The sequence below is a fragment of the Trinickia sp. NRRL B-1857 genome, from assembly GCF_050470685.1.
In the GTDB taxonomy this organism is placed as follows: domain Bacteria; phylum Pseudomonadota; class Gammaproteobacteria; order Burkholderiales; family Burkholderiaceae; genus Trinickia.
This window is the reverse complement of record NZ_JBFLUK010000011.1, coordinates 2,306,864-2,537,549: the sequence shown is the minus strand read 5'-3', so window position 1 is coordinate 2,537,549 and position 230,686 is coordinate 2,306,864. Positions and strand designations below refer to the sequence as shown.

198 protein-coding genes (2 of these 198 cut by a window edge) are annotated in these 230,686 nt (G+C 61.7%); 120 read left to right on the top strand and 78 right to left on the bottom strand.

Annotated elements, in window-relative coordinates; all coding sequences use genetic code 11:
* Positions 1 to 124: the 5' end (the start) of an MFS transporter gene (locus tag AB1286_RS31665; protein WP_430367379.1), read on the bottom strand. Its footprint begins 1,202 nt before the window's first position; the window shows 124 of its 1,326 coding nt (coding positions 1-124); the start codon lies at positions 122 to 124; its stop codon lies beyond the left edge, outside the window.
* A 245-nt stretch (positions 125 to 369) separates the two neighbouring features.
* Positions 370 to 1,656 (bottom strand): aspartate aminotransferase family protein, encoded by a 1,287-nt coding sequence (locus AB1286_RS31660; protein WP_430367378.1) that lies wholly within the window; start codon positions 1,654 to 1,656, stop codon positions 370 to 372.
* Positions 1,657 to 2,110: 454 nt separating this feature from the next.
* Here AB1286_RS31660 and AB1286_RS31655 point away from each other — a divergent pair, with 454 nt between their 5' ends.
* Entirely contained in the window at positions 2,111 to 2,542 is a 432-nt protein-coding gene (locus tag AB1286_RS31655) for a DUF29 domain-containing protein (protein WP_430367136.1), read from the top strand.
* Between the two features lie 167 nt (positions 2,543 to 2,709).
* Here the strand turns inward: AB1286_RS31655 and AB1286_RS31650 are convergent, their stop codons facing one another.
* Entirely contained in the window at positions 2,710 to 4,659 is a 1,950-nt protein-coding gene (locus AB1286_RS31650) for a phosphatase PAP2 family protein (RefSeq protein WP_430367135.1), read from the bottom strand.
* A 354-nt stretch (positions 4,660 to 5,013) separates the two neighbouring features.
* Between AB1286_RS31650 and AB1286_RS31645 the strand changes: the two genes are divergently transcribed.
* On the top strand, positions 5,014 to 5,481 hold the full coding sequence (locus AB1286_RS31645; protein ID WP_430367134.1) for a VOC family protein: 468 nt from the start codon (positions 5,014 to 5,016) through the stop codon (positions 5,479 to 5,481).
* A 45-nt stretch (positions 5,482 to 5,526) separates the two neighbouring features.
* Here AB1286_RS31645 and AB1286_RS31640 read toward each other — a convergent pair whose 3' ends face one another.
* Positions 5,527 to 6,432 carry a LysR family transcriptional regulator gene (locus AB1286_RS31640; protein ID WP_430367377.1) on the bottom strand — a complete coding sequence of 302 codons (906 nt, stop codon included), beginning with the start codon at positions 6,430 to 6,432 and terminating at the stop codon, positions 5,527 to 5,529.
* A 420-nt stretch (positions 6,433 to 6,852) separates the two neighbouring features.
* On the opposite strand from AB1286_RS31640, the gene AB1286_RS31635 reads away from it, so the two are divergent.
* From AB1286_RS31635 to AB1286_RS31625, 3 genes are all read left to right on the top strand, one after another.
* The gene (locus tag AB1286_RS31635; RefSeq protein ID WP_430367133.1) at positions 6,853 to 7,122 is read left to right on the top strand and encodes a helix-turn-helix domain-containing protein; all 270 of its coding nucleotides are present in this window, start codon (positions 6,853 to 6,855) and stop codon (positions 7,120 to 7,122) included.
* Between the two features lie 327 nt (positions 7,123 to 7,449).
* Positions 7,450 to 8,568 carry a 3-deoxy-7-phosphoheptulonate synthase gene (locus tag AB1286_RS31630; protein WP_430367132.1) on the top strand — a complete coding sequence of 373 codons (1,119 nt, stop codon included), beginning with the start codon at positions 7,450 to 7,452 and terminating at the stop codon, positions 8,566 to 8,568.
* A 112-nt stretch (positions 8,569 to 8,680) separates the two neighbouring features.
* A complete protein-coding gene (locus AB1286_RS31625; protein ID WP_430367131.1) occupies positions 8,681 to 9,874 on the top strand; it encodes an FAD-dependent oxidoreductase in 1,194 nt (397 codons plus the stop codon).
* A gap of 7 nt (positions 9,875 to 9,881) precedes the next feature.
* Here the strand turns inward: AB1286_RS31625 and AB1286_RS31620 are convergent, their stop codons facing one another.
* On the bottom strand, positions 9,882 to 11,432 hold the full coding sequence (locus AB1286_RS31620) for a DHA2 family efflux MFS transporter permease subunit (protein ID WP_430367130.1): 1,551 nt from the start codon (positions 11,430 to 11,432) through the stop codon (positions 9,882 to 9,884).
* On the bottom strand, positions 11,429 to 12,736 hold the full coding sequence (locus tag AB1286_RS31615; RefSeq protein WP_430367129.1) for an efflux RND transporter periplasmic adaptor subunit: 1,308 nt from the start codon (positions 12,734 to 12,736) through the stop codon (positions 11,429 to 11,431). Before AB1286_RS31615 ends, AB1286_RS31620 begins: the two co-directional genes overlap by 4 nt.
* A 374-nt stretch (positions 12,737 to 13,110) precedes the next feature.
* On the opposite strand from AB1286_RS31615, the gene dhaL reads away from it, so the two are divergent.
* The 10 genes from dhaL to AB1286_RS31565 all read left to right on the top strand — a co-directional run bounded on the left by dhaL (position 13,111) and on the right by AB1286_RS31565 (position 28,605).
* The gene (dhaL, locus tag AB1286_RS31610) at positions 13,111 to 14,823 is read left to right on the top strand and encodes a dihydroxyacetone kinase subunit DhaL (RefSeq protein ID WP_430367128.1); all 1,713 of its coding nucleotides are present in this window, start codon (positions 13,111 to 13,113) and stop codon (positions 14,821 to 14,823) included.
* Positions 14,824 to 15,626: 803 nt separating this feature from the next.
* Positions 15,627 to 17,819, top strand: coding sequence for a beta-glucosidase (locus AB1286_RS31605; RefSeq protein WP_430367127.1), 2,193 nt, complete (start codon positions 15,627 to 15,629; stop codon positions 17,817 to 17,819).
* Between the two features lie 328 nt (positions 17,820 to 18,147).
* Positions 18,148 to 18,570 (top strand): rubrerythrin family protein, encoded by a 423-nt coding sequence (locus tag AB1286_RS31600; RefSeq protein WP_430367126.1) that lies wholly within the window; start codon positions 18,148 to 18,150, stop codon positions 18,568 to 18,570.
* A 100-nt stretch (positions 18,571 to 18,670) separates the two neighbouring features.
* Entirely contained in the window at positions 18,671 to 20,008 is a 1,338-nt protein-coding gene (locus AB1286_RS31595; RefSeq protein ID WP_430367125.1) for a heterodisulfide reductase-related iron-sulfur binding cluster, read from the top strand.
* Positions 20,009 to 20,042: 34 nt separating this feature from the next.
* Positions 20,043 to 20,624, top strand: coding sequence for a DUF3501 family protein (locus AB1286_RS31590; RefSeq protein ID WP_430367124.1), 582 nt, complete (start codon positions 20,043 to 20,045; stop codon positions 20,622 to 20,624).
* A gap of 458 nt (positions 20,625 to 21,082) precedes the next feature.
* Complete coding sequence (locus tag AB1286_RS31585; RefSeq protein WP_430367123.1) at positions 21,083 to 22,108, top strand: transposase; 1,026 nt, start codon at positions 21,083 to 21,085, stop codon at positions 22,106 to 22,108.
* Positions 22,109 to 22,518: 410 nt separating this feature from the next.
* Positions 22,519 to 23,943, top strand: a complete 1,425-nt coding sequence (locus AB1286_RS31580) for a UDP-glucose dehydrogenase family protein (RefSeq protein ID WP_430367122.1) — start codon at positions 22,519 to 22,521, stop codon at positions 23,941 to 23,943.
* A gap of 172 nt (positions 23,944 to 24,115) precedes the next feature.
* Complete coding sequence (locus AB1286_RS31575; RefSeq protein WP_430367121.1) at positions 24,116 to 25,717, top strand: peptide chain release factor 3; 1,602 nt, start codon at positions 24,116 to 24,118, stop codon at positions 25,715 to 25,717.
* Between the two features lie 128 nt (positions 25,718 to 25,845).
* Entirely contained in the window at positions 25,846 to 28,293 is a 2,448-nt protein-coding gene (locus tag AB1286_RS31570; RefSeq protein WP_430367120.1) for an MEDS domain-containing protein, read from the top strand.
* A 159-nt stretch (positions 28,294 to 28,452) separates the two neighbouring features.
* Positions 28,453 to 28,605, top strand: coding sequence for a zinc-binding dehydrogenase (locus AB1286_RS31565; RefSeq protein WP_430367119.1), 153 nt, complete (start codon positions 28,453 to 28,455; stop codon positions 28,603 to 28,605).
* Between the two features lie 34 nt (positions 28,606 to 28,639).
* Here AB1286_RS31565 and AB1286_RS31560 read toward each other — a convergent pair whose 3' ends face one another.
* The 4 genes from AB1286_RS31560 to AB1286_RS31545 form a co-directional block, all read right to left on the bottom strand.
* Positions 28,640 to 28,951, bottom strand: coding sequence for a helix-turn-helix domain-containing protein (locus tag AB1286_RS31560; RefSeq protein WP_430367118.1), 312 nt, complete (start codon positions 28,949 to 28,951; stop codon positions 28,640 to 28,642).
* A gap of 93 nt (positions 28,952 to 29,044) precedes the next feature.
* A complete protein-coding gene (locus tag AB1286_RS31555; protein WP_430367117.1) occupies positions 29,045 to 30,556 on the bottom strand; it encodes an efflux transporter outer membrane subunit in 1,512 nt (503 codons plus the stop codon).
* On the bottom strand, positions 30,549 to 32,654 hold the full coding sequence (locus AB1286_RS31550) for an ABC transporter permease (protein ID WP_430367116.1): 2,106 nt from the start codon (positions 32,652 to 32,654) through the stop codon (positions 30,549 to 30,551). The genes AB1286_RS31555 and AB1286_RS31550 overlap by 8 nt, the downstream gene beginning before the upstream one ends.
* A 17-nt stretch (positions 32,655 to 32,671) precedes the next feature.
* Entirely contained in the window at positions 32,672 to 33,949 is a 1,278-nt protein-coding gene (locus AB1286_RS31545; RefSeq protein ID WP_430367115.1) for an efflux RND transporter periplasmic adaptor subunit, read from the bottom strand.
* Positions 33,950 to 34,102: 153 nt separating this feature from the next.
* On the opposite strand from AB1286_RS31545, the gene AB1286_RS31540 reads away from it, so the two are divergent.
* The 6 genes from AB1286_RS31540 to AB1286_RS31515 all read left to right on the top strand — a co-directional run bounded on the left by AB1286_RS31540 (position 34,103) and on the right by AB1286_RS31515 (position 41,910).
* Entirely contained in the window at positions 34,103 to 35,125 is a 1,023-nt protein-coding gene (locus tag AB1286_RS31540) for an HlyD family secretion protein (RefSeq protein ID WP_430367114.1), read from the top strand.
* A complete protein-coding gene (locus AB1286_RS31535) occupies positions 35,122 to 36,045 on the top strand; it encodes an ATP-binding cassette domain-containing protein (RefSeq protein ID WP_430367113.1) in 924 nt (307 codons plus the stop codon). Before AB1286_RS31540 ends, AB1286_RS31535 begins: the two co-directional genes overlap by 4 nt.
* A 20-nt stretch (positions 36,046 to 36,065) precedes the next feature.
* The gene (locus AB1286_RS31530) at positions 36,066 to 37,064 is read left to right on the top strand and encodes an ABC transporter ATP-binding protein (protein ID WP_430367376.1); all 999 of its coding nucleotides are present in this window, start codon (positions 36,066 to 36,068) and stop codon (positions 37,062 to 37,064) included.
* A 28-nt stretch (positions 37,065 to 37,092) separates the two neighbouring features.
* A complete protein-coding gene (locus AB1286_RS31525; protein WP_430367112.1) occupies positions 37,093 to 38,229 on the top strand; it encodes an ABC transporter permease in 1,137 nt (378 codons plus the stop codon).
* 59 nt (positions 38,230 to 38,288) lie between these two features.
* Positions 38,289 to 39,419, top strand: coding sequence for an ABC transporter permease (locus AB1286_RS31520; protein ID WP_430367111.1), 1,131 nt, complete (start codon positions 38,289 to 38,291; stop codon positions 39,417 to 39,419).
* A 103-nt stretch (positions 39,420 to 39,522) separates the two neighbouring features.
* A complete protein-coding gene (locus AB1286_RS31515) occupies positions 39,523 to 41,910 on the top strand; it encodes a GNAT family N-acetyltransferase (protein ID WP_430367110.1) in 2,388 nt (795 codons plus the stop codon).
* A gap of 58 nt (positions 41,911 to 41,968) precedes the next feature.
* Here the strand turns inward: AB1286_RS31515 and AB1286_RS31510 are convergent, their stop codons facing one another.
* Positions 41,969 to 42,511 (bottom strand): hypothetical protein, encoded by a 543-nt coding sequence (locus AB1286_RS31510; protein ID WP_430367109.1) that lies wholly within the window; start codon positions 42,509 to 42,511, stop codon positions 41,969 to 41,971.
* Positions 42,512 to 42,959: 448 nt separating this feature from the next.
* Between AB1286_RS31510 and AB1286_RS31505 the strand changes: the two genes are divergently transcribed.
* The 9 genes from AB1286_RS31505 (at position 42,960) to AB1286_RS31465 (ending at position 55,887) form a co-directional block, all read left to right on the top strand.
* Positions 42,960 to 45,734 carry a type VI secretion system Vgr family protein gene (locus tag AB1286_RS31505; protein WP_430367108.1) on the top strand — a complete coding sequence of 925 codons (2,775 nt, stop codon included), beginning with the start codon at positions 42,960 to 42,962 and terminating at the stop codon, positions 45,732 to 45,734.
* Between the two features lie 19 nt (positions 45,735 to 45,753).
* Complete coding sequence (locus AB1286_RS31500; protein WP_430367107.1) at positions 45,754 to 47,910, top strand: T6SS effector phospholipase Tle3 domain-containing protein; 2,157 nt, start codon at positions 45,754 to 45,756, stop codon at positions 47,908 to 47,910.
* 2 nt (positions 47,911 to 47,912) lie between these two features.
* Positions 47,913 to 49,592 (top strand): type VI lipase adapter Tla3 domain-containing protein, encoded by a 1,680-nt coding sequence (locus AB1286_RS31495; RefSeq protein WP_430367106.1) that lies wholly within the window; start codon positions 47,913 to 47,915, stop codon positions 49,590 to 49,592.
* A gap of 101 nt (positions 49,593 to 49,693) precedes the next feature.
* The gene (locus tag AB1286_RS31490; RefSeq protein ID WP_430367105.1) at positions 49,694 to 49,957 is read left to right on the top strand and encodes a PAAR domain-containing protein; all 264 of its coding nucleotides are present in this window, start codon (positions 49,694 to 49,696) and stop codon (positions 49,955 to 49,957) included.
* 208 nt (positions 49,958 to 50,165) lie between these two features.
* Entirely contained in the window at positions 50,166 to 51,530 is a 1,365-nt protein-coding gene (locus AB1286_RS31485) for a virulence factor (RefSeq protein WP_430367104.1), read from the top strand.
* 11 nt (positions 51,531 to 51,541) lie between these two features.
* Positions 51,542 to 52,876: a virulence factor gene (locus AB1286_RS31480; RefSeq protein ID WP_430367375.1), complete on the top strand. Its 1,335-nt coding sequence runs from the start codon at positions 51,542 to 51,544 to the stop codon at positions 52,874 to 52,876.
* Positions 52,870 to 54,234: a virulence factor gene (locus AB1286_RS31475; RefSeq protein WP_430367103.1), complete on the top strand. Its 1,365-nt coding sequence runs from the start codon at positions 52,870 to 52,872 to the stop codon at positions 54,232 to 54,234. The genes AB1286_RS31480 and AB1286_RS31475 overlap by 7 nt, the downstream gene beginning before the upstream one ends.
* 11 nt (positions 54,235 to 54,245) lie before the next feature.
* Complete coding sequence (locus tag AB1286_RS31470; RefSeq protein ID WP_430367374.1) at positions 54,246 to 55,592, top strand: virulence factor; 1,347 nt, start codon at positions 54,246 to 54,248, stop codon at positions 55,590 to 55,592.
* Between the two features lie 31 nt (positions 55,593 to 55,623).
* Positions 55,624 to 55,887 carry a PAAR domain-containing protein gene (locus AB1286_RS31465; protein WP_430367102.1) on the top strand — a complete coding sequence of 88 codons (264 nt, stop codon included), beginning with the start codon at positions 55,624 to 55,626 and terminating at the stop codon, positions 55,885 to 55,887.
* A gap of 37 nt (positions 55,888 to 55,924) precedes the next feature.
* On the opposite strand, the gene AB1286_RS31460 is transcribed toward AB1286_RS31465, so the two are convergent.
* Both AB1286_RS31460 and AB1286_RS31455 read right to left on the bottom strand, forming a co-directional pair.
* Positions 55,925 to 56,308, bottom strand: coding sequence for a VOC family protein (locus AB1286_RS31460; protein WP_430367101.1), 384 nt, complete (start codon positions 56,306 to 56,308; stop codon positions 55,925 to 55,927).
* A gap of 76 nt (positions 56,309 to 56,384) precedes the next feature.
* Positions 56,385 to 56,852, bottom strand: coding sequence for a PaaI family thioesterase (locus tag AB1286_RS31455; RefSeq protein WP_430367100.1), 468 nt, complete (start codon positions 56,850 to 56,852; stop codon positions 56,385 to 56,387).
* Between the two features lie 234 nt (positions 56,853 to 57,086).
* On the opposite strand from AB1286_RS31455, the gene AB1286_RS31450 reads away from it, so the two are divergent.
* Positions 57,087 to 58,697, top strand: a complete 1,611-nt coding sequence (locus AB1286_RS31450; RefSeq protein ID WP_430367099.1) for a methyl-accepting chemotaxis protein — start codon at positions 57,087 to 57,089, stop codon at positions 58,695 to 58,697.
* Positions 58,698 to 58,767: 70 nt separating this feature from the next.
* Here AB1286_RS31450 and AB1286_RS31445 read toward each other — a convergent pair whose 3' ends face one another.
* Positions 58,768 to 59,865 (bottom strand): AGE family epimerase/isomerase, encoded by a 1,098-nt coding sequence (locus tag AB1286_RS31445; protein WP_430367098.1) that lies wholly within the window; start codon positions 59,863 to 59,865, stop codon positions 58,768 to 58,770.
* 139 nt (positions 59,866 to 60,004) lie between these two features.
* Between AB1286_RS31445 and AB1286_RS31440 the strand changes: the two genes are divergently transcribed.
* On the top strand, positions 60,005 to 60,733 hold the full coding sequence (locus AB1286_RS31440; RefSeq protein WP_430367097.1) for an MgtC/SapB family protein: 729 nt from the start codon (positions 60,005 to 60,007) through the stop codon (positions 60,731 to 60,733).
* Positions 60,734 to 61,022: 289 nt separating this feature from the next.
* Complete coding sequence (locus AB1286_RS31435) at positions 61,023 to 62,225, top strand: hypothetical protein (RefSeq protein ID WP_430367096.1); 1,203 nt, start codon at positions 61,023 to 61,025, stop codon at positions 62,223 to 62,225.
* Positions 62,226 to 62,253: 28 nt separating this feature from the next.
* Here AB1286_RS31435 and AB1286_RS31430 read toward each other — a convergent pair whose 3' ends face one another.
* The gene (locus AB1286_RS31430) at positions 62,254 to 64,539 is read right to left on the bottom strand and encodes a heavy metal translocating P-type ATPase (RefSeq protein WP_430367095.1); all 2,286 of its coding nucleotides are present in this window, start codon (positions 64,537 to 64,539) and stop codon (positions 62,254 to 62,256) included.
* Positions 64,540 to 64,905: 366 nt separating this feature from the next.
* Here AB1286_RS31430 and AB1286_RS31425 point away from each other — a divergent pair, with 366 nt between their 5' ends.
* The 6 genes from AB1286_RS31425 (at position 64,906) to AB1286_RS31400 (ending at position 77,563) form a co-directional block, all read left to right on the top strand.
* On the top strand, positions 64,906 to 66,402 hold the full coding sequence (locus AB1286_RS31425; RefSeq protein WP_430367094.1) for a DUF1254 domain-containing protein: 1,497 nt from the start codon (positions 64,906 to 64,908) through the stop codon (positions 66,400 to 66,402).
* Between the two features lie 57 nt (positions 66,403 to 66,459).
* On the top strand, positions 66,460 to 70,263 hold the full coding sequence (locus AB1286_RS31420; protein WP_430367093.1) for a DUF748 domain-containing protein: 3,804 nt from the start codon (positions 66,460 to 66,462) through the stop codon (positions 70,261 to 70,263).
* Between the two features lie 424 nt (positions 70,264 to 70,687).
* Entirely contained in the window at positions 70,688 to 72,526 is a 1,839-nt protein-coding gene (locus tag AB1286_RS31415) for an ABC transporter ATP-binding protein (protein WP_430367092.1), read from the top strand.
* Between the two features lie 453 nt (positions 72,527 to 72,979).
* Entirely contained in the window at positions 72,980 to 74,086 is a 1,107-nt protein-coding gene (locus AB1286_RS31410) for a triacylglycerol lipase (RefSeq protein WP_430367091.1), read from the top strand.
* A 3-nt stretch (positions 74,087 to 74,089) separates the two neighbouring features.
* The gene (locus AB1286_RS31405) at positions 74,090 to 75,139 is read left to right on the top strand and encodes a lipase secretion chaperone (protein ID WP_430367090.1); all 1,050 of its coding nucleotides are present in this window, start codon (positions 74,090 to 74,092) and stop codon (positions 75,137 to 75,139) included.
* 483 nt (positions 75,140 to 75,622) lie between these two features.
* Positions 75,623 to 77,563 carry a S53 family peptidase gene (locus tag AB1286_RS31400; RefSeq protein WP_430367089.1) on the top strand — a complete coding sequence of 647 codons (1,941 nt, stop codon included), beginning with the start codon at positions 75,623 to 75,625 and terminating at the stop codon, positions 77,561 to 77,563.
* Positions 77,564 to 77,651: 88 nt separating this feature from the next.
* Here AB1286_RS31400 and AB1286_RS31395 read toward each other — a convergent pair whose 3' ends face one another.
* Positions 77,652 to 78,257 carry a TonB family protein gene (locus AB1286_RS31395; protein WP_430367088.1) on the bottom strand — a complete coding sequence of 202 codons (606 nt, stop codon included), beginning with the start codon at positions 78,255 to 78,257 and terminating at the stop codon, positions 77,652 to 77,654.
* Positions 78,258 to 78,402: 145 nt separating this feature from the next.
* Entirely contained in the window at positions 78,403 to 79,923 is a 1,521-nt protein-coding gene (locus AB1286_RS31390) for a PLP-dependent aminotransferase family protein (protein ID WP_430367087.1), read from the bottom strand.
* A gap of 248 nt (positions 79,924 to 80,171) precedes the next feature.
* On the opposite strand from AB1286_RS31390, the gene AB1286_RS31385 reads away from it, so the two are divergent.
* The 5 genes from AB1286_RS31385 (at position 80,172) to AB1286_RS31365 (ending at position 85,529) form a co-directional block, all read left to right on the top strand.
* On the top strand, positions 80,172 to 81,266 hold the full coding sequence (locus tag AB1286_RS31385; RefSeq protein WP_430367086.1) for an ABC transporter ATP-binding protein: 1,095 nt from the start codon (positions 80,172 to 80,174) through the stop codon (positions 81,264 to 81,266).
* Positions 81,267 to 81,348: 82 nt separating this feature from the next.
* Positions 81,349 to 82,410: an ABC transporter substrate-binding protein gene (locus tag AB1286_RS31380; protein ID WP_430367085.1), complete on the top strand. Its 1,062-nt coding sequence runs from the start codon at positions 81,349 to 81,351 to the stop codon at positions 82,408 to 82,410.
* Between the two features lie 158 nt (positions 82,411 to 82,568).
* Complete coding sequence (locus AB1286_RS31375; protein WP_430367373.1) at positions 82,569 to 83,834, top strand: ABC transporter permease; 1,266 nt, start codon at positions 82,569 to 82,571, stop codon at positions 83,832 to 83,834.
* Between the two features lie 82 nt (positions 83,835 to 83,916).
* On the top strand, positions 83,917 to 84,753 hold the full coding sequence (locus tag AB1286_RS31370; RefSeq protein WP_430367084.1) for an ABC transporter permease: 837 nt from the start codon (positions 83,917 to 83,919) through the stop codon (positions 84,751 to 84,753).
* 233 nt (positions 84,754 to 84,986) lie between these two features.
* Entirely contained in the window at positions 84,987 to 85,529 is a 543-nt protein-coding gene (locus tag AB1286_RS31365; RefSeq protein ID WP_430367083.1) for a cysteine hydrolase family protein, read from the top strand.
* Between the two features lie 39 nt (positions 85,530 to 85,568).
* Here AB1286_RS31365 and AB1286_RS31360 read toward each other — a convergent pair whose 3' ends face one another.
* Positions 85,569 to 86,282, bottom strand: a complete 714-nt coding sequence (locus AB1286_RS31360) for a helix-turn-helix transcriptional regulator (protein WP_430367082.1) — start codon at positions 86,280 to 86,282, stop codon at positions 85,569 to 85,571.
* 170 nt (positions 86,283 to 86,452) lie between these two features.
* On the opposite strand from AB1286_RS31360, the gene AB1286_RS31355 reads away from it, so the two are divergent.
* Positions 86,453 to 87,532, top strand: coding sequence for an alcohol dehydrogenase catalytic domain-containing protein (locus tag AB1286_RS31355; protein WP_430367081.1), 1,080 nt, complete (start codon positions 86,453 to 86,455; stop codon positions 87,530 to 87,532).
* A gap of 150 nt (positions 87,533 to 87,682) precedes the next feature.
* On the top strand, positions 87,683 to 88,318 hold the full coding sequence (locus AB1286_RS31350; protein WP_430367080.1) for an arylsulfatase: 636 nt from the start codon (positions 87,683 to 87,685) through the stop codon (positions 88,316 to 88,318).
* A 12-nt stretch (positions 88,319 to 88,330) separates the two neighbouring features.
* Here the strand turns inward: AB1286_RS31350 and AB1286_RS31345 are convergent, their stop codons facing one another.
* Positions 88,331 to 89,218 (bottom strand): LysR family transcriptional regulator, encoded by an 888-nt coding sequence (locus tag AB1286_RS31345; protein WP_430367079.1) that lies wholly within the window; start codon positions 89,216 to 89,218, stop codon positions 88,331 to 88,333.
* 105 nt (positions 89,219 to 89,323) lie between these two features.
* Between AB1286_RS31345 and AB1286_RS31340 the strand changes: the two genes are divergently transcribed.
* From AB1286_RS31340 to AB1286_RS31330, 3 genes are read left to right on the top strand one after another with little or no spacing between them, the layout of a single operon-like run.
* The gene (locus AB1286_RS31340) at positions 89,324 to 89,938 is read left to right on the top strand and encodes a nitroreductase family protein (RefSeq protein ID WP_430367078.1); all 615 of its coding nucleotides are present in this window, start codon (positions 89,324 to 89,326) and stop codon (positions 89,936 to 89,938) included.
* Positions 89,935 to 90,831 (top strand): EamA family transporter, encoded by an 897-nt coding sequence (locus AB1286_RS31335; RefSeq protein ID WP_430367077.1) that lies wholly within the window; start codon positions 89,935 to 89,937, stop codon positions 90,829 to 90,831. Before AB1286_RS31340 ends, AB1286_RS31335 begins: the two co-directional genes overlap by 4 nt.
* A gap of 12 nt (positions 90,832 to 90,843) precedes the next feature.
* Complete coding sequence (locus AB1286_RS31330) at positions 90,844 to 91,653, top strand: dienelactone hydrolase family protein (protein ID WP_430367076.1); 810 nt, start codon at positions 90,844 to 90,846, stop codon at positions 91,651 to 91,653.
* Between the two features lie 64 nt (positions 91,654 to 91,717).
* Here the strand turns inward: AB1286_RS31330 and AB1286_RS31325 are convergent, their stop codons facing one another.
* Positions 91,718 to 92,026, bottom strand: coding sequence for a DUF4148 domain-containing protein (locus tag AB1286_RS31325; protein ID WP_430367075.1), 309 nt, complete (start codon positions 92,024 to 92,026; stop codon positions 91,718 to 91,720).
* Between the two features lie 245 nt (positions 92,027 to 92,271).
* Here AB1286_RS31325 and AB1286_RS31320 point away from each other — a divergent pair, with 245 nt between their 5' ends.
* The gene (locus AB1286_RS31320) at positions 92,272 to 92,484 is read left to right on the top strand and encodes a ParD-like family protein (protein ID WP_430367074.1); all 213 of its coding nucleotides are present in this window, start codon (positions 92,272 to 92,274) and stop codon (positions 92,482 to 92,484) included.
* On the top strand, positions 92,481 to 93,248 hold the full coding sequence (map, locus tag AB1286_RS31315) for a type I methionyl aminopeptidase (protein ID WP_430367073.1): 768 nt from the start codon (positions 92,481 to 92,483) through the stop codon (positions 93,246 to 93,248). The genes AB1286_RS31320 and map overlap by 4 nt, the downstream gene beginning before the upstream one ends.
* A 20-nt stretch (positions 93,249 to 93,268) precedes the next feature.
* On the opposite strand, the gene AB1286_RS31310 is transcribed toward map, so the two are convergent.
* Positions 93,269 to 94,243 carry a helix-turn-helix transcriptional regulator gene (locus tag AB1286_RS31310; RefSeq protein WP_430367072.1) on the bottom strand — a complete coding sequence of 325 codons (975 nt, stop codon included), beginning with the start codon at positions 94,241 to 94,243 and terminating at the stop codon, positions 93,269 to 93,271.
* A 184-nt stretch (positions 94,244 to 94,427) separates the two neighbouring features.
* Here AB1286_RS31310 and AB1286_RS31305 point away from each other — a divergent pair, with 184 nt between their 5' ends.
* A complete protein-coding gene (locus AB1286_RS31305) occupies positions 94,428 to 95,090 on the top strand; it encodes a glutathione S-transferase family protein (RefSeq protein ID WP_430367071.1) in 663 nt (220 codons plus the stop codon).
* A 22-nt stretch (positions 95,091 to 95,112) separates the two neighbouring features.
* Here the strand turns inward: AB1286_RS31305 and AB1286_RS31300 are convergent, their stop codons facing one another.
* Positions 95,113 to 95,802 (bottom strand): GntR family transcriptional regulator, encoded by a 690-nt coding sequence (locus AB1286_RS31300; protein ID WP_430367070.1) that lies wholly within the window; start codon positions 95,800 to 95,802, stop codon positions 95,113 to 95,115.
* Positions 95,803 to 96,097: 295 nt separating this feature from the next.
* Here AB1286_RS31300 and AB1286_RS31295 point away from each other — a divergent pair, with 295 nt between their 5' ends.
* The 14 genes from AB1286_RS31295 (at position 96,098) to AB1286_RS31230 (ending at position 110,540) form a co-directional block, all read left to right on the top strand.
* Positions 96,098 to 96,685 carry an amino acid synthesis family protein gene (locus tag AB1286_RS31295; RefSeq protein ID WP_430367069.1) on the top strand — a complete coding sequence of 196 codons (588 nt, stop codon included), beginning with the start codon at positions 96,098 to 96,100 and terminating at the stop codon, positions 96,683 to 96,685.
* Positions 96,675 to 97,559: an alpha/beta fold hydrolase gene (locus tag AB1286_RS31290; RefSeq protein WP_430367068.1), complete on the top strand. Its 885-nt coding sequence runs from the start codon at positions 96,675 to 96,677 to the stop codon at positions 97,557 to 97,559. Before AB1286_RS31295 ends, AB1286_RS31290 begins: the two co-directional genes overlap by 11 nt.
* Positions 97,552 to 98,508, top strand: a complete 957-nt coding sequence (locus tag AB1286_RS31285; protein ID WP_430367067.1) for a flavin reductase family protein — start codon at positions 97,552 to 97,554, stop codon at positions 98,506 to 98,508. Before AB1286_RS31290 ends, AB1286_RS31285 begins: the two co-directional genes overlap by 8 nt.
* Before the next feature lie 88 nt (positions 98,509 to 98,596).
* Positions 98,597 to 99,640 carry an LLM class flavin-dependent oxidoreductase gene (locus AB1286_RS31280; protein WP_430367066.1) on the top strand — a complete coding sequence of 348 codons (1,044 nt, stop codon included), beginning with the start codon at positions 98,597 to 98,599 and terminating at the stop codon, positions 99,638 to 99,640.
* A gap of 41 nt (positions 99,641 to 99,681) precedes the next feature.
* Entirely contained in the window at positions 99,682 to 101,154 is a 1,473-nt protein-coding gene (locus AB1286_RS31275) for an aldehyde dehydrogenase (protein WP_430367065.1), read from the top strand.
* A gap of 68 nt (positions 101,155 to 101,222) precedes the next feature.
* Positions 101,223 to 101,537 (top strand): NIPSNAP family protein, encoded by a 315-nt coding sequence (locus tag AB1286_RS31270; RefSeq protein WP_430367064.1) that lies wholly within the window; start codon positions 101,223 to 101,225, stop codon positions 101,535 to 101,537.
* Between the two features lie 47 nt (positions 101,538 to 101,584).
* Positions 101,585 to 102,616, top strand: a complete 1,032-nt coding sequence (locus tag AB1286_RS31265) for an ABC transporter substrate-binding protein (protein ID WP_430367063.1) — start codon at positions 101,585 to 101,587, stop codon at positions 102,614 to 102,616.
* 45 nt (positions 102,617 to 102,661) lie between these two features.
* Complete coding sequence (locus AB1286_RS31260; RefSeq protein WP_430367062.1) at positions 102,662 to 103,546, top strand: ABC transporter permease; 885 nt, start codon at positions 102,662 to 102,664, stop codon at positions 103,544 to 103,546.
* Between the two features lies 1 nt (position 103,547).
* Positions 103,548 to 104,342 (top strand): ABC transporter permease, encoded by a 795-nt coding sequence (locus AB1286_RS31255; RefSeq protein WP_430367061.1) that lies wholly within the window; start codon positions 103,548 to 103,550, stop codon positions 104,340 to 104,342.
* A 16-nt stretch (positions 104,343 to 104,358) separates the two neighbouring features.
* The gene (locus AB1286_RS31250) at positions 104,359 to 105,450 is read left to right on the top strand and encodes an ABC transporter ATP-binding protein (RefSeq protein WP_430367060.1); all 1,092 of its coding nucleotides are present in this window, start codon (positions 104,359 to 104,361) and stop codon (positions 105,448 to 105,450) included.
* 10 nt (positions 105,451 to 105,460) lie between these two features.
* Positions 105,461 to 106,192 carry a GntR family transcriptional regulator gene (locus tag AB1286_RS31245; protein WP_430367059.1) on the top strand — a complete coding sequence of 244 codons (732 nt, stop codon included), beginning with the start codon at positions 105,461 to 105,463 and terminating at the stop codon, positions 106,190 to 106,192.
* A 20-nt stretch (positions 106,193 to 106,212) separates the two neighbouring features.
* Complete coding sequence (gene gabD, locus AB1286_RS31240; protein WP_430367058.1) at positions 106,213 to 107,673, top strand: NADP-dependent succinate-semialdehyde dehydrogenase; 1,461 nt, start codon at positions 106,213 to 106,215, stop codon at positions 107,671 to 107,673.
* 96 nt (positions 107,674 to 107,769) lie between these two features.
* Positions 107,770 to 108,933: a porin gene (locus AB1286_RS31235; protein ID WP_430367057.1), complete on the top strand. Its 1,164-nt coding sequence runs from the start codon at positions 107,770 to 107,772 to the stop codon at positions 108,931 to 108,933.
* 41 nt (positions 108,934 to 108,974) lie between these two features.
* Positions 108,975 to 110,540 carry a methyl-accepting chemotaxis protein gene (locus AB1286_RS31230; RefSeq protein WP_430367056.1) on the top strand — a complete coding sequence of 522 codons (1,566 nt, stop codon included), beginning with the start codon at positions 108,975 to 108,977 and terminating at the stop codon, positions 110,538 to 110,540.
* A gap of 306 nt (positions 110,541 to 110,846) precedes the next feature.
* Here the strand turns inward: AB1286_RS31230 and AB1286_RS31225 are convergent, their stop codons facing one another.
* A complete protein-coding gene (locus tag AB1286_RS31225; protein WP_430367055.1) occupies positions 110,847 to 111,155 on the bottom strand; it encodes a DUF4148 domain-containing protein in 309 nt (102 codons plus the stop codon).
* A 135-nt stretch (positions 111,156 to 111,290) separates the two neighbouring features.
* Entirely contained in the window at positions 111,291 to 112,169 is an 879-nt protein-coding gene (locus AB1286_RS31220) for a LysR family transcriptional regulator (protein ID WP_430367054.1), read from the bottom strand.
* Positions 112,170 to 112,302: 133 nt separating this feature from the next.
* On the opposite strand from AB1286_RS31220, the gene AB1286_RS31215 reads away from it, so the two are divergent.
* A complete protein-coding gene (locus tag AB1286_RS31215; RefSeq protein ID WP_430367053.1) occupies positions 112,303 to 112,728 on the top strand; it encodes a VOC family protein in 426 nt (141 codons plus the stop codon).
* A gap of 40 nt (positions 112,729 to 112,768) precedes the next feature.
* Here AB1286_RS31215 and AB1286_RS31210 read toward each other — a convergent pair whose 3' ends face one another.
* The 7 genes from AB1286_RS31210 to AB1286_RS31180 all read right to left on the bottom strand — a co-directional run bounded on the left by AB1286_RS31210 (position 112,769) and on the right by AB1286_RS31180 (position 119,773).
* Positions 112,769 to 113,566, bottom strand: coding sequence for an IclR family transcriptional regulator (locus tag AB1286_RS31210; protein WP_430367052.1), 798 nt, complete (start codon positions 113,564 to 113,566; stop codon positions 112,769 to 112,771).
* 108 nt (positions 113,567 to 113,674) lie between these two features.
* Positions 113,675 to 114,583 (bottom strand): SMP-30/gluconolactonase/LRE family protein, encoded by a 909-nt coding sequence (locus AB1286_RS31205; protein WP_430367051.1) that lies wholly within the window; start codon positions 114,581 to 114,583, stop codon positions 113,675 to 113,677.
* On the bottom strand, positions 114,580 to 115,416 hold the full coding sequence (locus AB1286_RS31200; RefSeq protein WP_430367050.1) for a citryl-CoA lyase: 837 nt from the start codon (positions 115,414 to 115,416) through the stop codon (positions 114,580 to 114,582). Before AB1286_RS31200 ends, AB1286_RS31205 begins: the two co-directional genes overlap by 4 nt.
* Positions 115,417 to 115,434: 18 nt before the next feature.
* On the bottom strand, positions 115,435 to 116,895 hold the full coding sequence (locus tag AB1286_RS31195; protein ID WP_430367049.1) for an MFS transporter: 1,461 nt from the start codon (positions 116,893 to 116,895) through the stop codon (positions 115,435 to 115,437).
* 33 nt (positions 116,896 to 116,928) lie between these two features.
* The gene (locus tag AB1286_RS31190; RefSeq protein WP_430367048.1) at positions 116,929 to 118,140 is read right to left on the bottom strand and encodes a CaiB/BaiF CoA transferase family protein; all 1,212 of its coding nucleotides are present in this window, start codon (positions 118,138 to 118,140) and stop codon (positions 116,929 to 116,931) included.
* A gap of 149 nt (positions 118,141 to 118,289) precedes the next feature.
* Entirely contained in the window at positions 118,290 to 119,039 is a 750-nt protein-coding gene (locus AB1286_RS31185; protein ID WP_430367047.1) for a sulfite exporter TauE/SafE family protein, read from the bottom strand.
* Between the two features lie 158 nt (positions 119,040 to 119,197).
* Positions 119,198 to 119,773, bottom strand: a complete 576-nt coding sequence (locus AB1286_RS31180) for a transglutaminase-like domain-containing protein (protein WP_430367046.1) — start codon at positions 119,771 to 119,773, stop codon at positions 119,198 to 119,200.
* A 158-nt stretch (positions 119,774 to 119,931) separates the two neighbouring features.
* Here AB1286_RS31180 and AB1286_RS31175 point away from each other — a divergent pair, with 158 nt between their 5' ends.
* Positions 119,932 to 120,519 carry a LysE family translocator gene (locus tag AB1286_RS31175; RefSeq protein WP_430367045.1) on the top strand — a complete coding sequence of 196 codons (588 nt, stop codon included), beginning with the start codon at positions 119,932 to 119,934 and terminating at the stop codon, positions 120,517 to 120,519.
* A gap of 24 nt (positions 120,520 to 120,543) precedes the next feature.
* Here the strand turns inward: AB1286_RS31175 and AB1286_RS31170 are convergent, their stop codons facing one another.
* Positions 120,544 to 121,383 (bottom strand): AraC family transcriptional regulator, encoded by an 840-nt coding sequence (locus AB1286_RS31170; RefSeq protein ID WP_430367044.1) that lies wholly within the window; start codon positions 121,381 to 121,383, stop codon positions 120,544 to 120,546.
* Between the two features lie 66 nt (positions 121,384 to 121,449).
* The gene (locus AB1286_RS31165) at positions 121,450 to 122,319 is read right to left on the bottom strand and encodes a LysR family transcriptional regulator (protein WP_430367043.1); all 870 of its coding nucleotides are present in this window, start codon (positions 122,317 to 122,319) and stop codon (positions 121,450 to 121,452) included.
* A 100-nt stretch (positions 122,320 to 122,419) separates the two neighbouring features.
* Here AB1286_RS31165 and AB1286_RS31160 point away from each other — a divergent pair, with 100 nt between their 5' ends.
* Positions 122,420 to 123,823 carry an MFS transporter gene (locus AB1286_RS31160; protein WP_430367042.1) on the top strand — a complete coding sequence of 468 codons (1,404 nt, stop codon included), beginning with the start codon at positions 122,420 to 122,422 and terminating at the stop codon, positions 123,821 to 123,823.
* Between the two features lie 271 nt (positions 123,824 to 124,094).
* Positions 124,095 to 124,694 (top strand): hypothetical protein, encoded by a 600-nt coding sequence (locus tag AB1286_RS31155; RefSeq protein WP_430367041.1) that lies wholly within the window; start codon positions 124,095 to 124,097, stop codon positions 124,692 to 124,694.
* Between the two features lie 28 nt (positions 124,695 to 124,722).
* Here the strand turns inward: AB1286_RS31155 and AB1286_RS31150 are convergent, their stop codons facing one another.
* Positions 124,723 to 125,634 (bottom strand): LysR substrate-binding domain-containing protein, encoded by a 912-nt coding sequence (locus AB1286_RS31150; RefSeq protein ID WP_430367040.1) that lies wholly within the window; start codon positions 125,632 to 125,634, stop codon positions 124,723 to 124,725.
* Positions 125,635 to 125,779: 145 nt separating this feature from the next.
* Between AB1286_RS31150 and AB1286_RS31145 the strand changes: the two genes are divergently transcribed.
* Positions 125,780 to 127,237: an amidase gene (locus AB1286_RS31145; RefSeq protein WP_430367039.1), complete on the top strand. Its 1,458-nt coding sequence runs from the start codon at positions 125,780 to 125,782 to the stop codon at positions 127,235 to 127,237.
* A gap of 15 nt (positions 127,238 to 127,252) precedes the next feature.
* On the opposite strand, the gene AB1286_RS31140 is transcribed toward AB1286_RS31145, so the two are convergent.
* The 4 genes from AB1286_RS31140 to AB1286_RS31125 form a co-directional block, all read right to left on the bottom strand.
* Positions 127,253 to 127,759: a GNAT family N-acetyltransferase gene (locus AB1286_RS31140; RefSeq protein ID WP_430367038.1), complete on the bottom strand. Its 507-nt coding sequence runs from the start codon at positions 127,757 to 127,759 to the stop codon at positions 127,253 to 127,255.
* Between the two features lie 99 nt (positions 127,760 to 127,858).
* Positions 127,859 to 128,896 carry a polysaccharide deacetylase family protein gene (locus tag AB1286_RS31135; protein ID WP_430367037.1) on the bottom strand — a complete coding sequence of 346 codons (1,038 nt, stop codon included), beginning with the start codon at positions 128,894 to 128,896 and terminating at the stop codon, positions 127,859 to 127,861.
* 131 nt (positions 128,897 to 129,027) lie between these two features.
* Positions 129,028 to 130,383, bottom strand: coding sequence for an MFS transporter (locus tag AB1286_RS31130; RefSeq protein WP_430367036.1), 1,356 nt, complete (start codon positions 130,381 to 130,383; stop codon positions 129,028 to 129,030).
* A 61-nt stretch (positions 130,384 to 130,444) separates the two neighbouring features.
* The gene (locus tag AB1286_RS31125; protein WP_430367035.1) at positions 130,445 to 130,837 is read right to left on the bottom strand and encodes a 5-carboxymethyl-2-hydroxymuconate Delta-isomerase; all 393 of its coding nucleotides are present in this window, start codon (positions 130,835 to 130,837) and stop codon (positions 130,445 to 130,447) included.
* A gap of 95 nt (positions 130,838 to 130,932) precedes the next feature.
* Here AB1286_RS31125 and AB1286_RS31120 point away from each other — a divergent pair, with 95 nt between their 5' ends.
* Complete coding sequence (locus tag AB1286_RS31120) at positions 130,933 to 131,826, top strand: LysR substrate-binding domain-containing protein (RefSeq protein WP_430367034.1); 894 nt, start codon at positions 130,933 to 130,935, stop codon at positions 131,824 to 131,826.
* A gap of 47 nt (positions 131,827 to 131,873) precedes the next feature.
* Here the strand turns inward: AB1286_RS31120 and pbpC are convergent, their stop codons facing one another.
* Together pbpC and AB1286_RS31110 are read right to left on the bottom strand one after the other, a co-directional pair.
* Positions 131,874 to 134,276 (bottom strand): penicillin-binding protein 1C, encoded by a 2,403-nt coding sequence (gene pbpC, locus AB1286_RS31115; RefSeq protein ID WP_430367033.1) that lies wholly within the window; start codon positions 134,274 to 134,276, stop codon positions 131,874 to 131,876.
* Positions 134,277 to 134,364: 88 nt separating this feature from the next.
* Positions 134,365 to 140,418, bottom strand: coding sequence for an alpha-2-macroglobulin family protein (locus tag AB1286_RS31110; protein ID WP_430367032.1), 6,054 nt, complete (start codon positions 140,416 to 140,418; stop codon positions 134,365 to 134,367).
* A gap of 548 nt (positions 140,419 to 140,966) precedes the next feature.
* Here AB1286_RS31110 and AB1286_RS31105 point away from each other — a divergent pair.
* The 9 genes from AB1286_RS31105 to AB1286_RS31065 all read left to right on the top strand — a co-directional run bounded on the left by AB1286_RS31105 (position 140,967) and on the right by AB1286_RS31065 (position 152,368).
* On the top strand, positions 140,967 to 141,725 hold the full coding sequence (locus AB1286_RS31105) for a helix-turn-helix domain-containing protein (RefSeq protein WP_430367031.1): 759 nt from the start codon (positions 140,967 to 140,969) through the stop codon (positions 141,723 to 141,725).
* The gene (locus tag AB1286_RS31100) at positions 141,722 to 143,977 is read left to right on the top strand and encodes a KGGVGR-motif variant AAA ATPase (RefSeq protein ID WP_430367030.1); all 2,256 of its coding nucleotides are present in this window, start codon (positions 141,722 to 141,724) and stop codon (positions 143,975 to 143,977) included. Before AB1286_RS31105 ends, AB1286_RS31100 begins: the two co-directional genes overlap by 4 nt.
* Positions 143,974 to 145,470, top strand: coding sequence for a hypothetical protein (locus AB1286_RS31095; protein WP_430367029.1), 1,497 nt, complete (start codon positions 143,974 to 143,976; stop codon positions 145,468 to 145,470). Before AB1286_RS31100 ends, AB1286_RS31095 begins: the two co-directional genes overlap by 4 nt.
* A gap of 219 nt (positions 145,471 to 145,689) precedes the next feature.
* On the top strand, positions 145,690 to 146,778 hold the full coding sequence (locus AB1286_RS31090; protein WP_430367028.1) for an ABC transporter ATP-binding protein: 1,089 nt from the start codon (positions 145,690 to 145,692) through the stop codon (positions 146,776 to 146,778).
* Entirely contained in the window at positions 146,768 to 147,694 is a 927-nt protein-coding gene (locus AB1286_RS31085) for a carbohydrate ABC transporter permease (protein WP_430367027.1), read from the top strand. The genes AB1286_RS31090 and AB1286_RS31085 overlap by 11 nt, the downstream gene beginning before the upstream one ends.
* The gene (locus tag AB1286_RS31080; protein WP_430367026.1) at positions 147,691 to 148,554 is read left to right on the top strand and encodes a carbohydrate ABC transporter permease; all 864 of its coding nucleotides are present in this window, start codon (positions 147,691 to 147,693) and stop codon (positions 148,552 to 148,554) included. Before AB1286_RS31085 ends, AB1286_RS31080 begins: the two co-directional genes overlap by 4 nt.
* 130 nt (positions 148,555 to 148,684) lie before the next feature.
* Positions 148,685 to 150,016: an extracellular solute-binding protein gene (locus tag AB1286_RS31075; RefSeq protein WP_430367025.1), complete on the top strand. Its 1,332-nt coding sequence runs from the start codon at positions 148,685 to 148,687 to the stop codon at positions 150,014 to 150,016.
* A 57-nt stretch (positions 150,017 to 150,073) separates the two neighbouring features.
* Positions 150,074 to 151,585: an alpha-N-arabinofuranosidase gene (locus tag AB1286_RS31070; protein WP_430367024.1), complete on the top strand. Its 1,512-nt coding sequence runs from the start codon at positions 150,074 to 150,076 to the stop codon at positions 151,583 to 151,585.
* A gap of 18 nt (positions 151,586 to 151,603) precedes the next feature.
* Positions 151,604 to 152,368 (top strand): FadR/GntR family transcriptional regulator, encoded by a 765-nt coding sequence (locus AB1286_RS31065; protein WP_430367023.1) that lies wholly within the window; start codon positions 151,604 to 151,606, stop codon positions 152,366 to 152,368.
* Positions 152,369 to 152,444: 76 nt separating this feature from the next.
* Here AB1286_RS31065 and acnB read toward each other — a convergent pair whose 3' ends face one another.
* From acnB to AB1286_RS31050, 3 genes are all read right to left on the bottom strand, one after another.
* Positions 152,445 to 155,030: a bifunctional aconitate hydratase 2/2-methylisocitrate dehydratase gene (gene acnB, locus AB1286_RS31060; RefSeq protein WP_430367022.1), complete on the bottom strand. Its 2,586-nt coding sequence runs from the start codon at positions 155,028 to 155,030 to the stop codon at positions 152,445 to 152,447.
* 343 nt (positions 155,031 to 155,373) lie between these two features.
* Positions 155,374 to 155,670 (bottom strand): hypothetical protein, encoded by a 297-nt coding sequence (locus tag AB1286_RS31055; protein WP_430367021.1) that lies wholly within the window; start codon positions 155,668 to 155,670, stop codon positions 155,374 to 155,376.
* Between the two features lie 562 nt (positions 155,671 to 156,232).
* The gene (locus AB1286_RS31050) at positions 156,233 to 156,574 is read right to left on the bottom strand and encodes a winged helix-turn-helix transcriptional regulator (RefSeq protein ID WP_430367020.1); all 342 of its coding nucleotides are present in this window, start codon (positions 156,572 to 156,574) and stop codon (positions 156,233 to 156,235) included.
* A gap of 146 nt (positions 156,575 to 156,720) precedes the next feature.
* On the opposite strand from AB1286_RS31050, the gene AB1286_RS31045 reads away from it, so the two are divergent.
* A complete protein-coding gene (locus AB1286_RS31045) occupies positions 156,721 to 157,710 on the top strand; it encodes an NADPH:quinone reductase (RefSeq protein ID WP_430367019.1) in 990 nt (329 codons plus the stop codon).
* Here AB1286_RS31045 and AB1286_RS31040 read toward each other — a convergent pair.
* Positions 157,688 to 158,086 carry a VOC family protein gene (locus AB1286_RS31040; RefSeq protein WP_430367018.1) on the bottom strand — a complete coding sequence of 133 codons (399 nt, stop codon included), beginning with the start codon at positions 158,084 to 158,086 and terminating at the stop codon, positions 157,688 to 157,690. The two genes, AB1286_RS31045 and AB1286_RS31040, sit on opposite strands and share 23 nt — an antisense overlap.
* 31 nt (positions 158,087 to 158,117) lie before the next feature.
* Positions 158,118 to 158,840: a helix-turn-helix transcriptional regulator gene (locus AB1286_RS31035; RefSeq protein ID WP_430367017.1), complete on the bottom strand. Its 723-nt coding sequence runs from the start codon at positions 158,838 to 158,840 to the stop codon at positions 158,118 to 158,120.
* Positions 158,841 to 159,131: 291 nt separating this feature from the next.
* Here AB1286_RS31035 and AB1286_RS31030 point away from each other — a divergent pair, with 291 nt between their 5' ends.
* Positions 159,132 to 160,280, top strand: coding sequence for a porin (locus tag AB1286_RS31030; RefSeq protein ID WP_430367016.1), 1,149 nt, complete (start codon positions 159,132 to 159,134; stop codon positions 160,278 to 160,280).
* Positions 160,281 to 160,465: 185 nt separating this feature from the next.
* Here AB1286_RS31030 and AB1286_RS31025 read toward each other — a convergent pair whose 3' ends face one another.
* The 6 genes from AB1286_RS31025 to AB1286_RS31000 form a co-directional block, all read right to left on the bottom strand.
* Positions 160,466 to 160,780 carry a DUF4148 domain-containing protein gene (locus AB1286_RS31025; protein ID WP_430367015.1) on the bottom strand — a complete coding sequence of 105 codons (315 nt, stop codon included), beginning with the start codon at positions 160,778 to 160,780 and terminating at the stop codon, positions 160,466 to 160,468.
* Positions 160,781 to 160,960: 180 nt separating this feature from the next.
* Positions 160,961 to 161,398, bottom strand: a complete 438-nt coding sequence (locus tag AB1286_RS31020) for an N-acetyltransferase family protein (protein ID WP_430367014.1) — start codon at positions 161,396 to 161,398, stop codon at positions 160,961 to 160,963.
* A 62-nt stretch (positions 161,399 to 161,460) separates the two neighbouring features.
* Complete coding sequence (locus tag AB1286_RS31015) at positions 161,461 to 162,471, bottom strand: alpha/beta hydrolase (protein WP_430367013.1); 1,011 nt, start codon at positions 162,469 to 162,471, stop codon at positions 161,461 to 161,463.
* Between the two features lie 22 nt (positions 162,472 to 162,493).
* Positions 162,494 to 162,832, bottom strand: a complete 339-nt coding sequence (locus AB1286_RS31010; protein ID WP_430367012.1) for an EthD family reductase — start codon at positions 162,830 to 162,832, stop codon at positions 162,494 to 162,496.
* A gap of 184 nt (positions 162,833 to 163,016) precedes the next feature.
* A complete protein-coding gene (locus tag AB1286_RS31005) occupies positions 163,017 to 163,187 on the bottom strand; it encodes a hypothetical protein (protein ID WP_430367011.1) in 171 nt (56 codons plus the stop codon).
* 88 nt (positions 163,188 to 163,275) lie between these two features.
* Positions 163,276 to 164,742, bottom strand: a complete 1,467-nt coding sequence (locus AB1286_RS31000) for an N-acyl-D-amino-acid deacylase family protein (RefSeq protein ID WP_430367010.1) — start codon at positions 164,740 to 164,742, stop codon at positions 163,276 to 163,278.
* Between the two features lie 191 nt (positions 164,743 to 164,933).
* Between AB1286_RS31000 and AB1286_RS30995 the strand changes: the two genes are divergently transcribed.
* The 4 genes from AB1286_RS30995 to AB1286_RS30980 all read left to right on the top strand — a co-directional run bounded on the left by AB1286_RS30995 (position 164,934) and on the right by AB1286_RS30980 (position 170,567).
* Positions 164,934 to 165,818, top strand: a complete 885-nt coding sequence (locus AB1286_RS30995; protein WP_430367009.1) for a LysR family transcriptional regulator — start codon at positions 164,934 to 164,936, stop codon at positions 165,816 to 165,818.
* A 127-nt stretch (positions 165,819 to 165,945) separates the two neighbouring features.
* Positions 165,946 to 167,214, top strand: a complete 1,269-nt coding sequence (locus AB1286_RS30990) for a D-amino acid dehydrogenase (RefSeq protein ID WP_430367008.1) — start codon at positions 165,946 to 165,948, stop codon at positions 167,212 to 167,214.
* A 78-nt stretch (positions 167,215 to 167,292) separates the two neighbouring features.
* Positions 167,293 to 169,200: an amidase gene (locus AB1286_RS30985; RefSeq protein ID WP_430367007.1), complete on the top strand. Its 1,908-nt coding sequence runs from the start codon at positions 167,293 to 167,295 to the stop codon at positions 169,198 to 169,200.
* A 125-nt stretch (positions 169,201 to 169,325) separates the two neighbouring features.
* Positions 169,326 to 170,567 (top strand): MFS transporter, encoded by a 1,242-nt coding sequence (locus AB1286_RS30980; protein WP_430367006.1) that lies wholly within the window; start codon positions 169,326 to 169,328, stop codon positions 170,565 to 170,567.
* An 87-nt stretch (positions 170,568 to 170,654) separates the two neighbouring features.
* On the opposite strand, the gene AB1286_RS30975 is transcribed toward AB1286_RS30980, so the two are convergent.
* The 4 genes from AB1286_RS30975 to AB1286_RS30960 all read right to left on the bottom strand — a co-directional run bounded on the left by AB1286_RS30975 (position 170,655) and on the right by AB1286_RS30960 (position 174,887).
* Positions 170,655 to 171,713: a hypothetical protein gene (locus AB1286_RS30975; RefSeq protein ID WP_430367005.1), complete on the bottom strand. Its 1,059-nt coding sequence runs from the start codon at positions 171,711 to 171,713 to the stop codon at positions 170,655 to 170,657.
* 35 nt (positions 171,714 to 171,748) lie between these two features.
* Positions 171,749 to 173,185, bottom strand: a complete 1,437-nt coding sequence (locus tag AB1286_RS30970; RefSeq protein WP_430367004.1) for a tetratricopeptide repeat protein — start codon at positions 173,183 to 173,185, stop codon at positions 171,749 to 171,751.
* A gap of 178 nt (positions 173,186 to 173,363) precedes the next feature.
* The gene (locus AB1286_RS30965; protein ID WP_430367003.1) at positions 173,364 to 174,209 is read right to left on the bottom strand and encodes a hypothetical protein; all 846 of its coding nucleotides are present in this window, start codon (positions 174,207 to 174,209) and stop codon (positions 173,364 to 173,366) included.
* A gap of 201 nt (positions 174,210 to 174,410) precedes the next feature.
* Positions 174,411 to 174,887 (bottom strand): L,D-transpeptidase family protein, encoded by a 477-nt coding sequence (locus AB1286_RS30960; RefSeq protein WP_430367372.1) that lies wholly within the window; start codon positions 174,885 to 174,887, stop codon positions 174,411 to 174,413.
* Between the two features lie 135 nt (positions 174,888 to 175,022).
* Between AB1286_RS30960 and AB1286_RS30955 the strand changes: the two genes are divergently transcribed.
* A complete protein-coding gene (locus AB1286_RS30955) occupies positions 175,023 to 175,850 on the top strand; it encodes an AraC family transcriptional regulator (protein ID WP_430367002.1) in 828 nt (275 codons plus the stop codon).
* An 82-nt stretch (positions 175,851 to 175,932) separates the two neighbouring features.
* Entirely contained in the window at positions 175,933 to 176,358 is a 426-nt protein-coding gene (locus AB1286_RS30950; RefSeq protein ID WP_430367001.1) for a cupin domain-containing protein, read from the top strand.
* A 112-nt stretch (positions 176,359 to 176,470) separates the two neighbouring features.
* Here the strand turns inward: AB1286_RS30950 and AB1286_RS30945 are convergent, their stop codons facing one another.
* The 3 genes from AB1286_RS30945 to AB1286_RS30935 all read right to left on the bottom strand — a co-directional run bounded on the left by AB1286_RS30945 (position 176,471) and on the right by AB1286_RS30935 (position 179,100).
* On the bottom strand, positions 176,471 to 177,217 hold the full coding sequence (locus AB1286_RS30945) for a glucose 1-dehydrogenase (protein WP_430367000.1): 747 nt from the start codon (positions 177,215 to 177,217) through the stop codon (positions 176,471 to 176,473).
* A gap of 162 nt (positions 177,218 to 177,379) precedes the next feature.
* Positions 177,380 to 178,435, bottom strand: a complete 1,056-nt coding sequence (locus AB1286_RS30940; RefSeq protein ID WP_430366999.1) for an aldo/keto reductase — start codon at positions 178,433 to 178,435, stop codon at positions 177,380 to 177,382.
* 74 nt (positions 178,436 to 178,509) lie between these two features.
* Positions 178,510 to 179,100 carry a flavodoxin family protein gene (locus AB1286_RS30935; protein ID WP_430366998.1) on the bottom strand — a complete coding sequence of 197 codons (591 nt, stop codon included), beginning with the start codon at positions 179,098 to 179,100 and terminating at the stop codon, positions 178,510 to 178,512.
* 118 nt (positions 179,101 to 179,218) lie between these two features.
* On the opposite strand from AB1286_RS30935, the gene AB1286_RS30930 reads away from it, so the two are divergent.
* A complete protein-coding gene (locus tag AB1286_RS30930) occupies positions 179,219 to 180,124 on the top strand; it encodes a LysR family transcriptional regulator (protein ID WP_430366997.1) in 906 nt (301 codons plus the stop codon).
* Between the two features lie 57 nt (positions 180,125 to 180,181).
* Here the strand turns inward: AB1286_RS30930 and AB1286_RS30925 are convergent, their stop codons facing one another.
* The 4 genes from AB1286_RS30925 to AB1286_RS30910 all read right to left on the bottom strand — a co-directional run bounded on the left by AB1286_RS30925 (position 180,182) and on the right by AB1286_RS30910 (position 183,320).
* A complete protein-coding gene (locus AB1286_RS30925) occupies positions 180,182 to 180,799 on the bottom strand; it encodes a class I SAM-dependent methyltransferase (protein ID WP_430366996.1) in 618 nt (205 codons plus the stop codon).
* A gap of 3 nt (positions 180,800 to 180,802) precedes the next feature.
* Positions 180,803 to 181,768 carry an ADP-ribosylglycohydrolase family protein gene (locus tag AB1286_RS30920; protein ID WP_430366995.1) on the bottom strand — a complete coding sequence of 322 codons (966 nt, stop codon included), beginning with the start codon at positions 181,766 to 181,768 and terminating at the stop codon, positions 180,803 to 180,805.
* A 50-nt stretch (positions 181,769 to 181,818) separates the two neighbouring features.
* Positions 181,819 to 182,610, bottom strand: coding sequence for a hypothetical protein (locus AB1286_RS30915; protein ID WP_430366994.1), 792 nt, complete (start codon positions 182,608 to 182,610; stop codon positions 181,819 to 181,821).
* 62 nt (positions 182,611 to 182,672) lie between these two features.
* Entirely contained in the window at positions 182,673 to 183,320 is a 648-nt protein-coding gene (locus tag AB1286_RS30910) for a TetR/AcrR family transcriptional regulator (RefSeq protein WP_430366993.1), read from the bottom strand.
* Between the two features lie 81 nt (positions 183,321 to 183,401).
* Between AB1286_RS30910 and AB1286_RS30905 the strand changes: the two genes are divergently transcribed.
* Together AB1286_RS30905 and AB1286_RS30900 are read left to right on the top strand one after the other, a co-directional pair.
* The gene (locus tag AB1286_RS30905; protein ID WP_430366992.1) at positions 183,402 to 184,529 is read left to right on the top strand and encodes an MBL fold metallo-hydrolase; all 1,128 of its coding nucleotides are present in this window, start codon (positions 183,402 to 183,404) and stop codon (positions 184,527 to 184,529) included.
* Positions 184,530 to 184,576: 47 nt separating this feature from the next.
* The gene (locus AB1286_RS30900; RefSeq protein ID WP_430366991.1) at positions 184,577 to 184,945 is read left to right on the top strand and encodes a nuclear transport factor 2 family protein; all 369 of its coding nucleotides are present in this window, start codon (positions 184,577 to 184,579) and stop codon (positions 184,943 to 184,945) included.
* A gap of 54 nt (positions 184,946 to 184,999) precedes the next feature.
* Here the strand turns inward: AB1286_RS30900 and AB1286_RS30895 are convergent, their stop codons facing one another.
* The 4 genes from AB1286_RS30895 to AB1286_RS30880 are packed head-to-tail and all read right to left on the bottom strand — an operon-like array spanning position 185,000 to position 188,480.
* The gene (locus tag AB1286_RS30895; protein WP_430366990.1) at positions 185,000 to 185,839 is read right to left on the bottom strand and encodes a heavy metal-binding domain-containing protein; all 840 of its coding nucleotides are present in this window, start codon (positions 185,837 to 185,839) and stop codon (positions 185,000 to 185,002) included.
* Positions 185,840 to 185,863: 24 nt separating this feature from the next.
* Complete coding sequence (locus tag AB1286_RS30890; RefSeq protein WP_430366989.1) at positions 185,864 to 186,739, bottom strand: heavy metal-binding domain-containing protein; 876 nt, start codon at positions 186,737 to 186,739, stop codon at positions 185,864 to 185,866.
* Positions 186,740 to 186,769: 30 nt separating this feature from the next.
* Positions 186,770 to 187,186 carry a hypothetical protein gene (locus AB1286_RS30885; protein WP_430366988.1) on the bottom strand — a complete coding sequence of 139 codons (417 nt, stop codon included), beginning with the start codon at positions 187,184 to 187,186 and terminating at the stop codon, positions 186,770 to 186,772.
* 1 nt (position 187,187) lies between these two features.
* Positions 187,188 to 188,480 carry a toxic anion resistance protein gene (locus tag AB1286_RS30880; protein WP_430366987.1) on the bottom strand — a complete coding sequence of 431 codons (1,293 nt, stop codon included), beginning with the start codon at positions 188,478 to 188,480 and terminating at the stop codon, positions 187,188 to 187,190.
* 266 nt (positions 188,481 to 188,746) lie between these two features.
* On the opposite strand from AB1286_RS30880, the gene AB1286_RS30875 reads away from it, so the two are divergent.
* Positions 188,747 to 189,178 (top strand): GNAT family N-acetyltransferase, encoded by a 432-nt coding sequence (locus AB1286_RS30875; protein ID WP_430366986.1) that lies wholly within the window; start codon positions 188,747 to 188,749, stop codon positions 189,176 to 189,178.
* 81 nt (positions 189,179 to 189,259) lie between these two features.
* Here AB1286_RS30875 and acnA read toward each other — a convergent pair whose 3' ends face one another.
* The 7 genes from acnA to AB1286_RS30840 all read right to left on the bottom strand — a co-directional run bounded on the left by acnA (position 189,260) and on the right by AB1286_RS30840 (position 198,541).
* Positions 189,260 to 191,977, bottom strand: coding sequence for an aconitate hydratase AcnA (gene acnA, locus AB1286_RS30870; RefSeq protein WP_430366985.1), 2,718 nt, complete (start codon positions 191,975 to 191,977; stop codon positions 189,260 to 189,262).
* A 113-nt stretch (positions 191,978 to 192,090) separates the two neighbouring features.
* On the bottom strand, positions 192,091 to 193,542 hold the full coding sequence (locus tag AB1286_RS30865; protein ID WP_430366984.1) for a bifunctional 2-methylcitrate dehydratase/aconitate hydratase: 1,452 nt from the start codon (positions 193,540 to 193,542) through the stop codon (positions 192,091 to 192,093).
* A gap of 25 nt (positions 193,543 to 193,567) precedes the next feature.
* Complete coding sequence (locus tag AB1286_RS30860; RefSeq protein ID WP_430366983.1) at positions 193,568 to 194,080, bottom strand: hypothetical protein; 513 nt, start codon at positions 194,078 to 194,080, stop codon at positions 193,568 to 193,570.
* A gap of 97 nt (positions 194,081 to 194,177) precedes the next feature.
* A complete protein-coding gene (gene prpC / locus AB1286_RS30855; protein ID WP_430366982.1) occupies positions 194,178 to 195,350 on the bottom strand; it encodes a bifunctional 2-methylcitrate synthase/citrate synthase in 1,173 nt (390 codons plus the stop codon).
* Positions 195,351 to 195,377: 27 nt separating this feature from the next.
* A complete protein-coding gene (prpB, locus tag AB1286_RS30850) occupies positions 195,378 to 196,274 on the bottom strand; it encodes a methylisocitrate lyase (RefSeq protein ID WP_430366981.1) in 897 nt (298 codons plus the stop codon).
* Positions 196,271 to 197,278 carry an HpcH/HpaI aldolase/citrate lyase family protein gene (locus AB1286_RS30845; RefSeq protein WP_430366980.1) on the bottom strand — a complete coding sequence of 336 codons (1,008 nt, stop codon included), beginning with the start codon at positions 197,276 to 197,278 and terminating at the stop codon, positions 196,271 to 196,273. Before AB1286_RS30845 ends, prpB begins: the two co-directional genes overlap by 4 nt.
* Positions 197,279 to 197,557: 279 nt before the next feature.
* On the bottom strand, positions 197,558 to 198,541 hold the full coding sequence (locus AB1286_RS30840; RefSeq protein WP_430366979.1) for a malate dehydrogenase: 984 nt from the start codon (positions 198,539 to 198,541) through the stop codon (positions 197,558 to 197,560).
* Between the two features lie 226 nt (positions 198,542 to 198,767).
* Between AB1286_RS30840 and AB1286_RS30835 the strand changes: the two genes are divergently transcribed.
* From AB1286_RS30835 to AB1286_RS30795, 9 genes are all read left to right on the top strand, one after another.
* Positions 198,768 to 199,565 (top strand): GntR family transcriptional regulator, encoded by a 798-nt coding sequence (locus tag AB1286_RS30835; protein WP_430366978.1) that lies wholly within the window; start codon positions 198,768 to 198,770, stop codon positions 199,563 to 199,565.
* Positions 199,566 to 199,726: 161 nt separating this feature from the next.
* Positions 199,727 to 200,143: a succinate dehydrogenase, cytochrome b556 subunit gene (sdhC, locus tag AB1286_RS30830; protein WP_430366977.1), complete on the top strand. Its 417-nt coding sequence runs from the start codon at positions 199,727 to 199,729 to the stop codon at positions 200,141 to 200,143.
* A 4-nt stretch (positions 200,144 to 200,147) separates the two neighbouring features.
* A complete protein-coding gene (sdhD, locus tag AB1286_RS30825; RefSeq protein ID WP_430366976.1) occupies positions 200,148 to 200,516 on the top strand; it encodes a succinate dehydrogenase, hydrophobic membrane anchor protein in 369 nt (122 codons plus the stop codon).
* Positions 200,517 to 200,520: 4 nt separating this feature from the next.
* Positions 200,521 to 202,296 (top strand): succinate dehydrogenase flavoprotein subunit, encoded by a 1,776-nt coding sequence (gene sdhA / locus AB1286_RS30820; protein WP_430366975.1) that lies wholly within the window; start codon positions 200,521 to 200,523, stop codon positions 202,294 to 202,296.
* 28 nt (positions 202,297 to 202,324) lie between these two features.
* Positions 202,325 to 203,029 (top strand): succinate dehydrogenase iron-sulfur subunit, encoded by a 705-nt coding sequence (locus AB1286_RS30815; protein WP_430366974.1) that lies wholly within the window; start codon positions 202,325 to 202,327, stop codon positions 203,027 to 203,029.
* 111 nt (positions 203,030 to 203,140) lie between these two features.
* A complete protein-coding gene (locus AB1286_RS30810; RefSeq protein WP_430367371.1) occupies positions 203,141 to 203,383 on the top strand; it encodes a succinate dehydrogenase assembly factor 2 in 243 nt (80 codons plus the stop codon).
* Between the two features lie 68 nt (positions 203,384 to 203,451).
* Positions 203,452 to 204,756: a citrate synthase gene (gene gltA, locus AB1286_RS30805; RefSeq protein WP_430366973.1), complete on the top strand. Its 1,305-nt coding sequence runs from the start codon at positions 203,452 to 203,454 to the stop codon at positions 204,754 to 204,756.
* Between the two features lie 229 nt (positions 204,757 to 204,985).
* Complete coding sequence (locus tag AB1286_RS30800; protein ID WP_430366972.1) at positions 204,986 to 205,279, top strand: hypothetical protein; 294 nt, start codon at positions 204,986 to 204,988, stop codon at positions 205,277 to 205,279.
* Positions 205,279 to 205,803 (top strand): helix-turn-helix transcriptional regulator, encoded by a 525-nt coding sequence (locus AB1286_RS30795; RefSeq protein WP_430366971.1) that lies wholly within the window; start codon positions 205,279 to 205,281, stop codon positions 205,801 to 205,803. The genes AB1286_RS30800 and AB1286_RS30795 overlap by 1 nt, the downstream gene beginning before the upstream one ends.
* A gap of 58 nt (positions 205,804 to 205,861) precedes the next feature.
* Here the strand turns inward: AB1286_RS30795 and AB1286_RS30790 are convergent, their stop codons facing one another.
* On the bottom strand, positions 205,862 to 206,347 hold the full coding sequence (locus tag AB1286_RS30790; RefSeq protein ID WP_430366970.1) for a GNAT family N-acetyltransferase: 486 nt from the start codon (positions 206,345 to 206,347) through the stop codon (positions 205,862 to 205,864).
* Between the two features lie 394 nt (positions 206,348 to 206,741).
* Between AB1286_RS30790 and AB1286_RS30785 the strand changes: the two genes are divergently transcribed.
* On the top strand, positions 206,742 to 207,407 hold the full coding sequence (locus tag AB1286_RS30785) for a GntR family transcriptional regulator (RefSeq protein WP_430366969.1): 666 nt from the start codon (positions 206,742 to 206,744) through the stop codon (positions 207,405 to 207,407).
* The gene (locus AB1286_RS30780; RefSeq protein WP_430366968.1) at positions 207,391 to 208,653 is read left to right on the top strand and encodes a dicarboxylate/amino acid:cation symporter; all 1,263 of its coding nucleotides are present in this window, start codon (positions 207,391 to 207,393) and stop codon (positions 208,651 to 208,653) included. The genes AB1286_RS30785 and AB1286_RS30780 overlap by 17 nt, the downstream gene beginning before the upstream one ends.
* A gap of 171 nt (positions 208,654 to 208,824) precedes the next feature.
* Here the strand turns inward: AB1286_RS30780 and AB1286_RS30775 are convergent, their stop codons facing one another.
* Complete coding sequence (locus tag AB1286_RS30775) at positions 208,825 to 210,291, bottom strand: PLP-dependent aminotransferase family protein (protein ID WP_430366967.1); 1,467 nt, start codon at positions 210,289 to 210,291, stop codon at positions 208,825 to 208,827.
* A 159-nt stretch (positions 210,292 to 210,450) separates the two neighbouring features.
* Between AB1286_RS30775 and AB1286_RS30770 the strand changes: the two genes are divergently transcribed.
* Positions 210,451 to 211,113: a pyridoxamine 5'-phosphate oxidase family protein gene (locus AB1286_RS30770; protein WP_430366966.1), complete on the top strand. Its 663-nt coding sequence runs from the start codon at positions 210,451 to 210,453 to the stop codon at positions 211,111 to 211,113.
* Between the two features lie 50 nt (positions 211,114 to 211,163).
* Here AB1286_RS30770 and AB1286_RS30765 read toward each other — a convergent pair whose 3' ends face one another.
* The 3 genes from AB1286_RS30765 to AB1286_RS30755 all read right to left on the bottom strand — a co-directional run bounded on the left by AB1286_RS30765 (position 211,164) and on the right by AB1286_RS30755 (position 215,403).
* Positions 211,164 to 211,955, bottom strand: a complete 792-nt coding sequence (locus AB1286_RS30765) for a hypothetical protein (protein WP_430366965.1) — start codon at positions 211,953 to 211,955, stop codon at positions 211,164 to 211,166.
* A gap of 133 nt (positions 211,956 to 212,088) precedes the next feature.
* Entirely contained in the window at positions 212,089 to 213,720 is a 1,632-nt protein-coding gene (locus AB1286_RS30760) for a glycoside hydrolase family 32 protein (RefSeq protein ID WP_430366964.1), read from the bottom strand.
* A 105-nt stretch (positions 213,721 to 213,825) separates the two neighbouring features.
* Positions 213,826 to 215,403 carry a glycoside hydrolase family 68 protein gene (locus AB1286_RS30755; RefSeq protein WP_430366963.1) on the bottom strand — a complete coding sequence of 526 codons (1,578 nt, stop codon included), beginning with the start codon at positions 215,401 to 215,403 and terminating at the stop codon, positions 213,826 to 213,828.
* Between the two features lie 183 nt (positions 215,404 to 215,586).
* Between AB1286_RS30755 and AB1286_RS30750 the strand changes: the two genes are divergently transcribed.
* The 15 genes from AB1286_RS30750 to folC all read left to right on the top strand — a co-directional run.
* Positions 215,587 to 216,609 carry a substrate-binding domain-containing protein gene (locus AB1286_RS30750; RefSeq protein ID WP_430366962.1) on the top strand — a complete coding sequence of 341 codons (1,023 nt, stop codon included), beginning with the start codon at positions 215,587 to 215,589 and terminating at the stop codon, positions 216,607 to 216,609.
* A 141-nt stretch (positions 216,610 to 216,750) separates the two neighbouring features.
* Entirely contained in the window at positions 216,751 to 218,160 is a 1,410-nt protein-coding gene (gene leuC / locus AB1286_RS30745; protein ID WP_430366961.1) for a 3-isopropylmalate dehydratase large subunit, read from the top strand.
* 4 nt (positions 218,161 to 218,164) lie between these two features.
* A complete protein-coding gene (locus AB1286_RS30740) occupies positions 218,165 to 218,308 on the top strand; it encodes an entericidin A/B family lipoprotein (protein ID WP_430366960.1) in 144 nt (47 codons plus the stop codon).
* A 7-nt stretch (positions 218,309 to 218,315) separates the two neighbouring features.
* A complete protein-coding gene (leuD, locus tag AB1286_RS30735; protein WP_430366959.1) occupies positions 218,316 to 218,966 on the top strand; it encodes a 3-isopropylmalate dehydratase small subunit in 651 nt (216 codons plus the stop codon).
* A 76-nt stretch (positions 218,967 to 219,042) separates the two neighbouring features.
* Positions 219,043 to 220,110, top strand: a complete 1,068-nt coding sequence (gene leuB / locus AB1286_RS30730) for a 3-isopropylmalate dehydrogenase (protein WP_430366958.1) — start codon at positions 219,043 to 219,045, stop codon at positions 220,108 to 220,110.
* 133 nt (positions 220,111 to 220,243) lie between these two features.
* Complete coding sequence (locus tag AB1286_RS30725; protein ID WP_430366957.1) at positions 220,244 to 220,387, top strand: hypothetical protein; 144 nt, start codon at positions 220,244 to 220,246, stop codon at positions 220,385 to 220,387.
* 81 nt (positions 220,388 to 220,468) lie between these two features.
* On the top strand, positions 220,469 to 221,590 hold the full coding sequence (gene asd / locus AB1286_RS30720) for an aspartate-semialdehyde dehydrogenase (protein WP_430366956.1): 1,122 nt from the start codon (positions 220,469 to 220,471) through the stop codon (positions 221,588 to 221,590).
* A gap of 198 nt (positions 221,591 to 221,788) precedes the next feature.
* Entirely contained in the window at positions 221,789 to 224,257 is a 2,469-nt protein-coding gene (locus tag AB1286_RS30715) for a FimV/HubP family polar landmark protein (protein WP_430366955.1), read from the top strand.
* Positions 224,258 to 224,268: 11 nt separating this feature from the next.
* The gene (gene truA, locus AB1286_RS30710; RefSeq protein WP_430366954.1) at positions 224,269 to 225,066 is read left to right on the top strand and encodes a tRNA pseudouridine(38-40) synthase TruA; all 798 of its coding nucleotides are present in this window, start codon (positions 224,269 to 224,271) and stop codon (positions 225,064 to 225,066) included.
* A gap of 4 nt (positions 225,067 to 225,070) precedes the next feature.
* Positions 225,071 to 225,766 (top strand): phosphoribosylanthranilate isomerase, encoded by a 696-nt coding sequence (locus tag AB1286_RS30705; protein WP_430366953.1) that lies wholly within the window; start codon positions 225,071 to 225,073, stop codon positions 225,764 to 225,766.
* 61 nt (positions 225,767 to 225,827) lie between these two features.
* Positions 225,828 to 227,021, top strand: coding sequence for a tryptophan synthase subunit beta (gene trpB, locus AB1286_RS30700; protein ID WP_430366952.1), 1,194 nt, complete (start codon positions 225,828 to 225,830; stop codon positions 227,019 to 227,021).
* Positions 227,022 to 227,034: 13 nt separating this feature from the next.
* Positions 227,035 to 227,895: a DNA-methyltransferase gene (locus AB1286_RS30695; RefSeq protein WP_430366951.1), complete on the top strand. Its 861-nt coding sequence runs from the start codon at positions 227,035 to 227,037 to the stop codon at positions 227,893 to 227,895.
* Positions 227,896 to 227,935: 40 nt separating this feature from the next.
* Positions 227,936 to 228,736 (top strand): tryptophan synthase subunit alpha, encoded by an 801-nt coding sequence (gene trpA, locus AB1286_RS30690; RefSeq protein WP_430366950.1) that lies wholly within the window; start codon positions 227,936 to 227,938, stop codon positions 228,734 to 228,736.
* Between the two features lie 150 nt (positions 228,737 to 228,886).
* Complete coding sequence (gene accD, locus AB1286_RS30685) at positions 228,887 to 229,759, top strand: acetyl-CoA carboxylase, carboxyltransferase subunit beta (protein WP_430366949.1); 873 nt, start codon at positions 228,887 to 228,889, stop codon at positions 229,757 to 229,759.
* Between the two features lie 42 nt (positions 229,760 to 229,801).
* Positions 229,802 to 230,686: the 5' portion of a bifunctional tetrahydrofolate synthase/dihydrofolate synthase gene (gene folC, locus AB1286_RS30680; protein ID WP_430366948.1), read on the top strand. It continues 426 nt past the right edge of the window; 885 of the gene's 1,311 nt are visible here — the first part of the coding sequence; the start codon lies at positions 229,802 to 229,804; its stop codon lies off the right edge, out of view.

Here is a 230,686-nt window from a genome sequence, read left to right as displayed (position 1 = left end):
CCGCGAAAAAGCCCAGCGATTCGGGCTTGAACAGACCCGATTGCACCATGCCCGGGGCAACATAACCCGTGAAGAACAAATCGTAGAACTCGAAGACGCCGCCGAGCGAGATGAGCATCACCATGGTCCAGACGGTGCGCGACGGCGGCAGGCGGTCGAACCGCGCTGCGATTGCTAGGGATTGTTGATTGGTCATCTTCGCCTCATGGATTCTTCTGCGTTTTACTGCGATAGCCAGATTGGCATGGGGTTAATTACTTAACAATGAGTGCGACTACGGACGTTTGAATCCCTGCGGCGTTCGGTGCAATGCTGCGCCGCGGCGAACCGCGGGCGGGTTCCACGTCTCTACGATGGGCCGCGCGGCGATCATCGGATCGTTGCGAGTGCCTGCCGAACCGTGTCGAAGATCCGGTCGATTTGATCTTCGCTGACGATGAGCGGCGGCGAGAATGCCAGGATGTCGCCGGTGTAGCGAACGAGCACGCCCGCTTCGAAACATTTCACGAACGCCTCGTAGGCCCGCGCGCCGGGTGCGCCCGGGCGTGATTCGAGTTCGATGCCGGCGACGAGACCGAGGTTGCGGATGTCTTTGACGTAGGGCGCGTCGGCGAGGGCGTGCGCCGCTTGTTCGAACGTGCCGGCCAAATCGCGAGCGCGCTCGAACAGGCGTTCGTTGCGATAGAGCTCGAGCGTGGCGATGGCCGCTGCGCTGGCTACCGGGTGCGCCGAGTAGGTATAGCCGTGAAACAGTTCGATGGCGCCCGGTATGCCGCCTTGAACGATTGCGTCGTGAACGCTTCGGCTGGCGGCGACCGCGCCCATCGGCACGGCGGCGTTGTTGATGGCTTTCGCGAGCGCGATGAGGTCGGGCGTCACGCCGAAATGTTCGCTCGCCGTGGCGTGGCCGAGGCGCCCGAAGCCGGTAATGACTTCATCGAAGATCAACAAGATGCCGTGCTTCGTGCAGATGTCGCGCAGGCGCTGCAAATAGCCTTGCGGCGGGACCAGCACGCCGGTGGAGCCGGCAACGGGTTCGACGATGACGGCGGCGATCGTGGATGCGTCGTGCAGCGCAACGAGGCGTTCGAGTTCGTCGGCGAGATGGGCACCCCAAGACGGTTGGCCTTTCGAAAATGCGTTGTGCTCGAGATCGTGCGTATGCGGAAGATGATCGACGTTGCCGAGCAGCGATCCCGAAAACGTCTTGCGGTTCGGCGCGATGCCGCCGACCGAAATACCGCCGAAGCCGACTCCGTGATAGCCGCGCTCGCGGCCGATCAGCCGAGTGCGCTGTGCCTCGCCGCGTGAGCGGTGATAGGCGAGCGCGATCTTCAAGGCGGTATCGACGGCCTCCGAGCCGGAGTTGACGAAGAAGATCCGGTCGAGCCCGGACGGCATTATCTCCGCGACTTTCGCCGCGGCCTGGAATGCGAGTGGGTGACCCATTTGAAATGTCGGCGCGAAGTCCAGCTCCTGCGCGGCGTTTTTGACGGCGGCTACGATCTCGTCGCGGCAGTGTCCGGCATTGACGCACCAGAGTCCTGCGCAGCCGTCGAGGATTTCTCGCCCGTCGTGCGAGCGGTAGTACATGCCGCTCGCCGATGCCAGCAAGCGTGGCGCGGCCTTGAACTGGCGGTTCGCCGTGAACGGCATCCAGAAGTTCGATAGGTCGTCGCTGGAGGTGGGGGAACTCAAGGCGTCTCTCCTGGTTTTGTCTGGCCGGCGGGGGGCGCCGGGCGAGGTCTATTGAGTGTGATTGTAGGTACTGTAGCGCGGTTGGGGGGAGTCGGCGGCCGTCGAAACGAAAGCGCCAAGGGGGCGCCGCAGGCCCGTGCGCGTATGGTTTCGGCATCCATGAATATGCTCATGCGTCGAATATATCGAGCTGCGATTTGGCGACAGGGCCAAGCATTGCGCCCTCGAAGAATACCCGTTCGGCTAGGTATGCGCCTCGAGTTGTGTGTGCGACATTGCGGTTTTAGATCATCGCGCCGAGCGGGCCGGATTTGTTGGATATGAGATGCCGAGAGGGGACACGTGCATACGGGGAGGGCTGATGGAAGCAGTTAAAATGGCGCCATGCGTGACTCAGCGTGGGGGCCGAACAATGGGAACGAGCTACGAGAAGGACGTGGTGGTATGGGCCAGTGAACAGGTCGCGTTATTGCGCGCGGGCAAGCTATCCGACCTCGACGTTGAGCACATCGCGCAGGAGATCGAGGACGTGGGCAAGAGCGAACAACGTGAATTGGCGAGTCGCATGGCCGTTCTGCTATCCCACTTGCTCAAATGGAAGTATCAGCCTGCTTTGCGAGGTAGAAGTTGGACCCGTACGATCGCCGTTCAACGAAAAGACGTCGCGTATGTGTTGAACGAAGCGCCAAGCCTGCGCGGCAAATTCAAAGACGCGCAATGGCTCGACTTGGTGTGGAGCAAAGCGGTTTTGAGCGCTGAGAACGAGACGGGTATCGAAGGCTTCCCGGAAGGTTGCCCGTGGACGATGGAGCAGATACTGGACGCTGCGTTCCTTCCGGAGTGAAGCCCGGACCAATCGCCTTTCCCCGAGTGAACAAGCCAGCCGTGCGGCCGGCTTTGCCCCGCCTTCGATGTTGAGAGCGCGCCCCGTTTGTCTCGCCGTTTGTAGCGTGACCTCCGAGCGCAGCATGCCGCCCAGAGAACGGCAGCGCGCTCAACGAACTCAATAGACTACGAATCGATCCGCACCGACACGCCCGTGGACGTATAGATCGGCGTGGCGTTGTGACCATCCACCGTCACGGTCGTGAATTGATTCGTCGCGCCGTTGCCGTCGATCAACTCCAGAACGTCGCCCACTTTAGGTGCGTAACCGTTGACGAGCTTCACATGCAGCGTGCCGCCGGCGATCGTCAATTGGTTGCCGACACGCAATCGGCCCGCGCCGGTCCCGTCAATGTCGAGTTCGAGCGTCGTGCCGGCAAGCTGCGTGTAATTGCCTGCAACCGTCACGGGCGACGATGCCGCAACCATCACGCCACCGGCGCCGAGATACACGTCGCCGGTACCGAATGCATTGGGCGATGAGGCTTCCAGCACCCCGCCGCTCACCTGCGAGCCGCCTGACCACGTATTGTTCCCCGCCAGCGCCAAAGTACCGCTGCCCTGCAAGGTCAGCTTGCCCGAACCGGAAATGTCGTTGCGCCACAGATCGGAAGCGTTGAACCCACCTTGGGACGCATCCATCGAGACGACGACGCTGCCGTTGAACGCGCCATATCCATCCGCGGCGGCAAACATATTCAGACGTCCCCACCCTTCGGCATCGTCCATGACCGGATACCCCGAAGACAACTCCGTCGTCTTCAGCACCACGCGCCGTTGATCGGCGCTCAGATACGGAAAGCGCGTTTCCAGCATGACCTCGGCACCCTTCGGCACGACCGGGGGCGCATCGGTCGATTCGATCGGCGAGAACCCGAACGTCATGCGCCGAATGAAGTTCGCCTTGTTCGTCGCATAGTCGGCGAATCGATCCGTCGCCGTCGTCCCCGAGTGGGCGAGCGCAGCGAACGTCGCCGCATTGGTGTTCGTCGCCTGCATGAGCGCGGTGTGGGCCTGCGCGAACGCATTGCTCTTGAGCGTCGAATTGTTCGGATCGGACAAATTCGCCGCGGTCGCGGCCAGCGCGAACATACGGCCCGAAATCACATCGAGCGGCGAGTGCATACCCGCGAAAATGCGGTTCTCGCCGAGTTCGAGGCCTCGGCTCGCCATCTCCTGGAAGCGCTCGGGAAGCACGTACGCCATCGTCATCGCATCGCGCATCGCCTCCGCTTCGTGACCGCTGATAAATCCACCGTCGGTCGTCGGCGTCGTGCTCTCGGCCGGCAAAAGCGTCGGGTCGACGACGACGCTCGCGCTCCAGCGGTACGGCCGCGCGTATTTGTAAAAGCGCTTGGCCGGCTCCGTCGACGCATTGTTGCCCATCGCGTTCAGCAGATCGACGACTTGCCCAAAGCCCGCGTTGCCTGCGCTCGTACCGACGCCCGTATTGTTGCCGCCGTCGTTGTAGAGAACCGTCGTCGCGTTGGCCGGAATCGAGGTGATCGTCGTGGTCTGCTGCGCGGCGGTGCGCCAAGCGTTCGTCAGCGGCCCCATCCCGTCCGTCACGCTATAGCCCTTGCCGCGGCGGTCGTCGTAATAGGCGGCATCGGCCTGGGCTTGCGTCCGGCTCGTCGTCTCATTGATCACGAACTGGATATTGGCCGTATGCACGGCGCTGTTCAATACGGCACCGCCCGGCGTTCCGTCGTTCGGCAGTCCCGTCCACGTCGACTGGACGACGGCCGGGAACGAACCGTTCGCCGGTGCGGAGACGCCCGCATCGACAATCTCGGTGAGCGGCTGCCAGATATCGAGAAATCGCGATACGACACGCACGCCCGCATTCGTTCCCAGCGTCGCATAGCGTGCGTCCCCTCGCTGATTCGTTGCAATGTTGTCCACGAAAGCGGGTACGTCGGGAATGGCTGCGCTATCGACGAAGTTCGGGGTAGGCGGCGGTGCGGGAATCGCCGCGCTCGTCGATTGATCGTTGCTGCCTCCGCATGCAGCCAGAGCGGCGATGCTGACCAGCAGCGAGAGATGCAGCGGGGAAGCAACTCGAATGTGTCGCATGGAAAAAGTATGACAAATGATGAGGAGAGCGCATTATGTTTTTTGAATGTTGCGGAATTGTTGCAATGACGATCGCGAATACGATAGGAAGCCGCCGCGCGCGAAAAAGAGAGGCGTGACACCTCGATAAACGCTTGCCAGCAAAGGCTCAAGAGCCGATGAGCATCGGATCGCGCAAAAATTCGCAGCATCGATGTCGAAACCCCGAGCATTCGCGCGTCGTATGGATGGAGCCTCGCTTGTTTTCAAGGTGCGACACCCGAGACCCCGAGGGTTCGTGGCTTTTCGACGCCATGACGCCGCGCCGCACCGAGGCCCATTCACTAACGAAATACTGAAAACGGAGCGCCTAGAATGAGTTCAATCGTCAAACCAATTCCGGAAGGTATGCACACGGTGACCCCCCACCTCGTGTGCAAAAACGCGGACGCCGCAATCGCGTTTTACGCGAAGGCGTTCGGCGCGGTGGAGTTGTTTCGTTTGCCCGGGCCTGGTGGGAAGATCGCCCATGCGCAGATCAAGATCGGCGATTCGATCTTGATGATGACCGACGAAAACGCCGAATGCGGCATGGCCGGGCCGCAAACGCTGAAGGGGACGCCGGTTAGCTTGTACCTGTACGTGGAAGATGCCGATAAGACGTTCGACCGTGCGGTGTCGGCGGGAATGACCGTGCATATGCCGCTCGCAGATATGTTCTGGGGCGACCGCTGGGGCGAAGTCGAAGATCCGTTCGGGCACCGCTGGCATATCGCCACCCGCACGCGCGAGCCCAGCATGGAGGAGATGCAGCGCGCGATGGCCGAGATGCAGAATCACTAATCGCCGCGGCGGCTAAACAGAGCGGGAAACATGTCGGCCTCGGCGCTACTGAAGCGTGTCGGGCGCATCGCTGCAAGCGTGCCGCAGGCACGTGCGAAGCCAGCGATGCGCGCCGTCGCCGTCAAGGCGCGGATGCCAGATCTGGGAGACGGTGACGTCGGGTGTGGCAACGGGCAGGACGAACGTGTGCATGCCTTTGCGCGCGGCGTCGGTCTGGCGCTCCGGGACGCTGGCGACCAAGTCGGTCGTTCGCGCCAGGGCCAGCGCGTCGGGAAAGCTCGGCACGATCACGCTGACGATGCGCTTTTCTCCGCACTCTCGCAGCGCATCGTCGATGGGGCCGAAGGCATGGCCGCGACGCGATACGCTGATATGCCGATAGGCCGCATAACGCGCTGCGGTCACATCCTCATCGGCCAGCGGATGCCCTAACCGGACGACCCCGACGAATTTGTCGCGGAACAGCGCTTGGATGCGCAACTCCGGCGCCATATGATTGACGACGCCTACTTCGAGATCGGCGATACCGTCGCGCAGCATGGTGCCGCTTTTATCGGGCTTGGCTGCGAAACGCAGACGCACGAGCGGCGCTTGCTCTTCGACGAGCTCCGCGATCCGGGCGCCGTAGCGTTCGATGAAGCCGTCGTTGGCCCGAATCGTGAACGTGCGATCGAGCGAGGCAAGGTCGAGCCGAATAGAGGGGCGTAGAACGTTTTGCGCATCGACGACCACGGCCCTGACCTTGCCCCGCATCTCGAGCGCGAGCGGCGTGGGCACGAGCGTATGACCCGCACGCACGAGCAGCTGATCGCCCGTGACGAGGCGTAGCCGGGCAAGCGCCCGGCTCATCGCGGAGGGACTCAGCTCGAGCCGCTGAGCGGCGCGCACGACGCTTTGCTCGGTCAGCAGTACATCGAGTACGACAAGCATGTTTAAATCGATCGAGGTCATGGCGGCCACCGGCGAATACGCTTTCATAGCGTTGCAATCATGAATATAGTGCGCCCTACGCATCTTCCGCACTGCGAAAACAGCGATTATGCTGAACGCGATATATAAAAAAACGGTACGGGGTATTGACGCCTTTTTCCCGATCGTGCGGTCACACGAGGTGCGGGCTCCAATCCGCATGCGTTCAGCTCTGGCGCGCTTGCCGTTCCCAGAACGGTGCTTCAGAACAGTTTCCGCCTCCCACGAACCGCTAACCCAGTCTTTTCCTTTTCCCCCTCATTGAGTGCGTGGGGGAGTTTTTTCTTGCGAATAGGCCGGCCCGTTTTCATTCGGAGGCGGCGGATTTTGCCCTTTCAGGCATGGCCTGTTGCATGTGGTGCAGCTGACTTGGCGTGTTTGCTTTCTTTTGCGGAGCAGAAAATGGAGCAACTGATGAAGCGCGAGGCGCCCATGCCGCCTTTGCCGTTGCGCGGCGATGCGACAGGCGTGTCCCCGCTGAGCGAGCGCGAACGAGAGGTCTTGCGTTGGGCCGCCGTGGGCAAGACGTCATGCGAAATCGGGATGATCCTCGGCGTCACGGAACGAACGATCAATTTCCATGTGGCCAGTGCGATCTCCAAACTCAACGCGTCGAATAAGACCCACGCCGCCGTCAAGGCGCTTTTGCTCGGCATCATCGCTTTTAATTGACACCCTCTCGCGCGGCGAACGAGAGGGCCGCTCCGGTCGCCTCTCGGCTCGCCTCCGCCGCATCGCCATTCAGCAGTCCTAATGACATCGCGCTTTGAAACCGATTCACATGCGCTCTAAAGCGTCTGGAACCGGTGGCGTCTCATTGTGTCCGTCGCGCAATGAGACGCGCGAGATTGCAGTTTTATTCCCGCGACTGTGAGAAGTGCCAGCGCACCGGGGTTTTCTGAGAGTTCTGCCAGTTTTCTCATCGATCGGCCTCCGTTCTAATGCGTCCCATTCGAGAAGACGCGACTTGTCGCCGCGTCGCAAATAGCGGAGGAAACCATGGATTCAGTTGTCGCCCATCGGCCTCAGATCATGCCCGGCCGGCTCATCACCGCTGCGCAATTGCGCGCTTTGCTACCGCCGAGCCCGCCGCTGCTGGCGCTCGTGCGCGAAACGCGCGAGTCGCTGACGCGCATCGTCGCGCGCGAGGATTCGCGTCTCGCGGTGATCGTCGGTCCATGCTCGATTCACGACCCACGCGCCGCGCTCGACTATGCGCGCCGTCTCGGGCCGCTGCGCGAGGCGTATCGCGATGCGCTCGAAATCGTTATGCGCGTCTATCTCGAGAAGCCGCGCACGACTCTTGGCTGGAAGGGGTTGATCAACGATCCGGATCTCGACGGCAGCTATCGGATCGACGAAGGATTGCAGCGCGCGCGGCAGTTGCTCATCGATATTCATGCGCTCGGCGTGCCCGCGGCCACCGAGTTCCTCGATCTCATGACGGTGCGCTATATCGACGATCTGGTCTCCTGGGCGGCCATCGGCGCGCGCACCACCGAGTCGCCGATGCACCGCCAAGCGGCGTCGGGGCTGCCGCTGCCCATCGGCTTTAAAAACGGCACCGACGGCGACGTCAAAGTCGCACTCGAGGCCCTGGCGGCAGCGCGCGCCCCGCACCACTACCTGACCGTGTCGATGGACGGACGCATCGAAGCGGTCTCGAGCCGCGGCAATTGCGCCGCGCACATCGTCTTGCGGGGCGGCCTCAGGCCCAACTTCGACCGCGCGACAATCGATACGGTATGCGGCGCGCTCGCGCGCAGTGGGATCGCACCGTCGGTCGTCGTGGATGCAAGCCACGGCAACAGCGGCAAGGTGGCGCGCGCGCAGGTCGACGTCTGCGCCGATTTGGCGCAACGGATCTCGAACGGGGAGACGCGCGTCGCTGGGGTCATGATCGAATCGAACCTCGCCCCCGGCCGGCAAGACGTCGTGCACGGCGTCCCGCTCGTCTACGGCAAGAGCATCACCGACGAATGTCTGGGCTGGAGCGACACGGTCGACTTGATCCGCCTGCTCGCCCGTGCCGTGCGGACGCAACGCCGTACCGCGCTCGTGCAGCGCGCTTCGGGCTACACCGACGCGCAAGGAGGCTGTCTTGGAACCATTCATTGACCTGTCGATGCGCTGCGTTTGACGCCGGCACGATGCGCCGCATGCGTGCCATCGCATGCATGGCGCTGGGCATGTGCCGCTTGCAAATCGGGACCGAGGCCTTGAGGGCGTGATGAATTCGAACGGTGGCAAATTCAACGGCGCGCGGGTCGCCGTCATTGGTGCGGGCATTGGCGGCGCGGCGGTGGCGGCGTTGATGCAGCGCGCGGGGTGCGATGTGCGCGTGTACGAGCAATACCCGAGATTCTCGCCGGCCGGAGGCGGTATCCACTTGAGTCCGAACTTAATGCGCGTGCTGCGCCATCTCGATGTGCATCGGCATGTGTTGCTGAAGGGGCAGGAGCCGAATGCCTTTCTGAATCGAGACGGGACGAGCGGCGAGACGCTCTTTGCACTCACGCTAGGCGAGAGCGCGCATCGGCAATTCGGCTCGCCGTTCGTCGCGGTGCGGCGTGGTGAGTTGCATATCGCGCTGATGTCGGCCATCGCGCCCAATTGCGTGCGATGGGGAAAGCGATTGGCCGGCATCGATTGGCGCGGTGAAACGGTGGTGCTTGCGTTCGACGACGGCAGCCGCGTCGATGCCGACGCCGTCATCGCGGCGGACGGATTGCGCTCCAAGGTGCGCGATGCACTACGGGGGAAAGAGCAGCCGGTGTTCTCGGGGCAGGTCGCATTTCGCGGATCCTATCCGCGGGCAGATCTCAACGGCTTGGCTGTCGACGATCTGACCAAGTGGTGGCACACGGAAACGTTCGTCTTGTCGTATTGGCTCGATCGGGCGCGGCGCGATTTTTACTTCGCCGCGATGATGCCGCAAGCAAGTTGGTCCGTCGACGCATCGTCGGTGCCAGCCGATCTCGACGAAATGCGTTGCGCTTTCCGGGATTTTCATCCCGATGTCCAACGCATGCTTGCCGCCGCGCCGCCGTCGAGCGTAGCGAAGTGGGCGTTGTTCGAGCGGCCGCCGCATTTCGAATTCGGCGCGTCGCGCGTGGTCTTGATCGGCGATGCATGTCACCCCATGCGGCCGTTCATGTCGCAAGGCGCCGCGATGGCACTCGAGGATGCGGCGATACTCACGCGCGCATTGCTCGGCGCCGGCGAGTTCGAGCCGGCATTCCGCGCGTTCGCGCAGGCGCGTCGTAAAAGGCTGTTGCGGGTGCATCGGGTCTCGTCCGCCAACACCTTCATGCGGGGAGAAACCGACGCGCGATGGGTGTTCGGTTACGACGTGCTCAGCGCGGATGCGTCGCCACCGCTACCCGCGTTGCGAACGATGCCCGCCTGGGCGCTGGCCGCATAGCGCGGGATCAACCGGCGCGCCTATACCTGGCGAGCCACACCACAACGAGCGTGAGCGCGAAAAGCAGCGCACATCCTCCGGAAAAATCGTCGAGGGCGAGCATATGCGCTTGTACGTCCACGGCTTTGGCGATCGTTGCGAGGGCGGCGTCGTGTGATCGGCCCGCGTGCCGCAAGCCCTCGAACCAGTCGTTGAAACTGCGATTGAGCGGCGTGAGGCGGTCGACGAGGTAGGTACTATGTACGCGCGCGCGGCGTTCGAAATAGGTGGGCGCGAGCGAGGTGGCGATGCTTGTGCCGATCCGGCGCAATGCGTTTTGCAGCCCCGATGCCGCCGGTAGCCGCTCGCGCGGTAACGCCGCGAGCGAGAGCGAAACGAGCGGCGTGATGAAGAACGCCGTCGCGGTCCCCATCAACAGTGAATTGGCGGCAATCTCGCTCAACGGCACGTCGGTGTCGAAGTGCATGCGCCAGAGGGAAGCGACGCCCCAGCCGACGAGGGCAAGCGTGGCGAAGCGACGCGGATCGACGCGGTGTTGAACGCGTCCGATCAAAGGCGCCACAACGATGCCCGCAATGCCGAGCGGCGCGGTTGCGATGCCCGCCCAGGTTGCCGTATAGCCTTGCTGTGTTTGCAGCCATAGCGGCACCAGCACGAGGGCCCCGTAATACACGCCGAAGCCGACGGTGACGGCGACCGTTCCCGCCGAGAAATTCAAATCGGCAAAGAGTTTTAAATCGACGATCGGATGCAGGTCCGTGAGCTCCCACAGGACCAGGGCGATCAAACTCACGATCCCGATGGCGGCAAGTACTCGGATGGGCGTCGCGGCGAACCAATCGAGGTTCTGGCCGCGGTCCAGCATCAATTGCAACGAGCCGAACGCAAGCGCCAGCAAGATAAGGCCGACGGCATCGACGGGCAACTTGCGCGTGTTGTTGTCGCGCCCGGCGAGCGTGCGCATCAAGATGGCGAGCACGGCCGCGCCGGTCGGCACATTGATATAAAAGATCCAAGGCCAGGCGAGGTTATCGGTAATCCATCCGCCCGCGATCGGGCCGAGGACGGGCGCGATGAACGTCGTCGTCTGCCATACCGCGAGCGCCTTGTTGCGCTTTGCCGCTGGGAAGAGGGCGACGAGCAACGCCTGCGATAACGCCGTGATCGGTCCTGACGCCGCGCCTTGCAATCCTCGCAGGACGATCAGCGTCCCAAATGTGGGCGCGAGGCCGCATAGCATCGACGTCGCGATGAACAGCGCCACCGAGATGCGAAAGAGCCGCACTTGTCCGAAGCGCTGGGCGAGCCATCCTGTCAGCGGCAAGGTGATGGCGAGCGGCGTGGCGAACGATGTCAGCATCCAGGTGCCCATGTCCGGCGAGACGCCGAGGTCGCCGGCGATCGTCGGCACCGCGACGTTCGCGATGGTCAGATCCAGTGTCTGCATGAAATTCGCGGTGCTGATCGCGATCGCCACGGCGATAAGCGTGCCGCCTTGCAGCGGTTCGAGCGGAAGCGGCGCGAGGCGCGCTGCGTTGCGGCGAAAGCGCGCCATCATCGCCGAGTACCCGCTGCGTCGATCGGCCCGGTCATGGTGCCGTTCGCGCGAATCGTCTTCTCCACGAGCGCCTTGCCCGCATCGATTTCATCGGCGTATATATCGGTCGTATCGGGCATGCTCGGCAGTGTGCGCGCGATCGGGCTTGCCGCCGTCGCGGCCGATGCGGCGCTGAGTGCGCCGTGCGAAGCGCGCGACTCGTCGACGTGTACCGACGCAACCATGGAAACGCCGATGACCAGCGGATTGGCGCGGAGTTCACGCGCGTCGAGCGCGATCCGAACCGGTACGCGCTGGACGACTTTGATCCAATTGCCGGTTGCGTTCTGCGCGGGTAGCGCAGCGAACGCGGCGCCCGTGCCTGCCTCGAACCCTTGTATCGTTCCATGGTAGGTGACGGCGCCACCGTAGATATCGGACGTGAGCGTGACGGCCTGCCCCGGACGCAATCGCCCAAGTTGCGATTCTTTGAAATTCGCGTCGACCCAAACGCGCTCGAGCGGGACGATTTCGAGCAAGGGCGTGCCCGGCGTTACCTGCTGGCCGACTTGCACGACGCGGCGCGTGACGCGGCCCGCGATCGGTGCACGGACGACCGTGCGCGCCAGCATGAGTGCCGCGCTGCGTACGCGCGCCGCTGCTGCTTTCACGAGTGGGCTCGATGCGGCGGTGGTGCCCTCGATGTGCGCGAGGCTAGAACGAACGGCGGCCCGCTGTGCGTCGAGCGCTGCTTGCGCGGCGGTGACCGCACTGCCCGCATGGCGAAGCTCCTCCTTGGAGACGGCGCCCTCCTCCGCGATGACGCCTCGTCGTTGGAAATCATCCTGTGCTCGAGCGAGTTCCGAGGCACGTAGGCGCAGTTGCTCGCGTGCCTGGTCCGCATCCGCATCGGCCGAGCGGTAATCGCGCACGGCATGGGCCAGCGCTTGGACTGCCGAATCGAGCGAGAGGCGCGCATCGGTGGGGTCGATCTGAACGAGTGGGGCCCCGGGCTCCACCGTATCCGTGTCTTGCGCAAAGACGGCGACGGCGGTTCCCTCGATACGCGGCGACACCTCGACGACGTTGCCCGCCACATATGCATCATCCGTCGAGACGACATTGCGCGTCTGCGTCCACCACCAACTGCCGGCGCCGGCCGCGGCGACGGTAAGCGAGAGAGCGAACCAACGAAACGCTAAGCGCCGCTGCCGTGCAAGTCGCGCAGCTAGACGGGATAGGTCGTTGTCGGCGCGGGGAAACGCAGATGGGGCGGACGAAACCGAGGAGGGGGCAGTGCTCGAAAGCGCTGGCGACGAATTCATGGGGACTCCAATAGCTGCTCGTTCGCCGGTCGTGCGTATATCGTTAGATATAACCGTAGGCGGCGCGCCCGAGGCGGGCAACTGACAGAAGTGCCAGTTCGCGGCGAGTGTGCGTCCTCGATGGTTAGGGCGCGACGAGCGCTTGCGGATGGGCGAGCGGTAGGGGCAATGTAGTGGCAGATGTCGACGGCGGAATACTGGCAGGAATATCAGCGCAATCGGCGCGATGAGTATGGCAAGGCAGCCCGCAAGCTCGCGTCGAGGCGAAAAACGCGCCGATTTGCGATGATGACGATGCATTCGCACGGTCCAAGCGCTTCTACGGTTTTCCCCCTATCGTTTCCGCAACGCTTTACAAGGGACAGCTCAAGCTCATGAAGAAATTGATCAACGATCCCTCCGCTGTCGTACGCGAGATGCTGGAAGGCATCGCACGACAAGCGCCGCACGTCGCGCTGCTCGGCGACGAGAACGTGTTGGTGCGCCGCGCGCCGAGCGAGTTATCGGAGCGTCCCGTCGCGCTCATTTCGGGCGGCGGTAGCGGCCATGAACCGGCGCACGGCGGCTACGTGGGCGACGGCATGCTCAGCGCGGCGGTGTGCGGCGAAGTGTTCACCTCGCCGTCCACCGACGCGGTGTTGGCCGCCATTCGCGCGACAGCCGGACCGAACGGCGCGCTGCTGATCGTCAAGAACTACACCGGCGATCGCCTCAACTTCGGGCTCGCGGCCGAGTTGGCCAGATCGGAGGGCATCCCGATCGAGATCGTTACCGTTGCCGACGACGTCTCGCTACGCGGACGCATCGAGCGCCAACAACGCAGAGGTATCGCCGGGACCGTACTTGTCCATAAGATTGCCGGTGCATCGGCGGCGAAGGGTCATGACTTGCAACAGGTTGCCGAGATTGCGCGCAAGACGGCAGCCAATCTGGGCACGATGGGCGTCGCGCTGGACGGTTGCACGCTCCCAGGCGCGGACAAAGCGGGTTTTCGTCTTGCGGACGACGAAATCGAACTTGGCCTTGGGATCCACGGAGAGAAAGGCGTCGAGCGCACGGCCCCGATGCAAGCGGCCGAGCTCACCGAAACGCTACTCGCCAATATCGTCGAAGACTTGGCGCTTCAAAGCGGCGAACGCGTGGCTTTGCTCGTAAACGGGCTCGGCGCCACGCCGGAAATGGAATTGGCGGTGGTGTTGCGTAACGCATTCGAGAGCTTGTGTCGACGCAATATCACCGTCGAGCGCGCTTGGGCGGGGACGTTCTTGTCGGCGCTCGATATGCCCGGTTGCTCGATTTCGCTGCTGCGAGTCGACGACGACGTGCTGGCCTTGCTGGATGCAGATACCGAAGCGCGCGCTTGGCGCGGCGACGGTAAGCTCAATCACCGAATTCGTATCGAACCGGCTGCCGCGGCGCCCGCTCAAACAGCCACTCGCGCGGCGATGCACGAAGGCAGCGAGTGGTCCGCCCGCTTCGAGCCGGCGTTGAAAGCCGTAGCGCAAGCGCTGTTCGATAACGAGGCGTTGTTGACGGAGCTCGATTCGAAAGCCGGCGATGGAGATTTGGGCGCCAGCATGAAGCGAGCGGCGCAAGCGATCGTCGCGGTGCAGGCCACGGATTTGACGACGCCGGAAAAAGCGCTCGCCGCCCTGGGCATGGCACTGCGCAAAGCGATAGCGGGCAGTTCGGGACCGTTTTACGCCACCGCGCTCGTTCGCGCAGCGCGCGTATTGGCGGAGCGCCCGAACCCGAGCGCGGACGACTGGGCAGCGGCTTTGCGCGGCGCCGCCGATGCCATCGCCGAATTGGGCGGGGCAAAGCCCGGCGATCGCACGATGCTCGACGCATTGGTGCCGGCCGCGGATGCGTTCGAGCAAGCGCTTAAGAGGCCGCTCGATGTCGGTCAAGCGTGGGCCGCCGCGGTGGATGCGGCGCAATCGGGCGCGGAGAAAACGGCTCAAATGACGCCGCGCGCCGGGCGGGCAAGCTACTTGGGCGAACGCGCCGTCGGCTCGCCCGATGGCGGCGCCGTTGCCGTTGCCTGCTGGCTTAAGGCGCTACAACCGTACATCGGCGCTAGGTGAGGATATTCGGGAGCGTCGCTCGTCGGTGAGGCGGCGTCGCTCCCGATCTCACCTTAACCGCACGTCATACGCACCTTCATTGCAATCGTCGTTCGGCCGCACTTAGCGAATCGCCGGGGTGCGAATTGCGCTCGATTACGCCAATCGTTTGTTTTTAATATGAAAAGAATGGCCGGCATAAGTGCCTTGCAAGTATGCGATTTAATCAATTGACAGCAAACTAAAAGTAAAAATATCAAGGTTTGTCGAACTTCCCGTGCATACGAGCTTGCCGGCGACGCGGTGCGCCGATTCCATCGCTCACGCGCTACGACGATACGATTTGCTTTTCAGTAACAACATAAAGTCTGCCTACTGCACCGGCCATGGCCGATCTTGGAGCCATCGACCTCCTAGGCCGGTAGGCGATGACGCCACCCGTAGCGGTGTTTTTCGTTCGCTAATGCGATAAATATTGCCGATAAGAAATGCGTTTATCCCACATAGTCGGCATGCGGAAGTAATAAATTCCATTTAAACCGGCTGTTTGAATTCACTTAAGAATTCATTCAAAACTTCTCTTGTAGTCAGGCTACTTATGCGCTATTACTAAGCCCGGAGTTTCGCTACATCCCGCGGGAAATCCGTTTTGCCCAGTTCAATGTTGGGCCAGAGCGGTATTCCGCGCCGCATGACTGAGTTTCATCCGTAAGACGCTTTGCGACGAGACGACGCGCTCGTGCTTTCGCTCGCCTTTTTTTCGGGTGTCGCGCAAGTGCCGCGAAGCGGTGCATCGCCAATCCACCAATCACGGAGACAAGCCCATGCAGGTAAAGCGTTTATCCCTCGCAATCGCGTCCGCTGCCTTGTGCCTATTCGCACAAACGGCGGCGCATGCCGCCGACTCGGCGGCGGTCAACTCGTTCACGGACGACATGGCGCACCGTCGTGCCGATATGCTCGTGAAGCAGCTCACGCTCGACGAAAAGCTGCAACTGATCCACTCGAAGTACCAAATGAGCGACGTGCCCGGCGGCGGCGCAGGCTACATCGAAGGCGTGCCGCGACTCGGCATTCCGAGCATCGACATGATCGATTCGGCGACGGGCTCCGGCAGCACGGTGCAACCGAGCACGACGTTCCCGGCCACCATCGCCTTGGCGGCGAGCTGGGATCCGACGCTGGCTTATCGATTCGGCGCCGTGATCGCTCGTCAGCTACGCGAGCAAGGTTTCGCGATGGGCCTTGGCGGCGGCACGAATCTCGCGCGTGAAGCGCGCGGGGGCCGGATGTTCGAATATCTCGGTGAAGATCCGGTGTTAGCGGGCGAGATGCTGGCGGCACGCACTCGCGCGACGCAGGACAACAAGGTCATCGCCACGGTCAAGCACTACGTCGGCAATGAGCAAGAGACCAATCGCATGGGCGGCAACGACACGATCGACGAGCGCACGCTGCGCGAGCTTTACTTGCTGCCGTTCGAACTCGCGGTGGAGCAAGGGCAGCCCGGAAGCGTGATGTGTAGTTATAACAAGATCAACGGCGCCTACGCTTGCGAAAACCCCCATGTGCTCAACGACGTTCTGAAGGGCGATTGGCACTTCCAAGGCCAAGTTCAATCGGATTGGGGCGCCGCGCATAGCACCGCGCCGGCCATCAACGCAGGCTTGGACGAGGAAGAAGACGTCGGCCCGACGGTGTTTCTCACGCCGGACCTCGTCAAGCAAGCGCTGGCCAATCATCAAATCACGCAGGCCCGGCTCGACGACATGGTGCGGCGCAAGCTATACGTGATGATTCGCACGGGCGTGATGGACGATCCTCCGAAGGGCGGTCAGACCATCGATTTCGAGGCGGCGCGTAGGTTCGCGCAACACGCCGAGGAACAATCGATCGTACTCCTAAAGAATCAAGACCGGCAGTTGCCCCTCGATGCGTCCAGCCTGAAGCACATCGCCGTTATCGGCGGGCATGCGGATGTCGGCGTGATCACGGGCGGCGGTTCGGGCGATACGCGCGACCCTGTCACGGGACCGTTCCCGGGCTGTGGCGGCTTGACGTTCCCCACGTCGACGGGATGCAGCTGGTGGCCGAATCCGTGGATCAAATTGCCCACGCCGATCACGACGGCGATCAAGAGCCTCGCGCCGAACGCAACGGTCACGTTCGCCGGCAGCGAAGATATGCAATCGCCGTTCCGCGCCTATACTCAGCAGGAAATCGACGCTGCCGTGAACCTGGCTCGCCAATCGGACGTCGCGGTCGTGTTCGTGACGCAATCGGGCGGCGAGGACTTCGGCGAATTGCATAGTCTTGCGTTGGCGAATCCGTCCAACCAAGACGCGCTCGTCGAAGCCGTGGCGCAGGCCAATCCGCATACGGTGGTCGTCCTCGAAAGCGGCAACCCGGTCTTGATGCCTTGGAAGGATCAGGTGTCTGCCATCGTCGATGCCTGGTATCCGGGCGAGGGCGGCGGCAATGCGATCGCCAACGTTCTGTTCGGCAAGGTCAATCCTTCGGGCAAGCTGCCGGTCACGTTCCCGCTGCGCGATGCCGATACGCCAACGTGGAACGGCGGCAACATTGCGCAAAATCCGGTGTACTCGGAAGGGCTCAAGATGGGGTATCGCTGGTATGACGCCGAGCATATCCAGCCGATGTTCCCGTTCGGCCACGGCTTGTCGTACACGCATTTCGCCTACTCGGATTTGCGCGTGCATCAGCACCGGGATCAGTCGACCACGGTGTCCTTCACGCTGCGCAATGACGGATCCGTTGCCGGCGCGGAAGTCCCGCAGGTTTATCTGGCTGGCTTGAACGACCCCGTCGAGCCGCCCAAGCGCCTGGTCGGGTGGGAGAAGGTAAGCTTGAATCCGGGCGAAGTGCGCCGGGTTCGCCTCGAAATTCCCGCGCAAATGCGCCGCGTCTGGGATACGAGCTGCAACGGTTGGAAGATCGCCCCGGGCGGGCAGTTCTACGTCGGTGCGTCTTCGCGCGATATCCGGCTCAAGCAGTAATACCGAGAAACGATTAGTAGCACTAAGCAGTTAATGCGGTGAGACGCGGCAGGTCGGGTTCGCCTCGACCGGCCGCGTTTGCGTTTTGGCGCGCGAACGCAGCATGCACGACGGGACTGCCATGCCCGGACAATCTCGCCAACCCGCCAAAGCCTATCGCCTACATAGAAAAAGCCAATTGGGGAACGGTACTTTGACGTCCTAGATTGAAGGGGCCGGGCTCGGCGCGAAGCGCGGCGACGGACGCAGCGCATCCCTTTCCCCGATACCGCACGACAGATCGGCCACGAGCCGCGCCCCGCGCGCCGATTCCATAAGGAGGCTCGCGATGACTCAGTTGAAAGGCTCCAAGACGGAAGACAATTTGAAAGCGGCGTTCGCCGGCGAATCGCAGGCCAATCGCCGCTATTTGTATTTCGCATCGAAAGCCGACGTCGAAGGTCAAAACGACGTAGCCGCCTTGTTTCGCTCGACGGCGGAAGGCGAGACGGGGCATGCGCACGGCCACCTCGAATATCTCGAGGCCGTGGGCGATCCGGCAACAGGGTTGCCGTTCGGCACCTCGCGGTTGAACTTGCAGTCGGCCATCGCGGGCGAAACGCACGAATACACGGATATGTATCCGGGCATGGCGAAGACCGCGCGCGAAGAGGGATTCGACGAAATCGCGAACTGGTTCGAGACGCTTGCGAAAGCCGAGCGCAGTCATGCCAATCGCTATGTCAAGGCACTGGACGCGTTAGCGGATTGAATGGCGCGCGCCGCGCTCGCGGCGTATCTCGCCGTGCGGCGCGCACCTATTTGCCGCGCGCGGTCACCGCAGCGCGCAAAGCGTTACGGAGCGTCACCTCATGCCCCATAAGGAAGGCAGTATCGAGGCCCCCACGCGCCATCCGCTCGATTGGCGCTCGCCCGAGTTTTACGACCCAACGGCGATCGATACCGAGCTCGCCCGCGTATTCGATATCTGTGCTGGCTGCCGGCGCTGCGTGTCGCTTTGCGGCGCGTTTCCCACGCTATTCGATCTCGTCGACGAAACGCAGAGCGGCGAGGCGCACGACGTCGATCATGCCACTTATGCGAAGGTGGTCGATCAATGCTATCTGTGCGACCTCTGCTATATGACGAAATGTCCCTACGTCCCACCGCATGCGTGGAACGTGGACTTTCCTCATTTGATGCTGCGTGCCAAGGCCGCGCGTTATCGACGCGGTGAAGCACCGCTGCGCGATAAACTGCTTTCGAACACGGACGCGCTCGGTTACTTCGCGGGCATCCCGATCGTGACGCAGGCCGTCAACGCGCTCAATGCGACCAAGCCCGCGCGCGCCGCATTGGAGACGACGCTCGGGGTCGATCGAGACGCATGGCTGCCGCCGTTCGCCTCGCGCAAGTTCCGTCCACATGCGGCCGCGTCCCCCGAGGTGCCGGTGCAAGACGGCGAGCGCACGCCCGGTAAGGTGGCCGTGTACGCCACCTGTTACGTCAATTTCAACGAGCCGGGCATCGGCCACGACTTGCTCGCCGTCCTCGCGCACAATGCGCTCGCCTATACGCTCGTCGAGAAAGAGGCCTGTTGCGGCATGCCGTTGCTCGAGCAGGGCAACCTCGAGGGCGTGGCCGCAAAAAAAGAAAAGAACATCCCGACGCTCGCCCGCTACGCGCGCGAAGGATACGCACTGCTGGCGGCTATCCCCAGTTGCGTGCTGATGTACAAGCAGGAACTGCCGCTGATGTTCCCCGACGACGCAGACGTGCGCGCCGTAGCCGACGCGTTCTGGGATCCGTTCGAATACTTTGTCGCGCGCAACCGAGACGGCCTGCTGAAGACCGACTTCAAACATCCCCTTGGAAAGGTGTCCTATCACGTGCCTTGCCATGGACGCGTTCAAAATTTGGGACGTAAGACATTCGATGCGCTTTCGCTGATACCGGGGACGGAACTGCAAGTGGTGGAACGCTGCTCGGGACATGCTGGAACGTTCGGTGTGAAGAAACAATTCCATGCAACGGCGATGCAAATCGGCACGCCGGTGTTTAAAGCGATGTCGGCGCAATCTCCTGCTTATATCGCCTCCGATTGCCAACTTGCGGGGCACCACATCGAGCAAGGCATCCGCGAAAGCGGCGAGACGAGCGCACCGCTGGCACACCCGATATCGCTGCTGCGCATGGCCTACGGTATCTAACGTAACTATCCTGTGGTAATGCGAGGAAATGTAAATGGCCATCTTACGAGAATCGCTATTGACACTCGAGGCTTATGCCAAAGTCCGCGATCGAGTCAGAGATGAGGTAATTGCACATAAGCGAAATCGGTACGTTCGACTTGGCAATCATCTGACCTTTCTGTTCGAGGATGAAACGACAATTCGGTATCAAATACAGGAAATGCTGTACATCGAAAAAATTTTCGAGGAGCCGGGAATCGCTGCCGAATTAGAGGCGTATTTACCGTTGGTACCCGACGGCGACAATCTAAAAGCGACCATGCAGATAGAGTACGAGAACGAATCTGAACGGCGGGCGGCGCTGGGACGGCTAATCGGTATCGAAGACCGGGTGTTTCTTCGCGTCGGGGACGGACCGGCCGTGTTTGCCGTTGCCGACGACGATCTAGAACGGGAAAATAGTGAAAAAACTTCCGCTGTCCATTTTTTATGTTTCAAATTGACCGATTCTATGAAGGCGGCGTTACGGGCGGGCGCTGATCTTTGGATCGGATGCGATCATCCGAACTACCCGATCGCCCCTGTAGCCGTTGATCCGCATGTCCGAAAAGCACTAATCGGGGACCTCAGATAAATTAGGGTACGTTTGCTTGACGCAAACGATTGCGCGTTCGGATTATTGCGCGAGATGACAGTTCCGCGCGCCGTTACGAGGCCTGAAATCGTTTCGGAATCACTTCGTTACATATCACCGGATTGCGGTCCGCAAAAAATATTCTAATATGGACACCTCTCAGGAATTCACTTACGCATGCCAGTGATCCGCGCTAGGGCGATAGTTCTGCGCGGCCATTTAGGCGTGGCATGATTTTTGTTACGTCGACGCGATGGTATGCTTTCTGCACTATTTTCCCGTGCACGAGCGAGACTGCCTTTTGTGCGTCAACCGAGGGCAAAGCCGCACTGCCTGCGTGCGATTTTGATTGGCGGTAACCGAGAACAAAACAATTTGTGCAACCTGGCGGTCGTTTGGAGTGGGCCATTCCAGACTGACCAAGTGTCGCAGCCCGGCCAGGCTGCGGGGAGAAAAACATGTTCTTTGAGGAATTGACCGACGACGAGTGGGCTCGCCTAGCGCCGCTGGCGGCCGACGAGCCTGTGCACCCGCATCGCCGTGGCCGGCCACGCGCCGAGCCTCGCGTCGTGACGAACGCGGTGCTATGGATCCTCACGACAGGCGAGCGCTGGTCGAAGCTGCCCGCACGTTACCCTTCGGGGCCGACGTGCCGGCGCCGCTTCGACGATTGGCTCGCCGACGGCACACTCGCTCAGATCGTGGCGGTTCTATCTGAGTTCGGCCGTACCTTCGCCTACGTCCCCCAGCCGGACGCGATGGTTCAAGCCGCTCCGAAGGCCGCGCCGTTGCCCGCACCCGAATCGCCGCGCTTGCGTGGCGTGTTCTGGACCAACCCGGAGTCGTGGCATAGCGCGAGCGAAGCTGTCGAGACGCTCGACGTCAATGGCGTCAATGGACCTTGCGCGAGCACGGTGCGCCGCGAGTTGCCCGTCGTGGCTTCGTCGCGCCGCGCGCCCACGCCGGGCGCGGCATTGCGTGCCGGCGGCCCCGACCACGTGCCGCTCGTCGATTCCATGGCGGTGACCAAGCGCAGCGAGGAGTATTGCGGCTACGTAATCCATGCCTGCGCGCAACCGGTCGCGAAGCAACTCCAATTGAGTTACCGCGCGTCGGCCGAGATCGTTAAAGACGGGCGGCGCATCGAGCGCTCCGGCTTGATCGGCCCGCGCTTCCCCGACAACACGACAGCCGAGGAATACGCGCTCGATTGGGCGCGCGATTGGATCGAAAGGCACGAAGCTGCGGCACAAGCACGACTCGAAGCGATCGATCAAACCGCTGCGGCGACTGCTGCCCAGGTTCAAAACGCGCAGGAATCGCAGAGCGCCGGACTGGAACCCGCATTGGCGTCCGTGCCCGCGCAGCCCGCGCGCGTGCTCGAGCCGAGCATGATTCGCAGTCGCACCCCCGACTGGCTGCTGCACGCGCACCCGGACGGGCGAGGCGATACCAAGCCTCCCGAGTTGCTGTTCCACGCTTGACGCGTATCGTTGTAAAACTTGCATGCATATCTGAGCCAATCGCTCGCACGCGAGCGCGTCGGTGACGAGCGCGCATCGCGTCACGAGCGAGGGCAATGCAAGGTGAACGGGACTTGTCATCGGCGAGAGACCGAGCAACGGGAACCAGATAAGTGTGACAGGAAGTAAATCGACAAAAAAACCGTAACGGCGGCGATGGGGCACTCGAGGGGGTGCCCTTGCGTCTGCCACAAAAAAATTCGAAAAGATTGCCGGCCCATGCAAACAGCCGATTAATTTCGGATTTGCTTTGCTTGCGGTCGGCTTTTTGTTGTCGCCAGATGATCACTTTGCCAATGACGGGGGCTCGTGCACGAGCTCGTCCGTCCGACGCTGCCCCATTTCTCGTTGTTCTTTGAAGGGCCACCACTATGAATGTGACCATCATCGGCTGCGGCTACGTCGGCCTCGTAACAGCGGCTTGTCTCGCGGACGTCGGTAACGACGTGTGCTGCTATGACGTCGATCAAGACAAGATCGGCATTCTGGAATCGGGCGGCATTCCGATTCACGAGCCGGGCTTGCATGAGATCGTTGCGCGCAACAAAGCCGCCGGAAGGCTGTCGTTCACCACCGACCCGCGTCGCGCGATGACCCAGCGCGAGGCGATCTTCATCGCCGTCGGCACACCGAGCGGCGAAGACGGCTCCGCCGATCTGCAATACGTGCTGGCAGCCGCCGCCGAAATCGGCCGCCACATCGAAGGCTTCACGGTCGTTGTCGACAAGTCGACGGTACCGGTCGGAACCGCGCGTCGCGTGCGCGATGCCATTGCCGAGCAGTTGGCGCAACGCGGCGTGGATGCGATGTTCTCCGTCGTGTCCAATCCGGAGTTCTTGAAGGAAGGCGCCGCGATTGAAGACTTCACGCGGCCGGAACGGATCGTCGTCGGTTGCGACGAGGACGTGCCGGGCGAACACGCGCGTGACACGATGAAGCGTCTGTACTCGCCGTACAACCGCAACCGCGATCGCATGCTGTTCATGGACGTTCGCTCCGCCGAGTTCACCAAGTACGCGGCCAATGCGATGCTGGCCACGCGCATTTCGTTCATGAACGAACTCGCGAATCTGGCCGAACGCGTCGGTGCGGACATCGAAGCGGTTCGCCGCGGCATCGGGTCGGATCCGCGCATCGGTTACCACTTCCTCTACGCCGGGTGCGGTTACGGCGGCTCTTGCTTCCCGAAGGACGTGCGCGCTTTGATGCAAACGGCACATGAGCAAGGCCAGTCGCTGCGGATTCTCGATGCCGTCTCCGAAGTCAACGCCGCGCAAAAGCAGGTGCTCGTCAGCAAAATCGTCGCACGCTTCGGTCAAGATTTGAGCGATCGTCTGTTCGGCGTCTGGGGGCTCGCGTTCAAGCCCGGCACCGACGACATGCGCGAAGCGCCGAGCCGCGTGCTGATCGCCGCGTTGCTCGAACGCGGCGCACGCGTAGTGGCTTTCGACCCTGTTGCGATGAAAGAGGCGCAGCGCGCATTGGCGACCGACTTGCGAGGCGAGCCGGAAGCGCTGGCACGCCTGACGCTGGTCGAAGACCAAATGGACGTCGCGGCCAATGCCGACGCGCTGGTCATCATGACCGAGTGGAAGGCGTTCAAGAGTCCCGACTTCGAAAGCCTCAAGGGGCGGCTCAAACACCCGATCGTGTTCGACGGACGCAACCTGTACGACCCGTTGGCGATGGACGAACTCGGCATCGAGTATCACTCGATCGGGCGGCCCGGCGCCGGCGCTCGCGCGGCCGAAGACACGCTCGGAACCCTGGGCCGCTCGGCCGCCGTCTCGCTCTGATCGGCGGGCCGCCACGCGGCTTCCGATAGGTGAGGGCATTCGGGAGCGGTCGCGCGCCGGTACGATTCGTATCGGCGCGAAGCCGCTTGACGGCCGCGGCATTCGGCGTGCGTGGGGCGACACGTGTATCATCGCCCCCGCGCCGCTCAATACCGAAAGCCCCATTCATACGATGTCAGTCGCCGAACTCAAGCGCCGCCGCACGTTTGCGGTCATTTCCCACCCCGATGCGGGGAAAACCACGCTCACCGAAAAACTCCTGCTGTTTTCGGGTGCGATTCAAATCGCCGGTACGGTGAAGGGTCGGAAGAGTAATCGCTATGCGACCTCCGACTGGATGGAAATCGAAAAGCAGCGCGGCATTTCCGTCGCGAGCTCGGTCATGCAGTTCGAATACGGCGACGCCGTCATCAATCTGCTCGACACGCCGGGCCACGAAGACTTCTCGGAAGATACCTATCGCGTGCTGACGGCGGTGGACGCCGCGGTCATGGTGATCGACGGCGCCAACGGCGTCGAAGCGCAAACGCTCAAGCTGCTCGAGGTGTGCCGCAGCCGCCGCACGCCGATCGTCACGTTCATCAATAAGCTCGACCGCGAAGTTCGCGCGCCGCTCGATTTGCTCGACGAAATCGAACAGCATCTCGGCGTATCGGCGGTGCCGTTCACCTGGCCGATCGGGATGGGCAAAGAATTCCAGGGCGTCTACGACATCATTCGCGACCAAGTGCGCGTATTTCGTGCGGGTCAGGACACGGCCGGCGGCGAGGTCGAGACGCTGTCGGCACTCGATAACGACGAAGGCGAGCGGCGTTTCGGCTTCGCGTGGAAGAAAGCCAAGGAAGAGATCGACCTCATTTGCGCGGCAACGCCCTCGTTCGACCGGGAGGCGTTCTTGGCGGGCCAGCAATCGCCCGTACTCTTCGGCTCGGCCATCAATAATTTCGGCGTGAAGGAAATTCTCGACGCCTTGGTGGAGCTGGCGCCGCCCCCGTCGATGCGGATGGCGGTCCAGCGGCCGGTGCTGCCCGACGAGCCCAAATTCACGGGCGTGGTGTTCAAGGTGCAGGCCAACATGGACCTCGCGCACCGCGATCGCGTTGCGTTCATCCGTGTGTGCTCGGGACGGTTCGAGCGCGGCATGGCGCTCAAGGTGACGCGCTCGGGCAAGACGTTTCGCGCGAACAACGTCGTCACGTTTCTTTCGCAGCGCAGAGAGACGGTAAGCGAAGCGTATCCCGGCGACATCATCGGTATTCCCAATCACGGCACGCTGAGCTTGGGCGACACGCTGACCGAAGGGGAGATGCTGCAATTCGTCGGGCTGCCGTTCTTCGCGCCGGAAATCTTCCAAACCGTCGAAGTCGTGGATCCCATGCGCGCCAAGCAGCTTGGGGAAGCGTTGAAGCAACTCGGCGAAGAAGGGGCGATCCAGGTGTTTCGCCCTGCCTACGGCGGCTCCATCATCCTCGGCGCGGTCGGGCAGCTCCAGTTCGAAGTGGTCTCGCACCGGCTTTCGGCGGAATACAAGGTCGACGTCCGCATCATGCCGGCACGCTATCGCATGTCGCGTTGGGTCACCTGTAGCGATCCCGCCGAGCTGCGCCGCTTTACCGATGCCTACGCGGCCCGGATGGCGCTCGATGCCGCCAATGCCCCCACCTACCTCGCTTCGCATATTTCGGAGATCGAGGTGGCGCAAAAGGCATGGCCGAATATCGTCTTCAACGAATTGCGGGAACACTCGGGCGCGCCGTTCAAGAAGAACCTTTGACCGTCCGCAGGGCAGGGGATGCCGGGCGCTATGCCCGGCGGATGCTTTCTTGTGTATCCTTCGTGTCAGCGCAATAACTCAGACGATATGCCGGGCGTCGCGCTGGCCGGATGCATTGAGGAGAGCACATGAGTGAGTCGACGTCGTCGCGCGCCCCTAGCGGCCTGTCATGTTGCGCTCATCTGCACTGGGGGGCCCACTTTTGCCACCTCTACGAAACGCGTGACGATTTGCTCGATACGCTGGTGCCCTTTTTTGCCGAAGGGCTAGCGAACAACGAGCAATGCTTATGGGTCACCTCCGATCCGCTCGACGTACACGCCGCCACCGCGGCGCTTGCCGCGCGCGTGCCAAGACTCGACGAGTACGTTAGTCGCGGCCAGATACGGATCGTCGATCACAGCGCTTGGCATACCCGTACGGGGCATCTCGATGCCGACTCGCTGATCGCCGCGTGGATCGAGGCCGAGCAAGCGGCGATCGCCGCCGGTTATGCCGGCCTGCGTGCGACGGGAAACGTCACGTTTCTTCGATCGCGCGAAGATTGGCGCGATTTCGAGCGGTACGAATCGAAGGTCACACAAGCGTTCGCCGGTCGTCGGTTGATCGGCTTGTGCAGTTATCAGGTGGGGATGACGAACGGCGCGGACGTCCTCGACGTCGTGCGCAATCACGAGTTCGCGATCGTCCGGCGCAACGGGACATGGGAATTGATCGAAAGCGCGGCGCTCGTTTCGGCGAAGCAGACGCTGCACGAGGCGAATCAGGACCTGGAGCGGCGCGTCGCGGCCCGCACGGCCGAACTGCGCGATGCGCTCGCGACGGTGGAGTCGCAAAAGCATGCACTCGAACAAGCGTTGAACGAGCGTGCCCATGCCCAACGCCGGCTGGAAGAGCAGCTTGCCGATGCCCACCTGCTGCAAGAAGTCAGCTCTACGTTGATCGACGAACAAGCAGTGCAAGGGCTCTATGAGCGCCTGCTGGCCGTCGCCTCGCAGGTCATGCGCTCGGATTTCGCGAGCATGCAGCGGCTGCATCGCGAGCAAGACGCGCTCGAATTGCTGGCACATCGCGGCTTCAGTCTTGACGCCGTCGAGCACTGGAAGTGGGTACGCGCAACCTCCTCGACAATCTGCGGCGCGACGTTTCGCGACCAGTCGCGCGTGGTCGCCGCCGATGTCGAAACCTCGCTCGAGGTGGGGGGCGACGACCTCGCGATATTCCGGCGCTTAGGTATCCGATCGGTGCAATCGACGCCGCTCGTGTCGCGAAGCGGCGAATTTCTCGGTGTCATCTCCACGCATTGGAGCGAAACGCATACCCCGTCGGAGCGCGATCTGCGGTTGTTCGACGTCATCGCGCGCCAGGCAGCGGACTTGATCGAGCGGACCTCGGCCCAAGAGGCGTTGCGCTTGAGAACCGAACAACTCGTGGAGGCGGATCGACGCAAGGACGAATTTCTGGCCACGCTCGCCCACGAATTGCGCAATCCGCTCGCGCCGATCCAGAACGGCTTGGCCGTGCTCAGGACCGGCAAGCTCGAGTTCGCACCGGTGGTGCTGCCGATGATGGAGCGGCAGCTTGCGCACATGGTGCGTCTAATCGACGACCTGCTCGACGTTTCGCGCGTGAGCCGCGGGCTCATCGCGCTCAAGCGCGAACGCGTCAAATTGCAGAGCGTCGTCGAGAACGCGGTCGAAACTAGCCGGCCGTTGCTCGAAGCGTCGGCTCACCAGTTGTCGATTCGCGTGCCGACGCAACCGGTATGGCTGGACGTCGATGCGACACGTGTGGCCCAAGTGCTCAGCAACGTGCTCAACAACGCAGCGAAATATACCCTTCGAGGCGGGCGCATCGAACTCGTGGCCGAGCTCGGCGCCGGCTCTGTGCAGATTCGCATTCGAGACACGGGCATCGGCATTCCGAAAGAGATGCTCGCCAAGATCTTCGATGTGTTCGCCCAAGTCGAGCAATCGATGGATCGGGCCCAAGGTGGCTTGGGACTGGGGCTTTCGCTTGCCAAACGGCTCGTCGAAATGCACGGCGGCGCAATCGAAGCGCATAGCGACGGGCCCGGGCACGGATCGACGTTCGTCATTCGGCTGCCGCTGCCGCTTTCCGACGTCTTGCCGGCGATTGCGCCCGATGCGCGGGCCGACGAGCCCGCCGCGAAACCAGGGATGCGGATCCTGGTAGTCGACGATAACGCCGATGCGGCCGAGTCGTTAGCGGTCTTGCTGACCTACTCCGGCCATGAGACGCGCGCGGTGCACGAGCCGCGCGGCGCGCTCGGTGCAGCGCTCGAATTCAAGCCGGAACTGGTTTTCCTCGATCTAGGCATGCCTTATCTATCGGGCTTCGACCTCGCGGCTCAGTTGCGCGAACATCCTTCGTTGAAAGACGCGGTGCTCATCGCGCTTAGTGGTTGGGGCACGGACGAGGATCGTGTGGGCAGCAAGCAGGCCGGCATCGATCATCATTTGACGAAGCCGGTTCGGCTGCAAGATATCGAAGCGTTGCTGGCGCAGGTTTCGACGAAAAGCGAGCCGGCGCCGGCCTCGCGGCTCGCAGGCTAATTGCACGAGCGTGCCCGTATCGATGCGGTCGCGCACGAGTCACGACGGAAGCTAGGCAAGCCCGAGGCCGCTGACGGCGACGTCGGCGATCGCATCGAGATCGTCTAGCCGCACGCGAATGATTACCTCGTCCACGAGATCATTAGCAGTCCTACGCGATTGGCCGCGGCCAAGGCGTTCGCGCTCGACCACCTTGCATCGGGAGCACCCCGCCCCGTCATCGCAAAGACATTCGAATTCGACGACATCGTCGCCGCACACCGCTTCTTGAAGTCGAACGAGCAGTTCGGAAAGATTGTCGTCAACGTATAGCCGGGCACGGGGCGCCAACGCAAGCGGCGGCGGATTACCGCTTATTCGACGAGATTTCGATCGTGCGGGGAAGTGCAACCTCGGATGCGGCAACCGTGTTCGGATGCGAGCCGGCTTCATTCGATCCCATGGCCCGCTGCACTGCCTCGCAGCGTTCGTTCGGCACGAGCAGCCATGTTGCATCGAGCGCCGATGCGATCGATTCGAGCGTCGACGCTTTCGTATCGCCGCGGCCCCGCAAGACGGCGGATAAGTTCGGCACGGCCATGCCGACGAGGCCGCCGATCGCAGCCAAGCTCAAGCGCCGATGCGCGCGTAGCGCAGCAAGCTGATCAGTGAAACGCATGGGGCCCCGTCTCCCGGAATGTTATGCTGCAATATAACATTTATGCGCATAACCTCTCGCCGTCGTTTTGAAAAATGACAGCGCGGAATCGGCTCAACGGGCCGTGTGCGGGCCCACGGCGCTACTGGCTTCGCGCTGTGCCCATTGCGGCGCACCCCCGCCCATTGCGGCGAACCATTGCGCCGTATCGACATAGCGCTGTCCTTTCGCCTTCGCGTAGCCGAGCCGAGCTTGAGCATAGAGACGTTGCGCCTGGAGGACATCCACCAGGCTCGCCGTGCCGACGCGATAGCTTTCCTGCAACAACTGGAGCGACGCCTGGGCGGTATCCAAGGCCGTCCGTTGCGCGGCTAATGCGTCGGCATCGTGTTGCAGCGCTCGGAGCGTGTCCGCCACCTGGCCGAACGCTTGCAACACGGTTTGCCGGTAGATGCCGAGCTGGGCGTCGAATGCATCCACCGCGGCTTGCTTTTGCGCGGTCAAAGCGCCGCCGTGAAAGAGCGGCGCCGTCAGCGCCGCGGCAACCGTCCACAAGCCGTTGGTGGCGTCGAAGAGCGGTCCCATCGATGCCGCGGCTTGCGTCCACGACGCGCTTAACGTCACGTTCGGGTACAGCGCCGCCGTCGCGATGCCGATCTGGGCGCTCGCGGCATGCAACTGCGCCTGCGCCGCGCCGACATCGGGACGAGTCAATAGCCAAGTCGACGGAAGCGTGGCGGGCACCTCGGTCGGCAGCGTCAGCATGGCGAAGTCGAAGGTCGGCGGCTGCCATTGTGCGGGCGTCTTGCCGACCAAGATGGCCAGGGCATCGTCGGCGGCGCTGAGCTGTTGCTCAAGCGGCGGGGAGAGTGCGAGATCGGCGGCGAGTTGGCTGCGTGCGGCGAGCTCGTCGCTGAGCGCGGCTTTGCCGACCTCTCGCTCGATCGAGACGAGCTCGAGGTTGTGCTTGTCGACGGCGACGATGTCGGCGATCGCGCGCAGTTGCTCGCGCACGGTGGCGGCCGTCAGCGCTTCGGTTACGGTATTGCCGGTCAGCGCGAGGTACGCGGCGGCCAATGCGTAACGCTGAGAATCGGCCAGCGCCGTCTGGGCCTCGACCTCGCGCCGCTTGCCGCCGAACAGATCGAGCGGATAGCTGACGGTAGGGCCGATAGCCAGCAGGTTGGTGGTCGCAGAGGTCGCGCCGTTGCCGCTGCGTATCCTCTCCCTCTGCGCGCTAGCCCCGAGATCGGCCTGCGGATAGAGTCCGCCTCGGGCGATGAGAATCGCTTGTTGCGCCTGGGCCAGCGTAGCGCGCGCGGTGTCGAGGGTGGGGTTGTCGGCGATTGCTTGCGAAACCGTTTCGTCGAGTGCCTGCGAACGATACGCTGACCACCAGCGCCGATCGATGTCCGCTCCCCAATGCAGCTGTTGCGCGGGGTCGGCCGGGCCTGCCGTGGGCAGCTCGGTTCGACCGGCAACGTAACCGGCGACATCGGGCGGCGCGGGACGCTTAAAGTCGGGACCCACCATGCAACCGGAGAGCGTCAACGCCAAGGCCGGCAACATGAGAGCCCACAGAGTGGCGCAGCGCAGGCGAGGCGCCGATATCGAGCAGTCATTCATAGCGCAGGGCCTCGATGGGGTCGAGCCGCGACGCCTTCTTCGCCGGGTAGTAGCCGAAGAAGACGCCGACGGCTGCCGAAAACGCAAAGCCGCCGACGATGGCAGCGGGCGAGAGCAGCGTCGGCCAGCGAGCGATAACCGTCACCAGTTCCGATACGGCGATGCCGAAGACGATCCCGCCGATGCCACCGCTTACGCTCAAAAAGACGGCTTCGATCAGAAATTGCAGCAGAACGTGTAGACGCCGCGCGCCGATCGCCATGCGCAGGCCGATTTCGCGCGTGCGCTCCGTGACCGATACGAGCAGGATGTTCATGATGCCGATGCCGCCGACGAGCAGCGAGATCGATGCGATGGCGGCCAGCAAGAGCGCCATGATGCGGCTGCTGCCCTCGGCCGTTTGTGCGATCTGACTTAGGTTGCGGACGGCGAAGTCGTTGTCGTCCGAGGCGCGCAGGCGATGGCGCCGCCGTAGCGTATCGGTCACCTGCGCGATGGCCGTTTGAACGAGTTGCGGACTCGCGGCTTGGACATAGATTTGATTGACGTATCCGGTCAACCTCGGCGGCGTGCCGTACGGGTTCGGTACGGGCGGGAAATTAGTATTCGCGTTCGTCTGCGCTTGACTTGGGACGGCTACGCCGAGGACTTTGCGCTCGGCGCTGCTGAACGGAATGATGATGACGTCGTCTTGGTCTTGGCCGTAAGCGGTCTGGCCTTTGGGAGCGAGTAGGCCGACGACGCGCAACGCCGCGCCTTTGACGAGGATCGTTGCGCCGATGGGGTTTTCCGCCGCACCGAAGAGCTGCTGATACACGGTTTGCCCGATGAGCGCGACCATCGTTGCATCGCGCTCGTCGTCTTCGTCTACTGCCCGGCCGGAGGCGATATGCCAACCCGTGATGTCCAAGTAGGCGGGCGCGATCCCCTGAATATTGGTCGACCAGTTTCGTCCCCCATACTCGGCCTGCCCCAACTGCCGAATCAGATAGCTCACGGTGCTGACGGCCGACGCGTCGCGTTTGAGCGCGCGCGCGTCGTCGACGGTCAGCGTCGACGCGCTGCCCGAGCCGGCGCGCACGCCGGTTGCCGTCGTGGCGCCCGGAACGACGACGAGCAGATTGGTGCCGAGACTTTCTATCTGCTTGCGCACCGCTTCGTTCGCGCCTTGTCCGATCGCGACCATCGCGATCAATGCGGCGACGCCGATGAACACGCCCAGCACCGTGAGCGCCGAGCGCATCTTGTTGCGCCAAAGCGCGAGCGCCGCGGCCGAGAACGTCATCTTCGCAAAGCCGGCGGTGGCGGGGCCGGTCGGGCCTGCCGGCGCGGCAGCGACCCCGGCGGCCATATAAGGAGGCAGCGCCGTATCGGAGGCGGCGCTCTGGGCAGGTGCCGAGACGCGGCGCTCGTCGGAGACGATTTTGCCGTCACGCATGGTGACGACGCGATCCGTGTATTGGGCGATATCGGGTTCGTGCGTGACGACGATGAGCGTAACGCCCTGCTCGCGGTTGAGCGTGCGCAGCATCACCATGATTTCGTGCGACGTGCGCGTGTCGAGATTGCCGGTCGGTTCGTCGGCGAGCACGATGCTGGGGCGTCCGATTAGCGCCCGCGCGATCGCGACGCGCTGTTGTTGACCGCCCGAAAGCTGGCTGGGCCAGTTGCCTTCGCGCTCGCTCAGGCCTACGAAGCGCAGTGCCGCGCGGGCGCGTTCGAGCCGCTCGGCATGATTGGCCGGACCGCCGGCCGCGTAGAACAGCGGCAGGGCGACATTTTCCAATGCGCTCGTGCGTGCGAGCAAATTGAAGCTTTGAAACACGAAGCCGATGCGGCTGGAGCGAATGCGCGCGAGTTCGGGTTCGGCAAGGCTGGCCGTATCGGCGCCTTCGAGGACGTAACGTCCGCCGCTTGGCCGATCGAGGCAGCCGAGGACGTTCATCAACGTCGATTTGCCCGAGCCCGACGAACCCATGATGGCAATGAACTCGCCGCGCTCGATCGTCAAGCTCACGTCATCCAGCGCGCGCAGCTCGGTGCCGCCCGCGGCGTAGATTTTCGTCACATGCGTCAGTTCAACGACCGTTTCGCTCATGGCGGACCTCGCGAGCGTCAGGCACGAAGCCGAGGCCCGGCGACGCCCGGCGCGGCTGCGTTGCCCGCCGTCTCGCCGACGATGACGGTATCGCCTTCACGAATGTCGCCGCTCGTTACTTCGGAGTACGAATCGTCGTCTAGACCGGTCGTCACCGTCACCGCCACCGGGTGAGCGTCGCGCAAGACCCAGATGCGAACTGCACCCGCGGGTAGCTCGGGAAGCTTGGACGACGGCGATACGCCAGAAGGCGTGAAGCGCAGCGCCGGATCGGGCACGCGCAGCACGTGTTGGCGCGTGGCGAGGACGATTCGCGCGGTCGCCGTCATGCCTGGCTTCAGGCTCAGATCGGCATTGCGTACGCCGATCACCACGTCGTACGTGACGACGTTTTGAACCGTTTGCGGCGCTTGCCGAACCTGCACCACGTGGCCCTCGAAGCGACGTTTCGGATACGCTTCGACAGTGAATGTCGCCGGCGTGTTTTCGTGCAGACCGCCGATGTCGCTTTCGCTGACATTCGCGTCAACCTGCATTTGCGTGAGGTCGGTTGCGATGAGAAAGAGCGTCGGCGTTTGGAAACTGGCGGCGACCGTTTGTCCGATCGTGATGTTGCGCGAAACGACGGTGCCGTCGACCGGCGACACGATGTTCGTGTAATCGAGATTGACCTCCGCCGTACGAAGCCCGGCGCTACGCTGCGCGATCACGGCCGTATCGACGGCCACTTGCGCTTGCGCCTGTTCGTATGCGCTGCGCGCATTGTCGGCCGTGTCGCGCGAGACGATGCCGTGTTGCAGCAGCGTCGCGTTGCGCGCCGATGCGCTCTTCGTGTACGCCAGCTGCGCGCGATCTTTCAAGATTTGCGCGCGTGCATTGGCAAGATCCGCGCGGGCCTGATCGACGAGCGCTTGGTAGGGGCGCGGATCGATCTTGGCGCATAGCTGTCCCTTGCGAACCTGTGTGTTGAAGTCGCAGAACTGTTGCTGGATGACGCCCGACACGTAGCTGCCGACGATGATCGTCAAGACCGGATTGACCGTACCGGTCGCGCTGACCGAATGCGAGATGTCGCCGCGTGTAATGGGCTGCGTGACGTAATACCGGGGAGCGGGGCGCGTCGCGAACCACCATGCGGCGCCCGCCGCTGCGACGACGGCTGCTGCGGCGGCGAAGTAGCCGACGTATTTGCGCCGATGCGTCGGGCGCTGCGAACCCGCCTCGGGCGCGGGATTGCCCGAGCCCGTCTCGCGGACGGCAGTCCCATCGCTAGCGGCAGTTCGAACGTTCGACACGAAATCCCTCTTTGTCGACGAGACCTCGGCTCCCGCGAGCGCCGATCGCCCGCCGGGCTGCATGCCCCGATGCAACCATCATCGGCGCGCCTATGCCCCGGGGCCTTGACGCGTATCAAACGTTCGCCGCCCGAGCGTGCGTACAGTGCCTGCATGGACCCTCATTTCGTCACGCGCTGGCGCGCGCGGCTGCGCGCGCACTCTATCCTCTTGTGGGCGTTCGTCGCATTGGCCGTGGCGGCAAGCGCTTACGGGGCATGGCGTTGGCCATCGCTATTCGGCTCGGCCGGTGTGCCGGAGCGTGTCGTCGTCTCGGGCAACATCGAGGCGCACGAAAGCGTGCTCAGCGTGACGCAAGTGCAGGCTCCTATCGTCTATTTGCCGTTCGACGAGGGCGCGCGCGTTGCGCGCGGCACCGTTTTAGCTCGGCTCGACGATCGGCTCTACCGGCGCCAGGTCGACATCGATCGGGCCACGCTCGCAGTGCAGTCGGCGCAAGTCGACGCGAATCGCAGCACGCTGGCGGCCGCGACCAGCAGCGTTGCCAGCGATCGCTTCGATTTGGCGCAAAAGCAGCTCGATTACATGCGCGCCGATACGCTCGCCAAGCACCAGGCCGTCTCTCAGCAGGCCCGCGATTTGGCATTGACGGCACGCGAGCAGTCGGCGGCGCAGCTTGCGCACGATCAGGCGCTCGTCGATGTGGCCCGCAACGCCGTCGTGTTGGCGACAGCCAATGTCGAGGCGGCGCGCGCCAAGCTCGCCCTCGACCAAACGACGCTCTCCTATGCGGAGCTGCGAGCGCCCTTCGACGGTGTCATTACGGTTCGGGAAGCCGAATTGGGGCAACTGGCCGGGCCGGGCGTGGCCCTACTTACGCTCGATGAACTCGATCATGTTTGGCTGCGGGCTTACGTGAACGAGATGGACGTAGGACGTATTCGACTGGGGCAGGCGGTCGATGTTACGACCGACGCCTATCCGGCCAAAATCTACCGCGGCCGAGTCAGTTTCATCTCACCCCGAGCGGAGTTCACGCCAAAAACCGTTGAGACGCATGCGCAGCGTGTCACCCTCGTCTACCGTGTCCGAATCGACATCGACAATCCCACGCATGAGTTGCTGCCGGGAATGCCGGCCGATGGTTCGATCGCGGCGCGCGCGAGCGGGCAATGAACGAGGCGGCGATCGTCATCGAGCACGTAGGGCGGCGGTTCGGCGAACTGCAAGCCGTACGCGACGTGACGCTTGCCGTCGAACGCGGCGAAATCTTCGGGCTCGTCGGGCCCGACGGCGCGGGCAAAACCACGCTGATCCGCATGCTTGCGGGTGTATTGCATCCCGACACGGGGCGGATCGTATTGGAGGGCATCGACGTAGCCGCCGATCCCGAACGCGCCAAGACCGCACTCGGGTACATGCCGCAGCGCTTCGGCTTGTATGAAGATTTGACCGTCGACGAGAACGCGTTTTTCTACGGCGAACTCTTCGAAGTGCCGCGCAAAGACTATCGCGTACGCATGGCGCAATTGCTCGATGCGGCCGGGCTTGCGCCATTCAGAAAGCGACTCGCGGGCCAATTGTCCGGCGGCATGAAACAAAAGCTCGGGCTCGTGTGCGCACTGATCCATACGCCGAAGGTCTTGCTGCTCGACGAGCCGACGACCGGTGTCGATCCCGTCTCGCGGCGCGACTTCTGGGCCATTCTTTATCAATTGCGCGATCAAGGCGTGACGATCGTGATGTCGACGGCCTATATGGACGAGGCGCAACGGTGTTCTCGGCTCGCTTTATTGCACGCGGGCGAGGTGCGCGATTGCGCCACGCCGGATGCGCTCAAGCGCAATTTGCGCGGTGCGTTGCTGGCGATCGCCGGTGCGGCGCCTCGGGCCATCCGCGACGCGCTGGCGGCTGCACCCGGTGTGCTTGGCGTATTGCTCATGGGCGACCGCGTACACGTGCGGGTCGACGATGTATCGCGTAGCGCCGAATTGGAAGCGCGGTTAAGCGCCGCGGCGATCGATCACACGTCGATCGAAACGATCGAGCCGGGCATCGAAGACATATTCGTCGCGCTGGTCGGAGATACCGGATGAGCGCCGCGACGACCGCTTCCATGCCGCCCGACTCGGCCGGGACGAGTAAGCCGACGACGTCCGAACCGCCAGTCGTCATCGCTCGCGGGTTGACGAAGCGCTTCGGCAATTTCACCGCTGTCGACGGGCTCGATCTCACGATCGCGAAAGGCGAGGTCGTCGGATTCATCGGGCCGAACGGCTCCGGCAAATCCACGACGATTCGCATGCTTTGCGCGCTGCTTGCGCCGAGCGCCGGCAGTGCATCGGTGGCGGGTTTCGATGTCGCCCGCGAGCCCGAGATCGTGCGCACGCACATCGGCTACATGTCGCAAAAGTTTTCTCTCTACGGGGATTTGACCTGTCGCGAGAATTTGCGCTTTTTCGCGGGCATTTATCGCGTGCCGCGTGCGGTATTCGACGAACGAATGCGCTTCGCTATCGAAATGGCGGGCATCGAAGGGCGCGAGGATACGCTCGTGCGAACGCTGGCGGGCGGCTGGCGGCAGCGCCTCGCACTCGGCTGTGCGATTTTGCATCGGCCGCCGGTGTTGTTCCTCGACGAACCGACGTCGGGCGTGGAGCCGCAAGCGCGGCGGCGCTTTTGGGACCTCATCCATCAACTCGCGGGAGACGGCGTCACGGTGCTCGTTTCCACGCACTATATGGACGAAGCCGAATACTGCAATCGCATCGCCTTGATCGACGCAGGCCGTCTCATCACCGTCGGCAGCCCCAACGAGCTGCGCGGCGAGCAATTGGGCGGCTTGCTCTACGAATGCGCGTGTCCGTCGCTCGGCGAGGCCGTCGCCGTGCTGCGCGACGCGCCCGGCGTGCTCGACGGGGCGATTTTCGGCGACAAGCTGCATGTGCTGCTTGCCGATACACCCGGGACGGCCGCCGCATCGAGTGCCTCGGCCGTCTCGGCATGGCTCGCGAGCAAGGGTATCGAGGCAGGCCCATTCGTGCCGATTCGCCCGGGGTTAGAGGACGTGTTTGTGCAACTCGTCTCGCGCGCGAGTGCAAAGGGGGCATCGTGACCGGCTCGGCCCGAGCAAGGGAGGGCACATGAAGCTGCGCCGCCTGCTCGCAGTGGCCTACAAGGAAGCGCTGCAAATCTGGCGCGATTCGCGCAGCCTCGCCATCGCGTTGCTCATGCCGTTGATGCAGATGCTGCTGCTCGGTTACGGCGTGAGCCTCGACATACGGCAGGTACCGCTGTGCGTGCGCGACGAAGCACAAAGCCAGGCAAGCCGCGAACTCGTCGAGCGCTTCGTCGCATCGGGCTGGTTCGCTCCGCAGCGTGCGCTGACGAGCGAGCGATCGGTGCGCGAGGCGATCGATCATGGGCGCTGCGCGGGTGTCGTGACGATTCCTGTCGATTTCACGCGTGTGCTGACGACGACCGGCGTTGCCTCCGTGCAGGCGGTTTTCGATGCGACCGATACGAATACGACGAACATTGCGATCGGCTATGCACAGGGCGTCATCGCTAAAACGACGGCCGATTTCGAAACGCGCTGGGCTGCCGATCACGGGATGCGTGTGCCGTCCGTGGGCACTGTCGATTTGGAACCGCGCGTTTGGTACAACGAAGGGCTCGATAGCCGCAACTTCATCATCCCGGGGGTGGTGGCAGTGATTCTCGCGCTCGTCGGCGCGCAGCTGACTTCGCTGACGGTGGCGCGCGAATGGGAACGCGGCACGATGGAGCAGCTCATCTCGACGCCGGTCACGGCCCTCGAGCTCATGCTGGGCAAACTGATTCCCTACTTCGCGATCGGCTTTACCGACGCCGTCTTTTGCATCGTCGGCGCGGTCTATTGGTTTCACGTGCCGTTTCGAGGAAGTTTGCTCACGCTGGCCGCTACGACGGCGCTCTTCACGCTGGTCGTACTCGGCATCGGATATTTGATGTCGGTGCGTATTCACAGCCAACTCGGTGCGAGTCAAGTCGCGTTGCTGCTGACGATGCTGCCGACGACGATGCTCTCGGGCTACACCTTCGCCATCGAACAAATGCCCGCGCCGATTCGCGCGGTGACGTTACTGGTCTACGCGCGATATTACGTGACGATCTTACGGTCGGTGTTTCTGAAAGGCAGTACGTTGATCGACCTTGCCATTCCGATCGCGGCGCTCGCTCTCTATGCGCTCGTCATCGGTTGGCTCAGCGTGCGCGCGTTTCGAAAGCATCTCGATTGAATTGGGTAATTGAGCTAGGAACCTCACTTAAGGACGCATGGAGCGAGTAGGAGCTGTCGATGTTCGAACGCATTTACGCGATGCTCGTCAAAGAATTTCTCGAATTGAAACGCGACAAGTGGGCGCTGTTTCGACTCGTCGTGCCGCTCGTGATGCAGGTGTTCGTCTATGGCTACGCGGCGACGTTTACCGTGAGCCACGTCGCCACGGCCGTGCTCGATCTGGACGGCACGCAAGCGAGCCGCGATTTGGTTGCGCGCTTCACGGCGAACGGCCGCTTCGACATCGTCGATTTCGCTCGATCGCAAAAGGAGATCGCGCATGAACTCGATGCCGGCAACGTACAAGTCGCCGTCGTCATTCATGCAGGTTTCGCGCAATCGCTCGGGCAGGGCGTCGGCGCGCCGCTGCAAGTGCTCGTCGATGGCACCAATTCGAACACCGCGCTGATCGCACTCGGCTACGTCAGCAACATCGTGGCCCAGTATCAAAGCGATCGCGTTGCGGCCGCATGGCCGTCGAGCGGCGGCATTGCGGCGCCGGTCGTCTCCGTTGCGATGCGCGAGCGACCCTGGTTCAACGACGGACTCGACGATCGATGGTTCTTCATTCCGGGCGTTGTCGGCACGCTGACGTTGCTACAGGTGGTCAGCCTCACCGCATTCGCCGTCGTGCGCGAGCGCGAAGTCGGCACGCTCGAACAGATCATGGTGAGCCCGATCCGGCCCGTGGAGTTCATTCTCGGGAAGACCGTGCCCTCGTTTTTGATTGGGTTAGGCGACGTCGCGCTCGTGACTGCCCTCGGCGTAGCGTGGTTCGGCGTGCCGTTCGTCGGCAGCCCGCTTGTGATGATGGCTGGGGTGGTGCTGTTTCTTTGCGCCGTCATCGGCCTCGGGTTGTTGCTTTCGACATTCTCGCGCACGCAGCAGCAGGCGTTCGCGTTGAACTTCTTTCTCGTCAATCCGATTTTTATTTTGTCGGGCTTCGCGTTTCCGATTTCGGCCATGCCGCGCGTGCTCCAATGGCTCACGTACCTTAATCCGCTGCGCTATTTCCTCGTCGTGCTGCGCGCGGTGTTTCTCAAGGGCGTCGGATTCGAGGCGCTCTGGCCGCAGTTCGCGGCGATGGGTTTGCTGGCGTTGGCCATGCTGACCGCAAGCGTGCTGCGTTTCCGGAAGTCGCTGGATTGATGCGGCCGCGTGCGCACGGGGCGCGGGTATCGCCTATCCTAACGAGGCAGCGACGGGCGCCCGACGTGGCTTCTTCCCTCTTTTCCGCTAGGTGTGCGCAGCTATGACCGTACGCAACCTCGATGTCTTGTTCCGACCGAAGTCGGTCGCTGTCGTCGGCGCCTCGGCCCGGCCTGAAAGCGTCGGCTCGAAAGTCTGGCGCCAGGTGCTGGCCGGCGGGTTCGAAGGCCCCGTCTGGCCCGTCAATCCGAAGTACGCCGACCTCGATGGGTGTGCGGTCTTCACCGACGTCGGCGATCTGCTCGAACCGCCGAGCGTCGCGCTGATCTGTACGCCGAGTCATACCTGGCCCGAGATCGTCGACAAGCTCGGCCGGCTCGGCACGCGCGCCGCCATTATCGTCAGCGATACGAGGCGCGAGGCGGCTTCGCCCGATCTCGCGCGCGCGCTCGGCGCGGCGAAGCCCTACTTGCTGCGGATCGTTGGGCCGGGCAGCGTCGGCGTCGTGACGCCTGCGTTGAACGCGCACTTGGGCGCGCCGTCCTCGACCGTTAAGGCGGGCGGCGTGGCGTGGGTCTCGCAATCGAATGCGTTGACGAATGCCGTGTTGGGCTGGGCACAGGCCCGCGGCTTGGGCTTTTCCCATGCGATCGCATTGGGCGGCGAAGCCGATGTCGATGCGGGCGACGTCCTCGACTATCTCGCGAGCGATCCCGGGACACGCGCGATCTTGCTCGAACTGTCCGTCGTGCGTGCGGCGCGCAAGTTCATGTCGGCGGCGCGCGCCGCTGCGCGCAACAAGCCCGTGCTCGTTTTACGCACGGGCCGCGCCGATCCCCGCGATGCACTGTTCGCCGCTGCGTTTCGGCGCGCGGGCATGGTGCGCGTCGAATCGCTCGACGATCTCATCGACGAAATCGAAACGCTCGGCGTCGGCCGCATCGCCGCGAGTTCGTCCGCCACGCTCGTGACGAGCGATTACGGCGTGGCGTCGCTGGCGTCCGATGCGTTCGCACAGGCCGGCACGACACTCGCGCAATGGCCGGGTGCGGCGGCGGCGTCGGTGGCCGCGTCGTTGCCTCACGCCGTGCCCGGCAATCCGCTCGTGCTCGGCAACGATGCGCTGCCCGAGCATTTCGGGCTCGCCTTGGAAGCGCTCGCGCCGCATCGCGAAACGGGCACCACGTTTGTCGTGCATGCCTCGACGCTGAGCGCACCTGTGGCCGACGTCGCGCGCGTCTTGATCGAGCGGCAGCGTTTCGCCTACCGTGGGCTGCTCGCGTGTTTCTTCGGTGGCGTGGACGAAACGACGCGCGATGCGCTGCGCGCGCATGGGATTGCCGTGCATTCGACGCCGCATCGGCTTGCGCGCGCGTTCGCGCGTTTGGCCGATTACCGGCTGGGTCGTGAGCTTTTGATGCAGACGCCCGAGGGGCTGCCCGCGCAGGTGCCGGCGTCGATCGAAGCCGCACAGGCGCAGGCGAGAGCAGCACTCGAAGCGGGGCGGACCGAGCTTGCGGGCGAGGAAGCGGCTCGGATGCTGCGCGGCTTCGGATTGACGGTAGATGAAAGCGACACTCCCGCTTTGCGCGATGCGGTCGGCGACGACGAGCATGTCGTCGATGTCGCCGTAAGTCTGCGCGACGATCCCGATTTCGGCCCTGTGTTCGAGTTTATTGCGCCGGCTGCCGATGGCTTGTCGGCCCCGTTCGCGGCCTTCGGCCTCCCTCCGCTCAATCCCGTGCTCGCGCGCGAAATCGTCTCGCGCTCGCCGTATGCGCGGCTCGCGCCGGTTGGACCCGTCCTCGATGCGTTGACCTTGCTGTCGGAAGCCGTTTGTTGCGTGGAGCCGATCGTGCGTTTGACGGCGACGCTCAGGGTGACGCGGTCCCACACGTGGCTCGTTGCACCGCGCGTTGGGCTCGGCGCGGTGCGCGGGCGGCTTGCGATCGTGCCGTATCCACGGCAACTTGAGGAAAAGGTCGATTGGCTCGGCCGGCAATTGACGATACGGCCTATCCGTCCGGAAGACGAGGCTGCTCACAGCGCGCTTATCGCGGCGATGACGCCTGACGACTTGCGGCTGCGGTTTTTTGGCGCGGTGAGCGCCTTCGACCATACGCAACTCGCCCGGATGACGCAGATCGACTACGACCGCGAGATGGCGTTGATTGCGACGACGGAGGACGGTGGCCGGACGAACACGCTGGGCGTCGTGCGGACGATCACCGATCCCGACAACGAATGTGCCGAATTCGCGGTGGCGCTGCGCTCGGATTTGAAAGGGCGGGGGTTAGGCCGAATGCTGATGGAGCGGATGGTGGCTTACGTTCGTTCGCGCGGTACGCGTTGGATCGTCGGCGAGGTTCTGCGCGAGAACGCGCCGATGCTCGGGCTCGTCAAGAAGTTGGGCTTCGAAGTGCGTTCGACGGCGGATCCCGCCGTCGTCGAGGTGCGGATGCCTTTGCAAGAACCACGGCCTACGCCGTGATTCAGCGTTGCAAGAGGCCGGCCGCCGATGCGGCCGGTAGATCTATTTGGGCGACCGATTAAGCGGCGAGCTTAGCGGCCGCTTCGTCGACGAGCGAACGCTGGATCGAAAGCTCCTCGAGCCAGTTATCGGCATAGACCGCGCCCGTTTCCTTTTCGAGGCGGGCAATCGTCGCTGCGTTGCGCGCCGTATCTTTCGGCGTAGCCAAGAAAGTCTTGATCGACTGCCCCGCCTTGAAGGCATCGAACAGCGGCATGCGAATGTCGTCGGGCAACGCGCGCGTCCACTGGTACGTCTTGCCGTTGTGCGTCAGCGCGGGCGGCAGCGTGCGTTCCTTTTTCGTCGCAGCGATGAGCCCGTATGCACGAGCCGCTTCGGCGATCTGATCCGGCGAGAACAGCTCGTCGGGCGTGATTTCGAATTGCACGATGTGGGCTTCGATGGCTTGCATGGCCGTGGCGCGGTCGTCGCGCTTTTGCTGCGCGCGCTCGACGATGCCGCGCAGCTCATCGGCTTCTTCGCTCGTGATGCTGAAGCTGGCTTGCTTTTGCTGGAGTTCGGAAAAGCGTTGGAATTCGGTGTCAGTCAGAAGTTTTGCCATGAGATCGAACGACCGCGCCCGCAACGGAGGCTGCGCGCGCTTTTTTGAAGGGCCGCTATTTTAGCAGGCTGTGGGGGTGGGGGGCAGGGGAAGGGTGTTGGAAGTTTCCCCGGGCAGCAGCGCGAAGGCATGTGGGCAACGACCCAATTCAATGCTTGCGGCGGCTCGGGATCTCGAACGAGCGAGACGGGGCGCTGCGAGCGCAGGAGCGCAAGGGAATCCAAGCTTGGGTAGACGTTTAGATAATGCGCGTCATCGGCATTTATTTCCTAAATTCTATTGCTTTCTGAAATATTTCCTTGTTCTTTCATTTCTTTGACGCATCTGTTCGTGCCTGATAAATTTCCGTCTTCCGCCCGCTGAATCATTCTTCTCGGGCGAGCTAATTTGATCGCGGTGGGCGGATATTAAATGCGCATTGCGTGTATTTCCAGCGAGAGAATACGTCGTGAACTACGCAGACCTGCGGCGCGTGCCATTCGGGGCGCTTCCGTCTCAAAAGAATCGGGTAGTCCGTCTCCAATTTGGTGAGCATCAGGAACAACTCGAGGATGTCGTGCTGCCTCAACGCGTCGACATTCGTGAAAGCGTTTTCGGTGGGATAGACGGCCGCGTATCTTGCATCTCGACGAACGCCGGCATACCCCTCACCGCCTTTATCGGCTTGCCTGTCTCGGTGCAGCTCGTCACCGACCAAGGTGCGTTGCACGCGATCAACGGCATCATCGTCGACGCCCGCGAGGGGGAATCGGACAATTCACTCTCGACCTACCAGCTATTTATCCGAGACGCCCTATCGATTCTCGAACGCCGCATAAATACGAGAATTTTCCGGCAAAGCAATGTGCTGGACATCATTCAGACGCTAGTCGGAGAGTGGCGGCAAAACAGCGCGGTTCTAGCCGACGCCTTTTATCTCGATGTCTCGAATGTTGATCGAGCGAAGCTTCCAGCTAGAGAACAGACCGTTCAGTTCGATGAATCCGATGCAGCGTTCATTCGACGGTTATGCCGACGAGAAGGTATTGGATGGTTTATGCGCGCCGGCAAACCGGGGCAGAAGGATCCCGGCAAAGCGGGTGAGACGGCACACACGCTCGTTCTGTACGACAACGCGATCAAACTGAGTCGATCCGCGGTCGGCTCGGTGGCGTATCGACCGGATGCGACGATTGGGGAGCGAGACGCCATCACGCTGCTTTGCGTCGCTAGGCAGCTTGTGCCGGGATCGATACGCCGCTTTAGTTGGGACCACAAACGCGGCCAAATGGACCGTGTGCAAGGATCGACCAATCTCGATCAGGGCAAGGCCGGTAACGATCTCGGCCAGTTACTGATGGATTCTCGACTCGATGTGCCGCATATCGCCGATTCGTGGGCGCACTACGATCAACTCGGTCTTGCGCGCGTCAAGTCTCACGGTACCCGTGCTGCGCATGTCGACGGTGCGAGCGGGGTTCGAGATCTCGCAATCGGTGAATGGATCGAGGTGACGGGGCTTGCCGCGGAGCCCGGTTCGTCGCACGACGATCGCCGGTTCACAATCACGAGCTTGCATCATCGCGCCGAGAACAACCTACCGAAAGATCTGCACGAGCAAGCGCAGGCGCTGTTCACCGCAAGCCGCTGGTCGTTCGATCCACCACCCGTTTCGGTGGATACGCCGAAACGTCCTTCTGTCTTTGGCGATTCGACCCAAGCGCGGTATGAGAATACGTTCAGCGGTGTGCCGCGTTCGATGCCACTCATACCCGCGTACGATCCTCACGTCGATCTTCCGCGCGTTCATCCGATTATCGGCGTCGTCGTGACGCCGGATGGTGAGGAAGTCTTTTGCAACGAGTACGGACAGATCAAAGTGCAGTTGCAAGGGCTCGATCCGAAAGATCATGAGCACGCTAACGGCGCGGGGACGAGTGGCACTCAAAGCGATAGCGCCTGGGTCCGGGTTATGACGGGCCTGGCCGGGGACAACTTCGGCGAGAACTGGCTTCCCCGCAAGGGGATGGAAGTGGTCCTCGATTTTCTGTCGGGCGATCCCGACAAGATCTATGTGGCCGGCGTGTTCCACGGCGGGACGAATATGCCGGCGACCTTCACCAACACCGGTGCGTTGCCCGGGAATCGTTTTGTATCCGGGGTGAAGACGCGAGAGGTAAAGGGCGGAAGGTATAACCAACTGCGCTTGGATGACACGCCGAGCGAAATCAGCGTCCAGTTGGGGAGCGAGCACGAGGCGAGCGAGGTGAACCTTGGTTTTCTGACGCATCCACGAACCAACGGCGTCGGCGAGGCGCGTGGCGAGGGGGCGGAAGTGCGCACCGATGCCGCCGCTGCGTTGCGCGCGGCAAAGGGCATTTTGTTGACGACCTACGCTCGCAACAAAGCCCAAGGACATCAGCTCGATCGCGACGAATTGAATCAGTTGCTCGGCGAGTGTATGGAGCTTTTCAAGTCGCTTGGTGACTATGCTGGCCAGCATGGCGGTCAAGCGGCGGATGTCGTGGGGCAAAAAGCGTTGGCCGATGCGTTCAAGGATTGGCAACCGTCGGGCACCGGTGGCGCGAAAGGCTTGATGGCGTTCGGCGCGGAGGCGGGCTCGGTGCAAGTGACACCGAAGACGCACGTGACCTATTCCGGCGAAAACATCGATCAGGTCGCGCAGCAACACCTTCAGCTGATGAGCGGCCAACGTTTGAATGCGACAGCCGGACAAGGCATGCAACTGTTCGCGCGCGGCAAGGGCGTGCAGGCTATTGCAGGAGAAGGGCCCGTGCTGCTCCAGGCGCAAGCTGACACGTTGACGGTCAATGCGCAAAAGGGCGTGACGATTAGCACGAACGAAAACGAAGTGCTGGTGACGGCACCCACGATACGGCTCGTGGCCGAGGATGGGAGCTATATCAAGATCGGCGGCGGGGTGACGCTCGGCACAAACGGCGACATCAATCTGCTGTCGGCTTCGCACAAATGGGGTGGGCCGGCTACGCAGCAAGCGGCAAAGTCGGCGTTCACCAATGCGCCAACGGATCAGCGGTTCCGTTTGCATTACCCCGCCGGCGCCGACGGCGAGAAAGTGGCTGCGGCGAATAAGCCGTATCGGATCACGCTGGACGATGGACGTGTGATCGAAGGGAAGAGCGATGCGAATGGATTGACCGAAGTCGTGAAGGACGAGGCGATGCGCATTCTCAAGATCGACATTCTGAAGCCGACGAACTGAGCGGAGTAGTAAAGACGAAATGGCTGAGACGACGAACGCTAACAATGTGATTGCGCAGGCGAATGCGGTCACGATGACTTGCCGGCCTGGGCCGCGCGATGTGGAAGTGCCTCCGGCCCGGCCTGGGGTGGTGATCTTTCTGCATGGAGTGAATGACCCTGGGGTTACCTATGAGCCTATCGAGAAAGGGCTCTGCCAGGGGCTGAACGAACGGTTGTCGCGGACCGACTTGCGGCCGGGGCGATATGGAGAGCGTTTTAAAAGGGCAAAAGAAGCCTTTCAAACGGCTCAAAAGGAGAAGCGCCAGTTAGGAACGGCGGACGCAGATATCTTCTACGATCCCGACTCGTTCGAATTCTTACGCTCGGAGATCCCCAAAGAGACCCGGAGCATCTTTATTCCCTTCTATTGGGGGTATCGAGCCGCAAACAATGAAATTGCGAAGAAAGGCGACGCTGGAAAAGTTGCCAGCGAGGATACGAAGGGTGAGTATATCGTCACTCGAGGCCAGTACCAAGACAAGGAAGGCAATCGCCTCGATGCACATTTCGCCAAGGAAGGCGGTTTTTTTGACAACGCGACAACCAATATCCCCGACATGTATGGGGAAGGGTTTAAAACGGGACGCAAAGAGCGCTTTCTGACGAACTCAGGGCTCGCCGGACCGTACAGTTATATCGGCGATTCGCCCGACCGGCATTACTTCGTGCTCGCGGCGCATCGCCTCGCAGCTCTAATTCGTACGATCCGGGGCGAGCAAGTTGAAAGCGGGGTTAAATTGGGCGATGCCAATGCAGCAAACGAGACCATTACCATCATCGCGCACAGTCAAGGATCGCTTATCACCTTGCTTGCCCAGGCTTTGCTGCGCAAAGACGGTCATCGGTGCGCCGATTGCGCGATCATCGTCGACACACCGTATAGCGTGCGCGAGACGGACGGGACGACGCAGACGCCGCTAGCGACGCTGAAAACGTTCGTCGACATCGTGAACGAGGTGACGAACACACCTTACGCAACCCCGCACCTAGCCGAGCTTCTGTTCGATTGCGAACGGCACGGCGGGAGAGCCGGTCCGGGCTGGACCGGGACCCAGGGGAAGCGCAAGGATAAGCACGGAAACTGGGTTACGTTCGACGAGCGGGACAACCGTGGCAAGGTCTACTTGTACTTCTGTCCCGAGGACACAACCGTAGGCTTGGACAGCATACAAGGCATCGGCACTTACGGCATGCCCGACGAACTTCATCTTAAGAACCATCAGGTGGTCCCGGCTATGGACCGCCTGAAAAACATGCGCTTCTATCAGCGCATGTGGACTCGCCTAGAACGTGATGCCGGGGACGGCAAGATGCAGCCGGTCTTGGTCGGTACTAAGCCGGGTCATATGGCTATCCGCGATCAGTATCAACGGCTGGCCGTAGGGCCGGATGCGGGGCTGGGCCTCTTGGTCGGCGCGGTTAGCACGACCTCACATAAGCGCAACGACATGCGCAACATCAATGGCGAGCAATTGAATCCTCCCCACGCGCCGGAGATGTACGGTGGAGAAGTGGTGAAAGGGGGCTCGAGGCCAGGGTATGCGGATCGCGCCGGCTTGTTCAAGCCCGACGAAGTTGCAAAGAATGTCGCTCTGGGGAATCAAGCTGCATCGTTCAAGTGGATCTTCGTCGCCCGCACGGTTGTTCAGCCTAACCTGGAAACTTATAAGAGCGCATTCAATTCGAAGAGCCCGGACGAGAGTGACCATTCTTATAACTGGCGCGTTCTTGGCATCACGGAGCCGTACACCGTCGAGCGCGAGGAAACGCCGAACGAGGTTCGCGCTCGAATGGAGAGGGACGAGAGTGCGCGGTCCGAGAACAGTTACCATTCGGCCATCTTGGCGAGTTCGGAGAATCATCGGTGGGTGACTGCGATGGATGTCGCGATTGGACAGGGGGCCATGCTTGACGATCCGGATTGGCGAGACTTGCTGATCCGGATGGCGGATTGGCGTTTGACCGTCGTGAATCTGAAGCAACTGCAAGCCAATCCGAACTATGGTCGCTTGTCTAAGCCTGTGAAAGATCTCATCGCGGCAACGGCAGACTACTATCAAAATGGCGCATTTCCACCGGAGGCCATCGTTCCCCTGACTGCCCCGCCCCTGGTCACCGACGGGCGGAAGGTATGAATATGAGCCAGGTAACAGTCACTCGACCGCGCGCGTGGCCTTGGCTGGGCGCATTGGTGGCGCTCGCTCTCGCGTGGATTGCATTTACGATGTACGAAAACTATCAACATTGGCAGGCCACAGGTCTGATGGAGCCTATGGGCAACAAAATTCGCAATGGGGTCTTGGCCGTAGCCGCCCTGCTCGCATTGGGATATGCAGCGGTATGGGGCAGCTCGCTGTTGAGCCAGAAAGGAGGAAAAGATGCGGTGGAGGGGCGGTCAACGAATACGCCTACCACTGATCGTCAGGCTGCGTCGGCACCAGCAATTTTATCTTCCTCCGGTGCGAAATATGTCCTCGAAGCGCGTAGTCTAGGCGTGGTTGTGAATCGGGACGTTAACCACGAGATTTGGGAAAAGATCGAGCAGAAGGCCGACAATTTTTCGTCATTCCTGTCGCAGAGCGAGAACGATTACCCAGATTCGGCGGACATGCGGCTTACGGATTACGCGCAGCTGACTGGCTTGGCGTTCCGCGAGGCAGCCGGTCACGCTGTTGAATACTGGCCCATCCCGACAATAATTTGGGGCCCCCCGAGGGACCCTAAAAACGACTATCGCGCTGCTGCTGATATATCGGGGAATCGGCAACAGGCGGGACTCGGTGTTCATCTTTTTCTATGGTCCGACGACGCCAACACGAACGATGGCCCCGCTATGGTGTCGAGGCTCTTTGATTTTTTTGATAAGCATCCCGATGTTCCCGCTGTTCTTGTTTTTTGCGAGGACGGTGACGTCATGCGTTATCTCGTCGGGCCTGGGGGACGTATGCCCGAGGGCCGCATGGTCCCGACGATCCCGAACAGCATCGTAGGTATATTCGTCTCTCGCTCTGACCGAGTGGATAAGCTGATCCGTCCATTCGCAGTCGATCAGTCCGCGGCGATCGACAAAGACACGACGCAATACGACGTTACGCGGCTATGGAATTACTATTGGGCTAAAAGCGATGACCGAGGACCCGACAGCTTTCGTGTGTCGTACATCAACGAGATGAAAGATCAAGGCTTCGATGACCCGAGCCCAGTTAACACCATGAGGGCTAGCTGGTGGCAAAATCAATTGCCCGCGTTCTGGAAGCAGATCAGCAACAAAGGACCAGGCGACTTCAAGCCCACGCTGTACCTCCCGATCCGCTGGACAACGTGGCAAGTCGAGCAGTTCGACAATCTGCCCCTGATCGGGTATCTGCATCGCCCCGTGGACGTGAAACTGACGAACGGCGACGGCAAACTATTGCCCAACTCGGAGCAGATCACCGCACTCAAGAATGGGTGGACGTCGGCACTCGGGACATTGGAGCCGACGACGGAACCCAAGCGCGTGTTCTATGACACGACCGGTGATCGCCAATGGGCTATTCCCATAACTCAAGCGCTTTCACAGGAAGGCACGAAGGCGCCCGACATCGGCGACGTGAAGCAGGGATACGACATCGGCCGCCGCATCGGAAACACGGGCGTGAGTTCACCGATGGTGCAGCTAGGCTTGGGGCTGATGGCGAGTTACAAGGAAGGTGGGGCGAGCGCAACGATCAACCGCCGACCTGACGGCAACGCGACGATCATGATGATCAGCCCGCCCGATGCGGCTACGAGAGCCGCATGGCAGCAACAGCATGGCGGACGTACGCCGTTCTAAGGCAAGAGGTCCTTCGCCGTGCGCAAGCCGGCGGGGGACAATCAACGAATTCGATGTCCTAACGCCGCTTGGACATTGGGCATTGAGAGTTCTAGAGAAAAATGCGCGGAGTCATTCGCATCGGCGATTCAACATCGCACGGCGGTACCGTACAAACAGGCCGAGAGCAATCGACGGTATTGGGCAAGGCAGTCGCTTGTGTGGGCGACGAATGCACTTGCCCGATGTCCGGGCACGATCACTGTGTGATTGTCGAAGGGGATGAGCAAGTATTGATCGACGGACGTGCGGTCGCCTTCGATGGCCATAAAACCTCCTGTGGCGCGACGCTGATTTCGAGCGTCCCTGCTTCGGGACGTCTATGACGGCTGCATCGACCAACTTCCTCTTTGAATACGAACGCGAGCCGGCAAGACCGCGCGACTCGCTTTATAGATTCGTATGGGGTTATCCCAAAGTCTCGGCGCAACCCCTCATTTCCGGTGAGCATCCTGCGGATCTACACGTCGAGTGCCTAACCCTGTCGCGGTGGGGCCGCCGCTGCGACGTGAATTATTCGCAATGGGGCTTGTGATGGAAATGGTGGAAGCGATGAAGCGGCCGCTAATGCTGCCGGGCGTGTTGACCTTTTTGGTCTTCCTGCTCTTGACGGCATGGGTTCCGGAGCGCGTGCAGGCCGCTACGCCTCGCGGGAGTGCATCGGCGGGACCCGCAACGACGGCCACGGGTGAACCGTTTGTAGCGCAGGTAGTGGGACTCGAATGGCTGAACCCGTTGCAGCGGCGTGACTATCCGACTGAATGGCAGCCGTTATGGACAATGGGACTAGTGAAGCCCAACCGCAATGACGATATGGTCCGCACCGATCCCGGGAGCTTCACTTCTGTTATGCCAGTGGCCGGCATTGCGAATGGAGTCTTTGGGAAAGAAACATTCAAGGGATTCCACATGAAATACGTGGAAAAGCTGCTTCTGCTCTTTGGTGATCGCTATGCAATGAATCCGCATTATTTTTATACGGTCGCGCCCGCTGACAAACGCATGTGGCGTGAACTCGCGGGCATTCATGTCGAATATGCGATTCCGGTTGATAGGCTTTATCCGGTAGAGGTGCGCAACTATCTCCGCGAGGAGATCATCTCGGATTTCGATATCGGCAACCCGAACTTCAAAGACCTCTGGTCCAAAAGCGCGCCACCCGACGTGCATGTAACCCCCGGTGGCCCCAACGCTGGCTTCACCTCATTGAATGCGGCGCTCGACTACCTGCAATCACATCCGACAGAAAGCGTGTGGGTGATGAACTGGGATGCACCGAGCTTCCCTCCGAAAGATATGCAGATGAACGAGAACATGGTTCTACTGATCCTCGCCGGGCCGCAAATGGACACAGGTCGCGATCCTCTGGCATGGATCGGTCGCGCAGCCACGACGAACACCGATGACTTCGAAGTGAAAGCCGGCACGACGCGTATCACGCAGGCATGGAAAGCCGCGATCGACACCGCGGCACACAACGCCGGTGCCAAAGTATCCGACATCACCCACGTGATTCACGATGCAGGCCGTGGACCGGACACAGCATCCGAGCGCATCGCCGCGCTTGGCCGCACATTGACCGAAACGCTGACGGAATTTGATTTCCAGAAACAGACCTTCAACACGCCGGGGCTGCTTGGCGAGATGGGTGCGGGCACGGCATTGACGGACGTGGTGCTTGCAATCGGCCGCGCTAATCATCTAGGCGGGCATATCCTCGTTGCCGGCACAACCGATGCGAAGCACCCGACGGCGGTAGTTGTTTCGCCGCCCGAAAAGCTGATCCCGATTGACCCGGACAAAGATTGGTTCCGCGCGCGCGGCGAGAACAATGCATACCTGCCATGGTGGGGCCGCCGCTACGACGAGAAATACTCGCAACAGGGCTTGTCTTGGTGAGCGCGGAAGCGATGAAACGATCGATGATGCTGTCAGCCATGCTGGCTTTTGTCGTGATTCTACTGTTGACGGCGTGGGCGCCCGAGTGCACGCAAGCGGCTACGCTTCGCGAGACAGCATCGGAAGAAACCACGACGACCGGTGCGGACAAGCCCTTCGTGGCGCAGGTGGTGGGGCTCGAATGGCTGAACCCGTTGCAGCGCCGCGACTATCCGACTGAATGGCAGATCCTCTGGACGATGGGGCTCGTCAAGCCAAATCGCAACGACGACATGGTGCGCACGGATCCCAAGAGTTTTGCCACGCTCCAATCGGTAGCTGGAATTGCCAACGGAGTCCGGGGACAGGAAACCTTCAAAGGCTTTCATCACAAGTATGTCGACAAGATTTTTACGATCTTCGGCGAACGATATGTGATGAACCCCAAGTACTTTTACTCAGTCGCGTCGCAGGACAAAAGGCAGTGGCGCGAACTAGCGGGTATCCACCTCGAATACGCGATCCCCGCGGGACGCCTCGATCCTGCCGAAGCTCATGAATACGTGCGCAAAGAGATCATTTCCGAGTTCAATATTGGGAACGTCTGGTCGAAGGATCTATGGAACAAGGACACCCCGCCTGATGTGTGCATTACCGCAGGCGGTCGCAACGCAGGCTTCGATTCGCTGAACGCAGCACTCGATTACCTTCGGGCGAACCCGAAGAAGAGTGTGTGGGTGATGAATTGGGACGCACCGAGCTTCCCGCCGAAGGATAGCCAGATCAACGAGAATCTAGCTCTCTTGATTCTCGCCGGCGCAGATATGAAGACCGAACGAGCGCCGCTCGCATGGATCGGCCGGACTGCGACGAGCAATGTGCACGACTATGAGGTTAAACCAGGGACGACGCGCGCAGTCGACGCGTGGAAGGCGACGATGGCCGCCGCTGCGCAGAACGCTAACATCGCCGTGACCGACCTCAACTACGTGATTCACGACGCGGGCAAGGGCAACGATGCAGCATCGTATCGGATTGGCACGCTGACCGAGGCATTGCCGGGGTTCGATTTCCAGAAGCAGACCTTCAACACACCGGGGCTATTGGGCGAGATGGGCGCAGGCACCGCACTGACCGACGTCGTGCTCGCAATCGGCCGTGCGAATCACTTCGGCGAGCACGTGCTGGTCGCCGGCACAACGGACGTCGAGCATCCGATTGCAGTGGTGGTCACCCCGCCGCAGCAAATCGTACCTATCGACCCCAACGCCGATTGGTTTCGCGCCCGCGGCGAAAACAACGCTTACCTGCCATGGTGGGGCCGCCGCTACGACGAGAAATATTCGCAGCAGGGCTTGTCATGGTGATGGTGAAAGTGATGAAGCGGCTGGTGATGCCGCTGGTCGTGTTGGCCTTTGCCGTATTGCTGCTACTGACGGCATGGGTTCCGGAGCGCGCGCAGGCGGCCCCGCTTCGCGGGGATACATTGGCGGTACCTGCAACAACGGCCACGGGCAAACCGTTTGTAGCGCAGGTCGTGGGGCTTGAATGGCTCAATCCGCTACAGCGGCGCGACTATCCGACCGAGTGGCAGGTTCTGTGGACGATGGGCATAGTCAAACCGAACCATAACGACGACATGGTGCGAACAAATCCGAAGAAATACAGTTCACTTCAGCCTGTACTTGCCATCTCAGACGGCAGGGACGGAGTGGAAACTTTCGAGGGCTATTATAAGAAGTATGTCAAGCAGCTTTTGCTGCTGTTCGGCGAGCGATATGTGATGAACAAGAAATACTTCTACACGGTTGCGCAAGAGGACAAAAGGCAGTGGCGTGAACTGGCTGGTATCCACGTCGAGTTTGCTATTCCGACCGGCCGCCTTGACCCTGCGAAGGCGCGCGACTATCTGCGCAGCGAGATCGTAAGTGAATTCAACATCGGTAACGTCTGGTCTAAGGACCTTTGGAGCAAGGACACCCCGCCCGACGTCCATGTGATGCCTGGTGGTCCCAACGCAGGCTTCACCTCGCTAAACGCGGCACTCAACTACCTTCAGGCCAACCCGAGCAAGAGCGTGTGGGTGATGAATTGGGACGCTCCGAGTTACCCGCCAAAGGACAGCGAGATCAACGAAAACATGGTGCTGTTGTTCTTGGCCGGCGCTGATGTGAAGACCGAGCGAGCGCCGGTTGCATGGATCGGCCGGGCAGCGACCGGCAATGTCCACGACTACGAGGCTAAAGCAGGGACGACGCGTGCAGTTGAAGCGTGGAAAGCGACGATTGCTGCTGCTGCTCAGAATGCCAACGTATCCGTAACCGATCTCAACTACGTGATTCACGACGCAGGCAAAGGCAACGATGTTGCGTCGTCGCGGATCGGCACGCTGGGCCGCACGCTCACTGAGATGCTGCCGGAGTTCGACTTCCAAAAGCAGACCTTCAACACGCCGGGGCTGCTGGGTGAGATGGGAGCGGGCACGGCGCTGACCGATGTCGTGCTGGCTATCGGTCGCGCAAATCATTTGGGCGAGCATGTGCTGGTGGCGGGCACAACGGACGTCGAGCATCCAATTGCTGTGGTGGTAACGCCACCGCAGCAAATCGTGCCGATCGATCCCAGCGCCGATTGGTTCCGGGCTCGCGGCGGGAACGACGCGTACTTGCCTTGGTGGGGCCGTCGCTACGACGAGAAATATTCGCAGCAGGGCTTGTCTTGGTGATCACGCAAGTGATGAAGCGGTCGGTGATGCTACCGGCCGCGCTGGCGTTTACGGTGTTTCTGCTATTGACGGCATGGGATCCGGAGCGCGCGCAGGCGGCTACGCCTCCCGGAAGTGCATCGGCGGAACCCGCAACAACGGCCACGGGCAAACCGTTTGTAGCGCAGGTGGTGGGACTCACATGGCTGAACCCTCTACAACGTCGAGACTATCCGACTGAATGGCAGACGTTATGGACGATGGGGCTCGTGAAGCCTAACCGCAACGACGATATGGTGCGCACCAATCGGGCGAGCTTTAGCTCCATCATGCCTGTCGCAGGAATTGCGGACGGTAATATGGGGACTAATACATTTGAAGGATTTCACGAGCAGTACGTCGATACATTGCTTTTGCTGTTCGGCGACCGCTACGCGATGAACCCCAATTACTTCTACACTGTTGCCGCAGCTGATAAGCACAAGTGGCACGAACTCGCCGGTATTCACGTCGAATACGCAATTCCGGCTGGCAGGCTCGATCCTGTGAAGGCTGGTGGCTATCTCCGCGAGCAGATCATCGCCGATTTCGATATTGGCAATCCCGATTTCAAAGACCTCTGGTCCAAAAGCACGCCACCCGATGTGCACGTGACTCCGGGTGGCCCCAACGCTGGCTTCACCTCATTGAATGCGGCGCTCGACTACCTGCAATCACATCCGACAGAAAGCGTGTGGGTGATGAACTGGGATGCACCGAGCTTCCCTCCGAAGGATATGCAGGTGAACGAGAACATGGTTCTGCTGATCCTCGCCGGGCCGCAAATGGACACAGGTCGCGATCCTCTGGCATGGATCGGTCGCGCTGCCACGAAGAATACCGATGACTTCGAAGTGAAAGCCGGCACGACGAGTATCACGCAGGCATGGAAAGCCGCGATCGACACAGCGGCACACAACGCCGGTACCAAAGCATCCGACATCACCTACGTGATTCACGATGCAGGCCGCGGATCGGGCGCTGCATCCGAGCGCATCGCCGCGCTCGGCACCACATTGACCGAAACGCTGCCGGACTTCGACTTCCAGAAGCAGACGTTCAACACGCCGGGGCTGCTTGGCGAGATGGGTGCGGGCACGGCATTGACGGACGTGGTGCTTGCAATCGGCCGCGCCAATCATCTAGGCGGGCATATCCTCGTTGCCGGCACAACCGATGCGAAGCACCCGACGGCGGTAGTTGTTTCGCCGCCCGAAAAGCTGATCCCGATTGACCCGGACAAAGATTGGTTTCGCGCACGCGGCGAAAACAATGCATACCTGCCATGGTGGGGCCGTCGCTACGACGAGAAATACTCGCAGCAGGGCTTGTCTTGGTGACCCCGCTGGACAATCTAAGAATGAGGATGGAATGAGAGGAATTATCCGAGTAGGCGACGCGACAAGTCACGGCGGCAAGGTCATCACCGGCGCCGACGCGAGCAAGGTCATGGACCGTCCCGTTGGCCGGCAAGGCGATCAATGCACCTGCCCGATACAGGGTCATCAAAACTGCGTGATCGCCGAGGGCGACTCGGCATTCATCGTCGACGGCAAGCCCGCCGCCTTCGACGGCCACAAGACCTCCTGCGGCGCCACGCTGATCTCAAGCGTCCCTTCCTCGGGACGCGAATGACCATCGGGGGTAGAAGACCTACCCCCGAACCCCCGCATTACTCCCCGTGGCACACCGCTTCGATGTTGTGCCCATCGGGATCGAGCACAAAAGCGCCGTAATACCCGGGATGGTAATGCGGGCGCAGACCCGGTGCGCCGTTGTCTCGCCCGCCGGCAGCGATCGCCGCGTGATAAAACGCATCCACCATCGCGTGATCCGCTGCACGAAAGGCAATATGAACCGGTGGATTATTAGGCGTGCCGCGACTGATCCAGAAATCCGAAACACCGTTCGCGCCGAATCCGGCCACGTCCGTATGGCCGGTCACCGCCGCCGGAAATTCGCTCAACTTGGCGTACCCGATCGGTGCGAGCGCTTGCTGGTAGAACTGTTTGCTCTTTTCGAAATCGCTGACTAGTACACCGGTATGGTCAATCATCGTCGTTTTTCTCGATATGTCGTTCTATAAGGGCCAAGGCAAAAAACCGCCCTGCCCGGCGAGTACGTGTAGCACCTCAAGCGCGCTCATCGCCATGCGGGGCGTATTCGGCGTGCGGCGGCGAACCGTTCGGTCCGTCGCCGACGCGATTGATCGTACCCTGAGCCAGCGCGACGAGCGTTTCTTTCTCACCGTCGACGACGAACACCTGGCACTGGCAGATCGCATGTCCGCGGCCGGCATAGACGAGTTCCGCGCGCGCGAGCAGCGTGCCGCGCACCGCGGGGCGCAAGTAGTTAATCTTGTATTCGCCCGTCACCACACGCGGCCCGAGCGCCAGCGCGCCTGCAAAGGTCAGCGCATTGTCGGCGAGGTAGCTCGTGACGCCGCCGTGGACAAAGCCTTGCTGTTGGCGCAGCTCGTCGCGAATCGGTAAGCGTAGCGTCACCTCGCGCTCGCCGATCTCCACAAGTTCAGTGCCGAGCAGCATGCTGAAAGGCTGTGCGTGCAGGGCGCCGCGCGCCAGATCGAAGAAATCGGTCATCCAAAGCCCCTTCGGGGCACAGCCCCGTGTGGTGTCGCGTTCCACTCTAGGAAGGCTAGCCGCGTTGCGTCAAGCGAGCGTGTAGGCATTTCTCTCGTTAGGGCTGTTTTTGCGCGCAACCTTGCGACGATTCGGAGGAAATAACCCAGCAGGCCTCAAGCAAACTGGGGAATTGCCGTAAACCCTGACGACCGCCGTATTGGCTTCCTTTCGTTTTTCTTTCGGATGTTCTAGATGTTCAGCAAGATCAAGCTCGCTTCCGGGCTGTTATTTGTTTTAGCCGCATTCTGTCTGCTGCAACTCGTGACCGGCGGAATCGGATTTTGGTTCCTGACTAGCACGCATCATGATGTCGGCGACCTCGCCAACGTAGCGCTCGTTCAAGTCAATGCAGTGAACGAAACGACTCAGCATCTGATGGATGCCCGCATCAACTTGTCGCGCGCGGGAACGCGGATGGTCGGCGGTGGCGCCGAACCCACCGAGATCGTGCAGCATGCGCGCGAGCAGCTCGTACTGGCCGACAAATCGTTCGCCCGTTTCGCCGATGCGCCGAAGACGAGCGATGAAAACCGCTCTCACGCGCAAGCGCTCGCGGAAAAATACCAAACGCTGCACACGGCACTCGGTGAACTGGCCCAGTATCTGGACGCGAACAATGTAAAGGCGTTCATGGATCAGCCGACGCAGTCGATGCAAGACGCCTTCATCAACGAGCAGCGCGCGTTCACGCAATTCGGCGATGCGCAAAGCCGTGCCTCGCTCGATTCGATCGACTCGCGTTTGGCGATGTTCCGCGGCGTGAGCATCGCGATTCTCGCTGCCTTGCTGGCCGGCACGGCCGCCGTCTACGCGGCGCTCAAGAGCGGCGTTGTGGCTCCGCTCGAGGAAGCCGGCCGGCACTTCGAGCGCATCGCGCGCGGCAAACTGATCGAGCCGATCGCCTCGCGCGGGACGAACGAAATCGGGCGTTTGTTCGCCGGTCTCGCCCACATGCAAGCGAGCGTGGCCCAGACGGTGAAGACTGTCCGTGACGCCGCCGATTCCATCCACTTGGGCGCCGACGAAATCGCCACGGGTAATGCCGATCTGTCGGCCCGTACCGAAAGCCAAGCGGCCTCGCTTGAGGAAACGGCCTCCAGCATGGAAGAGCTGACCGCCACCGTGCGTCAGAACGCCGAGCACGCGCGCGAAGCGCACTCGCTGGCCGACGACGCGCTGCAATCGACGTCCGAAGGCACGAGCGTCGTGGATAGCGTCGTCGACAAGATGCGCGGCATCGCGCAAAGCTCCGATCGCATTGCCGAGATCATCACGGTCATCGACGGCATCGCATTTCAGACGAACATCCTGGCGTTGAACGCGGCGGTCGAGGCGGCGCGCGCGGGGGAGCAGGGCCGCGGCTTTGCCGTGGTGGCCGGAGAGGTTCGTGGATTGGCGCAACGCAGCGCGCAGTCGGCCAAGGAGATCAAGGCGCTGATCAGCGAATCGGTCGCGCAGATTGAAGGCGGATCGGAACTCGTCGAGCGAGCCGGCGATGCGATGCAAAAGGTGTCGAGCTCGATCTCGCGCGTGGCGCAGATGATGGCCGAGATCAGCGCATCGTCGCACGAGCAAAGCACGGGTATCGAGCAGGTCAATCAGGCGGTCGTGCAAATGGACCGCATGACGCAGCAAAACGCGGCGCTTGTTGAGGAAGCCGCGGCAGCCGCATCGTCGCTGCACGATCAGACTCGTCAGCTCAAGGAAGCGGTCTCGGTCTTCGAGATCTCGTCAGCGGTGCTCTCCGACGCCAAGTTCGCCGCGGCCGCCCACGCCGCCGCCGAGCCGATGCTCGCGTACTAAACTTCCCTCGGGCCGCCCCATACGGCGGCCGACTCGAGCGGGCCATGCGATGCTTGGCCCCGCTTCTCTCTCAGATCGGCAACGCGGCGTAGGCCGTGGCCAGGTGGTAAGGCGTGGTCGACGGCATGTCGGCGCGCGCCACCTCTCCCGCAGGCGAGAGACATTCGTACCAGCCCCTCGGATGCAAGAAGCGCGCTTGGAAGCGCGGAATCTGTAGCGCCAATGTTTCCAGATCCTCCGCGCGGCCACGCGTGGCCAACGCCCGAAGGTATTCCGTCTGCGCCCAAATCCGTTGGGTCGCATCCTTCACTGCACCCGTTTCGTCGAGCGCCGCACAAACACCGCCCGTCTGCGGATCGATGCCGTATCGTTGCGCGAAATCGAATGCGCGCGTCAGATCGTCCATGAGCCCCGAGCCCAAGACGACGGGCCCCGCCCGCTTCACAAGATAGAACCATTCGAATTGATGCCCCGGTTCGAGCCGGTTGTCGGCGCTGCCAATGGGCAGTTCGGCGATCGCGCCTGTCGGCGTATGAACGAAGTTGCGCGCCACAGCCTGGGTGAGTTGCGCGAGCGTCGATTCGTAACCGGGCTCGCCCGTCGTTTCGTAGGCGGCCAAATAGGCTTCGGTCAGGTGCATCAGCGGGTTTTGCAGCGGGCCGCTGCGCGGCACGGAAAAATCGGCTTCCAGCGCGGCATGCAGCAGACCGTCGTGCGCGGCGAAACGCGCTTGCACGAGCGAGGCCGTATCGCCGATGACATCCAGCGCATCGCGATCTCCCGTGGCCGCGGCGTAGTGCGCGCAGGCGAAGATCACGAAAGCATGGGTGTACAAGTCTTTCGTCGTATCGAGCGGCGCGCCCTGCGCATCGACGCTATAAAACCACCCGCCGCGCTGCCGGTCATGGAAATACCGACGCATCGCGTGAAAGAGTTGCTCGGCATGCGCCGCTTCGCCCGCCTGCGAAAAAACGAACAATTGCCGCGCGCAAGCCATCGCCCGGTAGCGCGTAACGGGGAGCGGCGTGTGATCGTCCGCGCCCACGGCCTCGTACGGTAATTGCGACGCACTGTTGAAACCGGGTCCACGCCAGATCGGCAGGACGGTTTGCACATAGTGCGCGCGTAGGGCTGCGGCCTCGGCCGCGATCGCTCGGTCGATCGACATGGACATGATACGGTTGGCTTAACGATGAAACGACGCGCGTCCGGATCAGGCGGCGCGAAGCGCGAAGCGTAAAGCGCAAAGGATAAAGCAAAGCCGCGGCGCCAGGCAGGGCCGAGCGGCACGAAGGGAGGGCTGGACTATGTTGAGCAACGGCGAACTCATTTTGCGGCTGATTCTGGCCGCCGTCCTCGGCAGCGTGATCGGCTTCGAGCGAGAGCGCCAGTCGTGGGCCGCCGGGCTGCGGACGCACATGCTCGTTTGCGTCAGCGCCGCGCTCGTCATGATCGTATCGGCGTTCGGCTTTGCCGATGTCCTCGGCCGCCCGAATGTCGTGCTCGATCCGTCGCGCATTGCGGCTCAGGTCGTCTCCGGTATCGGCTTTCTGGGCGCGGGCGCCATTTTGCTGCGCGGGGAGGTGATTCGCGGGCTCACGACGGCCGCGAGCGTCTGGTCGGTGGCCGCCATCGGCCTGGCGGTCGGCGCGGGGCTCAATACGGCGGCGATTGCCGCGACCATCATCATCTTGGCGATTCTTGCCGGCATGAAGGCGATCGAGCGACGCTATATCGCGGTGCGGCTCCGGCGGCGCGTGGTGTTGCGCGTGGATCGCGGCGCGCTCACGCTCGATTCTTTGCGGGCGGTGCTTGGGCGAGGCAGCGAGCGGGTCAAGCATTTCGTCGTGCAGCAAAGCGAGGAGGCGCCCGAGTGCGACGATGTGGTCATCGGCTTCGCGCGCCTGCCCGCCGACGAATTCGCGAAAGCCTGCGACTTGCTACGTCATGCTCCCGGGGTGCGCGCATTGCGCGAAGAGACCGAAAGTGTCGACAACGGCGAGAGTGCGGAGAACGGCGGCAACGGCGGGAATTGATGCGACGCCTTGCAGTCGGCGAGGGGGCATTCGTTGCGGTTCGCACGGGGTTGCAGGCCGCATGGCCGACCGATCATGAGACAATGCCGCGTTTGTCGCACGCTTCGATTCGATCACGATACCAACGAGCCGCGCTTAGCCGCAGCCGCTTCAACACGCCATGGCAGATTTTGTAGCATCCTCCTCCCCCCGTTCCCGAGGCCTTTCCGCCCCTAAAGGCCGAGCCCGCGCCGCTTCGTCGGCCGACGCTCGACAGCCCGCGCGGGTCGCGGTGGAGCCCGAAGTTCCGATGGCGCAAGAGGCGGGCGATGCACTTCAACTGCCGCCGATCGATCCGCGTCAGGGCACGCTGCTCGGCTTCGAATTGCCTCCCGATGCGCTCGCGCTGATCGCGGACGAGCAAGCAACGGCCGAGGCCGAACAGCCCGCGCCTGCGCAACCGGCTCGCGCGCCGCGCAGCAAGCCCGCGGTAACCGAGCAGCCTGCCGGCGTAACCGAACAGCTTCCCGGCGTGACGGCGGAGCCCGCGGCCGTTGCGGAGCAGCCTGCGGCGGTGGTCCCGGATACGCCGAGCCCTGCCGAGGCACCGGCGACATCGACGGCATCGACTAAGCCGACTGCGCGAAGCAAACCGGTCGCACCTAGCGAGCCCGCCGCCTCCGATAAGGTCGTCGCCCCGGAGCCGGTCGTGGTTCCCGAGACCACCCGAGCGCCGCAGACGCCGGCATCGTCGAGCAGTGTGGAAAAGAGCGCACCCGGTCGCACGCGCGAACCGGCGCTGCTCTTGCCGGGCGCTGCGTTGGCAAGCGTGCGTCAGCAAGCGCCGCGCCGGCCGCCGGAAGCGGCGCGTCCGAGCGGCACGCCAGCACCGTTCGAAACGATCCGGCCCGCGCCTGCGGCCGCCGCCTTCACTGTTTCTTCTGCACCGGCAAACGCGGCCAGCCCCGCTGCCGTGGCCATACCTACGGCACCAGCCGCAGCGACCGCACCGGCCGCGCCGGCCGCACCAGCGGCACTAGCCGAAGCCGAAGCCGCCGCGCGTCCCTCGAATACGGCACTGTCGGTCGAACTGGCGGAAACGGTCGCTTCGCTGCAAGAGGCGCTGTCGCAGGAACGGCTTGCCGCGCAGGAGCGTTGGCGCCGGACGCGCCGTCGGCTCGCGCTCGCACTGAGCGGGCTGGCGCTACTGTTTGCGGTGTCCGTTGCTCAAACGGTAGCGTTCGTCGGCTTCACGCATCGCGCGCAAGCCGAGCAGCAAAAGTTGCAATCGGCCTTGAACGAACAGCAAGCTGCCTTGGCGGGGTTGGCCAGCAGCACGTCGGCATTGGCCGCTTTGATTCCGGCATCGACTCAAGCCGCGTCGGCTCCCGATGCGGTCGCACCGCGCCCGGCGCGACATGTGCGCCTCTCACACGCGCGACGTCTCAAGGAGAAGGCGGAGCGGGCCGACAAATCGGAGAAGGCGGAGAGGGCGAAACCCGCCGCGCGCTGATTGCGGCGGATCGCGCTAGTCGCGGCGCTCAGCGCCGCTCGACGCCCTTCCAGCGCTTGAGCAGCAGCGCATTCGTAACGACGCTCACGCTCGAAAACGCCATCGCCGCCCCGGCCAGCATCGGATTGAGCAGCCCGAGCGCCGCGAGCGGAATGCCGATCAAGTTGTAGACGAACGCCCAAAACAGGTTCTGCTGGATCTTCCGATACGTGCGGCGCGAAATATCGATCGCGTCGGCCACGAGGGCGGGGTCTCCGCGCATGAGCGTGATTCCCGCCGCATGCATGGCCACGTCGGTGCCCGTTGCGAGCGCGATGCCGATGTCGGCCGCGGCTAGCGCCGGCGCATCGTTGATGCCGTCGCCGGCCATGGCGACCACCGCTCCCGTGCGCGCCTTCAGTTGCGCGACGATGTCGGCCTTATCCGACGGCAGCACTTGCGCATGCACCTCGTCGATCCCGAGCGCCGCGGCGACGCTAGCCGCGGCGCCGCGGTTGTCTCCCGTCACAAGCACGGTTTTGACGCCGCGCGCGGTCAACTGCTCGATGGCGGCCCGGGCCGTGGATTTGACGCTGTCGCCGAAAGCGATCAAGGCGAGCGCTTGCGCGGGCACGCCCTCGGCGCCTGCGCGAATTAGCCACGACACGGTATTGCCCGCCGCTTCGAGTTCGCTCGCCCGAGCCTGTGCTTCGGCCGACGGCTCGGCGCCGAGTTCGGCGAGCCAGCGGCCGTTGCCGACACAAATGGTGCGCCCATCGATGTCGGCTTGCATACCGCGCCCGGCCACCGCTTGAGCATGCGCGGCCATGGGCACGCCGCCCTCGTCCGTCGGCAGCCGCGAGGCGGTGGCCTTGTCGAATTCGGCCAGCAGGGCGCGAGCAAGCGGATGTTCGCTGTTGCGCTCGACGGCGGCGGCGAGCGCCAAGCCTTGCTCGCGCGAGATGCCGAACGGCTCGAATACGACGAGTGTCGGTTTGCCCTCCGTCAGCGTACCTGTCTTGTCGAAGGCGACGATGGTCACGCGCTGCGCGAGTTCGAGCGCTTCGGCATCCTTGATGAGCACCCCGCGACGCGCGGCGACGCCGGTGCCGGCCATGATCGCGGCCGGCGTCGCCAGTCCCAAGGCGCAAGGGCAGGCGATCACGAGCACGGACACCGCATCGAGAATCGCGGTCTGCACGGGGGCGCCCGCGAGGAGCCAGAGCCCGAGTGTCACGGCGGCCAGCACGAGAATGGCCGGTACGAAGACGGCGCTGACGCGATCGACGAGGCGCTGGATCGGCGCCTTCTCCGCTTGCGCGTTTTCCACGAGGCGGATGATGCGGGCAAGCGTCGTCTCGCCGCCGGTGGCCGTTGTCGTCACCTCCAGCAATCCCTCGCCGTTGACCGAACCGGCGGTCACGCGCTCGCCGGGGCCTTTTGCGACCGGCAGGCTTTCGCCGGTGATCAGCGATTCGTCCACATGCGTGCGTCCGGCGGCGATGAGGCCGTCCACGGGCACCCGCTCGCCCGGCCGCACGAGCACAACGGTGCCGACCCGAACCCGAGCAAGCGGCACTTCGAGATCGTTGCCGCGTTCGTCTTTGATATGGGCCGTCTCCGGCCGCAGCGCGGCCAATGCGCGGATGGCGTCGGTCGTTTCGCGCTTGGCACGCGCCTCGAGCCATTTGCCGAGCCGCACGAGCGTGATGACGACGGCGGACGCCTCGAAGTACAAATGCATGGTATCGCCCGGATGGACGATCGTCTGCCAGACGCTCAAGCCATATGCCGCGGACGTACCCAGTGCGACGAGCAAATCCATATTGCCTGCGCGCGAGCGCACGGCACGATAGGCGCTGACGTAGAATCGCGCCCCGCAGACGAATTGAACTAGGCTCGCCAGCACCAACTGCCACCACGCGGGCAACGCCCACTCGGCACCGAACGGCGCCGTTAGCATCGGCAACGTCAACGGGGCGCTCAGCACGGCTGCCAGCGCAACGGCGGCCAGTTCCCTCCGTGCTTGCTGCTCGCGCCTGCCGCCGGCCTGTGCCGGGCCATGCTCAGCTGCGTCCTGCTCGGTCGCGACCGGGCGCGCTTGATAGCCCGCTTTGACGACCGCGTCGACGAGCTGTTGCACGTCGCCGGGTCCGAGCGCTGCGGCATGAACCGTCGCGCGCTCGGTGGCGAGATTGACGGAGGCGGCGGTGACCCCCGGCACCCGCGCGAGTGCTTTTTCCACACGCGCGGCGCACGAGGCGCAAGTCATGCCTTCGATATCCAGTTCGGCGGTCGAGATGTCGATGCCGGTAGGGTGGGCTAAGTCGGTCATGATGGTTCGGACGGCTAAAAGAAGCGGATGGTGGCCGCGATGCAACACACTATCATCCTTCCCATGATGGGAAGGTCAAGCGTTCGTATCGAACGATCGGCGTCTAACTCCGTTCGTCCGAACGTTTGTGGCGGGCAGATAATGGGAACCGCGCAAGTTCGGCCATGACCCTGGCTCGGTGCACGCATCTTCGACGTTTTATGCTCGAGTGTGGGCGAGTTCTTGCTTCGCGGCCGAGGATACGATAAAACGCTTTCGCGATTCGACGCAGAATCGACGAGGCGTGAGATCCCGGCCGGATCGGGCGCAAAACAACGGTGAAGGCGGGTACTAGGCTGCCGGAAACCTAGTCAACAGATCGTACACATGAAAACAAAAACTCGAAAACCATCGCTTCCGTTGGGGGCGCGTTCCTGGCTGGCATGCGTTGCCGCTGTCGTCTTTGCGGGCTGCGCCGCACCGCAAAAGGCCGCGCCGCCGGCAAGCGCGAGCGGCTGGACGCAGGACGAAGTGGTCGACTCGTATGTATTCGGCTACCCGCTCGTCGTCATGACGACGGCGCGTGCCGAGGCGTTGGCCGCCGCGGGCACCGATACGGCGACGGCGCTCAATACACTGCGCCCGATGCCAATGGTGGAAACGGCAGGCGACCAATTGCCGCCGTTGGCCGACGTCGATACGTTGTCCGCCAACGCATGGCTCGACCTATCGCAAGAGCCCGTGATCGTTTCGGTGCCCAATACGCGTGGGCGCTTTCTCGATGCGCGGGTCCTCGACATGTGGACGAACGTGATTTGGTCGACGGCTTCGGGCGCCAATGCACGCACGGGGGCCCCTAAACCGCAGACGATCGCGCTCGTTCCGCCGGGCTGGGATGGCCAACTGCCGGCAGGCGTCGAACGCGTCGATGCGCCGAGCAAGAATTTGTGGCTCGGCGTGCGGATCGCGGCCCTCGACACGCGCGAATTGCCGGGCGCCCGTCGGCTGCTGAGCGAGGTGCGGGTTGCGCCGCTGTCGACCTATACCGCCGACGAGCATGAACACCACGCGGCGCGCGCCAAGCACGGCAAGCGCGAACGCGTGGCGGCGCGCAGCACCGCGGCCGATCCGCAAGAGAGCATCGCCGAGGCTTCGACGGGGCTGGCCGCCAATGCGGCGGCCGTCACGAAACTCGACGCGAACGGCTTCTTCGGCAAACTGGCGGACGCGCTGCGCGACAACCCCGCGTCGGCCGACGACAGCCATGCGCTCAAGGAATTGGCCGATATCGGCGTGAAGCCGGGCGAGCCGGTGCATTTCGCCGACAAGTCGCTCGGCACGATCGCCGCGGGCGTGGCCGACGGTGTGAAGCGCGTCCAAGCGCCGCCCGTCAATGCCGTCTCCGGCAACGGCTGGAGCTGGACAGGCGACGGTACGGGCAATTACCGCGACGACTATGCGCTGCGCGCTTACGCGACGTTCGCGCATGCCGGCGCCGGGAGCGCGCAAGACGAAGCGTTCCCGACCGTCTCGGCGGACGGCGATGGGCAGCCGCTTGACGGCAGCCACGACTACGTGATGCATTTCACGCGTAAGACGCTGCCGCCCTCGCGTGCGTACTGGACGATTACGGCCTACACGCCGGACGGTGCGTTGGCCCCGGGCCATGTGCCGCATCATTCGATCGATTCTCACGATCGTATTCGCCGCAACCGTGACGGTTCCGTCGATATCTACGTGTCGGCGAAGTCGCCCGGCCGTGCGCATGTGAGCAATTGGCTGCCGGCCCCGGAAGGTCCGTTCCAGCTCGTGATGCGTCTGTATGCGCCGCAGCCGGCCGCGACGGACGGCAGTTGGGCACCGCCGCCGCTCAAGCGTCGATGAACCAAGAGTGTCGTAGTAACGACGGGCGAGGCGAGCGAGCGTGACTGGAGTAGGCCGATGACGAGCGAACCGAAGGGCGGCGCGGTAAGCCGCCTGAAGGAAAAGATGGGGTCGCGCGGCGCTCGCCGCACGGCGATTGGCGTGCTGATCGCCGTGGCGTTGTATGGGGTGCTCGGCTTCTTCGCCGCGCCGCCTTTGATTCGGCACATCGCCGAGCAGCAGCTCGGCCGGGCGCTCGATCGCCCGGCCACGATCAAACGCGTCACGCTCAATCCGTACACGCTGAGGCTCGAAGTCGACGGCGTCAGCGTCGCCGAACGCGGCGGCGCCGGGCAGTTCGCGGCGATCGAACGGCTCGTCGTGCGCGCGTCGTGGGTGACGCTGCTGCGCTTCGCTCCGATCGTCACGGAACTGCGGATCGATTCCCCGACCGTCAACGTCATCCGCTACGACGCGCAGCGGTTTAACTTCACCGACATCGCCGAGAAGTTTGCGAAACCCTCGGGGCCGCAGACGGGCCCCGCATTGTTTTCCGTATCGAACATCGCGGTCGAAAACGGCCGCGTCGCATTCGACGACCGTTTGCTCGGCGCGCACCACCTGATCGACCAACTGTCGCTGGGAGTGCCGTTCATTGCGACCTTGCCGTCGCAGACGGACATTTTTGTCGATCCGCGTTTTTCGGCGCACATCGACGGCAGCCCGATCGCGATCAACGGCAAGACCAAGCCGTTTGCGAAATCGCGCGAATCGGACGTCGCGCTGACGTTCAGCGGACTGGACATCCCGCGCCTGGCTTCTTATATGCCGGCGAAGCTGCCGCTCGAGGTGCAGAGCGGCCAACTGGCCGGGGCGCTGAAGCTTCGTTTCGTCATGTCGGCCGATAAGCCCGCCCTGACGATCTCGGGCACGGCCGATCTGACCGATGCGAATATCGTCGAGACGTCGCACGCCCCGTTCTTCTCCGTACACGCGTTGCACGTATCGGCGGCAGGACTCGAGCCGCTTGCCGGCGTTTACCGCTTCGACGAAATCCGGCTCGATCAGCCCTCACTCCATCTGACGCGCGAGCGCTCGGGCGCACTGAGTATCGCGAAAGCATTCGCCGCACCGTCGCCGTCGGCCGGAGCCGCATCTGCATCCGCATCCGCGTCAAGTGCGGCGGCTTCGTCTGCGCCGCGTGCGGCATCCGCCGCCTCCTCTGCGGCGGCGAGTGCTTCTCCGGCCGCGACCGAGTCTGACAAGCCGGCGCCGCTCGATTTGTCGATCAAACATTTCGCGCTGAACGATGGAAACATCGCGCTGGAAGACCACGTACCGGAGCGGCCCGTCTCGCTCGATTTGACGGGTCTGACGGCGACGCTCGACGATTTTTCGACGCAGGGTGCCGGCCAGGCGCGCTATGCCATTCGCACCGCATTGAAGCAAGGCGGCGCGATCGAGGCGAACGGGACGCTCGGCTTGGCAGCGAAACGGGCCGACGTCCAATTGAAGGTCGACGGCCTCGCATTGCCCTTGGCCCAGCCGTATTTGGATAGCCTGACGGGCGCTCGTCTTGCCGACGGTACGCTCGGCGCCACGCTTGCCTTGAATGCCGATTGGGCGAGTTCCACGACGCAACTGCGCGTCGGCGCGGGCGAACTGACGCTCAAGTCGCTCAAGGTGACGAACGCCGGCGCCGCAAAGGGCGCCGCCCCGGCTGTTGCACTCGCGCAAGGCCGCGTCGCCATCAAGCGTGTCGATTTAGCGGCGCGCACGGCCGATATCGAGCGAATCGAGGCAACGGGGTTGACCGTGTCCGGCACGCGCGAGAAGGACGGCCGCGTGAGTCTTGCCGAGCTGGCGCAGCCCCCGCATTCCTTGAGCGCGGCAGCCGTTGCCCAGCGTGAACGGACATCGCATTCGCAAGAGCCGGCCGCGAACGGCAAGGCGAAATCGACGAAAGCGGCGGAAAGCGCGCAGCCCGGCTGGCGCTATCGGATCGGCGAACTCGTGCTGAAGGACGGCGCGGCCGATATCGACGATGAAGCCGCTCCGCATCCCGCAAAGCTCCATCTCGCGCCGCTGCAACTTGACGTGCGCAATATCACCGAGGATCTGAGCCGTCCGCTTGCGATCAAGCTCGAGGCTTCGCTGAACGGAAAGGGCACGCTGAACGTCGGCGGCAATGTCGTGCCGAGTCCGCTGGATGCCGCGTTGACGGTGGAGGCGAATCGGCTCGATCTCTCGCCGTTCGAACCGTATTTCGGCGGCAGCATCAATGCGAAGATCGCGAGTGCCGAACTCAATGCGCGCGGCCAAGTGAAGGCCGCGATACCGAAGAGCGGCGCGCCGTCGTATAGCTACCGCGGCTTCGCGGCGCTGGTAGACGTGCGATTGCTCGACCGTACGAACGCGGCCCCGCTCGCCGGTTGGGGCACGCTGGGAATCGGCGGCATCAACGCGCGCTACGACGCGCACGGCCTGAATCTCGATATCGCGCGCGTGACCTTCGCGCGCTTTTTCGGGCGCGTGTTGCTCGATCCGCAAGGCAAGCTCAATCTAAACGACGTTCTCACCCAGCAGCGCGAAGCGTCGAATTCGAATCAGACGGCGGACAAGCCGAAGTCTTCGACGAGCACGGTGCAAGTGCAAACGCATTCTCCGAACACGCCGTCGATGCCGCTGCATGCGCACATCGGCCAGGTCGTGCTGCAACAGGGGCATGTCAATTACACGGACGATTTCGTCAAACCGAATTACACCGCGGACCTCGTCGACATCACGGGCAAGATCGGCGCATTCGGTACCGAGGTCGCAACGCCTGCGCCGGTGGACATCAGCGCGAGCTTGGCGGACAACGGCCCGATCGCGATTCGCGGGACGGCGAACCCGCTTGCGGCCAAACCGTCGCTCGATCTGACGGCGAGCGCGCACGACGTCGAGCTGAAGAACCTGACGCCTTATGCGTTGAAATACGCGGGCTATCCGATCGAGAAAGGAAGTTTGAACGTCGATTTGCATTACCAGTTGCAAAACGATCAGCTGACGGCACAGAACCATCTCGTCATCGACCAGTTGACGTTCGGCGACCATGTCGAGAACGCCACCGAAACGCACCTGCCCGTACGGCTCGCCATCGCTTTGCTCAAGGATTCGCACGGGAAAATCGACGTCAACATTCCGGTTTCGGGATCGTTGTCGAACCCTCAATTTAGTTTGGGCAGCGTGATTTGGAGCGCGGTGAAGCACTTGATCGAGCGCGCCGTGACCGCGCCGTTCTCATTGCTGGCCAACGCGCTGGGGGCAGGCGGGGACGGCACCTCGAGCGCGGAACATTTGCAGTACATCTCGTTCGCGCCGGGATCGGCCACGTTGACCGACTCGTCGCGCGCGAAGCTCGACACGCTGGTCAAGCTGTTGAACGAGAAGCCCGCCGTGAAGCTCGACCTAAGCGGCCGTGCCGATGAAAACGTCGATATCCCGGGCCTGCGGCTCGCGTACGTCGACGATCTCGTCAGGCGGGAAAAGGCCAAGGCAACGTCTGTGGCCGATGCCTCCGCCGTGACGGTCAGCCCGGACGAATACCACCGCTATCTGACGCAGGCCTATAAGGATGCCGATTTTAAAAAGCCACGGAATTTCGTAGGCATGACGAAAACATTGCCCGACGAAGATATGAAGCGAGCGCTCGCTTTCCATGCGCCCGTGAGCGATGCGAGCCTGCACGCGCTGGCCGAACAGCGCGCTCAGAACGTGCGGCAGTATCTCAGCCAAAAGGTCGATGCCAACCGGCTGAACGTTGTCGCGCCGCATTTCGGGATAGAAGGCATGAAAGACAACGGTCCCTCCACGCGCGTCGATCTCACGCCATCGGCGTGAGATCGACGCCCGGTCTTTGCCGCCCGTGCCCAGTAAGGGACATGGGCGGTTCGCGTGGCGTAAAAGCCGCGTCGACGCAAAGGCGTTAGCGCTGATTTCAAGTATTGCTGATACACTATCGTCGTATCAATCTCCTCAACCCACTCAACCACTTAGGGAGGCGTTCGATGTCCAACACCACGCTAAAAGCCGTCCCAAACGTGGCAGGTGTTCTCTCGCGCGACATGCGGCGCTGACAGCGCGCTAATCGTTGCCGCGTTCAGCCGGAGTCATCCGGCGCGCAAAACGGCTCTCTAGCTTTTCAATTCATTCGCCGCGACAAGCGGCGTAGCGGCGTCGCCGACGTTTTTCGTCTGCGTCGCGAAGCGTTTTCTTTTTCATCTCAAAGGCTCGGGGCGCGGCATGCTCCCCGGGTGGAGCGCCTATGACTCGCAAAAAAATAGACCTTGGCGGGCAGACGTTCAAGGACGTCTTCAGCTTCGCCTTTACCCATTGGATGCGACAGCGCTGGCGGATTGCCGGCATCGTCGCCGTCGCACTGTTGACCGCCCTGGCCGACGTGCTGACGCCGTTATTCGCCGGGCATCTCGTGGACGCGCTGGCGAGTGCGGGCCACGCCAAATCGAGCGCACTCGCCAACGCGCTCGAATCGTTCGCGGCAATGATCGCACTCGCGCTCGGCAGTGCCGTTTTGCGCTATCTGACGTTCGCGGGGATCATTGCGTTGACGTTGCGGATGATGAGCGAAATCGCGGCCGATGCGTTTCATCGCGTGCAGCGCCTGTCGACCGATTGGCACGCCAACAGCTTCGCCGGCTCCACCGTGCGCAAGATCACGCGCGGCATGTGGGCGCTCGACATGCTTAACGACACGCTGCTGCTCGGGCTGCTGCCGTCGGTCGTCATGCTCATCGGCGCCACGATCTTGCTCGGCATGCGCTGGCCGATCATGGGTGCCGTCGTCGGCGTGGGCGCGGTGCTCTATATCGGCACCACGGTTGCGCTGACCATCCGCGTCGTCGCGCCGGCCGCGCGACTCGGCAATGCGTGGGATACCCGCATGGGCGGCGCGCTCGCGGACGCCGTGACGTGCAACCCCGTCGTCAAGGCTTTCGGCGCGGAGTTGCGCGAGGAGCAGCGGTTATCGCGCGTGATCGGCAAGTGGCACCATCGGACGCGCCGGGCTTGGGTGCGCGGCACGTTCAACGGTAGCGTGCAGAACGTCATGCTCGCGTTCATGCAGGCCGCGATGCTCGGCGTGGGGCTCTTGTTGTGGCTCGAAGGCCGGGCCGGCGTGGGCGACCTCGCATTCTCATTGACGATGTTTCTCGTCTTGCAAGGCTATTTGCGCGACGTCGGGATGCTCGTGCGTCAATTGCAGCGGTCGGTCAACGATATGGAGGAGCTGGCGCAGCTGACGCGGCAGCCGCTCGGTATCGAGGATAAGCCGGGGGCGGGTTCGCTCGTCGTCGAGTGCGGCGAAATCCGCTTCGAGCACGTGACGTTCCGCTATGACGCGCACGCCGAACCCTTGTACGAGGACTTTTCCGCACGCATCGCGCCCGGCGAGCGCGTGGGGTTGATCGGCCACTCGGGCTCGGGCAAGACGACGTTCATCAAGCTGATCCAGCGTTTGTACGACGTCTCGGAGGGCCGAATCACGATCGACGGGCAAAACATCGCCGATGTCCGGCAAGCCTCGCTTCGCTCGCAGATTGCGATCGTCCAGCAAGAGCCGCTGTTGTTTCATCGCTCGCTGGCCGAGAACATCGCCTATGCGCGGCCCGGCGCTTCGCAGGTTGAAATCGAACGCGCGGCGCAACTTGCCAACGCGCACGAGTTCATCGCCTCGCTGCCGAACGGCTATGACACGCTCGTGGGCGAGCGCGGCGTAAAGCTCTCGGGGGGCGAGCGCCAGCGCGTGGCGATTGCTCGTGCATTTTTGGCCGACGCCCCGGTGCTGATTTTCGACGAGGCCACGTCGAGCCTCGATAGCGAAAGCGAGGCGTTGATTCAGCAAGCGATGGAACGGTTGATGGAAGGACGGACGACGCTCGTCGTCGCTCACCGGCTCTCCACGGTGCGCTCGCTCGACCGCTTGCTCGTGCTCGACAAAGGCCGCATCGTCGAGGAAGGCAGCCACGAAACGCTGATCCGCCTCGATCGCGGTTTGTATCGACGTTTGTTCGAGCGTCAGGCGCTTGAGCTGACGAAGGGGTTGACCGCCGAGTCGTCTCAAGCCGAGGCCACGACCGCGGTCTGATCGAATCGGCGATCGGCTCGCTAGGCAGGCCGTAAGAACGACTCGCCGAGCGAGGAAGTAAAGACGTAGCGGTACAAGGGCTGGGTTCCGTATGAACGGGACTCAGCCCTTTTTGTTTTGTCTTCGCTCAATCAAATAATGATAAAAAGCGGCAAATCGTCCTAAAGGAATTGGTAGTAAATTATTATGCGAATCTTTAATCAATGGATAAAAATCAAAATTCATGTTAATGCGTTTTATTGTAATGCAAATGAAAAATAGTCGTACCTAATGCTTTATTCAGATTAGTGATTCCTGTCTAATTTTCGAATTTACCTTACCCTTGGCGCGATTTGCTGCTTCACTCCAATGCGCCGTGTGGCGCGTGCAGCAAGGGTTCCATCGCGGTGATGTTTAAAACGCCGTATGAATTTCAGTCGACATTTCATTGGAATGGAAATCGGAGGAAATAGCATGGCCAGGTCTCTTAAGAAGAAAGTGATGAGTAGTTTGGCGGCGCTGACGCTCGGCAGCGCTTCATTGGCGGCATTTACCACTTGCACAGCAGTTCTTTCGCTTGTCGAACCGAGTGCGGCAATGGCCGATACGGGACCGGCAGTCGACGATTACGCTGCGACGCAATATCCGATCGTGCTCGTTCATGGGCTGTCGGGTACCGATCGCTATGCAAACGTGCTCGACTATTGGTACGGCATCGCAGCCGATCTTGAAGCGCACGGCGCCAATGTCTATGTCGCGAACCTATCGGGCTTCCAAAGCGATCTGGGTGCGAACGGGCGCGGCGAGCAACTGCTGGCTTACGTTCAGCAAGTCCTCGCCGCAACGGGCGCGCAAAAGGTGAACCTGATCGGCCATAGCCAAGGCGGGCTCACGGTGCGATACGTCGCCGCGGTGGCGCCCGATCTCGTCGCCTCGGTGACGACGATCGGCACCCCGCATCGCGGATCGGAATTTGCGGATTACATCGTCAGCGTGCTCGCGAAAGACCCGACGGGTCTGGCTGAACCGCTGATCGCGAAGTTCGCCGACCTCCTGGGTACGCTCTTTAGCAGCAACTTCAACACGAACCAGGATGCGATCGCCGCGCTAACGGCGCTGAGCACGTCGGGAGCCGCTCAGTACAACCAAGCGGTACCGAGCGCCGGCCTCGGCGCACCGGGCTCGTGCCAGACAGGGGCGCCGACCGAGACGGTGGGCGGCAACGTGCATTACCTCTATTCTTGGGCCGGAAGCGCGATCCAGCCCACGTGGTCGGCGCTCGGGTTGCAAGGGGCGAGCGATACGAGCGTATCGGGCCCGCTCGATCCGGCCAACCTCAAGGATCCGTCCACGCTGACGCTATACGGTTCGGGCACGATCATGATCAATCGCAACTCCGGTCCGAACGATGGGCTCGTATCGGTGTGTAGCGCGCTGTTCGGTCAAGTGCTGAGCACGAGCTACCACTGGGATCACGTCGATGAAATCAATCAAGTGCTGGGCGTGTTGGGTCAAAATGCGGAAGACCCGCTTGCGGTGATTCGCGCGCATGCCAACCGGCTGAAAGTTCAGGGGCTGTAACCGATGATGCGCCCTGCCGATGCAAAGAAGACCGCGGGTACGCTCGCGCTGTTTGGCCTAGCCGGCGTCGCCGCGGCGGCCGCGATCTGGTATTTCGATGCGCCGGCCAGGGCGCCGAGCGCGAGCGCGGCGAGCGTCGTGCCCGCGGCGAGGGCTGCCTCGTTCACGCAAGCGGCGCGTCCCGGACCGGTTCCGGCGGCGCCCTCGCTGCCTGTTTCGCTGACGGGCTCCATGCCGCCGAGGCTACCGCTCGACGCCCGAGGACATCTGCTGAAAGCGCGCGGTGTCCGCGAGTTCTTCGATTATTTCCTTACCGCGCAACACGAGATGCCGCAAAAGGCGCTCGATGCGCTCGTGCATAAGGAGATCGCAGCGCAACTCGACGGCACGATCGCTCAGAGCGAAGCGCTCGATATATGGCAACGCTACCAGGCGTACCTCGGTGCGATGAATCGCCTGCAACAAATCGCGGTGCCGCCCTCGGACGACGGCGCCGCGCGCACGAGCGATCTCGATGCGATGCAAGCGTCGCTCGACGAACGCGCATCGGTTGCGGCGCGCACGCTCGGCGACGATTGGAGCGAAGCATTCTTCGGCGCCGACGGGCGACACGCACACTACATGATCGAGCGATGGCGCGTGCTGCGCGATGCGAGCTTGAGCGACGCGCAAAAAGAGGCGCGCTTGCAAGCACTCGAACAAAGCTTGCCACCGGAGGAGCGAATCGCGCTCGAGAAGCGTCGCGACGCGCAGGCTCGAATTCATGCGGTTGGCCAGCTCGAGCAGCAGGGGATGACGCTCGATCAGTTGCGCGCGAAAGCGACGCAGGAGTTTGGCCCGCAGGCCGCTGAACGGATCGTGAAGATGCAGCAAAGCGACGATGCTTGGCGCGCGAAATACGCCGACTATTCGGCGCAGCGCGACCGCATCGATGCCATGGGGCTGTCGCCCACGGAGCGCGATGCGCAAATCTCACAGCTCAGGCAGCGGATGTTCTCGGATCCAGCTCAAGCGCTGCGTGCGGCTTCGCTCGATCACGGGGCGGGGCGGTAGCCGAAGCGATGGGGGAGAGCGCCCTCCGGCGAGGGCGCCCCGTACAGCCGGAAAGACGATACCGCATAAAAAACAAACCGGTATTTTCATTTGCGATTCGTTATTTTCAATGAATGCTTATCAATGGGATTTGCAGATGCTTATCGAGGCATATTCCGTTTGACGAGTCGATTTTCGACTGCTATGTTCACGCGGAACAAATCATTTTATGGCGTTCGCGCACCTGACTAACCAGTCAGTCTCGACGAAAAGGCCCTTCGATGGGCTGGTTCTTGCTCACCCGGACAGGCGACCCAACCCCGGCGGGCCTACGGCCGCTCGCACGAAGTCCGATCGTTCATTCCCTATGAAAACGGGAGGGCTCGATGTCGCCATAAATCGCGTGAAAGGATTTAATTATTCATCGTCGTATGCCGTCGAATCCCGGAGCGAGGGCCATAAGCCATGCAGCCGGGTCTTTCCAAAGGAACCGCGGAGTTTTTCATGTCGAAGAATAAGAAAACCGATTTCACGATCTTCAAGCGTTTTTCTCTAGCTGCGCTCCCTCTTGCGATTGCGCTCGCCCAGTTGCCGTCGAATGCGCAAGCGGCGACGTCTTGGGTCCCTACGGGCACGAACGCATTCTTGCTTCCGGGCGCGAAGCGCGCGGCTGGGGCACAGTCCGATTCCAGCGTCGCAGTGTCGAGCGGTTATGCGCTCAATGTTTCCGGTACGCCGGCATTGCTTGACACGATCGTCGCACCGCTCGAAGTGAGCCAACCGCTGCATCTCGTCGTCGTGCTCAAGGGCCGCGACGAAGCGGGACTCGACGCACTCTTGCAAGAGCAGAACGAGCCGGGCAATGCGCACTACGGCCGGTATCTGACGCCCGACGAATTCAACGCGCGCTTCGCCCCAACGCGCGCGCAAGTCGACGCCGTGGTGGCGCACCTCCGAGCGAACGGCTTCAGCAACATCACGGTATCGGAGAACAGCAAGCTGATTTCGGCACAGGGCAACGTCGCAAATGCGCGCGGCGCTTTCAACGTGACCCTCAAGCGCTTCAACTATCGCGGTAAATCGGTCTACGGCAACGACGCGCCCGCGCAAGTGCCGAGCGAGTTAGGCGGCGTGGTGGAGGCGGTGTTGGGCCTGCAAAACGCAGAAGTGCCGCATCGATTGATACACCGTGTGCTGCCTCCTAGCGCGTTGATCGGCGAGCAAAATCGTGCCGCACCGGAATTGGCCGGTCAGCAGGTGGGCCACCAGCCTACCGATTTCGCGCATATCTACGGCGCGAGCAGTCTGCCGCCCGCGACGAAAACCACGGTCGGGATCGTGACCTGGGGAGACATGACGCAGACGATCGCGGACCTCAAGCAGTTCACGCAAAGCGCGGGCCTGCCGACCGTCAACACGGCCGTGGTGCCCGGCGGCCAAGGCACGCTCGCCGACGACGGCGACCCGGCGGAATGGGACCTCGACAGCCAGGACATCATCGGCGTTTCCGGCGGCGTGAAAAAACTGGTGTTCTATGCAGCCGTCAACGGCGACAGCAGCGACAGCGGCTTGACCGATGCCACGTTGACGCAGACCTACAACACGATCGCGACGCGCGCCGAGGCGAAGCTCATCAACGTTTCCCTCGGCGAAGACGAAGCGGCGGCTTACGCGGATGGGTCGCTCAAGGCCAACGACGCCGCTTTCAAGCAGGCGGCGGCGCAGGGGCAGATCTTTTCGATCGCATCGGGCGATGCCGGCGTCTATCAGTGGTCTTACTCGCCGCAAGGCGCGCCGGGGTTCATCGGCCATTACAACGGCAGCGGCACGGCAATCGCCACGGCGATCAACATGTCGAAGTACAGCGTGTCGTGGCCGGCTAGCTCGCCATACGTGGTGGCGGTCGGCGGCACGACGCTTTCGACGACGAATACGACGACATGGGCCGGTGAAACGGTATGGAACGAGGGCGCGGCCTACGCCGACCTCGACATGTTCGGCTATCCGGCGGACGATGCCGCCCGCATCTGGGCAACGGGCGGCGGGGTGAGCACCTACGAAGCGGTGCCGTCTTGGCAAACGGCTGTGCTCGGTTCCTCTTTGAAGAAACGTGCGCTGCCGGACGTGGCGTTCGATGCCGCATCGAGCACCGGTGCACTGATCGTCATCAACGGACAAGCGGGGCAGCAGGTGGGCGGCACGAGCCTATCGTCGCCGATCTTCGTCGGCGGGTTCGCGCGCATCGAGTCGGCGCACAACAACATCATCGGCCTGCCTACGTCGTGCCTGTATAGAAAGCTGTCGAGCAACAAGTCGCTCGTGCACGACGTCACGTCCGCTACCAACAACGGCTACGGCAACTATGGCTATAAGCCGGCAGCGGGTTGGGACTACGACACCGGGTTCGGCAGCTTGCAGTTTTCGAAGCTGAGCGCGACGTACTGAGTCTTTTCCGGTTCGATTCGGCTTCGGTCGCCCCCTTGACTCGCGTTGCGCGGATCATTGCAACGATTCGATAGGGGGCGCGTTGTCGCTATTGTGCGAGAGCCGTTGCGTTCTCGGCCGGCCGTGCGCCGGCGTCCTTCCATAGATCGAACTCGAAGGTTTGGAAGATCTGGAAGCGCTGTACGGTGTCCGCGCACTCCGTGCCTTCGGCCGCCCGCATCGCCGCCGCATCGAACGACGCATTGCCGCTCGACTCGTTCAGCGTCAGTTGCTTGACGACGTGCGGCGGCCAAATGGTAATGCGAACGACGACCTTGCCGGTCTGATGGCGCTGCTGCGCTTCGGCCGAATATTCCGGACGCGGTATTCTGCAATTGACTTGATCTTCGCCGACGTCCTTCGTGATCGCTTGCGTTTGCGGCGCCGCCGCGGGAGCCGAGGCAACGGCGGCAGGTACTGCGGAAACTACGGTCGCCGCGGGCGCCGGAGTTGTGCGAACGGCCGCGGCGGGAAGCGCTTGTGCAGGGGACGACGCCGTCGCGGGAGAAATCGCTTGCGATGCACAGACAGGTTCGCGTACGCCGTGCCGCAATTCGATGGGACATTGGCTGGCGGATACCGGCGCGGCTTGGGCGCTTGCGCCGGCGAAGCCGCCGGCAATCAACAATCCGATGATGCACGCTGTCTTTTTCATTTTCAGTTTCGTTTTCTTTTGATCGTTTTTGGAAGGAAGCGGCGTCGTTGAACCAATTGACGGTCGGCTCGGATACGCGAGTGTAACGGCATCCCCTGCGAGAGTCTTGAGGGCCCTCGATGCAGTACCGCTCGAGCGAAGCCCGTCACGCGACGCGGGCCACACCGGAAATCAGACGCGGCTCGATGACACGCGCGAGCGCATCGAACGCCGGCGCGATCCGTTCGTGCTGCACGCAAGCATAGCCGAGCAACAGCCCCGATTTTGCCGCGTCCTCATGGCTGTAGTAGGTCGACAGCGGCCGCACGATGACGCCTGCTTCAAACGCCGCGGCCGTGATGGCGCGATCGTCGGTGCCGTCGGGCAGGCCGAGCACGAAGTGCAGCCCGGCTTCGTCGCCCATGACCGGTAGCGCGTCGCCGAAGCGCGAGGTGATCGCGTCGATGAGAATCTGTCGACGCTCGCCGTACAACGCTCGCATACGGCGTACGTGCGAGGTCAAATACCCGTCCATGATGAACTCGGCGAGCACCGCTTGATGCATGAGTTGGCCTTCGCGATAGAGTTCGGCCACGCCCGTGCGGAACGTATCCACCAAATGCTCGGGCGCGACCATGTACCCGATGCGCAAGCCGGGATACAAAATCTTCCCCAAACTGCCGACGTAGATGACCCGTCCCGCTTCGTCGAGCCCTTGCAACGAAGCGATCGGCCGGCTGCCGTAACGGAATTCGCTGTCGTAGTCGTCCTCTACGATCCAAACGCCATGCTGGCGCGCGTATTCGAGCAGGGTCCGGCGGCGGGCCAAACTCATCACCATCCCAAGCGGGTATTGATGCGACGGCGTGACGACCGCAATGCGCGGCGGCGCGGAGAGGGCGGGGCCGCGCGGGTTCAGCCCTTCGTTGTCCACGGGCATCGGCTCGAGCTCGAGCCCCGCCGCTTGCAAGACGCTGCGGGCGCCCCAGTAGCAAGGCTCCTCCACCCAGGCCCGATCGCCGACGTCGGTCAGCAACCGCACGGCGAGATCCATCGACTGATGAATGCCCGTCGTGATGATGATCTGATCGGGCGAGCACTTGACCGAACGCGCTACCCGCAAGTAATCGGAGAGCGCCCGCCTAAGCGGCCGATAGCCGCTGCCCGGTGCGTAGGTCAACAGGTCGGGGTTCGCCTCTTTCCACAGCCGTGCTTGCAAGCGGCTCCACGTGCGCGCAGGGAATTCGGTCACGTCGGGCACGCCCGGCATGAAAGCGCCCCATTGCTTGGGCGCCACGCCCGCCCGTCCGATCAGGCGCCGGCCCCGCCCGGAAAGACTTTGCTGCGCGAGCGCTTCGCGCGGCACGCTCGCCTCGGCCGGACGTAGCGGCGAACGAGGCCGAACCGCGCTTGCGTCGGGGCGCGTATCGGCCACATAAGTGCCGCTGCCTGTGGTCGAGAGCACGTAACCTTCGGCCGTCAGTTGGTCATATACGCGCAGAACGGTGTTGCGAGCGATCTCGAGATCGTCGGCCAGCATCCGCGAACTGGGCAGCTTCGTGCCGGGGGCGAGTTGCCCCGTCAAGATGGCGTGCTGCACGAGACGCAACACTTGGCGGTACATGGGCTCTTGCGCGCCTCGTTCGAGCCTGGCCGCGAGCCAGTCCGACAGAATGATCGTATCCAAAGTGGTTCCCTTCGGAATAATGAAATGGTTCCGTTGCGTGGAACCGTGACCGATTATATTGGATTGCAACTGCGGCGCGGAGCGCTATCTTCGATGGAGCCAATCCAAACCACCGCAGCGCGGAGTCAGGCGCGATATGTAAGTGCTGAAGTCATTGCGCCGAGCGCGAGCGATGCTTGCGACCAAGCGCCGCAGGGGCCTCGGCGAATGCTGAAGTGCCGATAAGGCCGTAACGGAGACAACGGACGATGAAGACGGATCAGGTGATCGTGAGCTTTCGCGGCGTGCGAAAGACGTATGACGGGGAAACGCTCGTCGTCAAATCGCTCGACCTCGACATTTATCAGGGCGAGTTTTTGACGTTGCTGGGGCCGTCCGGCTCGGGCAAAACGACTTGTCTGATGATGCTGGCGGGTTTCGAATTCCCCACCGGGGGAGAGATTCGCCTCGATGGGCAACTACTCAATACCGTGCCGCCGCATAAGCGCAACATCGGCATGGTGTTTCAAAACTACGCGCTGTTTCCCCACATGACGGTGGAGCAGAACGTCGCTTATCCGCTGACGGTACGCAAGATGGCCGGCGCCGAGCGGGCTCACCGCGTCGCCGAAGCGCTGAAGATGGTGCGAATGGACGGTTTCGCCAAACGCTATCCGTCGCAACTTTCCGGCGGCCAGCAACAGCGGATCGCGCTTGCGCGCGCCTTGGTATTCGAGCCGAAGCTGGTGCTGATGGACGAACCGCTCGGCGCACTCGACAAGCAATTGCGCGAGCACATGCAATACGAACTGAAGGCCTTGCACGAAAAGCTCGGCGTGACGTTCGTCTATGTCACGCACGATCAAGGCGAGGCGCTGACGATGTCCGATCGTGTCGCCGTGTTCGACAAAGGCATCGTGCAGCAACTCGATACGGTAGATCGCCTCTACGAAACCCCTTGCAATGAATTCGTCGCGAACTTCATCGGCGACAGCAATCGTCTGCGCGGCACGATCTCCGACGTGGACGGCGAGTATTGCCGCTTGCGTCTGAGCGACGGCACGCATGTCGTGGGCCGCAATGTGGCCGGTGCGAGGGCGGGTACGCCCGCCGTGGCCTGCATTCGCCCCGAACGCTTGCGTCTGGCGACCGAGGCGCGCGATCAACAACGTGGCAACGCGCTTTCCAGCGAGGTGCGCGGACTCATTTATTTCGGCGATCACGTGCGCATGCGGTGCGCGGTGCCTGAACAGGACGAATGCTTCGTCAAAGTCCCGCTCGGCACGGAAGCGCTCGAAACCTACGTGCCCGGTGCGCCCGTCGCATTGGAGTTCGCACCCGAACATTTGCGCGTGTTCGCTTGAGCGCGCGCGCAAAAGCGCATCGAAACACCAGCCCTGTTAGCCCCCGCAAGACCCACGAAGATCCACGTAGAGGAGAGCCTAGATGAAGACGAAAACCATCACGATGCGCCGCACGAGTGCGCTGCTTGCCGGCGCTTGCGCATTGACGATGCTCGGGGCGGCCGGCGCGTCGGCCGCGGAATTGACTGTCGTGAACTTCGGCGGCGCGAACGCCGATGCGCAGAAGGTTGCCTACTATCAGCCGTTCGAACAAAAGACGGGCGATAAGGTCACGGCCGTCGAATACAACGGCGAAACGGCCAAGATCAAGGCGATGGTGGAAGCCAAGCACGTGAATTGGGACGTCGTCGAAGTCGAATCGGGCGACCTCGGCCGCGGCTGCGACGAAGGCCTCTATGAAAAGCTCGACTGGTCGAAGATCGCCAAGAAGTCGGAATTGATTCCCGAGTCGCCGAGCACGTGCGGCGTGGGCTTTTTCGTCTGGTCGACCGCCATTGCCTATAACGCCGATAAGCTGAAGACGGCGCCGACGGGCTGGGTCGATTTCTGGGACGTCAAGAAATTCCCGGGCAAGCGCGCATTGCGCAAGGGCGCTCGCGGCAACCTCGAATTCGCTTTGATGGCGGACGGCGTCGCCCCGAAGGACGTCTACAAGGTCCTCGCGACGAAAGCCGGCCAGGATCGCGCATTCAAGAAGCTCGACGAACTGAAGCCGAATATCCAGTGGTGGGAAGCGGGCGCTCAGCCGCCGCAATTCCTCGTGGCCGGCGACGTGGTGATGTCGTCCGCGTTCAATGGCCGCATCGATGCGGCGCAACGCGAAGGCAAGAACCTGAAGGTCGTTTGGAACGGCAGCATCTATGACCTCGACTACTGGGTCATTCCGAAGGGTTCGCCGAACAAGGCGCTGGCCGAGCAGTTCATCGCCTATTCGGTCTCGTCCAAGCCGCAGCAGCTGTACGCGCAGCACATCGCCTATGGCCCCGCGAACCGCGATGCGATCAAGTCGCTCGATGGCAAGACGCTCTCGAACTTGCCGAATTCGCCGGCTAACGGCAAGAACGCCGTCTTGCAAGACGCAGCGTTCTGGACGGATTACGGCGACGAACTCGAGCAGCGCTTCGCGTCGTGGGCGTCGAAGTAACACCGATCGGTACCTAGGCAGTAGCGGCAACGCCGGCGCGATAGCCGGTATTGCCGAGCAACAGCACGCGGCGCCGCTCGGTCTGAGAACCGAGCGGCGCATCGCGAGAAGGACAAAGCAAGAGGCAAGGGGCAATGCAGGAGATGAGCGTGCAAACGATGACGATTCCGGGCGAGCCGAGCAACGCATCAACCGCGACTTTGAAGCGCGAGTTGAAAGCGGCGCAGGCGCGCAAGCGACTGACGGCGCTGCTCTTGATTGCACCGCTTGCGATTTTTCTGTTGTTGATTTTCGTCGTGCCGATCGCGGCGTTGTTGACACGCGCCGTACAAAACCCCGAAGTGGCCGACGCGCTACCGAAAACCGCGGTCGTATTGCGCCATTGGGATCGCACGAGCGCGCCGCCGGTTGCGGCATACGCCGCGCTCGCAACCGATTTGGCTTCGACGCAAGACGGTCAAATCATGGGCAGCTTGGAGCGGCGGCTGAACGTGGAGATTCCGGGCTTTCACTCGCTCGTATCGAAGACCGCGAACGCACTGCCGTTCACCGACGACGATAACCACCCGCTCAAACTAACGGCCGACCAACTGCGTGCGAAGCTGATCGATCTAGATGCGCGCTGGGGCGAAGTACGCTATTGGCGAGCGATCGCGAAAAACGGTTCACGCTATTCGCCGTTCTATCTCCTTGCGTCGCTCGATCATCGCGAAGACGCGTTCGGCCACATCGAAAAGACCGATCCCGATCAACGCATCTACTTGAATGTGTTTAGCCGGACGTTCGTGATCGGTGCAGTGGTTACGCTGGCGGCGTTGCTGCTCGGTTACCCGCTCGCTTATTGGATTTCGACGCTGAGCGAGCGCCGCGCGAATCTCGTGATGATTCTCGTGTTGATTCCGTTTTGGACGTCGATTCTCGTGCGCGTGGCCGCATGGATCGTGATCTTGCAGACCGAAGGGCTCGTCAACCGGACCTTGATCGACCTTCACGTGATCCGTGCGCCGCTTGAGTTGCTGTTCAATCGTACCGGCGTCTATATCTCGATGACGCATATTTTGCTGCCGTTCATGATCTTGCCGCTGTATAGCGTGATGAAGTCGATTCCGGCGACGTATCAACGCGCGGCGATTTCGCTCGGCAGCCATCCGTTCGCGGCATTTTGGCGTGTCTATGTGCCGCAGACCTATCCGGGTATCGGTGCCGGCGCGCTGCTCGTGTTCATCCTCGCGATCGGCTACTACATCACGCCGGCGTTGTTGGGTGGACCGAACGATCAAATGGTGAGCTACTACGTCGCGTACTTTACGAACGTGACGATCAACTGGGGTATGGCCTGCGCGCTCGGTGGGCTGCTGTTGGCGGCGACGCTCGTGCTGTATGTCGTGTACGGCCGCTTCACGAAAGCTCAGCCGACCCTATAGCGCCGCGACCGCCTTAGCGTTTTCGACCATTCGATTAGATAGACCCGCGATGCCCTTCGGGGCAATCGAGCCGGAGCCGACGATGAAACTTTCTAAACCGCTGTTCGCGCCGCATACGTCGCTCGTCGAACGCGCGTGGTATTTCTTGTTGCGCGGCGCCGCCGTGCTGACGCTGTTGTATTTGATCTTGCCCGTGCTGGCGATCGTGCCGCTGTCGTTTTCGTCGAGCACGTTCCTCGTGTACCCCATTCCCAGTTGGTCGTTGCGCTGGTATGAGCATCTCGTCACGTCCGATGCGTGGCGCATGGCGGCGAAGAACAGCTTTATCGTGGCTCCGTCGGCGACGATCGTCGCCACGGTCCTCGGCACGCTCGCGGCACTGGGGCTTGCCAAAGCGAACTTCCGCGGCAAGGCGATCCTCATGGCGATATTGATTTCGCCGATGATCGTGCCGGTCATCGTCGTAGGCGTGGGCATGTATTTGTTCTTCGCGCCGCTCGGTCTTGCCAATACCTATATCGGCCTCATCATGGCGCATGCGGCGCTGGGCGTGCCGTTCGTCGTCACGACCGTCGGCGCCACGCTGCAAGGATTCGACGGCAATCTCGTTCGCGCGAGCCTCTCGCTTGGGGCGAATCCAAGCCGCACGTTCTTCCGCATCACGTTGCCGGTCATCGCGCCGGGCGTGATTTCGGGTGCGCTGTTCGCGTTTGCGACTTCGTTCGACGAAGTGGTCGTCACGCTGTTTCTCGCGGGGGCCAATCAAACGACGCTGCCGCGCCAGATGTTCACGGGCATTCGAGAAAACATTACGCCGACGATCGCCGCGCTCGCTACGATCCTGATTCTGTTTTCGACGGGATTGCTGCTGGCGTTGGAGTGGTTGCGCGGGAGAAATGCGGCGCGCGCCGTTGCATAAAGTTTCGAAGGGGGCGCACAAGTTCGGGTATTGACGCTGCCCGGAATGCTATAGCATGATGCACGACATGAACTCGCTTACGCTCACGACTACGACAACCACCACGACCGCCTATGGCGGGCCGTGAGGCTGGTACGTGCGCTGATCTATCGTATTCATCTCAAGGCCCCGCCAGCAATGGACGGGGCCTTGATGTTTCTCCCGTGCGTGGCTGGCATCAAAGGAGAAACGTCGTGCAATCTGCTCGCCTCAAAAGCCGCGCCCTGTTGATCGTCGATATGCAGGAGGGCCTATTCAACGGCCCCGACAAGCCGTACGAGCAGGAGCGAATCCTCGCGAACGTCAAACAGTTGATCGCTAACGCCCGCAAAGCCCAAGCGCCGATTTTCGCGGTGCGCCATACCGGCCCTGTGGGTTCGCCGATCGAACCCGGCAGCCCGCTGACGCAGTTGTTGCCCGATATGGCGCTCGATCCGAACAGGGACCGGATTTTCGATAAGACTCGCCCCAACGCTTTTGCCGGCACCGGCCTCGCCGATTGGCTCAAAGGGGCGGCGATCGATGAATTGGTAGTGGCCGGCATGAAGACGGAGTATTGCGTCGATACGACCTGCCGGGCGGCTGCGGATTTAGGCTTGCGCCCCGTATTGGTCGCCGATGCGCACACTTGCATGGATACGCCTGTGCTGCCCGCAAGAGCGATCATCGAGCACCACAATAGGACGTTGAGCGGGGCGTTTGTGACGCTTGTCGCGACGGCAGACTGTGCGTTCTAACGGGGCGATGCGCGATATCAAGAAGCCGCGCGGCTCCGATCACACCGGCGTATAAATCGCCAGCTTCAAGGCCGGATCGTCGTTGGCTTGAAACGTCGCGTACTCATAGCGTTGCGCGCCCCGCTTCGGATGGACGAGCATCTTGTGCCCCGAGCCGGGCCCGCGAACGTCGTGCGCTTTCCACCACTTCGCGAACTGCGGGCTAGCCTCCCGCAATTGCTCCACCAATGCGACGAATGCGGGGTCGTTCGCATGAACATCGTGTGTCGCTCGAAAGAGCGCGATCATCCGGCGCGCTTCGTCGGCCCAGGTCGATCCGAACAGTTGCTGCGCGTTCGGTTCGATGAACATGAAGATAAGCACATTGCGATTTGCCGGCGCTACGCGACCGAATCCAAATAGATCTTGCGCTGCCCGATTCCAGGCTAGGATGTCCCAACGCCGCCCCGTGATATAGGCCGGCAACGAGAGGCGCGACACCATGCGTTCGATGGCCGGCGGCACGCTTTCAGGCGTGAACGCGCGCTGATCGTCGCCGCGGGCGAGCGTGCGCAGATGCGCGGCTTCCGCCTTGTTCAGCCTCAGCGCGTGAGCGAGGGCATCGAGCGTGGCCTCGGAGGGGCTGACCGTTCGCCCCTGCTCGAGTCGGACATACCAATCCACGCCGATACCCGCCAATTCGGCGACTTCTTCGCGCCGCAAACCCGGTGTGCGGCGGCGACGGCCCGTTTTGAGCATGCGTGCATCGGGCACAAGCTTTTCCCTGCGCGAGCGTAGAAACTCGCCAAACTCACTGCGCCTCGACTGCACCATGCGCGATCTCATACGGGGGTATTCGATAATCCTAGGATAGTACCAGGCCTGGATACAAATCGTACGGCTGCCAAAATGGTCTCGTTCATCCACTATCGATGGAGCAGACGATGAAAGCAGCCGTACTAAAGTCCCTGGGCCAGCCCCTCGCGATCGAGTCTATCCCGGCCCCCGAGCTGGGCACCGGAGAAGTCATCGTGCAGGTGGTCGCCGCGCCGGTACTGCCCTATGCGAACGAGGTCTTCAGCGGCGAACGCCGCTACCCCATCGAATTGCCGATCGTGCCGGGATGCGGCGCCATCGGACGCGTCAAGGCGAGCGGGCCCGATGCGACACACCTCAAGGCAGGCGATTGGGTGTTTTGCGATCCGACCGTCCGATCGCGCGACGATGCGTTGACGCCCGATATCACGTTGCAAGGATGGAGTTCGCGCGGCGAGGGCGGCTTGCGCTTGCATCGCTACTATCACGACGGCCCGTTCGCGGAGCAGGTACGCGTACCGACCGAAAACGCCATTCGCATCGGCGATATCGACCCGGAGCAGGCGGCGCGTTGGTGCGCGCTGACGGTCATGTTGGTGCCGTACGGCGGGCTACTGGCGGCATCCTTTCAGGCCGGCGAAACGTTGCTGGTGAGCGGCGCCACGGGTAACTTCGGCAGCGCTTGCGTTGCGGTGGCGCTTGCCATGGGAGCGGGTTGTGTCGTCGCCCCTGGACGTAACGAACAGGTGCTCGGCGATTTGCAGCGCCGATTTGGCGAGCGTGTGCGAACGATCAGGCTCTCTGGGAACGAGGAGGAGGACCGTGAACGCATGCGCGAGGCTGCCCCTGGCCCGATCGATTGCGTGATCGATTTATTGCCGCCTTCGGCGCCGACCACGGCGGTGCGCGCCGCGTTGATGACGGTGCGCCAGAACGGACGTGTCGTCTTGATGGGTGGGGTGGGGATGCTCGGTGGCGCCGGTCTCGATTTGCCCTATCCATGGATCATGCGCAACGACATCACGGTGCGCGGCAAGTGGATGTGTTCTCCCGAAGCCGTCCCCCGAATGGCTGCGCTCATTCGTTCCGGCTTGCTCGGGCTCGATCACATCGACATCGCGACCTTCGCTCTCGACGATGCCAATGAAGCCGTCGTCCATGCGGCGGCGAATCCGGGCCCCTATAGGATGACCGTTATTCAGCCCTAGCCGGCGGAGTCGACGATGTGAAAGCGTTGGCTGGTACCGGCGATACCGGTAACGATGGTTGCCTTGTTAAACGACCGCGGCATCGGAACAATGCTTTCGAATCGACGATGACCGGCGGCGTTTGAGCCGGATCCGACAAGGAAAAGGACCATGCGCATTTCGCTTTTGCACACCATAGACGGCAACCGCCGCGTTTTTGACGATGCGGCGACGGCTTTGAACGTGGGCGCCATACGCCATGAGGTCCGGGCCGACTTGCGCGAGGCCGTTCAGCAAGCGGGGACGTTCTCGCCGGACATGAAGGCTCGCACGAAGCGTTGCATCGTCGATCTCGCGGCGGAGTCGGACGCCGTCATCGTGACCTGCGCAACGCTTTCGCCGATCGTCGATGAGATCGAAGGCAAGGCTATCCCCGTCATTAGAGCCGATAAGGCGTTGGCTGTCGCGGCTGGAAAAGCGGACGGAAAGATCGTCGTGCTCTGTGCGCTCGAATCCACCGTCGAGCCGAACCGGCGGTTGTTCGAGGCCCATGTGAGCGAGGCAGGCACATCGGTGGACGTGATACACGTTGCCGATATCTGGGCGCTGTACGGCGGCGCCGATCTACCCGCATGTTTCGCGGCTATCGCCCGCGCCGCCGACGAAGCCTATGAGGCAGGCGCCGCGGTGGTCGCTTTCGCCCATCCATGGATGGGTCCGGCCGCCGATCTCGTCCGCGCGCCGCAGCGTCCGCTGCACAGCGCGGAAGTCGCACTGCGTGCGGCGTTATCCGAGTTATCCGCGTAATTCGGGTGGCGTTCAGCGACTGAATTCCTCGACCAAGAACGCAACGAACGCACGAAGTTTCGGCGTGACGTGCTGTCGCGACGGATAAATCGCGTAAAGCGTGGTTTGCACGGTACGCCAATCGTCCAAGGCGGATTGCAGCCGTCCTTCCTTCAAATCGTCTTCGACGTAGGGGTAAGGAATGAGGCTCAAGCCGAAGCCGGCGCGCAACGCGTCGCGGATGGCGAGACTCGATCCCACTGAATATCGCGCATCGATCGCAATGCGTTCGGTGCGGTCACCCTGTTTGAATTCCCAGACGTCGGCATGTCCGGAAAGGCTGAATCGAATGCAGTTGTGCGTCTTCAGATCGGCGGGTGTCCTCGGTTTGCCATGCACCCTGAAATAGTCCGGCGACGCGCAGATCACGTGCGGCATGACGGTCAGTGCTCTGGCGATCAAGCTGGAGTCTTCGAGGCCATCGCTCCCGCGAATCGCGAGGTCGAAGCCCTCCTTGACAAGATCGACCCGCCTGTCGTCGAGATGCAAATCGAGTTTCAGATCGGGGTGCCGCGATAAGAATGCGGGAATGGCCGCCGATAGCCGTGTCAACGTCACGGTCATCGGTGCGCTCACCCGCAGCGTACCGCTCGGCGTCGCCTTGATCGGGGATAAAGCATGATCGGCTTCGGCGAGTGCATCGAGCCCGCGTGTCACATGCTCCAAATAGATTCGGCCTTCTTCGGTCAGCGCCATTCGCCGCGTGGTGCGATTGATCAAACGCGCCCCGATAAACGTCTCGAGTTCGGCGACATTCTTGCTGATCGCGGCCGCCGATAGCCCGAGCCGACGCCCCGCCTCGGCAAAGCTATTGAGTTCCGCCACATGACGAAAGACTTGCAAGGCGGTATAGCGATCCATCGATCCTTCACCTGTGGTTGAAGATGTTGTTCTTGGGCGAACATTATCATCTGTCGGTCAATTAAGTATGCTGGACGCATTCTCTTTCTTCGTCTGGACCGCACCATGATCAACCCTGCGATCGCTTTGATCGAGCAACGCATTTCCACCAACTTATTCGACGCCTCGCATCAATTGGGCGACGCTGAAATCGAAGCGTTAGTGCGTCTCGCAACCCGGGCACCCACGGCATACAACCTACAGAATTGGCGTTTTATCGCCGTCCGCGAGCTTGCGGCCAAAGAGAAGTTGCGCGCGTTATCGTTCGGTCAAGCAAAGGTATCGAACGCCGCCGTCACCTTCATTGTCTGCGGTGTGCTTCCCCACTCGGAGGGCATCGTCGAGCGGCTACGGCTTTTCGTAGAAGCGGGACATATGCGGCCGGAGATGTCGTCGGCTTGGCAAGAAGGCGCACAGGCCAAATATGCAGACCCGCAATCCGCGCGCGATGAGGCCATCCGTTCCGCGAGCTTGGGCGCGGCAACGCTCATTTATGCGGCGCAAGCACTTGGTTTCGCCTCGGGCCCGATGAGTGGATTCGACGCCGAGGGCGTAGCGAATGAGTTTGGGCTTGCCCACGACGAAGTCCCCGTTATGCTCGTCGCTGTCGGCCGGGCCGCACCGGGCAACTGGCCGCAAAAGCCGCGCCGAGCGCTCTCGGAAGTGTTGAGTATCGTATGAAAGCCCATGCCGGCGACGTGCTGTTGACCGCCGTGGCCCCGGTCGTCTGGGGCAGCACGTATATCGTGACGACTCAATTTTTGCCGAACTTCTCGCCGATGATCGTGGCGATGCTCCGCGCACTGCCGGCCGGATTGCTGCTGCTTGCGATCGTGCGTCAGTTGCCTGCGGGCGGCATGCTTTGGCTTCGCGTTTTCATTCTCGGCGCGCTCAATATCTCGATCTTTTTGAGTATGTTGTTCGTGGCCGCGTATCGATTGCCCGGCGGCGTCGCAGGGACGGTAGCGGCGGTGCAGCCGCTCTTCGCCGTCTTCCTAGCGAAGGTGTTGCTGTCGAGTCCGATCCGGCGAGCGTCGATCGTCGCCGTCTTGATCGGCATCGCAGGCGTGGCGTTGCTGGTGCTGACGCCGCGTGCCGCACTCGATCCGATCGGTGTGGCGGCGGGGCTCGCCGGGGCCGCGTCGATGGCAGTCGGAAACGTCTTGGCGCGAAAGTGGCAACCGTCCGTCTCGCTCCTCGCGTTTACGGCATGGCAATTGACGGCTGGGGGCATTCTTTTGATTCCGGCGGTGCTGTTGTTTGCGCCGCCGATGCCCGCGCCCACGTTGATCAATTTAGGCGGGCTTGCATGGCTCGCTTTGATCGGCGCGGCGCTGACTTACGTGCTTTGGTTTCGCGGTGTTGCTCGGCTCGAATCGGCCGTCGTCTCGCCGCTGCTCTTCTTAAGTCCGCTAACGGCGGCGGTGCTGGGATGGGTGTTCTTGAATCAGACGCTGACTCGAATTCAAATCGCCGGTATCGTGTTCGTCGTCGGCAGCATTTGGCTTAGCCAACGGCCCGCTCGCGCGGCCCGTGCACCGATTTCGACTACGAACCTGCGTTCCAACCCATGAGAGAACATTGCCATGCGATTCATGCGTGTCGCCTTAATCGTGCTCGGTATTTTCGTGGCATCGCCCGTCTGGGCGAAGATGGTTGCCAAGCCCGTCGCTTGGAAACTCGACGGTACGACGTTCAAAAGCGTGCTGGTCTATGACGATGCCGTGACGGCCAAGCGGCCCGGGCTTGTGATGGTACCGAACTGGTATGGCGTCAATGATATCGCCATCAAGAAAGCCGAAATGATCGCCGGCAAAGACTACGTCATTTTGCTGACCGATATGTACGGCGATGGCGTGCGTCCGAAAGGTGACGACGACGCGCGGACGGCAGTCGCACCGCTTTATCACGATCGCGGCTTGATGCGCGCGCGAATGGTCAAGGCGTTCGAGCAACTGAAGGCACAGGCCGGAGAGGCACCTATCGATCTATCGCGACTAGGGGCAATCGGCTTTTGTTTCGGCGGCGCCGCGGTGCTCGATTTAGCGCGCACGGGGTCCGACGTGAAAGCCGTCGTTGCCTTTCATGGCGATTTGAGTACCGATAACCCCGCGCTGACCGCAAAAATCAAAGCGAGAGTGCTCGCGATGAACGGGTCGGCGGATACGTTTACGATCGGGCAAGTCCCCGACTTTACGAAGAGCATGGAACAAGACGCCGCCGATTGGCAGTTCGTCGAGATAGGGCACGCGGTCCACTGCTTCACCGAGACCGAGGCGACAGCCAAAACCGGGAATTGTCGTTACGACGCGAAGGTCGCGGCGCGTTCGTATCGATTGATGCGTGACTGGCTGACCGAAAGCTTTGCGACGGATTCGAACCCCGCCGGCATGTAAATCCATTTGCCGTCGCTCGGTGCGCCAACCGAGGCGCTGCCGAGCGACATCAACGGCTACCCACTTAGATGCCGAAGAACAGCGGCTTCACGCCATCGGCTTTTGCCGCTGCGCCCGAAGCCGACGATCCGGCTTGCACACCGCCCACGCCTTGATTGTTGCCGTTTTGCGCATTAACGCGAGCTTGCGCCATTTGAGCGTCGGCCGGGTAGTACGGGTCGTTGCTGAAGTTCACGCGGCCGCCGGCTTGTTGAAATTGAATCAGTTCGGCCTTGACCTGAGCGCGCGTCAGCGGTGCGTTCGATTGAGCGAAAACAGCCACGGGAGCGACAAGAGCGGCGGCGATAACGACGGATTGAATGAGCGATTTCATGATTACTACCTCCAAGATTTGTTTGTCGTACTTGCTAGTTGCATCGTGTTCGTTGCTGAACCGATGACTGAAGTGTAGTGATTCTCGCCTCTAGGGTTAACGCCTAGTTTGATAAATCATCGTTGCAGATTCGTTCACAATCGCGATGCCGGCGGACCATTCTGCCAACCCGTCCCGCGCCCACGTATTGCATTTCCTCCAGCTCGCACTATATGATTCATATACGTTTCGTATATGAGGCTCGTATGGGCATAGTGAACATCGACGACGATCTGCACGATCAAATCCGCAAGGCAAGCGCGGTGTCGTGCCGGTCGATCAACGCGCAAGCGGCGTTTTGGATCAAGATCGGCATGCTGTGCGAAATGAATCCCACGCAAAGCTTCAATGAGATCGTGGCCAACGAGTTGCGAGCCGCGGGTGTGGCGACGCAAGCCGTCAAGGTAACGTGCTCATGACCAAGCGGCCTGAAGAAATCGAATTGATGGCGCACTCGGGCCGCTTGCTGGCAGACGTGTTCGGTCATTTGGATCGATTGAATTTGATCGGTATGTCGACGATGGAAGTCAACGACCTCGTCGATCGTTTGATCGTGAATGAGTTGAATGCGCGCCCCGCCAGCAAAGGGCAGTACGGGTACGCGTATGCACTGAACGCTTCGCGCAACAACGTCGTCTGCCATGGCGTGCCCTCGGCAACGGAGATCTTGCAAAGCGGCGACATCGTCAATTTCGATATCACGCTCGAGAAGGGCGGCTATATCGCCGATTCCAGCAAGACCTATCTCGTGGGCGAGGTTTCACCGCTGGCGAAGCAGCTTGTTCAAGTGACCTATGAAGCCATGTGGAAGGGCATCAAAGCCGTTCGCCCTGGCGCCACGCTCGGCGATGTGGGATATGCCATCGAACGGCACGCTCGCCGAAACGGTTACTCGGTGGTTAGGGAGTACTGCGGTCACGGCATCGGGCGCGAAATGCACGAGCCGCCCGAAGTACTGCATTGGGGAAGGCCGCGAACGGGTTTGACGTTGCGCGAAGGGATGGTCTTCACCATCGAACCGATGATCAACCAAGGGCGCCATGCCGTGCGGACCGAAGCCGACGGCTGGACCGTCGTCACGCGCGATGGCCGGCTTTCCGCGCAATTCGAGCACACCGTCGCCGTGACGCGAAACGGCGTGCGCGTCCTTACGTTGCGGGCCGATGAACAAGCGCTGCATTGAAAGCGGAGCGACGGTCGAAATCAGGGCTGTCCGTAGAGCGCCCGCAATTGCGATAGCTCCTCGATCATGTGGTCCTTGAGCGATTGCGGCCCGATGATTTTCACATGCGTGCCGAATGCCAGCAGCTTTCGAACGCCCTGCTCGATCGATTCGATCGGCATGAGAAATTCCTTCCAACCTTGGGGTGCCTCCCCGGCGGCGCTATCGTTTGCAACCGGCATGGTTTTAATGCGTGAGTTGATCAACCAACTCTCGCCGCGCGGCGAAACCGCGATATGCGCGCTGAGCCGATAGAGTTCGGACTCGTACTTCGCCATCGCGGCATGCCAATGCTTGGCTAGGTCGAAACGCAAAGGGCGCTTGAAGCGACGGTGAGTGGGCTTGAACTCATGGATGTTCGCTAGGCGGAATGTCGAGGGGTCCGGCTTACCCACGACGCTTGCGACCAAATACCAGGCGCCCCCTTTTAGCACCAACCCCAGCGGCTCGAGTTCGCGGTGCGATAACCCGCGCCAGCTTTCATAAGCGACCTCGATGCGATAGGCGCCCCACACCGCGTCGGCGGCTTCTCTGAGGAAGACCGGGGTTTCTTGCGCACGGTACCAGTCCACCATGTCGACGTGCAGACGGCTGGCCACACGATCCGCTTGCTCGCGTGATTCGGCGGGCAGGCTCGCAATGACTTTTAGGCGGGCGGACGTTGCCATCGAGTCCAGTCCGAGCTCTGTCGCCGGTCCCGGCAAACCCGCCAGAAAGAGTGCTTGAGCTTCGGACTCGGTAAGCCCCGTCAGATCGGTGCTCCACCCCGCTCGCAATTGGAATCCGCCGTTGCGCCCACGATCCCCCCAGATGGGCACGCCGGCCGTGGAAAGCTGATCGATGTCGCGCAAGATCGTGCGCTCGGATACCTCCAACGCTTCTGCCAACGCAGGTGCGGTCATCCGCCCGCGCGATTGGAGCATCATCATGATCGACAAAAGGCGGCTGGCTTTCATAGGCGACACATTACCGGAAATACATGACAAAGGATGTCAGGTTACCTGGCCTATGATTCGCCGCATTGCCCCCTCGCTCGATCGATGCAGTTGCGAACGCGGGCAAACGCATCCTGGATGAGCGATGAGCACACCGAATTGACGCTCCATGTCCGGGCCAGCCCTTTTGAACGAAGAGAGACGAATGAAAATCCTATCAGGGCCGTTGAGCATGTTCGGTGCGAAGGTCGAGATTGCGGCACACGAGAAGGGCCTCGACTTCGCATTGGTGATGGTCCCGTTCGATCAGCTTCGAGGCTATGAACCGAAGCACCCCGACGTGTTGCGCATCAACCCCAAGCGTCAGGTTCCGGTGCTGATCGACGCGGACTTGGAGATTTTCGATTCGACGCAAATATTCGAGTATCTAGAGGATCTCAAGCCGGACCCTGCACTGTGGCCGGCCGATCCGCGTGCGCGTGCGAGGGCGCGCCAACTCGAGCATTGTGCCGATGAGATTTACTTTCCGCACGTTGTCCGGTTGATGAACCTCGAAGAGACGCCGGACGATCCGGCGGCCGAGACGGCGCGCGCCGAGGCGGCGAAATTCTATCGACGGATGGAGCAAACGCTTGGCGATCAGGCGTTCTTGGCGGGAACCTACTCTTATGCGGATATCGGTTTTTACATGGCGCAGTTGTTTGGCGAGCGCAAAGGGGCCCCAATGACAGGCGAGACGCCGAATTTGCTAGCATGGCGCGAGCGGATGAGCGCGCGCCCGGCGGTGCGCAAAGTGGCTGGCGCAATGGCGGCTTATCTCGCCTCGATCGGGCGTCCGATGCCCGATTTCATGCGTGCGCTCGGTTGAGCGCAGTTCTCTTAGCGCTGCGTCATTCCGCCCGCATAGTGCGCTTCTCTTGATCGGCAAGCGCCTGTAGCGCCAGCTCCGATGTTCGTTTGATATGTGCTCGCGACGCGAGCGCCGCAGCTTCCCCGTCGCGACGTTCGATCGCATCGAGCAATGCATTCATTTCCCGATTCGATTCCTCGCCGCGGCCGGGTGTGGCGATGGTTAGCGCGCGCAGCCGGTTAATCCGCGCATTCAACGACTTCACGACGCTGAGCGACACGGACTTGCCTGCCTCTTCGAACATCGCATCGTAGAACTGTTCGGTGCACTCGAGCACGCGCTGCATATCGTGGGCAGCGAACGCGGACTCGATGCGATGTCGGATCTCCCGCAGCCGGGCAACGACAGCCGGCGTTGCCCGTTCGGCACAGGCTTGTGCCGCGTGCGCTTCCAGCAGGCTGCGCAATTCGTAGATCTCGCCGACTTGATTCGGATCGAGCCGCGCGACGACCGGCCCTTGTCGCGCGACGATTTCCACCAAGCCCTCGGTCTCCAGATGACGCAGGACCTCGCGCACGACCGTACGGCTTACACCCAGTTCATCGCAGAGCGTGCGTTCGACGAGGCGCGCGCCAGGCTTGAAATACCCTTGCACGATCGCGCCCCGCAGTTTGTCCAGCGTAAGTTCTCTCAGCGTCTTGGCCGTTCGGTCTATTTTTAGGTCTGACATGGCGTAGGAATGAGTGGACGGACGTCTGTCCGGCTGCCCGGCATCGAGCAACTGGCACGCCGGCATTCCGTATTATCGACGATCTCACGCCCAAGGGCGTCTCTCCTGTTCCGCCGTCTCATCGAAGCACCGACGCGGTGCGGCCCGGCACTGGGCGGCGAGAACCGTGCCAGCACATCGTTCCTCAGTATCATGGTATTCCATAATATGTCGCGCGCATTTCGCCCTCTAAGCTGGTATACCATAATCTCAACAGATGGCATCCACGGCATCGCGCCGGGACTGGAGGAATGTTATGAAGCTCGAAGTGCGCAAGCTGGTCACCTATGTCGAAGACACCTTTATCGAAGGCGGCAAGGCCGCGCCTCGGCCGCTGAAGCTGTTCGGTGTCGCGGCCGTGCTCCGTAATCCGTGGGCGGGACGCGGCTTCGTCGAGGATCTGAAGCCCGAGATTCATGCCCTGGGGCCTCAACTGGGTGAACTGCTGACGAGCGAGATCTTGCGTGTCGCGGGTTCCGGGGACGCGATCGAGGGCTATGGCAAAGCGGCCGTCGTCGGCACGTCCGGCGAACTCGAGCACGCCTCGGCGCTGATCCATACGCTGCGCTTCGGCAATCACTACCGTAATGCGGTGGGGGCGAAGAGCTACTTAAGCTTCACGAATCTGCGCGGCGGCCCGAACTGCCCGATCTCGATTCCGTTGATGCACAAGCACGACGAAGGCATGCGTTCGCATTACTTGACGGTGCAGTTCTCGATCGTCGATGCACCCGCGCCGGACGAGCTCGTTGTCGCCTTGGGCGCGTCGATTGGAGGGCGGCCGCATCACCGCATCGGCGATCGCTATCAGGACTTGAAGGAGCTCGAGTCCAATGAAGGCTGAACGCGCGCTCCCATGCGACGCAGCAACCGGCGTCGCCGCGGGCACGAGCTATAGCGTCTACGCGCCGCGAACAGGCGATGGGTGCGAGACGGTGGTGCTGATCCATGGTGTCGGCATGCAACGGAGCGTGTGGGCACCGCAGGTCGATGCATTGGCCGCGCGCTATCGCGTCATCGCTTACGACATGCTCGGCCATGGCGGGAGCACGTTGCCGACGGCAGCACCGACGCTCGATGAGTATGCGTCCCAGCTCGAACATCTGCTCGATGCCATGCACGTTCGGCAGGCGCACGTGGTGGGGCATTCGATGGGCGCGCTGGTCGCACTCGAATTTGCGTTGACACGCGCGGACCGCACACTCAGCGTCGTGGCATTGAACGCGGTCTATGACCGCTCTCCGGGCCAACGCGAGGCAGTAATGAACCGCGCGGCCGTGCTCGGCGATGCGCCGGCGCAGGCCGGTGTCGATGCGACGATCACGCGCTGGTTCGGCGATCCGGTTCCCGCTCATCTGACGAGAGCGGCACAGGCGGTGCGCGAACTGCTGTTGACGGTCGATCCCGTCGGCTATGCGCGCACGTACCAATTGTTCGCGCGCTCGGATGACGCCCATATCGGCCGCTTGTCGAGCCTCGCCGTGCCCGCGCTCTTTTTGACCGGCGAATGCGATGCGAATTCGAACCCGGCCATGTCGCATGCGATGGCGGCGGCCGCGCCGTTCGGCCATGCACAAGTCATCGCCAACGAGCGCCATATGATGAACGTCACCAGTCCGACCCAAGTGAACGAGCGGTTGCTCCAATTTTTGTCGGATGTGTCGACGACCGACATCGCCGCCGAACAGCGTAGCAGTGGAGGAGGAAGGCATGACTGAGACGATCCAAGAAAAAGCGATCGATATCGCCGAATTCCGTCGTGCGCTGGGCGCATTCGTGACCGGCGTCACGGTCGTCACGACGATCCAGCCCGATGGTTCGCCACGCGGTTTCACGGCGAATTCGTTCACGTCGGTCTCCCTGGATCCGCCGTTGATCCTCGTGTGTATCGCGAGGACGGCATCGAGCTACGAAGTGTTTTCGCAGACGCGCCATTTCGCGATCAGCGTCCTGGCCGAAGATCAGAAGGCGGTGTCGGGTGTCTTCGCTTCGAAGGCCGCCGACAAGTTCACGCAAGTGGCCTGGCATACGCGCCTGACCGGCGCGCCCGTGATGGACGGCGCAGCCGCCAGTTTCGATTGCGTGACGCATGAGGTCGTCGATGCGGGCGACCACATCATCCTGATCGGCCGCGTTGTCGACTTTCTTCACACGGCTTCTTCGCCGCTCGGCTATTGCCGAGGGGCTTATGTGAATTTCAGCCTATCGATGGATGCGTTGGCAGCGGCGGGACCGCGTGCACGCGTTGGCGCGATTCTCGAGCATCGCGATGGGCTCGTGCTGCTCGATACGCCGCAAGGTCTACAGTTGCCGACAGGCGCCAAGCTCGAACCGCAAAGCGATGAGGCGAGCTTGCTCGGCGTGTTGGCGAAACTCGGCCTGCAAGTGCATCTGGACTTCTTGTTCGCGGTATTCGAGGCCGGCAGTGGGCCCACCCCCGGTGTACAGATCTACTACCGCGGCCGCGTGAAGAACGACATTTCGCCGCAATCGGGCGGTGCGATCCGCATCGTACCGCTGACGCGAATTGCGTGGGACGCGTTCCGCGACGACGCCGTGCGCTCGATGCTGGAGCGCTACGTCCGAGAGCGAAGCGAAGACGCATTCGGGATCTACGTCGGCGATACCGAAACCGGCACGGTGCAACCGTTGGCACCGGCTCATTGAGCAGATCGATCAAGACGATAGGGCGAGGGGCGAGACGATTGTTCCGCTACCCACCGCGACGCCGCAAGAATCGGAGGAGATGAATATCATGAAGTTCTCGTTGTTCCTGCATATGGAGCGGTACGACACGAAGACGTCGCATCGCGAATTGTTCGATCAGATGACCGAACTCGTGCAACTGGCCGAACGCGGTGGATTCGAGACCGCTTGGATCGGCGAGCACCATGCGATGGAATTCACTATCGCGCCGAATCCATTCGTCAATCTGTCGTATCTCGCCGCCAAGACCGAACGTATTCGACTCGGCACCGGCACCGTGATCGCGCCGTTCTGGCATCCGATCGCATTGGCGGGGGAAGCAGGCATGGTCGATGTCGCCAGCAACGGCCGCCTCGACTTGGGGATCGCTCGTGGGGCTTACTCGTTCGAGTACGAGCGTCTCTTGCCGGGGCTCGATGCCATGAGTGCGGGTGCGCGGATGCGCGAGCTCGTACCGGCGTTGCGCCAGCTCTTCAAGGGCGACTATGCGCATCAGGGTGAGTTTTGGTCCTGGCCTTCGACGACACCGGTTCCGCGTCCCGTTCAACAACCGTATCCGCCGCTGTGGCTCGCCGCGCGCGATCCGAATTCGCATGCATTCGCCGTGGCCAACGGCTGCAACGTTCAGGTCACGTCGCTCGCCGCGGGCGATGCGGAAGTCGCGAGCCTCATGGAGCGTTTCAACGCCGCGTGCGCCGCCAATCCGCAGGTGCCACGCCCGCAAGTCATGATGCTGATGCACACGTTCGTCGGCGCGAATTCGGCCGAGGTGGATGCCGCCGTCGAAGATCTCGCGCGCTTTTATCGCTACTTCAGCAAGTGGTTCAAGAACGAACGTCCGGTCGAACAAGGTTTCATCGAGTCGCTGACCGAAGCCGACGTCGACATGTTTCCGCAGTACTCGCCCGACGCTATCCGCAAGAACCTCGTCATCGGCGAGCCGAAGCAAGTGATCGAGCGTCTGAAGCGCTATGAAGAACTCGGCTACGACCAATACAGCTTCTGGCTCGATAGCCATATGAGCTTCGAGCGCAAACGCAAATCGGTGGAGTTGTTCATCGCCGAGGTGATGCCGGCATTCGCCGGGCGTTGACATCGAGCCTTCGGCCCGATTCACGAAGGGAGTGGATGGACATGTTGCAACGGTTTCAGCAGTACATCGACGGCACGTTCGAAGACGCCGTCGACACGTTCGATAGCATCGATCCGTCAACAGGCGCCGTGTGGGCGCGAATGCCGGCCGCTAGCGCGGACGACGTCGATCGCGCGGTGCGCGCGGCCCATCGCGCTTTGAGCGATCCGGCATGGATCAATCTCACCGCGAGCGCGCGGGGCAAGCTGCTCTATCGGCTCGCGGAACTGCTCGAGCGCGATGCGCCGCGTCTGGCCCAACTCGAAACGCGAGACACGGGCAAGATCATCCGCGAAACGCGCAGCCAAATCGCCTATGTTGCGGAGTATTACCGCTACTACGCCGGTGTTGCGGACAAGATTCAAGGCGCATGGCTTCCCGTCGACAAGCCCGATATGGAAGTGACGCTGCGGCGCGAGCCGGTGGGTGTCGTCGCCGCGATCGTGCCGTGGAATTCTCAGCTCTTTCTATCCGCCGTCAAGCTCGGCCCCGCGCTCGCGGCCGGATGTACGGTCGTGCTCAAGGCCTCGGAAGACGGTCCCGCGCCTTTGCTCGAATTCGCGCGGCTCGTGCATGAAGCCGGCTTTCCGAAGGGTGTGGTCAATGTCGTGACGGGGTTCGGAAACGACTGCGGACGTACGCTGACAAGCCATCCGCTCGTCTCGCGTATCGCCTTCACGGGCGGCCCGGAGACGGCGCGCCACGTGGTTCGCAATTCGGCCGACAACCTCGCGGCGATGTCGCTTGAGCTTGGCGGCAAGTCGCCCGTGCTGGTGTTCGACGACGCCGATCTCGACAGCGCGTGCAATGCCGTGATCGCGGGAATTTTCGCGGCGACGGGGCAAAGCTGCGTGGCGGGCTCGCGCTTGCTCGTCCAACGCAGCATTCACGATGCGCTCGTCGAGCGCTTGATCGTGCGCTCGCGCTCGATTCGCATCGGCGACCCGCAAGATATGGCGACCGAGATGGGGCCGCTCGCGACGCGTCGTCAACTGGAGCATATCGAGCGCGTGCTGGACGCCAGCGTCGCGGCGGGCGGCCGCATCGTCATGGGCGGCTCGCGGCCGGAAGGGTCGATGGCGGGCCATTACTTTCTGCCGACGATCGTCGATTGTCCGCACGCGCAGGTGCCGAGCGTCACAGACGAATTGTTCGGTCCGGTGCTGAGCGTCGTCACGTTCGACACCGAAGCCGATGCGATCGCCCTCGCGAACGACACCCGGTACGGCCTCGCCTCGGGCGTGTTTACGCGCGATCTAACGCGTGCGCATCGGCTCACGCGTGCACTGCGCGCCGGCATCGTGTGGGTCAATACGTACCGCGCCGTCTCGCCGATCGTGCCGTTTGGCGGCTATGGCTTGAGCGGCCTTGGCCGCGAAGGCGGCCTCGAGGCGGCGCTCGAATACACGCGGACCAAATCGGTATGGATCCGCACGTCTGACGAACCCATCGCCGATCCGTTCGTGATGCGTTGAACGAGCGGGTACGACCACGACCGAACGCGCGCCACCCAAGTCGGTGCATGCAAACGAGAGGAACCGGCATGTTCTACGAGATTCGCACCTATCGCATCAAGACGGGCGGCGTGCCTGCCTATCTGAAGCTCGTCGAGGAGGAGGGCATCGAGCTTCAGAAGCGATACCTGGGGCAACTGGTGGGGTACTTCCATTCGGAAATCGGCCCGCTGAATCAGATCGTTCATATCTGGGCTTACCCGAGCCTGGACGAGCGCGAGCAGCGGCGTGCGGCGCTGGCCGAAGACCACGCCTGGCGGGCCTTCGCGCCGAAAATTCAAGCGCTGATGGAAGAAATGGAAAGCAAGATCATGAGGCCGGCCGCTTTCTCGCCGCTCAAATGAAACGTAGTGAGTTCGACCGATTATCTAAAACTATCTAGGAGACAAGCATGAACAGCACGAACGTATTTCGGGCGGCGGCGTTGATCGCAGTCTGCGCGAGCGCGTTTGCGGCAACCGCCGCGCGGGCGGCCGACCCGATCGTCTTTACAAGTTGGGGCGGGACAACGCAGTCGTCCCAAGACAAGGACTGGGCCAAGCCCTTCACGAAAGCGACGGGCATCAACGTGCTGATGGACGGACCGACCGACTACGGCAAGCTCAAGGCGATGGTCGATAGCGGCAACGTGAGTTGGGACGTCGTCGATGTGGAAGGCGACTTCGCCTATGCCGCGCAAAAGGCGGGATTGATCGAGCCGATCGACTATTCGGTCGTCAAGAAGGTCGGGCTCGATCCACGCTTCACCTCGGCGGGCGCCGTGGGTAGCTTCTATTACTCGTTCGTGCTCGGCTACAACAAGTCCGCATTCAAAGGCGCGCAGCCTTCGACCTGGGCCGACTTATTCGATACGAAGCGTTTCCCTGGAAAGCGCACGTTTTATAAGTGGTCGGCACCCGGCGTGCTCGAAATTGCACTGCTGGCCGACGGCGTTCCTGCGAACAAACTCTATCCGCTCGACCTCGATCGCGCGTTCAAAAAACTCGACACGATCAAGAGCGACATTGTTTGGTGGGGCGGCGGCGCGCAATCGCAGCAATTGCTGGCGTCCGGCGAAGCCCCGATCGGTATGTTCTGGAACGGTCGCTTGCACGCGCTCGAACAAACGGGCGTGCCCGTCGGCATGTCTTGGAATCAAAACCTGACGGCGGCCGACATGCTCGTGATTCCGAAGGGTGCCAAGCATCGGGCGGAAGCGATGAAGTTTCTCGCGGCCGCGACCAGTGCCGATGCGCAAGCGAAATTCGCGGCCGAAACCGGCTATGCGCCGATCAACGTGGACGCGCCCGCGCTGATGCCGGCCGCTGTGGCCAAGACGCTGCCCGACCAATACAAGTCGTCGCAGATCGACCTCGACATGAAGTATTGGGCGGAACACCGCGACGAGATTGCCAAGCGTTGGTACGCCTGGCAATCGAAGTAACGATGTCGCTAGGCGAGCGCCATACCGATCGTATAGGGAGTCACCATGCCTAACGTACTGAGTTCCATCGCGCATCCGGCCGCTGCGCCCTCGCGCCGGCGGCGCGATTGGCGCAGCCTTCGCCTGCTGACCCCGGCGCTGCTCCTGCTCGTGGTCTTCTTTCTGCTGCCTGTGCTGTCGCTGCTTCTTCGTAGCGTGCTCGAACCGACTCCGGGCTTGCAGAACTATACGCAGTTGCTAGGGTCGACCACGTACCTGCGCGTCTTCGGCAATACGTTCCTCGTGGCAACGGTCGTGACGGTCGCGACCGTCGCGATCGGCTTCCCGACGGCATGGTTGCTCGCGATCGCGCCGCGCAAGGTGAGCTCCCTGCTGTTCTCCATCCTGCTGCTGTCGATGTGGACTAACCTGCTCGCGCGCACGTTCGCATGGATGGTGCTGTTGCAAGCGACGGGGCCGATCAACCGAATGTTGATGGCGCTGGGGATCGTCAGCCAGCCGCTGACCCTCGTGAACAATTTGATCGGCGTGACGATCGGTATGACCTACATCATGCTGCCGTTTCTCGTGATGCCGCTGCATGCCACGCTGCGCAGTATCGATCCCTCGACGCTGCGAGCGGCAGCGATCTGCGGCGCGAGCCGATGGCAGGCGTTTTGGCGAGTGCTTGTGCCGCTCGCGATGCCGGGTGTGGCATCGGGCGCGCTGATGGTGTTCGTCATGGCGCTCGGTTATTTCGTGACGCCCGCATTGCTCGGCGGTCCCTCGTACATGATGCTGGCCGAACTCATCGCACAGCTCGTGCAGGAACTGCTGAACTGGGGCCTTGCGGGTGCGGCGGCATTCGTGTTGCTGGCCGTGACGCTGTCGCTCTACGCGCTGCAATTGCGATTTACCGGCAACGCGCGCGCCGGTTTGGGAGGACGCTGAGATGCTGCTCGATTTCGACCGCCTAGGCTCGCTGCGGTGGGCATTGCTGACGGTAGGCGGTGCCGTCGCGCTTTTTTTGCTGCTGCCGATCGCGTTCATCGTTGCGCTTTCGTTCGGCGATTCGCAGTGGCTGATCTTTCCCCCGCCGGGCTGGACGCTCGAATGGTATCGCGAACTCTTCACCGATCCGGGTTGGATCGGCTCGCTGCTGACGAGCGCGCAGCTCGCGGTGGTCGTCACGGCCCTTTCGGTGCTGATCGGCCTGCTTGCATCGCTTGCTCTCGTGCGAGGCAAGTTTCGGGGGCGTGGCGCCGTGCAGGCGTTCTTCCTCACGCCGATGGTGCTGCCCGTCGTCGTGCTGGCGGTCGCGTTGTATGCGTTCACGCTGCGCATCGGTCTGAATGGAACGATGACGGGGTTCGTCATCGGCCATCTGATCATCGCCTTGCCGTTCTCGATCATTTCGATCAGCAATTCGCTCGCGAGCTTCGATACGGCGCTCGAGGACGCGGCGCTCGTGTGTGGGGCGTCGGCGCTCGAAGTGAAGCTGCGCGTGACACTGCCGGCGATCAAGCTCGGACTCTTCGCGGCGGCCATTTTCTCGTTCCTCGCGTCGTGGGACGAAGTGGTGGTGTCGATCTTCATGGCGAGCCCGACCTTGCAGACGCTGCCGGTGCGCATCTGGACCACGCTCCAGCAAGATCTGACGCCGGTCGTGGCGGCCGCGTCCTCGTTGCTCGTGGGATTGACGACAGTATTGATGTTGGCCGGCGCGCTGTTGCGCCGCGCTCGATGAAAGAGGTGAACCAGCCATGACTGCTGCATTCCTGCAAATTCAGCGCTTGCGCAAGACGTACGACGACGTGGTCGCGATCGATCAGGTGTCGTTGGACGTGCGCAAGGGCGAATTCATGACGTTTCTCGGCCCGTCGGGCTCGGGCAAGAGTACGACGCTCTATATCGTCGCCGGCTTCCAGGAGCCGACCGAAGGGCGTGTCCTGTTGGATGGCAAACCGTTGCTGTCGGTGGCACCGAACAAGCGCAACATCGGCATGGTGTTTCAGCGCTACACCTTGTTTCCGCACCTGACGGTGGGCGAGAACGTCGCGTTCCCGTTGCGCGTACGCCGGCGCCCGGATCGTGAAGTACAAGCGAAGGTCGAGCAAATGCTCAAGCTCGTGCATTTGGCCGACTGCCGCGATCGGATGCCGGCGCAATTGTCCGGCGGTCAACAGCAGCGCGTTGCGATCGCGCGTGCGCTGGCCTACGATCCACCGGTTTTGCTGATGGACGAGCCGCTCTCCGCACTCGACAAAAAACTGCGCGAGGAAATTCAACTCGAACTGCGCCGTATCCACCAGGAGACGGGCGTGACGATTCTCTACGTGACGCACGATCAGGAAGAGGCATTGCGTCTATCGGACCGCATCGCGGTCTTCAACAAAGGGGGCATCGAGCAAGTCGGCACGGGCGAGGAACTGTATGCCAATCCGGCCTCGCGGTTCGTTGCGAGCTTCATCGGCAATTCGAACTTTCTGCCGGTGAAGGTCACCTCGAATAGCGACAAGGGGATGAGCGGCGTGTTTCCGAACGGTCACGCGGTGGCGGCGGCAGGGCACGCCCCGGTATTGCGCTCCGGCGAGGACGGCGCCCTCATGATCCGCCCCGAGCAAATGCGTATTCGTGCGGTGCAAAGCGCGAACGGCGAAGCGGGGTTGCCGGTGACGGTGCGCGATATCACGTATCTCGGCGATGCGCTGCATTATGCGGTTGCCACGCCTTGGCAGCAGGAGATTTCGATTCGGATGCCGGCGGCGTACCGTCATGACAGCGGGCTGACCATCGGCACGCAAGCATTGGTCGAGTGGGACGCACGGGACGTCCGGTTGTTCGCGGCCGCATGACGAGATCGATATGAGTGATGCACTGCCTTCTTTGAAAGTCGAGCGCCGAACGACGACGCTGCGTGAACTCGCTCTGGAGAAGATGCGGACGGCCATTCTCGAGGCGCATTTTCAGCCGGGGGAACGGCTCGTCGAGCGCTCGTTGTGCGAGGGGCTCGGTGTGAGCCGAACCGTCGTCCGTGAGGTATTGCGGCATCTGGAAGCGGAGGGGCTCGTCGATTCTATCCCGAACCAAGGGCCGATCGTCGCGGTGATCGATTCGGATACTGCGGCGCAGATCTATGAAATACGCGCGCTGCTGGAGGGCGATGCCGCGATGGCGTGTGCGCAATACGCGGATGCTGCCGTGGTGGCTCGTCTTGCCGATTGCGTGGCGAGCATCGAGCGCGCATTCGGCGGGCACGACCATCAGCAGGTTCGCGAGTTGACGACGACGTTTTACGAAGAGATGTTCCACGGTGGTGGCAGGAAAGTCGCTTTGGAAATCGTCCGCACCTTGAATGCCCGCATCAATCGATTGCGGGCCATGACGATCGCGTCGGACGATCGTGGGCGTCAAGCCGTCGCGGAGATGAACCTGATCCTCGATGCGATTCGTTGTCACGACCCGCGTCGCGCTCGTGACGCCGCGACGGCGCACGTCTCACGGGTGGCGGCGATCGCCGCGCGACTCTTGGAACTCAATCGCGACCAGCAGGTGTCGAGCGAACGACGCGAATCGGCCGGCTGCAACGCGTTCTGACTTTATCTTTAAGGACTCTCATGGCGTTCGAGCACAGATTGAAGGATCCGTCGCTATGGCGGCATCAGGCTTTTATCGATGGCGAATGGCAAGGCGCGCGGTCGGGCGCGACGTTCGATGTTTTCGATCCGGCCACGGGGCAGTCGCTCGGGAGTGTGCCGAACATGGGCGAGGCCGAAACCGCACGAGCCATTGACGCAGCCAACGCCGCGTGGCCCGCATGGCGCAAGAAAACGGCAAAGGAGCGCGCCGCCATCATGCGCCGCTGGTACGAGTTGATGCTCGAGAACAGCGACGACCTCGCCTTGATCCTCACGACCGAACAAGGCAAGCCGCTTGCGGAGGCCAAGGGCGAGATCGCCTATGCCGCCTCGTTTCTCGAATGGTTTGCCGAGGAAGGAAAGCGCGTGGCTGGCGACACACTCCCCACGCCCGCGGCCGACAAGCGCATCGTGGTGTTGAAAGAGCCGATCGGCGTATGTGCCGCGATCACGCCGTGGAATTTTCCCGCTGCGATGATTACGCGCAAGGTGGGGCCCGCATTGGCGGCGGGATGCCCGATCGTGGTCAAGCCGGCGGAGGCGACGCCGTTTTCCGCGCTTGCCATGGCGGTGCTGGCGGAGCGTGCGGGTGTCCCAAAAGGCGTGTTGAGCATCGTCACAGGGGATCCGAAAGCGATCGGCGCGGAGATGACGCGCAACCCGATTGTGCGAAAGCTCTCGTTTACCGGTTCGACCGCGGTGGGGCGGCGGCTGATGGCGCAAAGTGCATCGACCGTCAAGAAAGTGACGCTCGAGCTCGGGGGGAATGCACCGTTCATCGTATTCGACGATGCCGATCTCGACGCCGCGGTCGAGGGTGCGATCGCTTCGAAATACCGCAACAACGGCCAGACATGCGTGTGCACCAATCGCTTCTTCGTGCATGAGCGCGTCTATGACGCGTTCGCCCAGAAGCTGGCTGCGGCGGTGGCGCGGCTCAAAGTCGGGAACGGCACCGAAAGCGGTGTGGTATTGGGGCCGCTGATCGACGAGACGGCGGTCAAGAAGGTCGAGTCGCACATTGCGGATGCCTTGAGCAAAGGCGCCTCGCTCGTGACGGGTGGAAAACGTCATGCGTTGGGCCGCGGGTTCTTCGAGCCGACCGTGCTGGCAAACGTGACGCCGGACATGTGTGTGTCGAAAGAGGAGACGTTCGGTCCGCTCGCGCCGCTGTTTCGGTTTTCGTCGGACGATGAAGTCGTACGCCTTGCCAACGATACCGAATTCGGCCTTGCCGCCTATTTTTATAGCCGCGACGTCGGCCGAGTCTGGCGTGTGGCCGAAGCACTCGAATACGGCATGGTCGGCATCAATACCGGACTAATTTCAAACGAAGTTGCGCCGTTCGGCGGCGTCAAGCAGTCGGGACTAGGGAGGGAAGGCTCGCACTACGGCATCGACGACTATGTCGTGATCAAGTATTTGTGTGTCGCCGTGTGACAGCCTAGGCGTGCGCGGTGTGGATACAGTGGGTGGATTTTTGCAGTGGCGTGGGCAGTTGAAGGAAAAATACTCATAGAGGACGTGGAGACTTGCATGAAAATCAACCGTATGAATAAATTAGTTGTCCTAAGCGGTGTATGCGCCGGATGCTTGCTTCCCGGCATTGCAGCCGCGCAATCGTCGGTCACGTTGTACGGCGTCATCGACGAAGGTATCGACTACGTCAACAACAGCGGTGGCCATTCGCTTTGGAGAATGCGAGACGGCACCTACGACGGCATGTACGGCAGCCGTTGGGGGTTGAAGGGCAGCGAGGATCTCGGCAATGGTCTGAGCGCGATCTTCAAGCTGGAAGCAGGTTTTAGTTTAGAAAACGGTCAAATGCGCCAGGGCGGCAGGGAATTCGGCCGGCAAGCGTATGTCGGGCTGTCGAAAAAGGACATGGGTACGGTGACCTTCGGGCGCCAATACGATTCCGTCGTCGACTACGTTCAGCCGGTGACGGCCGTGGGTCAATTCGGCGGCCCGTTCGTGCGCGGCGGCGATATCGACAACACGGACAACTCTTTCCGCGTGGACAACTCCGTCAAGTACGCTAGCCCCTCCATCGGCGGCTTCACGTTCGGCGGCATGTATTCGTTCACGAATTCCAATGCCGCCGGCTCGGGCACGACCGGCATGTGGAGCTTGGGCACCGCCTACTCGCACGGCGGATTCAATGCCGGTGCGGCGTATTTTTATGCGAAGAATCCGGCCAGCATCTTCACGGACGGCGACTTCATCGGAAATACGACGGGTGGTGCGATCGGCGCTAGCGGGCCGTTCAGCTATGTCGGCAATCCTCATAGCGAACGCATCATGGGGATCGGCGCGGACTACGCATTCGGCGCGGCGACGGCCGGCTTCGACTACACCAACACCAAGTTCGACGATGCGAACGGCACGACGAGTTCCGTCACGTTCAGCAACTATGAAGTGTGGGGGCAGTACAAAGTTACGCCGGCGACGACGCTGGGTGCCGCTTACGCCTATACCGACGGCAAGGTGGATTACAACGGAGCGAAGCCCAAATACCACCAGGTTTCGCTGATGGGTAGTTATGCGCTGTCCAAGCGCACGTCGTTCTATGCGATGGCCGGGGTGCAGCAGGCAGCAGGGGATGCCAAGCAGGCTGACATCTTCGACTTTTCGATCGGCGATGCGTCGACGACCAAGCGGCAACTGATGTTCCGTCTCGGCATGCTGCATCAGTTCTAAAAACGGCGCCGCCCGCCGCTCACCGACCAACGTAAAGAATAATGAAGACCATTCGGGATTTATCGATCGCCGGCAAGATCGGGCTCGCGTTTGCGAGCGTCATTGCTGTCTTCGCGGTGAGCGCGGGCATTTGTATCTTCAGCGTTCGCGCACTCGACGCGAAGCAGAAGGACATCGCACAGTCGGAGCAGGCGCTGCTGCTGCTCAAGGATGGAACGGCGGACTATCTCAACATCGTCCGGGCCGTATTGGCAAACAACTTGGACGGCAATCCCGGGCATAGAGAATGGATCGCAAAACACGGCGGTGACTTCGGGACAAGACTGTCTGCGTTGCGGGCGGCGGACGGCAGTCAGGCCGGGGCTCGATTGGCCGACGCATGCCAGGCGCAATACGATGCATGGCGCCGGACGGTGGTCGATCCGCTGGTGGCCATGCGAAAGAAGGTGGATGCCTTTTCCGTGAATATCAGTGATTTGTCGCAAATGACCGAAGGCTTCGGCTCCTACCTCGGCACGGAAAAGCTGATCGCGGCGCTCGACGAACTCGACGGTTACGAGCGGGACCGGGTGAACCAGGCCCGAGGTAACCTCGCATCGTTGCGCACCCGAATATACGCGACGATTGGCGTGAGTTCGTTGCTTGCCGTGTTGGCGGCCGTCCTTGCCGGAAGTTGGCTTGCGCGAGCAGTATCGCGACCGTTGAGGCACGCGGTGACGCTGGCGGAGCGAGTGGCCGCTGGCGATCTGACGACGCGCGTCGAAGCCGTGTCGACGGACGAGACCGGTGTCTTGATCCGAAGCCTGAATACGATGATTCAAAGTCTCGCGGAAATCGTCGGGCAAGTCAGAGATAGTACGGACCACATCGCCACCGCATCGAGCGAGATCGCGGCCGGTAATTGCGATCTGTCATCGCGTACCGAACAGCAGGCCAGTTCGCTCGAGGAAACCGCGGCGAGTATGACGGAGTTGACCCAAACCGTCAGGCAGAACTCGGACAACGCGTTGCGAGCGAACGAGCTTGCGGCGCGCGCGTTCACGATGGCCGATGCGGGAAATGAAGCGGTAGGCGGGATGGTTCAGACGATCGGCCGGATCAGCGGCAGTTCACGTCAAATTTCCGAAATCACTGGGGTGATCGAGGGCATCGCGTTCCAGACGAACATTCTTGCGCTGAACGCTGCCGTCGAGGCCGCTCGCGCAGGCGAGCAAGGACGTGGATTCGCTGTCGTGGCCGGCGAGGTCCGCGGTCTTGCGCAACGATGCGCAACGGCCGCGAAAGAGATTAGGGCGTTGATCGCTTCGTCCGTCGCGATCATTCAAGGCGGTGAAAAGCAGGCGGACGAGGTTGGCAACACGATGGCAGAGGTCAAAACAGCGATCAAGCAGGTGTCGGACATCGTCGCGGAAATTGCCGCAGCATCGCAAGAGCAGACGCAGGGGATCGAGCAAGTCGGTATGGCGGTCAGCCAAATGGACACAGTGACCCAGCAAAACGCGGCGCTGGTCGAGCAAGCGTCTGCCGCAGCGCAGTCGCTCGAGCAACAGGCCGGCAAGTTGAAGACGGCCGTAGCGGTATTTAAGCGGACGGCGGCTTTGGCGTAACTCGGCGCCCCTCGCTTGCAACGCACGATAACCCGTCTGTACCTGGCCGCGATCATCGCGCAAGCCATGGAACAGGCGAAGCGCGGTCGAGCGGGCGTCTCGATTCGAAAGGAACTATTGGGGAAAAAACGCCCGGCCGAGTAGAGGGCCAGGCGAAACCGCCGATGTACGGCGGCGGAGGTATCGATGCGAGAACGGCTTGCCCTCGCAACTGCGATGCAAGCCGACTTCGATTCGAATCAGCGAAGCTGTTTTACGCCGGCCGGCGCCTCTCGGGCGTCCGCGGCCGGGATTCGTCGATCTAGATTATTGGCCGAAGAACAGCGGCTTCACACCATCGGCTTTTGCCGGCGCACCCGAAGCCGACGAACCGGCTTGCACACCGCCTACCCCTTGATTGTTGCCGTTTTGGGCATTAACGCGCGCTTGGGCCAGCTGCGCGTCTTCCGGGTAGTACGGGTCGTTGCTGAAATTCGTGCGTCCGCCCGCTTGCTTATATTGAATCAGTTCGGCCTTCACTTGGTCGCGCGTCAGCGGTGCGTTCGATTGAGCGAAAACAGCGACCGGAGCGGCAAGAGCGGCGGCGATAACGACGGATTGAATGAGCGATTTCATGATTACTACCTCCAAGATTTGTTTGTCGTACTTGCTAGTTGCATCGTGTTCGTTGCGTGAACCGATGACTGAAGTGTAGTGACTGGAGGCCCTAGGGTTAATACCTAGTTTGATAACTCATCGTTGCGATTTTGTTCATAATCCCGGCAATGAAGCTGGCGCGGCCCGCAGGCAAGCCACGAATTGCTCAGCCGCGCTTTGTCGTGGCGGCGTGGTGCGCTCGACGATTCCGACCTCGCGATAGAACGTGTCGTCGCCAAGGTTTAGCGTTTTGACGCTCGCCGGGATATGCAGCGTCGCGGCCTGCGGAACGATTGCAACGCCTACCCCGGCCGCCACGAGCGCAACGATCCCTTGTAACTCATCCGACTCGACTACGTCGTCGGCGCTTATCCGTTTGCGTTTCAAGAAGCGGTCCACGAGCCGGCCGCCGAACGAGTTGCGGTCGTAGCGGATCAGGGGCTCGCGTGTCAGCAATTCGCGCCACGGTTCTTTGGCAAGCTTGCGCGGCACCAAAAGAACGAACGGTTCGCTGACGAGCAAGTGCCACTTCAATTCGGGCGGTAAAGCGAAAGGCGGCTTGATGATGACCGCGAGATCGAGCTCGCCCGAATCGACCTGCGCCAGGAGATTCAATGAAACACCCGGCGTTACGCGGATGCGCCAACCGGGCGACGTGGTGCGGAACGCCTGAATGGCGCCGACGAGCAACGCGCTTTGGACCGATCCGATCGCACCGATTCGCAAGAGCCCGGCGCTCTCGTTCGTCGCATCTTGCGTCGCAAGGCGTGCATAGACCGCGAGCATTTCTTGCGCGATCTCGACCGTGCGTTTCCCCGCTGCGTTGAGCGTGGCGGAACGCCCCGTGCGATCGAAGAGCGCGAACCCGAGCTCGTCTTCCAGACGGTGGATCTGTGCGCTTACCGCCGATTGGGTTAGTCCCGTGTGTGCGCCCGCGCGGGCGAAGGTGCCGTGATGGACGACGGCGAGGAACGTCTTGAGTTCTCTCAGCATGATTCGATCGATCAAAAAAAAAGGTGCTGAGACGGAAAACATATCGTTATCCATCCAATTTCATTATGTATAACATCTTCCCTAGCCGCTCGACGAAGCACATCCGTCACTCAATTGATCGATACTTGCCGCCATGAATACTCCGTTGCTGCCCTTCCATATCGCGTTTCCGGTCCACAGTATCGAAGCCGCCCGTGCGTTCTACGGCGAGTTACTGGGGTGCCCCGAAGGCCGAAGCGCGCCCGAGTGGGTCGATTTCAATCTCTATGGGCATCAGATCGTCGCGCACTTGGCACCGGACGAAACGGGGGTGAGCAGCACGAATGCGGTCGATGGGCACGGGGTGCCCGTGCGCCATTTCGGCGCGATTCTTACGATCCCCCAATGGACTGCACTGGCGGAGAGATTGAAAGCGGCCGGCGTTCAGTTCGTGATCGAACCGTACATTCGCTTCAAAGGGGAGCCCGGCGAGCAAGCCACGATGTTTTTCTTGGACCCCAGCGGCAACGCGCTCGAATTCAAAGCGTTCGCGAACCTCGATATGTTGTTCGCGAAGTGAGTGTAGGCAGGTGAACGCGGCGTAAAACGATGACGACGATCTATCGCGCTTTCTTTGGGCTTGCATCGAGCAAACCGAGGGAGGCGCGCAGTGGGGCCGCGTCGCCGCCGAGCAATTCGCTCGCGCGAATCGCCGCTTCCACCATCGGCTTGCGCATCTTGCGCAACAGCGTTTCGTCGACGCGCGAGCGCGGCCCGGCAAGCGTCAATACGCCGGCGAGCGGCTGGCCCGCCGCGAAGACCGGCGTCGAAATTCCCGCGGTTTCCGCGTCTCGCTCGCCGATGGAAATGTAATAGCCGTCCCGCCTTATCGTTTCGTACATCTGGCCTCGGGCGCCGTCGAACGCCGTGAGTACGCGGCCGCCCGAGCCTTTGTCCATCGGCAAGACGTCGCCCTCGCGTACGTGATCTCGAATCGCATGGGTCGAATCCACGCGATGCAGGCATACACGAAGGTTTTGCTGCCTGACGTAAAACGAAACGCTTTCTCCGCATTCGTCGCGAAGCGCACGCATCAAAGGCAAAACCACGTCGCCGAGTTGTAGGCCACGCTGATAAAGCGCGCCCAATTGCAGTGCTGCCGGGCCGACCAAATACCGGCCATCGTCGGATCGCAGCACCATGCGATGGTGGATCAGCGATGCCAGCAATCGCAAGATGGTGCTTTTATAAAGCCCTGTGCGCGAGGCCAACTCGGCGAGCGATAGCCCTTTATCGTCAGGTCGAAACGCGAACAGAATGGCAAAGGCCCGATCCAATGCGGCAACGCCGTCAGGCGCGGTGGACGGCGCAGCCGAGCCCTCGGCGTGCGTAGATGGGCGATTCGAAGAAGCAGCCATGGATGGTGGGACGATCGATAACGGCGCGAAGAGAACCGGGCGGATCGCTACCGATAGGCCGGTCTCCTAACGCACCGGCCGTAGCGTTACGCCACGCGGAGCGCCATTCTACAACGCGATGTCCGGGCTGCCCCAATCGCAGCGCAATATCGATCCCGTACTTGAGTCGGTGATGAACAGCGTTTGTCCTCCCGGTCCCCCGAACGTGACGTTGGTGATCGTTCGGCCTGCGCACGAGGCGATCTTCGCAATGCCTTCCCCGTGTGGATTGAGGACGAACACCGCGCCGAGCGACGCATGGGCGACGAACACGTTACCGTCCGCATCCATGGTCAAACCATCGGGACCGCTGATTCCGTAGAACTGCGCGAAACGTCCCACCTTGCTGGTGCTTCCGTCTGTGAGCAACGGCAAGCGCCAGACCGAGTTGTCCCGCGTCATCGCTACAAAAAGCACCTTCTCCTCGGCATCCAGGACGAGACCGTTCGGACTCGGGCCGTTCGCGATGAGGCAATCGAGCCTGCCCGCGGTACTTAGGCGAAAAACGCGGCCCGTCGGGTCGTGCAGGCCCGTTTGACCCTGATCGGTGAAATAGATGTCGCCGTTGCGCGCCACGATGAGGTCGTTGACGCCTTTAAACCGTTCACTATTGCGCCGTGCAAGTAGCGGTTTCACCTCGCCTTGCGCGGGGTCGAGCTTCATCAAGCCGTTCTTGTAGTCGGCAATGACGAGCCGATGTTCGGGATGCCAGGCAAGGCCGTTCGGCTCCCCGTCATACTGTGCGAGCACGCGCCATTCGAGGTCCGGAGCGATTTGGAAGATGCGGCCGTGCGGAATATCCACGATGTAGAGATTGCCGTCCGCGTCGAAACAAGGGCCTTCGATAAAGCAGTCGATGGCTGCGCCGCCTTTATTCGCACGCGACCAATCCGTGACGACGCCGTGCTTGCGTAGCGCATCGGGCATCGCGGTATGAACGCTCGTCCGCATAGTAGTGGGCGTTGGGTACCAGCTCATTCATTGTCTCCTGCATACCGACGCTCGGCCTCGCCCGTATATCGATACGGCATCTGTCGCGGCATTGGGCCTTTGTTGCGCTCGGCGCGCCCGCGTTGCTCCCATGCGTGTGCCAAGATGCCCACCGCGCGCGAGAGGCAGAACACGCCTCTTGCCAATTCAGGTTCGAAGCCGAGTTCGGCGTAGATCACCGCTGTTGCCCCGTCGATATTCATGGGAATAGGGCGGCCTTTGCGTGCTGCCAATAAGGCCTCGATCTGCCGCGCGATGGCGACATAGCGACCGGGGACGATACCCGCCTCGGCCGCTTCGTCGACCATCGCGAGCAGCCGGCCCGCGCGAGGATCGACGGGATGGAAGCGATGGCCGAAGCCGGGTAGGTATTTGCCGTGCGCGTCCACGAACGCATCGACCGAGTGCTCGACGGCTTGCTCGAGCGTAGCCTCCGAAGTGTGGGCCGCCTCGATCGCGTGAAAGAGTTCGACCGCTTGTTGGCCTGCGCCGCCGTGAACGTCATCGAGCGTGTTCAACGCCGAAGCCATTGCACCGTTCAAAGGCAGGCCGCAACTCACGGCCATGCGCGAAATGGCGATCGACGGCGCATGTGGGCCATGATCGACGGAAGCGACGAGCGCGGCCTCCAGTAAGCGCGCTTGACCCGTCGAGGGCAACTCGCCGCGCAGCATCAACCAGATCATTTGTGGGAAGCCGATGGTGCCGATCAGCTGCTGAATGGGGTACCCCCGTACGCGGATCGACCCCGGATGAATGTCGATGATCGAGGTGCTCCAATAATCGGCGGTGAGTGCTTCGAAGTCTTGCGTCTGAGCCATAAACTTGATCCTTTGCGGTCAACGATTGATCTGTTCGAGCGCGAGCCCTTTTGTCGCCGGGCCCATCACACCGATCAACAGCATCACGAACACCATGCAACCCGTGATCATGTAAAAGACGCCCGTGGCGCCGAAGTCGCGCAGGAAAAACGCGACGACGAATCCCGAGAAAATCGCGCTAAGCCGACTCCATGAATAGACGAACCCGATGGCGCGGGCGCGAATCTCCGTCGGATACAGCTCCGACTGATACGTCTGGAACGAATAGCTCATGACCGTCAGCGCAAGGTTCATGCAAAAGCCGAATGTGATGAGCCCGGCCGCGCCCGTTTGATTCGCGAGCGTGAGGCCAAAGACGGCAACGGCGCCCGACGATCCCACGAGACTCCATTTGCGCTCGACCTTATCCGCGAAGCGGAAGAACAGGGCTGGCCCTAGCGGTAACGCGATCGACATCAAAAACGAATACTGCAAACTATGAACGAGGCCGAACCCTTTGCTGCTCAGTAGAGACGGCACCCAATTGCTGAATCCGTAAAAGCCGATGACTTGTGCCGCATTGAACAGCGACAACATGAACGTGCGGTTCAGATAGGGCGCTTTGAAGATGTCGCCGAAGCGCCGCTCGGTCGTCGGGGCCGCGTGCTCGCGAAAGGCCGGTTCGGGCAATGCGAGTCCATATTGACGCTCAACGATTTGCTCGACGCGTTGCGTCACGCGCTGCGCCTCATCCAGCCGCCCTTGTGCAACGAGCCAGCGCGGGCTTTCGGGAATGCCCAAGCGGATCAACCAAACGAGGGCCGCCCCCGTGGCGCTGGCGAGCACGACCCAGCGCCAACCGTCGATGCCGAAGGGGTGCTGCGGTACGAGCCACCACGACATGAGCGCAACGATCGGTACTGCGCAATAGGGCACGATTTGCGTAATCGCAAAAGCGCGGCCTCGCAAATTCTTCGGCATGAGTTCCGCCACATAGGTGTTGATCGTCACCATCTCGACGCCGAGCCCAATGCCGGCGAGCAAGCGGCAGACGTTAACGCCGAGCGCGCTGTGTTGGAGCGCCATCAGGACGCTCGCCGCGGTATAGGCGAGCAAGGCCACGACGAAAATGCGGCGCCGCCCGAAACGATCGGCCAAGAAGCCGAGCCCCAACGTGCCGATAAATAACCCGGTGAACGTGGCCGCCACAAAGGCAGCGATGCTGTTCATCGCGAAGATCGAGGTGGATGCCTTGGCAAACAGCCCGCTTGCGATGAGTCCCGGCGCGATATACCCCGTCATAAACAGGTCGTAGAACTCGAAGCATCCGCCGAGCGACAGCAAGAACACGATCGTCCAGACATAGCGGGTCGCGGGTAGCCGATCGAGTCGGGCGACGATGGCCCGGGCGACGAGATCGTGCTCGGCGACGGTGGGCTTCGCTTGAACCGATTCTCTGGGCGGCGATGAAATGGCGTCGGCGGCGAGTGTGGGTTTCATGTCTTCCTCCAATTGAATGCTTTGTGCGGGACGTTAGATCGTCCTGTCGTCTCTTAGCCGGCCGATCGCTTGCTCATCGAAGCCGAGCCGTTCAAGTTGCGTTTGCGTGTGCTCGGACAAGTGCGGTGCACGCATCGAAGGACGGCCGGACGATGCGTCGCCACTGGCGTCGATCATTCGAAAACCTGCGCGCGTGACACGTTGAACGTGCTCGCCGTCTTTAAATTCGTGAACGAACGCGCGACCCGCGATCTGCGGCTGGGCGATCGCTTCCGGCACGGTTAGCACCAACCCTGCCGGCACACCGGCCGCGACGAGTAGCGGTTCCCAATGCGCTGCGCTGTGAGCTTGGAGCGCGATTTCGATCTCGTGCTTCAGCTCGATTCGATGCCGCTTGCGTGGTTCTCGTTCGCGAAATCGCTCGTCGGACGCAAGCTCGGGGCGGCCGATGACGTCGCACAGCGCCGCGAATTGCTTCGTTTCGTTCGCCGCGATGTTGAGCATGCCTTCGCCGCAGATGAACGTGCCGGAAGGTGCCGCGGTGAAATTCTCATTGCCCATGGGCGTGGGCTCGACGCCCGCGTTGAGATAGTTCGACACCACCCAACCCATCGTCGACATCGTCGCTTCGAGCATCGAGACGTCGACGATCCGTCCTTCACCGGTGCGTTGCGCGGCGAGTACGGCCGCGCAAATGGCCAACGCCGCGCTCATGCCGCCGACCGTATCGGCCACGGGGTAGCCGACGCGCAGCGGCGCGGTTTCGACACCGCCCGTGACGCTCATGGCGCCTGACATGCCCTGAATGATTTGGTCGTAGGCCGGCCGCTGCGAGAGAGGACCGTCGTTGCCGAAACCCGAAATGGCGCAATAGACCAGGCGCGGATTGAGGGCGAGCAGGGACGGCGCCGCGAGCCCGAGGCGCTCCATCACGCCTGGGCGGAAGTTTTCGACCAGCACGTCGGCGTCCCGCACGAGGCTGCGCAGGATTTCTTTCCCGGCGTCGTGCTTGAGGTTGAGCGTCATCGATTTCTTGCCGGCGTTGACCGCGACGAACGATGCGCCCATGTTGCGGGCCGATGCCTGGGGATCGGCTCCTAGGCGGCGCGCAAGATCGCCGCCGTCAGGGTTCTCGATCTTGAGGACGTCCGCGCCGAGCAGGGCGAGTTGATACGTGCAAAACGGACCGGACAACACGTTGGACAAGTCCAAGACGCGGATGCCGGTCAGAGGAAGTGCGCTCATGGCAATCTCATTGCGAGACGTTCTGTGTAACAGAACGTCGTTCTATAAATGTAGCGAGGCAATGCTAGGTCGAGGCGTCACTTAGTTGGAATTCGGGATTACCCGAGGAGGGGGAGGGACGTACGCAAGAGGGGCGACTGCCGTTCGCGCTATGCCGGCAAGAGAAGCAGACGTAAGGCCAGCAGCACGACAATAACGTTCAGCAGTCGCTCCATCCACTGATCGCCCTTTTTGAGTGCGTATCGTGCGCCCGCTGAGGACCCGATCAACGTGCCGATGACAAGGGAAAGGCCGAACCGCCAGTTGATGATCTGGCTGAATCCATAAACGGCAAGGGAGCCGAGTGAGATGACGAGCCCGCTGATTTTTCGCGTGCCGACTGATTCGCTGACGGTCTTGTTGAAGATCAAGATGAATACATACGTCGCAAGCTTCGCCTGACCGCCGAAAAAGCCGCCCACCATACCGATGAGGGTAAATAAGCCGTATCCGAGCGCGGCGCGTCCTTTCGAGATCGGTTCATGATGCGGTTTCGGCTTCTTGACGAGCGATAAAAACACCATCAGCAACGTAAGAACACCGATCATCTTATGCAACGCAGAGGCATCGATCTTGAGTAGCACGGCTGCCCCGCAAACGGACCCGACGAGTCCGAGGAGTGCCGCGGGCGCCGCAAGCTTGTAGTCCACCTTGCCTTGCCGATGAAACTCGCGTGCCCCCGCCAACATCGTGCCGACCGAAGCGACGCGCGCCGAGGCAATAGCCGACTGCGGCGCGATGCCGAGCCAGATCATGATCGGGACCGTCAGAAATGCGCTTCCTCCGGTGTTGGTCCCGATGAAGCCGGTTAGCAGGCCGAGCGCGAGCAGGAGAAACGTGGTGGCGAATTCGCTATGCAATTTGATCTACGAAAAATTTGACAATCGGTTGTCGGCTTTCGATCAGAGCAAAACTGCTTAGGGTCCATGATACTTATATCGTTCCAACAAAAACCGCCGCTAAGCCATTCGCCAGCGCCATTCTTTGCAGCGGCCGCCTTCGTAGGGTCTAAAGCCGATCAGATCAATTCGACGTCGGGAAGATTGGCTAAAACCTGATCGTAGGTATCGAACGATTCCAGTACTTGTACGACCACGGGCAACGGTTCTGCCCAGATCTCCGGAAGGTCGCGCTCGCTGCGCGATGCGATCGGAAAGGCGAGCGCCTCTTTCGGCGGTTGAAATTGCGCATCCACGCCGGGCTTGTTTCCTCTCGGGTCGATGCGATACCACCCTATGTCCTTCAAATACACGGCATTGAGGCCGTGTAAGCAGTACGGCGCCCCGTTGCCCGTGACGGACAGCCGTTGATAGCAGAGTCCCGCCGGCACGCCGTTGGCGCGAAGGAGCGCGGCCAGCAAGTGACTTTTCGCATAACAGTAACCGGTCTTGTGCCTCAGTACGTCGGAGGCCTTGCAGGTGACGGGATTGAGTTTGAAGTCCGAGCTATGCCGGATCTCGTCTCTAACGAATTCGAAAGACGAACGCACCAGCTCGTTTTCGGAATTCGAGCGAGCGGCCAGACTTGCGGCGACCGCCCGCACTTCGGACGCATCGAAGTCGATGTACTGACTCGGAGCGAGATAACGATGCATAGGTCGGCTCTTAATCAAGAAGGGTTGTGGGATCGCGTGACTATACACACGTGCGCCGGCTGGAGTTCGCACGAGGGTAATTTCCTTCAATACCGGTGCTCGGCCGCGCTGTACCTTCGGTCTCCATGATTTACCGATAGGCAAACCGAGGGCAATTGATGAGTGATGTACTTTCGATGAGCGCGTTCGCGCTTGCCGCGTCGATCACACCGGGTCCCGTCAACGTCGTTGCATTGGGCGCCGGCGCGCAGTATGGGCTTCGCGCCGGGATGCGGCACGTAACCGGGGCGACGGTCGGCTTCACGCTGCTGCTGTTGATGACGGGATTAGGATTGCACGCGTTTCTCGCGCAGTGGCCGTTCTTCACGAAAGCGATTCAATGGGCGGGCATCTTATTCCTGCTCTATATGGCCTACAAGCTGGCGACGGATGACGGGCAGCTTGGAACGCAACGTATGACGAGAGGGCCTTCGTTGACCTCGGGCGCGGCTATGCAATGGTTAAATCCGAAGGCGTGGGTGGCGGCGCTCGCCGGTATGGGCGCCTATGCGGCAGACGGAGATAGCCGGTTGGTCGTGCAATTCGCCGTCATCTATTTCGTAATTTGCTACGGATCGATCGCTTGTTGGGCGTATGCGGGCTCCCGGTTGCAGCGCCATCTGCGTGTCGCCAAGCAAGTGCGGCTGTTCAATCGCGCGATGGCCTTGCTGCTCGTAGGAAGCGCTATCTATTTGATCAGCGCGTAGTCGGCCCGCCAATCCCGACGTCGATTAGCCGCGATACTGACGAGGCGTCGCGGCCGTGAATTGACGGAAGGCGCGTTGCAGATGCGCTTGGTCGGCAAAGCCGGCTTCGATGGCGACATCGGCGATCGCGCGCCCCCGCTTGAGTTGAGCCCGGCTGTACTCGACGCGGCAATTGACGAGATAAGCATGGGGCGTCATCCCGTATCGTTCCTTGAACGCGCGAATCAGATACGACGCCGAAAGATCGGCAGCCGCGCAGACCTCCTCCAGCTTGAGCGAGCGCGTGAAGTTGGCTCGGATATATTCCGCCGCCTTGGACAGTTTCGGGTTCGACCGTTCGATTTCCATCGGCTCCGTCTCGCCCAACTTCGATTGAACTTGCGCGAAGAAGGCGCGAGCGGCGCTTTCCTTATCGACTGCATCGGTTTGCTCGTCGATGAGAATCCTATGAAGGTGGGTCAGGCCCGCGTATATATCGGGCCGAGTCGTCATATGCGTCGGAAACGGACGGAACACCCGGTTCGGATTGTCCCCTAGCTCATGCTGGATTTCCGCAAGCCAATGCATATCGACGTAAAGCATGATGTACGACCATGGCTGATCCTCGATGGGATTGCAGGCGTGGACATCTTCGGGATTGATGAGCACGACAGTGCCGGCGCTCACGCGTTCGTGCGCCGTGCCGTTGATATAGGTGCTCTCGCCCGCCGTGATCGCGCCGATCGAAAAGAAATCGTGTGCGTGCCTGGCGTAGCAGACCTTGCGGCCATCTTCGACACGGCGCGCTTCGATGAACGCAAGACGCTCGTCGCGCCAGAACGTGTGCGTCGATGCAGGCTTGTGTGAAACGGTCGCGAGGGCCATTAAGTTCTCCGGTCTTTAGCGCAACGTAGATCATGATAGAGACGTCGGCGATATTTTGGGCGAAAACTAAGCGCGCCTGAGCCCGGGAGCTTGAGCGAACGACTCGGCCAAATAGTTCATCACCGTGCGCACGAGGTTCGAGCGCTTCAAATCTCGATGCGTAACCAGCCAAATATCGCGCGAAAACATGTTCGCGCCGAGCTCCAGCTTGACGAGGCCGGCATGCGCGTCGCCCAAGAAACAAGGCAGCCCCGCCACGCCCGCGCCCGAATGGGCTGCGATTAAATGGCTGCTGATGTCGCTCAATTCGCACGCGATCGCTCGATTACCGGCAAGGCCCAATATCCAGTGCTGCTGGGGCATATCGGCAAATTGCTCGTCATAGACAATGAAACGCCAGTGCTCGGGTCTGGCGAGCGCCGAGTAATCGCGGCTCGCATATAAAGCGAACGGCATCCGGCCGATACGGCGCGCGATATTGCTCGCCTCGGTAGGGCGGGTCTGACGCAAAGCGATATCGGCCTCCCCGCGATTAAGCGACACCTGGCGTGCTTCCGCCGATACGGAGAGCTGGATGTTCGGATACAACGCTTGAAATGCGGCCATGCGCGGCGCGAGGAAATGCGAAGACAGCACGGGCGAGGCGCTAACCGTGACGCGGCCATGTTGCGTGCTCTGCTGCGCTTGCGTCTCGCGGTCGATCGCAAACGCCGCCTCTTCCATCGTCTGAATCCGCTCGAAAACCTGTAGGCCCGCGGCGGTAAGCCGGCAAGAGCGAGGCAGACGCTCGACCAGGACCGCTTGAAGTTCGGCTTCCAACGCGGCGACTCGGCGGCTGACGGTGGCGTGATCGACCTTCAGCGCGCGCGCCGCACCCGACAAGGTGCCCGCGCGGCCAAGCGCCAAAAAATAGCGAAGATTTTCCCAATCGGCCATCTGTGCATTTTTTCATAGATGATGTGCGATCTTACCGAATTTACGCACGTAACGAACGCCTTCACCATCGCAGCTATTCACACTCTTGGATTCAGGCGATATGAATGTGCGATCGGTTTCGTCGCGAGGCACCTTGGTGGCCGCGGCGTTGGGTTTTGTCGTCGTGCTGCTCGATGTGAGCGTCGTGAACGTAGCGCTCGATGCGCTGCTGCGGCGCTTCGGTATCGATGTGGCCGACCTGCAATGGGTGATCAACGGCTATACGCTCGTATTCGCGGCGCTATTGTTGACGAGCGGCGCGTTGGGGGACCGCTTCGGCCCGCGCAAGGTATTTCTTTGCGGATTGGCCTTGTTCACTGTGGCGTCCGTTGGTTGTGGCGTGGCTCAGCACTTCGCCGTACTGGTGGGTGCACGGTTGGTGCAAGGCTTGGGTGCGGCGCTCTTGGTGCCCAATTCACTGACAATGTTGCAGCGCGCCTTTCCCAATCCCGAGCAACGCAGCCGCGCCGTGGGCTGGTGGGGAGCCATCGGTGGCATGGCGTTTGCGGCGGGCCCGGTTGTAGGCGGTGCGCTGGTGACGCACTTCGGGTGGCGCAGCATCTTTCTGATCAATTTGCCGATCGGCCTCGTTTGCTTGTGTCTGACGTTGCGCTACGTCCAAGCGGACGGTATCGGGCATCGACGCAGCCTCGATTGGCCGGGGCAGCTCTCCGCGATGCTTTCCCTTGCCGCGCTAACCGCCACGCTCGCCGAAGTGGGTCGGCTGGGGTGGGATAGTCCATGGGTTATCGCGGGCTGGGCGTTGACGGTGATCTTCGTCGCCGCGTTCGTTTCGATCGAGAGGCGCGCAAGCTCGCCGATGTTGCCCCTCGGCATGTTTAGCGCGCCGCCGTTTGCGATTGCTTCGATATGCGGCGTTATCGTGAATTTTGCGTATTACGGATTGGTGTTCGTCTTTAGCTTGTACTTCCAGATCGAACAGCATTTCTCGCCGCAGCAAACCGGCTTCGCCTTCTTGCCAATGACGGTCGTGCTCGCACTCGTCAACGTATTGGCCGGCCGTTTAGTTTCGCGATTGGGCGCGCGTCGGCTCATGGTGGTCGGGCTTGTCGCCGCGGCGCTGGGCTATCTGCTGCTCATGCCGGTGCAGGTGCACGGCGCCTACGGATGGCTTGTCATACCGATGTTGCTGGCGGCGAGCGGTATCGCGCTGATCGTGCCGACTCTGGTCAACGTTACCTTGTCATCCGTGGATGCATCGCGTGCGGGCATCGCCTCCGGCGTGCTTAACGCGGCGCGTCAAGTCGGCGGTTTGCTCGGGGTGGCCGTATTCGGCTATTTCGTGCGCGATACCGGCAGCCGGGCGTTCATGTTCGGAATGCACGTTTCCATCGGTTTGGCCGTCGCGATGCTGTTGATGGGGGCAATGCTCTGCGGCTTGCGGCTCGATTCACAGCGTCGAGCGCGCGACGCCGCACGAGAAGAGCCAAGCGTCGCCGGTTAAGCGAAGCGTTGGGGATGCTTGTCAGGCGTGCGGTGGTGTCTATGACGTGCTTCCCGTCGCTTCGAGCGGCCCGATTGCACTATTTCGACTTGCGATACCCGGTAATAGATTGGGTTCAGTTGTCCGCACGTACCGCGGGCGTTTCACGGTACGTACCAACCTAACCGAGGTGAATACTATGATCGCGTTGCCCCAGACAGAATATGCCAACGAGCTTTATTCACTGTATATGACCGCTTATAAGCCGGCCCCGAGCGGTCCTGGAAACTTCATGTCGTTGGTGTTGCAGACGATTGCCGATCTGAGGCATAAATATCCGGCGACCAATATGCCGACGGGCGACGATATCGCATCCACTAGCGTCACCAGTGCCGCCAATACGACCGCTGCGAACCTGCAAACATTCTTGACCGGGTGCGGCACGCCGTCGACGAACATTGTCTTGCTCGGCGAGACACATGGAAATGCCGCGGATACGGCTCGCGCCAATGCGGCCCTCGCGGCGATCTCCGCGCCTGTGCCGACCTTGAGCGTGAATTTGGTCGTTTTCGAGCGGGGCATGGCGGGTACCTATGCCACACCGACAGCCGCCGGCGTCAACGTAGCACGAGAAGAGAACCTCACTCAGCCGAATGCGAACGCAAATTTTTGGCAAGGACTCTCGGTCGCGCAAAGATCGATAGCCGTGGCGGGATATTTGGCAGCGTGCGTCTCCACAGGTGCGCAAAACACGAAGAACAACATCCTATTGTTCTTCGGCGCGAACCATGACGACATTCTCCCGGCGTTCGAGCGAGCCGTCGGGCAAAGCGGCTCGTACTATGTGTTGAAGCAGGCTCGGCACTATAACTTCGTGCGATCGAACGGGTGATTTGCGATCGTTCGTTTGGCTCGTTCGTCTAGCCCGTAGTTTTTCCGGGGCGAAGTTGGGCTTTCAAGTAGCGCACGAAGGCCTCCAACTTCGCCGAGGGGGTACGGTCGCGCGGGTATAACGCGTTTAAATCCTGCGGTGGGCCGATCCATTCGGGCAATACCTTGGTCAGCCGTCGTGCGCCGAGTTCGGGCGCCATGCTGGCGTCCATCGCCAACGTGATGCCTTTGCCCGCGCGTACGGCGTCGAGCAGCAGCGCGGGGTCGCTCGCGACGATGACGGGATCCACGGGATACAGGCGCGGTTTGCGTCCGGCTATGCGCAGCGGCCACGCGTAGCCGTTGTCGATGCGCGCTTGATGGAGCGTGAGGGTGGCATAGTGTCTTAAATCGCTTGGCGTTTGCGGGGCGCCGCTTTGCTCGATGTACGCGGCACTCGCGTAAAGCGACGTCGAAAAGCTGCCCAGGCGTCGCGCCACTAAGCTCGAATCGGGAAGCGATCCGAGACGTAGCGCGACGTCGATCTCGGCCTCGTACAGATCGAGCGGCACATGCGTGGCGAGGATATCGAGGCGAACATCCGGGTACTGTGAGCAGAAGCCCGCGATCAACGGGGAGATCCACGTCGCGCCGAATGAAAACGGCAGCGTCACGCGCAGCCAACCGCCAGGCGTTCCGCGAATGCGATGCACGGCGTCTTCGGCTTCCTCTAGCTGCTTTGCGATACCACCGCAGCGCTCTACGTAAGCCGCGCCCGCTTCGGTCAGACGTAACTTGCGAGTCGTGCGGTGCAAAAGCCGCGCGCCGAGGTGGGTTTCCAGTTCCCTCACGCGCCGGCTCACGGTGGTTTTCGGTATCCGCAGGGCCGCCGCGGCGGCAGTGAAGCTGCCGTCGTGCACGACGCGAAGAAAGACGAGCGTGTCGTTGAGGTCTCTGGTCATCGATGCGCGAGTTCGATTTGCGTTGCGGCGATCTGGAAGATAACAGAGGTATTGTGCCATCGGCGACACAATCCATACCGGCGCAAAGGACTAATCGAGGCACGATATCGCGGTTATCTTCACCTTCAATTCAACGGAGGTGGGCATGCGCTTGAGCGAATACACGCAGTACGACGCGATCGGGCTGGCAGGGCTGGTTGCGGCGAAGGAAGTCACGTCCGACGAACTCGCGAACGCGGCGCGATCCGCGATCGACGCGGTGAATCCAAGGATCAACGCGGTGATCGAGGACTGGCCCGCGGCCGAGAGCGGCATGCGCGCGCAGGACGATGCAGGGCCGCTCGCAGGCGTCCCGTTTCTCATCAAGGATCTTGCGGTATCGATGCAAGGCAAGCGGCTCGAACTCGGCAGCCGGCTTGCCCGCGGCGTCGTTGCCCCCGCCGATTCATGGCTCATGTCGCGCTTTCGCGCAGCGGGGTTGGTCACGATCGGACGGACGACCACGCCGGAATTGGCCTTCAGTACGACCACCGAGTCGGTGCTCCAGGGCGCGACACGCAATCCATGGCATCCCGAATCGAGCGCGGGCGGCTCGAGCGGCGGATCGGCCGCCGCCGTAGCCGCCGGCATTGTGCCGCTCGCACATGCCACCGACGCGGCGGGTTCGATCCGTATCCCCGCTGCCTGTAGCGGCCTATTCGGTTTGAAGCCGACGCGCGGTCGTGTCTCGAACGGCCCGGCGCTCGACGAGGTCTTCGCAGGCTTCGGTGTGCAATTGGGTGTGAGCCGGAGCGTCAGGGATAGCGCCGCGCTGCTCGACGCGGTTCAAGGAGCGGCGAGCGGCGAGCCGTACGTTACGGCTGCGCCCGAGCGAACGTTCCTTTCGGAGGTGGGCCGCGATCCCGGCAAGCTCAGAATCGGGGTGATGACGAATCCTTGGAACGGGGATCGCACCGATCCCGCCATCGCTGCGGCCATGCGCTCGACGGTCGCGCTGTTGGAAGCGCTAGGCCACGAGGTGGCGGATGCTAGGCTGGATATCGGCATTTCATGGGATGCGTTCGTGCAAATGAACGCGACGATCTGGAGCGCGACGTTGGTCGGCTGGATCGAAGGGCTTGCGGCTGCTACGGGCCGGCCGATCGACACGACGACGCTCGAGCCTGCCACTTTGGCATGCTTTCGTTATGGCTTGGAGCAGAAAGCCTGCGCATTCGCAGACGCATTGGCAATGCGTAACACGGTCACGCGATCGATCGGCGCTTGGTTCGAACGATACGATGTACTGCTTACGCCGACGCTCGCGCAAATGGCGCCTCGGATCGGGACGTATAACGCGGGTGCCGAGCGCATGAACGGGCTGGAATGGACCGAGCATGTGTTTCGCCAGGCGCCGTTCACGCCGCCGATGAATGTAGCGGGCGTGCCGGCGATGTCGGTGCCGTTGGAAGTACACCCGGAGTCGGGGCTGCCGGTCGGGATCCAGTTCGCGACAGGCTTCGCGAAAGAGCATGTGCTGCTGCGACTCGCCGGGCAGCTCGAATCCGCGCGGCCTTGGGCGAATCGGCGGCCGCCGATTTGGGCGGGAAGTGGGCTCGCTTGATGTGAGTCCGTAGCGCTAGATCAGTGGCTTGCACATATGCTCTTCGTCGTAGTACCGCTCGCCGACGCGCATCGCGCGCGGCTCTACGCCGAACGTCCGAAAGCCTTGCGACTCATAGAGACGCTTCGCCGCCAGGTTTTCGGCGTTCACGCAGAGCATGAGTTGAACGACTCGCCAGTTTTCCGCCGCGTGATGCGATGCGGCGGACAGGAGCGCCCGTGCGACGCCTTGCCCTCGATAAGCAGGGGCGACGAACACGCCCCAGATCGTAGCCTTGTGCCCGACCTGAGCGAGCGGCTCTCGGCGAACGCCTGTTATACCGATCAGTGCGTCACCGTCGAACGCACCGAATACCGCTTGAGTCAGCGTGCCCGCTATGCGCTGCCGTACTTGCTCGATCGGCTTTGCCATTTCCTCGTCCCGACTCGGCCAGATCGATGTGGGCGAGGTCTCGACGGCGAGAAGGCGCAGCGATTTGAAGCGTTCGGCATCGTCGGGACCTAGCTGGCGGACGGTGGTCATGATTTCGTAGCACTGTGCGGTAAGGTTTCGCTACCTTAACGGAGATCGCGAACCGCACGCAAGGTCTTGCCCCGGGAGCCCTTAGAAGAGGGCCAACGACTAGATGGTCTCTATCTCGCGCACGGTGAGGGGACTTTGCAACACATAATGCGCGATATCGTCTTTGCGCATGAACGCCACGTCGGGGTGGCTCTTCGCATACCGCAGGAATTGATCCCAAGCACGGACCATTTGCGGCGATCCGCTAATTCGATCATGGGCACTGATCGACATCATGCGCCGTCGAGAGCCCGCCTCTTCATAAAGCTGATCGAAATCGAATTTGATTTGCTCGAGGAATTTCGCCGGGGAGTAGTTGCGGCCCTCCACGAGCAAAATGTCGTTGTTGCGCAGCGTGTACGGCACCACGACGAAATCCTTGCCGTTGACCTTTTCGATGAACGGCTCGTCGCGGCTCAGATCGTCGATATGGTAGACGTAGCCCAGCTCCTGCAAAAGCGCGAGCGTGTTCGGTCCGCGTCGCAGCCAATTGCAGTTGTAGCCGATCGGGCGCTGGCCCGTGACCTCTTCCACCATCGAGCGCGCTTGAATCAAAAACTCGCGCTCCTGCGCGGGCGTCATCGCATACTGCGAACTCCAGCGCGGCCCATGCCCTGTGGCTTCGTGACCGCGTGCGACGATTTCGCGTGCGAGTTCCGGGTGACGCTTGGCGGCCTCGCCGATCATGTGACACGAAACCTTCACGCCGTGACGATCCCATAGATCGAGCATCCGCGGAATGCCTTCGCGGTAGCCGTAGGCGAACCATGTCTGCCCAGCTAGGTCGGCCGGTACGCTCGGCGGGAAGTCGACCTTCGGAAAGGGGTTATCGGCCCCCTTGGCCGGTTGACCGCCTGCCTCGAATTGCATGGAGATCGAGATGACGAGTCGCGCGCCGTTGGGCCAAAACTCTCCCTGCTTCGGGGTTGCGGCTACGCCGGCGATCGGTGCGCTCCCTTGCGCGGCGGCTTGACCGGCCATGACGGCGCCAAGCGCGAGCGCACCCGCGCCTAGGCCCGCTTGGGCCATGAACGAGCGTCGGCTGGGCGTGCTCGGCGTCTGTTCATTCGATAGGTCTTGTGAGGGGCTATCTTTCATTGGCATATCGGTGTTCCTCTTCGAAACGCGTGATGGGTTGAGCGCCCATTCTCAGACTGATAGGACGGTTCGAGAATTGGGCTCGTGATGAACAGACTTTCAAGCCGAACAGGAAAGCGGCGAGTGCGCGATCAGCCATGCGTGGCGCGCACAGTCGGGCGGCGAGAACGGATACGCCATGCAAGCGTTAGCAGTGCCGCCGCGACAGCGCTCACCGCCAGCAGTGCGGTGGCCGCGGTGGCATCGTGAAAACGGTCTTTCAACCAGCCGAAGGCAAACGGCCCAAAAAAGCCCGATAGGTTGCCGATGCTGTTGATGGCGGCGATGCCCGCTGCGGCGGCCGTACCGGTCAAGCGCATGGTGGGCAGATTCCAAAACAGCGGTAGCGCGGTTAGCGTGCCGGCACAGCCGATCGAGGCGCCGACGAGTACGGAAAACACGTTCTGCTTGCCGAAGGCCATCAGTGCAAATCCGATCGCCGCTATCGCTGCGCCGCCTACGACGTGCGCGAGCCAACTCCGATTGCGATCGGCGCGGCGCGCACAGACGTTCATGACGAAGATTGCGGCCAGGTATGGGATCGAACTTTGCACGCCGACCATCGCGAGGTTGGCGGAGCCGGCGGCGCGAACGAGCGTGGGCAACCAAAAGCCAAGGCCGTAAAGACCGGCGAGCAGTAAGAAATAGATCGACGAAAGCAGCGATAGATCGACGAGCGAGGGCTTCGCGCCGGTTTGCGCGGCGGCGATCGCCGGATTCTCGTCGACAAGCGCACGGCGTACGGCTTGTGCCTCGGTAGGCGAGAGCCAACGCGCGTCGTTCGGCGTGTCGGGCAGCAGGGAGCGGATTGTCATGCCCACGGCAATCGTCGGCAGCCCGCCCACGATGAAGTTCCAGCGCCATCCCGCGAGAGCCGCGAAGCCGTCGAGATTCGCCATGATCCACCCTGAGAGCAGATTGCCGAAAATGCCGGCGGCCGCCGTCGCGCTCATGAACAGGGTGGTCATGCGGCCGCGCCGATGTGCCGGAAACCAGTACGTTAGGTAAAGCACGATGCCGGGAAAGAACCCGGCCTCGGCCATACCGAGCAAGAAGCGTTGGAGGTAGAACGTGGCGGGCGTATGCACGAGCGCGGCCGCCGTGGATGCGATGCCCCAGGTGACCATGATTCGCGCAATCCACCGGCGCGCCCCGAACCGATGCAGCATGAGATTGCTCGGGACTTCGAAGAGGAAATAGCCGACAAAGAAAATCCCGGCCCCGAAACCGTATACGGCTTCGCTAAAGCCTAGCTGTGCCGCCATTTGAAGTTTGGCGGTGCCGACGTTGACGCGGTCCAAATACGCCAGTACCTGTGCCACGAGCAGCAGCGGCATCAAGCGCCAGACGATGCGCCGATACAGCGCATCGCCCACTTCGGCGGTGTGTGGCTCCGCCTGCGCCGGAAAGCGCGCCGTGGAGTCCTTCATTGCATCGATCGTGTTCACAGTCGTCTCCTGTCTTTTTCTGTCGATTGAGCGGCGGTCTCGCCGTTGGGTGTCCGCCGCTTCAAGCAACGCCTGCCGTGGACATACTGTGGCTTCCCGAGATGGACTTGATGTAGGGATCCCTACTGGCGTCCACGACGAATACGCAGCATTGCCACCAACGATCGCCCGCGGCAGGTGCGATCGCGCGTTCGATCACGTCGTGTACGACCTCGCCCATCGAACGTTGGATCTGCGGAGATCTCGCCTTGGAGAGGATGAGCCGCACGACGATGAACTCCCCGCTCGGATCGCCGCCGGCAAGAAAGTCGTCGGCGGCATAGAGCCGGCTTTTGAGTTCATCGAGCACGGCGTGACCCGTGGCCGCGAGATGCTCGTGAACCGTGCGCGCTAACGTCGGAAAATCGATCGCTTTTCGTAGGGCAGGCGTGGCTTCGTAAATGAGGTGCGGCATCGGACAAGCTCGGGACGTGGAACGTTGCCGAAGAATAGAGAGGGAACGTCGTCGTGTATATTTATCTTTCTCGACGCGATAAATAAGGATTGCTTATGAATACGGCGGCGATCGATCTGCGCCTCATGCGCAGCTTTCTCGCGGTCGCGCGAGCCGGTAGCGTCACGCGTGCCGCTGCCGAACTGCATCTCACGCAGCCTGCGCTGTCACAACATCTGCGCGAATTGACGGCGCTCATGGGTGTGGCGTTAATCGATCGCGTCGGCCGAGGCATCGCGCTGACTCATGCCGGAGAGCGACTCTTCGCACGGCTCGATCCGCTGCTGGCTCAAATCGATCTTGTGTTGACCGATGCGGTGGATGAATCGCGGACGGTGCACGGGTCGCTGCGTATCGGTGCGATCGAAACTTATGCGCGTGCGCTAGTCGTTCCGGCCATTGCGTCGGTGTTGACTCGGCATCCGCAATTGCGTGTGTCGGTGCGGGAGTTGCCCGCTGCCGTCATCGATCGGGCGCTGTCGGACAACGAACTCGATATCGGCGTTGCGTTTTCGCATTTGTCGAGCGCCGACATCGATCAGCGCACGCTTTTTGAGGAAACGCTGGGTCTAGCTTGGCTCGCATCGTCGGCGGGGCGCAAGCGGCCGGTATCGCTTCAGACCGTGGCTCGACGCCCCCTGGCATTGCTCAACGGGGATTTCGCCATGCGTCGGCAAATCGATACCGTGTTCGCGAAGGCGAACATCGCGCTCGACGTGCGAGTGGAGACCGCCAACGTCGATTCGCTGATGCGGCTGGCGGAGAACGGCCAGCATGCGACGATCGCAAGCCGTCTCGCATTGCCGCGCGGCACGCCGCTCGCCTGGGCACCGATCGCAGACGAAGGATTGACACGCATCGGCGCGCTGCGCTGGCGCAAGGGAAAAACGTTCTCTCCCGCCGTGGAGCAGTTTGCACAAGCGTTAGCCGAGCAGATCGCGGCAAAGTGAGATTCGAAGCGTAGGGCCGCAGCCTTAAGGCTCGAATGGCCTATTCGTCACTCGATCAAACTCACTTGAAGCGCGCGTTGATCGACGCGCCCATGATCGTCGATGGCTCGCACGTTGTAGTTGCCGGCCGTGCCCGGTTGCCAATACAACGCGCTGCCTGGCGCACTGCGGCCGATGTATTCGTCGTTGACGAACCAGTAAAGCGTATGCGTGTCCGCATCGGCCGTTGCGCTCAACGCGATGCGCTGCTTATCCGGCTGCGTGAGGCGCATCGTGTAGATGCTGCCTAACACGGGCGATGTAATTTGCGGCGGCGTGCCTTCAGGCGTGCCCGCATTGAAGCATGCCGGATTGGTCGGCGGTTTGCGGCGCGCGATACCTGCTTGAGCAAACACCTGTTGCAAATCCGACGACCAAAATTCGTACACCTCCTCATGCGTGCGTTTGCCGGAATACGGCGGACACGCGGGCAGACCGGTTGCATCGTCGATCACCAAAGGACGATGGACGTTGCTGACGCGAATCGGCGACTTGCCCGGGATGAACCAGGTCCAACCGCGCTGCGGGCACCATTGATTCGGCAGATCGCCGCTCGCGAGGCAGATTTGAACGCGTTTCAGGTTCGCGGGTCTCGGCCGTTGCGGCTCGGCCAATTGCGGAAACTCGGCTTGCAGCCCATCGACGATTTGAAAGAACAGCGGCGCGCCGGCGTCGACGCCGACGAAGGCCGGATTGCCGGTGCCGTCGAAGTTGCCGACCCACACGACGAGCACGTAGGGACCGAATGCGCCGGCCGTCCACGCGTCGCGATATGCCCAAGACGTGCCGGTCTTCCAATAGACGGGCAGGCTCGACGGCTGCGCGCCGGAGGTCTCGTCGGGCCGCAGGTGCTGGCGCAGGATGTCCATCGCCATGAAGCTTGCCTCGTCGCTGAGCAGACGGATTCCTTTCGGGCGCGGATCGCTCGCGCGCAACCGCAACGGTTTGAGCTCGCCGCGATTGGCGAGCATCGCGTAGAGCGACGCCAGCTCCTGCATCGATACCTCGCCCCCGCCCAGCACGAGCGCAAGCCCATAGTGCTGTTCGCTCGCCATGTGGCCGATACCGGCTTCTTGCAGGAATTGATAGAGATTGGGCGAGTGCAACTGCGAGGCGACCCACACGGCGGGGACGTTGCGGCTGCGGTTCAATGCCTCGGTTGCCGTGATCGGCCCGAGAAAATGACCGTCGAAGTTTTCGGGGGCGTACGGGCCGAACGACGTGGGAACATCTCGCAAGACGGTTTGCGGATGCAATACGCCCTGATCGAAGCCCAACGCGTAGATGAACGGCTTAAGCGTCGAGCCCGGCGAGCGCCGCGCAAGCGTTCCGTTCACCTGGCCTTGAATCGTGCGGTCGAAGTAATCCGCTGAGCCTACGAGCGCCTTGATGCCCATGTCGCGCGTATCGACGAGGATGGCGGACGCATTGCGTATGCCGATATTCTCGTTGCGTGCCACATAGCGCGCGACTTCCCGCTCGAGGATATGTTGGAGCGCGAGATCGAGCGTGGTCCGCACGCGCGACGCTGAATCGGTGCTGTCCATCTTGCGCGCCGTCAGCACTTGGTCGACCGCATGCGGCGCCTCGAACGGTAGCCGCGATAACGGCCGAATGCGCAAAGGCAGCGCAAAGAGCGGCCCCAACGCGGCATCGCTGGGGTGGTGCTCCAGCCATCGCGTATAGAGGCGATTGCGCGCTACCGTCAGAGCGTGATTGATGACGGTGTCGGCTTGCGAGACACCTGCGGCTCGTGCGTTTTGCAGGCGATGCGTGGGATCTTGCGGGATGACGGCCAGCGTTAGCGCTTCGGGCAAACTGAGGTCGTTCACCGCGCGGTTGAAGTAGGCAATACTCGCCGCACCGGCGCCTTCGACGTTGCGGCCGTAGGGCGCGTCGTTCAAATAGGCTTCGAGAATCTGCTCCTTCGAATAGAGCAGTTCGAGTTCGAGCGCGCGCCCGACTTGTTTGAGCTTGCCCCATGGCGAACGCGTGTTCATTTGCCACAGCGAGCGCGCGAGCTGCATCGTGATCGTCGACCCGCCCTGCCGGTTGCCATGGCGGACGTAAGTCACCCAAGCGCCGCGTGCGAGCCCATAGGGGCTGAAGCCCGGATGCCAGCGAAACCACCGATCCTCGTGCAAGAGCACCGCTTCGACGAGTTGCGGCGACATCTCCTTGAGCGGTACCCACAGACGGAAGCGATCGTCGCTCGCGAGGGTAAGCCGCAGCAGCCGCCCTCGATCGTCATAGACGGCCGTGGACGACGGCTTCCAGTCGCGCAGCGGGGGATGCGGCCACAACCGGCAGGCGAGCAGCGCGGCTGCGATCAGCAGTAGGCCGACGAGCCAGTTTTGCAGACGCACAAGCCAGCGGCCGCACGTCTGCACGATGGAACGAAAAGGAGACACGATAAGGCGTTCGACTGAATTCGGGAGCGGCGCTCATTGGGCGCGCGACACGTCGACAAGGATAGGCTTGCGACGTGTCGCGGCGCGCTTACCTCGGGCGTTCCACCGTAAGCGTGGCGCCGCCTTGCGAGCGGGCTTGGACGCGTCGATCGTACATCGACTCGCCGAACGCCGGCGGGACGACGTACTTGCCGGCATTGCCGGCTCGAATACGATAGACGAACTCTTTGACGTCGGAGGTCGCGGTGCCGTAAATCACGACGCGATCTTCGCGAATATCCGCGTACTCGGGGCGCCACGTCGACGTCGCTAAGCCTATCGGCGACCGCCAAGGTGCGCTCTGGGCGTTGCCGCCGTTATCGCCGTCTTGGTTCGATGCGTCGCCGGATTGGCCGGGCTCCGCGTCCTGCCCACCTTGGCCGTCTTGTCCGTTGCCGCCGTCATCGGGCGGGTTCGCGGCCGGCGGCGGTTCGATGACCGGATCGAAGCCGCCCGGCAGCAAATCGACGATGGCGACATTGCCGACGTCATGGTCGCTCGTCGCGCGAATCTTGACGTGAACCTGGATTTCCTCGCCGACGGTGATTTTGTCGAGGGGTTTGCCGTTGGCGTCCGTGTACTCGCGCACGATCTCGAGCCCATTGGCGATCGCCTTGTCGGGGACGCCGCGATCGTAGCCCGACTGACTCGTCACGCGCCAGGCCGGCAAGGCGCTGCCGTTGGCGAAGCGCAGCTTCGTCGCGGCCGTGCTCCAACTGCCCGATTGCAGCAGACCGGCCTGCAACGACGAGATGGTCTTGGCGCTGCCGTCCGCGTGCACTTCGTTGATCGCCAGCTTGTCGATCCCGCTTGCGTTCAGATTGGCGTATGCATCGAGCGCGAGTACCGTCATCGCCGAGGACAGCGTATTGAACTCGTTGCGCGCAAGCGGCATGGCGATGTTCTCCATCACTTGCGGCGAGAGTGCCTTGGCGCGATCGGGGAAATGCTTGGCCAATAAGTAAAGGACGCTGGCATCGCGCGTCAGCGGATCGGTGTAATAGCCGTAGGCGAAGTTCTTATCGTCCAGCTTGGCTTCGAGCGCGCGTTGCGGTCCGGCAATCAGGGCCTTGGCCTGCTTGTCCTGCATCAAGAGCTCATAGGCCGCCGCGAGCCAAGCGGCCGCGAGATCGTTCTTCCAGTCGTTCGGGAAAGCCTCCTGGAGCCGCTTTTGCACGGCGGCGAGATCGTTCGTCGTGACATTGCCCTGCCGCGTCAGCAGGTAGACCGCGTAGGCCCGCTGACGCAGCAGGTCGAGGGTATCCAAGCTGTCGTCGCTCGCGAGATGGTGCAGATACTGATTGCCCGCGTCGAGCATGTCTTTGGGAACGGCCACGCCCCGGTCGCGTGCTTCCAACAGGAAATGCATGGCATAGGCGGAGACGAACGGATCGGCGTCCGGCGTCGCGGTCCAAACGCCGAAGCCGCCCTCGCTGTTCTGGCGAGAGCGCAGCGCATCGAGCATCTGCGCGAGCGCTTGGTCGTTCGTCTGGCGCACGCCCCCGTTGGTCGGTTGAAGCGCTCGCGCGAGTGCCGGGACGGTGGGCCATTTCGTCGCGATCAAACGGGGCATGGCCTCGCTGACGAGCTGTTCGCTACAGTAATTCTGCGTGTTGACGAGCCACGAGGCGAGTCCTTGCGATAGCACCACCGGAAGGGTCGAGAAGCTGGCGTCGCGTGATGCGTAGGCGTCGTACATCGTGCGCAAACCCGCGAAGTCGACACTGCTGTTCGGGCCGACGCGCGCAATATCGACCTGCGTGCGATACGCCGCAGCGGGGCGCACGGACACGTCGACGCTTTGCGCCGCGGACTTGCCGCCGTAGCGCGCGCTGAAGGTCAGATTGCCCGAGCCGAGCGTGCCGGTGGCCTTGACGTGGAATAGCGCCACGCCTTCGTGCATCGATGCCAAGTTCAACGGTTGCGAGGCGTTGCCGATGATCTGCAACTGCGGGCCGGTCGTCAAAGCCACGGTGACGGGGACCGGTTTATCGCCTTGCCCCGTCAGATTGTTGGCCACGCCCACGCTGACTTCGGCTTCGTCGCCGGGTGCGAGGGTGGTCGGTACGTTCGGCGATAGCACGAAGTCGCCGCGAACCGTGGTGTTCGAGGTGACCGTGCCCACCTGATCCGGCGAGACCGCGACGGCCATCACTCGAAGCTTGCCGTTGAAGTAGTCCGGCACCGTGTAGCTCACGTCCTTCTCGCCGTTGACGTCGACGATGCCCGACCAATACACCACGGGTTTGTCGCGTTTGCGTTTGAACGGATTGAGCTGGCTGCCGATCGCGTCGTCGGCGTCGCCGCCGGGGGCCGCCATCTGCATGAGCTTCTCGAACTCGGGCAGGATGAGATCGAGAATCTGCGACGTACCCACCTCGAGCATCCGTTTGCGGAAGAAGAATTGCAGCGGATCGCCGAGCTTGTAGCGTCCCACTTGCAAGATGCCTTCGTCGACCGCGAAGACCACCGCCTTCGTCGGATGCGCCGCGTGTAGCTTGAACGTGGCGGTTTGGCCGGGCTTCACGAGCGCGGGGGTATCGAGCGTCAGCGCATTGCGCCGCGCGTCCATGCTGGCCGAGAACGGCACGACGCCGTAGCTCAGCGGGCTCATGAAGATTTCGTCGGACGACGGGTCGCGAATATATTGCACGTTGATATAGCCGTTACCCTCGAAACCGGGCGGCACCATGATGTGCTGCACCGAGCTCGTGGTATCGGAATGGAACCAAGCGTGCGCGTAGACCTTGTCGCGTTCGATCGTAATCAACCCGCTACCGGCGTACGGCGCGCGAATCGCAATTTCCACTTGCTCGCCGGGCGCGTAGTCGTGCTTGCTGAGATTGATTTGCAATTCGGCATTGCGATCGAGCGAGCGCGAGACGTTCGCATCGCCCGCCACCGAGTATTCGACGCGGTTCACTTCCGTACGATCGGCACGGCGGATGACCAGCGCGTAATTGCCGGGCTTATCGGTCGCAAGCGTATAGGCGAGTCCCGTCGCGGGGATCGTCAGCGCAGTCTCGCTGATCGGGATTTCCTTCAGGCGTGAGTCGTACTTGTAGACCCCCGAGTCTTGTTTCGTCAGCACGGAGACGTAGCGGCGTTCGACGAGCTGCGCCGTCAAACCCTTCAACTCCATCGCCTTGGCCTGCGGGTCGATCGCGACGAAGCGGACCGCGCGCGGGCTGCCGCGCGTCACGTAGCTCAGATCGTCGACCGATTTGTAGCCGACGAGCCAGTCGTCATTGGAAACGAGCGTTTGGGCGCTCGCCGCGACGCTGCGCCCGCCTTCGGCTTCATGCGCTTTTGCGAGGAAATACAACTGGTAGGTCGCATCGGCGTATTTCTTGAGGTCGAGATCGAACTGGGCATGCCCCTTCTCGTCGGTCTTGCCGTCTTGCAGCGCGGTCGTGTAACCCTCCTGAGCGCGGCGCACGTCGAAGAAGTGATAGTCCTGCCAGCTACGGAATTGCGGCCATACGGGGCGCAGCGTCAGAGACGCCTCGACGCGCCGGTCCGCGGCGGGCGTACCGAATAGGTTTTGCGCATCGACGATGCCCATGAGTTGATCGGGCTTGACCCATCCTTCGGCGACTTGCTGCGAGAGCTTCGCCTCGACCTTCATGCGGTCGGGCATGAACTCCTTCACTTGTACCGTCGTCGAGCCGATCGGCGCGTCGGTCTTACCGTTCTTGACGATGTAGAGATTCACTGCCCAGGTTCCCGTGGGCGCCGTTTCCGATGGTGTATAGGAGACTTCGCCGAAGCCCGAATCGCCGACCGAGACCGGCATGCGCTTGACGGTGATGCCGCGCGGATCGACTACTTCCGCTTGCAGCGGCACGCCGGACGGACTGCGCGACCAGCTTGCCGCGCGCACAATTAGGCCGATATGGAACAAATCGCCCGGGCGATAGATGCCCCGGTCGGAAAACAGATAGGCGCTGAGCTGGCCTTCGCTCGTCGGGTTGCGTTCGCCGCCTACGTCGAAGCGCGAGAAATCGAGCTGACGGTCTTGACCGCCCACGGGCAGGAACGATAGATCGTCGTTCTTCTTGACGACGTAGAGCATCGGCTTTTTCTCGTGGTCCAAGCCCTTGAACGTCGGGAAGTGCACGACGCCGTCGGCTGTCGTGTCCTGCGTGTATAGCGTCTGGCCGTTAAGCGCGAGTACCGATACCGTCGCCCCGGCGACCGGCGCCCCGGTATGGATCGATTGAACGAAGACGTCTTGGCTGCCGTCGAGGGCGCGCTTGACCAACATGCCGAGGTCCGTGACCACGATCATGCGAGTATCCGTCGGCGATGGCGTGTCGTTGCCAGCGTCGCCGTCGTTATTGGCATCGTCGCCGTTCGCGCCGTCGTCGGTGTTGCCGTTGTCGGCTTGCACCGCTTTGTCCGCCTTTTTCTTCTCGGCGACCGGGTCGTAGGCCGACAAGTGCAGCAGGAACACGCCGCGCTTGCCCTCTTTCAGATATTGGCCTAGATCGACGCCTTCGTAGTGGGCTTCGCCGGGTCCCGCCTTCGGGAACACCCGCTTTTGTTCGAAGCGCTCGACGATGTGATCTTCGCTGAAGCTATAGCCGAGATCGGGCTGCGTATAGCTGCCTTGATTGAAGCTCACCAAATGCTGGAGTTGATCCGGCAGAACGCGGCCGATTTCCAGCTTCATGCCGGGCAGATTGCGCGAGACGACCGAAATCCGCTTGCTGCCGCTCATCGAGAGCAGCGAGCCGTCGGCCATGAAGCGCAACAGCTTCGGGTAATCGGGAACGGTAAATGTTTGTACGCAAGGCTTGCCGAGCATGTAACCGCCGAACGACTTCAAACCGGAGGCGATGCGCACGTAGACGCGTTGCCCCGGGTCGGCGTGGAACTTGAAGCTTTGGAGCTCGGCGTATTCGTTCTCGGTGGGGACGAGTTCGAGGGTCAAAGGTTTCGATTGCCGCAGGACGGTTTCGCTGACGTCGGCGGTATCCCATTCATAGGGAGGATCGTCGTCGCTTTGATCGGCGCCCGGTTTGCGCTTCGGCAGTACCCAAGCCTTGATCGTGCCGCTCAAGTCGCTGCCGCGCACGGCGCCGCTCATTTCGGTGACGAGCACTTGTTCCGGCTCGTAGTGGTCGTTGTCGACGAGCGTCGGGCTCACGCTTTTCACGGCGAGACTATAGAGGCCCGGCACGCGTACGACCGAGGTCAACGGGTCTTTGGTGCCCGCGCCGCCGCGGGCGCTGCGCACGCCGCTATCGAGCGTCAGTTGGACCGCGCCGTCGTCGTGCGGCAGATCGAGCGGCTGCGAATGAACCCATGCGTTGAGCTTCGTCGCGTCGTAGACGACCGAGTACTTGAGCGGCGTATTGAACTTGCCGTCGGGGCCGGCCATGGCGAGCGCGATGCGTTTTTCGAATTGCGCGACGTCCACCGGGTAGTTGAACCGCACCGGCATGATCGTTTTCTTGGCCGTTGCAACTTGCGGATCCTGATAGAACTCGGCATCGCCCGCCTGGGCGGTGAAGGGCGCGGTGTCGAAGGCGAGATGGTCCTCGGCCATCAAGACGTGCGGGGCGAACGCTTGCTTGATATCGAAGCTCACTTCGAAGTGCGCCCCGATAGGCCAGTCGGCGGCGGGCATGAAGCGCAACGTGCGATCGTCGACCCAAGTCCATTCGCCCTTGAGCGCCGGCTTCATGACGATGCCTTTCGTCACCGTCTTGCCGACCAGCGAGATCGGTGCGCCCGAGCGCGAGAGATCGACTTCGAGCGGGTGGATGGTGATTTTAGGGGTGCCGTCCGCTTGCACATAGCTCGTGACCGGTGGGGCCTTGACCTGGAAGGTAATGCGCTCGGGCTCGGGCGGCCTCGGACGATGCACGTACCAATGCCAACCGCCCCACGCCGCTGCGACGAACGCGACCGCGGCGAGTGTGCGGATTGCAAATTGCCTTGGATTGCGCAGAGCCGCCGCTCGAGTCGCCGATGCCCACGCGGGTGCCGACCAAGAGACGTTGCCGAATAGCGTGCGCGCGACGAGCGCCAGGACGTGAAGTAGGCCGCGGACGATGCGCAGCGGCAGGAGAATCAGAAATCGCAGGAGGCCCATGCTTTCCATTTCGGAGGATAAGCATGCAAGCCGTTACCCCCGATTCTTTTAACGTTTGTTATTACCGACGAATCCGCACGCGTTCTATCGGCCGCGTACGCACTTTGTATTGCAGAGCATTGGTGGCTTTGCACCGCGCCTCTCAACGCGCGAGCAATGCCGAAATTGATGTCGAGGGATGTCGAACAACGTGGAACTGGTCGCGATCATGCCATATGCGACATGACTAAAACAAGCGCGGGGCTATGGCATTTGATTGGGGTGTCGGCGCTTGGGTTATCGGCGCTGGGTTGATAGCTTTCGATGTGGGATATCGAATCGCTTTGGGTGTTTTTGATGCCTGCGGTGCGCGGCGGAGAGGGCGAATCGGGAATGCGACAACGGGAAGCCGGACGGTCTGTCGACTATTGATCGGATGATTGGCTGACGAACGTCCAGAAAGTTGACGAAAAGTTGATGTTTCTGAAGGGGTGGGGGTGATTTCGCGGACATCGTCGAAAGATCATTGATGTATAGTTGAGCTTTGCGGCTCGGGCCGGAGGAAGAAAATGGCGACGGAACACGTGACAGGCCGGGACTATGCCGGCGACTGGGTGCTGGTAGAGGACCTACAGCATCACCTTAGTCAGTCCAGCTTCGATGTCCCTGCCTCGGTGATGGCCGAGATCGCTATGAGATTGGAGGACGCGTTGGCCGGCGCGTCGAAGGCTGATATTGCGTCGGTTTCCTCGGGTCTCGCTGCCGTAGTGAAGGAGGCGATCCGCCATGCGCCCCAAGAATCGGTCGATGCAGCCTTGGGAGAGGGGGAGCCGGATCAGTCGGTCAAGGCGGCGCATCTGCTCGGCCAACTGGGGTTTGCTCAGCTGCTTGCTGCCCAGGTGGCGTCCCGCCGAGTGGAAGACGATTTCGCCGAGCTGATCGCGGAGGGGACATGGCGCCCATACGCAAACGCGTTATACGAAACGGAGTTGCGCAACGTCGATTTGGCTGCTGCGCTGGATTTCGATGAGGCAACGGTCAGTCGCGAACTGAGGAAGTTGCGGGAAAGGGGGGTGACCGACTTTTGGCGAAGGGGACGAGAAGTGTTCAACTTCCTTACCCCGGCCGCGCATCAAGTCATGGTGCTGCTTAGCGAGCGTGAACAAGGACCCGCCGAGCGAGGCGCGAAGCATGTGCAACCGCGGGGCGAATCGGGCTTCGATCTAAGGCAATCCGCCGCTGTAAAGGCAGCCATGAATGGCACGGAGCCGTTCTTGCGCGGACAAACGACATTGGCCATCGCTCCTGAATGCGAGCTCGCGTTATGAGTCCGGCCTCCGCGCAAGACGGGCAGATCATCACGTTTTATTCGTTCAAAGGCGGCGTCGGGCGAACGATGACGCTCGCGAATGTCGCCTTCCTTTCGGCACTGAACGGTTTGCGCGTGCTCGTCATGGATTGGGATTTGGAGGCGCCGGGGCTCGCCTATTATTTCCGCTGCTTGCTCGATTCGGCGCCAGCGAGGGAATTGGCGGAACAGCCGGGCGTTCTCGATATCCTCTGGGACTGGAGCGAAGCGGCGAACAACGTTAAAAGCGACGAGGAATTCGAAGCGCTATTGACGCATTGCAAAACAGGCGAGGCATTCGAACGATGCACGTATGGCTTGTACGCCGATGACGCCAGCGGCGGCTCGCTTCATTTTATCGGTGCGGGAAGCAGGCATATCGACTCATGCGATCTGACCTACGAAGATGCGCTCGCGCAATTTGCTTGGCCCGCATTCTTCGAAGAGCGTGTCGGCGGCGTCATGCTTCAGGAGTTGAGGCGATGGGCGAAGGCGAATTATGACGTCGTATTCGTCGACAGTCGGACGGGCCTGGCCGATGTAGCCGGCGTCTGCACGATGCAGTTGCCCGATAAGGTCGGTTTGTGTTTCGTTTTGAATCGCCAGAATATCGATGGCGTCGCTCGTGTGGCCGCGGCGATTCGCAGCAAACGCGAGGAGCAGGTGGGCGTGCGCGCGATTCCGATGCGAGTTGCCGCCGGCGATTCCGGCGAGGCGAGCGATGCGCAAGCCAAGGCGATCACCGAACTCACGCGCATCGGCCGTTTCTCGCGCGATGCGGCGCGTGAAGATTTGCGGATGCTCTCCGTCTTTGCCTCCAATACGATCCCGTACTACGAGACGTTGGCGCCGATTCTTACTGACGATCCGACCAAAGACCCGTTGACGTTGAACTACGCGAGTGTTGCTTCGCATATCGTCGGCCGCGATATCAACGCTGTCCCGTTAGATCGCGAATGGGTCGAACACGCGAGAAGTCGATTGCAACCGCGACTCGCGACGATCGAATATGTGACGAAGTTGCGATCGGCCGATCCGACGAGAATGGTGGAGGAATTGCAGCGGCTGATCGAAGGCGCGCTCGATGCCGCAGTCGACGGCAAGGAGCTGAATAGCGAGTATGTGCGGGCATTGGTGGAAAGCGTCGTCGCGGCGGAGGCGATCGATCCGATGGAGACGGTGGACATCTTTCCGTTGGCCATCGAGTTGCTTCGGACGCTGATGGTTGACGATCCGAATTGGCGGCCCTCTCTGATTGCTGCGCTCGACCGCTATCTAGAAAGTTGTTTGTACATGCTCGACGACGAAGAGGGGCTGGCGCTTCTCGATGAGCTCGACGGACTTTTGGCGGTGGAGCCGACGATCGAAGCGGCGGTTAAGCGTATTGCCTGTAAGCGAATGGCGCTGTCGCTTCTTCCGGAAGCGGATGGTTACGAACGAGTGTTGCAGGCCAGTGCGGAGCTTCGCGGGATGGTCGCGAGCGTACGCCAAAAGGCTGAATCTGTGGGGCGGGAGTTAGCGGCTGACCAACTGGACGCGCTGATGTGTGCCGAGGTCGATAGCCGTCTGCAAAGTGGCAACGCGCTCATCAGACAGGACGTGTTGGGGCAGGCGCTCGAAGAGTTGAAAGTCGCGAACGTCTTGGTCGGCGCGATCGATAAAGCGAAAGCCAGTCCCACGATGCTTCGAATAGGCTCGCAACTCCACACGTATCTCGCCTCGTTTGAGGAGTCGCTGATCGACGGGGACGAAGCGGCGCGGCATGCCGTCGAGGCAATGCGGTGGACATCGAGTGCCACGTTGCGCGCAAGACGGTTCAACGGTCTCTCCGACGTCGTTCTCAAGTCACCGAACCCGTCGTTGATGCTTGATTTCTGCGAGGCCGTATTCGCGAAACAAGACCGAGGCGTCAGTGCCGCTTTGGTCAACTCGAACGGTCGGTACGTGCGCACGGCGGAGCGTTTGCTGTCGAACATCGAACAGATCGTCGACGTACTATATCGAGAGACGGGTGAGCGAGTCACAGCTGTCCTTTCTGCGCTCGGAGGCGTGTGCAAGCAGATATCGAGTCGCTTCGAACGACGCGTGGCGTCGGAACAAAGCGAGGAGACGGGCGGGTTGTACGACCGCCTAGAGAATATCCAGTTGCGTATCGATGCGAACGCAGCGCTCGAACCTTCTCGTTCCGCTCAAGATCACCGCAAGCGACCCTCGCCAAAGGCCGACACATGAGTGTCGTGCCTTTCCGGTTCACGCCACCGGGTCGCAGCCCGGCGGACATATTTCTAGAGCTTTGGCTAGAAGCGGCGGACTGGACGTCCGCTCAAAGCACCCATAGCGAGACGCCGAAACAAGCGTTTCGCGACGCTGTCGATCGCGCGCTTACGCTGCGAAATATCGCCGAAGCCAGTGCCGCCCTCGATGCACTCAGAAAATCCATCGGCCTCTCGCCGGTACAGTGGCGAGGCCGCGTATTGGCGATCATGGATCGCATCGATCGGGCATTCCTGGCGATTCACCCTCGGACGCTCAACCTTGCGCCGACAGACGCGGCGAATATCGCCGTTCAGCCCTGGCTGAAACGCCTCCAAGCATGGCGGGCGCATTCGCAGGGTTGGTACGCGGAGAACGCCGGGCATCGCTTGGTGGCACGGGGGCCTTTGACAAGACGCGAGCGCGAGCCGGCGGCGGCTAGCGCAGATAGCTTGCTCGACCGATTCGCTGCCCTGACCGTCGTGAACCGGACGTTCGCCGACTACCGTACGGGCCGAATCTCTGTAGCGCAACGTGTGTACGACACAAGCGTCGCCTACGGTGTCGACTCTGCGCCCCAATTCGGCGAGGAAAAGATCGCGTTCATCCCGGTTATGCAGACGCGCGATGAGGTCGTATTGACTTCTACGACTCGCCACGATCGGGCCTTTGTTCAATGCAGCCCGTCGCCCGAGGTTGACGCCGCGCAACGCATTCACGATGCGTTGAGTGCCGAACGGGAAATCGCTATCGCTATCGCGCCCGAATTCTCGGTTACCAGTGCGCAAGCCACGCAATTGAAGCGATTGCTTCGCACGTCCGCCCGCAAACTAGCCTCTCTCGTGGTGGCAGGCTCCGGCGAGACGGACGAACAAGAAGAAGGTTTGCCTTGGAACGAGGCGAAGGTGCTGAGTAGCACCGGCAAGACACTCTGGGCACAACGCAAGCTCTGGCCGGCGGCAGTACGCCAAAAGCGCGCCATCGAGTGGGGTCTTCCCGATCCCGCCGATGGGATGGTCTATGAAAACACCGCATCGGGGCGAGAATTGCTGGTGGTCGATATCGACGACCTCGGGCGGTGCGTGATCTTGATCTGCCAGGATCTCGTCAATCGCCCCCTTGCCCCCGAGGTCGTCCGGCAATTTCAGCCCGACTGGGTCATCTCGCCGATTCTCGACGGCGGTTTGTCGATCGGCAGATGGGCCCACGCAGCAGCCTTCGCGATGAGCTACGACTCGCGTACGCGATTCCTCATTTCATGCTGCACGGGCCTGATGGCCCCGCCTCGCATACCGTTGAAGGCTCCGCACTGCGGGCTCGTCGTCGGGCCGTGCGACGGCGATGCCGACGATGAAGGCCGCCTGGTGGCCGGCGCCGATGCGGCCGGTACGCCTCAACGCGCCGTGGTGACATGGCGCAACGGGGGACCTGAATGGACCCGAACCGCGCTGGTTGAGTGGGACATCGCCTGACGCAGGCACGCCCAGGCTGTGTGTCGCCAAAACGGTAAGACAATTAGAAAAGGCAGGCACTAGCCGCTTCGATTCACTGGAGGCCCAATGAGCCTCCACCTCCCCACCCATCAATGCTCACCTTCATCGTCAGTGTTTACACGGATGGGTGACGGCCGTGTTCTTTTCATAATATCAACATACTATTTGCGGCGGTACGAGACTACTCCGGGAGGCACCGTGACGGGCATCCGATTGAGCGGCGTAACGAAGCGGTATGGAGAAACCGAGGTCATCACCGGCCTCGATCTCGACATTCAGTCGGGCGAATTTCTCGTCTTCCTCGGTCCTTCCGGGTGCGGAAAATCCACGTTGCTCCGCATGATCGCGGGCCTCGAAACGGTCAGCGAAGGGCAAATCAGCATCGGCGATCGACGCGTGAACGACCAGCCGCCGGGCAAGCGAGGCGTCGCGATGGTGTTTCAGCATTACGCGCTTTATCCGCACATGTCCGTCTACGACAACATGGCGTTCGGGTTGCGCAACACGGGCGTCAGCGCCGGCGAAGTCGAGCAGCGCATCAACGAGGCTGCGCGCATGCTCGAACTGGGGCCGCTGCTGAAACGCCGCCCTGCACAGCTTTCGGGAGGGCAACGCCAACGCGTGGCGATCGGCCGTGCCGTCGTTAAAGAACCCCAAGCCTTCCTATTCGACGAACCATTGTCGAATCTCGACGCCGCGTTGCGCACGCGCACCAGGCTCGAACTGGCGCGCATCCATCAACGCTTGCACTCGACGATGGTGTTCGTCACCCACGACCAAGTGGAGGCGATGACGCTCGCTACGCGAATCGTCGTCATGAATCGAGGCCGCATCGAACAGATCGGCGCGCCATTGGACATCTACAAGCGCCCCGCAACACGCTTCGTGGCCGGCTTCGTCGGCGCGCCGGCGATGAATTTCATCGAAGTCGAGCGCGCGGGACAAAACGGTGGCCGCCTGATCGTCACGCTGCCGTTCGACGGTGTACAAACGCCGACGGCCATCGCCGCGGCGCACCTGCCGGCGGGGAAGCTGACGTTGGGCGTGCGAGCCGAACATGTCGTCCTCGATGCGCAAGGGCCGTTGGTGGGCCGCGCGGAAGTGATCGAGCGACTGGGCGACCGCTCGCTGGCGCATGTGAGCATGTCCAACGGTCAATTGCTCGTGGCCGAGTTGCCGCGTGCATCGGAACGCGAGATCGACACTGGCGATACGGTGCGCATGAATCTAGACGCCGCCCATGTGCATCTGTTCGACGAAACCGGCAAGGCTTGGCATGGCCTCTGATCGTTCCTTGGCGGTGCCCTTGCCGAATGTGCGCGAGGGCCGGCGGCCCAACGTACGCGCCCCATGGTCGAACGCGTTGTTCGTGCTGCCGTTCGTGATCGTCTATGTGCTGCTGTTGATCGTGCCGCTAGCGTTTGGCTGGTGGCTCAGTCTACAACGCGTGGATCTACTCGCCGGTACCAGCGAGTTCATCGGTATCCGCAATTATCTCGACCTTGCGTTCGACCCGATCTTCCGTGGCGCGATGCGCAACACGTTCTATTTCGTGCTGCTAACCGTGCCCGTTTTCGTGACGCTCGGCCTTGCCCTGGCATTGGTGCTGAACCGTCCGGGACGTTTGGGCGCTGCATTGCGTGCGTTGTTTTTCGGGTCGTCGGTGCTGTCGGTGACTATCGTCACGCTGGTCTGGAAGCTCGTGTTGATGCCGGGTACCGGCCTGCTCGCCGACATCGCCCGCGCCATGCATCTGCCCGAATTCCTGCCGTTGATGCATGAGGCCACCGCCCTGCCGGCGATTGCCGTCGTGACGGTCTGGTGGATCATGGGATTACCGATGATGCTCTTCTTGGCCGCGCTTCAACAGATTCCGCCCGAGCTCTACGAAGCCGCGGCGCTCGACAGTGCGGGGCGCTGGCGGACCTTCACGAAAATCACGCTGCCGTCGATCTGGCGCACCGTCGCGCTCGTGGCGGTGATCGAGGCCGTGCTGCAATTCCAGTTGTTCGGCCAGGCGCAGTTGCTGACCGATGGCGGCCCTAACAACTCAACACGGCCGCTCGTGCAGTTCATCTACGAGGCGGGCTTTCGCCAATGGTCGTTCGGCTATTCGGCCGCCGCCGCACAGGTGCTGTTCGCGTTGATGCTGATCGGCGTGGCCGTGCAAGCCTGGCTATTGCGCAAGAAGGAGAGGGCATGAGCACAATCGCTTTCGATACGCACCCGCGGCCCTCATTGACCGGCCGCCTAGGCGATCGCTTGATGCTCGGTGCCGTGATCGTCCTTGCACTGCTCTGGATTACGCCGCTGCTCTGGGTACTCTGCCTCTCGTTCAAACCGAATGCGTTCCTCGAGCAGCATACGGACGTGCTGCTTTCGCCACCTTTCACGCTGCAAAACTATACGAACATCCTGAATACGTCCGCGGTTGGGGGATGGCTCCTCAATAGTCTCATTGTCTCCGTCGGCCAGACACTATTGACGCTCGTCATCGCCTCGCTCGCGGGCTACGGTTTCGCGCGCACCGAGTTCCCTGGCCGACGCTACGTCTACATTCTCTGCCTTTGCGGCTTGGCGGTGCCCGAGCAGGCGCTCGTGATTCCGCTGCACCACATCTTTGCAACCCTTGATTGGCACAATACGTACGGCGCGTTGATCCTTCCTCGTCTCGCATCGCCGTTCGGCGTGTACCTCATGACGCAGTACTTCAAGGCCGTGCCGATCGAGATCGAGGAGGCGGCATTGCTCGACAACGCATCGCGCTTCAAGGTGTTTTGGCGCGTGGTCCTTCCTCTGTCGTTGCCTGCACAAGCCACGCTCGCGATCTTCACGTTCCTCAGTGCGTGGAACGATTATCTGTGGCCGCTCGTGTCCGCTTCGAAGCCGGAGATGTACACGCTGACGATCGGGCTTGCCTCTACGCAAGGCAATTTTGCGCAGTCGGAGGGCATCGGCTACCTCATGGCGCAGGCGATTTTCGCCGGCCTGCCGATCTTCGTGTTGTATCTGTTCTTCCAGAAGTACATCGTAGCCGCCGTGTCGGGCACGACCGCACGCTAACTCAACGCCCGCAAGACGAGTCGGATTGGAAGACGTATTGCAGAAACGGATTTCAGTTAATAAGTACTGCTAACGAAGTGAATCGCGCATGCAAGAACTTGCATGACATCGGTTCTCCCAGGAGACGAATATGATCGGATCGTTGATGCGAAACGTGCTTGCGCTTGCCGTGGTCGGTGTCGCCGCCGTGTCGGCCATACCGGCGCAAGCGAAAACGGAAATTACACTATCGCGGTTTTTCGGCGCTTGCGACGCCGAATACGGCAAAGTGAACGATGTGAGTCAGGCGTCGGGCGAGTGCGGCATCATCACGACCATCGTGAACGAGTTCAATGCGACGAACAAGGAAGATATTGTCGTCAAGCCGCAGATCATCGAATGGACGCCTTACTACACGCAGCTCGATGCACGAATCTTGAGCCGCGACGTACCGACGATCTCGGTGATGCACGAGGCTGTGCTCGGCGATTACGTCAAGCGCAATCTAGTCGAACCGCTCGATGACGGTTTCAAGTCCGTCGGCATCGATAAGAGCGACTTTACGAGTCAAGCACACCGCGCCATCACCTTCGGCGACAAGACGTACGCGTTGCCGTTCGATACGCATTCGTGGCTGTGGCACATCAATCTCAATCTCTTCAAAAAGGCGGGACTCGTGGATGCGAGCGGCAAGGCCATCTTGCCTAAAACGCCGGACGAGTTGCTTGCACAGGCGAAGCAGTTCAAAGACAAGACGGGGCTGCCTTACTTCGCGGTACCGATCGCCAATGAGTCGGCGGCGCAAACTCGCACGTTCTATACGTGGGTGTATCAGCAAAACGGCACGCTATTTCCGGGCGGCTCGACGAAGATCGATATGCACACGCCGGCAGCCACCCATGCGCTCACGCTCTACGACAAGCTCATGAAAGCCGGCGACATCACGCCGGGGTTGGATTACGGTGCGGCGAACCAAGCATTCGAAAACGGCAAGGCGGGCGTCCTCATGTGCGGCACCTGGGTGATCGAGGATTTCACGAATCTCTCCAAGAAACCCGGCACCGCACTTGCCGGCGGCTACGACGTCGTCCCGTTCCCGAATCTCTTTCAGAAGAAAGCCGTGTGGGCCGACGGACACTCGTGGGTCATGCTCAAGGGCGGCGCAAAGGACGAGAAGACTCGGCACGCCGCGCTGGTATTTCTGAAGTTCTTGTACGACCACGACGGAGACTGGGCGCGTACCGGACATTTGCCCGCGCGTCAGTCCGTCATCACGAGCGCCGCGTTCAATGCGCTGCCGCATCGTTCGGAGATCAAGGAGATTTCCACGACGGGCTACGCGTTGCCGAACACCGTGCCCCGTCAGTTCGCGATCCAGCAGATCGTGGGCGAGGAGATCAGCAACATGCTCTCGACCGGAAAGCCGATCGCCGACGTACAGAAGGAAGCGGAACAACGCACCAACGCCTTGCTTGCGCGATAACGCCATCGCAGGCACGCGCACCACTTCACCCAGCCAAAGGATGGATAGAGGAACACCATGATCGCTTCCCGCCTTATCGTCGATCGCGACTTCGTCATTTCCGAGCTTGACCGGCGCATGTTCGGCGTCTTCGTCGAACACATGGGCCGCTGCGTCTACACCGGCATCTTCGAACCTACGCATCCGCAAGCCGATGAGCGCGGCTTCCGCAAGGACGTCATGGCGCTTACGCGTGAGCTCGGTCCGACGATCGTGCGTTATCCGGGCGGAAACTTCTTGTCGGGCTACAACTGGGAAGATGGGGTGGGGCCCCGCGAAAAGCGTCCGCGCCGTCTCGACCTGGCATGGTATTCGACCGAAACGAATCAGTTCGGCACGAACGAATTCATCGAGTGGTGCAGGGCGCTCGATATCGAACCGATGTACGGCGTGAACCTCGGCACGCGCGGTCCCGACGAGGCGCGGCGCTTCGTCGAATATTGCAATCACCCGGGCGGCACGGCGTTATCGGACCTGCGTCGCGAACATGGTTATGAACAACCGCACGACATCAAGTTCTGGTGCTTAGGCAACGAGATGGACGGCCCATGGCAGATCTGTCGCAAGACCGCCGAGGAATATGGGCGTGCCGCGCTCGAAACGGCGAAGGTGATGCGCTCGGTGGATCCGACGATTCAGCTGGCCGCATGCGGTTCGTCCACGCACGAAATGCCGACGTATGGGGTATGGGAGGATCGCGTCCTCGACCACTGCTTCGAGCAGGTCGATTTCATTTCGCTGCACACCTATTTCGAGAATCGGCGCGACTCGACGGCGGAATTTTTCGGCAACATCGAAGTCATGGATCTGTTCATCAAGGAGATCGCTGCCGTGGCGGACAGCGTGGCGGCGCGCAAGCATTCGTCCAAGCGCATCATGCTCTCGTTCGACGAGTGGAACGTTTGGTATAAAGCGCGCACCATCAACGACTTGCGCAAGCCGGGTTGGCCCGAGGCACCGCGGCTCATCGAAGAGGTCTACAACCACGAGGACGCCATCGTCGTGGGCGGTGCGTTGATCACGATGATAAACAATGCCGACCGCGTAAAGAGCGCCTGTCTCGCGCAACTCGTCAACGTGATCGGGCCGATCATGACGGAGCCGGGCGGCCGGGCATGGCGCCAGACGATCTTCTACCCGTTTTCGCATGCGTCGAAATTCGGGCATGGCCGGGTGCTCAAGCCTGTGATCGACTCGCCGAGTTACGAAGCGGAAACCTTCCCTGAGATTCCATATCTTTGCGCCGCGGTAGTAGACGATCGCGCCACGGGAACGACGGCGATTTTCGCACTCAATCGTCACTTGAGCGACGACATGGAGCTCGATATCGAGTTGCGCGGACTCGGTCGGGAACGCACGCTCGATCAGGCGATCGAGTTGTATCATGCCAACATGAAAGCGGTGAACACGGTGGATGCGCCCATGACCGTTGCACCGGCTGCGAACGATGCCGTGTCGGTCGATGGGGAGCGCGTGCGAGCGAAGCTCAAGCCGGGCTCATGGAACGTGATCGTGACGACCGCTAGATAACGCGGCACGGACACCCTTGTGCGCGATGCCTATGAAGGGGAACTGATGTTCGAGCGCGAACCGATCGTCGGCAATATTACGACCCAGATCGCGAAGATAATCGGCATGCGCGTGGTGTCGGGCGAGTTTGCGCCGGGCGATGCGCTGCCGGTCGAAAGCGAACTGTGCAGCGCATACGGGGTGAGTCGGACGACGCTGCGCGAAGCGATCAAGCAATTGGCCGGCAAGCGGCTCATTGCCGTTTCCCCGAAAATTGGCACGCGTGTGCTGCCTTTCTCCGATTGGAACCTACTGGACCGCGACGTGCTCGCATGGCGGCTGAACGCGCAATTCGATTCGAAGATCGTCGAGGACATCTTTGAAATGCGGCTATGTTTCGAGCCGCGTGCGAGTTTCCTGGCTGCGCGTCAGGGGAAGGAAGAGACGTTCCAAATCATCGAGCGGCGTTACCTCGAACTCGCGGCGGCATACGGCCAGTCGGCCAAGCAAGGGGCATCGGACATTCGCGCGGCCGCCGATGCCAACCTCGAGTTTCATCTTGCGATCATCACGGCGTCGCAGAACGGTATGTTTATTACGATCGGCAATGCCATCAAAGCCGCGTTGCGTGTGTCGTCGGAGATGATGCAGCGGCAAGCGGCGCAGCCGAGTGAGGATCTCGAGCTGCACGATGCCGTGCGCAGACATATCGTGGCGCGCGAAGCCGAGGCGGCTTCGGCCGCGATGACCCGTTTGCTCGAGTCGTCGCGTGAAAGGATTCAGCGCTATACGATTGCGCCGTGATCCGGGTTCGGTCTTGGGATAGACGAAGGGGAGCGGCGCTACGACGAGCAAACCCGTCGTAGCGCCGAAACACACTTTACATCTGGACCGTATCCGCTACTTCCTTGAAGTCTTCGATTTGATCGAAGTTCATGTACTTGTAGATCTTGTCGCCGTCGGCCGTGAGCACACCCATGTCGGCCATGTACTCTTCCTTGGTCGGGATCTTGCCCAAGCGCGAGCAGATCGCGGCCAGTTCCGCCGAGCCCAAGTACACGTTCGTGTTCTTGCCCAGGCGGTTCGGGAAGTTACGCGTCGACGTCGACATGACCGTTGCACCTTCGCGCACTTGTGCCTGGTTACCCATGCACAGCGAGCAGCCCGGCATTTCGGTACGCGCACCCGCCGTGCCGAACACACCGTAGTGGCCTTCTTCCGTCAACTGCTTCTGATCCATCTTGGTCGGCGGAGCGACCCACAGCTTGACCGGGATGTCGCGCTTGCCTTCGAGCAGCTTCGAGGCCGCACGGAAGTGACCGATGTTGGTCATGCACGAGCCGATGAACACTTCGTCGATCTTGGCGCCGGCTACGTCGGAGAGCGTTTTCACGTCGTCCGGGTCGTTCGGGCAGGCGACGATCGGCTCGTGAATGTCGGCCAGGTCGATCTCGATGACGGCGGCGTAGTCGGCATCGGCATCCGGTGCCAACAGTTGCGGGTCGGCCAGCCACTGCTCCATCGCCGCGATACGGCGTTGCAGGCTGCGCGGATCTTGGTAGCCCTGAGCGATCATCCACTTGAGCAGCGTGATGTTGCTGTTCAGGTACTCGATGATCGGCGCTTTGTTCAGATGAACCGTGCAACCGGCAGCCGAGCGCTCGGCGGAGGCATCCGACAATTCGAACGCTTGCTCGACCTTCAAATCGGGCAGACCTTCGATTTCGAGAATGCGGCCCGAGAAGATGTTCTTCTTGCCCTGCTTCGCAACGGTCAGCATGCCTTGTTTGATCGCATACAGCGGAATGGCGTTAACCAGATCGCGCAGCGTCACGCCGGGCTGCATCTTGCCCTTGAAGCGGACCAATACCGATTCAGGCATGTCCAGCGGCATCGTGCCCGTGGCGGCTGCGAAAGCAACCAGGCCCGAACCTGCCGGGAAGCTGATGCCGATCGGGAAGCGCGTGTGCGAATCGCCGCCCGTGCCGACCGTGTCCGGCAGGAGCATGCGGTTCAGCCACGAGTGGATCACGCCGTCGCCCGGGCGCAGTGCGATACCGCCGCGCGTGCTGATGAAGTTCGGCAGCGTTTGATGGGTCTTCACGTCCACCGGCTTCGGATAGGCGGCCGTGTGGCAGAACGATTGCATGACGAGGTCGGCCGAGAAGCCGAGGCACGCGAGGTCTTTCAGCTCGTCGCGGGTCATCGGGCCCGTGGTGTCTTGCGAGCCGACCGAGGTCATCTTCGGTTCGCAGTACGTGCCGGGGCGCACGCCTTGACCTTCCGGCAGGCCACAGGCGCGGCCGACCATCTTTTGCGCGAGCGAGAAGCCCTTGTTGCTGCTGGCCGGTTGCTGCGGCAGGCGGAACAAGGTGGACGGCGCAAGGCCCAGCGCTTCGCGCGCCTTGGCCGTCAATCCGCGGCCGACGATCAGAGGAATACGGCCGCCCGCGCGCACTTCGTCGAACAGGACTTCCGACTTGACCTGGAATTCGGCGATCACTTCGCCGTTCTTTAGGGCTTTGCCTTCATACGGGCGCAACTCGACGACGTCGCCCATTTCCATCTTCGACACGTCGAGTTCGATCGGCAGTGCGCCGGCATCTTCCATCGTGTTGTAGAAGATCGGGGCGATCTTGCCGCCGAGGCAGACGCCGCCGAAGCGCTTGTTCGGAACGTAGGGGATGTCTTCGCCCGTGAACCACAACACCGAGTTGGTGGCCGACTTGCGCGAGGAGCCCGTGCCGACCACGTCGCCCACGTACGCGACCAGATGGCCCTTTTCTTTCAGCGACTCGATGAACTTGACCGGGCCGCGCTTGCCGTCCTCTTCAGGCGTGATGCCGGGACGGGTGTTTTTCAGCATCGCCAGCGCGTGCAGCGGGATGTCCGGACGCGTCGTGGCATCCGGGGCCGGCGAGAGGTCGTCGGTGTTGGTTTCGCCCGTGACCTTGAAGACGGTGATCGTCAGGCTTTGCGGCACTTCCGGGCGGCTCGTGAACCATTCGGCGTCGGCCCAGCTTTGCATGACGGCGCGCGCGTTGGCGTTGCCTTTGTCGGCGAGTTCCTTGACGTCATGGAACTGGTCGAACATCAAGAGGGTTTTCTTCAGCGCATCGGCAGCTACGGCGCCCACTTCGGCGTCGGACAGCAACTCGATCAGCGGTTGAATGTTGTAGCCGCCGAGCATCGTGCCGAGCAATTCGGTGGCGCGTGCGCGCGCGATCAGCGTGCAGGCGGTTTCGCCCTTGGCCACGGCGGCCAGGAAGCCTGCCTTTACGCGGGCGGCTTCGTCCACGCCCGCGGGTACGCGGTGGGTGATCAGATCGAGCAGAGCCTGCTCTTCGCCGGCCGGCGGATTCGTCAGCAGTTCCACCAACTCGGCGGTCTGCTGAGCCGTTAGCGGCAGGGGAGGAATACCGAGCGCGGCGCGTGCGGCCACGTGTGCACGAAAGTTTTCAAGCATGGGGGACCTGCTGATATGGCGTTTCAGGGGCGGTTCGTCAGGCATTCCGAGGGCGTTGCCGTTCCCGGATCGCTGCTCCGTCCGCGATTCTAAGCGGGTTGGGGGAGATCGTCAAATATCTTATATCTTATATAAGACTTGATCGGACGATAGATGGTCGAAGGTGAGAGCGTTGGCGGGGAGCGACGCGGTGTTGCAGAGAATCGACGCAAGAAGGGCTGCTCAAATGACAAGACCGCTGCCTCAGCGGCAGCGGTCTTGTTTTTCACAACGAGCGTTACGAGGGCGCGTAGTCGATTTCAACCTAATCGAGGTACGGTACCTCAGTCATCACACGACGCCCTTATTGACCCACCGGCGATTTCGTACTCGGGGTCGCGAGCGTATTGTTGATGCCATAAGCCGGCGTGGCGGTCGTTGAATTCATCGAATTCATATTCGCACCGTTCGGTTGAGCGGAATCTTGCGAACCCGCGCCGCTCTCCGAGCTAGTGGCGCCCGGCATGCCGTAGCCGCTCGATGTGTCCGCCGGCGACCTGGTGCTTGGCGTGGCCAGTGTGTTGTTGGCTTGCGCAAAAGCGCCGCTCGAGAACACGAGTGCGCCGACCGCCGCGATGAGTGTATAAGTTGCTTTATTCATGGCGCCTTCCTCCTTGGTTGAACTTATCAAGATTAGGAAATATGCGGCAGATAATTAATCGCGATGTGCGCAATGGTGAATTTCGATTTTCGACACTCGGATAATCGGCTGCGTTTGAGCACAAAAAATTCACCTGTTTTCGCACCACGACGAAGCGGCTCCGGACGTGGTAGATCGAAAAAGACCGCGGCCCGGTCGATTCGGCAACCGCGCTTCCAACACGAGATCGGATTCCATCTGAGGGATGGCTAGGATCGGTACTTGCGGAATTGCCCCGTCTCCGGGAGCGGTCTTCTGCACGACTCGAAAGCAGTTGTTCGAGCGACGCCTCGCTGGAGACGCGAAAAATCATACCGCCTAAAGCCTAAAAAAGAGCGTCTTAGGTTGACGATCCATCCCCCAGGGACAAATGCCGAAATTAGCGATCAACACCTCGCAGAGTAGACGCTGCCTCAGGCTACATTCTGCAATACGTATTGCACCATTGTCTCGAGCGTATATTTTTTGCCATTCCTCGCACGGACAATCGTCTTCCTCGAAATACAACCCTATACGAGCATAATTACCGACATACTGGTTGCCTCAACCGTTCGATGTAGGTGTCGCCCCATTTTTTCATCGCCTCTAGCACGGGTGCGAGTGTTCGTCCGAACTCTGTCAGCGAATATTCGACACGCGGCGGGACCTCCGCAAAGACCTCGCGCGTCACGATGCCGTCCAACTCGAGTTCACGAAGTTGAAGCGTCAAGGAACGCTGCGTGACCGTTCCGATCGACCGTTGCAATTCTCCGAACCGTTTGGTGCCATTCATCAAATAGTGGACGATTAAAGGCTTCCATTTTCCGCCCGCGACATCCACCGTGGCTGCGACGGAGCACTGATATGTGGCAACCGAGGAGGTCATGCCAGCTCCCAATAGGATACTTTTTATCCCTATATATCAGAGATGTGCCTTCTTGTCCGGAAGCGGCGAACCGTCGATAGTTTTGCCCCAACCGTACTAGCTGCCGACGGCAGCGGGCGGACACCCATATTCAAGGAGCCGAATAGATGAAGGCCGCATATTACGAGCGACAGGGCAAAGCTTCGGACGTGCTTAAACTCGGAGATTTTCCGGTTCCGCAGCCGGGCCCAGGCGAAGTCCGGATCCGAATCCATACGTCCGGCGTGAATCCTAGCGATATTAAAGCGCGCACCGGTTTCTCGAGCGCACCCATGTTTCCAAAGGTCATTCCACATCAAGATGGTGCCGGCGTGATCGACGCTGTCGGTCCCGGCGTGACGCCGACGCGTATCGGCGAGCGGGTATGGCTTTTCGAGGCGCAATATCGTCGACCCTTCGGCACGGCGGCGGATTATGCCGTCGTACCGGCTTCACAAGCCGTTCTCTTACCCGATCATGTTGCGTTCGAAGTCGGCGCTTGCGTGGGTATTCCCGCCCTCACGGCGCATCGTTGTCTTTTCGCGGACGGCGAGATCAACGGCAATGCGATCCTCGTTCAGGGCGGCGCGGGAGCTGTCGGCACCGCAGCGATCTTGCTGGCGAAATGGGCCGGCGCTTGGGTTGCGGCAACCGTTTCAACCCCTGAGCAGGAGGACGCTGCGCGTCGCGCCGGTGCCGATCTCGTCATCAATCGCAGGGCGGACGACGTGGCGGCCATCGTGAAGTCGGAGACAGCGCAGCGTGGGGTCGATCGTATTGTGGAGGTTAGTTTGCGAGACAACCTTGATGTCGATATGCGCTGTCTCGCGAACGGCGGCGTCATCAGTTCCTATGCTGTGGAGACGGCTGCTGACGAGGTATCCGTTCCGTTGCTTAAAGCCATGATCGAAGGCAGCACATTCCGGTTCGTCTATATTTATACAGTCCCCGCGTCCGCGAAAGCCGCAGCCGTTTCGGCGATCAGCCGATGCCTCGCGGACGGAGCATATGTGCCGACCATAGGCATGCGAGTCGCGCTCGACGCGATCGTCGAGGCCCACGAGGCTCAGGAAACCAGCCGCGTTATCGGCAAGATCATCGTGAAGCCGAGTCCTTGAATTGCCCTGCCGGCCGCGAAAACACATTGACGAGATTCCCATCCGGGTCGCGCAGCAAAAGCGAGCGATTGCCCCACGGCATCAACGTCGTCGGCATCACAACGGTCGCGCCGCAGGCATTCATCCGCTCGAACACCGCGTCGACATCCTGCACTTCGAACTCCAGGATGGCCGAACGATTGGCGGCAGCCGTAGCAGCACCTTGATTGAATAGCTTAATCAGGTGCTCGGATGAGATGGCAAGCGTTGCGCCTTCGAAGCGCATCTCGGCGAAACCATCGGCCAGGCGTGCCGCCTCGATGCCGGAAAGCCTCTGATAAAACTCGATCAGCCTTTCGAAATCCGAGGTAACGACACGAACCGATGCAAGTTTCATTTTGAGCTCCTCTTAAGAAAAGAGCTCAAGTCTAACGATCGATACTGTCAGGTTCTGGCAGTATCGTACGACTGGCGACCTCATTGCGCTTGCGCCACTCACGGAGTAGAGCGGATCGCCGCTTCGGATAGCGCTCCTCTTTCTGTTCGACGTTCAAGATCCGGTCCGAACGGAAGTTCCGAAAATCATTGCGGAGTTCGCACCAGCACATCAGCACTCGCGCCTGGTCGAAATACACCAAGGCAAAGGGCCAAACGACACGCCGCGAGCGTTTGCCGTCGCTGTCCACGTAAGTAATGTCCAGCTTTCGCTCTGCACGGACCGCGGCACGCAGAAGATCCGGCGAGACCGTATGGCGATGTCTCTTTAACGGCGCACCGACCAGCAGCGACGATTCCTCCAACTCCCGACGCAATTCGGCGGGCAATACGGCCGCTATCTTTGCAAGGGTACTTAGCGCACCGCCCGATAGCGTCTCGTCGCAACGATCGGCCACCCAGCGCATGCCGAGCACTAACGCATCGAGTTCCTCCGAGGAGAACATGATGGGCGGCAGCATGAACCCCGGCTTCATTACGTAGCCGATGCCCGGCTCTCCCTCGATCGTCGCTCCTTGCGCCTGCAAGCTAGCGATGTCGCGGTACAGCGTGCGAATGCTGACGCCGATTTGATCGGCGAGGACTTGGCCGCTCACGGGACGTCGATAGCGACGTAACACTTGCAGCAGTAGAAGGAGGCGTTCGGCGCGGGACATGCGTGAATCGTGACCGCTCACGATTGCCTTTGCAAGCGAGCGTTGTTCGATGGATACAAGTCATACGGCAAACGACCGCTCCATTTTCTATCCATTTGGAAGGGACATTTTCCGAATCGCGTATTGATCACGGATAGGCCGCTACGCGAAGCCCGATGCGGCGAGTGGACGATGAACAACACCCTCTTTCGCGTCTAGGAATCCAAAAAATAGACGGTTATGCTCCGGCCCGATGCTCCTTCCCAAGATGCAAAGAGCACGTTTCTCGTCCATTTCAACGTGAGATTTCAAATGAAAGAAGTCGCGATGTCTGTCGCGGCAGGTGCGCTCTGCGCCGTTGCCGCGTCCCCCGCTTTTGCCCAAAGCTCCGTCACGCTTTATGGGCTCATCGATACCGCAATTCGATACCAAACGAATGCCGCGCCGGATGGCAAGGACCTAATCGGCATGACGGTCGGGCCGGAAACGCATAGCCGATGGGGCTTGAGAGGGAGCGAAGACTTGGGCGGCGGTGTCTCCGCTATCTTCCGGCTCGAGAACGGCTTCGAAGTCAACACGGGGCAACTTCACCAGGCGAACACATTGTTCAGCCGGCAAGCGTTCGTCGGGCTGTCGAGCGAAAAGTGGGGGGCGGTCACGTTCGGCAATCAATATGCGCCGATGTACGACACGATGGGCGATATCTTCGATCCGATGACGGTGGGCGACTACTGGCAAGATAGCTGGGCATGGAATGGGATCGGCAACTATTTGACCATCGCCAATTCGGTCAAGTACAAGGGAAGCTATAGAGGCCTGACCGTCGAGGCTGCCTATGGCTTCAGCAACAAGCCCGGCTCAGTCGGCAACGGCGGCACGTACGCGGTGGAATTGATGTATGCGCAAGGTCCCGCCACGCTCGGCGCCGGTTTCCAGCAAACCTCCGTGTTGTCCTCGCAAGGGGCCGTGGTCAACGGCGCGAAGAACAACATGCTGCACGTCAGCGCCGCATATCAGATCACGCCTAAGGTCCGTTTGCTGGCCGGCTGGCTGCGTCAGCAAGATCGGTCCGGTACGCTGGACAGCGGCATGCAGCAAGCAGGCGCACCTACGCTGCCTGGCGCTAGCCTGAACCGAATCGACGATACGTTGTATCTGGGCGCCAACTGGCAAGCGACGGATCCGCTGCTCTTTACGTTCGCCGCCTACTACGGTCGCACCCGTAATGCCGAGAAGCTCGATGGCTCGCTCGGTTCGGGCATCAACTACTCGGGTACCGTTCTTGCCGAGTACTCGCTCACGAAGCGCACGGAGCTCTACGGCACTGCGGATTTCTCGCGCGGCAACGGCGCATTCTCCGCGGACTACCCGGGCGTGACGAACCGGACGACGGGCGTGGTGGACTCGATCGGCCGTACTAACAACGTCGGCGCGGCCGTCGGTATTCGCACCATGTTCTAATGCTTCGATTGGGCGCTGCGCGTGGTGCCGTTTATGAACTCGCCTATTGCGCAGGTTCATGAGGCGCCGCCGGAGCGCCCAGCGATATCGGTTTTGTGTCCGATGACCTCAACCGTCAGACAGCGCATCAATGCAAAAAGCCGTGCGTTCGCACGGCTTGTTTGGTACTAGCTATCCGGCACGACTTAGTGATGAGTGTACAAGTCGGGTTCGTTCTTCGAGACAACCGCGCGTCCCGCGTCCGACGAGCCGCTCACGACGCCGCCTACCCCCGACGTAGCGTTTCGCCCGGCATGTTGCGCAGCGATCTTCGCTTCGGCCGCTTGAATATCCGCGGGGTAGTAGGGATCTTCGCCGCCCGGATGGTAGCCTGCCTGTTGGAGTTCGACCAGTTCGGCCCGCACTTGCGCACGGGTAACGGGTTGGTTCGCTTGCGCGAATGCGATCACCGGTGCGGTGATGGCGGCGGCAACAACAACGGCTTGCAGCAGGGACTTCATGACGCTTTCCTCCAGACTCTGTCTTGGTCTTGCTACGAACAGCCCTGTTCGTAATCGACAACGTCAGTCTAGACAGGCGAGCGTAGGTGATTAAGACGACTCTGAGGAAAGCATTCTTATTGAATATCGGGTGAGTAATCGGCTTTGCCCGCAAGACCATGGACGCTCGCCGACCGCCGATCAGCCGCGCCGCATATGCAGCGAAGCTTCGGTTGTATGGGTCACCTCAAACCCCAAGCGCCGGTAAAGATCGATTGCCGGATTGCCTTTCAAAACGCTCAACTCGACAGGGACACCCGCGCTGTCTGCCTGTAGTAGGAATTCCCCGATCAGATGAGACGCGATGCCGCGACCTTGATAGGCCGGCAGGATTTGAATTTGCACGATGGTCCACGCATTCGCATCACGGACGGATTTGAAAAGCCCGAGCCTTTCGGATCCTTGAAAAACCACGTATGCGTCGTTGTAGCGATAGCGAATGCGCTCCCAATGAGCGCGCTCGTCAGTCGACTCGCCGGCGCGCCTTAGGTGCTCGTCCATCGTCGCTTTCCGCAAATCGAATAGAAACGACTCGTCGGCCGGGGTCGCCGGGCGGAGCATGACGTCGAGATCTTTCATTCGCGAGGGTCGATTGAGTCGATTGCGGCAGTGGCAACCCCGGTGATTGTTCCCGATCTTTCCTAGAAAGTCGACCCTGCTCCCGTCTTGCGCATGAGCCATTCGAGCACCGGCGCTAGCGCTGCGTCGGAATTCTTTTCATAGATTAGCCCGTGACCATTGCCGCGCACATCGTGATCGGCGAGATCCATCAGCTCGGCCGACGCACCGCACGCGTTGAGAAAATCGGCCGTAGGCGGGCTAGCGGCCGCGAAGTCCGACGCTTCTGCCGTCACGATTAGGATCGGCATCCCTTCGAGGGCGGGCAATTTCAACGTGCCGGGCGCTGCCTTGCGCAAATCGTTCGGACTCGCTACGGAAGGCTCGAAATTGAGCGGCGCCGCCGTTGGCCCCCACTGCATCTGCCCGATGTTGGGAATATCGGCGAACGGCGGTCCCATCGGTTCGATTGCGGCAATGGCCTTGACGAGATGTGGGCGACGATCGGCCACGAGCCAGCCGTCCGGACCGGACGCGGAATGGGTGATTAGGATAGCCGGTCCGATCCGATCGAGCAGCGCGGCGGTGCGATCGGCGTCCATGGTTTCCGAGGCGGCTAGGTCGGCCGGCAACGGGCCGTATCCCGCGATGAATTCGTCCATCGCCGCTTCATCGTTCGATGCGAACGGCCATTGCGTATGACGGGGATCATGGTCGGGAAAATAGATTTGCCGGCCGCCTTCGTACGAGAACGGTGGGCCCATCTTCCCCAGGACGTCGACATGGTAGGGCGAGCGTCCGTGACCGGGGCGGTCGACTACAAGCACCGCGTAGCCTGCTTCGACGAGACGCTGCGCCCAACCGGGACGCCCATCCGGCGTATCGAACCATTCAGTGCCCTGGAAACCGCCCCCGTGCATGAGCACGATCGGCCATTGACGCGTGACCTGCTCCGGCGCTTCCCATTCGACATACATCGGTCCGCGCTGATAGGTCTTATCGCCAACGGCAACGCGTTCTCCGGCGACCCAGAAGTGGCCGCGACGGACCGTACGCGAAGGAGTGGTCGTCCAAGGGGCAAAGATTTGAGTCATCGGTATTCCTCGTTGGCGTAATTCAGAGAGCAACGGCGCGCGCGCGTTGCGGTGTGATTTCGGTAAATCGGCGTACGTCGGCCATGACTGCGGGGGCTTCCGGAGAGTTGAACGCGGCGTCGATGGCGGCTTCATCGCGGAAGCGGCACTCGCAAATCGCCAGCGTCCCTTGCTGCGCCTGCGCCGGGAAAAAGGCGGCGACGCTTAGCAGGCCGTACGGCGACCAACTGTTCATCACGAGCGGTAAGTGGCGCTCGAGGTACCACCTGCGGTCGAAGCCGGCGTTCGCCGGACCGCTATACGTGACGTAGACGGTGACGGGACCGGCGGCGCCTGCCGTCATCAAGTCTTGCGCTTTCATGCTTCTAAGCCCTCATCGCGAACGTGTGTCGCCTCTGTGACGTCACCAATGGCGTCACAAATCGAAATACACCATTAAAGTAGTGATCACTATATATTTCGACGTGCGAAGTGGCAAGGGATTTGTGTAGCGATCGCTACAATGGTAAGAAGCGACGATATCCGTGCTCCCTCGCCCCGTACCGTCAGGACTCCAAGTCTTGCAACGCCCCGTGCAGCTTGCCCGTGATTTCCTGAAGTTTCATGAGGTCGTCCCGTGACAGATGGTCGAGAAAGTTCTTGCGAACACTGTCGACGTGGACCGGTCTTGCGGCGGCCAATTGACGGCGACCCTTGGCAGTTGCACGGATGATCATGACGTTTTCGTGGTCATGATCTCGCTCGACCAAGTTACGGCCGGTCTTGCGCGTCAGGCGTGACGCTCATCGGCGATGCTTAGACCCGTTAAGGGGTTTGTCGTCTCACGACGCGACCGGCGCGTCGCCCGATGTGAGTCCCTTGAGCGAGCGTGACTTCGCCGTTCACGATAACGGTCTCTATCCCCGAGGACGGCTGAGCGGGGTCCTGATAGGTCGCACGATCGCCGACAGTCGCTGCGTCGAATACCACGAGGTCCGCGTAGTTGCCGACTTCGATCGTCCCGCGCCGCTTGATACCGAAAGTTCGAGCCGTGAGCCCCGTCATTTTCCATATCGCCGTTTCCAGCGGGAAAAGGCTCAATTCCCGGCAATAACGGCCGAGTACGCGCGGAAATGTGCCCCATAGACGGGGATGAGGCTTTTCGCTGCTCGGTAGACCGTCCGAGCCGATCATCGTCTGCTCGAACGCCAAAATGCGCTGAACGTCTGCTTCGTCCATGCTGAAATAGATCGCGCTCGCCGGCTGCAACCGCTTCGACGCTTCCGACAGCGAGACGCCCCACGTTTTCGCGACATCGGCGAGTTCTTGGCCCGCCAGCTCGGGATGAGATCCGCTCGATGCGATTTGCACGCGGCCCTTGAGACGCGCTTCGTCTTGATGCAGCATCGTCGAACTCGCGTCGTAGGGATAACAATCGAGGCCGACGCACTGGCATTTCATCGCGGCCTCGATCAGCGGCAGCGTAACGAGCGATTTTCCGAAGTTCTGCTCGCGGGCCAACTTGTGATGCGAGATGACGACCGGCACGCCGAGCGCCCGCCCGATTTCGAGCGTCTCTTCGATCGACTCGACGCATCGATCGGCTTCGTCTCTCATGTGCGTCACGTAAATGCCGCCTTTCTCCGCAAGCGGTTTGCAGACATCTACGATTTCCTTGGTCGTCGCCGCCGCGGCAGGGGGATAGTACGTCCCGGTCGACAATCCGACCGCACCCGCATCCATGGCCTCCGCCAATAGATCTTGCATAGCCTGGATTTCGTGCGGACGTGCCTCGCGATCGAGGGCATCCATCGTCGAAACACGTAACGTCGTGTGTCCGACCATCGGGATCACATTGACCGAGGCGGGCGATTGCTCGAGCGCGGCCAGGTAGGCTGCGAAATCGGGAAACGAAGCGCCGTCGTGAAACTCGCGGCTGGCAATCAAACTTAGCGGCATGGGACGCTGCACGTGCTCGGCCAGCGGCGCGGTGCTGACGCCGCAGTTCCCCGTGACGACGCTCGTTACGCCCTGGGAGATCTTCGCAAGCATGAGTGGATCGAGCAGCAGTGCGGCGTCGTCATGCGTGTGCGAATCGATGAAGCCCGGTGCAACGATCTTTCCAGCGGCATCGATGACTCGATCGGCGGACAACTGCGAAGCGTCACCGATAAAGACCACTTCATCGTTAGCGATGCCGATGTCCGCGTCGACCCGAGGCCGCTTCGTTCCGTCGATCAGCGTTCCGCCGCGGATCAAGATGGAGAGCTTCATATCTTCGCGTGAGGCCATGCGATTCGTTTCCCTGGTTGATAGGTCCTTGCCTTCGACAATGCGAATATTGCGCGGTATCGCGCCGACGTCCAGTGACTTTGGAGGCATTGCCGATAACCCACGGTTATCGCCGCCTTTTTTTTGCCGAGCCTTGTTTCCGTAGCGTAGAGTTGACGCCGAAAGCGGACTTTATCGACGAGGGAAGTAACGTGCGGCTACGACATATCGAAGTGTTCAGCGCCATCATTTCGACCGGCTCGGCCGCCGCCGCGGCCAAGTTGCTCCATATATCGCAGCCTGCGATCAGCAAGATCCTCAAGCATGCCGAGCAATCGTTGGGCTTTGCTTTGTTTATCCGGGACAAAGGAAAGCTGGTGCCGACGCCGGAGGCATTGAGGCTTCGTCAAGAACTCGAGCCGCTGGAAGATCAGCTGCGGCGTATTCGGCGATTGTCGACTACTCTGGCGCAGGGCGCCGTACGCCCATTGACCGTTTCCGTGACCCCCGCGATCGCCTATAGCGTGTTGCCGCGCGCCGTCGCCACGTGGCACAAAGCATTCCCCGATGCGCAATGCGAGCTGGCTGTGGCTCACACGCGCGAGATCGAATACGCGTTGCTGCTCGGCGAGGCCGAATTGGGATTGACTATGCGTCCGATTACGCACCCCAACTTGGTCGCTACGCCCATTCTCGATTGCCACCTATGCGCCATCGCACCGCCGGGCTGGTGGCCGGACGAGATGCTGAGCCGTCCCTTGCAGCCGGACGAGCTTGCCGATACCCCCTTCATATCGATCGATGCCGACGATTACCTGGGCGCGCTGCTCGCAAATTGGCTGGCAGATACGACCGATGTGATGTCCCATATTTCCGTGCAGACCTATCCGCTCGCGCGTGCACTGGTCGAAAACCGTGTCGGCGTCGCGCTCGTGGATTCGCTCACCGCTCGATCGACCGGCGAATTGCAGACGGTTCAGACGAGGCCGGTAGCATCGGATCAGACGTTGCACGTCTATGTCGTAACGGAGCGTTCGCGTCCGCCTTTAAAACCGGGTGAGCGTCTTTTGGAATCGCTGCGCGAAGCCGCCCGATAAGCCGCCGCGCATACGGCGGCAACCTGGCGGTGTAGCAGCTATAACCTGCGGCTATCGCATCGGACCTTTTCGGTATTGGACGACTTCGCCACGAGCGAAGAACAATGCCGGAATGGAATTTCGACGGATGCGCAATATGCACGTGCTAGTGTTGGGGGGCGGAGTAACCGGGCTTGCTACGGCTTGGTATCTAGCCGCCGATGGCCATCAAGTGACGATTGTCGAACGCAATGCCGACTTCGCGCTGGAAAGCAGCTATGCAAATGGCGGACAACTCTCGTACTCCTACGTCGCGCCGCTCGCCGGTCCCGGCGTACTCTCCAAATTGCCATGGTGGCTTACGCAGCGGCATTCTCCGGTGCGCTTCCGTCCACGTGCCGATATCAATCAGTGGAGATGGCTGCTCAAATTCATATTGGCGTGTACACATGGGCAAAGTGAACTTGCAACGCGCCGGCTCTTGAAGCTGTCGTTCCTGAGCCGCGAACTCATGCAAGACCTATTGCGCCAAAAGCCGACGCTATCGTTCGATCATACGAATGCGGGCAAACTTGTGGTGTACCGAAACGCGGAAAGCTTTGCGGCGGCGCGCAATCTGGTGCAATTCCAGCGCGCGCTCGGATGTGAGCAACAGGTACTGACGCCTCACGAATGCGCGTTGACCGAACCGTCCTTGAATAAGCTCGCGCCGAAACTGGCGGGCGGGATCTTCACGCCGAGCGAAGAGACGGCCGACTGCTATAAGTTTTGTGTCGCTTTGGCCGAACTGCTCAGGGCGAAAAACGTTCGATTCCTGCTCGGCACGGAGGTAACGGCCTTGCGTGCCGATGCGACGGGACGATTGCCTCGCGTTTCGGCCTATGCCAACGGGCGGGCGATCGCCGCCGACCAAGTCGTTTTGTGCGCGGGCACGGCAAGCGCCGACTTGCTAAAGCCGCTCGGCATCCGAATTCCGCTCTATCCGCTGAAGGGATACAGTCTGACTGGCCGTATTCACGAGCGTGGTGCCGCGCCGCGCGTAAGCGTCACGGATTTCGATCGCAAGGTCGTCTATGCCCGTTTGGGCGATCGGCTTCGGATTGCGGGCATGGCCGACGTCACCGGCCGCGATGCTAAACCCGATCCCGCAAGAATCGAATCGCTGCGGACAGAAGCCTCGCAAGCGTTTCCCGAGGCCGTCGATTACAGTTGCGCGGACGCATGGTGCGGATTGCGGCCCGCAACGCCTACGAGTACGCCGATTATCGGCGCAGCGGGGTTTGCCAATCTCTGGCTGAATCTGGGGCAAGGCGCGCTCGGTTTCACGCTGGCCTTGGCAAGCGGTTTGCTCGTTAGCGAGCTCGTCGGAGGGCGCACGCCGTCTATCCCACTCGACGGTTTTGGGCTGTCCGCATAGGGTTGGGCCGTGCAATGAAACCGTGCATGTAACGGATCGCATCGCGCTGCGGCGGTGCGATCTTGATCAGGAGTGCCGATGGATACATCGATTGATGTTTCAACAGACCAAGTCTCGACGCGAGAACCCATCTACGACGTCACCGAAAAGTCGGTGCAGCAGCTTCATGCCGCGCTGTCCTCGGGACAAGTGACGGCATCCCAACTCGTCCAGGGCTACATCGATAGAATCGACGCATTCGATCGGGGCGGGCCCAGGCTAAATTCGGTCGTCGTGCTCAACCCTTCCGCATTGGATGAAGCGGCGGCGCTCGACGCCGAACGCAGTGCGAAAGGTATGCGCGGGCCACTTCATGGGATTCCCATCCTCATCAAAGACAATGTCGACGTGGCGGGCTTGCCGACGTCCGGCGGCTCGTTGGCGTTTGCGAATCTCTACCCTGAGTCGGACGCCTTCCTCGTTCAAAAGCTTCGGGCTGCCGGCGCCATCGTACTAGGCAAGACTACGATGCACGAATTGGCCGCCGGCGTGACGAATGCTTCGTCGTTGACCGGCTTTACGCGCAACCCCTACGACCCGCGTCGCGTGCCCGGCGGATCGAGCGGCGGCACGGCAGCGGCCGTCGCGGCAAGTTTCGCCGCCGTCGGCATCGGTAGCGATACGTGCGGTTCACTGCGTCTTCCCGCGTCGTGTCAGTCGCTTTATACGCTGCGATTGACGCGTGGGCTGGCAAGCCGTTCGGGAATGATGCCGCTGTCGACGACACAGGATATCCCGGGACCGCTGGCTCGAACCGTTGCCGATCTTGCCATCGTGCTCGACGCCATCGTGGGTGCCGATCCCGCGGATGCGTCGACAGTCGACGTACAGCGACATCTTCCCCGTTCGTATCTCACTGGAATTCGCGCCCATGCATTGGCGGGGCTAAGGATCGGTGTATTGCCGCAGCTATTCGGAAATGCGGCGGACGAGGTGGAGGTCTCGGAGCTGGCCCGCCAAGCGTTGTATCGGATGGAGGCGTTAGGCGCGAAACTGATCGAGGTCGATATCCCGGATCTCGAACCGCTGATGCGGGCAAGCAATGTGATCGCGCATGAATTCCGTTTCGCGTTGGCCGGCTACCTGCGTCGATACCCCGCTTCGGCGATAGGGTCGCTGGGCGAAGTCATTGCGGCCGGTTTGCATCATGAGCAACTCGATGCGGTGCTCAAAGTCAGAAATGCTGCGCAAGAGTCGGATAGCGAGGCCTATCGCGAGGCCATTGCGCAGCAAGCGAAGCTGCGCGAGATCGTTGAAGCTTGTATGGCGCGGCATGGGGTTGACGTATTGGCGTACCCGGCTTTGCGACGAAAGCCGACCCTAATCGGAGAGATCTTGCCGGCCGACAACAGTCAACTCGGGCCGGGAACGGGACTGCCGTCTGTCGTCATGCCGGCAGGTTGGACGCGCGACGCGCTGCCGGTTGGCATCGAACTCATGGGTTTGCGTTACGCCGAGCAGGACCTGCTGAGCTACGCGAGCCATTGGGAGGCGCAAGGATGGACCCGCGTGCCGCCGTTTAGCACGCCATCGTTGATTGCACTTTCCGCATCGAGCCGAAAGCTACGTGGATGCGTGTACCTGCGCGAGCGAAGCGGCGATGAAGAGACGGTACGCGTCGACTATGCGTTGGACAGGCTGACGGCCGAACTCACTTACGAGGTTTCGGCGGGTGAGGTCCTCGCCGATCGCCTGATCGCCGTCACGGCGCATGCCATGCGAGATCGGTCGATCGGTCCTGTATTCGCCAACCTGCTTGCACGTGGCGAACGAACGAGAGCCGAGACGGTTACGCTCGCACCTCATCAACTTGCATGGTGGGTGAGCGGCGATGTCGTGCTGCGTTTGACCACGACGAGCGGAACGCAGGAGGTGGTGCCGGCACGCGTCAGTACAACTGCTGACGAGCGGATGGGACACTCGAACTCGGGCTCGTCGAGTCCATAACGTACGTCTATAGGCAACCGCCATATCGTCAATTGCTTCGCGATATTGGTACGCGCACATTCAAAGCTTGGCGCCTGTCGAACTCGTTTCGACAGGTCGAAAGAACCAGGCCTTAAGGAGTCGCCGTGGAGACATCAACATTGAGTGCACAGAACTGGCGCAAGGTAGCGCTGATCGCCGTCATATTCGTTGCGTGGGTAGTGGCATACGCCGACCGCATCGTCATCAGCACGGCGGTGATCCCTATTGCACACGAGTTTGGACTCAACGATCAGGAACGCGGCTACGTTCTAGGCGCGTTTTACTTTACCTATGCCTTCATGCAGCTTGGAGGAGGGTGGCTGGCCGATCGATACGGCGCTAAACGTGTGCTGACCGCATGTATCGTGATGTGGTCGATCTTCACCGCGCTTACCGGAATGTCCTGGTCGTTCGCATCGCTCGTCATCGTTCGATTGCTGTTCGGTATCGGCGAAGGGGGCTTCGCGCCGGCCAATGCCGTCGCGATCGCCGAGAACTTTCAACAGCATGAGCGGGGCCGCGTGCAATCGTTGATGTCGAGTACCGTGTTTCTCGGCAACGCGGCGGGGTCCATTTTTGTCGCTGGCGTCATTGCCGCCTACGGCTGGCGTTGGACGTTTCCGGCATTGGGGGTATGCGGTGTCGTGGTCGCCGCCGCGTTCGTCTTTATGCTCAAGCCGCGCACTCATCTTCGCAGCGGTAGGGACAATCTGAAGAGCCGCTCGCAGTACCTGGAGCTGCTGCGCAATCCTATGACATGGCGCGTGGGCCTAATCTGGTTTTGCAGCAGCACGCTGTTTCTCGGGCTTCAATCGTGGATGCCATCCTATTTGCTGAAGGTCAAAGGCATCGACATTCAACATATCGGGATTGCCTCGATGATTCCCTACGTCGCTGCGTTTTTCGCCACCAATGTCGTCGGGCATGTCATCGATAAAGCGGGCGCCCAACGATCGAAGCCGCTCATGGCATGCGGGGCGCTGCTTTGCGCGCTGTTTCTCATCCTAATGATGACGACGTCTTCGCTGCCGCTGCTCGTGCTGTATTGGACGCTGTGCATCTGCGCGTTCACGATGGTCTACGCAACGGTCTTCACGGTGCCGCTCAAGTACTTTCCGAACGATAAGGTGGGTAGTGCGACGGGGCTGATCAACTTCGGCGGGCAAATGGCCGGGTTTATTGCTCCCGTGATCATGGGGCATCTGATCGGTGCATTCGACGGCTCGTACGTGGGGGCGTTCTCGTACCTCGTGCTTTCGGCCGCGATCGCTTGCGTGATTGCGTGTACGTTGAAGACGCCGAAGACCAATCACGATCCGGCACACGTGGCGCTTGCGAATCCGTGATTTTCAGTACGGGCGCCCATGCTATGGGGCGCCCGAGTGGGTCCGCGCATCACAACACGGAGGCGACATTTGACGAGGACTCATCGATCAATATGAGTCTGCTCGGTCGACTTCGATGATTTGAATTCCGAAGTTATTCCTTAGCTCGGTGACCCGCACCTCACTCGCCGCGTTCCAGTATGCCAGTGGATGAGGATCGCAGTATCGAACGGGGCCGGCTAGCGATGGTTCTTCGAGAATAACGTAGCGGTGACATCCCTTCCCGGTAGTCGTCTTGGTCAGATGCAATTGAGCGTCGAAGGTTAGTGGTGTCGCCGCCGCCGCACCCATCTCAATCGACTGAGCATCTCGAGTGACGATTGCACCGCCCCCGAGAATTAAGAGTACTGTCACCGCTATCTCCGCGGCCCAGACTCCCGGGCCACGACCCACGCCCATCCTCTTCAGTGCACTCCATCGTATGCCGCCGGCGATGGCCACAAGGACGGAGAACACGACTAGAGAAATTCTGGCCCACGGTCCGAGCGGCGCATGTGGGTTCAAAAAGGCGCCGTTACGCTGATTGACCACGGATAGGATGACTAGAGCCGTGAGAAAGATTCCGCAATAAGTGCCCCAGCTAGTCGCGGGCTTGAGCATTTCGGATTCGAATGGATCTACCGCCCCATGCACCCGAGCCCGGCTCCATCGATTGATTTGGACGGCGGCGCCCATTGTCGAGCCTTCTGTTGTCCCGCCTGGCAATCGCACTGTGGCTGAGCCATACCGGAAGTCGAGCCAATAGCTAGGAGCCCTCGGACCTCCGGTTTTTTGTGCAATGGCAGTTATCGGCCCGGGAAATTTCCATGTGGCAATGCCCGCACGGATCGTGCCGTCGATGCCGATGGTGATCGTGGACTTAGCTGTCCCGCTTCGTAATACGAGCGCAATCAGTCCGGCGCTACCTAAGAAGCAGATCGGTATCAGAGACCAGTCGTTGGAAAATATCGATGGAGGGCTTAGATACGAGAGGTAATAAGACAGAACCAGCGCCGCTAGGCAAACGGCCACCAGCCCAATTGATTCGAATCGGCTTGCACGGCTGTGGGAAACGACTAACCCGCTCGGCACTTCGGACACGCGGATGGAGCTGAAATCCTGGTTCATTGTTTGAGTGTCTTTCCCATCATTATCGCGGCCCATCAGTGCCCCGGAGCGAATGGTGCGTTCAAATTGAAGGCCGATAGCCCAATGTAGCCGGGAGGTTCGCTCGGGAGCTCGATATCGCGTCCGACTTTCCATTGTTCCGCCGCATAACGGGCTTGGGCCTGTTCGTCGTAAGACACTTGCCTGGACATCTCGTCGAATTGCGCTCGGGCGGGCTGATATCCTTTGCGCAAAGCAAGCCAACTCCAAGCGACCGCGCGACGGCGATCGAGCTGGACGCCTTGTCCGTAGAACCAGAGAAGAGCAAGATCGTATTGCGCGTTTGCGTCACCGGCCACTGCCGCCGGCACAAGCCAGCGGCGCGCCATCTTGTAGTCTGTTTTCAGGTCGTACCTGCCGAACTGATACGCCCATCCGAGATTGCGCTGGGCGTCGTGTTCACCTTGGGATGCGGCGCGTTCGAGCCAGCGAAGGCCTTCGGCATTGTTCGCGGGCACGCCTCGCCCCAGTAGATAGAACCGTCCAAGTGCCGCTGCGGATGGCCCGTTGCCGTCTTCTGCGCCTCGCTTGTACCACCGGAAGGCTTGCGCGTAGTCTTTCTGGACCCCGTACCCCCACTCATACATGTAGCCCATTGCCGAGAAACCGCTTGGGTCATTCAATCCAACCGCCTTTCGATACCATTCAATCGCGCCGTCATAGTCGTGCTTCCCGCGATCGCCACGAAACGCGAGGTTGCCGAGTTCGACATAGGCATGGGTATCGCCTGCGTTCAGGCCTTTAAGCAACCAGTCCCGCGCGATTTTTTCATCGATGGGTACCCCCAGCCCGTAAAGATACAATCGTCCCAAGTTAGTGTCGGCTTGCGCAAGCCCCTGGCTAGCAGCTTGCTTGTATAGGTCGAGCGCCTTCTTGTAGTCGAGCGGCACATAGCGTCCGTGCTCGTATAAGTCGGCCAGATTGTTGCTCGCAGCGGCCAATCCCTGTGCGGCGGCTTGTTCGTAAAGGCGAACCGCACGCTTACCGTCGCGTGGTACGCCAGTGCCCGTGTCATAGAGATATCCGAGCGCACCTTGGCCGCAAGAATCGTTTTGGCCGGCCGAGCGCTGAAACCACGCTGCGGCCTGGTCGGGGGCGCGCTCCACGCCTTGACCGTTGAGGTAAAGCGCGCCGAGGCTGCACTGGGCGTATGCATTGCCTTGTTCGGCATATTTCCGGTCGATCGCTAGGGCCTTCGCGTTTGAGTCGGCGCCCGGCTTGCTCCACAGGTTCATCGCGGCAAGGACGAGTTGGCCGTAAGCGTCCCCCTGCTGTGCCGACCGTTCAAGCATGGTGCGTGCGAGAACTTCGTCGCGCGGTACGCCCAATCCACTCAACGTGAGAATGCCGAGATCGGCTTGCGCTCGCGCGTCACCGCGCTGCTCAAGGGGCTGTAATAGCAGCGCGGCTTCGCGGTACTGCTGATGTTTCATCGCGAATTCGGCGGCGGCTAAGCTTGCAGCAGGGGCCGATGGGGTGACGGCAGTCGATGGGCTTGCGGCGAAGCCCATTGCGGCTGCGAGGCAGATGCTCGCTATGCGAAGGACGATTCGATAGGTCATGAGTAATCAAGCGGGGTGACCAATGGTACGGTGCGCCTTGGCGGCGAATTCAGGTGAAATCCGGCAGTGGGCCGTGCGGCGATGGCGGCTCCTTCGGCCCTCGACGCATCTTCGCAATCGAGAGCAGCAACCACGCGGCGCCGGCAATGACGGTTACGCCGAATCCCGCAGGGCCCCAATTGATCTCGAAGGGGTGAAACTGCGCGCCTAGGTGACGCGCGAACACCGCCGTATAAGGTAGAAAGCCGATGAAAGCGAAGGTGAGTGCCACGACGGACACCATCAAGGACACGCCGCATTGCCAGGCACGCGTGCCTGGCGGAGAAACAAAAACCGCCCCGACAAGGATAACGATCCAAGCGATGAAGTGATAGAGCGGGGGATTGCCGCCAAACTGCTCATACATCCAGCCCCGACTGAGAAACATGCCGAGGTATGTGCCGTAGATAAGCCCGGTCGCTGCCGCGAAGAGCGTCGTCGCGGCGAGCGCGCGCCGCGGTTTCTTTGCGGTGGCCGTCACAGCGCGCCAATGCGTTTCCGCCGCGCGGCTGTAGAGCGCGGCGGTCGTGGCCGCAACGGGCACTACCGCGGTTATGACAAGGGGCCAGGGAAGCAAAGCGAACCAAGCTAAAAGCGCGAATAGCCCACCCACCGCGTACAGGCTGCGTGCCCATATGCGCCGGCGAAGCATCGCCACGCCAGCAATGACGGCCACAACCGACCATAGTGCCGCAATCGCCCAAGCGGCGCGCTGCTGTACGGAATACGCCGCGGCGATCGCAGCGGAGCCTTGCCACAAGAAGCGTGCGGAAGACGCGAGCGAGATAAGCGACATCGTCGCTTGAAGGATCGACCCGAGGATCATCACATATAGCGTGGTGGTTCTTTCAATCATGATGCGTGTGGATAAGGGTAGCTGCTGTGCCTGTTTAGCCGCTCCGGCCTTGTGCCGGGCCGCGGCTCATAGCTGTTCGATGTTTTTGAGGAAGTGCGGGCTAGTCGGCGGTATCGCTCGAGTGAGTCGGGCATCGGTGGCCAGCGCGTGGAGGCCGACCAAAGCAGTCGCCCCGCGTAGTTGCGTAGCTTCCGTTATTCCCTACTCTTCAATGAAAACAGAGGTTCTCGAATCGATCAAGTTAAAGAGGTCGATGATATCCGCGTTACGCATCCGTATGCACCCATGAGATGTCGCTACCCCCATGGGCTCGGTCTCGGGGCAGCCGTGAATATAGATATAACGTTGCATCGAATCTACAGCGCCTAATCGATTTCTTCCTCTCTCACATCCGCGCAGCCATAGGATGCGAGTCAATATCCAGTCGCGCCCCGGAAACCGGTCCGCGAGTTGGGGCGACCAAATCTCACCAGTTTCTCTACGCCCGACAAAAACGGTCCCGACAGGACAGGTGGCCCCGATCTTCGCTCGAATTATGTGGTGACCGCGAGGCGTACAGCCGCTTCCCATCTGCTCACCGGCGCCATTCTTTGCGCTCGAAATCCGGTAGGTCCGCACTAGCGCTTCGTTTCGCCAGAGGGCCAACGTTTGATCGGCGAGGCTTACGACGATCTGCATGGACATAAGTATTTCGACTTTCATGATCACCGGGCTGGCGGTCCCCCTACGTATGTCACCGGAGTATGGCATCCTGCACGGATGCGCCGCGGGTTATTCTGCCCCGGATCGATTTCATTAACTCGCGCGAATCTCATGCCCCGAAAACCAGTCCCCGCACGTCAAGACTGGATAACGCACGCCACGTCCGCGGACGGTATCGAGCGGATCGAAGCGTGGTTCCAAGGCAATGCGTATGCGATGCATCGGCACGATACCTACGCTATCGGCCGTACGCTCGCCGGCGTGCAGAGCTTCAACTATCGCCGCAGCCGGCGCGATAGTTTGCCGGGAAATACGATGGTGCTTCATCCCGATGAAGCGCACGATGGTCAAGCCGGTACCGGAGAGGGTTTCCGCTACCGCATGATTTACGTCGAGCCGGCACTCTTCCAAGATGCGCTGGGCGGCCGCCCGCTACCTTTCCTCGAAGGCGGCGTAACGAACGATCCGCGTCTAGCGGTGGCGACGGAAACCTTGCTGCAACGAGTCGGCCAAACACTGGAGCCGCTCGAACAAACCGATGCGTTGGCCGAACTCGCCCATGCGCTGGCTGCCGTTGCCGGAGTGCCCTGCCTGCAAGGAAAAGGCGATTACCTCGCGGCGCGCCACGCGCGTGACTATCTCGACGCGAACCTCACGCGTACGGTCGCGCTGGACGAACTGGAACGCCTCACCGGCCGTGACCGCTGGAGTCTTTCTCACGACTTTCGTAGCTACTACGGCACCAGTCCGTATCGTTACCTAACGATGCGCCGGCTCGGTGCGGTGCGCCGTATGTTGCTATTGGGCGTATCGCTTGCGAACGCGTCGGCAGACGCCGGCTTCGCCGATCAGAGTCACATGACGCGGCACTTTTTGAAGACGTTCGGGCAAACGCCCGGACATTGGCTTCAGGTGGGAGGCGTCGCCCGGCGCGGCTGATCGTTTTCCCACGATCGTTCAATACGGTTCATGAGCCGCCGCGTACTCTCGGGAGCACCTCTACACCCGCTTGGAGAAAACGATGTCGGCATCAACGCTTTCCCAAACCGCACCCGCCGCGCGCGGACAATGCGAAGCCATCGATTTGGTCGGCAAGATCGCATTGATCGACGGCCACTGGCAACCGCGCGTGGTCGCGGAAATGAACGACTATCAATTTAAGGTCGTTAAACTTCTAGGCGATTTCGTTTGGCACGCACACGCCGATACCGACGAGACATTCATCGTCCTCGACGGCGAATTGAGAATCGATTTTCGTGGCGGACCATCGGGCGACGGTTCGATCGTATTGCGTGCCGGTCAAATGGCCGTTGTGCCGAAAGGTGTGGAGCATAAGCCTTGCGCTCAAGGCGAGGTGAAGCTATTGCTGATCGAGCCGCGAGGTGTGGTGAACACAGGCGACGGCGGCACAAGCGAACTGACTGTAGCAAACGATCAGTGGATTTGACGTGCAGGATTTGAGGCAGGCGCGGCTCTGCTGAGTCGCACCCTTGCTCAGTACGTGTACGTTGAGCACGAATTCTCGATCGCGCCCAACGTACATCACTAGTACGTTTCTCTTAGCGCATACCGCCGCTTGCCACGATTTGTTCGCCCGTCAACCACCCCGAGTCGTCCGATGCGAGAAACGCCGCAATCGACGCGATATCTTCCGGTTGACCGGTTCGGCCGAGCGGCGTTTGGCTCACTGCCTGCGCTTCGAAATCCGATCCGACGATGCCTGCTGCATGCGTGCCTTCCGTAATCACGACCCCCGGATTGATGGCGTTGACGCGGATCTTTTTCGGTCCCAGCTCGCGTGCCAGTACGCCCGTAATCGCGTCGACGGCCCCTTTTGTGCCCGAATACACAGCCGTTCCCGGCGGCGTGATCGTGGTTACCACCGAGCTCACGTTGATGATGCTCGCACCCTCGCCTAGATGTTTCAAGGCCGCGCGCGTCGTCAGCAGGACGCCGAGCACGTTGGTATTGAACTGCCGGTGGAACTGCTCTTCAGTGAATTCTTCGATCGGCGCCAACTCATAGACGCCCGAATTATTGACGACGATGTCGAGGCGGCCGAAAGTCTCGATCGCTGCGTCAACGATGCCTTGAGCGTCAGCGGCTTTGGATACGTCGCCCCCTACTGCAATCGCTTTGCCGCCGGCCGACTCGATCGCGGCGACGACTGCGTCGGCACCCGCCTTGCTGCTCGCATAATTGACCACCACCGAAGCGCCTTCTCGTGCAAGGGCTTTGGCGATACCTGCACCGATACCTTTCGATGCACCTGTGACGACCGCCACTTTGCCTGCGAGCTTACCCATATTCATTTCTCCCATCTGACCAATACGTTGGAAGGATCCGGTTGCTTCAATGACCAACCGGTCCGCGGTGAAATGAATGTAGGCGGCGAGGGCGCTTCTAAAAAGCGCCTCGAGGCGAATAGACTTGAGGGGTTTGACGAACAATCCCCTTAGCAGCGGGTTTTAAGCCCTAAGAGAAGGCTTGAAAGGCAGGGGACGCCGGCTCGCGTCCTGACGATCGATCATCCAGCCGGGATAGGAGGCGGGCAGGGCGCTGACAGCGTCGAGACGTGACAGCTCTTCCTCGGTGAGCACGACGTCGACTGCGCCGAGATTGTCTTCGAGCTGTTCGACACGTTTGGCACCGATGATGATGCTCGTCACATAAGGCTTGGCGAGTATCCAGGCGAGCGCAATCCGCGCGACAGAAATACCGCGTGCATCGGCGATGGCGCGCATTTCGGCCACGCACGGCCAGGCCCGTTCCAGATCAACGGGCGGAAAATCGAAATGCGTGCGGCGCGAACCTTCTTCGTTCGATGCCCCGGGGCCGAACTTTCCGGATAGCAAGCCGCCGGCGAGCGGGGACCAAACGAGCAGCCCCATCTGTTCTTCGACGACGAGCGGCACGAGTTCGCGTTCGACGTCGCGTCCGGCAATCGAATAGTAGGCTTGCAGCGTCTCGAAGCGGGTGGCGTGAAGCGCTGCGCTTAACCCAAGCGCCTTGCCGATTTTGCCCGCGCGCCAATTCGACACGCCGACATAGCGGACCAAGCCCTGCCTCGTGAGATCGTCGAGGGCGCGTAGCGTTTCCTCGATCGGCGTGACGGAATCGTTGGCATGAATTTGGTAAAGGTCGATATGGTCGACTTGGAGCCGTTCCAAGCTTCGCTGCACCGAATCCATAATATGACCGCGCGATGCGCCCTGATCGTTAGGCTTTGGGCCCATTGCGCCGGCTGTTTTCGTCGCCAGCACAACGTCGCTGCGTGCTACCCCGATGTCTTTTAGTGCTTGTCCGACGAGGCGTTCGGACTGGCCGAAGGAATAGATATCGGCCGTATCGATAAAGTTGATCCCTGCCTGAAGTGCACGAGCGATCAACTGATTGGCTTCGTCCTGACCCAATGAGCCAATTGCGGTCCACATGCCCGCATCGGCATTGCCTCCTAGCGTCATCGTCCCGAGGCAAAGCTCGGAGACATATAGGCCGGTACGGCCGAGCTGCTTATATTTCATGGTCATTCCCTTCAAGACTGGACTGGATAAGATTCGGCGGCGTTCGGCCTATCGCTGCCTGCGCAACCGACATGTCAGGCGGTTTGATGTTCCTCGAAGCGGAGTTGCGCTGCGATCATTGCAACGCGCGCGCCATAGCGCTGTGCCGTCTCGAGGTCGCCCGACGACATTTCTTCGGGCGATGCATCGGCGGGCGTTTGCGCCATGGGTCCGATATACGAACCCATACGATTCAGATCGTCGCGGACGGAGGCCTTCATGTTTGCCGGCTTGATATCCATGCTGACCCAGATGCCGCCGTGCTGACCGGCGAGCAGAAAGAAGTATTCGAGCGTATTGAGTTTGTCGCCGTTGATACTCGCGCTGTTGGTGAAGCCGCCGAAGATCTTGTTTTTCCACGCTCCTTCGAACCAGGCTTTCGACGATGCGTCCGCGAATTTCTTGAACTGCCAGCTCGGGCCGCCCATGTAGGTCGGCGACCCGAAAAGAATCGCATCGGCGCGAGCAAGCATGTCCCAATCGTTCTGGGCAAGGTTTCCTTCGGCGTCGATTGCAACGAGTACGGCGCCGGCGCCTTCAGCGACAGCCGCCGCCATACGCTTGGTATGCCCATAGCCGGAGTGGTAGACGACGGCGGTTGTGATCGGCGAGTTAGCTTCGGTCATGGTTGTTCCCTTTCTTTTGGCTTGCCCTCGGCGGAGGACATCGGAAGCTAGTCTATTGAGTCGTCGATGAGTTATAAATGAGGCCAAATTGAACGTTCCGTTTCTCTCTGGGTGAACAATGCAAAACCTCGACGCACTCTTGATCTTTGCCCGCGTCGCCGAAATGACGAGCTTCACGCGAGCCGCGGAGAGTCTGGGGATTCAGAAAGGGCGCGTGTCTACCGTCATTCGCACGCTTGAGCGAGAGTTGGGGGCGACGCTCCTGCACCGGACAACGCGCAGCGTGGGGCTGACCGAAGATGGGCGCGCGTTGTATTCACGCGCGCGTGACTTGCTGGCCGAAGTGGAGGAGTTGCAGTCGATGTTCGCGGATAACGGTGCGCCGCTGCGGGGAACAGTGCGCGTCGACATGCCGACCGAATTGGCTCGCAACGTCGTGGTGCCCGAGCTGCCGCAATGGTTGGCTTCCCACCCGGAGTTGCAGATAGAGCTTTCGAGTACCGATCGGCGCGTCGATCTCGTGCAAGAGGGGTTCGATTGCGTGATTCGTTTGGGGCCGATCGTCGACGAGACGCTGGTTGCTCGGCCGCTTGGCAAGCTGCGGATGATCAATGCGGCGAGTCCGCGCTACCTCGCCCGGTACGGCGTGCCGCATACGCTTGACGATCTGCACCGTCAGGGGCACCAGATGGTGCATTACACGCGCACATTCGGCGTCAAAGTTGCGGGATGGGAGTACCCGGATGGCGAGGGTTTCGCTGCACTGCCGCTGCCGGGCGCCATGCAAGTCAACAATGTGCAGGCCTATCATGCAGCGGGGCTGGCCGGCATTGGGTTGATCCAGGCGGGGTACCCGGGGCTCGCACAGTACATCGAATCGGGCGCGCTAGTGGAGGTTCTTCCGAATCTGCGGCCCAAGCCTTTGGACGCATGGCTCGTGGTTGCCCATCGCCGTAATCTGTCGCGACGCGTCCGAGCTTTCATGAATTGGATCGAAAAGGTCTTGGCGCCTTATTTCGATTGATTGGAATCTAGCTTACCCCCGTGGGGGAATGATCAGCCACCGACTAATCAGCTTGGACTAGCGATCCTTCCGGAACGCGAGCCAGGTCCAACTGATACCCATCGAGCGATTGCTTTGCTGAACGGACTGCGTCGTCGTATTTAGCGCAAGCGCGAGGCCATACGCTTCAGCAAGGTCGATTGTTTCGGAGGCGGAGATATCGAACATCCTTCGACCAGCGGGAACGGGGCCGTGGCGTAGCGACATAATCAAATGGCCCTCTTCCTCTAACAGCCCCGAAACCACGTTCATCGCTCGCTGCCGCTGCGATTCGTCAAGATGCATCCATACCGCGGTGATCAGAACGGTGTTGAAGCTCAGCGCGCGTTGCGTTACGGCAGTCAGCTCAGGAAGACTGTCGTCAAGCCAGATGACGTTTCGAGTCGGGTAAAGACCTATCGCGGCTGCACGCAGCTCGTTCACCGGTTCGACCGCAACTACCGAGTGGCCCATCGCTGCCAGGGCTGCCGCATCGCGGCCCATTCCAGCGCCTAGATCGAGGATGCGCGATGGTGATTTCGCAATGAGGTGCAAGACGGAGCGATGGACGTCTTCAAACGAGACGTTACGCCATCTGGCGACCAGTGCGGCGGCATCTTCCGCATAGCCCTCGGTTCCGGGAACGGAGTTTGACATTCGCTAAGTTTCCCTGCATACCTTCGCCAGCCGTTCCTCAACAATATCCCGCCCGTGCAACGCCCTAATCCACCGCTCGGGCACCGCCTCTTCTCCATAGAGAAGTCCCGCCAAACCACCCGCAATTGCAGCGGTCGTATCGGTGTCGTTACCGAGCGATACCGCACGTTTCACGCAGTCTTCGTAGCTGCCTGTCGAAAGGAGGCAATGAACAGCCGACCACAAACTATCGACGACATACCCCGAGCCTTGCGGTGCATCGAACCGGCCATCGAGCGCGATCTTCAATTCGCCTTCATCTAACGTATTGCTATATCGAACCAGCAATTCGTCCTCCGCCGCTCTCACGGCATCGGGAGCACGCTGGCCATCGACGATCTCCACAGCGATCAAACAATAGAGCGCGCAACAAAGCTGCGCCCGCAGATGCCCATGCGTAACGAGACTTTGCTTCCTGGCGAGGCGTATTGCTTCATCTCGCGACGATGCCACCAAAATCACAGGCAGGCATCGCATAAGCGACCCATTCCCGTTATCGCGCTCGTCGCTTGGGCCGGCCTCGGCGGGGGGCACCCCGGCATTCAACGCATGGAAGGCACGCTGCGTTTGCAGTCCGATATCGAAGACACGGCCATCCGGCGTGAACGCGCCTCGATGCGTCCAGTCGAGCAAATTTCTGGAAAACGCATCGAGATCGAGCGCTCGATCGCGCGATAGCGCATCAAGAAGGGCGAGCGCCTGCGCGCCGTCGTCGCTCCAGGTGCCGGGTGGAACACCGCTGTGCGCGCGCTCGAAGCCCGCGGGAGGCTCCATCTCGATCTGAGTCGCGGCAGGAATCGACGACGCACTATGAAACTCATAGGGCACACCGAGCGCATCGCCAACCAATAGTCCGAATAGCCCACCTCGCAGGCGAGCTTCTCGAGTCAGCGGACTCGCCGAACCTTGGTTATCCATGTGACGACTCACAGTCCACTCCAATGTAGAACAACGCGTCGGCAATCCCGCAGCGCGAGGCGCTAAACATCGACGCCTTCATGAATTTCGAATTTTGCACCGGTCATAGCGGCGATATGCTCGACGGCAATCGCGATGGCTGCCGCGGCTTCCTCGCTATAGTCGACATCGAAATCGAAACTGACGAGGCGAGGGCCGATAAGTGACCACTTCTCGTTGAACGAGCCCTGCAACGCATCCTTATCGATGAAATACAGGGACGCGCTAAATCCGCCGCCGCCTTTCGCCGGCGCAAGGCTCCAAAGCTCGATGGCTTTCAACGCATGCCCAGCGAACGAAAAGCCTTCCGAGCCCAACGTGAAGCCGGCGCGGCTTCCGTCCGGAGACCGGACGGCGATGAACTGCAATTCGCTCTCTTCCGACGCGCCTTCTCCGGGCGTCACCGATTGCTGCACCTCGATCTGAACCTGTCGTTCGAAGGCGTCTTTCAGCGATGCGTAGAGTTTTCGAATCAACTTGTTCCGTGTTGGCCTATCTAAGCCGCGAACGCTATCCGCCGGAATCAGCGTAATCGATCCGGACTTCAGGGCTACCGCCTCGGCCTCACGATCGCGAACGGGCACCGTAACGACATTTACCGGACGAGCTCGGCCGCCTGGCTCGGGACGACGCTCGTTTAAGGCAGACTGCCCCTCTCGCCGCTTCCCGAACGCATTGCCGATCACGACAATCGCAGCCATCTCACCAGCAAGCGTAACGACGACCGCAGCGAGCCCGGCCCAAAATCCGAACCGCACGCCGGCGAACCGCCCTGCGAAGGCAGCCGGCAAGATCAATAGAAAGAGCAGGGGCAAGATCGCTCCGAGACGTGCAAAGCGCAATCTTCAATCAATTCGAGCCTTCGAGGAAGGGCACCTCACTGCGAGGTTTTCGTTTTCTTGGCTTCCTCGCCCGAATACATTGCCAGAAACATATCGGCAGCCGAACCGGCGACTTTCTTTTGCTCGCTCTTGGTTAACGGCGGTTGCCCCATCGTCACCTGGGGCCAAAACGCGAACGCTTTCATGAGCCCCTGCAATTGCAATGCGGCAAAGAGCGGATCCGATATCTTGAGCCGGCCATCCGCCGTAGCGGCGCGGATCCAGACGGTTATGTCTTCCTCCCGCTCGCCGATCCGCTCAACCATGTCACGCGCCCGCTCCGGGGAATGAATGCCCGCTGCAATCGCCACCCGCGCGAGCGAGACGAACGCTTCGCCGTTAAACAGACGCAGCTTGCGCATCAGCAACTCGAGCAACTGCGGGCGCAACGGCTCGTCGGCGCGATAGGCCGGCGCTTCGCCGTCCCGGCTCTCATCCCACAGCTCGCGCAATATCGCGGCGAACAACGCTTCCTTGCTCGAGAAATGGTTATAGACCGTGCGCTTCGATACGCCCGCGCGCGCGGCTACGCGATCCATGCTGGTCGCTTCGAAACCGGCTGCCAGGAATTCTTCGATCGCCGCTTCGATAATCGCAGCGCGCTTTCGGTCGGTCAGGCGTTGAGGGGGAGAGCTTGCGGTCATTGCAAAATTTTACACCAAGCAGTTTACTTTTCCGAAGAACAAACTACACTACACAGTCTACTTTCGTCTTGGGTCACGCGGATGCCGTCGATCATCGATTTCGTTAGCCGAACGCTTGGGTTCACCGCGGCGCAGCGCGGTCGCGCGTTGTCGCACGCTTCGCCGCAACACGACGGCGAGCGCTTCCGCAACGTCAGGCCGCGTCCCGTTGAAGGCTTTGGCAAAACGCTGCGGATTGCCTGGAACGTTCTGTTCAATAAGCCCCGCGGCACGGTGCCGGCAGGCGCTTTGCCGGTCGATGCGCTGACGCGCGACGATCTCCATGCCGCGCCCGATCGTAGCCTGTATCGGCTCGGCCATTCCACGATGCTGCTCAAATTGCGTGGCCAATACTGGCTGACCGATCCGGTATTCGGCGAACGTGCGTCGCCGTTTCGGCGCATGGGCCCCAAGCGTTTCCATGCGCCGCCTATCGCGCTCGAAGCGCTTCCGCCGCTGCACGGCATTATTTTGTCGCACGATCACTACGATCATTTGGACCGCGAGACGGTGCTCGCACTCGCCGAAACGACCGAGGTCTTTCTCGTCCCGCTCGGTGTGGGCGACCGGTTGATCGAATGGGGGATCGATGCGGCGAAGATCCGACAGTTCGATTGGTGGCAGGGCACCGAGATCGGCGGTTTGCAATTCACCGCCACGCCCGCGCAACACTTTTCGGGGCGCAGTCTCTTCGACGGCAACAGCACATTGTGGGCGTCGTGGGTCATCGTCGACGACGATCTGCGCGTCTTCTTCAGCGGCGACACAGGCTATTTCGACGGCTTCAAATCGATCGGAGAACGGCTCGGTCCGTTCGACGTCACGCTGCTCGAAACGGGCGCCTACGATGCGCAGTGGCCCTATGTCCACATGCAGCCTGACGAAACCGTGCAGGCGCATATCGATCTACGCGGCGAATGGCTCGTTCCGGTGCACAACGGCACGTTCGATCTAGCGATGCATCATTGGCACGAGCCGTTCGAGCGGGTGACGTCGCTCAGCGCCGCTCGTGGGATCGCGATTGCTACGCCGCGGATGGGCGAGCGCTTGAATCTGGCCGAGCCGCATCGTGGCGAACGGTGGTGGCGTAACGTCACCGAGATCGTTCAGGCACCCAAGCGGGCGGCGTGCAGAAAGGGACTCGCGGCATTGAATAAATCGATGCGCTAGACTCCTAAGCAACGCGCGAAAGCGTCGTTTCTTTGCGAGAACGGCCCATGGATAGCAAAGCGATCATCTTCGAACACGAGCAAGCACTTCGACGCGCGATGCTCGATAACGACGTCGCCGTGCTCACCCGATTGTTGGATGACGAACTCGTTTTCACGGGGCCGGACGGGCAGGTGCTATCGAAGAAAGACGATCTATCCGCTCATCGGGATAAACGCCTACGTCTCGATCGTTTGGATCTCTATGACACCGAGATCCATGCGATCGGAGCATTGATTTGGGTGACGACGAAGGCGAAGCTCGCGGGAAGTTACGCTTCCTCGCCTTTCGATGGCGACTTTGCCTATTCCCGCCTATGGAGAGAAAGCGGCGCGGGCTGGCAAATCGTGGCAGGGCAGGCCGCCAAGATCGGCTAGGCCCCGTCTCATCGATAACCGGCTCAAAAGCGCGGGAAGACGCGTCGATCGGCGTCAGTCGTTGACGGACAACACGAGCGTCGGCGCGGGGATGTCCTTAGCGTCGATCTCCGTATGCAGCGGCGCGACCGCCGTGCCGATCGCGAAAAACTCGATGACGTGGCTTTCCCATCGATACGATTTCTCGTGAATGGTGGTGCCGATCACGCCTTCGGCCTTGGCGGTTTGCGCTTCGACTTGCATGCGCTCGATCGCCAACTCGCGGGCGCTGTAAATCGCCTGCGTGAATTGCTCGAGTTCGACGTTACGGCCGATCTGATTCCAAGCCTTCAACATTCCGCGATGCGCCACGTGATAGACGCAGCTTCCCATGACAAGCTCGATGGGCCGGTAGCCTGAATTGAGCAGGGTATAGAAGTCTTGCCCCGATAGATCCGAGGTAAATGGCCCGCCGTCGTGAGCACGAAAGCCTTCGCGATCGTGATTGTGCACCACGCCCGTGCCGATCGCGACGAACTCCAAGATATCGGCATCCCATTCCACATGCTTGATTTCGAGGCGCACGCCGACGATCCCATCCGCGCCCATGGCGCGCGCTTCCTCGCGCATGCGCGACATCGCCAATTCGCGCGCGTGATACATCGCTTGTGAGAGCACTTCGAGTTCTTGGTTCTTGCTCCATGAACCGTACTGAATGCCCACGTGATAAATGCTGCTGCCCACGCATAGGCCGATCGGTTCGAAGCCGGCCTTGCGCACGAGCAAGAACTCGTTGACCGATAGGTCGGAGGTAAACACGGCCGTCGGATGGGCACTGCTACGCAAACCCTGCAAGCGCGCGCGTGCGTTGGCGGGCAATTGTGTCGCGGGGTTCTGCGTGGTGGTTTCGCTCATGGTGTTCTCTCGATGATGGGAATGCTAGACGCCATCGTTGTACGAATTGTGATGAACCGAGGTGGTGCGCAGACTGTCCGGTTTGCCGCTCAAATCGAGCACGAACTCGACGGGGTGGTGGAACGTGGCATGCTCCTCGCAATCGACTACGGTGCCGATTACGATGTGCCGGCCGAGTAGCCGGGCCGGCTCCGGTTTCTCGACTTTGAAGAGCTGGCTGAACTGCAATTGGGCGAGCACGCCCGTCCCTTGCCTTGCCGCATCTGCCCGCAGGTCGGCGTGCGCATGTCGCCGGATTTTTTCCCAGAATGCCGTGGTTTGTTTCAGCGCTTGATTGCGCCATGACCCGACGGCGCCGGCATCCAAAGGCCCATTGCTCCATTGAAAGCGTGCCCCGACCGCCAGGCCGACCGGAATGATGCCTGCCTCCAGCAATTGAACGAATTCGAGCGCCGGCACGGTCGATATGACCGGCGCGTTGCTCGGTGGCAGGCCTTCCACGCGCACGGCCGTGCCGACGAGCGAATAGTCCATGCTGTTTTCCATTTCGAGCTCGACCGTTACCATCCGCGTATCGATGACGGCATTCGCGCCGAGCGCCGCAGCCTCGGCTTGCAACCGGGTCAGTGCGTTGCGCCAGCCCTGTGCATGCCCTTCCGTCCAGGAAAAGCCGTAATGCATCCAGCACGTGGCCGCGATCGGCGCCAGCATCTTCAAGCCATGGCTTCGCGCGAGCGACATCTCGGGCGCCGTCAACGTCGACACCCATGGCAGCGCACCGCTTTTCGAATCGGCGAGACGACGATGCACGAGGCGGGGCACCCCGTCTTCGTCGAAGAAACTTTGCTCGGGCGCGACCGGCCCGGCTTTCGTACCAAACAACGAACTCAACCAACTCATTGGGGTCTCCGGGCGATCCGTCGATCGGCGTTAGAGCGCGGCCAACATTTCCGACATCGCGCGTGCTTGCTCGGCGCGCTCGCGAACATGTGCCATGAGGCCGCTCATCCACGTATGGGCATCGACTTGGCGCGTCGAAAGCACGACGCCTTTTACCTTCTTTTCGATCTCGGTAGTCAACCGGTGGCCGTCTTTCAGTCGCATGAGATACGTTTCGTTCTCGAATGCAACGGCGATGCCGACGATCTCTTCCGTTTTGCGGATCAGTCCGCGCCTAACCTTTTGAACTTCGGTTTGGTTCGGTAATGCCTGCGAGACGATCGCCACGAAGCGCGAGAGAAAAGCGCCTCGGTCGGCTTCCGCATGACGTAGCCACGCCGCCGCCAAATCGAAATTCATCGGCAGGTCGTGGTTGCCGGTGCCGGACAGGCTATCGAGTTTGCCCATGTCACTTCTCCATCGGCTTTGAGAGTGCCTGTGTCTGTACGCCGCGCATCCCGGCGACGAGTTTGTCGCGAATCGCGATGAGCTTCTGCTCGCGCTCGCGGTCTTGGACAAGCACCTGTTGCTCGATTTCCTGGACTTCTCTCATCGTGGCGATCGATTGATCCGCCGCGGCGGCGAGCGTTTCCAAGTTCCTTGGGTCGCCGCCAAGACTGCGCGCGGCGTCCACCGCGGCTGCATGGGTTCCTTGAACGGCCAATTCGGTAATTTTGCGCGCGGCCTCGTCGAGCTTTTCGCTTTCCTCGCCGGCACGCCGCGTATCGGCTTGCACGACGGCTTGCGCGGCGACGGCCATCAGGCGCGGGATCGTCACCATGATGCCGGTGCTGAGCTTGCTTACGCGGGTCTCGGCGGCTTTGCGGTTCGAGGCGATCAACGGAATCAGGCTCGCCGCGGAAATCATGGCTTCGCGCAGATCGGCAATCCGGCCGCGAAAATTGGCGAGCGTGTTGCGGTAATCCATTGCGATCGCGGCGTCGCCGGCCGTATTCGTGCGCAATGCAACTTGCCTGAGTGCCTCAGCTTCGTCCAAGCCGCGGTCGAGCGCGATTTGCATCGCCGCGATGCTGATCGACAACTGAGAAACGCCGGTGCGCACCGATTGCGATTGCTGATCGAGCTGCGTAATCGTGACCATCAAATCGCTTTTGATACGCCGGGCGCGCGCGACTTCCTCATCCATGAGCGCGAGAAACGCTTTGCGGTTTTCTTGGAACGACTTGATCGCGCTATGCGCGACTTTACCGAGCCGACTCAACCGGCTCAGCAAACCGGTTGTCTTCGGGGCGACTTCGCGTGCTTCCTCTTGCAGCTCTTCGATTCGGAGGATCTTGATCCCGTCGATGACGGCGGCGGCAATGCGGCCGATTTCGCCGGCCTCGCCCACGGTCGTTTCGGACAACAAGCGGCGCGACGCCATTGCAAGCGGGGCCAATGCGTTGTCGACGAAATTCAAGGTGGAGGTCGCATCGTCGAAACGGATGGCGTTGGCCCGCTCCTGTGCAATCGCACGCTGCTCGGGGGGCAGCGTGGATAAATCGACGAGTCGCGCCATGGGCGCCATCGGCGCTAGCACTTCGGCTGGCAAATTTGCCGGAAGGGCGGGCTCCATCGAAATGGTTTCGGTCGATGGCTCGGCGGCCGGTGTCGGCTCGCTTTCTTGATTGAGATAGGCCGATAGATCCAACGGTGCTTCGGGAGTATCGGTGGGTTTGGAATTCGACGTCTCGTCGGTCATACCTATGCTCGGGTAAGAATACGGAAAACCGAAATGGCCCTATGCGTTTTGGCATCTAAATGGGAAAGATTCCCACTTCGATGTACATGTCATTTAGCTTTTATTTTCATTGACGCAGTTCGGTGCAGGCATTGCCCAAAAAACGTTCCGCGAATTTATAGCACGCGTTTGAGGTTGGCGGTATATCTGATCGGCGAGTTTGCATATCTCGCGGACGAGTTTGCGGTATGTTTCGCAGATCGCAGCTTTTCAAGAATGGCAAACCTATGCAATCGAGTGACGATATTTCCGTCGAGGTTCGACGGCTAACCCCGGCCGAATGGCCGAAAGCGTTTCCCGTCGTCGCGCAGTTGCGCGCCCTTGACGAAGCGGAATTCTTGCGGCGCGCGACTAGGCAATCGTTTTCCGGATACGAGCTTATTGGGGCATTCGCGGGAGATGAGCTCGTCGGCGTACTGGGAATGCGCCCGGTCCACACACTCGCGCGTGGCGCGCATCTACATATCGACGATCTGGTCGTGGCCGAACAAGCGCGAGGCGGCGGTATAGGCAACAAGCTGTTGGCGTATGCGGAAGCCGATGCACGCACACGCGAGATGAACGTGGTTTTTCTCGATGCGAGGCCGCAAGCGGTTCCCTTTTACGAGCGCTGCGATTATGAATTGCATGGCGCGCCGTCTATGAAAAAGAAGCTGTAAAAAAAGCCCGGCCTAAGCCGGGCTCCGAATGCACCGCGCCTCCCAACGAAGCGCGGCACCTGCAAAAGCTGTCGTGAATGCTTACGCCGCCAACAGCGAACGCAGCACGAACGGCAAAATCCCGCCGTGCTTGTAGTAGTCCACTTCGATCGGCGTATCGATGCGAAGCAGCACCGGCACGCGTTGCGTCGCGCCGTCTTTGCGATGGATGACGAGCGTGACTTCTTGCTGCGGCTTGAAATCGTCGCCGAGGTCTTCGAGGTCGAACGTGTCCTCGCCCGTGATACCGAGCGACTGCACGCTATCGTTACCCTTGAATTGCAGCGGCAACACGCCCATGCCGACGAGGTTCGAACGGTGGATCCGCTCGAAGCTGCGCGCCACGACGGCCTTCACCCCTAGCAACTGCGTGCCCTTGGCCGCCCAGTCACGCGACGAACCCGTGCCGTACTCTTCGCCCGCGAAGATCATCGTCGGCGTGCCTTCGTCGATGTACTTCATCGCGGCGTCGTAAATCGAGAGCTGTTCGCCGCTCGGCTGGTGAATCGTCAGGCCGCCTTCCACGCGCGTGCCGTCGGCTTTTGCCGGGATCATGAGGTTCTTGATCCGCACGTTGGCGAACGTGCCGCGCATCATGACGTCATGGTTGCCGCGGCGCGAGCCGTAGCTGTTGAAGTCGGCTTTTTGCACGCCGTTCGCCTTGAGCCACTTGCCTGCCGGCGAATCTTCCTTGATCGAGCCGGCCGGGCTGATGTGGTCGGTCGTCACTGAATCGCCGAAGATGCCGAGCGCGCGGGCACCCTTGATTTCGACGATCTCATCGGACGGCGTCATCGAGAAGTCCTGGCCGAAGAACGGCGGCTCGGCGATGTAGGTCGACTTCGGCCAATCGTAGACTTGACCTTCCTCGCCCTCGATCTTGCTCCAGAGGTCGCCCGGCTTCGTGAGGTGGGCATAGTTCGTGCGGAACGCGTCGGCATCCAGCGCGAACTTGAGCAGTGCATTGACTTCCTCGCTCGACGGCCAAATATCGCCGAGGTAGATGTCGTGACCGTCCTTGCCCTTGCCGACCGGCTCGGTCATCAGATCGCGCGTGATCGTGCCGGCGATGGCGTAGGCCACGACGAGCGGCGGCGAGGCGAGGAAGTTCGCGCGGATGTTCGGGTGGATCCGCGCTTCGAAGTTGCGGTTGCCCGACAGCACGGCGGCGGCCACGACGTCGTTCTTCGTGATGGCTTCGTTCAACTCGGGCGTCAAATCGCCCGCGTTGCCGATACAGGTCGTGCAGCCGTAAGCAGCCAGTTCGAAGCCGAGCTTCGACAGGTACGGCAACAGGCCCGTCTTCGTCAGGTACTCGGTGACGATCCGCGATCCCGGGGCGAGCGACGTCTTGATATGCGGTGCGACGGTCAGGCCGGCTTCGACGGCCTTTTTCGCGAGCAAACCGGCGGCAAGCAGCACGCTCGGGTTCGAGGTGTTCGTGCACGACGTGATGGCGGCGATGAGGACGTCGCCGTTCTTCAGCTTCACGCCGTTGGTCGTCTCGTACTGGGCGTCGAGGTCGGCCGGTTTCTTGGCGAAGCCGTTTTCATTGACGGGCTTGCTGAACAAGTCGGTGAACGTCGACTTGACGTTGCCGATTTCGATGCGGTCTTGCGGCCGCTTCGGACCGGCGAGCGACGGGGCGACGGTGGCGAGGTCGAGCGTGAGCGACTTCGTGTAGTCGATCTGACCGGCCTTCGGAATACCGAACAATTGCTGCGCCTTGAAATAGTTTTCGAAGGCGGCGATTTCGGCCTCGGTGCGGCCCGTGCCCTTGAAGTACTCGATCGTCTTTGCGTCGACGGGGAAAAAGCCCATCGTCGCGCCGTACTCGGGCGCCATGTTGCCGATCGTTGCGCGGTCGGGCAGCGTCAGCGAGGCCGTGCCTTCGCCGAAGAATTCGACGAACTTGCCGACGACCTTCTCCTTGCGCAGCATTTCGGTGATCGTGAGCACGAGGTCGGTTGCCGTCACGCCTTCGCGCAGCTTGCCCTTGAGCTCTACGCCGACGACGTCCGGCGTCAGGAAGTACACGGGTTGGCCGAGCATGCCGGCTTCGGCCTCGATGCCGCCCACGCCCCAGCCAACGACGCCGATGCCGTTGATCATCGTCGTGTGGCTATCGGTGCCGACGAGCGTGTCGGGGTAGTAGACGGTGTCGCCGTTCTCGGCCTTCTTATGGACGCCGCGCGCGAGATATTCGAGGTTCACTTGGTGGACGATGCCGACGCCGGGCGGCACGACCTTGAACGTGTCGAACGCCTGCATGCCCCACTTCATGAACTGGTAGCGCTCGTTGTTGCGCTGGAACTCGAGCTTCATGTTCAGATCGAGCGCGTCTTTCTGACGGAAGTAATCGATCTGCACCGAGTGGTCGACTACGAGATCGACCGGCACCAGCGGCTCGATGGCCTTCGGGTCCTTGCCCGAACGTTGCGCCACGCCGCGCATCGCGGCGATGTCGGCGAGCAGGGGCACGCCCGTGAAGTCTTGGAGCACGACCCGCGCCACCACGAACGGAATTTCGTCGACGCGTGCGGCGGTAGGCTTCCAGTTGGCGAGCTGCTTGATGTGCTCTTCCGAGATCTTCTTGCCGTCGAAGTTGCGCAGCACGGATTCGAGCACGATACGGATCGAGACCGGTAGCCGGTCGATCTTGACGTTCAGTGCCTTGCCGAGTTCCGGCAGCGAGTAGAACTTGCCTTTGCCGTTACCGCTATCGAATTCCTTGAGCGTGTTGTGCAGATTGTGGGCCATGGTTTTTCCTAGGTTTAGAGCGAGGAAATGACGTTGCTACGTTTTTCTTGAACCTTGAACCAGCGTTCGGAGATGCCCGCGTTCGGACATCCTGATTGCCAAATCACTAAATGCTAAATCACATACAAGTCGACGTACTCGTTCACCGGCATGGCCTCGAGCGTCGCTTGATCGAGCGAGGCATCGAGGATGGCCTGGCGCTGCTTTTCGGGAAAGCGGCGCGCGAGATTCGTCTTGAACTTCTCCACGAGCAGCGGGATACCTTCGGCCCGGCGCCGCTTGTGCCCGATCGGGTATTCGACTAGTACTTCGTCGAGCGTCGTCCCATCGCCAAACTCGACTGTCAGCGCATTGGCGATCGAGCGCTTGTTCGGGTCATGGTAATCGGCCGTGAACTGGGGATCCTCGACGCAGACGATCTTCGCGCGCAACGCGTCGATGCGCGGATCGGCTGCGACGGCATCCTCGTAGTCGGCCGCGGTCAACCGGCCGAAGATCAACGGAACGGCCACCATGTACTGAATGCAGTGGTCGCGGTCGGCGGGATTGGCGAGCGGGCCTGTTTTGTCGATGATGCGTATCGCCGCCTCGTGCGTGCGGATCGTGATCTTCGCGATGTCTTCCACTTGTCTGCCGTTCGCGCGCAGCCGGCCATGCAGCGTCATCGCCGCTTCGGCCGCCGTTTGCGCGTGAAACTCGGCGGGGAACGAGATCTTGAACAGCACGTTTTCCATCACGTACGAGCCGTACGAGCGCTGAAACTTAAACGGCTGGCCTTTGAAGAGGACATCGTAAAAGCCCCACGTCTTCGCCGTCAGCACCGACGGATAACCCATTTCGCCGGTCTTGGCGATCAGCGCCAGGCGTACCGCGCGCGAAGTTGCGTCGCCGGCCGCCCACGACTTGCGTGAGCCCGTATTGGGCGCATGCCGGTACGTGCGCAGCGCGTGGCCGTCGACGAACGCCAACGACACTGCATTGACGAGCTCGTCGCGCGACAAGCCGAGCATCTGCCCCGCGACGGCCGTGGATGCGAGCTTGACGAGCAGCACGTGGTCGAGCCCGACCTTGTTGAACGAATTCTCGAGGGCGATCACGCCTTGGATTTCGTGCGCCTTGACCATCGCCACGAGTACGTCTTTCATGACGAGCGGTTTCTTGCCCGCGGCTACGGCGCTGCGCGACAGCCAATCGGCCGTGGCGAGGATCGCGCCGAGGTTATCGGACGGATGCCCCCACTCGGCGGCGAGCCAAGTGTCGTTGAAATCCAGCCAACGGATCATCGCGCCGATGTTGAAGGCGGCCTGCACGGGATCGAGCTGGAATGGCGTGCCGGGCACCTTGGCGCCATTGGGCACGACGGTGCCGGGCACGATCGGGCCCAGCAGCTTCGTGCAGGCGGGGTAGGAGAGCGCCTCGAGCCCGCATCCGAGCGTATCGATCAGGCAGTTGCGCGCTGTATCCAGCGCGAGCGCACTGTCGATCCGATAATCGAGAACGTAGTCGACGATATCGACGAGCACCTGGTCCGGCGCGGACCGGACATTGGAGATCGATGCGGACATGGGTCGAGGCTCCCTGGCCCGGGGTTTAGCTACCCGACTTTTGCAGCGCGTTCGATTGCGTCGGGGCCGGTGCGCCTTGCGTCATGGCGGCCGTCTTGCATTCGTCGGCGAGACGCGAGCCGTCATGGTCGGAGAACAGCATCGCCTTCGTCGGGATCACGACGAGGTCGAGACCGGTCGCGGCGTCGTGGAAGCGGTCGGCACCCGTCGTCGTGGCTTCGCGCGGCAGGTTGTAGTTCTTGCTGGCCCAGTGAACCGTCACGATTTGGTCACGTTGCATGTCGCCCTTCAGGTCGAACGAGAGACCGTCCTGGCAGGACCACAGCACCGAGCCTTCCGGCACCGGATCGGTCTTGGCGACGGCTTTCGTCGACTTGCGCTTGACGAGGCGGTGCTTCGGTGCCGGCGTCTTGGCCTTCTTGACGGCGGTCTTCTTGGTGGCCGTGCTGCCGTCGTTTTGCGCGAATGCGTTGTTCGCGGCGAAGAGCGTCGTGGCGGAAAGCGTGGCAACGACGGTGGCGATCAGCAATTTCTTCATGGAATCAAGACCTTTCGATAACGGTGAGACAAATAGAACACGAGCCGCGCGGCAGGAAACCCCACCGGCTTGCGCGCATGGCGGCGCGCGGCGGTGGCTATTTTCTCCTATTTAGCGGCACAAACTTCAGATTTTCGGGCCCGGTGTAGTTTGCACTCGGGCGGATGATCTTATTATCGATACGTTGCTCGATGATGTGAGCGCTCCAGCCCGACGTACGCGCGATCACGAACAGCGGCGTGAACATGGCCGTCGGCACGCCCATCATGTGGTACGAGACGGCGCTGAACCAGTCCAGATTCGGAAACATCTTCTTCGCGTCCCACATAACGGACTCGAGCCGCTCCGCGATGTCGAACAGCTTCGTATCGCCGGCTTGCTTCGACAACTGCTTGGCCACGTTCTTGATGACCTTGTTGCGCGGGTCGGAGATCGTATACACCGGGTGGCCGAAGCCGATCACGACTTCCTTGTTCTCGACGCGCAAGCGGATATCGGCTTCCGCATCGTCGGGCGAGGCGTAGCGCGATTGGATCTCGAAGGCGACTTCGTTCGCGCCGCCGTGCTTCGGCCCACGCAGCGCGCCGATCGCGCCCGTGATCGACGAGTACATGTCCGAGCCCGTGCCCGCAACGACGCGGCTCGTAAAGGTCGATGCGTTGAATTCGTGCTCGGCGTACAGGATCAGCGACGTGTGCATCGCCTGTACCCACGCCTTGGACGGCTCCACGCCGTGCAGCAGATGCAGGAAATGGCCGCCGATCGAGTCGTCGTCCGTTTCCAGTTCGATGCGGCGGCCGTTGTGCGAGTAGTGATACCAGTACAGCAGCATCGAGCCGAGCGAGGCCATGAGGCGGTCGGCGATATCGCGCGCGCCGGCGATGTTGTGATCGTCCTTCTCCGGCAGCAGCGTGCCGAGCACCGAGACTCCGGTGCGCATCACATCCATCGGATGGGCCGAGGCCGGGATCCATTCGAGCGCGGCTTTCAGGTTTGCAGGCAAGCCGCGCAGGGCCTTCAGCTTCTTCTTATAGGCGGTCAGCTCGGCAGCCGTCGGCAACTTTTCGTGCACTAGCAGGTGAGCGATTTCCTCGAATTCGCACGTAGTGGCGACATCGAGAATGTCGTAACCGCGGTAGTGCAAGTCGTTGCCGGTGCGTCCGACCGTGCAAAGCGCCGTATTGCCGGCCGTGACGCCGGAAAGCGCCACGGATTTCTTCGGTTTGAAGCCCGCTTGGGCAGGCGCGGCGCCTTTGCCTGCGTCACTCATGGTCTGTTCCTTAGGCGGCATACTCGATCATTTTTGAGCGGCGAACAGCGCGTCGAGCTTTTGCTCGTACTCGTGGTAGCCGAGATACTTGTAGAGGTCGTCGCGCGTTTGCATCGTCGGCACCGCCGCTTTTTGCGTGCCGTCGCGACGCACCGTCTCGTAGAAGTTCAGCGCCGCCGCGTTCATCGCACGGTAGGCCCCGCAGCAATAGAGCGCAATGTCCACGTTCGCCGTCTTCAACTCATCGGTCGTAAAAAAGGGCGTTGAGCCGAATTCGGTCAAGTTCGCGAGGATCGGCACCTTCACGGCCGCCTTGAACTTGCGGTAGTCGTCCAGCGTGCGCATGGCCTCGGGGAAGATCATATCGGCGCCCGCTTCCACGTAGGCGATGGCGCGCTCGATTGCCGCATCGATGCCTTCGACCGCGGCCGCATCGGTGCGCGCCATGATCACGAATTGATCGTCCGTGCGCGCATCGACGGCGGCCTTCACGCGATCGACCATTTCGTCCTTCGGCACGCATTCCTTGCCCGGGCGATGGCCGCAACGCTTTTGTCCGACTTGATCCTCGATATGCACGGCCGCGACGCCGGCCTTGATGAACGAGCGGATCGTACGTGCGATGTTGAAGGCGCCGCCCCAGCCCGTGTCGATATCGACGAGCAGCGGCAGCGAGCAGGCGTCCGTGATGCGGCGCGCGTCGATCAGCACGTCTTCCATCGTGCTGATGCCCAGATCGGGGATGCCCAGCGAGTTGGCGGCCACGCCGCCGCCCGACAAGTAAACGGCCTTGAAGCCGGTGGCCTGCGCCATCTTGGCCGCGTAGGCGGTGATCGCACCGACGACTTGCAGCGGTGCTTCGTTCGCGACGGCTGCGCGCAATGCCGCGCCGGGGGAGGAAAGCGACGATGGATGGGCTGTCATGGCATCTCCTTCGATGCGGGGCCGATGAGGGGGGCCGTTTCGGGCGGCAGCGGCCGGCCGGTCGCTTGCGCCCGGCGCAAGACCGACCAGTAATAGCGGTAGCTCGCGCGATCGTGCAACGTATCGCCGTAGCGCGTGGGACCCCACTGCGCGGCTTGGGCTTGCAGCAAGATCGCGGCCGCGGTGGCGATTGCGTCGTCGCGCGGTGCGAAGGCGGCGACGATCACGGGCACTTGCGCGGGATGAATGCTCCACATCCGCGTGTAGCCGAATTCATCGCGCGCGCGGGCGGCGTCGGCGGCCACGACGGACATATCGCGGATTTCCGTGGTGACGTTGTGCGACGGCACTCGGCCGTAGGCGTGGCAGGCGGCCGCAATCTCGAGTTTGGCGCGCCGCACGAGCGGATGGTCGAACTGACCGGGCGAGCGCATGCCCGAATCGGGAATCGCACCGCCGTGTGCCGACACGAAGTCCATGAGACCGAACGACAGCGCCTCGACGGTCGGCAGCGACGCGAGCCGGAAGACATCGGCCAGCGCGCCGTGCGTCTCGATCAAGAGTTGGGTAGGAACCGGTTTCTCGATGCCGAACTCCCGCCGGGTGGCCTCGATGAAGGCACACATTTCGGCGGCATCGGCCACGCTACGAATTTTCGGTAGCGCGACGTAAGCGGGGGCGCGTTTCGCCGTGCGAAAGATGAGGCGCACGTCGTCGCGCCAATGCGGATGGGCGAAGTCGTGGATGCGTACGCCGACGCGTCCGAATCGATCGTGTTCGCCACCGATCAACGACGCCACGAGTTCGGCATGCTCGGCTTCGTGGCCGACGGCGGCGCCGTCCTCGCAATCGAGCGTCACGTCGAAGACGGGACCGAGCTCAGCTTGGAGCGCCAGCGATTTGAGCATCAGCTTTTCGCTGCCGGCATAGTGATCGCACACGGGGAGCAACGCGGCCGGCGTTTCGCCGTCGAACAACACTTCCGCTGGAGTGAGGGCGCGCATCTTCGGCGTCAGAAGCTTTCAAATCTGTTCAAAAGACCGGATTCGCGCGGGCTCTGCATGCCATGCGGGTCGCAGCACCGCGGCGAATTGCCGGCAGGTTGTTCGCCTTTTGGGCGGCAACCTAGCACTGCGGCCTAATGCACGCAAAGCACGTGCGAATCCGATATGGGGAGACGGCGCCGGACGCCTGCGTCACAAGGACGCGGCGTGCACGGCGCCGGACTCTCGAATCGTTCTCGGTGCGGCCCGCCTAGGCGGGCCGCACCGACGCCTCGGCCATTAGCCGAGCAGGTGTTGCACGCCGTCGCGCTCTTCGAGGAGTTCGTTCAGCGTGAAGTCCATCTTTTCGCGCGAGAACGCGTCGATTTCAAGGCCTTCCACGCGCTTGTACTCGCCGTTTTCGCAGGTGACGGGCACGCCGTAGATGATGTCTTCGGGGATGCCGTACGAGCCGTCCGACGGGATGCCCATCGTGACCCACTTGCCGTTCGTGCCGAGGACCCAGTCACGGACGTGGTCGATTGCCGCATTGGCCGCCGAAGCTGCCGACGACAGGCCGCGCGCTTCGATGATTGCCGCGCCGCGCTTGCCGACGGTCGGTTGGAACACGTTGCGGTTCCATTCTTCGTCGTTGATCAGCGTCTTCACCGACTGGCCGTCGGCCGTGGCGAAGCGGTAGTCCGCGTACATCGTGGGCGAGTGGTTGCCCCAAACCGCGACCTTCTCGAGCGACGAAACCGGCTTGCCCGACTTCGTGGCGATTTGCGACAGCGCGCGGTTGTGGTCGAGGCGCAACATGGCCGTGAAGTTCTTCTTCGGCAGATCGGGAGCCGACTTCATGGCGATGTAAGCGTTCGTGTTCGCCGGGTTGCCGACCACGAGCACCTTTACGTCGCGGCTAGCGACTTCGTTCAGTGCGCGGCCTTGAACCGTGAAGATTTCGGCGTTGGCCGAGAGCAGGTCCTTGCGTTCCATGCCCTTCGAACGCGGACGCGCACCCACGAGCAGCGCGATGTCGGCGTCCTTGAACGCCACCTTCGGGTCGTCCGTCACGACCACGCCGGCCAGCAGCGGGAACGCGCAGTCTTCGAGCTCCATGACGACGCCCTTGACGGCGGCTTGGGCTTGCGGGAGGTCGAGCAATTGCAGAATGACGGGCTGGTCCTTGCCGAGCAGATCGCCGTTGGCGATACGAAACAGCAGCGAGTAACCGATTTGACCTGCGGCGCCGGTGACGGCAACGCGCTTTGCGGACTTAGCCATTTAGAACTCTCCAGGGATGCGTTGGTGCGTGGGGTGCTGCGTCTACGCTAGGGAAAACGCCATTCTATGCGCGTTACGCGAAGCGTGTAGGTGTACTGTCCTTGCCCGCGACGGAGTGTAGAAGCGGGGCTCCACGATGTCAACCGTATCTTATGTCTTATATAAGACATATGAATTTCATAGGTAAATCTGGACGGGTGCGGGCGCTTTGTGTTGAAATGCGCGGATGAATGCGAACGAGGCAAGCGCGGGCAATCCGAAGAACGGCCAGGCCGGCGATGGCACGGCTGCGGCTGCGGCCGCCCCTTCGCCGACGTTCAGCCCGCTATACCAGCAGATCAAGGGGCTTATCACCCAGAGCCTCGAGTCCGGCGAATGGAAGCCCGGCGAGATCATCCCGAGCGAGGTCGAACTCGCCGCGCGCTACAAAGTCAGCCAGGGCACGGTCAGAAAGGCGATCGACGAATTGGCCGCCGAGAACCTGCTCGTGCGGCGCCAGGGCAAGGGTACGTTCGTTGCGACGCATAACGAGGATCGTGCCCAATTCCGCTTTTTGCGGCTGTTGGCCGACGACGGCGCCGAACATCCCCACGTCAGCAAGCTGCTTGAATGCCGCCGCCAGCGCGCGCCGGCGGAGATCGCGCGCCAACTCGACTTGAAGCCGGCCGATCCGGTCGTGCAAATCAAACGCCTGTTGCAATTCGACAGCGTGGCGACTGTGCTGGACGAGATCTGGCTGCCCGGGGCGATGTTCCGTGGGCTCACGCTCGAGCGCCTGAGCGAGTACAAAGGACCGCTCTACGCAATGTTCGAAGCGGAATTCGGCACCCGCATGATTCGTGCGTCGGAGAAGATCCGAGCCGTGGCGGCGGAGCCCGCCGTGGCCGAGGTGCTCGGCGTGCCGTCCGGATTTCCGTTGCTCTCCGTGGAGCGCGTGTCCTATACCTACGGAGATCGGCCCGTCGAAGTGCGTCGCGGTTGGTATGTCACAACCGGGTACTACTATCAGAACGACTTGAGCTGAGCTGACACGAGGCTGTCACGGTTCGGGTAGGCCGAGGCATAGGCGTGCCGTGGGCTCGATCATTGCGCATTTTGGAACGGTCTTCACCGGTTTTCGCTGCGCTGCGGAATGAAAAAGCGCTAAAATCGCGGGTTAGTGTGACTACATAGTAGGGGTCTAGCATGACAGAAGCGGTAAAAAAACCGAGACCGGAGTTCCGGAACATCGGGATCGGCGACATTACAATGACATACCGCCTACCGTTGGCGGCGAAGGTGTCGATCCTGCACCGGGTTAGCGGTGCGCTACTCTTCGTTTTCCTTCCCTTCCTGCTCTACCTCTTCGATCAGAGCCTCACTTCCGAAATGAGCTTCGAGTCCTTCAAGCTCTTTCTCTCCAACATCGTCGTCAAGCTCATCACGCTCGTGCTCGCGTGGGGATTCCTCTTTCACTTCTGCGCCGGCGTGCGCCATCTCGTGATGGACACGAACCACGACGCGGTGACGAAAGAGAGCGGCAAGCGCACGTCCGTCGTTGTTTTCGTGGTGTCGTCGGTCCTGACGATCGCCTTCGCGCTCAAACTGTTCGGAGCATTCTAAGAAAATGGCAGCCAACAACCGAATCGGCTCGAAGCGCCTCGTCGTCGGCGCGCATTACGGCCTGCGCGACTGGCTCGCGCAGCGCGTGACCGCCATGATCATGGCGATCTACACGGTCATCCTGCTCGCCTGGTTCTTCGGCGCACAGGCTTTCTCCTACGACGGCTGGGCTTCGATCTTCGCCACGCAATGGATGAAGCTCGCGACGTTCGTCACGTTGCTCTCGCTCTTCTACCACGCGTGGGTGGGTGTGCGCGACATCTGGATGGACTATGTGAAGCCCGTCGGCACGCGGCTCGTTTTGCAAGCGCTGACGATCGTCTGGCTGCTCGCGTGCGCGGGCTACGCTGCGCAGATTCTCTGGAGAGTGTAAAAGAATGGCTGCAATCAAGAATTCTCTGCCGCGTCGCCGCTTCGACGTGGTCATCGTCGGCGCGGGCGGTTCGGGGATGCGCGCGTCGCTGCAACTCGCACGTGCCGGTTTGTCGGTTTGCGTGCTGTCGAAAGTGTTTCCGACGCGTTCGCACACGGTCGCCGCGCAAGGCGGGATCGGCGCATCGCTCGGCAACATGAGCGAAGACAACTGGCATTACCACTTCTACGACACGATCAAGGGTTCCGACTGGCTCGGCGATCAAGACGCGATCGAGTTCATGTGCCGCGAAGCGCCGAACGCCGTCTACGAGCTCGAGCACTTCGGCATGCCGTTCGACCGTAATGCGGACGGCACGATCTATCAGCGTCCGTTTGGCGGCCATACGGCCAACTACGGCGAGAAGCCCGTCCAACGCGCTTGCGCGGCCGCCGACCGTACCGGTCACGCGCTGCTGCATACGCTCTATCAGCAAAACGTCGCTGCCAAGACGCAATTCTTCGTCGAATGGATGGCGCTCGACCTGATTCGCGACGCCGACGGCGACGTGCTCGGCGTGACCGCGCTCGAAATGGAAACGGGCGACGTCTACATCCTCGAAGGCAAGTGCACGCTGTTCGCCACGGGCGGCGCGGGCCGGATCTTCGCGGCGTCGACGAACGCGTTCATCAACACGGGCGACGGCCTGGGCATGGCGGCCCGCTCGGGCATCGCCTTGCAAGACATGGAATTCTGGCAATTCCACCCGACCGGCGTGGCCGGCGCGGGCGTGCTGATCACCGAAGGCGTTCGCGGCGAAGGCGGCATCTTGCGTAACGCGAACGGCGAGCGCTTCATGGAGCGCTACGCGCCGACGCTGAAGGATTTGGCGCCGCGCGACTTCGTCTCGCGTTCGATGGACCAGGAAATCAAGGAAGGCCGCGGCGTGGGTCCGAACAAGGATCACGTGCTGCTCGACTTGTCGCACATCGGCGCCGAGACGATCATGAAGCGTCTGCCGTCGATCCGCGAAATCGCATTGAAGTTCGCGAACGTCGACTGCATCAAAGAGCCGATCCCCGTCGTGCCGACGATCCATTACCAAATGGGCGGCATCCCGACGAACATTCACGGTCAGGTCGTCGGCACGCCGCGCGGCCACGAAGAGGTCGTGAACGGCTTCTATGCCGTCGGCGAATGCTCGTGCGTCTCGGTGCATGGCGCGAACCGTTTGGGTACGAACTCGCTGCTCGACTTGGTCGTCTTCGGCCGCGCCGCGGGCAACCACATCGTCAAGCACGTCAAGGACCTGAAGGAGCACAAGTCCCTGCCGGCCGACGCTGCCGATTTCGCACTGTCGCGCCTCGACAAACTCGACAAGTCGACCTCGGGCGAGTACACGCAAGCGATCGCAGGCGATATCCGTGCAACGATGCAATCGCATGCGGGCGTGTTCCGTACGTCGAAGCTGCTTGCGGAAGGCGTCGAAAAGATCAAGGAAGTCGCGGAGCGCGTGAACCACGTGCACTTGAAGGACAAATCGAAGGTGTTCAACACGGCTCGCGTCGAAGCGCTCGAGTTGGCGAACCTGATCGAAGTGGCGCGCGCGACGATGGTGTCGGCCGAGGCGCGCAAGGAAAGCCGCGGCGCCCACGCGCAAAGCGATTACGAACATCGCGACGACGAAAACTGGCTGCGCCACACGCTGTGGTTCAGCGAGGGCGATCGCCTCGATTACAAGCCGGTGCACATGCAGCCGTTGACGGTCGAATCGGTGCCGCCGAAGGCGCGTACCTTCTAAGCCGGTGCATTCAAAGGACACACGCGAAATGGCAAAACGTACTTTCGAAATCTATCGCTACGATCCGGACAAGGATGCCGCGCCGCGCATGCAGACGTACGAGCTCGAGCTCGGCGTAGGCGATCGCATGCTGCTCGACGCGCTCGTCAAACTCAAAGCAGTCGACGAAACGCTGTCGTTCCGCCGCTCGTGCCGTGAAGGCGTTTGCGGTTCGGACGCGATGAACATCAACGGCAAGAACGGTCTCGCCTGCTTGACGAACCTGAACGATCTGCCGCAAAAGATCGTTCTGCGTCCGTTGCCTGGCCTGCCTGTGGTGCGCGATTTGATTTGCGACTTCACGCAATTCTTCAATCAATACCACTCGATCAAGCCGTACCTGATCAACGACACGCCGCCGCCCGAGAAGGAGCGTCTGCAATCGCCGCAAGAACGCGACGAGCTCGACGGCCTGTACGAGTGCATTCTTTGCGCGAGCTGCTCCACGTCGTGCCCGAGCTTCTGGTGGAATCCGGATAAGTTCGTCGGCCCGGCCGGTCTGTTGCAGGCTTACCGGTTCATCGCCGATAGCCGCGACGAAGCAACGGGCGAGCGCCTGGATAACCTTGAAGACCCCTATCGTCTGTTCCGCTGCCACACGATCATGAACTGCGTCGACGTTTGCCCGAAGGGCCTGAACCCGACGAAGGCGATCGGCAAGATCAAGGAACTGATGGTACGCCGCACGGTTTAAACGATGACACTTGCCTTTAGGCGCTCGCTTTATGCGCCGTCCCCCGAGGAGTCCTTCGGGACATCCGGGGGAGGCTCGGCGCATAATGACGCATCGCACCAAACAGACCCGCTGCGTCGCGCGCGCCTTCGTTGGCGCGCACGCCGCGGTCTGCTGGAAAACGATTTAATCTTCGAACGTTTTTTCAGCCGTTACGAGGAGAGCCTTAGCGACGCGGACGTGGGTGCGCTCACACGTCTGTTCGAGCTGAGCGACAACGACCTGATGGACTTGCTTCTCGCTCGCAAGGAACCGGAAGGCGACCTTTCCGACCCGGACATCGTCCGGGTGCTGGGCCTGTTGCGCGCTGTTTGAGCGCCGCATTGCTGGACGCGCCGCGCGCGCATGATCGGAAACCCGTTCCAACTTCGATTGAGGATGCTATGACTCCGTCAGATGTTAAAGCCACGCTCTCATTCAGCGATAATTCGCCGAGCGTCGAACTGCCGATCTACAAGGGCACGATGGGCCCTGACGTAATCGACATCCGCAAGCTGTATGGCCAAACCGGCAAATTCACGTATGACCCGGGCTTCATGTCGACGGCGTCGTGCAACTCCGCGATCACCTATATCGACGGAGACAAGGGCGAGCTGCTGTACCGCGGCTTCCCGATCGACAATCTCGCGCAAAACGCGGACTTCCTTGAAACCTGCTATCTGCTGCTGAAGGGCGATCTGCCGACCGCCAAGGAAAAGCAAGAGTTCGTCAGCACGGTCACGCGCCACACGATGGTGCACGAGCAGATGCAGTTCTTCTTCCGCGGCTTCCGTCGCGATTCGCACCCGATGGCGATTCTGGTCGCGTCGGTGGGCGCGCTGTCCGCGTTCTATCACGATTCGCTGAACATCAACGATCCGCATCATCGCGACGTCTCGGCGATCCGCATGATCGCGAAGCTGCCGACGCTCGTCGCCATGGCGTACAAGTACAGCATCGGCCAGCCGTTCGTCTATCCGAAGAACGACCTGTCGTATAGCGCGAACTTCATGCACATGATGTTCTCGAACCCGTGCGAAGAGTACAAGATCAACGACGTGCTCGTCCGCGCGCTCGATCGCATCTTGATTCTGCACGCCGATCACGAACAAAACGCGTCGACTTCGACGGTGCGTCTGGCCGGTTCGTCGGGCGCGAATCCGTTCGCGTGTATCGCAGCCGGTATCGCTTGCCTCTGGGGTCCGGCGCACGGCGGTGCGAACGAAGCGGCGCTGAACATGCTCGAGCAAATCGGCTCGTCGGACAACATCCCCGAGTTCATCAAGCAAGTGAAGGACAAGAACTCGGGCGTGAAGCTGATGGGCTTCGGTCACCGCGTGTACAAGAACTACGACCCGCGCGCGAAGCTGATGCGCGAGACGTGCCACGAAGTGCTCGAAGAACTCGGCCTGCACGACGATCCGCTGTTCAAGCTCGCGATGCAGCTCGAGAAGATCGCGCTCGAAGACGAATACTTCGTGTCGCGCAAGCTGTACCCGAACGTCGACTTCTACTCGGGCATCGTCCAGCGCGCGCTCGGTATCCCGACCTCGATGTTCACCTGCATTTTCGCGATGGCACGTACGGTCGGCTGGATCGCTCAGTGGAACGAGATGATCTCGGAAGCCGAGCAAAAGATCGGCCGTCCGCGTCAGTTGTTCATCGGCGAAACGCCGCGCGAAGCCAAGCCGATCGGCCAACGCGGCTGATTGCCGATTCGACGCCGGTTCTAACGAACCGGTTCGTCGACGAGCGTATTCAAAGCCCCACGGGTCATACCGTCGGGGCTTTTTCTTTTTTGGGCTGCTGCTTTAACGAGGGCTATGCCGTTCGACCGACTCCTCGCCGGGCCGTCGCGCCCTTACTCTGCATTCGTCTGCAACCAAGGTTGTCACTTGACAACTTTCTAACCGAGCGGTATTGTTGCCGCAATGACGAATGCAACGACCACATCCGAAGAAGGAAATCGAAGCGGCCCTCGTATATGCGGAAGCGCACGGCTGGCGAGTGCAGCCCAAACGAGGAAACGGGCACGCGTGGGGCAAGATGCTTTGCCCCTATCACGACGCTCAGTGCCGCTGCGGTGAATTTTGCATCGCCAGTATTTGGAGTACGCCGCGCTGCGCAGCGAATCACGCGAAAGATTTGAAGCGCGTCGTCGATCATTGCGCGGTGGTCCAGCAGATCGCCGTATTCAAATTGAGCGCGCTCGCAGAAATTAAGGAGTCCTAATGGAATACGTTTTTACGCTGAAATATCAACTCGCGGACGAAGATCGCGACCATGAGCAGATCGTCGAGCGTCTGTTCGAGGCAGGGTGTGACGACGCGACGGTCGGCATGGGCCAGCCGGGCAGAATCGCGCTCGCATTTACGCGTGATGCGGCCGATGCTTGGTCGGCTATCCATTCGGCGCTGCAAGATGCTAGAAAGGCGATGCCCTCCGCTAGGTTGGTTGAGGCGGGCCCGGATTTCGTGGGGCTGACGGACGTCGCGGATCTGGCGGGGGTGACACGACAGAATATGCGCAAACTGATGCTGGCTCACGCATCGCGTTTTCCGTTGCCTGTGCACGAGGGAAGTTCGTCGGTTTGGCACCTGTCGGACGTGCTCATATGGCTGAGCGGCCGTGGTTCCTATCCAATCAGCGCGGGCCTTGTCGATATCGCAAAAGCCACCAAGCAAGTGAATCTAGCGAAAGAAGCACGCCAAATCGAACCGCGCTTCAACCGGCAGTTAGTTCCGCTCCTCGCTTGAGTGCGGCGCATAGGCGAGCGTATCGGGTTGCCGCGCTGGAGTCTGCGCGGCGCATTCGTTATTCGACATCGACAATCGGTTCGCCCGGCAACACATAGTGCATTTCGTAGAACAGAAGATCGCCCCTCGACGGCAGTTTGAACGGTGGCGACGACGATGCGAAACCGAGCGCTTCATAAAATCCGCGAGCCGTTTCGCGAGCCGTACACCAAGCGAGTCTCCCGCCGTGGCGGCGCGCGTGCTCGCAACACAGTTTCATGAGGGTACGGCCGAACCCGTAGCCACGCGCGTGTGGCTCCACTGCCACGCCGCGCAGGCGCCACGCTGAGTCGTTCTGCGCACCCGGCAATGCCTCGCGGCATACCGTTGCAACGGCGATCACTCGCTCGCCCTGATATACGGCAAGGTGCAACGTAGTGGGCTCGTCGTCGCCGCGGAATCGACACGAATCCGCTTGACTGTCCAAAAGAATGGATCCGCGTAACGGTAGGACGTCTTCGGCTGAAACGGCATGAATGGAAAAGAGCGCGCGGCTATCGGGCATGGGAAATTATATTGTTCCGGGCGTATAGATATTTTTGAATTCGCTCAAACTGGATGGGCTAATTTGTTATATCGCAAGATTGTATAGCGTTACCTGATGAAACCGTCATCGTCGTCTTCAGCGCCGCGGTGTCCCGCTGCTTGCCGATGTTCGCCGATCTCTATCGATGTCCCCTATTCGCAGTCTTCCCATGATGTGATCACCTGCCACAACGTCCTCAATGCTTCGCTCAGTGGAGTCCTTAGTGGAGTCCTCAATGCCTCGCTCACTGCTTTGATCGCGTACCTCGATCGCTATACTCCGAAAAATATCAGGTTCTATTTGCCTTGTAATGCGGTAAGCTCCTTTTGAGCCGAAAAATCTTTTCGGGATAACAAACTATTTGAGATCTCAGATGACGGCAGACCGTCAATCCGATACGCAAACGGCCTATACGCAGATCCGATCCCGCATTCTCGATGGGCGATTGGCGCCGGGCAATCCTGTTTCTCCGCGCAATATGGCCGATGAATTGATGCTCGGCCATATGCCGGTGCGCTCTGCAATCCAGCGTCTCGTGGTGGAAGGTTTGGTGGAAGTCATTCCGCGCCGGGGAACCTACGTAACGGCGCCCACGAAGATCGACTTGCGCGAGATTTTCGAAGTCAGGCTTGCACTCGAAAGCACGGCCGCCTACCTGGCGGCGGTCAACGGCGCAACCGACGGGTTGTCTACGGCGGCGGATCAATTGCGCCGGATTGCGGAAGGAGAGTCGACGGATCTGATGACGGAGCAGCGCATCGGGTGGGTCTTCCACCAGGAGATGTTCGCGGCTGCCAAGAACGATCGGCTCTATACGTCGTACCGGATGTTGCGCGCTCAGAGCGGGCTCGCACTGAACGAATTGCATCGGGACGATGCAGCGACGGTGCGACGCGGAACGTCCGAGCATCTCAATATTTACGGATCGATTCGGGCGAAGGAGCCCGAAGCGGCCCGGCGGCACATGTGGAATCACATTCTCGATGGGACCGATGCACGAATCAAACTAATCCGAGGCGAACATGACCTATCGGCATAGAGGCATCCCCGTTTCCTTGCAAATGATCTTGGGGTTGGTGTTGGGCGCGCTGTTTGGCGTGCTAATGCCTACGATCGCAGTGAAGCTGTCGTTTCTCTCCACGATCTTCGCGCATGCGATCAAGATGGTCGTGATGCCGTTGATTTTGTTCTCGGTGACGGTCGGGGCGTTTCGTGCCGGCTCTCAGCGTGGCAGTTTGGGGAAAACCGCAGCGCTTAGCATCGCGTTTTTTATCGTAGCAACCGTGTTCGCTGCCGCCCTCGGTCTCGCGCTGAACTACGTGTTTCATCCGGGCGTCGGCGCGAGTTTGACCGAGACGGCCGCGATGCCGAAGAATTTGGCCGGCCGTGTCGACTGGATTCAATTCCTGATCGATCTCGTCCCGGCCAATATCGTCGAAGCCCTCGCGTCGGGCAATTCCGTACCTGTCCTCGTATTCGGCGTTTTGTTGGGCTCGGCGCTGGCGGCCGTCGAAGAGAAGGCGGCGCCGTTCGTGGCCGTGCTCGATTCGGCACTCGCGGCGTTGTTCAAAATGACCGAGTGGGTTGTCGCGTTTTCCCCCGTCGCCATTTTCGCGGCGCTGGCCGGACTACTTGCCTCGAAGGGCCTATCGGCGCTCATGCCGCTCGTCAAATTGCTGGGGGTGGCCTACCTCGGCCTGACGATCCTCACGGTCGCGCTCACGCTGGTGCTCAAAGCGACCGGGCTTCGGGCGCGCGCAGTGATCAAGCACGTCAGCGAGCCGCTGATTCTCGCGTTCACAACGCGCTCGTCCGAAATCACGTACCCGCTGCACCTGAAGAAGCTGACCGAGTTGGGTGTGCCGCAATCGGTCGCGTCTACCATTTTGCCGCTGTCGTACATTTTCAATCGCGACGGCGCCGTGCTCTATACGGCTTTGGCCGTGGGCTATCTGGCCGATGTCTATCATTTGACCTGGAGTTGGCCGCTCGTCTTCACGATCATCGTGTTGACCACGATCATGATCGATGGCGCCGCGAATGTGCCTTCCGGTGCGGTGGTGGCGATCACTGTGGTTCTGGGCGCGATCGGGCTGCCGGCCGAAGCGGTGTTGCTAATCCTCGGTATCGATGCGTTCTTCGATATGGGCCGCACGGCAGTGAACGTTTATGCGAGTACCGTTGCAACGGCGGTAGCCTTGCGCGTGTCTGGAGAGCCTCTTGTGCCCGCCGGCGGGCACGATGAGCGCGCGCCGAACTTAGCGCCGCTACGTAGTAACGCTTGAAGCCTAACCCTATTCGTTCTTTCGCCCGCACGGCTTGCTTTCGAGCCGCGCTCCGCCTGAATTTTCCTCGGCAGGCGGATTTGCGACCGGCTCGCCCGCCGGTCGCATTTCTTTTTTTGCGCTAGCCGATTCGCGTCCGCGCGAAAGAGGGCGGATGGCTCGTTCGCGCCCTCAGCGCTTGATGCCGCCATGAGATTCGACGACGCGGGCGAGGTGTGTCACGGACTTTTCGATCGTTGCCCCGGTGAGTCCGGCGTAACCGAGAACAAAGCCGTTGTACGCTCGCCCGTCGAGAACTCGATAATGGCTCAACGGCTGCAACAGCAGACCTTCGGCGTTTGCTTGCCGCGCGATTTCCGTATCTTGCGCCGGCACGTTGAGTTCGGCCGATAGGTGCATTCCGCCGGAGCTTTCCCGAACCCGTAACACTGTCCCGAGATGCTTTGCGAGCGCGTGCTCGAGCGTCCCGCGCCGCTCGGTATAGAGCGTCCGCATTCGGCGCAAATGCCGCGCGAAAAGCCCCGTGTCGATGAATTCCGCCATGGCTAATTGATCGGCCGGATGACCGCGATGGACGAGTTCGCGTAGCGTGCCGCGAAAGCGCTCCACCAACATCGGCGGAAGCACCATGAAGCCTAACCGAAGCGCGGGAAACATCGTCTTGCTGAACGTGCCCAGATAGCAGACCGGCGCATCGGCATGAATGCCCTGGATCGCGGGTAGCGGTTGGCCGCTGTGACGGAATTCGCTGTCGTAATCGTCCTCGATAATCCACGCCCCGCATTCGCGCGCTCTTTCGATGAGCGTCGCTCGCCGCTGGATGCTCATCAGTGCCCCGAGCGGGTATTGATGCGAAGGCGTGGCGTAGATCAGCTTCGGCGGACGGCTGCGCCAATCGCTCTCGAGCGGCGCCATGCCTTCCCGATCGACTTCCATCGGCACGATCCGTAAGCCGGTGGACTGGAACGCCGTTTTAGCACCGCTATAACAGGGGTTTTCGAGCCAGCCGAATTCGCCGGGGTTCGCCAGCATGCGCGCGCACAGTTCAAGGCTGCTTTGGGTCCCGTCGGTGATGAACACCTGATCCGTTTCGCACCGCACGCCGCGCGACACCTTGATATAGGCCGCCACGGCTCGCCGCAATTCGGGAAGGCCTTCGGCCGGACCGTAGGCGAGCTGAGCCGGCTGGATTTGCTTCCAGGCCCGTTCGACGCAACGCCGCCATTGAAGAATGGGAAATTCATGGAGCGACGGCAGGCCAGGGACGAACGGCAACATACGATCGGGCTCCGGCTGGGGATTGTCGAGCCCATGCACCCGATCCGCAAGGCGGACCTGAATCGGGCCCGCCTCAGCGCGAGCATGGCGCTGACCGCGTCCGTCCCAGAGTGTGATCGTGCCGGTGCGCGTGGCGGCGACGAACCCTTCCTCGGTCAGCCTTTCGTAGGCGTAGACGGCTGAATTTCGCGCGATGCCCAGCTCTGCGGCCAGCGTGCGCGTCGATGCCAAACGCGTGCCGGGCGGAATCCGGCCGTCCAATAGCATGTCGCGCAGGCTTCGGTAGAGCGCTTCTTGTTGGCTTTGCTTCGCTAGCCCCTGTTGCATGGAAAACGATGAAATGAGAAGAGCGAGATCCATGTCTTGGTTCTAAATTTTTGCCTGGCGTTGGTTCTTTTTAAAGGCCACATCGCATTGTATCTTTCGCTTCGCCGGCGTTCGGATGGGCCCGAGGACGAGGGTTTTGCCGCGGCGCTCGATGAGCCGCGTTTCACGAAGTCGATGGAGTCGAACAGAACAATGAATTTGAACGAATGCACCCCGCTGCCGGTATCCGCTCGCACGACGATTCGCCGCTTGCCGGAGCTTGCGAATCACGATCGCGCGATGCTCTATCGCATCCTCGATGAAGCGTACGTTTGCCATATCGCTTTCGTTGCCGATCAAGATACGCACTGCATCCCGACCGCTCACTGGCGGAAGGACGATTTCCTCTACATTCACGGATCCAATGGCAGCCGAATGCTCAAGGCGCTTGCGGCCGGCGCGCAAGTTGGCGTGGCGATTACCTTGCTCGATGGTCTCGTGCTGGCCAAATCGGCATTCAGCCATTCGATGAACTATCGTTCGGCGGTGATCTATGGGCGATTTGAAATCGTGGAGGGTAGTGCGGGAAAGCTGGCGGCTATGGACATACTCATGGACAAGATCGCCGAAGGTCGTAAGGACGAAGCGCGGCGCGGCAACGCGAAGGAGATCAACGCGACGAGCGTACTACGCATTTCGCTCGCGGAAGCCGCGGTGAAAGTCAGCGCTTCGCTGCCGTCGGATAAGGAGGAGGATCGCGACCTCGATGTCTGGACGGGCGTGCTGCCGCTAAAAGCGACGCGCATCGCGCCGATCCATGCGGAAAGCCAAAGGAACATCGCCGAGCCGGCTTATGTGACGAATTGGGCCGAGTGATTTGGGTGCATGCCTGCAAGACGGTGACCGTCTAAGTCGGTGACCGTCTTCTAGCGGTGGGCTTGCGCATAGGCGGCGACGAGGCCCGACAGCGTGTCGGCGGGATCCGTTGCGGAAAACGTGTGGGCGGGATATTTGTCCCAGGTTTCGAGCAGCACGCGATCGAAGCGCACGCCGGATGCATCCAATGCACGGATATGCCGGCGAGCCTGGGCGATCCAATCGGCATCCGACTTTGCACTGGGATGGCCGCCGCCGTTCATGATCATGCCAATCGCGAGGCCATTGTCCCGGGCGAGCGCGGCGGCCGCGCGCGCCTGATCGGCAATGGCTTGCTCATCCGGCCGCACCGGGACGGATACGGTATTCAATCGCGGCGAGTACCAGTCGAAATCCAAGTCGAGAAAGTCGAGCCGGCTTCCCGTGGCTGTCTCGAACGCCTTGACCCATTGGCCGTACGCAGCTTGCCAGTTCGGCTGAGCGGCGACGGCCGGGAAGGGCTCGATATCGCCGAGCGTTACGTTGGGAAATGCGGCTTTATAGATACGCACGTTGACGGCGACCCGATTGGCCAACTCGGCGATGGCGCTGCGGCAGGCGTTGTTGCCGCCGTAGAAATGGCCGAACCACAGCGGCTCGTCCATGGCGATGAAATCGAGCGCTGCTCCGGATTTGATCAGCTTCGCTACGATGGCGTTGGTTGCACCGGGATCGATATACCCCTCGATGCCGTCGCCGCAGGCCGGCTCATGCCACCAGTTCGTCGCTAGCACTTCGAGTCCAAGCGCGATATGACGCGCTTTCAAATCGCGGGCCAGTGCCGTCAATGTCGGTAACGGCATGCCGATAATCGCCGCCCCAGTGAGTCGGATTGCCTCGATTTGTCTTGCTGTCCGTTGCCATTGCGACGTGAAGTCGAGCTCAGGTAAATCCGAAGCGTAGATTCCAACGCATGCCGGAAGGTTACACGGGGGCCTACCGAAATTGTCGCCATGCGGATGTCTCGCCCTCGCCGTCGAGCCGCGTGATCGCAAGTCGGTCGAACGTCGCTTTCCCGCCCTCGGAGAACAAGGCGACTCCATCGGCGGAGAGCGGGGGGAAAATCAGGTCGGTCATCGTAGCGCGTCCGCCGTCCGCGAAGACTTCGACGGACCCTCGATCGACGACGATCTCCAGCGGCAAACGCCCATCGCGAAGCGGCAGGTCCACGATATGCCGCGCGCTGAACGCGGCCGAGAAATCCGAGTCGCCCGATTGCGAGCGATCCAGCGTTAGCGTCCGTTGTATGGCGTCGTAGACGATCCGCGTGCCGATCGTGCCGTCGGCCGACCGGCGCACGACGATTCCCGCGCGTGCGGCGCCTTGCGGCACCAGGGTTAGCTTGATGCGTTGTGCGGTTCCTCGGACCTTGGCGGATAGCGCTTGCGTGGATGAGTCGACGGTTATGTCGCCTAGATGCGTCGCCGGCCAACCGTCGGCCCATGTATCGAATGTCGCAGCCGGCCGGGAGACGAGCCGAGGCTCGCCGTCGATCGTCTTCAGGGCCAACTCGCGCGGCAGTGTCATCGCGCCACGCCACGGCGACGTGGGGACCTTAGCCGCGTAATCCCAATTGTCCATCCAAGCGATCGCGACCGGCCGCGCGTCCGGCGCGCCGGAGAACGTGCCGGACGCGTAAAAGTCGGCGCCGTGGTCGAGCCAATGAAATCGGCTGGGATCGGAACCGGGCGGCGCGACTTCATCGGCCGTGAAGGCGCGCCCGTCGAACTCGCCGACGAAATACATCGTCCCGGAGCCGCCCGCGATCGACCACGGGTTGACCCCCAAGATCATCACCCACTTGATCCTGTTCGGGTCGCCGTCGAGCGGCAGGGCAACGAGTTCGGGCATTTCCCATAACGCTCCTGAGTGAGGGATGTTCGGCAGCGTAAAGTCGCTGAGGAACGACCAATGGATGAGGTCGTCTGAACGATAAAGTTTCACGACCTGGGCATCCGCGACGACCGTAGTCATGAGCCAATAATGCCCGGGCTCGTACCACGAGACTTTGGGGTCCCGGAATTGTTTCGATTCGGGATCGAGCGTGAGTACGGGGTTGTGCGCATAAGGCTGCCACGTTGCGCCGTGATCGAGGCTATAGGCCAGCGATTGGGCTTGCGTGCCCGGAGCGTGGCCGGATCCGGCGCGATAGGCGCTCGTGTAGAGCGCGACGAGCGGCGTCACGCCGGCCGGCCCGAGGCCCGATGTGTTGTGCGTGTCGGCGACGATCGAACCGGAGAAGATTTCTTCCTTGTCGTTGGCGTACATCGCAACGGGCTGTTCATGCCAATGGATGAGATCGGTGCTGGTCGCATGGCCCCACGACATATTGCCCCACTCGTTGCCGAACGGGTTGTACTGATAGAAAAGGTGATAGCGGCCATTGTCGTAGACGAGGCCGTTCGGATCGTTCATCCAGTTGTGCTGGGGCGTGTAGTGCACGCGCGGCCGCCATTGCGGCGTGCCGTTTTCGGCCGAGGCGGCGGTGGAGGTGCTTATGCCGGCCAGACTGGCGAGCAGCAGCGTAACGCCGATTCGGATGGAGATGCGCAAAGGCTTCGATTGCATACTTGATGACGGTGCGTCGTCGTCCGACGCGGGTGGTCGACGTGCATACGGCCGGCGACGGCCGCATGCACGATGGGCTAAGACACGTTGAAAGCGAAGTGACCGTTAGTTAGGTTGAGGCGTGTCGTTGTGGCCGGCGCCGATCGCCGGCCGGTTCGCCGAGATATCGCCGTAGCCGCCGAGTCCGCCGCGTCCATAGAAGCGGTCCACTGCCGTCGACGTGCCCCGGATGTCAATCCTCACCGTCGGTGCGAGCGTGCCGCCGCGACGTGGGCCGATTGCGTCGATGAACGATTCGACCAATCCGCCCGGCATCACATAGTGCGAATACGACTGGAACTCTCGCGGGTTTTGATTCGGATCTTGCGCGTACGGCGCGCCGGCCGGCGCGGAGAAGTCGGTCGGATTGCCGAGCACGAGGCCGCCCCCGCCGTTGAGCGGGAGGAAATCGCTGCGAATGCCGTTGCCCACGAAGCCGTACACGCCGTCCGGACCGTCGACGCCCGCGGCCATCGTCGTGCGGTGGCTGATCGTGAATAGATAGTACTTGCCGTCCTTCAGATAGATCTGCGGACGCTCGGTTTGATCGTCGACGCAGTTCGCCGATAGGATCGGCGGCAGGAACTTCCATTCGGTCAGTTGCGGGTTCGTCGCGATCGCCAGGCCCACGTTGGCCTTTTGATACACTGCGCCCGAATTCATGACCGCGTTCAGATCTTCCTTATACGGATCGTTGGGCGCGTAGCCGAGATCGGCTTCCGTGCAGGTGCGCGCGCCGCGCGGACCGCCCGTGTTGCCTTCGAAGACCATATAAGTCTTGCCCGGGTGAGCGGGGTCGGTGAATACGAACGGATCGCGGAACGAGTAGTAGACGTTTTGTTGGCCCGTTTGGTACCACTTGCCTTCCGGCTGCAACAACGCTTTATGGTCGTCGAAGCCGGTGAACCAGACATGCTTGTCGTCGGCGTGAATGTGGCCGTCGGCACGCGTGATGATGGCGACAGGCGGGGTGATGTCCGAGCCACCGGGCGCCGATCGATTGAACGATAGGGCGGTGTAGTAGAGGTTGACGTTGTCGCCGTGCGTGAGGCGCGCGGAGCCGGACCATTCGGCGTTGTTGGTCATCGGCGTGGTGCCGAATACCTTCACGCTCGCGCCGTCCGGGAACAGGTGGCCGCCCCAGGTCCAGCCGCCGTTCGCCGGGCGTAGCGACGCGGGAATGCCAGCTCGGCGGTAGAAGAAGCCGATTCTTGCATGTACGTGACGATCGTCGAACGTGTAGCCGGCATGCGGATCGGCGGTCAAGGAGAAGATCACTTCCCAACCCTTGTAGCTGAGTTGGTTCGCGCGCATATCGGCAAGGGGCCACGTATCCCAGACCCAGACGTCCGAATTGATCAACGGAAAATCCTGAGGGATGTTCGGCATCGTCAGCGATTGAGGCAGCGAATTTTTGTCTGCGCCGGCCGTGTGCGATTGCGCGACGATCTGACGGATGTCCGCGCGCGTCCAGCGCATCGTGAAGTTGTCTTCGGGGTCGTAGGCTTGCTGGCTATGGGGCGTGGGTGCGGGCGCACCGGCCGTCTGCGCATGAGCTGCGGCCGCAAACACGGCCAGGGTGCCGCCGACAAGCAGCAAACGTTTGCTCGCAGGCGAGCGGAAGGGCGAAGAATATGTCGTCATCTCGGCGTCGTCTCTAAGTAACGAGGGAGGGGGCGGCGGGCATCGATGTCCAAACCGGTTTGGATGCTATTTCAAACCGGTTTGGACGTCAAAAGATAAATTTTTGACGGTAACAGTTGCCATGCGGAAAAAAATGCTCCCAGGTACGTTGGCCGTGAACAATGCAGCGCGCGAGGAGCGGCGGTGAAGGTCAATTTGAAGGCACTGTCCGAGGCGCTCGGACTGTCGCGAACGACGGTCAGTCGAGCGTTGAACGGCTATGACGACGTGAGCGAGGCGACGCGGGAACGCGTGATGAAGGCGGCGAGCGAACTTGGTTATGTCGCCGATCCCACGGCGCGCCGGCTTGCGACGGGACGCGCCGATGCGATCGGGATCGTCTATCCGTTCGGTGCGAGCGATCTCGGCGATCCTCGCTTCGGCGAAGTCGTGGGGGGAATCACAGAGCGGCTCGCCGAACGCGATCTCGACTTTTTCATCGTGTCGGCTCGACCCAATGCCGAACTGGAAACGTATCGGCGGCTCGTGGACGGAAAGCTCGTCGACGGGTTGATCGTTGCACGTACGCTCGTCGACGATCCGCGCATTGCCTACCTGCGCTCACGCGACTTTCCATTCGTCGCGTACGGTCGAACGCAGATCGACGCACCCTATGCGTGGCTCGACTTCGACAACGAGGCGGGCGCGCGGGAGGCGGTCCGCCGCCTGATCGATTTTGGGCACCGGCGTATCGCGATGATCAGCGCGCCGCTCGCCTTGAATTTTGCCGCGCAGCGGCGTCAAGGTTATCTGGCGGCGCTGCGCGAGGCGGGGATCGAACCGGCTTCCCAATGGCTCGTCGCAAGTCCGCTCACGCGTGACGACGGCTATTCGGCCGCGCAAACGCTGCTCGGGCTGGCCGAAGCGCCGACCGCGATTCTGGTCGATAACAACATCGTGGGAGCGGGCGTGTTCCGCGCGCTCGTCGAAAGCGGCCGGCGTCTCGGCGAGGACATATCGTTGATCGTTTATGACGGCGTCCCGCACGACGTCGCAGGACCGCACCGAGTCACGGCGGTCGTGCAGCCGACCGGACACAGTACGGGGCGTTCGCTCGCGGATCTGATGCTACGACGGATCGACGACAGCGTCTGCGAGCAGCGCTTGGAGGCGCCCCGAATCGAGGCGGGAGATACGGACGGTGTTGTACGCGCGTCCACCTGGTAACGCCCAGCCTAGTACTGAAACTACCACCCAACTCACTGTTTTTTATCGCTTTTTTCTAATTCGATCGCGCGCCAAAGGCGGTGTGCGTGGCATAATCGACCGCACCGGGGATTGCCCGTTGCCACGATTACCGCGCATATCATGTCAAAGACTCTCTACGACAAGCTGTGGGATTCGCACGTCGTCCATACCGAAGAGGATGGCACGACGCTGCTCTACATCGACCGTCAATTGCTGCACGAAGTCACGAGCCCGCAGGCGTTCGAAGGGCTCAAGATGCACGAGCGTCCGCTGTGGCGCGTCAGTGCCAATCTGGCCGTGTCGGACCACAACGTGCCTACGACCGATCGCAGCCACGGCATCGCCGATCCGGTCTCCAAGCTGCAAGTCGATACGCTCGACGCGAACTGCGACGCCTACGGCATTACGCAGTTCAAGATGAACGACATGCGTCAAGGCATCGTTCATATCATCGGACCTGAGCAAGGCGCGACGCTGCCCGGCATGACGATCGTCTGCGGCGATTCGCATACGTCGACGCACGGCGCGTTCGGCGCGCTGGCTCACGGCATCGGCACGTCGGAAGTCGAGCACGTGCTGGCCACGCAAACGCTCTTGCAAAAGAAGAGCAAGAACATGCTCGTGAAAGTCGACGGTCAGTTGCCGCGCGGCTGCACGGCCAAGGACATCGTACTGGCCATCATCGGCAAGATCGGCACCGCCGGCGGCACGGGCTACGCGATCGAATTCGGCGGCTCGACCATTCGCGCGTTGTCGATGGAAGGCCGCATGACGGTCTGCAATATGGCCATCGAGGCCGGCGCACGCGCGGGCATGGTGGCCGTCGACGATACGACGGTCGACTACCTGTTGGGCCGTCCGTATTCGCCGCAAGGCGTCGAATGGGACCATGCCGTCGCCTATTGGCGCACCTTCGTGTCCGATGCGGGCGCGCATTTCGATCGCGTCGTCGAACTCGATGCTGCGCAGATCGTGCCGCAAGTCACGTGGGGTACGTCGCCCGAAATGGTGACGGCGATCGATAGCCGCGTGCCCGATCCCGAGCGCGAGAAGGATCCCGTCAAGCGCGACGCGATGGAACGCGCGCTTCAGTACATGGCGCTCGAACCGAATGTGCCGATGGAGTCGATCAAGGTCGACAAGGTGTTCATCGGCTCGTGTACGAACGCGCGTATCGAAGACATCCGCGCGGCGGCGTACGTCGTCAAGAAGCTCGGGCGTCGTGTCGCATCGAACATCCGGCTCGCGATGGTCGTGCCCGGCTCGGGGCTTGTGAAGGCGCAAGCCGAGCACGAAGGGCTCGATAAGGTGTTCGTCGAAGCCGGCTTCGAATGGCGCGAACCGGGGTGCTCGATGTGCCTCGCGATGAACGCGGACCGGCTCGAGCCGGGCGAGCGTTGCGCCTCCACGTCGAACCGCAACTTCGAAGGCCGTCAAGGCGCGGGCGGACGCACGCACCTCGTGAGCCCGGCGATGGCTGCGGCCGCCGCGATCGAAGGTCATTTTGTGGATATTCGGAAGTTAGGTTAGGGCGATGAAAGCTTGGATGTTTTGGCGGCGGGCGGCATTGCTTGCGCTCGCCGGCGCGCTGCTCGGTCTTGCGGGCTGCAATACGATGGCCGGTTTCGGTCAGGATATGAGCGACGCAGGTCACGCCATCAAGAAGGCTGCGGAGTAAGAGGAACATGGACAAATTCGTCGTGCATACGGGGCTCGTTGCGCCCCTCGATCGCGAAAACGTCGATACGGATGCGATCATCCCTAAGCAATTTTTGAAATCGATCAAGCGCACCGGGTTCGGTCCGAACCTATTCGACGAGTGGCGCTATCTCGATCACGGCGAGCCTGGGCAGGACAACTCGCGCCGCCCGTTGAACCCCGATTTCGTGCTAAATCAGCCGCGTTATCAAGGCGCGTCGGTCTTGGTCGCACGCAAGAACTTCGGGTGCGGCAGCTCGCGCGAGCATGCTCCGTGGGCCTTGCAGCAATACGGCTTTCGCGCGTTGATCGCGCCGAGTTTCGCCGACATTTTCTTCAACAACTGCTTCAAAAACGGCGTGCTGCCGATCGTGTTGTCGGAGCAGCAGGTCGACCATCTGTTCAACGAGACATATGCGTTCAACGGCTACCAGCTGACGATCGATCTCGACGCGCAAGTGGTGCGCACGCCGGACGGGCGCGAGTACGGGTTCGAAGTCGACGGCTTCCGCAAGTACTGTCTCCTGAACGGCTTCGACGATATCGGTCTCACGCTGCGCCACGCCGACAAGATTCGTGCGTTCGAAGCGGAGCGGATCGCCAAGCAGCCGTGGCTTGCCCATCGGATCGTCGGCTGACGTCCTAGCCGCGGCGGCGGGCAATGCCGGCCGCCGTGAAGCAGATAAGCAATCGCAAAACTCGATAGGAATCCGAATGAAAATCGCAGTGCTCCCCGGCGACGGGATCGGCAAGGAAATCGTCAAGGAAGCGATCAAGGTATTGAACGCGCTCGACGAGAAGTTCGAGATGGAAGAAGCGCCCGTCGGCGGCGCCGGCTACGAGGCGAAGGGTCATCCGCTGCCCGATTCGACGCTGGCCCTGGCCAAAGAGGCCGATGCGATCCTGTTCGGCGCCGTGGGCGACTGGAAATACGATTCGCTCGAACGTGCGCTGCGTCCCGAGCAGGCCATCCTGGGACTGCGTAAGCATCTGCAATTGTTCGCGAATTTCCGTCCGGCCATTTGCTATCCGCAATTGACGGGGGCTTCGTCGCTCAAGCCGGAAATCGTCTCGGGTCTCGACATCCTGATCGTGCGCGAGCTGAACGGAGACGTGTACTTCGGCACGCCGCGCGGTACGCGCGAAGCGCCGGACGGCCCGTTTGCCGGTGCGCGCGAAGGCTTCGACACGATGCGCTATTCGGAACCGGAAGTGCAGCGCATCGCGCACGTCGCGTTCCAGGCGGCGCAAAAGCGCGGCAAGCGCCTGACGTCGGTCGATAAGGCGAACGTGCTCGAAACGTCGCAGCTTTGGAAGGACGTGATGATCGATGTCGCCAAGCAATATCCCGACGTCGAGTTGTCGCACATGTATGTCGACAATGCGGCGATGCAGCTCGTGAAGGCGCCGAAATCGTTCGACGTCATCGTGACGGGCAACCTGTTCGGCGACATTTTGTCCGACCAGGCCGCCATGCTCACGGGCTCGATCGGCATGCTGCCGTCGGCTTCGCTCGACAAGAACAACAAGGGGCTCTACGAGCCGTCGCACGGCTCGGCGCCCGATATCGCCGGCAAGGGCATCGCCAATCCGCTCGCGACGATTCTGTCGGCGGCGATGATGCTGCGCTACTCGCTGAACAAGGTCGAGCAGGCCGAGCGCATCGAGAAGGCCGTGCAAAAAGTGCTCGAAGCCGGCTACCGCACCGGCGACATCGCGACGCCGGGTTGCCGGCAAGTGGGCACCGTCGAGATGGGCGACGCGGTGCGTGCGGCGCTTTAATCGATCCGGTACTGATTGAACGGACGGGCCTTCGGGCCCGTCCGTTCAGAAAAGTGCCTAAATCGAGAGGTTTCTACCGAATTGGCTATGTCGATGGGCGCGCCGATACGGATTTTTCGTGTAGACTGTGCCGATGGCGAATCTGTCCCAAATCTCCTCGATTGACAACCTGCACGGCGATACGGCCCGTGTGGGCGGGCTCGCCATCGCTGGTGCCGTCGGCATTGCCGGCATCGCCATCATTACGATTACCCCCAAAACGATCACGAAACGCTGATCGTCCGTCGTGCCCGCTCGTCTTCCCCGCGCGGTCACGCCGGGCAAAGTTGCGGGGAAGCGTCCACTCCAAGGGTTAGTCATGAACGTAGGTCTCGTAGGTTGGCGCGGCATGGTCGGCAGCGTCCTGATGCAGCGGATGCAGCAGGAGCGCGATTTCGATCTGATCGAACCGGTGTTTTTCACCACCAGCAACGTGGGCGGCAACGCGCCGTCGTTCGCCAAGAACGAGACCAAGCTCAAAGACGCCAAGAGCATCGACGAACTGAAGAAGTGTGACGTCGTCATCACCTGCCAGGGCGGCGACTACACGAGCGAAGTATTCCCGAAGCTGCGCGCGGCGGGCTGGAACGGCTACTGGATCGATGCGGCTTCGTCGCTGCGTATGGCCGACGACGCCGTCATCATTCTCGATCCGGTCAACCTCGACGTCATCAAAGACGCGCTGGTCAAGGGTACGAAGAATTTCATCGGCGGCAATTGCACGGTCAGCCTGATGCTGATGGCCCTCGGCGGCCTGTTCAGCGAAAACCTCGTCGACTGGATCACAGCCATGACGTATCAGGCTGCGTCGGGCGCGGGTGCGCAGAACATGCGCGAACTGCTGTCGCAAATGGGCACGCTGCATGGTGCCGTCAAGGAGCAGTTGGCCGACCCGGTTTCGGCCATTCTCGACATCGATCGTCGCGTGCTCGAGACGATGAATTCCGACGCGATGCCCACGCAGCACTTCGGCGTGCCGCTCGCGGGCTCGCTGATTCCTTGGATCGATAAGGATCTCGGCAACGGTATGTCGAAGGAAGAGTGGAAGGGCGGTGCCGAAGCGAACAAGATCCTCGGCAAGCCGGCCATGGGTCAAGCCGGCTCGATTCCCGTCGATGGACTTTGCGTGCGTATCGGCGCGATGCGTTGCCACTCGCAAGCATTGACGATCAAGCTCAAGAAGGACGTGCCGCTCGACGAGATCAACGGCATCCTCGCGTCGGCCAACGACTGGGTCAAGGTCGTGCCGAACGAGCGCGAAGCGTCGATGCGCGATCTGTCGCCGGCCGTGGTGACCGGCACGTTGTCGGTGCCTGTCGGCCGTCTGCGCAAACTCGCGATGGGCGGCGAATACCTGTCGGCATTCACCGTCGGCGACCAGCTACTGTGGGGTGCGGCCGAGCCGCTGCGCCGCATGCTGCGGATCCTGTTGGAACGTTAAGCCACATAGGGGTGGTTGTTGCCACCGCACCCCATACAGTGGTCTTGGCCGGGTTCCTCACGTAAACTATGCGGTTACGACGCATAGGAACCCCTAAAGGGCGTCGCTTAGCCGCGACGCCTTTTTCTTTTGCCGCAGCCAATCGTGGTTTCTCCCAAACGCCATCTCGAGGCGCGCTCCAAAGCGCGTGACACCTCCATGACAATACGTTCGACGCGTCGCGCCGTCTCGCTTGCGATCGCCTGCGCTTGGCTCGCTTGCGCGTCGCCCGCCGGCGCCGCGGCTGCCGCCGCGCCGGCCTCCGCGCCCGTTGCGCAAAGCGCCGTACCCGCCTCGGCCGCCACTCAGGTCGCGGTCAAGCCCGGGCAGTCGCTGGCCGATATCGCCGCGGCCGCAACCGGCTCTCATGACAAAACCGTCCTCGGCCGCGCCGCGCGGGCGATCTTCGACGCGAATCCCTCCGCGTTCATGCGTGGCGATCCGAGCCTGCTGAAGCTCGGTGCGGTGCTGAACGTCCCGGCACTCGATGCCACGGGGGCGCCTGCCAAGACGGAGAGTGCGCCGGCCCCGGCTGCGGCCAGCGCGCCGAATACGACGTCGGGCAACGCTGCGGCCGCGCAAGCTGCCGCAAGCGGGGCCAAGGCGAGCGGTGTGGCGCCAGCCAAGCCTGCATCCGCCGCGCCGGCCATGGCCGCCGTAGCGCCTGCGAGCACCGCGGCCGCGGCATCGTCGGCCGCTAACGTAGGCGCACATCCCGCTTCGGCGGCCGCCGCGGCGCACGCGCAACCGGCGGTCCCGAGCGGCGCGAGCGGGGCACACGCATGGTCGGGCGCCATCGAACCGGCGCCCGTCGCTCCGGCCAGCGCACCGGCGCAGGCTTCGGCGGGCGCATCCGGCGCCTCGGCCGGCGCTGCGGCATCGGCCCCGGCGCCGGCTCAAGCGCCCACCGCCGCGGCAGCGAGTCAGCCTGCGGCGAGCGGCACGGCGCCCACCGCCGCGCCTGCTCAGACGCCGGCGGCGGTCAGCGCGCCGAAACCCGGCGCGTCGGCCTCAGCCGCTGCGGCCCCAGCCGCCGAAGCCTCTCATCCGAAAGTGTCGAGCCTTCAGCAACTGCTCGCACTCAAGAATCGCGTTTTGATGGAATTGCAGCGGCACGGAATCGGTGCACCGTCGGCATCGCATTCGGGCGCTGCGAAGAGCGCATCGCCGGGCGCGTCCGGTTTTGCCGTGTCGCCTGCGTCCGGTCCCGTCAGCGCACCCGCACCCGGCCAGTCGCGGGCCGCGGCTGCCGCCAATCAGCGCTTTATCGGCATCGGCGACTATGGCGTCACGTTGGCGAAGAATCAGATTCCGGTCGTCGCGGCAATCGTTGCCGCAATCGTGGCGGCCTTGCTGGTGCTGCTGATCGCGCTCGGCGTGAGTCGTCGTCGCTCGGCTCGCCCAGCCGACGGCGCGAAGGCAAGCACCGCTTCGGCCGCGCGTGGCGCGGAGTCCGCGCAAGCCGCGGCGACGCCCGCCGCGACGCCCGACGACCCGATCGAGGCCGAATTCTTGGCGATTCTTGCTCGTACGCCTTCGAGCAAGCGAGCACTCATGGGCCTCGCCGCGCACTACGCGGAGCGTAAGAACATCAAAGGCTTCGACGAGATCGCTCAGCGTATCTACCGCTTATCGGGCGGACGAGGCCCGAATTGGACGCATGTCGCCTCCATCGGACGTCAACTCGATCCGGACAATCCGCTGTTCGCGCTGGAGGCCGGGGCAACCGAGGAGGGCGATTTGTCTTCGGACGAGGAGGGCGTCGCGCCGGAAGGGGCTGTGGTGGATCTGAGCACGGCTTTGCCGAGCATGCCGCCAGTCACCGCGGCGCCGCCTACGCAGGTGGACGATGTCCCGGCGCCGATCCCGCATGTCGCCGAGACGGGGCCCGAGCCCGAGAAGGACGGCGCGCACGCCGAAGGCCGATCCGAAGGCGAGGAGGCGCATGCCGAGCCGGTGGAGGCGAAACAACCGGAACCGCACGAGCCGGCGACGGCGCAAGAGGCGCAAGCTCCTGTCGAGCCGCAAGGCGAGCCGACGCTTCCTCCCGAAGCGGTCGCCGCGCTCGACGGCCTCGATATCGGCTTGCCGCCGCGAGTTGGGCCAGTGGCCGAGACGCCGGCCGAGCCGCAGCCGGCAGCGGAGGGCGAGCCAGAGCGAGAAGAACTCGAGACTGGGCTGCCGACGGAATCGACTTCGACGGTGCAGCCCCAGCATGAACATGCTGACCACGAGGGCCACGAGGGCCACGTGGATCACGAGGACGAGACGGAGCCGCCCGGCGAAGAACCGGCCCGCGCGACGCACGTGCCTTCAGCCCTCCCGGTGGTGACGGGCCTTGGTGCCGCGCCGGTCGGGCGGTTGAATTTGTCGTTCGATTTGGACCTGCCCGGCTCGCAAGCCTCAGCCGGCGAGGCGGCGCAGGCCGAGGCCGAGGCGCAGCCGCCGTTCACGCCCGAACAACTGGCAAGGATTGCGCGCAACAAACTCGATTTGGCCGCCGAGTACATCGCACTGGGCGATTTGGGCGGCGCCCGAACGCTTATTCACGAGGTGATCGAGTCGAACGATGCGGCGACGCACGCCGATGCCCACGCGATGTTGGCGACGCTCGCGCCGCTCTCCTGACGCGATCGACCATGCGTATCGCTCTGGGTATTCAATACGACGGCACCGCCTTTTGCGGCTGGCAGTCGCAGCCGCACGGCAAGACCGTCCAAGACGCGCTCGAGCGCGCGCTGGCCGATTTCGCGTGCAAACCGCTCCACACGATCGTGGCCGGCCGCACGGACACGGGCGTGCACGGGCTCGGACAGGTCGTGCATTTCGACACGGACCTCGATCGCGAGACCTTCTCGTGGGTGCGCGGCACGAACGCCTTCTTGCCGCCGACGGTGGCCGCCCTGTGGGCCAAGCGCATGCCGGACGATTTTCATGCCCGGTTCTCGGCCTTCGAGCGAACCTATTACTACGTGCTCTATGTGAACCCGGTCCGTTCGCCGATGCTCGCGGGCCGCGCCGGCTGGATTCATACGCCGCTTGACGTCGAGGCGATGCGTGAGGCGGCGCGCTGCCTGATCGGCGAGCACGATTTTTCGGCATTTCGGTCGTCCGAATGCCAAGCGAAGACGCCGATCAAGCATCTGTACCAGATCGACGTCCGCCAGGCCGGCGACGTAATCCATTTCCGGTTCCGGGCCAACGCGTTCCTGCACCATATGGTTCGCAACTTGATGGGCTGCCTCGTCGCCGTCGGCCGTGGGCGCTATCCCGTGTCGTGGCTGGCCGACGTGCTGGCGAGCCGCAATCGCGATCGCGCCGCGCCGACGTTCATGCCCGAGGGGCTGTACTTGGCCCATGTGGGCTATCCCGAGGCGTTCGCGGTGCCGCCCGCACCCCTCGGCAGCGTACCTTGGAGCGGCATTTGGAGCGAGTGAGCCCATGACAAGCGCTGTCCCCGTTTCGTCCGCCGTCGGCCCCATCGCCGGGCGCACCCGCATCAAGCTCTGCGGCCTGTCCCGCAGGGCCGACGTCGAGTTGGCCGTCGACCTGGGTGCCGATGCGATCGGTTTGGTGTTTTATCCGCCGAGTCCGCGTTCGGTGGGCGTGGCGGAAGCCATCGATCTGGCGGGTGGGTTGCCGCCGTTCGTCTCCGTCGTCGGCCTATTCGTCAATCCGACGGCGGACTGGATCGGCGAGGTGACGAGCAACGTGCCGCTCACGATGCTCCAATTCCACGGCGACGAAACGAGCGCGCAGTGCGAACAGCTCGCGAGCGTCGCCGGTTTGCCGTGGCTTCGGGCGTTGCGGATCGGGGCCGATGCGAGCCCGGCCGATTTGGTAGAATCTGCCCTTAACTATTCGACAGCCGGCGGCTTGCTCTTCGACACTCTGGTCGAAGGCTATGGCGGCGGCGGGAAGACATTCGATTGGTCACTTATTCCAGCAGAGCTCGCGCGTCGGGCCGTTTTGAGTGGTGGGTTGAACGCGCAAAACGTCGGTGACGCCATTCGGCGCGTGCGCCCGTACGCGGTCGATGTCTCGAGCGGCATCGAAGTGCCGGGCGCCCGGGGCGTGAAGGATCCCGCCCGAATGGCGGCATTCGTGCGCGCGGTGCGCGAGGCGGATGCCGGGTGATAAAGGCAAGGCGGTGAGGCACGAGCACGATGCCTCGCTGCCGCTGCGAAGAGTGACAACCATGTACAACCTTCCTGATCAACGCGGCCACTTCGGCCCGTATGGCGGCACGTTCGTCGCCGAAACGCTCGTCCATGCCCTCGACGAGTTGCGTCTTTCCTACGAGAAGTTCAGCAACGATCCCGAGTTCATCGCCGAGTACCAGCACGAGCTCAAGTATTTCGTCGGCCGTCCCTCGCCCGTCTATCACGCGCGGCGCTGGAGCGAATTGCTCGGCGGCGCGCAGGTGTTCCTCAAGCGCGAGGACCTCAATCACACGGGCGCGCACAAGGTCAACAACGTGATCGGCCAAGCGCTGCTCGCCAAGCGCATGGGCAAGCCGCGCGTGATCGCCGAGACCGGCGCCGGCCAGCACGGCGTGGCGACCGCGACGATCGCGGCCCGCTTCGGCATGGAGTGCGTGGTCTACATGGGGGCGGAGGACGTGCGTCGCCAAGCGGCCAACGTCTATCGCATGAAGTTGCTCGGCGCGACCGTCGTTCCCGTGGAATCGGGTTCGCGCACGCTCAAGGATGCATTGAACGAGGCGATGCGCGACTGGGTGACGAACGTGGAAACGACGTTCTACATCATCGGTACCGTGGCCGGCCCGCACCCGTACCCGATGATGGTTCGCGATTTCCAACGCGTGATCGGCGACGAGTGCCGCGTTCAGATGCCCGAGCTCACGGGCCGTCAGCCCGATATGGTGATCGCGTGCGTCGGCGGCGGCTCGAATGCCATGGGGATCTTTTATCCCTACATCGACGATACTGCCGTCAAACTCGTCGGCGTGGAAGCAGCGGGCGAAGGGATCGAGACGGGACACCACGCGGCATCGCTGATCGGCGGTAGCCCCGGCGTGCTGCACGGCAACCGCACCTACCTGCTCCAGGACGAGAACGGCCAAATCATCGAGACGCATTCGATTTCGGCCGGTCTCGACTATCCGGGCGTGGGCCCCGAGCATGCTTGGCTCAAGGACAGCGGCCGCGCGCAGTATGTCGGCATCACCGACGAGGAAGCGCTCAAGGCGTTTCACGACTGCTGCCGGATCGAAGGCATCATCCCCGCGCTCGAATCGAGTCACGCGCTCGCGTATGCGGCCAAGATCGCGCCGACGCTCTCGCGCGACACGCATCTGCTCGTGAATCTCTCGGGCCGCGGCGATAAGGATATGCACACGGTCGCCGAACGTTCGGGCCTCGCGCTCTAAGCAACAGTCGGCAATGCGCGATCTCATCGACGAATTCGACGCGCCGCAGCAGGCGGCAGCGGGTGGTGCGCCCGGCAGCACAGGCGCGTCACGCCTGCCCATCGACCTGCGCAACCGCGATTTCCTGGCGGATGCGCAGGCGTTGCCCGATGCCTCGATCGACTTGATCGTCGCCGATCCGCCCTATGGGCTCGGCAAGGACTACGGCAACGATTCCGACATGCGTTCGGGCGAGGACTTTCTCGCTTGGACCCGTTGCTGGCTCGAGCTGGCCATCCCGAAGCTGAAGGCGAGCGGTTCGCTCTACGTCTTTTGCACCTGGCAGTACGCGCCCGAAATCTTCTCGTTTTTGAAGACGAAACTCACGATGGTCAACGAGATCGTCTGGGATCGACGCGTACCCAGCATGGGCGGCACGACGCGCCGGTTCACCTCCGTACACGACAACATCGGTTTCTTCGCGGTATCGAAGGACTATTACTTCGATCTCGATCCCGTTCGGATTCCGTACGATGCGGCCACGAAGAAGGCGCGTTCGCGCAAGCTCTTCGAAGGCAGCAAGTGGCTGGAAGTCGGCTACAACCCGAAGGATGTGTGGTCGGTGTCGCGGTTGCACCGTCAACATGCCGAGCGGGTCGATCATCCGACGCAAAAGCCGCTTGAAATCGTCGAGCGTATGGTGTTGTCGAGTTGCCCGCCCGGCGGGCGCGTTCTGGATCCGTTCATGGGTAGCGGGACGACGGCGGTGGCTTGCGCACGGCATGGGCGTGCGTTCGTCGGCTATGAGATCAATGAAAATTACTGCGCGATCGCGCGCGAACGCGTGGCTGCGCTAAGCAGCGTGCCGTCCGACGCGCCCGCCGTCGCCTCCTGAAGCGGCGCGGCGAATCGCACTTATCGGTAGAGAAGACATCATGTCCCGTATCGAACAGAAGTTCGCGGCACTGGCCGCACAGAACAAGAAAGGCTTGATTCCGTTTATCACGGCCGGCTACCCCGACCCCGCGCGCACGGTCGAATTCATGCATGCGCTCGTGGCCGGCGGCGCCGACGTCATCGAACTCGGTATTCCGTTTTCCGATCCGATGGCCGACGGTCCCGTGATTCAGCGCTCGTCCGAACGCGCGCTGGCGCTCGGCGTGACGCTCAAGCATGTGCTGGCCGATGTGAAACGCTTTCGCGAGCAAGATGCGGATACGCCGGTCGTGCTCATGGGCTATGCCAATCCTATCGAGCGGATGGGTGTCGACGCGTTTGCGGCGGCGGCGCTCGATGCTGGGGTCGACGGCGTATTGACGGTCGATTATCCGCCCGAGGAGGCGGAAGCGTTCGCCGAGCGCTTGCGCGCGTCCGGTATCGATCCGATCTTCCTGTTGGCGCCCACCTCCACCGACGAACGCATTGCCGCTGTCGGCAAGGTGGCGAGCGGTTATGTCTATTACGTCTCGCTCAAAGGCGTCACGGGCGCGGCGAATCTGGACGTTTCCGCCATCGCGAGTAGAATTCCGGCCATCAAGTCGCAGGTGCGGTTGCCTGTTGGGGTCGGATTCGGTATTCGCGATGCCTCCACGGCGCGCGCGGTAGCCGAAGTCGCCGACGCGGTCGTCATCGGTAGCCGTCTGGTTCAACTGCTCGAAGAGGTGCCGGCTCAAACGGCCGCTTCGGCGTTAACGAGCTTCGTGGCCGATATTCGCCACGCGCTCGATGCCGCATAACGCGGCTTGACGCGGGGCGCATCGGCGCATGCGGCGAAAGCCGCGGCGCTGAATGCGCCGGCGCTTGGCGATCGGCGGCACCCCAAGGTGTCGCCGCCGAAAGCGCCCCGCGCCGCGTGCACAGTATCAACATCATTTGAAGGAACGACGATGAGCTGGCTCGACAAACTGCTGCCGCCCAAGATCAAACAGACCGACCCTAAGAGCCGTAAGGGCGTTCCCGAGGGGCTGTGGGTCAAATGTCCGGTTTGCGAGGCGGTGCTGTACCGCAACGACGTCGAGGCCAATCTGCACGTTTGTCCCAAATGTAGCCATCACATGCGCATCGGCGCGCGTGCGCGTATCGACGCGTTGCTCGATGTCGAGGGGCGTTACGAGATCGGCCAGGAGATCGTGCCGGTCGACGCGTTGAAGTTCAAAGACAGCCGCAAGTACCCCGAGCGCATCAAGGATGCGATGGACGAGACGGGGGAAACCGACGCAATGGTCGTCATGGGCGGTGCGATTCATACCCTGCCCGTCGTCGTTGCCTGCTTCGAATTCGGCTTTATGGGCGGCTCGATGGGTTCGGTCGTCGGCGAGCGCTTTGTCCGTGGCGCGCAAAATGCGCTCGAACAGCAAGTGCCGTTCATTTGCTTCACGGCCTCGGGCGGCGCGCGGATGCAAGAGAGCTTGCTGTCGCTGATGCAAATGGCTAAGACGACGGCGATGCTGACGAAGCTTGCCGATGCCAAGCTGCCGTTTATCTCCGTGCTGACCGACCCGACGATGGGCGGCGTCTCGGCAAGCTTCGCGTTCCTCGGCGACGTCGTCATCGCGGAACCCAAGGCGCTCATCGGCTTCGCCGGCCCGCGCGTGATCGAGCAAACGGTGCGCGAGAAGCTGCCGGAAGGTTTCCAGCGCGCCGAGTTCCTGGTGCAGAAGGGGGCGGTCGACATGATCGTCGATCGTCGTCGGCTGCGTGAAGAATTGGCGCAGCTCATCGCGTTGTTCCAACGCTTGCCTGCGGACGCCGTCGCCTAAAAATTCAACGTTGTTTCAATGCGGGGCGGCCCGCGGGTTGCGATGACCACTTTTTCTTCTCTCGACGCCTGGCTCGCCCATCTCGAGTCGGCGCATCCGGTTGGCATCGACATGGGCCTCACGCGTATCCGAAAGGTTAAGGATGCGCTGGGACTCGAATTGCGGTGTCCCGTTATCACGGTAGGCGGCACGAACGGCAAGGGCTCGACGTGTGCGATGCTCGAGGCGATTCTACGCGCGGGCGGCTATCGCGTCGGCTGCCATACGTCCCCGCACCTGCTGGAATTCAACGAGCGTGCGCGTATCGACGGTCGCAACGCCACCGATGAAGAATTGCTGCCGCACTTCGAGGCGGTGGAGGCGGCGCGTACGAGCTTGGCCGAGCCCGTTTCGCTGACCTACTTCGAATTCACGACGCTCGCGATCTTGCACCTGTATGCATCGCTGCCGCTCGATGCGGTCATTCTCGAAGTGGGGCTCGGGGGACGGCTCGACGCCGTGAACATCGTCGATGCGGATTGCGCGATCGTGACCAGCATCGACATCGATCACACCGAATACCTCGGCGATACGCGCGAGAAGATCGCCTACGAAAAGGCGGGGATTTTCCGTTCGGGTCGGCCGGCCATCTGTGCCGATCCGGCGGCACCGCAAACGCTGATCGACTATGCGCAGGAGATCGGCGCTCAGTTGTGGTTGTTCGGACGCGATTTCCGCTACGAAGGCCAGGCGGGCAGCGAGCGGCAACAGTGGAGCTACGTCGGGCCCACGTTGCGGCGTTCGGCGCTCGCCTATCCGGCATTGCGCGGCGCCAATCAACTGATCAATACGTCTGCTGCGCTCGCCGCGCTCGAAGCATTGCGCGATCGCCTGCCGGTGTCGGCGCAAGACATTCGGCTCGGCCTCGCGAATGTCGAATTGCCCGGA

Coding starts and splice junctions, on each gene's coding strand:
- AB1286_RS30770 (WP_430366966.1), top strand. CDS start 210,451: ATGAATTTGAACGAATGCACCCCGCTGCCGGTATCCGCTCGCACGACG.
- AB1286_RS31605 (WP_430367127.1), top strand. CDS start 15,627: ATGCAGGTAAAGCGTTTATCCCTCGCAATCGCGTCCGCTGCCTTGTGC.
- AB1286_RS31265 (WP_430367063.1), top strand. CDS start 101,585: ATGAACAGCACGAACGTATTTCGGGCGGCGGCGTTGATCGCAGTCTGC.
- AB1286_RS30755 (WP_430366963.1), bottom strand. CDS start 215,403: ATGACGACATATTCTTCGCCCTTCCGCTCGCCTGCGAGCAAACGTTTG.
- AB1286_RS30895 (WP_430366990.1), bottom strand. CDS start 185,839: ATGAGCGAAACCACCACGCAGAACCCCGCGACACAATTGCCCGCCAAC.
- AB1286_RS30910 (WP_430366993.1), bottom strand. CDS start 183,320: ATGACCGCAAGCTCTCCCCCTCAACGCCTGACCGACCGAAAGCGCGCT.
- sdhD (WP_430366976.1), top strand. CDS start 200,148: ATGGCAGCCAACAACCGAATCGGCTCGAAGCGCCTCGTCGTCGGCGCG.
- AB1286_RS31220 (WP_430367054.1), bottom strand. CDS start 112,169: ATGCTGAGAGAACTCAAGACGTTCCTCGCCGTCGTCCATCACGGCACC.
- AB1286_RS31485 (WP_430367104.1), top strand. CDS start 50,166: ATGGAAATGGTGGAAGCGATGAAGCGGCCGCTAATGCTGCCGGGCGTG.
- AB1286_RS31375 (WP_430367373.1), top strand. CDS start 82,569: ATGACGATTCCGGGCGAGCCGAGCAACGCATCAACCGCGACTTTGAAG.
- AB1286_RS31475 (WP_430367103.1), top strand. CDS start 52,870: ATGGTGATGGTGAAAGTGATGAAGCGGCTGGTGATGCCGCTGGTCGTG.
- AB1286_RS31655 (WP_430367136.1), top strand. CDS start 2,111: ATGGGAACGAGCTACGAGAAGGACGTGGTGGTATGGGCCAGTGAACAG.
- leuB (WP_430366958.1), top strand. CDS start 219,043: ATGAAAATCGCAGTGCTCCCCGGCGACGGGATCGGCAAGGAAATCGTC.
- AB1286_RS30925 (WP_430366996.1), bottom strand. CDS start 180,799: ATGTCAAACTCCGTTCCCGGAACCGAGGGCTATGCGGAAGATGCCGCC.
- AB1286_RS31245 (WP_430367059.1), top strand. CDS start 105,461: ATGAGTGATGCACTGCCTTCTTTGAAAGTCGAGCGCCGAACGACGACG.
- AB1286_RS31345 (WP_430367079.1), bottom strand. CDS start 89,218: ATGGATCGCTATACCGCCTTGCAAGTCTTTCGTCATGTGGCGGAACTC.
- AB1286_RS31580 (WP_430367122.1), top strand. CDS start 22,519: ATGAATGTGACCATCATCGGCTGCGGCTACGTCGGCCTCGTAACAGCG.
- sdhA (WP_430366975.1), top strand. CDS start 200,521: ATGGCTGCAATCAAGAATTCTCTGCCGCGTCGCCGCTTCGACGTGGTC.
- AB1286_RS31515 (WP_430367110.1), top strand. CDS start 39,523: ATGACCGTACGCAACCTCGATGTCTTGTTCCGACCGAAGTCGGTCGCT.
- AB1286_RS31620 (WP_430367130.1), bottom strand. CDS start 11,432: ATGATGGCGCGCTTTCGCCGCAACGCAGCGCGCCTCGCGCCGCTTCCG.
- AB1286_RS30780 (WP_430366968.1), top strand. CDS start 207,391: ATGACCTATCGGCATAGAGGCATCCCCGTTTCCTTGCAAATGATCTTG.
- AB1286_RS30725 (WP_430366957.1), top strand. CDS start 220,244: ATGGCGAATCTGTCCCAAATCTCCTCGATTGACAACCTGCACGGCGAT.
- AB1286_RS31410 (WP_430367091.1), top strand. CDS start 72,980: ATGGCCAGGTCTCTTAAGAAGAAAGTGATGAGTAGTTTGGCGGCGCTG.
- AB1286_RS31300 (WP_430367070.1), bottom strand. CDS start 95,802: ATGTCAGACCTAAAAATAGACCGAACGGCCAAGACGCTGAGAGAACTT.
- gabD (WP_430367058.1), top strand. CDS start 106,213: ATGGCGTTCGAGCACAGATTGAAGGATCCGTCGCTATGGCGGCATCAG.
- AB1286_RS31370 (WP_430367084.1), top strand. CDS start 83,917: ATGAAACTTTCTAAACCGCTGTTCGCGCCGCATACGTCGCTCGTCGAA.
- AB1286_RS31105 (WP_430367031.1), top strand. CDS start 140,967: ATGGCGACGGAACACGTGACAGGCCGGGACTATGCCGGCGACTGGGTG.
- AB1286_RS31385 (WP_430367086.1), top strand. CDS start 80,172: ATGAAGACGGATCAGGTGATCGTGAGCTTTCGCGGCGTGCGAAAGACG.
- AB1286_RS30950 (WP_430367001.1), top strand. CDS start 175,933: ATGTCGGCATCAACGCTTTCCCAAACCGCACCCGCCGCGCGCGGACAA.
- AB1286_RS30990 (WP_430367008.1), top strand. CDS start 165,946: ATGCGCAATATGCACGTGCTAGTGTTGGGGGGCGGAGTAACCGGGCTT.
- AB1286_RS30875 (WP_430366986.1), top strand. CDS start 188,747: ATGCAATCGAGTGACGATATTTCCGTCGAGGTTCGACGGCTAACCCCG.
- AB1286_RS31070 (WP_430367024.1), top strand. CDS start 150,074: ATGATCGCTTCCCGCCTTATCGTCGATCGCGACTTCGTCATTTCCGAG.
- AB1286_RS31045 (WP_430367019.1), top strand. CDS start 156,721: ATGAAGGCCGCATATTACGAGCGACAGGGCAAAGCTTCGGACGTGCTT.
- AB1286_RS31500 (WP_430367107.1), top strand. CDS start 45,754: ATGGCTGAGACGACGAACGCTAACAATGTGATTGCGCAGGCGAATGCG.
- AB1286_RS30970 (WP_430367004.1), bottom strand. CDS start 173,185: ATGAAACATCAGCAGTACCGCGAAGCCGCGCTGCTATTACAGCCCCTT.
- AB1286_RS31430 (WP_430367095.1), bottom strand. CDS start 64,539: ATGACCGACTTAGCCCACCCTACCGGCATCGACATCTCGACCGCCGAA.
- AB1286_RS31450 (WP_430367099.1), top strand. CDS start 57,087: ATGTTCAGCAAGATCAAGCTCGCTTCCGGGCTGTTATTTGTTTTAGCC.
- AB1286_RS31510 (WP_430367109.1), bottom strand. CDS start 42,511: ATGGCAAAACTTCTGACTGACACCGAATTCCAACGCTTTTCCGAACTC.
- AB1286_RS31295 (WP_430367069.1), top strand. CDS start 96,098: ATGAAGCTCGAAGTGCGCAAGCTGGTCACCTATGTCGAAGACACCTTT.
- AB1286_RS31050 (WP_430367020.1), bottom strand. CDS start 156,574: ATGACCTCCTCGGTTGCCACATATCAGTGCTCCGTCGCAGCCACGGTG.
- AB1286_RS31125 (WP_430367035.1), bottom strand. CDS start 130,837: ATGCCGCACCTCATTTACGAAGCCACGCCTGCCCTACGAAAAGCGATC.
- AB1286_RS31080 (WP_430367026.1), top strand. CDS start 147,691: ATGAGCACAATCGCTTTCGATACGCACCCGCGGCCCTCATTGACCGGC.
- gltA (WP_430366973.1), top strand. CDS start 203,452: ATGACTCCGTCAGATGTTAAAGCCACGCTCTCATTCAGCGATAATTCG.
- AB1286_RS30890 (WP_430366989.1), bottom strand. CDS start 186,739: ATGAGTTGGTTGAGTTCGTTGTTTGGTACGAAAGCCGGGCCGGTCGCG.
- AB1286_RS31490 (WP_430367105.1), top strand. CDS start 49,694: ATGCGCGGAGTCATTCGCATCGGCGATTCAACATCGCACGGCGGTACC.
- AB1286_RS31205 (WP_430367051.1), bottom strand. CDS start 114,583: ATGAGCTGGTACCCAACGCCCACTACTATGCGGACGAGCGTTCATACC.
- prpB (WP_430366981.1), bottom strand. CDS start 196,274: ATGACAGCCCATCCATCGTCGCTTTCCTCCCCCGGCGCGGCATTGCGC.
- AB1286_RS31155 (WP_430367041.1), top strand. CDS start 124,095: ATGTCGTTGGTGTTGCAGACGATTGCCGATCTGAGGCATAAATATCCG.
- AB1286_RS30935 (WP_430366998.1), bottom strand. CDS start 179,100: ATGACCGAAGCTAACTCGCCGATCACAACCGCCGTCGTCTACCACTCC.
- AB1286_RS31075 (WP_430367025.1), top strand. CDS start 148,685: ATGATCGGATCGTTGATGCGAAACGTGCTTGCGCTTGCCGTGGTCGGT.
- truA (WP_430366954.1), top strand. CDS start 224,269: ATGCGTATCGCTCTGGGTATTCAATACGACGGCACCGCCTTTTGCGGC.
- AB1286_RS31005 (WP_430367011.1), bottom strand. CDS start 163,187: ATGATCATCCGTGCAACTGCCAAGGGTCGCCGTCAATTGGCCGCCGCA.
- AB1286_RS30790 (WP_430366970.1), bottom strand. CDS start 206,347: ATGCCCGATAGCCGCGCGCTCTTTTCCATTCATGCCGTTTCAGCCGAA.
- AB1286_RS31395 (WP_430367088.1), bottom strand. CDS start 78,257: ATGAAAAAGACAGCGTGCATCATCGGATTGTTGATTGCCGGCGGCTTC.
- AB1286_RS31170 (WP_430367044.1), bottom strand. CDS start 121,383: ATGGCCCTCGCGACCGTTTCACACAAGCCTGCATCGACGCACACGTTC.
- leuC (WP_430366961.1), top strand. CDS start 216,751: ATGTCAAAGACTCTCTACGACAAGCTGTGGGATTCGCACGTCGTCCAT.
- AB1286_RS31160 (WP_430367042.1), top strand. CDS start 122,420: ATGAATGTGCGATCGGTTTCGTCGCGAGGCACCTTGGTGGCCGCGGCG.
- AB1286_RS31455 (WP_430367100.1), bottom strand. CDS start 56,852: ATGACCGATTTCTTCGATCTGGCGCGCGGCGCCCTGCACGCACAGCCT.
- AB1286_RS30975 (WP_430367005.1), bottom strand. CDS start 171,713: ATGAACCAGGATTTCAGCTCCATCCGCGTGTCCGAAGTGCCGAGCGGG.
- AB1286_RS30945 (WP_430367000.1), bottom strand. CDS start 177,217: ATGGGTAAGCTCGCAGGCAAAGTGGCGGTCGTCACAGGTGCATCGAAA.
- AB1286_RS31625 (WP_430367131.1), top strand. CDS start 8,681: ATGAATTCGAACGGTGGCAAATTCAACGGCGCGCGGGTCGCCGTCATT.
- AB1286_RS31150 (WP_430367040.1), bottom strand. CDS start 125,634: ATGACCAGAGACCTCAACGACACGCTCGTCTTTCTTCGCGTCGTGCAC.
- AB1286_RS31415 (WP_430367092.1), top strand. CDS start 70,688: ATGACTCGCAAAAAAATAGACCTTGGCGGGCAGACGTTCAAGGACGTC.
- AB1286_RS30880 (WP_430366987.1), bottom strand. CDS start 188,480: ATGACCGACGAGACGTCGAATTCCAAACCCACCGATACTCCCGAAGCA.
- AB1286_RS31110 (WP_430367032.1), bottom strand. CDS start 140,418: ATGGGCCTCCTGCGATTTCTGATTCTCCTGCCGCTGCGCATCGTCCGC.
- AB1286_RS31595 (WP_430367125.1), top strand. CDS start 18,671: ATGCCCCATAAGGAAGGCAGTATCGAGGCCCCCACGCGCCATCCGCTC.
- AB1286_RS31445 (WP_430367098.1), bottom strand. CDS start 59,865: ATGTCGATCGACCGAGCGATCGCGGCCGAGGCCGCAGCCCTACGCGCG.
- AB1286_RS30775 (WP_430366967.1), bottom strand. CDS start 210,291: ATGGATCTCGCTCTTCTCATTTCATCGTTTTCCATGCAACAGGGGCTA.
- dhaL (WP_430367128.1), top strand. CDS start 13,111: ATGAAGAAATTGATCAACGATCCCTCCGCTGTCGTACGCGAGATGCTG.
- AB1286_RS31020 (WP_430367014.1), bottom strand. CDS start 161,398: ATGAAAGATCTCGACGTCATGCTCCGCCCGGCGACCCCGGCCGACGAG.
- AB1286_RS30860 (WP_430366983.1), bottom strand. CDS start 194,080: ATGAAGAAATTGCTGATCGCCACCGTCGTTGCCACGCTTTCCGCCACG.
- AB1286_RS31195 (WP_430367049.1), bottom strand. CDS start 116,895: ATGAAACCCACACTCGCCGCCGACGCCATTTCATCGCCGCCCAGAGAA.
- AB1286_RS31540 (WP_430367114.1), top strand. CDS start 34,103: ATGGACCCTCATTTCGTCACGCGCTGGCGCGCGCGGCTGCGCGCGCAC.
- AB1286_RS30955 (WP_430367002.1), top strand. CDS start 175,023: ATGCCCCGAAAACCAGTCCCCGCACGTCAAGACTGGATAACGCACGCC.
- AB1286_RS31525 (WP_430367112.1), top strand. CDS start 37,093: ATGAAGCTGCGCCGCCTGCTCGCAGTGGCCTACAAGGAAGCGCTGCAA.
- AB1286_RS31560 (WP_430367118.1), bottom strand. CDS start 28,951: ATGCGTTTCACTGATCAGCTTGCTGCGCTACGCGCGCATCGGCGCTTG.
- prpC (WP_430366982.1), bottom strand. CDS start 195,350: ATGAGTGACGCAGGCAAAGGCGCCGCGCCTGCCCAAGCGGGCTTCAAA.
- AB1286_RS30900 (WP_430366991.1), top strand. CDS start 184,577: ATGGATAGCAAAGCGATCATCTTCGAACACGAGCAAGCACTTCGACGC.
- AB1286_RS31030 (WP_430367016.1), top strand. CDS start 159,132: ATGAAAGAAGTCGCGATGTCTGTCGCGGCAGGTGCGCTCTGCGCCGTT.
- AB1286_RS30785 (WP_430366969.1), top strand. CDS start 206,742: ATGACGGCAGACCGTCAATCCGATACGCAAACGGCCTATACGCAGATC.
- AB1286_RS31085 (WP_430367027.1), top strand. CDS start 146,768: ATGGCCTCTGATCGTTCCTTGGCGGTGCCCTTGCCGAATGTGCGCGAG.
- AB1286_RS31100 (WP_430367030.1), top strand. CDS start 141,722: ATGAGTCCGGCCTCCGCGCAAGACGGGCAGATCATCACGTTTTATTCG.
- AB1286_RS31550 (WP_430367116.1), bottom strand. CDS start 32,654: ATGAGCGAAACGGTCGTTGAACTGACGCATGTGACGAAAATCTACGCC.
- AB1286_RS31425 (WP_430367094.1), top strand. CDS start 64,906: ATGAAAACAAAAACTCGAAAACCATCGCTTCCGTTGGGGGCGCGTTCC.
- AB1286_RS31180 (WP_430367046.1), bottom strand. CDS start 119,773: ATGCATCGTTATCTCGCTCCGAGTCAGTACATCGACTTCGATGCGTCC.
- AB1286_RS31305 (WP_430367071.1), top strand. CDS start 94,428: ATGAAAATCCTATCAGGGCCGTTGAGCATGTTCGGTGCGAAGGTCGAG.
- AB1286_RS31400 (WP_430367089.1), top strand. CDS start 75,623: ATGTCGAAGAATAAGAAAACCGATTTCACGATCTTCAAGCGTTTTTCT.
- trpA (WP_430366950.1), top strand. CDS start 227,936: ATGTCCCGTATCGAACAGAAGTTCGCGGCACTGGCCGCACAGAACAAG.
- sdhC (WP_430366977.1), top strand. CDS start 199,727: ATGACAGAAGCGGTAAAAAAACCGAGACCGGAGTTCCGGAACATCGGG.
- AB1286_RS31175 (WP_430367045.1), top strand. CDS start 119,932: ATGAGTGATGTACTTTCGATGAGCGCGTTCGCGCTTGCCGCGTCGATC.
- AB1286_RS31280 (WP_430367066.1), top strand. CDS start 98,597: ATGAAGTTCTCGTTGTTCCTGCATATGGAGCGGTACGACACGAAGACG.
- AB1286_RS31010 (WP_430367012.1), bottom strand. CDS start 162,832: ATGAAAGCGCAAGACTTGATGACGGCAGGCGCCGCCGGTCCCGTCACC.
- AB1286_RS31495 (WP_430367106.1), top strand. CDS start 47,913: ATGAGCCAGGTAACAGTCACTCGACCGCGCGCGTGGCCTTGGCTGGGC.
- AB1286_RS31035 (WP_430367017.1), bottom strand. CDS start 158,840: ATGTCCCGCGCCGAACGCCTCCTTCTACTGCTGCAAGTGTTACGTCGC.
- AB1286_RS30715 (WP_430366955.1), top strand. CDS start 221,789: ATGACAATACGTTCGACGCGTCGCGCCGTCTCGCTTGCGATCGCCTGC.
- AB1286_RS30905 (WP_430366992.1), top strand. CDS start 183,402: ATGCCGTCGATCATCGATTTCGTTAGCCGAACGCTTGGGTTCACCGCG.
- AB1286_RS31145 (WP_430367039.1), top strand. CDS start 125,780: ATGCGCTTGAGCGAATACACGCAGTACGACGCGATCGGGCTGGCAGGG.
- AB1286_RS31405 (WP_430367090.1), top strand. CDS start 74,090: ATGATGCGCCCTGCCGATGCAAAGAAGACCGCGGGTACGCTCGCGCTG.
- AB1286_RS31270 (WP_430367064.1), top strand. CDS start 101,223: ATGTTCTACGAGATTCGCACCTATCGCATCAAGACGGGCGGCGTGCCT.
- AB1286_RS31660 (WP_430367378.1), bottom strand. CDS start 1,656: ATGCCGTTCACGGCGAACCGCCAGTTCAAGGCCGCGCCACGCTTGCTG.
- AB1286_RS31585 (WP_430367123.1), top strand. CDS start 21,083: ATGTTCTTTGAGGAATTGACCGACGACGAGTGGGCTCGCCTAGCGCCG.
- AB1286_RS30740 (WP_430366960.1), top strand. CDS start 218,165: ATGAAAGCTTGGATGTTTTGGCGGCGGGCGGCATTGCTTGCGCTCGCC.
- AB1286_RS30845 (WP_430366980.1), bottom strand. CDS start 197,278: ATGCGCGCCCTCACTCCAGCGGAAGTGTTGTTCGACGGCGAAACGCCG.
- AB1286_RS31480 (WP_430367375.1), top strand. CDS start 51,542: ATGAAACGATCGATGATGCTGTCAGCCATGCTGGCTTTTGTCGTGATT.
- AB1286_RS31260 (WP_430367062.1), top strand. CDS start 102,662: ATGCCTAACGTACTGAGTTCCATCGCGCATCCGGCCGCTGCGCCCTCG.
- AB1286_RS30815 (WP_430366974.1), top strand. CDS start 202,325: ATGGCAAAACGTACTTTCGAAATCTATCGCTACGATCCGGACAAGGAT.
- AB1286_RS31440 (WP_430367097.1), top strand. CDS start 60,005: ATGTTGAGCAACGGCGAACTCATTTTGCGGCTGATTCTGGCCGCCGTC.
- acnB (WP_430367022.1), bottom strand. CDS start 155,030: ATGCTTGAAAACTTTCGTGCACACGTGGCCGCACGCGCCGCGCTCGGT.
- AB1286_RS31520 (WP_430367111.1), top strand. CDS start 38,289: ATGTTCGAACGCATTTACGCGATGCTCGTCAAAGAATTTCTCGAATTG.
- AB1286_RS31650 (WP_430367135.1), bottom strand. CDS start 4,659: ATGCGACACATTCGAGTTGCTTCCCCGCTGCATCTCTCGCTGCTGGTC.
- AB1286_RS31570 (WP_430367120.1), top strand. CDS start 25,846: ATGAGTGAGTCGACGTCGTCGCGCGCCCCTAGCGGCCTGTCATGTTGC.
- leuD (WP_430366959.1), top strand. CDS start 218,316: ATGGACAAATTCGTCGTGCATACGGGGCTCGTTGCGCCCCTCGATCGC.
- AB1286_RS30760 (WP_430366964.1), bottom strand. CDS start 213,720: ATGCAATCGAAGCCTTTGCGCATCTCCATCCGAATCGGCGTTACGCTG.
- AB1286_RS31335 (WP_430367077.1), top strand. CDS start 89,935: ATGAAAGCCCATGCCGGCGACGTGCTGTTGACCGCCGTGGCCCCGGTC.
- AB1286_RS31535 (WP_430367113.1), top strand. CDS start 35,122: ATGAACGAGGCGGCGATCGTCATCGAGCACGTAGGGCGGCGGTTCGGC.
- AB1286_RS31330 (WP_430367076.1), top strand. CDS start 90,844: ATGCGATTCATGCGTGTCGCCTTAATCGTGCTCGGTATTTTCGTGGCA.
- AB1286_RS31355 (WP_430367081.1), top strand. CDS start 86,453: ATGAAAGCAGCCGTACTAAAGTCCCTGGGCCAGCCCCTCGCGATCGAG.
- AB1286_RS31600 (WP_430367126.1), top strand. CDS start 18,148: ATGACTCAGTTGAAAGGCTCCAAGACGGAAGACAATTTGAAAGCGGCG.
- AB1286_RS30965 (WP_430367003.1), bottom strand. CDS start 174,209: ATGATTGAAAGAACCACCACGCTATATGTGATGATCCTCGGGTCGATC.
- AB1286_RS30840 (WP_430366979.1), bottom strand. CDS start 198,541: ATGGCTAAGTCCGCAAAGCGCGTTGCCGTCACCGGCGCCGCAGGTCAA.
- accD (WP_430366949.1), top strand. CDS start 228,887: ATGAGCTGGCTCGACAAACTGCTGCCGCCCAAGATCAAACAGACCGAC.
- AB1286_RS30765 (WP_430366965.1), bottom strand. CDS start 211,955: ATGCCGTTACCGACATTGACGGCACTGGCCCGCGATTTGAAAGCGCGT.
- AB1286_RS31230 (WP_430367056.1), top strand. CDS start 108,975: ATGAAGACCATTCGGGATTTATCGATCGCCGGCAAGATCGGGCTCGCG.
- AB1286_RS31000 (WP_430367010.1), bottom strand. CDS start 164,742: ATGGCCTCACGCGAAGATATGAAGCTCTCCATCTTGATCCGCGGCGGA.
- AB1286_RS30940 (WP_430366999.1), bottom strand. CDS start 178,435: ATGAAATATAAGCAGCTCGGCCGTACCGGCCTATATGTCTCCGAGCTT.
- AB1286_RS30930 (WP_430366997.1), top strand. CDS start 179,219: ATGCAAAACCTCGACGCACTCTTGATCTTTGCCCGCGTCGCCGAAATG.
- AB1286_RS31190 (WP_430367048.1), bottom strand. CDS start 118,140: ATGAGCGCACTTCCTCTGACCGGCATCCGCGTCTTGGACTTGTCCAAC.
- map (WP_430367073.1), top strand. CDS start 92,481: ATGACCAAGCGGCCTGAAGAAATCGAATTGATGGCGCACTCGGGCCGC.
- trpB (WP_430366952.1), top strand. CDS start 225,828: ATGTACAACCTTCCTGATCAACGCGGCCACTTCGGCCCGTATGGCGGC.
- AB1286_RS31210 (WP_430367052.1), bottom strand. CDS start 113,566: ATGGCTGCTTCTTCGAATCGCCCATCTACGCACGCCGAGGGCTCGGCT.
- AB1286_RS31325 (WP_430367075.1), bottom strand. CDS start 92,026: ATGAAATCGCTCATTCAATCCGTCGTTATCGCCGCCGCTCTTGTCGCT.
- AB1286_RS31015 (WP_430367013.1), bottom strand. CDS start 162,471: ATGACTCAAATCTTTGCCCCTTGGACGACCACTCCTTCGCGTACGGTC.
- AB1286_RS30795 (WP_430366971.1), top strand. CDS start 205,279: ATGGAATACGTTTTTACGCTGAAATATCAACTCGCGGACGAAGATCGC.
- AB1286_RS30705 (WP_430366953.1), top strand. CDS start 225,071: ATGACAAGCGCTGTCCCCGTTTCGTCCGCCGTCGGCCCCATCGCCGGG.
- AB1286_RS31250 (WP_430367060.1), top strand. CDS start 104,359: ATGACTGCTGCATTCCTGCAAATTCAGCGCTTGCGCAAGACGTACGAC.
- AB1286_RS31615 (WP_430367129.1), bottom strand. CDS start 12,736: ATGAATTCGTCGCCAGCGCTTTCGAGCACTGCCCCCTCCTCGGTTTCG.
- acnA (WP_430366985.1), bottom strand. CDS start 191,977: ATGGCCCACAATCTGCACAACACGCTCAAGGAATTCGATAGCGGTAAC.
- AB1286_RS31095 (WP_430367029.1), top strand. CDS start 143,974: ATGAGTGTCGTGCCTTTCCGGTTCACGCCACCGGGTCGCAGCCCGGCG.
- AB1286_RS30960 (WP_430367372.1), bottom strand. CDS start 174,887: ATGCAGATCGTCGTAAGCCTCGCCGATCAAACGTTGGCCCTCTGGCGA.
- AB1286_RS31320 (WP_430367074.1), top strand. CDS start 92,272: ATGGGCATAGTGAACATCGACGACGATCTGCACGATCAAATCCGCAAG.
- AB1286_RS31055 (WP_430367021.1), bottom strand. CDS start 155,670: ATGAATAAAGCAACTTATACACTCATCGCGGCGGTCGGCGCACTCGTG.
- AB1286_RS31135 (WP_430367037.1), bottom strand. CDS start 128,896: ATGAAAGATAGCCCCTCACAAGACCTATCGAATGAACAGACGCCGAGC.
- AB1286_RS31640 (WP_430367377.1), bottom strand. CDS start 6,432: ATGACCTCGATCGATTTAAACATGCTTGTCGTACTCGATGTACTGCTG.
- AB1286_RS31040 (WP_430367018.1), bottom strand. CDS start 158,086: ATGAAACTTGCATCGGTTCGTGTCGTTACCTCGGATTTCGAAAGGCTG.
- AB1286_RS30800 (WP_430366972.1), top strand. CDS start 204,986: ATGCAACGACCACATCCGAAGAAGGAAATCGAAGCGGCCCTCGTATAT.
- AB1286_RS31530 (WP_430367376.1), top strand. CDS start 36,066: ATGCCGCCCGACTCGGCCGGGACGAGTAAGCCGACGACGTCCGAACCG.
- AB1286_RS31465 (WP_430367102.1), top strand. CDS start 55,624: ATGAGAGGAATTATCCGAGTAGGCGACGCGACAAGTCACGGCGGCAAG.
- AB1286_RS31340 (WP_430367078.1), top strand. CDS start 89,324: ATGATCAACCCTGCGATCGCTTTGATCGAGCAACGCATTTCCACCAAC.
- AB1286_RS31350 (WP_430367080.1), top strand. CDS start 87,683: ATGCGCATTTCGCTTTTGCACACCATAGACGGCAACCGCCGCGTTTTT.
- AB1286_RS31310 (WP_430367072.1), bottom strand. CDS start 94,243: ATGAAAGCCAGCCGCCTTTTGTCGATCATGATGATGCTCCAATCGCGC.
- AB1286_RS31140 (WP_430367038.1), bottom strand. CDS start 127,759: ATGACCACCGTCCGCCAGCTAGGTCCCGACGATGCCGAACGCTTCAAA.
- AB1286_RS31255 (WP_430367061.1), top strand. CDS start 103,548: ATGCTGCTCGATTTCGACCGCCTAGGCTCGCTGCGGTGGGCATTGCTG.
- AB1286_RS31470 (WP_430367374.1), top strand. CDS start 54,246: ATGAAGCGGTCGGTGATGCTACCGGCCGCGCTGGCGTTTACGGTGTTT.
- AB1286_RS31225 (WP_430367055.1), bottom strand. CDS start 111,155: ATGAAATCGCTCATTCAATCCGTCGTTATCGCCGCCGCTCTTGCCGCT.
- AB1286_RS31590 (WP_430367124.1), top strand. CDS start 20,043: ATGGCCATCTTACGAGAATCGCTATTGACACTCGAGGCTTATGCCAAA.
- AB1286_RS31460 (WP_430367101.1), bottom strand. CDS start 56,308: ATGATTGACCATACCGGTGTACTAGTCAGCGATTTCGAAAAGAGCAAA.
- AB1286_RS30695 (WP_430366951.1), top strand. CDS start 227,035: ATGCGCGATCTCATCGACGAATTCGACGCGCCGCAGCAGGCGGCAGCG.
- AB1286_RS31200 (WP_430367050.1), bottom strand. CDS start 115,416: ATGGCTCAGACGCAAGACTTCGAAGCACTCACCGCCGATTATTGGAGC.
- AB1286_RS31635 (WP_430367133.1), top strand. CDS start 6,853: ATGGAGCAACTGATGAAGCGCGAGGCGCCCATGCCGCCTTTGCCGTTG.
- AB1286_RS31645 (WP_430367134.1), top strand. CDS start 5,014: ATGAGTTCAATCGTCAAACCAATTCCGGAAGGTATGCACACGGTGACC.
- AB1286_RS30885 (WP_430366988.1), bottom strand. CDS start 187,186: ATGGGCAAACTCGATAGCCTGTCCGGCACCGGCAACCACGACCTGCCG.
- AB1286_RS31235 (WP_430367057.1), top strand. CDS start 107,770: ATGAAAATCAACCGTATGAATAAATTAGTTGTCCTAAGCGGTGTATGC.
- AB1286_RS31575 (WP_430367121.1), top strand. CDS start 24,116: ATGTCAGTCGCCGAACTCAAGCGCCGCCGCACGTTTGCGGTCATTTCC.
- AB1286_RS31420 (WP_430367093.1), top strand. CDS start 66,460: ATGACGAGCGAACCGAAGGGCGGCGCGGTAAGCCGCCTGAAGGAAAAG.
- AB1286_RS31290 (WP_430367068.1), top strand. CDS start 96,675: ATGAAGGCTGAACGCGCGCTCCCATGCGACGCAGCAACCGGCGTCGCC.
- AB1286_RS31215 (WP_430367053.1), top strand. CDS start 112,303: ATGAATACTCCGTTGCTGCCCTTCCATATCGCGTTTCCGGTCCACAGT.
- AB1286_RS30865 (WP_430366984.1), bottom strand. CDS start 193,542: ATGTCCGCATCGATCTCCAATGTCCGGTCCGCGCCGGACCAGGTGCTC.
- AB1286_RS31555 (WP_430367117.1), bottom strand. CDS start 30,556: ATGAATGACTGCTCGATATCGGCGCCTCGCCTGCGCTGCGCCACTCTG.
- AB1286_RS31275 (WP_430367065.1), top strand. CDS start 99,682: ATGTTGCAACGGTTTCAGCAGTACATCGACGGCACGTTCGAAGACGCC.
- AB1286_RS30835 (WP_430366978.1), top strand. CDS start 198,768: ATGAATGCGAACGAGGCAAGCGCGGGCAATCCGAAGAACGGCCAGGCC.
- AB1286_RS31380 (WP_430367085.1), top strand. CDS start 81,349: ATGAAGACGAAAACCATCACGATGCGCCGCACGAGTGCGCTGCTTGCC.
- AB1286_RS31165 (WP_430367043.1), bottom strand. CDS start 122,319: ATGGCCGATTGGGAAAATCTTCGCTATTTTTTGGCGCTTGGCCGCGCG.
- AB1286_RS31025 (WP_430367015.1), bottom strand. CDS start 160,780: ATGAAGTCCCTGCTGCAAGCCGTTGTTGTTGCCGCCGCCATCACCGCA.
- AB1286_RS30985 (WP_430367007.1), top strand. CDS start 167,293: ATGGATACATCGATTGATGTTTCAACAGACCAAGTCTCGACGCGAGAA.
- AB1286_RS31120 (WP_430367034.1), top strand. CDS start 130,933: ATGAATACGGCGGCGATCGATCTGCGCCTCATGCGCAGCTTTCTCGCG.
- AB1286_RS31285 (WP_430367067.1), top strand. CDS start 97,552: ATGACTGAGACGATCCAAGAAAAAGCGATCGATATCGCCGAATTCCGT.
- AB1286_RS31630 (WP_430367132.1), top strand. CDS start 7,450: ATGGATTCAGTTGTCGCCCATCGGCCTCAGATCATGCCCGGCCGGCTC.
- asd (WP_430366956.1), top strand. CDS start 220,469: ATGAACGTAGGTCTCGTAGGTTGGCGCGGCATGGTCGGCAGCGTCCTG.
- AB1286_RS31435 (WP_430367096.1), top strand. CDS start 61,023: ATGGCGCAAGAGGCGGGCGATGCACTTCAACTGCCGCCGATCGATCCG.